The sequence below is a fragment of the Kribbella sp. NBC_00359 genome (genome assembly GCF_036097425.1).
Lineage (GTDB): Bacteria > Actinomycetota > Actinomycetes > Propionibacteriales > Kribbellaceae > Kribbella.
Map to the genome: position 1 here is coordinate 4,927,589 of NZ_CP107975.1, position 230,686 is coordinate 5,158,274.

Consider the following 230,686-nt stretch of genomic DNA (forward strand, 5'->3'; position numbering starts at 1 on the left):
TGTACTACCGCCTGATGTGCCGGCTGGTCGGCAAGGACATCCCGTTCGACGCGGCCGACTTCCGGCTGGTGTCGCGCCGGGTGGTCGACGCGGTCAACACACTCCCCGAGGACGGCCGGGTGTTCCGGCTGGTGATCCCGTGGCTCGGGTTCCCGAGCGCCGAGGTCCGGTACGTCCGTGCCGAGCGAGCCGCCGGGACGACGAAGTACAACCTGTCCAAGATGCTTCGGCTCGCGTTCGACAGTGTGACCGCGTTCTCGGCCGCGCCGCTGCGGCTGGCGACCTGGCTCGGCCTGCTCGGCGGCCTGATGTCCGCGCTGTTCGTGGTCGGCGCGCTGGTGATCAAGGTGAGCGGCCACAGCATTCCCGGTTGGACATCGACCGTGCTCGCGGTCAGCGTGATCGGCGCGATCCAGTTGCTCTGCCTCGGGCTGCTGGGTGAGTACGTGGCGCGGTTGTTCCAGTCCAGCCAGCGGCGGCCGCAGTTCCTCGTCGGATACGACAGCCTCGAAGACCAAGGGCATCAGGAACCGGTCCACGACAGATGAGGCGGTTGCTCCCGTGGCTGCTGCCGTTGCTGGTAGCGGTCCTCGGGCTCGCGTCGGTCGACGTCGGTCCCGGCCCGATCGTCAAGTACGCCGTGTACTTAGCGCTGGCGATCGCACTCCCCGGGACTCTCCTGCTCCGCGCCGCGTGGCGTAGTACCGGCAACTGGGCGGAGGACCTCGGCCTCGGGTCTGTCGTCGGAGCGACCTGGCAGCTGATCGGCTGGGCATTGTTCACCGCCCTCGGCTGGCAACGCTGGTTGATCGTCTGGCCGGCTTTGGTACTGGTCGCCTTCGCGGTGTTCGGACGGAGGTTCTGGCGGATCGCCGACCCGAAGCCGTTGCCGGTCGCGTGGACCTGGGGACTGGCCGTGTCGTCGGCGGTCGTCCTCGGCGCATCGACCGTCGGCGTGATGGCGTATCACCCGATGCCTCCGGGCGGTACGGCGTACTACCCGGACCTGCTCTATCACCTGTCGATGGTTCACGAGCTGATGCGGTCGGTGCCGCCGGAGTTGCCGCAGGTGGTGGGGGAGCGGCTGGAGTACCACTGGTTCGCGAACGCCGACATGGCCGGGGCCGTGGACATCACCCGACTGTCACCGATCGTCGTGGTCTTCCGGCTGTGGCTGCTGCCCTGGCTGGTCGTCGCCCTGCTCGTGTGCGCGACGCTGGCGCGGACCGTGAGTCGCACCTGGTGGACCGGCGTACTCGCGGCTCTCGCTCTGGCCGCGCCGCAGTTGTACTTGCTCGTCGACACGAGTGTGAACCTGGCCGCGCCGGTCAGCTTTCTCAGTCCGTCGCAGACGTTCGGGATGGTCGCCGGTGTGACGGTGGCGGTGTTCCTGATCGAGTTGCTGTTCCGCCAAGCCGGGGGCTGGTTGTGGGTGGTCGCGATCGCCGTTGCGATTGTCGGCGGTGGGTCGAAGCCCACGGTGCTGCCGCTGCTGATCGCGGGGGTCGGGCTGGCCGCGGTGTTCCTGCTGGTGACGACCCGGCGCGTGCCTGCGCGGATCGTCGTCGCTGGGACCGCGCTGGTGGCGGTGGGTGTGGGGACGATGCTGACGGTTGCCGGGAGCACCAATGGTTCCGGGGTGCAGTTCCTCGCCGTGCTGAAGTCGCTTCCCGTCTACACGGCCGCGACCGGTGATACGACGCAGCCCGGCGCGGGCGGTCTGATTGTGCCGGCGCTGGCACATGGTGCGGTGATCGGGACGCTGACGCTCCTGCTGGGGTTGCTGCTCACGCTGCAGGCGATGGCGCTGGTCGGCTTCGGGGTCGTCGGCCGGCGGGATCCGGTGGCGTGGTTCCTGCTCGGTGCGATGATCGCCGGCTGGGCGGGTTATCTGTTGATCGACCATCCGTCCGTGAGCGAGTCCTATTTCATCTACACGGCCGCGCCGTTCAGCCTGGCGGGAGCGGGCTGGTTCGCCGCGACCAGTGCCCGCGCGGCGCGCAGGCCGGTCTGGGTGGCGGTCGCGGCGTTCGGCCTCTCGGTGATCTATGCCGGTCTGTTCGTATGGGCGAAGGGCGTGCCGGCCGGTCCGCCGAGCCGTCAATTGTGGGCGAGCACGCGGCTGCTGCTCGTCGTACTCGCGTTGACGGTCGTGCTGCTGGTCGTGTGGCGGCGGTTCTTACGGCAGGCGGGTAGTGGGTTGTTCGTCGTACTGATGTTGCTGGCGATCGCGCCGATCAGCTCGTTCGTGCAGAGCGCGGTGCATGGGGACACCGAGAAATCGCCGACGTATCGGGCGCCGCGGTGGGTGGTGTATCCGGATGAGGCCTCGGCGGCGTTGTGGCTGGGTTCGCACTCGGCGCCGACCGATGTGGTCGCCACGAACACGTGGTGCCGGCCGGCCGGAGCGCAGACGCCGGGGTGTGACGCGCGCGGGTACCTCGTCAGCGGGATGGCGGGCCGGCGGACGGTGATGGAGGGCTGGGCGTACACGAACCAGGCGATGGCCGCGCAGGGCGTCGGCGGCCGCCGCTACACCGAGCAGCCGTCGCCGTGGCCCGAGCGGGTCGCGCTCACCAATCAGACCCTCGCCGCGCCGACCGCGGACGTGCTGCGGCGGCTGCGGGACGAGTACGGCGTTCGCTGGGTGTACGCCGACGCCCGCGACGGGACCGTGTCACCCGCACTCGACCGGCTGGCCGTGCTGCGACACAGCGTCGGCAAGATCCGGATCTACGAACTCGGAGAGTGATTGTCCCGTAACATCGGGTCCGCGTAGACCGTTACCTCTACGCAGGCCCGCCCGCCACGTGGCCGAAGCATGCGGCACGCGATTGCTCGGGAGGGCGGCACGTCATGCGGGCGACAAACCCCAGCCACCAACCGCCCCGCGCCTCCGGCGCTTCCGGCGCTCTCCACTCTTCCCGCGCTCTCAGCGCTCTCCGCGCTCTCCGACCTTCCCGCGGGTCCCGCCCTTCCCGCGCCTCCCGCCCTTCCCGCCCTTCCCGCGGGTCTCGCGGGTCTCGCGCTTCCCGTGCGCAGCGCGGGCTGTGTGCGGTGCTGGCGGTCAGCCTCGCCTTCCTCTTCACCGCCTCGCCTTTTCGGCCGCCGGAGGCGGCCGCCTATCAGGTGCCTTCGGCACCGTTCGTGCAGGGTGAGAGTGCGACCGCCGTGATGCCGGGGTCGGGGTTGAAGCAGACGATCACCGTCAGCGGCCAGACCGAGTTGCTCGACGCGACGACCGCGGGAGTCCGGGGAAGCGGGCTGACGACTTACCAGCCGGCGATCGCGGGGACGACGCCGGCGGAAGATCTCGTTGTGAACACCGGGACCTGCGCGTCCACCGGCAGTTTGGGGATCGCGGCACCGTGACGATTGCGTTCAGCCAGCCCGTGCGCAACCCGGTCCTCCACCTCGCCGGGATCGGCGGCGCAGTCACGCAGACCGTCAGCGGCAAGCCGACCGCCCAGTCCGAGCTGCACTCGGTCCTCAAACTCACCACTCCCGGCCTCAGCCTGACGAAGGTCGGCCAGGGCAACAACCTCGCCGTCACCAGCGACACGATCACCGCCGCCAACCACGACGCCGGCCCGAACTGCCTCAACACCAGGACCGGCACCGGCCCGGACGCCTCCGCGAGCGCGGCCTGCGGCTCGATCCGCGTGAACGGCGTCGCTACCAAGATCTCCTTCGACGTCACCGCGTTCTTCACCAAGCACCCGAAGCTCCCGGCCTTCAACACCGAGTCCTCCGGCGACGCGTTCTCCATCCTCGCGTCCACAGGCGAAGACTTCGGCGACGCCCCCGCGTCGTACGGCGCTGCGTGGTCCGTCCTCAGCGACGTCAAGCTCGGCAAGGACGCCACCGAGGACAACGCGGCCATCGCCAACGCCCACAAGGGTCCGACGACACCCGACCAGGCCGACGACGGCGTCACCTTCAAGCCGCTCCGGACCACCGCGACCACCTATACCGCCGAGCTGAAGCTCACCGGCTCCTCGAAGCCCGGCCGTGCGTGTGCCTGGCTCGACCTCGACCGCGACGGCACGTTCGACCCCGCCGAACGATCCTGCGCCGGCTTCGCCGCCGGCCAGGGCGCGGTCACCCTCAACTGGACGGAGCTCAGCCCCAAAGCGGGAGCGTCGTACGCCCGGGTGCGGGTTGGCTACATCGACGCGCAGGTGGACAACCCAACCGGCCCGGCCGACGCCGGCGAGGTCGAGGACTACCCCTTCGTGATCACGCCACCGCCCCCGCCGATCCTGTTCGACGACACCGCGACGACCCCGTTCGACACCGGCACCACGGTCGATGTCCTCGGCAACGACAAGCCAGGCGATCCGGGTACGCCGCTCAAGCCCGGCACCTTGTGTCTCGTCGGCGCCAACGGCTGCGTCGTGATGGTGAACGTCGTCGGCCAGGCCAAGTACGTCGCCAAGGACGGCAAGATCGACATCGAGCCGGTGCCGGGCTTCGTCGGCCCGGGCACACCCGTCACCTACCGCGTCGCCGACGCCAACGGTACGACGGCGACCGCGAAGCTGACCCTCACAGTCGCGCTCCCGGCCCGTCCGGTCGCGACCCCCGACACGGCCACCACTCCGCAGAACGTCAGCATCTCGCTCAAACCGCTCAGCAACGACCACGCGGCCCCAGGCGTGCAGTTCGTCCCCGCCTCGGTGGTGATCCGCGACCCCGCCGACGCGACCTTCAAGAAGCAGGTGGTGATCACCGGCGAGGGCGCGTACGCCGTCAAGCCGGACGGCGGCGTGGACTTCGTACCGGCTCCACAGTTCACCGGCGTCGGTACGACGATCGGCTACCGCGTCGCCGACAGCACCAAGCAGACCGCCGAGTCGACGCTCACGGTCACAGTCACCCCGGTGAAGCCCACCGCCAACGGGGACTCGGTCTCGACCGCCTTCGGCACCGACGTCGCCGTACCGGTGCTGGACAACGACCTCCCTGGCTCACCGGACGCACCACTCGATCCCGCCAGCCTGCGTCTCGTCGACCCGGTCAGCCAGAAGCTCGTCGACAAGGTAACCATCGCGCGGCAGGGGACCTACCTGGTTGCCGACGGCAAGGTGACCTTCCAGCCGTTCCACCGCTTCCAGGGCGTCGGTACGCCGCTGATCTACCAGGTGCTGGACAAGAACGGTACGCCGGCCCGCGCCGAGCTCACGGTCTCCGTCAACGCGCCCGGTCCACCGGTCGCGAACCCGGACACGATCACGACGCTGCAGGGCGCCCCGGTGAACATCGCCGTCCTCGACAACGACAAGCCCGGCCCGACCGGCGCGGCGTTGCGGCCGGACAGCGTGCGACTGATCTCACCGAGCCGCACCGAGCCGGGGACGACCCTGGTAGTGGCCAGGCAGGGCCCGGACGGCACCGTCACCGTCGACCCGCTGCCGGGCTTCACCGGTACGGCGACCACGCTGACCTACCGGGTCACCGACGGCTTCGATCAGGCCTCCCGGTCGACCATCACGGTCACGATCACACCAGTCACGCCGGTGGCGGCCGACGACACCGCGAGGACGCCGTACGACAAGACCGTCACAGTGAAGGTGCTGGCGAACGACCAGCCCGGCGATCCGTCCGCGCCGCTGGTGCCGGGCAGTCTCCTGCTCACGGATCCGGGTGATGGGTTGCTGAAGGCAACGGTCACGGTCCCGAACGAAGGCGTCTACACGGCGGTCGGGGGAGTCGTCACCTTCGATCCCGGCGCGACCTTCCGTGGTCCCGGCACCCGGCTGACCTATCAGGTGGCCGACAGCAACGGAACGCTGACCACCGCGAAGCTGTCGATCATCGTCGGCCAGCCGCCGGTGGCCGTCGCCGACAGCGCGTCGACGCTGCAGGACGTCAGCGTGACCGTGAACGTGCTGTCCAACGACAGCCCGGGGACGGACGCTCAGCTGGACCCGATGTCGGTCGGCCTGCTGGACCCGGCCGCCCGGACTGCCGGCTACGTCAAGAAGGTGACCGTCCCGAACCAGGGCACCTATACCGTGCAGCCGAGTGGCGCGGTCGGGTTCGATCCACTCCCGGCGTTCCGCGGGCAGGCGCTCGCGATCAACTACCGCGTCGCCGACTCGAACGGGAGTTATGCCGCGTCGACCTTGAGCATGACCGTCACGCCGGTCCAGCCCGTCACCGTGGACGATTCGGCCATCACGCCGTACGACCATCCGATCACGGTCAACGTGCTCGCCAACGACAAGCCGGGCGATCCGACCGCGCCACTCGTTGGGTCGAGTCTCGTGCTCAAGGATCCGGCCGGCGGGTACCGCAAGACGATCACGCAGTCCGGTGAAGGCACGTACGCCGCGGCCGACGACGGGACGATCACGTTCACTCCCGTGAAGGACTTTCAGGGCGTGACGACACCGGCGACGTACCGGATCGCCGATGACAACGGCATCACAGCGGAAGGTCGACTGTTCCTCACCGTCGGCAAAGGGCCTGAGGCAGTGGCCGACGTCGTGACGACGAAGCAGAACGTCACCGTGACCGTGGACCCGCTCGCCAACGACGAGGCGGGGACAGGCGCCGAGCTCGACAAGACCACGGTGCAGGTCTACGGTGCGACGACCGCTCAGCAGTACGCCGCGCTCGGCTGGGCTCGGACCGCGGTGATCCCGGGCCAGGGGGTGTTCGCGGTGAACGAGTCGACCGGGAAGATCACGTTCGACCCCGAGCCGGCGTTCCGCGGCATCGTCTCGATCGCCTACCGAGTCACGGACACGAGCGGGAGCACGGCGGCCTCGACCGTTGCGGCCACAGTCGCCGGCGTCACGCCCGTGATCGCCGATGACAAGGCGACGACGCCGTACGACACCGCGGCCACGGTGAACGTGCTGGCGAACGACAAGCCGGGTGATGCGACTGCGCCACTGGTCGCCGCCGAGGTGCGCCTTAACGACCCGGCGACCGGGGACCCTGTGTTGTCTTTGGCGGTGCCGGGGGAGGGAACCTTCACGGTCCAGCCGTCCGGTGGGATCCGGTTCGTGCCGCTTGACTGCTTCGCCGGATCCACGACACCGGTTGGGTATCAGGTTGCCGACCGCAACGGCACGATCGGCTCGGCCACGCTCGCGGTCACGGTCCAGGCCCGCCCGGTCGCCGTACCGGACGCGACGCGGACCAAGCAGCACGTCGCCGTGACGCTCGACCCACTCGCGAACGACAAGCCTGGCCCCGGCGCGACCCTCGATCCGGCGTCCGTCCTGCTGGTCTGCCCTGACGGTGCTCTGGTCGACCAGGTTACGATCGTCGGCCAAGGTGAGTACGTCGTTGCCAAGGGCAAGGTGACCTTCAGCCCGGTGGCGACATTCACGGGCACCGCCCGGCCGGCGGCGTACGAGGTCAAGGACAGCAACCAGAACTCGGCCCGCGCGACGATCACAGTGACCGTAGTACCCGTGCGTCCGGTCACCGTCGACGACAGCGCGCAGACGGCCTTCGGTACGGCGGTGGTCGTGAAGGTGCTGGGCAACGACAAGCCCGGCGACTCGTCGGCGCCGCTTGTCGCGGGATCCGTCGTACTGCGGGATCCGGCGGACTCACGGGACAAGAAGGTGGTGACTGTCCCGGAGGAGGGTGCCTTCATCGTCGACGCGGACGGCGCGATCACCTTCACCCCGGCCAAGGACTTCATCGGTACGACGCGCTCCGTCGCATACCGGGTCACCGATGCCAACGGCACCTCCAACACGGCGCTCCTCGACGTGACCGTCGCCGGACCGCTGCTCGCCAAGGCCTCGCCGGACACGGCGACCGGCACTCCAGGCAACGCGGTCGCCGTGAATCCGCTGCTCAACGACAGCGGCTCGATCAACCCGAGCACGGTCTGCCTGCGCACCGGCCAGGCCACCTGCGCCAAACACGTCACCGACGCGTCCGGCACCTGGACCGTCGCCCCCGACGGCACGATCACCCTCACACCGGCGGCAGCTTTCACCGGCACCGCCAAACTCGCCTACGCCCGAACGGACACAACCGGCCAGACCGCCACCGCGCCCGTCAAGATCACGGTCGGCGCCAAACCACCAGCCCTCCGCCCGCCGAACCACACCCAACCCCCACCCCCCCGCGGCCCCCCAGCAATCCTCATCACCCTGGCCACCCTCCTCACCGCCCTAACCGCCACCCTCGCCACCCTCTCCCGCACCCGCCGCCACTGACCCTCCGAGGCGCGAGCCCGCGAACACCCCGTCGGAACCCAGAACACCCCACGACCTACCCCAGACCCCGACACCCCGCCCAAACTCCCCGCACCCGTCCGAGGTCCCCCACCCCCGCAAGCCGCCCGCCCCCGCCCGCCGCACAACGCCGCGCCCCGGCCGGCCGCGCCCCGCCGGTCCCTGGCCGCGGTACGCCGTCTCACCGCGCCCGCCGTACCGCCGTCCGTCCCTGGCCCCGGTACGCCGCCCCACCCCGACCCGGTACGCCGCCCCACCCCGACCCGGTACGTCGGCCCACCCCGACCGCTGTGCGCCGTCCGTCCCGTACGCCGCCGTCGCCCCCCGTCCCCGGCCGCGGTACGCCGTCCGACCCCGGTCGCCGTCCGACACCCGTCCCCGTACGCCGCCGTGCCTCCACCCGTCCACGGCCGCTGTACTTCCGCCCGCCCCCGCCGGGGGTACGCCGTCCGTCCCCGGTTGCCGTGCGCCATCCGTCCCCGGCCGCGTACCCCGCCGTGCCTCCACTCGTCCACGGCCGCTGTACCTCCGCCCGACCACGGCCGCCCGGCCCCCGCAAGCCGCGGTACGCCGTCTCGCCCAGGTCGCCGTACCCGCCGCCCGTCCCTGGTCGCGGTAAGCCGCCTGCTCCCGGCCGCCGTGCGCGGTCGTCGGCCCGCTCGTGCGGCGCCAGTCGGGGTGGTCGTCGGCCCGGTCGACTTTGTGCACCATTGACGTGTCGCAGGGGCGGTTCGGCGCGGACTCGGTGCACAAAGTCAGCCGGGCGACCCGAGGACCGCCGGAGGGCGGTCCTCGGCCGCGGCATGTCGCCTGTCCACAGCCGCCGTGCGCCCTCGTCGCCCCGACCCGCGCAGCGCCGGTCGGTGGTGATCGGCGTCCCGGCCGACTTTGTGCACCGTAGACGCGTCGTTGCGGCGGCTCGGTGCGGACTCGGTGCACAAAGTCAGACGGGCGACGTGAGGAGGGCTGGCGGGCCGTCGTCGGCCGCAGCATGTCACCCGTCCACGGCTGAGGTACGTCGCCTGTCCACGGCTGCGGTATGTCGCCGTACGCCGTCCGCCCTGCCCTGCCGCACACCGCCGACCGGCCCCGTCCGGGAACGCCGCCTCTCCACGGCCGCCGTGCGCCGTCGTCGCCCCGACCCGCGCAGCGCCGGTCGGTGGTGGTCGGCGTCCCGGCCGACTATGTGCACCGTAGACGCGTCGTGGCGGCGGCTCGGTGCGGACTTGGTGCACAAAGTTAGGCGGGCCGGCGACGACGGGGGACAGGAGATCCCACGGGCGGCGGGGGTGTGGGTTGGGCTACAGGTCCAGGACGAGCATGATTTCGTCGCGGTAGTCGTGCTTGGCGACGCGGACGGCGCGTGGGTGGCGGCCGACGACGCGGTAGCCGAGGGGCTCGTAGAACTGCTCGAGGCCGAGGCCGTCGCGGATGGTCAGCTGGAGTTGTTCGAGGCCGAGGTCCACGGCCGAGCCGCGTAGGCCTTCCATCAGCACGCGGCCGGCGCCGTTGCCCTGGTGCTGCGGATGGACCATCACCCGCAGCACCGTGCGCCAATGCGCCTGTAGCGCGCTGCCGCGATCCACCAGCAGGCCCATCCCGGCGTACCGCTCGCCCGTATGCAGCACGCCGAGCAGATCCAGACCGGCCGCGACCCGACCAAGCGCCTCGTCGAGCGTCTCCGCGACCAGTTCGACCGGGGCGGGTGGTGTGAACCCGACCGCGCCGCCGGCATCGGTGGCCGCGATCCAGGTGTCCAGCAGATCCGCCCGCAAGCCCGGATCCAGCGCGTCGTCCGGTTCCACCACCAGGTACTTCACGGCACCTCCATCTGCGACTGAGTTGCAGATAGTCTAAGGCTCCAGGTCACGCAGACCCGGGACGGTTCCCAGCTTGTCCGGGTTGCGGATCAGGTAGAGCTCGGTGATCTGCTCGTCGGTGGTCTCGAGGAACGCGACCGTGTCCGGCTCGTCGTCGAAGTACGCGATGAACGCGGTGTCGTCGTTCAGCGTGGCCATCCGGATCTCGAAGTTCGGGTTCTCCGCGATCACCGCGAACAGCCAGCGGGCGATCTTCTCCGGGCCGTGGATCGGGCGCAGCGCGGCCCGCTTCTTGCCGCCGCCGTCGCTGATCAGTACGGCGTCCGGCGCCAGCAGCGACACGACCTGGTCAAAGTCGCCGGAGCCGGCCGCCGCCATGAATCGCATCGTGAGTTCGTTGTGCCGCGCCTTGTCGACGTGATGCCGCGGCTGGCGCGCGTGCACGTGCTCGCGGGCCCGGTGCGCGAGTTGCCGGACCGCGCTCTCCGACCGGCCGAGGGTGTCCGCGATCTCGTCGTACGGAAGGTCGAACACCTCACGCAGGACGAACGTGGCGCGCTCGAGTGGCGAAAGCGTCTCGAGGACGACCAGCATCGCCATGCTGACGGAGTCGGCCATCTCCACGGCGGCCGCCGGGTCGTCGTTCGACGCGAGGGTCGGGCTGATCGGCTCGGGCAGCCACGGTCCGACGTACTGCTCCCGCCGCGCCTTCTGCTCGCGCAGCCGGTTGAGCGCGAGCCGCGTGGTGATGCGGATCAGGTACGCGCGGACGTCGCGGATGTCGTCGTGGTCGATCGCGGCCCAGCGCAGCCAGGCCTCCTGGACCACATCCTCCGCGTCGCTGACACTGCTCACCACCCGGTACGCCGCTCCGACCAGGACGGCCCGGTGTTCGTCGAACTCCCGGGCCAGCTGCTCGTCGTTCACCGGACCGGCCTCAGCTCGCAGAACTCCTTGAAGCCCTGGCTGGTCAGGCCGAGGGCGGCGTTGGTCCGGGAGCGGTAGTTCTCCAGCGAAACCATCGCGGTCAGCTCGACCAGCTGCTCGTCGGTCAGGTCCTGACGCAGCCGCTCGACCTGCTCGTCGCTGACCTCCGGCGGGGTTGCTGTCATCGCCTCGGCGTAGTCCATCACCGCGCGCTCCAGATCCGTGTAGACGTCGCTGTCCCGCCACCCTGGCACATCGCGCAGCTTGACCGGGTCGACACCCTGGTGGTGGAACTCCCAGTAGCCGAAGTCCATGCACCAACTGCACCCGATCCGTGCCGACGTGACCATGACCGCGAGCGCCTTGAGCCCGGGATCCAGTGCCTTCCAGCGCGCCGCCGACCCCTCCAGCAGCAGTGTCGAGACCAGCACCCTGCGGTTGTGCAGTGCGACCTTCCCGGGATCCGGCACCTTCCCGTACTTCCGCCGGCTGCCCCACTCCGCCAGCCGCACAAACCAGGTCCGCTCATGCTCCAGCCCGATCCGAGCCATCAAACCCACCTCCAGGTCGTCGTCCCCCTCCCGGACACGCCCCACCGGCCGCCTGTGACATGAGCTGAGTCACACCACCGCCGGAGCATCGATGGTTGAGTGATGGGTGGTGACACTCTCGCGATTGGATATTCTTCCGGGTCGTGGCATACTCATTCATATGAGTGTGAAGGTGGCGGTGGCCGGGGCCAGTGGATATGCGGGCGGTGAGCTGCTCCGGTTGCTGAGCGGCCACCCGCAGGTCGAGATCGGCGCCCTGACCGCCGCAGCGAGTGCCGGTACGGCGCTCGGCGCGCACCACCCGCACCTCGTGCCGCTGGCCGGGCGCACCCTGGTCGAGACCACGGCGGAGACGCTGGCCGGTCACGACGTGGTGTTCCTGGCCCTGCCGCACGGACAGTCCGCCGGAATCGCCGAGCAACTCGGCGAGGACGTCACCGTGATCGACTGCGGCGCGGACTTCCGGCTGACCGAGGCCGAGGCATGGGTCGAGTTCTACGGCGGTGAGCACGCCGGTTCCTGGCCGTACGGACTTCCGGAGCTCCCGGGGCAGCGGGACAAGCTCCGCGGTTCGCACCGGGTCGCCGTACCGGGGTGTTATCCGACGGTCTCCACGCTCGCCCTGCTGCCCGCCGTACAGAACTGCCTCGTCGACCCCGGCCAGCTGGTGGTGGTCGCGGTCAGCGGGACGTCCGGCGCGGGCAAGGCGCCGAAACCGCACCTGCTCGGCGCCGAGGTGATGGGGTCGGCCTCCGCGTACGGCGTCGGCGGGGTCCACCGGCACACCCCGGAGATCGAGCAGAACCTCACGCCGTACGCCGAGCGCCCGGTGAGCGTCTCGTTCACCCCGGTGCTCGTGCCGATGTCCCGCGGCATCCTTGCCACCTGCAGCGCACCGGTTGCCGACGGCACCGATCTGGCGACGCTGCGGCAGGCCTACGAGGATGCCTACCGCAACGAGCCGTTCGTGCACGTGCTGCCCGAAGGACAGTGGCCGCAGACGCAGGCCACCCTCGGCGCGAACACCGTGCAGCTGCAACTCGCCCTCGACCCGCGCACCGGCCGCGCCGTCGTCGTGGCCGCGATGGACAACCTCACCAAGGGCACCGCCGGCGGAGCCGTGCAGTGCATGAACCTGGCCGTCGGTCTCGACGAGACCCTGGCCCTTCCCCTCGTAGGAGTAGCCCCGTGACCGTAGCAGTCACCCCGGACACCCAAGTCGATCGGAGCGCCGGGGTCACAGCGCCGGCCGGCTTCCGTGCGGCCGGGGTGATCGCCGGGATCAAACCGGCCGGCACGCCGGACCTCACCGTCGTGGTCAACGACGGCCCGCACGATGTGGCCGCCGGTGTCTTCACCACCAACAAGGTGAAGGCCGCGCCCGTGCTCTGGTCCCAGCAGGTCCTGACCGCCGGCAAGCTGAAGGCAGTCGTCCTGAACTCCGGCGGCGCCAACGCCTGCACCGGACCCGAGGGCTTCCAAGACACACACCAGACCGCGGAGAAGATGGCCGAGGTGCTCGGTGTCGGCGCGGCCGAGATCGGGGTCTGCTCGACCGGCCTGATCGGCGAGCGACTGCCGATGGACAAACTCATCCCGGGCATCTCCTTGGCGGTGGATGCTTTGGGCAACGGCCCGGAAGCTGGGCTGGCTGCCGCCACAGCCGTGATGACGACCGACAACGTGCCGAAGCAGGCTGTGCTCAAGCACCCGGCCGGCTGGAGTATCGGCGGGTTCGCGAAGGGCGCCGGGATGTGCGCGCCGAACATGGCGACGATGCTCAGCGTCATCACGACCGACGCCGTACTGGACCAGCCGCACCTGGACCACGCGCTGCGGAACGCGGTCGGCAAGACCTTCAACCGGCTCGACGTCGACGGGGGAACGTCGACCAATGACACCGTACTGCTGTTGAGCTCGGGCGCGTCCGGGGTGAGCGTCAGTCCGGAGGAGTTCGAGGCCGCGCTGACGGTGCTGGCCGGCGACCTGGTGAAGCAACTACAGGCGGATGCAGAGGGCGTCACCAAGCACATCAGCATCACCGTGCAGGGCGCGGCGACCGAGGCCGAGGCGCTGGCCGCAGCGAAGGTCGTTGCTGAGGACAACCTGTGCAAGACGGCGTTCTTCGCCTCCGATCCGAACTGGGGACGGATCGCGATGGCGGTGGGCAACGCCCCGACCGCGTTCGACCCGTCGTTGCTCGACATCACCTTGAACGGCGCGCCGGTCTGCGTTGCCGGTGACAAGGGTGTCGACCGGTCCGAGGCGGACCTCAGCGGCCTGGAGATCGACGTACTGATCGACCTGCACGCCGGCCCGGCGTCGGCCACGGTGCTCACCACCGACTTGTCGCACGCGTACGTCGAAGAGAACTCGGCGTACGCGTCATGAGTCTGACCACGACGCACGCGCAGGCGGTCGAGAAGGCCGCGGTCCTGACCGAGGCCTTGCCGTGGCTGAAGGAGTTCCACGGCAAGACGGTCGTGGTGAAGTACGGCGGGAACGCCATGGTGGACGAGGAACTCAAGCGTGCGTTCGCCGAGGACATCGTGTTCCTCCGGTACAGCGGCGTCCGGGTCGTCGTTGTCCACGGCGGCGGCCCGCAGATCAGCGACATGCTCGGCCGGCTCGGCATCGACAGCGAGTTCCGCGGCGGCTTGCGAGTCACCACGCCGGAGGCGATGGACGTCGTCGGCATGGTCCTGGTCGGCAAGGTCGGCCGCGAGTTGGTCGGTCTGCTCAACGCACACGGTCCGTTCGCTGTCGGCATGTCTGGTGAGGATGCCGGCTTGTTCACCGCGGAGCGTCGGACGGCGATCGTCGACGGCGAGTCGGTCGACATCGGGCTGGTCGGGGACGTGGTCGACGTACGACCGGAGGCGGTGATCGACCTGATCGACGCCGGCCGGATCCCGGTCGTGTCGACGATCGCGCCGGACGAGGACGGCCAGGCGCACAACGTGAACGCCGACACCGCAGCCGCCGCGCTGGCGGTCGCGCTCGGCGCCGAGAAGCTGGTCGTGCTGACCGACGTGGCCGGGTTGTACCGGAACTGGCCGGACAGCGACGAGATCATCACCCAGATCGACGCGGCCGAGCTCGCCGAGTTGCTGCCGTCGCTCGCGTCCGGCATGGTGCCCAAGATGGAGGCCTGCTTGCGCGCGGTCGAGTCGGGGGTGTCCCGGGCGACCGTGATCGACGGCCGGGTACCGCACTCTTTGCTGCTGGAAATCTTCACCGACGCCGGAAGTGGAACCCAGGTGATTCCGTCATGACCGAGCTACTGACCGTCGACGGCACGCAGAATGCTCTCACCGAGCGGTACACCAGTGCGCTGATGAACACCTTCGGTGCGCCGAAGCGGGTGCTGGTCCGCGGCGAGGGCGCGTACCTGTGGGACGCCGACGGCAACAAGTACCTCGACCTGCTCGGCGGACTCGCGGTGAACTGCCTCGGTCACGCGCACCCGTTCGTGGTGTCCGCGGTGACTTCGCAACTCGCCACCCTCGGCCATGTCTCGAACTTCTTCGCGACGGCGCCGCAGATCGCGTTGGCCGAGAAGCTGCTCGGCCTGTTCGATGTCCCCGGCAAGGTGTTCTTCACCAACTCCGGCACCGAGGCGAACGAGGCGGCGTTCAAGATCACCCGTCGTACCGGGCGGACCAAGATCGTCTCGACCGTCGGTGCCTTCCACGGGCGGACCATGGGCGCCCTCGCGGTGACCTGGAAACCGGCGTACCGGGAGGCCTTCGCGCCACTGCCCGGCGACGTGGAGTTCGTCCCGTACGGCGATGTGGACGCGCTGGCCGCGGCTGTCGACGACGAGACCGCGGCCGTCGTGCTCGAGCCGATGCAGGGGGAGAACGGCGTCGTCGTACCGCCGGCCGGGTATCTGCAGGCGGCGCGGCGGATCACGTCGGAGCACGGCGCGTTGCTGTGGCTCGACGAGATCCAGACCGGGATCGGCCGGACCGGGACGTGGTTCGCGTTCGAGCCCGAGGGGATCACGCCGGATCTGGTGACCGTCGCGAAGGGCCTCGGCGCCGGGATCCCGATCGGCGCGTGTGTCGGGCTGGGCGCGGCCGCGGACTTGTTGCAGCCGGGCAACCACGGTACGACTTTCGGCGGCAACCCGGTCGCGGCGATCGCGGGTCTGGCGGTCCTGACGGTGATCGAGCGGGACGGGCTGCTCGCCCAGGTGAATGCCGTCGGCAACCACCTCGCGTCGTCGATCATCGCGCTCGACCATCCGCTGATCGCGGGCGTGCGCGGTCGCGGGCTGCTGCTGGCGATCGAGCTGACCCAGCCGGTGTCGGACGAGGTCGCCGCGCTGGCGCTGGCCGCCGGGTTCGTGATCAACAATCCGATTCCGGACGCGTTGCGGCTGGCGCCGCCGTACATCCTGAGCAAGGCTGATGCGGACAGTTTCGTCGCGGCCCTCCCCGGGCTGCTGGACCAGGTGGAGGCAGGATGACCGTGCTTTTGGCCGGGCCTTCGGCGCCGGCTGGGTCATGGGGCTTCACCTCCCGACCTTCCCTCGTCACTCCAGTCGCTGCGCTCCCTGCGCTCCCTGCGCTCCCTGCGCTCCTCAGTCCAGGCCGGGAGGCCCCATGACCGTCAGACACTTCCTGCGGGATGACGACCTCAGTCCGGTCGAGCAGGACGAGGTGCTGACTCTGGCTGAGCAGCTGGTGACGGACCGGTACGGTCACCAGCCGCTGGCCGGGCCGAAGACGGTCGCGGTGATCTTCGACAAGACCTCGACCCGGACCCGGATCTCCTTCGCGGTCGGGATCCCCGAGCTGGGCGGCGTACCCCTGATCATCGACGCGCAGACCTCGCAGCTGGGTCGTGGCGAGCCGATCGCCGATACCGCCCGGGTGCTCGACCGGCAGGTCGCGGCGATCGTCTGGCGGACGTCCGGGCAGACCCGGATCGAGGAGATGGCGGCGGCGTCGAAGGTGCCGGTGATCAACGCGCTGACCGACGAGTTCCACCCGTGCCAGATCCTCGCCGACCTGCTCACCGTCCGGCAGCACAAGGGGACCACGGCCGGGCTCAAGCTGGTCTATCTCGGTGACGGCGCCAACAACATGGCGCACTCGTACCTGCTCGGTGGTGTCACCGCCGGCATGCACGTGGTGGTGGGTTCGCCGGCCGAGTACCAGCCGGATCCCGCCATCCTGGCGCGGGCTACCGAGATCGCCGAGTCGACGGGTGGCTCGGCGGCCTGGACCTCGGACGCTCTTGCGGCAGTCGACGGTGCCGATGTGATTGCCACCGACACCTGGGTGTCGATGGGGCAGGAGGCCGAGGCATCGTCGCGGGAGGCACCGTTCGTTCCGTATGCGGTGACTGAGCAACTGATGACGAAGGCAAGCGCCGACGCGATCGTGCTGCACTGTCTGCCCGCCTACCGCGGCAAGGAGATCGAGGCGGCCGTGATCGACGGACCGCAGTCGGTCGTCTGGGACGAGGCCGAGAACCGCCTACACGCGCAGAAGGCCCTGCTGTCTTGGCTGCTGGCAAGGAGCTTCGCCGCATGAACGTTGCTGTGCCGACTACGAAGACTGCGCGTCAGCAGCGGATCGTCGACCTGCTCGGGCGGCAGCCGGTGCGCTCGCAGACCGAGCTGGCCGACCTGCTCGCGGCGTCCGGCCTCGTCGTCGGCCAGGCCACGCTGTCCCGCGACCTGGTCGAGATCGGCGCGGTGAAGGTCCGCGACTCGTCCGGCCAGCTCGTGTACGCCGTACCCGGTGAAGGCGGCGACCGCACGCCGCGGGCCGGCGAGGCCGCCGCCTTCGAAGCCCGCCTGGGCCGAGTGGCGTCGGAGCTGCTGGTGAGCGCCGAGGGCAGCGCCAACCTGGTCATCCTGCGAACCCCGCCGGGGGCGGCCCAGTACTTCGCGTCGGCGATCGACCACGTGGGACTGGACGACGTCCTCGGCACCATCGCCGGCGACGACACGGTCATGGTCGTCTCCCGCAACCCCACCGGCGGCGAGGCCCTCGCGACCCGCTTCCTGAGCCTGGCCGAACGCGCCGACACCAAGCCCGACCACGCGACCCACCGCCTCAAAGACCTGACCGACGACTGACCGGCAGCCCGGCCTGGCCACCCGCCGTCAGCCGCCCACTCCGAAGCCTAGTGAAGGAATTGTGAAATGAGTACGGGAGAAAGCGCTGCCCTGTGGGGTGGGCGGTTTGCGGGCGGGCCGGCGGATGCGTTGGCGGCGTTGAGCAAGTCGACCCAGTTCGACTGGCGGCTGGCGCCGTACGACATCGCGGGGTCGAAGGCGCATGCGAAGGTGCTGCACCGAGCGGGGCTGCTGACGGACGAGGATCTGCAGAACATGCTCGCCGGGCTGGATCAGCTGCTGGCCGACGTACTCGCGGGGCGCTTCCTGCCCGCCGAGGGCGACGAGGACGTGCACACGGCGCTCGAGCGCGGGCTGCTCGACCTACTGGGGGCCGAGCTGGGCGGGCGGTTGCGTGCCGGGCGGTCGCGGAACGACCAGGTCGCCACGCTGTTCAAGGGCTACCTGCGTGAGCACGGCCGAATCATCAGCCGGCTGCTGCTGGAGCAGGTGAGCACGCTCGCCGAGCAGGCCGAGAAGCACCTCGGGGTCGCCATGCCGGGCCGGACCCACCTGCAGCACGCGCAGCCGGTGCTGCTCTCGCACCACCTGCTCGCGCACGCCTGGCCGCTGATCCGCGACCTCGACCGGCTGGCCGACTGGGACGCTCGCGTCGCCGCGGACTCGCCGTACGGATCGGGCGCACTGGCGGGCAGCTCGCTGGGGCTGGACCCGCAGTTCGTAGCGACTGAACTCGGCTTCACCAACTCCTCGGCGAACTCGATCGACGGGACCGCGTCCCGCGACTTCGTCGCCGAGTTCGCGTTCGTCACCGCGCAGATCGGGGTCGACCTGTCCCGGCAGGCCGAGGAGGTGATCATCTGGGCGACGAAGGAGTTCGGCTTCGTCGAGCTGGACGACGCGTTCTCGACCGGGTCGAGCATCATGCCGCAGAAGAAGAACCCGGACATCGCCGAGCTCGCCCGCGGCAAGGCCGGCCGGCTGATCGGCAACCTCAGCGGCCTGCTCGCGACGCTCAAGGCGCAGCCGCTGGCGTACAACCGCGACCTGCAGGAGGACAAGGAGCCGGTCTTCGACTCCATCGACACGCTCGAGGTGCTGCTGCCCGCCTTCACCGGAATGATCCGGACGCTGCGCTTCAACACCTCGCGGTTGGAAGAGCTCGCGCCGCAGGGCTTCTCGCTCGCCACGGACATCGCCGAGTGGCTGGTCCGGCAGAAGGTCCCGTTCCGGGTCGCCCACGAGGTCGCCGGCGCCTGCGTGCAGGAGTGCGAGAAGCGCGGCATCGAGCTCTGGGACCTCACCGACGAGGACCTGGCCGCCATCTCACCCTCGCTCACCCCGGACGTCCGTTCGGTGCTGACGGTGGAGGGCTCGCTCGCCTCCCGGAACACCCGCGGCGGTACGGCGGCCGAACGGGTCACCGAGCAACTGGCCGAACTCCGCACGCGCGCCACCGCCCTCGCCGAACGCCTGAGCTGAGAACTCCTCCGCCTGCTGTCGGCGCCGTCGCTTAAGGTGCTGCGCATGCCTGTCCGCCGCTCGCTGCTCGCGGGTCCCGTCCTCGACGTGGCCCCGAAGCTCCTCGGCATGGTCCTGCGCAGCACCACCGACGAGGGGACGGTCGCCGTCCGCCTCACCGAGGTCGAGGCGTACGACGGCCCGAACGACCCCGGCTCGCACGCCTACCGGGGCGAAACACCGCGGAACGCGGTGATGTTCGGCCCACCCGGATTCCTCTACGTCTACTTCACCTACGGCATGCACTACTGCATGAACGTGGTCGTCGGCCCGGAAGGCCGGCCCTCAGCGGTCCTGCTCCGGGCCGGCGAGATCATCGAAGGCCTCGACCTGGCCCGCGCCCGCCGCGGCCAACCCGACACCCAGAAGGTCGTCGTCAACCAGGCACGTGCCGGTGTCCGAGCCGGACCGGTCGTCAAACGGCCCAACGGCAATCCGGACCGCGACCTCGCACGCGGACCGGCCCGGCTGTGTGTTGCCCTCGGCATCGGACGGGACGGCAACGGTGCGGACCTGCTCGCCAAGGACTCGCCCATCCAGCTCCTCCCCGGCCCCGGTTTCGACGGCCAGCCGGCCACCGGTCCACGGGTAGGTCTCCGCGAAGCGGCCGACTGGGCATGGCGCTTCTGGATCCCGGGCGACCCGACGGTCTCGCCGTACCGCCCGCACGTCCCGAAGCGCCGCGCCTAACGCTTGGCCAGCTCGAGGACGTAGTCGAGCTGCGGAAGACCGTGCTCCACCTCCGGATCCGGGAACAGCCCGATGTGGTGCACCCCGGCCGCCTCGAGTGCAGCGAGGTGCACAGCCGCGTCGTCCAACGTGCCGATCGCGCCGATCTGGGTCCACCAGTCGACCGGCATCCCCACGAGCCCTTCGACGCCCGACTCGTCGAACAGCTTCTTCATGTCGTCGAAGAACGGCAGCGCGGTCACGCCCGGGTGCTTGTCCCCGATCCGCCATCCCAGCCACGGCGCGGTCCACTCGTACGCCGTCCTGCGGTCACTCCGCACGCACATCGCAGTGAACACCGCGACCACGAACCCTTCAGGTGATCCGGCGTACTCGACCGACTGACGCACGTACGGCGGCGTCGCGGGCTCCGCGAGTACGACGCCTCCCGCGACCCGGCCGGCCAGTGCCATCGACTTCGGTCCCATCACGCCGAGCAGGATCGGCGGCGGCTCGACCGGCGGCGCGTCCAGCTTCACATCCTTCAGGTAGACGGCCTTGCCCTCGAAGCTCACGTTCTCTCCGGCGAGCAGCCGGGTGACGGTCGTGGTGACCTCTTCGAGCGTGGTGAGCGGCGACTTCGGCCGGACGCCCATCTGGCCCATCCACTCCTGCACCCCGTGGCCGATACCGGGCAGGAACCGCCCCGGCCCGAGCGCCTCCAGCGTCGCGAACTCCATCGCCGTCACGGCGGCGTTGCGGGCGACCGCGGGCGCGATGCCGAGACCGACCTTGAGACGCTCGGTCGACGTCAGAGCGGCCGACACCAACGACGGTCCGGCAGTGAAGAAGCAGTCCTCGATGATCCACAGTTCGTCGGCGCCGCCTTGGTCCAGACGGCGGGCCACGTCGGTGACCAGGGCGGCGGGGTAGGTGCGCGGGAAGCACATTCCGAGAGCGGTCATGCGAAGACGGTAGAGGCAGGCGCCGACAGTTCGCGGACGAGTCGGTAAAGGTCTTCCCACGGGTGGCGGGGGAGCGAGCGTAGGTGACCTCGCTCCGGGTAGGTTTCCGGTATGGCCCGTCCGCACTACGCCTCCCGTCTCGAGGACTGGTTCAACATCGGGGTGCAGGCGATCCTCCGGCGTCGCGGCTGGCGGGAGCGGATCATCCCGCATGTCGGCTACGGCACCTCGGAGTTCGTCCGGGTGCTGGCCCGCGTCGTCCTCGGCCGGGACCCGCGCAACCAGCCGCGGTTCGACGAGGACCAGGTGGTGCGGGGCTGGAAGGTGTTCGTCACCGCGCCGGCGACGAAGGTGCAGGTCTCGGTCACGGTCGGCGGGCAGACGTTCGATGCGGTCAGCGACCGGGGTGGCTTCATCGATCTCACCGTTCCGGTGGTGCTGCCGCCGGGCTGGCACGAGATCAACCTCGGCGTGCACGGCGAGCGGCAGGCCAGGGCCCGGGTCTACGTCCCTGACCCGGATGCGACCTTCGGACTGGTCAGCGACATCGACGACACGGTCATGCTGACCATGCTGCCGCGGCCGATGATCGCCGCCTGGAACACGTTCGTCCGCGATGAGCAGGCGCGTCGCGTCGTACCAGGGATGGCAGAGCTGTACGACGAGCTCCTGGCGGACCACCCGGGCGCGCCGATCTTCTACCTGTCCACCGGCGCGTGGAACACGGCCCCGACGCTGACCCGCTTCCTGGCCCGGCACGGGTTTCCGGTCGGACCGTTGCTGCTGACGGACTGGGGGCCGACCAATACCGGCTGGTTCCGCAGCGGGCAGGAGCACAAACGGACCGCACTGCGCCGGCTTGCGAAGGAGTTCCCGAACGTCCGCTGGGTCCTGGTCGGCGACGACGGCCAGCACGACCCTCAGTTGTACGGCGACTTCGCGCAGACGCACCCGGATCACGTCCGGGCCATCGGCATCCGTCAGCTCACCCCGGCCGAGCAGGTGCTGTCCCACGGTCTTCCCGTTCCGAACCCGGACCCGGGTGCCCACGATCCGCAGCGGCCGACGGCTGCCACAGTCCAGGGGCCTGACGGCCATGCGCTCCGTCCGCAGCTCCGCGACGTACTGACGCGTCCCGAGCCCACCTGAGGCTCGTCGGCTCGAATACAGGACACTTGTAGCTGACCGACGTACTCAAGGAGAGCCAAGTGACCGACAGCGGGACCGCACGCCGCACCCAGGTGCTGGATGACCTGGACAGCCGTGGCCTGATCGCCCACTCCACCGACCCGGACGCCCTGCGGGCCTCGATGGCGGCGGGACCGATCACCTCCTATGTCGGCTTCGACCCCACCGCACCCAGCCTGCACATGGGCAACCTGCTGCAGCTGCTGACGCTCCGACGGCTCCAGCTGGCCGGCCACAACCCCATCGGCCTCGTCGGTGGCGCCACCGGCCTGATCGGCGACCCCAAGGAGAGCTCCGAGCGGGTGCTGAACCCCAAGGACGTCGTCCACCAGTGGGTCGAGCGGGTCCGCAGTCAGGTGGAGAAGTTCGTGGACTTCGACCCGGCGCTGCCGAACCCGGCCCGGATCGTCAACAACTACGACTGGACCAAGGACCTCAACACGCTCGACTTCCTGCGGGACATCGGCAAGCACTTCCCGGTGAACCGCATGCTCGGCCGCGAGGTGGTGAAGGCTCGGTTGGAGCAGGGGATCAGCTACACGGAGTTCAGCTACGTGCTGCTGCAGTCGTTGGACTACCTGGAGCTGTACCGGCGCTTCAACTGCACGCTGCAGACCGGCGGCAGCGACCAGTGGGGGAACCTGACCGCAGGCGTCGAGCTGATCCGCCGTACTGACGCGGGCAAAGCGCACGCATTGGCCACGCCGCTGGTGACCAAGGCCGACGGGACGAAGTTCGGGAAGACGGAGTCCGGCTCGGTGTGGCTGGATCGGGAGCTGACGTCGCCGTACGCCTTCTACCAGTTCTGGTTCAACAGCGACGACCGCGACGTGATGCAGCTGGTGCGGTTCTACACGTTCCGCACGGTGGATGAGATCGCAGCCCTCGAGCAGGCGACGATGGAACGTCCACAGGCCCGTGAGGCGCAGCGTGTACTCGCGGAGGACGTCACGACGCTGGTGCACGGCGCTGAGGAGACGAGGAGAGTCCAGGAGGCATCCAGGGCGCTCTTCGGCCAGGGGGAGCTCGCGTCCCTCGACGGCTCCACCCTCGTCGCCGCACTGCGCGAAGCACCCCATGTCGAACTAGGCGCCGGCGAACCGATGCCGACGTACGGCGATCTGCTGGTGAAGGCGGGACTGGTTGCCAGCAAGTCGGCTGCGCGGCGGACGGTCGCCGAAGGCGGTGGGTACCTCAACAACGAGAAGGTGAAGGACGCCGAGTACGTGCCTGGCACGGACGATCTGCTGCCCGGGGGAGTGCTGGTGCTGCGCCGCGGGAAGCGTTCGTTTGCAGGCGTTCTGACCTCGCGGCCGCAGGACTGACAGCGGTCTGCTCCACTCCCACATCTGGGTTGCCGAGAGCAAATTACAACCGTGTGATCCTGCCCACCGGGAACCGATTTGACCGGCTACCTGCGAGCCACGTAATGTTCCTCTTGTTGGAGCGAGGCGCGGGACGCGAGAGCGGCCGGTCGCTCCGAACCCCCCAAGGCTAGCTCAGCCGAAACGTGTCCTCGGACTCGGGTCGGCGGCTCAGACGCGGCGGGTGAGCGGAAAAGCTGGGACTTGACTCGGTGGATCTGCTCCGGTAGAGTAACGCAGGTTGCCCCGGAGTCCTCAGCTGAAAGGCTGGGACGCGGTGTGCGTCCGATTTTTGAGAACTCAACAGCGTGCCGAAAGTCAATGCCGAAATTGCATTAACCCCGTACACAGGCATTGGGTGACCTTTTTCTGCCTGGATCTCTTCGAGGTTTGGGTGGGTGGTTGTCTGTTGTTCTGTGTCGGATTCCTTTGAAATATTTTCTGGATTCAAGTCAGTTTGATTTGTTTCTGATGTTCAGAGGATCACTCGATGTGTCGACTCACCGGTTTTCCGGTTTGTCATATTTTTCAACGGAGAGTTTGATCCTGGCTCAGGACGAACGCTGGCGGCGTGCTTAACACATGCAAGTCGAGCGGTAAGGCCCCTTCGGGGGTACACGAGCGGCGAACGGGTGAGTAACACGTGAGCAACCTACCCTCAACTTTGGGATAAGCCTCGGAAACGGGGTCTAATACCGGATATGACCATAGGCTTCATGGTTTGTGGTTGAAAGTTCTGGCGGTTGGGGATGGGCTCGCGGCCTATCAGCTTGTTGGTGGGGTAATGGCCTACCAAGGCTTCGACGGGTAGCCGGCCTGAGAGGGCGACCGGCCACACTGGGACTGAGACACGGCCCAGACTCCTACGGGAGGCAGCAGTGGGGAATATTGCGCAATGGACGAAAGTCTGACGCAGCAACGCCGCGTGAGGGATGACGGCCTTCGGGTTGTAAACCTCTTTCAGCAGGGACGAAGCGAGAGTGACGGTACCTGCAGAAGAAGGACCGGCCAACTACGTGCCAGCAGCCGCGGTAATACGTAGGGTCCGAGCGTTGTCCGGAATTATTGGGCGTAAAGGGCTCGTAGGCGGTTCGTCACGTCGGGAGTGAAAACTCGGAGCTTAACTCCGAGCCTGCTTCCGATACGGGCAGACTAGAGGTAGGCAGGGGAGAGCGGAACTCCTGGTGTAGCGGTGGAATGCGCAGATATCAGGAAGAACACCGGTGGCGAAGGCGGCTCTCTGGGCCTTACCTGACGCTGAGGAGCGAAAGCGTGGGTAGCGAACAGGATTAGATACCCTGGTAGTCCACGCCGTAAACGTTGGGCGCTAGGTGTGGGGGACATTCCACGTCCTCCGTGCCGCAGCTAACGCATTAAGCGCCCCGCCTGGGGAGTACGGCCGCAAGGCTAAAACTCAAAGGAATTGACGGGGGCCCGCACAAGCGGCGGAGCATGCGGATTAATTCGATGCAACGCGAAGAACCTTACCTGGGTTTGACATATAGGGAAATCTCGCAGAGATGCGGGGTCCGTAAGGGTCCTATACAGGTGGTGCATGGCTGTCGTCAGCTCGTGTCGTGAGATGTTGGGTTAAGTCCCGCAACGAGCGCAACCCTCGTCCTATGTTGCCAGCACGTTATGGTGGGGACTCATAGGAGACTGCCGGGGTCAACTCGGAGGAAGGTGGGGATGACGTCAAGTCATCATGCCCCTTATGTCCAGGGCTTCACGCATGCTACAATGGCCGGTACAAAGGGCTGCGAAACTGCAAAGTGGAGCGAATCCCAAAAAGCCGGTCTCAGTTCGGATTGGGGTCTGCAACTCGACCCCATGAAGTCGGAGTCGCTAGTAATCGCAGATCAGCAACGCTGCGGTGAATACGTTCCCGGGCCTTGTACACACCGCCCGTCACGTCATGAAAGTCGGCAACACCCGAAGCCGGTGGCCTAACCCTTGTGGAGGGAGCCGTCGAAGGTGGGGCTGGCGATTAGGACGAAGTCGTAACAAGGTAGCCGTACCGGAAGGTGCGGCTGGATCACCTCCTTTCTAAGGAGCATTGACGCCAGGTTCCCGTAAGGGTCTGGTGTCTACTCGTCGTTTCCTGGACGTCCGTTCCAGGGCGACGGTGCTTCGGAATGTGGAACATTGACCATTAGGCCAGGATCTCGAGCAGCGAAGCTAGTACTACCCACTTGTGGGTGTGGAACGTGGAGCAGCGAAGAGTGAAAGGCCGAGGCGCGCTGTTGGGTCCTGAGAAATCGGGCCCGGCTCACTGGACGTGATGTCTGGGGGGTTGGATCTGGTTTTTCTGGGTCACTGCTCGACCAGAGTGTTGGTTGGGTGTGGTGGCTGGGGCCGGCTCTCACCAAACCGTTGGTGTGGGTGTCTTGTTCTGGGTGGGTTGTTTCCCTGGGGCTGGGTGTTCACTCGGTAGGTGGTGGTTTTGGGGCTGGTGTTCCTGCCCGTATTTTGAGAACTGTATAGTGGACGCGAGCATCTCTTTGTAGCGTAATTTTGTCTTTTGTTGTTTGTTTTTGTGACAAGCTACTAAGGGCAATCGGTGGATGTCTTGGTACCAAGAGCCGATGAAGGACGTTGGAGCCTGCGATAAGCCCCGGGGAGTTGGCAACCGAGCTGTGATCCGGGGGTGTCCGAATGGGGAAACCCAGCTGGCATTCTAAAGCCAGTTACCAGTGCCTGAACACATAGGGTTCTGGAGGGAACGCGGGGAAGTGAAACATCTCAGTACCCGCAGGAAGAGAAAACAATAGTGATTCCGTGAGTAGTGGCGAGCGAAAGCGGATGAGGCTAAACCATGTGCGTGTGATAGCCGGCGTGCGTTGCGTATATGGGGTTGTGGGAGCATTCGGGTCTTAATGCCGTGAGACCGGAGAGTTATAAATCGCTGTTGAAGTCGAATCTTCTGGAATGTTGAGCCGTAGTGGGTTATAGCCCTGTAGGCGTAAGACAGTGACTCTTGAGTGTTTTCCCAAGTAGCACGGGACTCTTGAAATCCCGTGTGAATCTGGCGGGACCACCCGCTAAGCCTAAATACTTCTTGGTGACCGATAGCGGACTAGTACCGTGAGGGAAAGATGAAAAGTACCCCGGGAGGGGAGTGAAATAGTACCTGAAACCGGTTGCCTACAATCCGTCGGAGCATCTCCTTGTGGGGTGTGACGGCGTGCCTTTTGAAGAATGAGCCTGCGAGTTAGTGGTGTGTGGCGAGGTTAACCCGTGTGGGGTAGCCGTAGCGAAAGCGAGTCTGAATAGGGCGCTTTAGTCGCATGCTCTAGACCCGAAGCGGAGTGATCTATCCATGGGCAGGTTGAAGCGTGGGTAAGACCGCGTGGAGGACCGAACCCACCAGGGTTGAAAACCTGGGGGATGACCTGTGGATAGGGGTGAAAGGCCAATCAAACTCCGTGATAGCTGGTTCTCCCCGAAATGCATATAGGTGCAGCGTCGCGTGTTTCTTACCGGAGGTAGAGCACTGGATGGTCTAGGGGGCTTACCGGCTTACCGAAATCAGCCAAACTCCGAATGCCGGTAAGTGAGAGCGCGGCAGTGAGACTGCGGGGGATAAGCTCCGTAGTCGAGAGGGAAACAGCCCAGATCACCAGCTAAGGCCCCTAAGCGATTGCTAAGTGGAAAAGGATGTGGAGTTGCCCAGACAACCAGGAGGTTGGCTTAGAAGCAGCCACCCTTGAAAGAGTGCGTAATAGCTCACTGGTCAAGTGATTCCGCGCCGACAATGTAGCGGGGCTCAAGCAATCCGCCGAAGCTGTGGCATTCACACTCGTACCAGGCACGGACTTGTTCTGTGTCCAGGTGTGTGGATGGGTAGGGGAGCGTCGTGCAGCGTGTGAAGCAGCCTAGTGATGGAGTTGTGGATGCTGCACGAGTGAGAATGCAGGCATGAGTAGCGAATGACGGGTGAGAAACCCGTCCGCCGGATGATCAAGGGTTCCAGGGTCAAGCTAATCTGCCCTGGGTAAGTCGGGACCTAAGGCGAGGCCGACAGGCGTAGTCGATGGACAACGGGTTGATATTCCCGTACCGGCATTAACACGACCCGACCGAACCCGCTGATGCTAAGGACCAGAAGCCGTGATGCCTTCGGGCGGAGTGGTGGACGGTTTGACCCGAGGTGGTAGTAGGTGCATTGAGGAGTGACGCAGGAGGGTAGTCCAACCGCGGCGATGGTAGGCGCAAGCTGATCCGCGGGCAAGGTGGTAGGGCGAGGCATAGGCAAATCCGTGTCTCATGTGCCTGAGAGCCGAGGCGGACCCGTTTAGGGGAAGTGGATGATCCCATGCTGCCGAGAAAAACTTCGCAGTGAGTGTTAGAGCCGCCCGTACCCCAAACCGACACAGGTGATCAGGTAGAGAATACCGAGGCGATCGAGTGAACCATGGTTAAGGAACTCGGCAAAATGCCCCCGTAACTTCGGGAGAAGGGGGGCCGGATCCGTTAGGTGACTTGCTCACCGACGCGGTGATGGCCGCAGAGACCAGGCCCAAGCGACTGTTTACTAAAAACACAGGTCCGTGCGAAGAAGTAATTCGATGTATACGGACTGACGCCTGCCCGGTGCTGGAACGTTAAGGGGACAGGTTAGCTGGTTTCGGCCGGCGAAGCTTTGAACTTAAGCGCCAGTAAACGGCGGTGGTAACTATAACCATCCTAAGGTAGCGAAATTCCTTGTCGGGTAAGTTCCGACCTGCACGAATGGCGTAACGACTTGGGCGCTGTCTCAACCGTGGACTCGGCGAAATTGCATTACGAGTAAAGATGCTCGTTACGCGCAGCAGGACGGAAAGACCCCGGGACCTTTACTACAACTTGGTATTGGTGGTCGGTACAACTTGTGTAGGATAGGTGGGAGACTGTGAAGCTCGGACGCCAGTTCGGGTGGAGTCATCGTTGAAATACCACTCTGGTTGTTCTGGCTGTCTAACTTTGGTCCGTTATCCGGATCAGGGACAGTGCCTGGTGGGTAGTTTGACTGGGGCGGTCGCCTCCTAAAAGGTAACGGAGGCGCTCAAAGGTTCCCTCAGCCTGGTTGGCAATCAGGTGTCGAGTGTAAGTGCACAAGGGAGCTTGACTGTGAGACAGACATGTCGAGCAGGGACGAAAGTCGGAACTAGTGATCCGGCGGTGGCATGTGGGAGCACCGTCGCTCAACGGATAAAAGGTACCCCGGGGATAACAGGCTGATCTTCCCCAAGAGTCCATATCGACGGGATGGTTTGGCACCTCGATGTCGGCTCGTCGCATCCTGGGGCTGGAGTAGGTCCCAAGGGTTGGGCTGTTCGCCCATTAAAGCGGCACGCGAGCTGGGTTTAGAACGTCGTGAGACAGTTCGGTCCCTATCCGCTGCGCGCGCAGGAGACTTGAGAAGGGCTGCCCCTAGTACGAGAGGACCGGGGTGGACGAACCTCTGGTGTGCCAGTTGTTCCGCCAGGAGCACGGCTGGTTGGCTACGTTCGGGAGTGATAACCGCTGAAAGCATCTAAGCGGGAAGCACGCTTCAAGATGAGGTCTCCCACCGGGTTAACCGGGTAAGGCCCCCAGTAGACCACTGGGTTGATAGGCCAGAAGTGGAAGCACGGCAACGTGTGGAGCTGACTGGTACTAATAGGCCGAGGGCTTGTCACACACACCCACCCCTGGTGGGTAACAAGCCCCTAGATAGACTGCGCTACGTAACTGAGAGAAGTCTTCGCGTCCACTGTACGGTTCCCGAAATACGGTCAACCCCAGCCCACCAAACCCCGGTCCGGTTAACGCCGGCGGGTGGGTTTGTGGCTTGGCAGGATGGTTGGTTGATATTTCTATAGAGTTTCGGTGGCCATAGCGTCGGGGAAACACCCAGTCTCCATTCCGAACCTGGAAGTTAAGCCCGACAGCGCCGATGGTACTGCGATCGGGAGATCGTGGGAGAGTAGGACGCCGCCGGACATTCACACTGTTAAGGGCCACCCCACCGGGGTGGCCCTTAACATTTTGTCCGGATCTTCTCGGCCCGCACCGCCATGTCCACGGGAGCCCTCGATGGGGCTGTCCGGCGTGGGTGGCGGTAGGTTTGTGCGGTTACCGCACCACTGCATCGTCTGCACAGCATCGTTAGGAGTCACCGTGGCTACGCCACCTCACAATTCTCACTCCGGCTCGGGGGACCGTCGTGGTTCCTCCGGTGGCGCCGGAGGTTCCGGTCGCTCTGGAGGCGGCCGGTCTGACTCCGCGGGCGGCCGTTCGGACTTCGGCGCCGGGCGCTCGAGCTCTGGCGGCGGACGGTCCGGTGGAAGCGGCGGGCGATCCGGTGCGGGCGCCGGCCGATCCGGCGGTTCTGGTGGTGCCGGGCGGTCAGGTGGTTCTGGCGGTGCCGGACGCTCTGGTGGCGCTGGCGGCTCCGGGCGAGCTGGTTCCGGTGGATCCGGGCGATCAGGTGGTGCCGGCGGTTCTGGCGCTGGGCGTTCTGGGCCCGGCGGTGCTGGGCGGTCGGGTGGTGCCGGTGGACGCGGTGGTTCTGGCGGTGGGCAGTCTTCCGGTGGGTATCGGGGACCGTCCGGCCGTGGGGACGGACCGCGGACGGGTGGACCGCGTGGTGGATCGCGCGACGGGCGTTCCGGGGATCGTGACGAGAACCGGTACGACAACCGGCGCGGGTATGCCGGGGCGCGGGGTGATGACAAGGCTGAGCGGGATCCGTTCCGTGGGCAGTTGTCCGATCGTGAGCAGCGCGATGACCGGGGTGCCGGTGGTCGTGGCGCCGGTCGTGATGACCGAGCCGGTGGTTACCGCCGCCCCGAGGGACGTGACGACCGTGGGAGTGCGGGCCGTGGTGGTCCCCGACGGGACGAGAGCGGCTTCCGGCGGGACGAGCGGCCGGCTGATCGCGGTACCTACCGCAGGGACGACCGGTCTGGACGCGACGACCGCGGCGGTCCCCGCCGCGACGAGCGCGCCGGCGCCGACCGCGGAGGCTATCGCAGCGATGAGCGCTCCACAGGCGGCGACCGCGGCGGCTACCGGGGCAGCGAGCGTTCCGGCAGTGGCGATCGCGGCGGCTACCGGAGCGATGACCGGTCCGGTGGTGGGGACCGTGGCGGCTACCGGAGTAATGACCGTTCCGGTGGTGGCGAGCGCGGTGGATACCGGCGTGACGAGCGTTCCGGTGGTGGCGAGCGCGGTGGATACCGGCGTGACGAGCGCTCGGGTGGTGGCGATCGCGGTGGCTATCGGAGTGATGAGCGTTCCGGTGGTGGCGATCGTGGCGGGTACCGGCGTGACGAGCGTTCGGCAGGTGGGGAACGTGGCGGATACCGGAATGAGCGTTCCGGTGGCGGCGGTTATTCGCGGGGTGGGCGTGACGAGCGTGGTGGGCGCGATGAGCGTAGTGGGTATCAGCGGGATGACCGGGGTGGTCGGGATGAGCGGCCGGCTCGGGATGGGTACCGGGGTGCGGCGCGGGGGAGCGGGCCGGCTCGGGGTGAGCGTGGGGCGTTCCGGCGGGATGAGCGTGGTGGCGACTCGCGTGGGCGTTCGGGGCCGCGACGGGACGACCGGGACGAGCGGCGCGGTGGGCCTCGGCGGGATGACCGGGGCGAGGAGAAGGTTGGGCCGCGCCGGGACGATCCGGCCATTCCGGAAGGGATCACCGGGGCTGAGCTCGACCGTTCGGTGAAGGCCGAGCTGCGGTCGTTGCCGCGGAGTCTGGCGGATCTGGTCGCCCAGCATCTGGTCGCGTCGGGGCGGTTCCTCGACGACGATCCGGAGCGGGCGTATCAGCATGCCCGGACGGCGCGGCGATTGGCTGCGCGGCTCGGCGGCGTACGGGAGGCTGTGGCGATCACGGCGTACCTGGCTGAGCATTATGACGAGGCACTGACGGAGTTCCGGGCGGTCCGGCGGATGACCGGGAACCACGAGGTGCTCGCGATGATGGCTGACTGCGAGCGCGCGCTCGGGCGGCCGGACAAGGCGCTGGCGCTGACGAAGGACAAGCATGTCCGCGAACTGTCGGAGGGTACGCAGATCGAGCTGCTGATCGTGGCGGCCGGTGCGCGGCGCGACATGGGGCAGACGGCGGCGGCGATCCAGACGCTCGAGGTGCCGGAGCTGACCAAGCGGACGCGGGCCGAGTGGTTGCCGCGGCTGCGCTATGCGTACGCCGACGCGCTCGAGGCGGCTGGGCGCACGGAAGAGGCGCTCATCTGGTTCCACCGGGCGGCCGGCGTCGACGCGGACGGTGTCACCGGCGCTGCCGAACGTGCTGCCCGGCTCGAAGGCCTCGAGTTCACCGACCTCGACGAAGACGACACAGTCGTGGACGACGAGTACTTCGAGGAGGAAGACGCCCTGGCCGAGGAGGAAGACGCCCTGGCCGAGGAGGAAGACGCCCTGGCCGAGGAGGAAGACGCCCTGGCCGAGGAGGAAGACGCCCTGGCCGAGGAGGAAGACGCCCTGGCCGAGGAGGAAGACGCCCTGGCCGAGGAGGAAGACGCTCTGGCGGACGCGCCTGCGGAGGACGACAAGCCGGAGGAATAAGACAGCGCGCTCGACGTACAGCCGCGTTCTGCTCGCGCGGGGGAGAATGGGGCGATGACGGAGAGCGTGGGTGGGGTGGGCGAGCCGCTGGGGGCTGAGGCTCCGGTTCGGGTGCTGGTGGGTAGCGCGCTTGCGAAGGGCGCTACCCGGCTCCAGGGTGCGGTGCTGATGGTGGAGAAGGGCGAGGACGACGCCATCCATCAGGTGCGGGTGTCGTGCCGGCGATTGCGGAGCGACCTGAAGCTGTTCCGGAAGCTGCTGGCGGGCGACTGGGCCGGCGAGTTGCGCAGCGACCTGGCCGCCCTGGCCCAGGCGTGCGGTGAAACCCGGGATCTGGAAGTGATCGCCGCGCTGGTGCGCGAGACCGCGAACAGTGAGGACGACGAAGAGCACGTCGAGACGATCCTGACGACGCTCACCGTCGGGCTGGACCGTGCCTCGGCACGATCGGCCGAGGTGGTGCTGGGGGCGAGCACCGCGGAACTGCTCGAGACACTCGAAGCAGTCGCCGCAGCGCCGGACCTCAAACCAACGGCCGCCAAGCCGTGCGGCGAGGTCCTGCCCGAGCTCCTGGATGCCGCCAACCTCAAGTTCACCCAAGAGGCGAACAAGCTGAAGCCCTGGACTCCGGACGACGACTGGCACGAGGTGAGGCTGTTGGCGAAGCGCGTCCGGTACGCCGCCGACACCAGCGCCTCCGTGCTCGGTGACGAGGCCAAAGCCACCGCAACCCAAGCAGCCAAATATCAAGAGCTACTGGGCCAGCACCAGGACCACTGCGCCGCGGCCGATGCTCTGACCGCCATGGCCGAGGATGCAGCCGCTCAGGACGACCCAGAGCTGTCCTTCACCCTCGGACGCCTGACAGAGCGCCACCGGGCCGCTCGCAGGCCACTCCGCGAGGAGTTCCTCAGCCTGTACCACCGGCCCTGACAGCTCACAGCGTCCGGAACAGCAGCCCCACCCGAGGCTTAGGGCCGAACGACGTCGCCTTTTGCGGCAGTACGGCGCCCCGCACGGCTGACCGTAGTACCTGATCCATCCGAGGCGCGACGAGCTCCACAGCCGCCTGCTGAGGCCCAGCGAGTGCCACCGCGTCCTGAAGGGTGTGGTGGAAGCTGATGTCCGCCTCAACCACTCCCCAGGCCGGCAGCAGCAGGTCGTGAAGCATCGAGACGGTCGGAGCCTCCTGTCCGCGCGTGGAGCGCAGAGTCACCCAGCTCGCCCCATCCGTCACGGCAATCCGGTCTGGCACGTGCTCCACTCGACCAGGCAGCACCTGCCAGCCCTCCGGCGTACGCGTCTGGACAGTGGCGAGGTCCAGCCCCGGTACGACGCGGTGGATCGGATCCAACGTGAGTGGGTGGCGGTTGTAGTCGACCAGCATCGCCAGCCCGACCTCTGCACTCGGGCGGGTCGGTTCACGCCGCTGCCGTTCCAGGTACGCCGCATAGCGATGGTGGCCGTCCGCGATCAGCGCCTCGTGCTGAGCCAGTTCCGCTGCGATCATCGCCAGCGTCGAAGGGTCCTCGATCCGCCAGATCCGATGATGTGCGCCGTTGTAGGTGTCAGCGACGACCCATGGCTCACCAGAGCGTGCGTTGTCCACCGCATCACTCGCTGCGCCACCATCGCCGTACGCGAGCAGGATGGGCTCCAGGTCGGCGTCGGTCGCTTCCATCAGTTCGAGCCGGTCGTCCACCCAGTGCGGCATCACATTCTCGTGGGGCAGCACCACTCGCCTCGCCGGATCCAGGCCGAGTGAGCCGACCAGTCCGCACAGTACGGCGCTCCCCAGTTGCTGCTCGTACACGTACAGCGCGGGCCGCGGATCCTGTACCACCACGCCGTCGCGTTGCCACCCGGTCAGCCGTCGCGCGGGTTCGTCGTACCGGCCGGGGCCCAGGTCCGGATCGCGTGGAAGGATGAGCCTCACCATGTTGTGCAGATCAGAGTCAGTCAGCCGCCGGACCAGGGCGGGTTCCAGCACGTCGTACGGCGGTGACGTGACGGCACCGAGCGCGCTCACCTTGCCGGCCACGAACCGCCACGCGCGCAGCGGGTCGAGCCGCAGGGCGCCCCTCGAGTCCGGCCCGCTTGATGGCATGGGCGGAATCGTACGGGGGGAAGCATGACCACGGAACGGAAAGCGCCCGCACCGCTCTCGGCGTGTGACGAACCCCTCGCCAGCCGGTACGACGTGGCCCTGCTCGACCTGGACGGGGTCGTGTACGTCGGCCCGGATCCGGTCCCGGACGCGCCCGAGAACCTTCGGAAAGCTGCCAAGGAAGGCATGCGGATCGGCTACATCACCAACAACGCGAGCCGGCCGGCGCGGGTCGTCGCCGAACACCTCGCGTCGTTCGGGCTGGATGTGATCGCCGACGACGTGGTGACGTCCGCGCAGGCGGCGGCGAAGCTGATCGCGAGCGAGTTCCCCAAGGGGTCGCCGGTGCTCGTGGTCGGTGGTGAAGGGCTGTACACGGCCCTCGAGGAGTACGGGCTGAGTCCCGTCCGGAGCAGCGACGCGCGGCCGGTCGCCGTCGTCCAGGGGTTTCACCCGGATGTGAACTGGGTGATGCTCGCGGACGGCGCGCACGCGATTCACGAGGGCGCGAAGTGGTTCGCGACCAATCTGGATCTGACGATTCCGACCGCGGCCGGGATGGCGCCGGGGAACGGGACCCTGGTGCAGGCGATTCGCGCCGCTGTCGATGTGGATCCGGTCGTGGCCGGCAAGCCCGAGCCGCCGTTGCTCGAGACAAGCATCGAGCGGCTCAAAGCCCAGCGTCCGTTGATGATCGGGGACCGGCTGGACTCGGACATCGCCGGGGCGCACGCGGTCGGGATCGCGAGTCTGTGGGTCGCGACGGGTGTGAACGACGCGCATGACCTGGCCCGTGCCCCGAAGGACCAGCGGCCGACGTACATCGCGGCCGGGCTGGGTGCGCTCGCGGAGAAGCAGGCCGGCGTGACGGTCGACGGTGCGCGGCACACATGTGCGGGCTGGACCGCCGAGGTCGTGAACAACGCCGTGTCGGTGAAGGGCGAGGGCGCGCCGTACGACGGTCTGCGGGCGATCCTGTCCGCGGTGTGGGCCGCGGTCGACGCGCCGGCGAGACCGGCCCCGAAGCCGGCCAAGACCGCCGGTCGCACCCGTCGCCCGCTCCCGAAGCCCGCGCCGGCCCCCGGCACGATCGCCATCGACGCCGCCCTGCACCGGGTCGGCCTGGACAAATAGCCGCATGCCCCCTCAGCTGGAGGGTTGGGCCATTGGGGGGCGGGGCTGGGTGGTATTGCGGGGGTGAGGCGATACCGTTGCTGGGGACGAGCGAGGAGGCAGTCATGGTGTTGGACGCACTGCGCGGCTACGTACAGCTGGCGAGCGGGCTGACCGAGGTCACCCGGCAGAAGGCCCAGGCGGCCGCGAAGGCGCTGCTGCAGCAGACCGGCGCGGATTCGCTGACGACCGGGCTGACCAGCAAGGTGAGCGAGCTGACCGACGAGATCGTTGCCACCAGCAAGAGCAACCGTCAGCTCCTGCAGGCGATCGTGTCGAACGAGGTCGAGGGGGCGGTCGCGCGGCTCGGGTTCGTCCGCGCCGAGGAGGTCGCGGCGCTGACCCGCCGGGTGCGAGCGCTGGAGGGTGAGCTCGCCGAGACCCGCGGCACCGCGCCCGCCGCTGCCGCGCCTGCCGGTGACGAGCTGGAGGACGACGACTGGTCGGCACCGGTGCCGCACAAGGCCGCCAAGAAGGCGGCCGCGAAGAAGGCTGCGAAGAGGGCACCGGCCGCGAAGAAGGCGGCCGAGAAGCCGGCGAAGAAGGCGTGACATGACCGAGCATCCAGGCGAGCAGTTCCCGCCGGACGTGGACCCTGACGTCGAGCCGGGCTTCGCACCCGACCCGTCCGAGGAAACGCCCGCCCTCCCCGACTACGACACCGAACCAGGCCCGCAGAACCACGCGTACGCCGAGGCCGAGGCCGACACCGAAGCAGCCTTCGAAGCGTCGCTGGACGAATCAGCCGCCGCTGAGACGGTTGAGGAGCACGCGCATGTGGACCCGGCCGAGGTGGAGTTCGGTCCCGAGTTCGCGCGGTCCCCGGGCCAGGAGCACGAACACTCCTTCCTGGCCGAGTCCGCCGAGGATCCCGCTCCGCGCGAGCAGGGGCATCCTCTCGTGGAGGAGACGATGTCCCGGCTGGACGAGTTGCGCGACCGGCCGGTGAGCGAGCATGCCGAGGTGTACGCCGACCTGCACGAGCGACTGCAGAGTGCCTTGGTCGAGGCTGACGCCGAGCACGGTGACCGAGGCCAGACGGTCTGAGTGGCCAAGGGAGTCAAGCGATCGCGGCTCGACGCCGAGTTGGTACGACGCGGTCTCGCGCGGTCTCGTGAGCACGCGAGCGACCTGATCGCGGCCGGCAAGGTGAAGGTGTCCGGGACCGTGGCCTCCAAGCCCGCGACCGGTGTCGGCGCCGACGCACCGATCCTCGTCGACACGTCCGAGACGGACGACCCCGGCTATGCGAGCCGTGGTGCGCACAAGCTGATCGGTGCCCTCGAAGCCTTCGACCAGGTGCAGGTCAAGGGCCGCCGATGCCTCGACGCGGGCGCGTCCACCGGCGGATTCACCGACGTACTGCTCCGCAACGAAGCAGCTCAGGTGATCGCCGTCGACGTCGGCTACGGCCAGCTGGTGTGGTCGTTGCAGACCGACGAGCGCGTCACGGTGATGGACCGGACCAACGTCCGCACGCTGACCCTCGACGACATCGGTGGTGAACCGGTCGATCTGGTCGTCAGCGACCTCAGCTTCATCTCGCTCACGCTCGTCCTGCCGGCGCTGATCGGTGTGGTCAAGCCGGACGGCGATCTGATGCTGATGGTGAAGCCGCAGTTCGAGGTGGGTAAGGAGCGGCTCGGGAAGGGTGGCGTGGTCCGCGACCCGGAGCTCCGCGCGGACGCCGTACGCGGAGTGGCGGCCAAGGCCCGGGAACTCGGCTGGGGACTCGCAGGCGTCGCAGCCAGCCCATTGCCTGGTCCGTCAGGAAATGTCGAATACTTCCTGTGGATACGCCGATCAGCGTCGCCCCTCGATGAGACGATGCTCCAGAGCGCTATCCAGAATGGTCCACAGTGAGAGGTGGGGTCCTAGGTGGGTGAGCACGAGCCGCGGCGCGTGCTGCTGGTGACGCACACCGGGCGGGAACTGGCGGTGGAGGTGGCGCGCGAGGCACACCGGCTGCTGACCGGCGCCGGCATGCAGGTCCGGCTGCTCGGCGACGAGGCCGAGGCGCTCAAGCTCGACCCGGTGGAGACCGTCGACGACCACGAGAAGGCGGCGCTGGACGTCGAGCTGATCATGGTGCTCGGTGGCGACGGCTCGATCCTGCGCGGTGCCGAGCTGGCCCGCCCGCACGGTACGCCGGTGCTCGGCGTGAATCTCGGTCACGTCGGGTTCCTGGCCGAGGCCGAGGTGGACGACCTGGAGCGGATCGTCCAGGTGGTGGTGGACCGCAGCTACACGGTCGAGGAGCGGATGACGCTGGCCGTCGAGGTCCGGCTGGCCGGCGAGCTGATCTTCGACACCTGGGCGCTGAACGAGGCGAGTGTGGAGAAGGCGGCCCGCGAGCGGATGCTCGAGGTGCTGGTGGAGGTCGACGACCGCCCGCTGTCGCGCTGGGGCTGCGACGGCGTCGTGGTGGCGACCCCCACCGGGAGTACGGCGTACGCGTTCTCCGCGGGTGGTCCGATCGTCTGGCCCGAGGTCGAGGCGATCCTGATGGTGCCGCTCAGCGCGCACGCGCTGTTCTCGCGGCCGATCGTGGTGGCGCCGACGTCGCGGCTGTCGATCGAGCTGATCCCGTCCTGGCACGGGCGCGGTGTGCTGTGGTGTGACGGCCGCCGGATGGTCGAGGTGCCGCCGGGCGCCGAGATCGAGGTGCGGCGCGGAACGACCCCGGTCCGGCTGGCCCGGGCGCACGAGGCGCCCTTCACCGACCGGCTGGTGGCGAAGTTCGATCTCCCGGTGCTCGGCTGGCGTGGGGCCGCCGAACGCAAACGCAACGGCAACACCCAACAGGAGACCTAGACATGCTGTCCGAAATCCGCATCACCGGGTTGGGCGTGATCGAGGACGCCACGCTGGACCTCGATCCGGGGTTCACCGCGGTCACCGGCGAGACCGGGGCCGGCAAGACGATGGTCGTGACCGGGGTGAACATGCTGCTCGGCGGCCGGGCGGACAGCGGCCTGGTGCGGCACGGCACCCGTCGGGCGCGGGTCGAGGGCCGGGCCAGCGGCGTACCGAAGTCGATCGTGCAGCAGGCCGAGGACCGTGGCGGTGAGCTGGACGACGACGAGTTGCTGATCGCCCGCGAGCTCTCCGCGGAGGGCCGGTCCCGGGCGTTCCTCGGCGGCGCGTCCGTCCCGGTGTCCGTGCTGGGTGAGGTGTCCGGCGACCTGGTCGCGATCCACGGACAGGCCGACCAGTGGCGTCTGCTGCAGCCCGCGCGGCAACGCGAAACCCTGGACACGTTCGCCGGCAAGCCCCTGCTCGTGCCCCTGCAGGAGTACGCCGCGGCCTACAAGCGGCACCGCGAGGTCGAGGCCGAGCTGACCGAGCTGACCACCCGGCAACGCGATCGCCTCGCCGAGGCGGACCTGCTCCGCTTCGGCCTGGACGAGGTCGCGAAGGCCGAGCCCTTGCCGGGCGAGGACATCGAGCTCGCCGCCGAGGAGGACCGCCTCGCGTACGCCGACGGCCTGCGGACCGCGGCCACCACGGCAGCCGACGCCCTCGCCACCGAGGACATGGACTCCACCCGGCCGAACGACGTGATCGGGCTGCTCGCCCTGACCAAGCAGGTCCTGGATGCGGAGCGCCGGCACGACCCCAAGCTGGCCGAGCTGGCGGACCGGGCCGGCGAGCTCGGGTACCTGGCCGCCGATCTGGCCGGCGAACTGTCGTCGTACGCCGCTGATGTCGACACCGACCCGGCTCGGCTGGCGGTGGTGAGCGAGCGGCGATCGTTGCTGACCGGTCTGGTTCGCAAGTACGGCGCTGAGCAGGGCACCGTGGACGAGGTCCTCGAATGGACGAAGCGGTCCGCGACTCGCCTGGCCGAGCTGGACGGTAGCGATGAGCGGGTCGAATTGCTCACCGCTGAGCTGGCTGAGCTGGACGCGGGGCTCGCCGACCTGGGCCGGCAGATGCGCGAGGCCCGGATCGAGGCCGCGGAGCGGCTCGGCGTCCTGGTGTCCGAGGAGCTGACCGGTCTGGCGATGCCGCACGCGAAGCTGTCGGTCGAGGTGCACGAGACCACCGCCGGACCGTTCGGGATCGACGAGGTCGAGTTCTGCTTCGCGGCGAACCCGGGGAGCCCGGCGCGCCCGCTGCAGAAGGCCGCGTCCGGTGGTGAACTCTCCCGGGTGATGCTCGCGCTCGAGGTGATCCTGTCCGACACGCACCCGGTGCCGACGCTGGTGTTCGACGAGATCGACGCCGGGATCGGCGGCCGCGCCGCGGTCGAGGTGGGCAAGCGGCTGGCCCGGCTGGCGGAGAAGACCCAGGTGATCGTGGTGACGCACCTGCCGCAGGTGGCCGCGTTCGCGGACCGTCACGCCATGGTGCTGAAGAGCGACGACGGCTCGGTCACGACGAGTGGTCTGGTCGCGCTCGACGACGATGCCCGGTTGAAGGAACTGTCGCGGATGATGGCCGGCCTGGAGAACTCCGACGCCGCCCAGGCCCATGCGGAGGAACTCCTCGCCCTCGCCGCGGAACGCCACAAACCCCGGCGAAAGAAGCGCTGAATACCGGCCGCACGTCGTTCGAAAGGACGATTTTGACGCAGCGTTACTGTTATTTCAGTGCGTGAACAAGGGCCTGCCCGGGTAAATGGCCAGGGAAGGGGCTCTTGACATGGCAGGATGAGAGCGCGATGAAACTGCCCAGCCTGCGGAGAGCGCGACCTACTGAACTGCCCGGGACCGCCGGAGTGGTCCGGCTCGATCGGCGTACCAAGAATCTCACGAAACGGCTGAAGCCGGGCGAGATCGCGGTCATCGACCATGTCGATCTGGACCGGGTCAGCGCCGAGGCACTCGTCGACTGCAAGGTCGCCGCGGTGGTGAACGTCGCCGACTCGATCAGCGGCCGCTATCCGAACCTCGGTCCGGAGATCCTCGTCGAGGCCGGGATCCCGCTGGTCGACGGGGTCGGCCGCGAGGTGTTCTCGATCCTGCACGAGGGCGAGCGGGTGCGGCTGCACGAGGGCTCGCTCTACCGCGGCGAGGAAGTCGTCGCCAAGGGCGTCACGCAGGACAGCCAGACTGTCGCGGAGTTGATGGACGAGGCCCGGTCGGGGCTGTCCAGCCAGCTCGAGGCCTTCACCGCCAACACCCTCGAGTACCTGCGGCGCGAACGCGACCTGCTCCTCGACGGTGTCGGCGTCCCCGAGATCCACACGCCGATGGACGGCAAGCACGTGCTGATCGTGGTCCGCGGGTACGACTACCGCGAGGACCTGGTCGCCCTGCGGTCGTACATCCGCGAGTACCGGCCGGTGCTGATCGGGGTCGACGGCGGCGCCGACGCTCTGGTGGAGAACGGGTACGCCCCGGACCTGATCGTCGGCGACATGGACTCGGTGCGGGACGACACGCTGAAGAGCGGCGCCGAGGTCGTCGTGCACGCGTACCGCGACGGCCGCGCGCCCGGCTCGGAGCGGCTGGAGCGGCTCGGGGTCGACTCGATCGAGTTCCCGGCCACCGGCACCAGCGAGGATGTCGCGATGCTGCTGGCCGACTCCAAGGGTGCCTCGCTGATCGTCGCGGTCGGCACGCACAACTCGCTGGTGGAGTTCCTCGACAAGGGACGCTCCGGGATGGCGAGCACCTTCATCACCCGGCTGCGGGTCGGCGCCAAGCTGGTGGACGCCAAGGGTGTCGGCCGGCTGTACCGCAGCCGTGTGTCGACCTTCCAGGTGGTCGCGCTGGCCGTGGCCGGCCTGTTCGCACTCGGCATGGCGTTGGTCGCGATCGGCGCCGACGACGTGCTCTGGTCGATCCTGCGGGCGCGCTGGAGCGACTTCGTCTACTGGATCCGGGAGCTGTTCACGTGATCGACTTTCGCTACCACATCGTCTCGATCGTGGCGATCTTCTTCGCCCTGGGCGCCGGTGTGGTGCTCGGTTCCGGCCCGCTGAAGGGCGCCGGCAACGAGCTCGTCCAGGCCCAGGCCGAGAAGGACCGGCAGCAGCTGGCCGACGCGCGGGCCGAGCTGGTCCAGGTGAAGGCCCTGGACAAGTATCGCGACGACTTCGTCGCCAAGGTCACGACCGGGCTGACCGACGGCAAGCTGACCGGCAAGAAGATCGTGGTCGTCACGATGCCGAACGCCGACGGCGACCTGACCACGTCGATCCAGGACGAGTTGGAGAAGGCCGGCGGCCAGGTGACCACGAAGGTGGCGCTGGACGCCAAGCTCTTCGACCCCGGTCAGCGCCAGCTGGTCGAGTCGCTGGTCACCCAGCTCGTCACCGCGGACATCCAGTTCCCGGCCGACAGTACGACGTACCAGCGGGCCGGACTGATCCTGGCCCGGGGGGTCGCGGCCAAGGAGGAAGGCAAGCCCGCCGACGCCGACTCGACCAAGATCCTCAGCGGACTGACCGGCGCGAAGCTGTTGTCGCTGAAGCCGTCGCAGATCAAGGACCGGGCCAGTCTGATCGTCGTCGTGGCCGCCAAGCCGCCGACGCCGACGCCGGACAACTCGACGTACAACGACTCCGTCGACTTCATCCAGGGTCTGGATGAGGGCAGCGGCGGTGTCGTCGTGGCCGGTACGCCGGAGACCGCGCAGAACGGCGGTCTGATCAAGGCCTTGCGGAGTGACTCCGACGCGTCCAAGATCGTTTCCTCGGTGGACGTGGCCGACCTCCCCTCCGGGCAGATGACAGTCGTCTTCGCGCTGGTCGAGCAGGCGAGTGGCAAGGCGGGGCACTACGGCGCCGTCGACGCCAAGAACGGCGTCGCGCCGTCGGCCGTACAGACGAAGGACAACTGACGTGGGAATTCTCAGCGCTGCCGTCGCGGCAGCCGCCACCGCCGCGCTCGAACGCGCCGCGGACAAGCTGCCGAAGGAGAACCGGGCGCCGTTCGAGCGGACCAACCATCGTGGTGAACCGGTCACGTTGCTGGAGGGACCGATCGCGGTCCTCGGCGCGCTGGCCGGGGTCGCAGCATCGAAGTCCGACGGCAAGGTCAAGGCGGCCGCGCTGCTCGCGGGCTCGGTGTCGGGTGCGGTCGGTGCGTACGACGATCTGCGCGGCACCACGCAGGCCAAGGGTTTCCGCGGCCACCTCAGCGCGTTGAAGCGTGGTGAAGTGACCAGCGGCGCGGTGAAGATCCTCGGCGTCGGTGCGGCCGGCCTCGCTGCCGCGGCGCTGCTGCCGCGCAAGTCCGGCGGTGTGAAGGCGGTCGCCGGAATCGTTGCCGACGGCGCCTTGATCGCCGGCACCGCCAACCTGACCAACCTGCTCGACCTGCGTCCCGGTCGTGCGCTGAAGGCGGTCGCCGCGGTGAACGCGCCGCTCGCGGTCGTGAACGGCCCGGCCGGCGCGGTCGTCGGAGCAGCCGTGGCCTCGGCGCCGTCCGACCTCGGTGAGCGTTCGATGCTGGGCGACTGCGGCGCGAACGGCCTCGGCGCCATCACCGGTACGGCGCTCGCCGCAGCGCTCCCGCGGCCACTCAAGACTCTGGTGCTGGGCGCGGTCGTCGCGCTGAACCTGGCGAGCGAGAAGGTCAGCTTCACCAAGGTCATCGCAGGCAACCCGGTCCTGGACAAGATCGACCAGTGGGGCCGACGACCCAGGTGAGCGAGGACGGCTCGGCCGGCCGGCCGAGCGCGGGAGCGCGCGTAGCGCAGGCGGCTCTGCTCGTTGCCGGGATCACTGTGCTCGCCCGAATTGCCGGCTTCGGCCGCTGGCTCGTCTTCTCGAAGACGGTCGGGGCCGGTTGTCTCGCCGAGGCCTACACCACGGCGAATCAGCTGCCGAACATTCTGTTCGAGGTGGTCGCCGGCGGAGCGCTCGCCGGAGTGGTCATCCCGGTGCTGGCCGGGCCGGTGGCGCGGGGCGACCGAGCCGCGCAGGGGCGGATCATCGGCGCGCTCTTCTCGTGGTCCTTTCTCTTGCTGGCGCCGTTCGCCTTGCTGGCTTGGGTTCTCGCAGGTACCTACACGGACGCGATGCTGGACCCCGGTGCGGAGTGCGGTGGTTCGGCGGCGACTGCGACCCGGATGCTGGCGATCTTCGTGCCGCAGGTGTTCGGCTACGCGATCGCGGTGATCGCGACCGCGGTTCTCCAATCCCACAAGCGTTTCGCGGCTGGTGCGCTGGCGCCGTTGATCTCGAGCCTGGTGGTTGTTGCCACGTATTTCCTCTTCGCGGCAGCGGCCCCCAGAGCCGACGCGGCCTCACGGAGTGCCGCCAACCTGCTGGCTTGGGGTACGACGGCCGGAGTGGCCGCACTGGCGCTCACAGTCCTCGTGCCGATGCTGTTCCTGCGCCTGCCGATCAGACCCACACTGCGACTGGACGCTGGCGTCGGTCCGGTGCTCCGAAGGCTCGCACTGGCCGGCCTGGCGGTCCTGATCGCACAGCAGCTCACCTTCGTCGTCACCACCTACCTGGCCAACCACAGGGGTGTTGCGGGCAGCATTGCCGTCTACACCTGGGCCAACGCGATCTACCTGCTCCCGTACGCCGTACTCGCGGTGCCGATCACCACGGCGGTGTTCCCGCGGCTCGCTGCGACGCATGAGTCACGGGAGCGCTTCGACTTCTACGCGTCGGGCTCAACGCGCGCGGTGATGCTGGCCGGCGGCGCAGGAGCAGCCTTGCTGGTCGGGACCGCTGTCCCAGTGGCACGCATCTTCGCGTACGACGACGGCGCGGTGCACGAGGCCAGGGCATCTTCGCTGAGTCACGCGCTGGTCGCCTTCGCACCTGCTGCCATCGGTTTCGCGGTCCTGATGCATGTCGGCCGCGTGCTTTACGCGCGGCACTCCGGTCGCGAGATGGCGATCGTGACGTCGGCGGCCTGGGTGCTGGTCGCCGTTGCCGGGGTGGTGCTGACAGCCAAGTGGGACGCGGTGCCGGCGTTGGCAGCAGCCATGTCGGTCGGCATGGTGGCAGGCGCTGTTGTCCTACTCGTCGTGCTGCAGCGTGAAGCCGGGCCTGGTGTGCTGTCCGGACTGACCCGTGCCACCCTTGCCGCAGTAGTCGGCGCAGCGCTGGCCGGTGCTGCAGGCTGGGCGGTCGCCCTGCCGGCCGACGACGCCGGAGTGGGCGAGGCACTCGTGTTCGGCGTGCTGTCGGGTCTGGCGGTTGTCATCGTGTACGCCGCGGTCGCGGTGGTCCTGGATCGCGCGGATGCCCGCGCACTGTTCCGTCGGCGTCTGGTGGAGGAGAAGCAATGAGGATCGGGCTGCTGCTCGCGGAGTCGCGCGGCGGGATCGGGCAGCATGTCGCATCGCTCGTGCCTCGCTTCATCGACGCCGGGCACGAGGTGGTCGTGTGTGCGCCGCCAGGTACCGCGGAGCACTTCGACTTCGGCGCTGCGACGATCGTCACGCAGGCGCCGGCGCTGCGTGGGTCCGATGTGATCCATGCGCACGGCTATCGCGCCGGCATGGCCGCACTGCGGGACCGGTCGCGGTTGCGGCCGCTTGTGGTCAGCTGGCACAACGCGGTGATCGCACCCGGACCGCGTGGGTTCGTGATGCGGTTGGGCCAGCGCCTGGTCGCCAGGGGCGCGGACCTGACTCTGGGCGCCTCCAGCGACCTCGTGGACCTGGCGAAGAGCCTGGGCGCCCGGGATGCCCGTCTGGCGCCTGTGGCGGCTCCTGCGATTCCTCAGGTCCGCACGCCGGCTGCGGACGTGCGCCAAGCACTGGGCGTGGGCCAGCAGCCCCTGGTCCTCACAGTGGGTCGGTTGGCTCCGCAGAAGGACTATCCGACCCTGCTGTCCGTCGCTGCCCAGGTGCAGGAGTCGACTCCGGACGCCGTGTTCGTGGTCGTCGGTGATGGGCCGCTGCGCGAGAACCTGCAGGCCCGGATCGACGCCGAGCATCTGCCGGTGCGGCTGCTCGGACATCGGTCCGATGTGGCCGATCTCCTGGGTGCCGCCGATGTGTTCTTGCTCACATCGCACTGGGAGGCCCGGGCCCTGGTGATACAGGAGGCGATGCAGGTCGGCGTACCGGTGGTGGCGACCGCGGTCGGCGGCATCCCCGAGCTGGTCGAGGGCAGCGCTGTCCTCGCGTTTCCCGGTGATGCGGACGGGTTGGCCGACGGCGTTCGGGCGGTGCTGGCGGAGCCCGAGACCGCGAACGGTATGCGGACGCGGGGCCGGGAGTTGGCCGCCAGATGGCCGGACGAGGACGCGGTGGCGAAGAATCTGCTGGACATCTATGCGGGTCTCGTCGCGACCAGGGGTTGACAAGAGGTAGGCTGAAGGCCCGTGGACAGGGCTTCGAACTTCCAGCAGACCAAGCACGTTTTCGTCACCGGTGGTGTGGCGTCCAGCCTCGGCAAGGGGCTGACAGCGTCAAGCCTCGGCAGTCTGCTGACGGCACGGGGCATCCGGGTGACCATGCAGAAGCTGGATCCATATCTGAACGTGGATCCCGGCACCATGAACCCGTTCCAGCACGGCGAGGTGTTCGTCACCAACGACGGCGCCGAGACCGACCTGGACATCGGTCACTACGAGCGCTTCCTCGACCGGGACCTCTCCCAGGTCGCCAACGTGACCACCGGACAGGTCTACTCGAGCGTGATCGCCAAGGAGCGGCGCGGCGAGTACCTCGGTGACACCGTCCAGGTGATCCCGCACATCACCAACGAGATCAAGGAACGGATGCTGGCGATGGCCGGCCCGGACGTGGACGTCGTACTCCACGAGATCGGCGGCACGGTCGGCGACATCGAGTCGCTGCCGTTCCTGGAGGCGGCCCGGCAGGTCCGGCACGACGTCGGCCGCGACAACGTGTTCTTCCTGCACATCTCGCTGGTCCCGTACCTCGCCCCGAGCGGCGAGCTGAAGACCAAGCCGACCCAGCACTCGGTCGCCGCGCTGCGCTCGATCGGTATCGCCCCGGACGCGGTCGTCTGCCGCGCCGACCGGCCGATCCCGGACGGCGTGAAGCGGAAGATCTCGCTGATGTGCGACGTCGACCAGGAGGCCGTGGTGGCCGCCGTCGACTCGCCGAGCATCTACGACATCCCGAAGGTGCTGCACACCGAGGGCCTCGACGCGTACGTCGTCCGCCGCCTGAACCTCCCGTTCCGCGATGTCGACTGGACCCGCTGGGACGAGCTGCTGCGCGTCGTGCATCACCCGAAGGACAACGTCACCGTCGCGCTGGTCGGCAAGTACATCGACCTTCCGGACGCGTACCTGTCGGTCGCGGAGGCGCTGCGGGCCGGCGGTTTCGACAACGACGCGCGGGTGAACCTGCGCTGGATCGCCTCTGACGAGTGCGCCACGCCGGAGGCGGCCGCGCGGCTGCTCGGTGACGTCGACGCGATCTGCATCCCGGGCGGTTTCGGCGTCCGCGGCATCGAGGGCAAGATCGGCGCGATCCGGTTCGCCCGCGAGCAGGGCATCCCGATCCTCGGTCTGTGCCTCGGCCTGCAGTGCATGGTGATCGAGGTGGCCCGCGACCTGGCCGGCCTGGTGGAGGCGAACTCCAGCGAGTTCGACCCGGACGCCGAGCAGCCGGTGATCGCGACGATGGAGGAGCAGAAGGACATCGTGTCCGGTTCCGGCGACCTGGGCGGCACCATGCGGCTCGGCCTCTATCCGGCGAACCTGGCCGACGGCTCGATCGTCCGCGGCCTGTACGGTGCTCCGTCCGTGCAGGAGCGGCACCGGCACCGCTACGAGGTCAACAACGCGTACCGGGACAAGCTGGAGACAGCCGGCCTGGTGTTCAGCGGACTGTCGCCGGACAACGAGCTGGTCGAGTTCATCGAGCTGGACCGCTCGCAGCACCCGTACTTCGTCGCCACCCAGGCGCACCCGGAGCTGCGGTCCCGGCCGACCAAGCCGCACCCGCTGTTCTCCGGGCTGATCGCGGCCGCCCTGGTCCGCCAGCGCGAGTCCCGGCTGCCGGTCGAGGAGCCCGCCGTCACGAAGAAGGCGCCGGCCGGCAAGACCGCGGTCAAGACTCGATGAAGGACCACCCAGAGCTGCGATTCGGTGCCGGTCTGGCCGACGTCCGTGAGCAGTGGCCGGTCTCCTCGTCGGAGGTCGTGCACACGACCGGTCGAGTCATCTCGGTACGGCGGGACACCGTCGCCCCACCGGGTCAGGACTCGTTCGTGCGCGATGTCGTCGTACACCCCGGTGCGGTGGGTGTGGTTGCCCTGGACGAGGACAACCGGATGCTGCTGGTGCGCCAGTACCGGCACCCGGTCGGCTACCGGCTGCTCGAGCCACCGGCCGGACTGCTCGACGTCCAGGGGGAGCAGTACCGCCTGGGCGGTGAGCGCGAGCTGTGGGAGGAGACCGCGACCAAAGCCGCCGACTGGCGCATCCTGGTCGACGCGTTCACGTCGCCCGGCATGACCACCGAAGCGATCCGCATCTTCCTGGCCCGCGACCTGTCACCCGACGACGAGTCCTACGACCGCCTCCACGAGGAGGCCGACATGGAAACCGTCTGGGCCCCGCTGATCGACGTCGTCGGCGCCGTCCTGGCCGGCCACCTCCAGAACCCCATCCTCGTCATGGGCTCCCTCGCCGCCTGGACCGCCCTCAACGGCCCCGGCTTCGAATCCCTCCGGCCGGCAGACTCCCCCTGGCCCGCGAAGGATAGTTAGCGCACGACTTTGGTCCCGTCCGGCAGAGGACTAAGTCCCTGCCGGGCGGTTCCGCCCGCGCGGAATCTGGGAGCAACAGCGGGTTCCGCGGAGGTGACCAGATGAAGGGCAGCTACATCCATTGGGGCGTCATCCAGATCTCGGTGACGAACCTGGTGATCATCGTGGCGATGATCGTCGTCTTCGGACTGGCCCTCGTCGTCCCGTTCCCGACGGGCCGTTCGGACGATGACGACGAGGCCGGATCATGACCTCGATCGTCAGCCGTACGGCGGCCGGGGGACAGTCGCAGCCGGGTTCACGGAACTGGACAGCGCGTCTCCGCGCCCGGCTCGGACGGGTCGTCCCACCTGGTCAGCTGTTGCCGGACCGGCAACCGGCGTACGTCAGCTCCTGGATCTATGTCTTCGGTGTGCTGACACTGGCCGCCTTGCTGACGGTGCTGGCCTCCGGGGTGGTGCTGACGGTGGGCGGTGCGGCCTGGTGGCACACGTCGTCGGTCGGACACTTCGTGAACTCGCTGCACCTGTGGAGCGTGGAGCTGTTCTTCGCGTTCATGGTGATCCACCTGTGGGGGAAGTTCTTCATGGCCGCATGGCGTGGGCGGCGGGGACTGACCTGGATGACCGGGGTCGTCGCGTTCCTGGGTTCGATCGGCACCGCGTTCACCGGATACCTGTCGCAGTCGAACTTCGACTCGCAATGGATCAGTGGTCAGGCCAAGGACGGCCTGAACTCGGTCGGCATCGGCGCCTGGTTCAATGTGCTCAATCCGGGTCAGATGCTGCTGTGGCACGTCGCTCTGCTCCCCGGGTTGCTGGGGATCCTGGTGGTCGCGCATGTCGTGCTGGTCCGCCGGCACGGTGTCGTCCCGCCGATCGACGCGGAGTCGCCGACGGCAGCGGAGGCTGACGAGTCCGGCGAGGAGGGCCTGCGATGAACGCGACCTCGACACCGTCCCGGGCCCGGCGCGACCGGACCCCGGATGCCCACGACTTTCCCACCCGTTCCTACGACCTGGTCAAGGAGTTCGTCCTGGCGCTGGCCGTCGTGGTTGTCCTGACAGTTCTCCTGGCGGTGGTGTTCTCGTCACCGGACGAGAAGTCGATCAGCCTGGCGGACTGGGCGAACAAGGCACCGAACGACGTCGTGGCGACTGCCGCCGGTGAACTGGCCGGCACGACCACGAGTGCCGAGTACGGCCCGCCGTACAACACCGCCGGGTCCGGACAGGTCGTGGGTCCGCTCGCGCTGCAGCAGTGGGCAGGGGTGCGGATTCCGGTGGACTCCGCGCAGGATCTGGTCATCACACCGCTGCGCGGCGTGACTGACGACCCCGCGCTGACAAGCGCACTGGCCCGCTGGAGCGCGGCGACCCCGGAGCACCGGCAGACCTGGGCTGCGACCTATGCCGACGCGCTCGCCGCGGCACCGGACACCAACGCCTCCGCTGTCCCGGTCGTGCCCGCCGAAGGCCCGGTTCCGGTCCTGACGGCGAGCTTCCTGCGGTTGGCCCGGAGCGGCGGACTCGAAGGCGCACTAGATGCCAAGGGCAACTTCTACAAGGGCGATGCCACCCGTGGGCTGTTGCTGCTGTCCGACGGCGCCTACCTCGAGGACCAGGCGCGGGCGCGGAATCTCGGCGGCGACCAGTGGGGCATGATGAACGAGACCGGGAACTACCCGGGACAGCCCTGGATGTGGCTCTACACGTTCTGGTACCAGGTCAAACCCTTCTCGACCTCGGACAACGCCGACGCCCAGGTCTGGGCGCTGATGATGGTGCTGTCCCTCGGGCTGGTGCTCGTGCCGTTCATCCCCGGGATCCGCTCGATCCCGCGCTGGGTGCCGCTCCACCGGCTCGTCTGGCGCGACTACTACCGTCAGCACCCGCCCCGCTGACCCAGCCCGGCGCCGAACGCCTCGCCGCCGTCCTCCGCGAGGGCGGCGGCGACCACCCGTGCGCCGGCCGCCAGTTCCTCGGCGGGGACCTTCGGCAGCATGTCGTCCCACGCCGCGATCATTGCCCCACGCAACTGCATCATCCCGGCCGGCCGCGCCAGGAACCACAGATGGAAGTGCTCACTCCCATCACCCCACCGGTTGAAGTGCGTCCGCCCGACACTGTCGATCCGCCTGATCGCGTTCGCCACCCGCTGGATCATCGGGCCGAGCGTCGCGGTGAGCTCGGGCGGCAGATTGTCCAGCCGGTAGTGCTCCCGCGGCTCGAGCAGCGCCACGAACGGCAGCCCACCGGCCGCGAACCCGCTCTTGAGGTGCCACTGGTCGTCCCGCCAGATCACGAACCCGTCCGGATCCTCACACTTCGGGCACGAACCCCCGCCGGGCTCACCGCGCCGCGGCGGCTCCGGTAGTACCGGGTCGGCCAGTGGCACCACCTGGACGTCGCCCTCGAACGGGAAGAACGGTCCGCCCAGCAACGGCTCGGCTGACATGCGTTCGCCGTACGGAAGTCTGCGGTGGTAGTCGGACGGGAGTTCGGTCATGCGCACATTCTGCCTGCCGGCCGTCTCACGTTCGCAGTGGCCGGATCGAGAAGGAGGCAGCGGTACGTACACTAACGATTCGTACACTAATCAATGAGGAGGAACGATGGCGCGAGAGCAGGTGCTGGTCGACGGTGACTGGCTGGAGAAGCGGCTGGACGACCCCGCCGTGGTGGTCTTCGAGGTGGACGAGAACAGCCAGGCGCACGCCGATCGGCACATCCCCGGCGCGCTCGCCCTCGACTGGCGAGCCGACCTGCAGGACCCGCTCCGCCGGGACCTGATCGGCCAGGACGCCTTCGAGGAACTGCTGACCACGCACCAGGTCACGCCGGACGACACCGTGATCCTGTACGGCGGGGACAACAACTGGTTCGCGGCCTACGCGTACTGGTATTTCAAGCTCTACGGTCATCGGGACGTGCGCCTCCTCGACGGAGGCACCAAGCGCTGGCAGCTCGATGGACGAGTGCTGACGGATGCGCCGGCCGCCCGTGCCCGCAATCCCCGGCCGGCCGCCTACCAGGCCCAGCCCGCGGACGCGAACCTGCGGGCCTACCGCGACGACGTCATCGCCGCCATCGGCCGGGACAGCATCCTCGACGTCCGGTCGCCGGCGGAGTTCTCCGGCGAGATCCTGGCGCCGGCGCACTTCCCGCAGGAGCAGCCGCAGGTCCCCGGGCACGTCCCCGGCGCGATCAACGTGCCGTGGTCCCAGGCCGTGGCCGACGACGGCACCTTCCTCGCCGACTCACGGCTTCGCGAGCTGTACGCCGGTGCCGGGCTCTCGCTGACCGGACCCGGCGAGGCTGCCGCCGACATCGTCGTCTACTGCCGGATCGGTGAGCGCAGTGCGCACAGCTGGTTCGTCCTGCACGAGCTCCTGGACCAGCCGTCGGTGCGGAACTATGACGGTTCCTGGGTCGAGTACGGCTCGCTGATCGGCGTACCGGTCGAGCTGTGACCCGGCCTGTACGGGCGTTGCAGCGAGCTGCAACGCCCGTGCAACAGGCCGGCGGACCATCTGATCACGACCCCTCAGCTCCGGGAGATCAGATGAGCATCGCCAGCGAACGACACTGGACCACCGACCTCGTCACAGCCTTGTGCCAGCAGCTCTACGCCCTGGCACGACGCGAGGAGGAGGCCGCCGCCAACCTTGCCTCGCGGACGCCGTACTGGGCGTCGCTCCCGCCGTCGGTCGAGGCACATCGCGTCGCGGCCCGGCTGCTGCGCGACGATGCGGACCGCCTCGAGTTCGAGTCCCGTCCCTGGGGCGTCCCGATCTGAGGAGGTGGACCCATGCTGATCGAAAGCTCAGAGGTGGACCAGGTGGTGCTGGTGTGCGGCTCGGACGATTGTGGCGGCCGCGAGGCTGACCACGAGTCCGAGACCGTGGCGTACTGGGAGACGCCCGACTCCGGCACCCTGGTCACCCGGAAAACCTGCCGCCGGTGCAGCCTGGCGACGATCATCCGGCGATGGGTCGGGCCCGCCCGTCCACCGTCGCACGACTGCGGCTACTACAGCGACTCGTCTGGTCTCTGTTCCTACTGCACCTGCTGATGGTCCTGGCCCAACTCCGGCACGACCTCGTGATGCGGGTCCGCACCTCGACCGCCCTGGTCGACGAGTGTTTGACCCGGATCGCCGAGCTCGACCCGCGGCTGGGCGCCGTACTGGCGTTGAATCCGCAGGCGGGAAGCGATGGCGCGGCGGCCGACGAGCATCTCCGGCGGACGGGCGAACCGCTCGGCCCGTTGCACGGCATCCCGATCCTGGTGAAGGACGTGTTCGAGACGCGAGGGATTCCCACGAGCTTCGGGTGCCGCGCCTTTCGCGACCACGTTCCGGCAGACGACGCGGAGGTCGTACGGCGACTGAGGTCGGCCGGAGCCATCATCCTCGGCAAGACCGCGACCCCGGACTTCGCGATGTCGTGGCTGTCCGACTCGTCAACCGGGATCAACGCCGTCAACAGTCGATCGGAATGGCATGAAGCCGGCGGCTCGAGCAGTGGATCTGCAGTGGCCGTTGCGGCCGGGCTTGCACCGGTAGCGCTTGGGTCCGACACGGGAGGGTCCGTGCGGGTGCCGGCGTCGTTCAACGGGGTCGTCGGGATGCGTCCGACGACAGGCCTCGTACCGACGGGTGGGATGGCCGCACTCGTGTCGATGCAGGACATCCCGGGTCCGCTGAGCACGTGCGTCGATGATGCCGCGGTCCTGCTGGAAGTGCTGGCGGGGCAGCGATGGGACGAAGCTCCGCGGCGGCTGGAAGGCTGTCGACTCGGTGCGCTCGTGTTCCCCGACTGTCCGATGGGATGGGACGGCTCAGAGCAGGTGTCTGCGGTATTCGACGATGCACTCGCTCGTCTGCGCTCCTACGGGGTTCAGATCGTCGACCGGGTCCAGGTGCCGAAGCTCGGGGAGCTCCTTCGGGAGAGCTCGCCGTACCTGGTGGCGGCGCGGGAGGACATCGACGCCTTCTTGGCCTCGCGTGGCAGCAGATCCTTCAGCGACCTGTACGAAGAGGGTGTCTTCCCCGATGAGCTGGATCTCGCCGAGTTGCTCGCGACGCGATCGTCACCTGGAGCTCAGGCCCGGGCCGAGCTGCGGGCCGCGCGGAGTCGGCTGGGTGACACGGTCGTGGACGCCATGGCAGGTCAGGGATTGGATGCCCTCGTCTACCCGAGCGTTCGGGTCCCGGCGCCACGGTGGGATCGCGATCGATTGCGGCTGCCGAGCCGGCGCCTGCCGGTCAATACCCTGGTTGCATCACAGGCGGATCTGCCTGCGCTGACCTTGCCGGCGGGCAGGACGCACGAAGGGTTGCCGGTCGGCCTCGAGTTGCTGGGACGGCCGGCTCGGGACGCGGCCCTGCTGAGCCTGGCGCGCTTGGTCGAGCACGTGTTAGAGGCCTAGCCGATGTTCGAGAGCCGTCCACGCAGCGGGGTCCGTGGTGAGCGGTCGATCGTGGTCGCGGGCGTGCCATGCAGCCGATACGACGGCTCGGAGGAGCTGGTGCCGCGCGACAGGACGCCGCACTGACAGCACGCCTTCCGGTGAGATCGCGACCGCCTCGTCGGGCTCGGGTCGCCGATGCAGGCCTGGTTGGAGCAGACCCGACAGGTCGAACGCGAAGTACGTCGGCCTCGCGTCGTCCTCGGCGAATGCCAGGTCACGCAGGCTGCTCGCCCCGCCCAGCACGAACAGCGAGTCCACTCCGGCCGATCGCGCGCCGACGATGTCGGTGTCCAGCCGGTCGCCCACCATGATGGCTTCGGACCGGTCGCACCCGAGTCGTGAGCACGCGAGCTCGAACAACGCCGTACCCGGCTTGCCTGTCACGTGGGGAGCGGCGGTCGTCGTGGTCTGTACGGCTCCGACGAACGCGCCGTTGCCCGGCGCCAGACCGCGTGAGGTCGGCACCGTCGCGTCGAGGTTTGTCGCCACCCAGATCGCGCCGGCCTGGGCCAGATACGCCACCTCGGCCAGGTCGCGCCAGGTCACGTCCTGCCCGGCGCCCTGCACCACAGCCTCCACCGACGTCCCACTGCCGAGCTCGGCGACCCGAACCGCCGTCAGCCCTGCCTCGGTGAGTGCGTCGGCTACGCCCGGTCCGCCCACGGCCAGAACTGGTGCACCTGGCGCAAGCCGTCCAGCCACGTACGCCGCGGCCGCCTCCGAGCTGGTCACGACCGACCAGCCTTCGTCGGTGAGCCCCAGCTCGCGCAGATGAGTACGGGCAGCTGTGGGAGTCCGTGATGCATTGTTGGTCGCGAACACCACCGGGACTTGTCCGGCAACCATCGAGTTCAGGCTCGGGATCGCGCCCGGCACCGCCTGCGCACCGCGGTACACCACGCCGTCCAGGTCGCAGATCACCCCGCGGTACTTCGCCAGCAGCGGCTGAGACCTGTCGATGACCGCGGCGTCGTGGACGTGGCTCACGAACGCGCCCCGCTGGAGACGAGAGCGGCGGCGACGGATTCGCTGGCCCGCTGGCAGTTCCGCAGCAGGATGCGTCCACTCTCGGCCGCGTCCTCCGCGCGTCCCCAGGCAACGGCCGCCGCGGCGACCAGCGAACGCGAGAACCCGTAGGTCACCTGCCAGGGATGGCCCGGGTCCGCGGCGATGGCCTGCAAGTGCGCGCAGGCCTGGTCGAGTGGTTGCCCGCCGGATAGCAGCAGTACGCCGGGAGTCTGGGCCGGCACGCCCTTCTCCAACAGAGCCGTGGTCAGGCGGGCGACCTGTTCGGAGTCCGCGGGCACCGGGTTCGAGAGGCCGGGGATGACCATGTTGATCCGCAAAAGCAGCCGGCTGGGATCGACGCCGACCCGGTCGAGCTCGGCGCGCAGGGCGAGCAACGCGTTGGTCGTGACGGCCTGGTTGACGGTGATGCTGGAGGCGCCGAGCTCCGGCATAGCGATGGTGAGGACGGGAAGAATCCCCGCCGCCTGCGCCGCCGCCGCTCCCCGGGCGAGCGCCTCCGCACCGATGTGGACAGAGCCCAGGGGAACGTCGAGCGGTGACAGGTTCTCGCGCCACTCGGCGAACGCCGCGCCGCGCCCGGCCAGGTGCGCCAGGGGGATCTCCGGCGTCGTCATGCGTACGCCGATCAACGGCCGGTTCCCGCTGGGACGCAGCGCGGCGAATGCTTCGGGTGTCAGGAGGACGGCGGAGACGTAGTCGCTCAGGCCTTCCGTGTGCAGTACTGCCTCGGTGAACCTGTGGGCCCGACCCGCGCCGACGAGGGCCTCGGCGTACTCGTCGACGACGAGCATCCCCTTGGGTGGTTCCAGGATCGCGGCGGCGGTCTCGTCGATGGTGCGCATTGGGGCCTCCCGGCAACGAACGTGCGGCGTGCCACCGACGCTAGTCAGCAGGTGCACGACCCGATTCACCCTTAGGGCTGAGTGTGTGGGTGAGCTGGTGATCGGCTACCACCCCTGCGGTCACCCCTCGGGTGGATGCCGACGGGACGCGGTGCTGGTGTGCTCGAACGGTCCACCCCCGCCGCGAGGAGCGCCCATGCTGACTGAACGCCCGACGCTGACGCAGTTCCTGACCGAGGAACGGCGTCGTCACCCTGGTTCGACCGCGGACCTCGACGCGCTGATCCTCGACGTCGCGCTGGCCTGTAAGGCGATCTCGCAGCGGATCGCGTCCGGCGCGCTGGCCGGCGTGCTCGGCGCCGCCGGGGCCACGAACGTGCAGGGCGAACAGCAGCAGAAGCTCGACGTGCTGGCGAACGAGATCTTCCTGCGCACCAACGAATGGGGTGGATTGCTCGCCGGGATGGCGTCGGAGGAGCTCGAGGCGCCGTACCCGATCCCCACGCGGTATCCGCGCGGGGACTGCCTGCTCGTGTTCGATCCGCTCGACGGTTCGTCGAACATCGACGTCAACGTGTCGGTCGGGAGCATCTTCTCGATCCTGCGCGCGCCCGGGTCCGGCGCCGAGCTCGAGGACTTCCTCCAGCCCGGCACCGAACAGGTTGCCGGCGGCTACGCGATCTACGGCCCGTCGACCCTGCTGGTCCTCACGGTCGGCAGCGGAGTCCACGCCTTCACGCTGGATCCCGCCCTGGGCGAGTTCTTCCTGACCCGGCAGGACATCACGGTGCCGGAGTCGACCAAGGAGTTCGCGATCAACAGCTCGAACAGCCGGTTCTGGGAGCCCGCCGTACGGCGCTATATCGACGAGTGCCTTGCTGGGTCGACAGGCCCGCGGGAGAAGGACTTCAACATGCGCTGGGTCGCGTCGCTGGTCGCCGAGACGCACCGGATCCTGACCCGCGGCGGCGTGTTCCTGTACCCGCGTGACACCAAGGATCCCGCGCAGGAAGGGCGGCTCCGGCTGCTCTACGAGGCGAACCCGATCGCCTTCCTGATCGAACAGGCCGGCGGCCGCGCCTCGACCGGACGTGAGCGCGTGCTCGAGGTCCGGCCGACCGGGCTGCACCAGCGGACCGGGTTCGTCTTCGGCTCGCGCGAGGAGGTCGACCGGATCGAGCGGTACCACGCCGAGTACGGCGCGGACCCCGAGGAGCAGAGCAACCCGTTGTACGGCTTTCGCGGCCTGTACCGCGCCACCGCCTGAGGAGTTGATCCCATGTCAGCCAAGCACCCCGTCGTCGCGATCACCGGCTCGTCCGGAGCTGGAACCACCTCGGTGATGCGGACCTTCGAGCAGATCTTCCGGCGTGAGCAGGTGCAGGCCGCGTTCGTGGAGGGCGACAGCTTCCACCGCTACGACCGGATGGGGATGAAGGAGCAGATGGTCCGGGCGTTGGCCGAGGGTGATCACACCTTCAGCCACTTCGGCCCGGACGCCAACCTGTTCGAGGAGTTGGAGGCACTGTTCCGCGAGTACGGCGAAACCGGCGGCGGCCGCGTGCGCAAGTACCTGCACGACGAGCCGGAGGCCGCGCCGTACGGACAGGACCCCGGCACCTTCACACCGTGGGCGGATCTGCCGGACGACACCGACCTGCTGTTCTACGAGGGGCTGCACGGCGCAGTCGTCACGGAGAAGGTCGACGTCGCCCAGCACGCCGATCTGCTGATCGGTGTCGTGCCGGTGATCAACCTGGAGTGGACGCAGAAGCTGCACCGGGACAAGGCCATGCGCGGCTATTCCACCGAGGCGGTGACCGAGACGATCCTGCGGCGGATGCACGACTACGTGAACTACATGTGCCCGCAGTTCTCCCGCACCCACGTCAACTTCCAGCGCGTCCCCGTGGTCGACACGTCCAACCCGTTCATCGCGCGGACGATCCCGGCCCTGGACGAGTCGATGCTGGTGATCCGCTTCAAGGATCCGCACGGCATCGACTTCCCGTACCTGCTGTCGATGCTGCACGACTCGTTCATGTCGCGCCCGAACACCATCGTCTGCCCCGGCGGAAAGATGGATCTGGCCATGCAGCTGATCTTCACCCCGATGCTGTCGCGGCTGCTCGAGCGCCGTGACAAGACCCGCTGACGTCCATCGTTCCCCGTCCACTCTGGAGGTTCCGTCTTCATGACTGTTCGTGTCGGCATCAACGGCTTCGGCCGGATCGGCCGCAACTTCTTCCGTGCGGTCCGCGCATCCGGGGCCGATATCGAGATCGTCGGCGTCAACGACCTGACCGACAGGTCCACCCTGGCGCACCTGTTGAAGTACGACTCGATCCTCGGTCGGCTGGACGCGGACGTCAGCGCGACCGGCGACGAGATCGTCGTCGGCGACGCGTCGATCGCCGCCCTGGCCGAACGCGACCCCGCGAAGCTGCCCTGGAAGGACCTCGGCGTCGATCTGGTGGTCGAGTCGACCGGCTTCTTCACCGACGCGAACCAGGCCCGCGCGCATGTCGACAGCGGGGGCGCGAAGAAGGTCATCATCTCGGCTCCGGCGACGAACAACGACGTCACGATCGTCATGGGCGTCAACCACGACCAGTACGACGCCGACGCGCACACCGTGATCTCCAACGCCTCCTGCACCACGAACTGCCTCGCCCCGATGGCCAAGGCCCTGCATGACGGTCTCGGGATCGTCAAAGGCCTGATGACCACGATCCACGCCTACACCGCCGACCAGAACCTGCAGGACAACATCCACAAGGACCTGCGCCGGGCCCGGGCCGCCGCGATCAACGTCGTACCGACCTCGACGGGCGCTGCGAAAGCAATCGGACAGGTGCTGCCCGAGCTGAAGGGGAAGCTGGACGGCTACGCGATCCGGGTCCCGGTACCGACCGGCTCCGCCACGGACCTGACGTTCGAAGCGGCGCGGGAGACGTCCGTGGCGGAAGTGAACGAGATCGTGAAGGCCGCGGCCGAGGGAGGCTTGCGCGGGTACCTGCGCTACTCCACCGACCCGATCGTCTCCTCCGACATCGTCACCGACCCGGCGTCCTGCATCTTCGACGCCCCGCTGACGAAGGTGATCGGCAACCAGGTCAAGGTGGTCGGCTGGTACGACAACGAGTGGGGCTACTCCAACCGCCTGGCCGACCTGGTCACGCACGTCGGCGCGAGTCTCTGAGCCGATGGCAACTATCGACGACCTCAGCCGAGAGCTGGGTGGACTGCGGGGCCGGCGAGTCCTGGTCCGGTCGGACCTCAACGTCCCACTGGACGGCGGCACCATCACGGACGACGGCCGCATCCGGGCCAGCGTTCCCACCATCCGGCGACTCGCAGACCGAGGCGCCAGGGTCGTGGTGTCCGCGCACCTCGGCCGGCCGGACGGAGCACCGGACCCGACCTTCTCGCTCGCTCCCGTTGCCGAGCGGCTCGGCGAACTGCTCGGCGCGCAGGTGGCCTTCGCGACCGACAGCGTTGGCGAGAGCGCCCAGGCAACTGTCGAGTCGCTTCATCACGGCCGGGTCGCGCTGCTGGAGAACGTGCGCTTCAACGCCGGCGAGACCAGCAAGGACGATGCCGAGCGCGGCCAGGTCGCGGACCGGTTGGCGGCTCTCGCCGAGGCCTTCGTCAGCGACGGCTTCGGCGTGGTGCACCGCAAGCAGGCCTCCGTGTACGACGTGGCGCAACGGTTGCCAGCGGCAATGGGTCAGCTCGTCGCCACCGAGATCGACGTACTCCAGCGGCTCACCCGGATTCCCGAGCGGCCCTATGTGGTGGTGCTCGGCGGTGCGAAGGTTTCCGACAAGCTCGGCGTGATCGACAACCTGCTCGGCAAGGCCGACCGGCTGCTGATCGGCGGCGGGATGGCCTACACCTTCCTTGCGGCCAAGGGATACGAGGTCGGCAACAGCCTGCTCGAGGCGGACCAGATCCCGGTCTGCCGCGAGTACCTGGAACGCGCGGCGGACCGGGGCGTCGAGCTCCTGCTGCCGGTCGACGTGCTGGTCACCGACAGGTTCGCCGCCGACGCCGTGGCCGAGATCGTACGGGCCGACGCGATTCCTGCGGATCGGATGGGACTGGACATCGGTCCCGAGTCCGCGAAGGCGTTCGCGGCCGCACTGGCCGACGCCCGGACCGTCTTCTGGAACGGCCCGATGGGCGTCTTCGAGTTCGATGCGTTCGCGGCCGGCACCCGTGCCGTGGCTCAGGCTCTGACGGAGATCGACGGACTGTCGGTGGTCGGCGGTGGTGACTCCGCGGCCGCCGTACGGCGACTGGGCTTCGACGAGACCGCCTTCGGCCACATCTCGACCGGGGGAGGGGCCTCGCTGGAGTATCTCGAGGGCAAGAAGCTCCCCGGCATCGACGTACTCGATGCCGGGGAGCGGGAGGGTCAGCGACCGCTCAACGCCCGGTGAGTTCGGGCGTACGCCGTAGCGGTGTGGCTCGCCCGTGCCAGCAGCGTGCCGGTCACCAGGCCCACCGTGGTCCAGAGCAGGGCGAGCGTACCGAGCGACTGGAGCCGGAACCGCCAGACCAGGCCAGCGGCGACGTCGGCGGGAATCGCATCGGGGCTGGGCGGCAGACCGGCGAAGAGAACGACACCCGCCACGACCAGCACACCGACGACGCTCCAGCAGGTGCGGGTGGACGACCACCCGCGCCGCCGGGCGGTGCGGACGACGGCGAGCAGCGCGATGAGTGTCAGAGCCGCGATGGCGATCGCGCACGCGTAGAGGAGCGTGCGCTCGGTGACCGTGTCCGGGTCGCCGACAGCGGGCGGGTTGGCCGGGTACTTGAGGCCGGGCGCGAATGCGAAGACCGCGAAGCCCCCGCCGGCCACGACCAGGGCACTGGCCAGCTCGCTGAAGTTCGACGTACGCCGGAAGCGGCTGAGGGCGACGGCGTACAGCAGGGAGAGCAGCAGCGCGGCGACGATCACGGCAACGGCACCGCCGACCTGCTGTAGACCGCGCGAGACGAGCTCGGTGTCGTGTTCTGATTCGCCGTGCGCGTGTTCCATCGCGGTGCGGCTCTCCTCGACCGCCAGCGCGAGCCGGACGGTCGGTTCGACGACCACGAAGCTGAAAGCGGCCGCGACCACACCGGCGGCGAGGCCGCCGGTGAGCGCGGCACGAAGTGTTGACGGCCAGAGGTTCATCTCGTCGTCCCTAGTGGCAGGGCACGCCGAGAATGTGGCGTCCGTCGTGGGTGAACTCGTGGACGTACGGCGCCAGGGTCGACAGCACCGCGCCGTTGTCCTGGAGCATCAGGTACAGCGCGATCAACGACACTACGGCGATCAGGTACGCCCAGACCGGGATGCGCTCGGTGGTCGCTACGTTGCTCGGCATTGGTCGTGCTCTCCTTCGGTGGTGGATGAAAGTGCTCGGCGATAGACCTCGAGGTGCTGTGCGGCGGTGTCGGACCACGGGTACGCCGCGGCGACGGCCGGCCCGCGCAAGGCCAGCCGCTGCCGGGTGGTGTCGTCGTCGACCAGGCGCGCCAGGCCCAGCGCGAGCGATTCGGCGTTACCCGCGCCGGTCATCAGGACGTCCTGCTCATCGGTCAGGAACTCGTGGAAGACGTCGATGTCGGACGTGACGACGGGAAGCCCCGCCGCCATCGCCTCGAGGACCACCAGCCCCCACCCCTCCTTCATCGAGGGGAACGCGAAACCGTCGGCCGCGCCGAACCACTCCGGCAGTTCCTCGTCCGGAACGGTGCCGAGGAGGACGACGTCGTCATCGAGCCGCAGACCACTCGACTCCAGCGAGCCGAGGACGTTCTCGCGATACGCGCGGTAGTCCTGGAAGGAATGCCCGCCGATGATCGCCAGCAGCGGAGGGTTCGGATGCGTCACCTTCAGCCGGGCCATCGCCTCGACGAGATAGGCGGTGCCCTTGCGCGGCTCGATGCCGCCGACCGTGAGGTAGACGAAGCGGTCGCCGGCGCCGATCCTGCGCCGCAACTCCTTGCGCCGCAGCTCACTGATGCCGGCGCCGAACCGGTCGGTGCGTACGCCGTTGGTGACGATGCCCGCGTGGACGCCGTAGTCCCGCAGCAACTGCTCCTGCCAGAGCTTGCTGACCACGAGCACGTCGTCCGGCTCGAGGATCGCGTTGCGCTGGCAGTCCATCAGCGCCTGGGTGGTGAAGTCGTCGACGTGGTGGACGGTACGGATCAGCCGGTACGGCGCACCCGCGTCGCGGACGCGTGCGGCGGCCCGGGCCGAGATGCAGTCCTGGCTGTGCACGATGTCGAACTGGTCGCCGATCTCGCCCAAGCACTTGGTCAGCGTCGCGATCGAGTCGAACACCCGCTCCTCGAGCGTGGCGGCGGGGGCCGGTGCCTCGACCAGTCGCACCGGCACGTCGACCTTCCGGAAGAAGCCCTTCCCCTGATCGGACAGAGCCACCACAGTGACGTCGACCCCGGCCGCCTGCAGTGCTTCGGCGAGCTCGAGGGTGTGGACGACGCCACCGCGTGGCTTGACCGAGTACGTCGTGAGCGCGAGGCGCAGGCGGTCAACCATCGCCTACAGCTCCGCCGCGACCAGAGCGGGGTCGCGCAACGCGATCGCCGAGGCGGCGAGCGCGGCCCGGGCGGCGGTCTCGGTGACGATGGCGCCCGCGCGGCGCAAGGTTTCCTGCTGGGCCGCGAATCCCTGCGGGTCGAGCTCGGTGCCGAGAACGTAGGCGACGACCGTCGCGCCGGAGCCGACCACCTTCTCGATGGCGGGCGCGAGCGTACCGGCCGGATCCTCGTGGGCACCGTCGCCGATCACCACGTCGAGCAGGACCGCGGCCACGGCGGCGTCGTCGACCTGCCGCTCGAGGAACTCGATCCGCGCCTGCGGGTCGATCATCGGGTGCGGACGGCCCTTGGTGTACTCCTCCTCGCCGAGGTCGAGGAACAGGTGCGAGTCGGGAGTCGCCGCGTCGACGGTGAGCGACTTGTCCAGCGGGACGTTGGAGTGGATCGGGCCGAGGTGGTCGGTGGCGATCGTCAGCGCCTCGTAGCACAGCGTTCCACCGCTGTAGAGACCGACGACCTTGCGTCGTGCCGGTGCCAGCCCGGTGATCAGACCGGCCACCTCCTCGGCCAGCCCCTGCACCAGATCGGGGGCCGATCCGCCGACCAGTGCGACGGTCTCGGCAGCACCCCGCTCGAGGGTGTTGACTACCGTCACGTGCTCCGCGGTGGACAGGCTGTCCCGCAGGCCCATCAGCGCGGCCACGGTCGGCTTGGATGGCACCTTCAGCAGCCGCTCGGCCACCTCACGCGACGGCGGCTTGGACACGAGCAGGATCGCCTGGGTCCGCTCGTCGGCGTCGAGCGCGCGCAGCGCCGACTCGGCCATCAGGCCGCCGACCTCGGGGGACAGGTCACGACCGCCGACGCCGATGACGTGCGAGACTCCGATGCCCCAGCGGTCCAGCAGGCTCATCACTTCCTGCGCCCCCGTTCCGGCCGCGGCGACGATGCCGACCGGACCGGCGCTGACCCGGTTGGCGAATCCGAGGCCGGCTCCGGCGATCATCGCCGTACCGGCGCCCGGCCCCATCACCAGCCGGCCGAGGTCGCGAGCCCGTTCCTTGAGCTCGATCTCCTCCTCGAGCGGCACGTTGTCGCTGAAGAGGAGCACGTCCAGGCCGGCCGTCAGCGCCTTGTGCGTCTCGAGTGCGGCGTACGAGCCGGGCACGGAGATGATCGCGACATTGGCATCCGGCCGCTCGGCCAGCGCGCCGGCCAGATCGGTGGCGTTCGGCACGGCGTCGTCCGCCTCCTGCGCGTTGGCCGCGAAGAGCGTCGCCTCGGCTGTCTCCAGTGCCGCTGCCGCCGAGTCGTCGTCATCGGCCCGTACAGCCAGCACGAGATCGTTCGCTGCCGCGCCGTCCGCGTCACCGGCGATGCCTTGCTCCGCGAGGGTCTCGAGGTTGGCGGGGGTGGCCATCAGGGCCCAGCCCCAGGACACCCCGGGCGATCCGAGGATCGCGCGGGTGGCCTCGAGGAGGCGCACGCTGTCCTTGTAGGAGTTCTTGCGTACAGCGACGCGGGTGCTCATCCGACCAGCTCCTTGGTGGTGGCGGGGGTGGGGACGTCCTCGGTCAGGATCCGAGTGCCACGGTGTCCCTCCACGACCCCGTGGGGTTCGTCGAGGGTCGCGTAGACGAGTTCAGGGGTGGTGATCGCGGCGAAGCGCGGCCGCTCGGCCGAGGACGAGCCCTCGACGAACTTGATCGCGGCGCTCATCTTCGGGCCCATGCTCCCGGGCGGGAACTGCCCGTCGGCGAGATGCCGCCGGGCCTCGGTCACCGTCAGTTCCTCGACGGACCGCTCCTGCGGCGTACCGAAGTCGAGTTTGACCGACGGCACGCCGGTGACCATCACGAGCGCGTTCGCGTTCGCCGCGACCGCGATCCGCTCGGCGGCGAAGTCCTTGTCGATCACGGCGTCCACGCCGCGATACGCGCCGTTCTCCTCGATCACCGGAATGCCGCCGCCGCCCGCGGCGACGACGATGTGACCGGACTGCGTCAGCGCCGCGACGGCGTTCGCCTCGAGGATCGCCTGCGGGGTCGGGGACGGCACGACCCGGCGGAAGCCGCGGCCGGCGTCGGCGACCATGGTCCAGCCGCGCGAGGTGGCGAACTGATCGGCCTCGCCCTCGGTGAAGAACGGCCCGATCGGCTTGGTGGGCTGGGCGAACGCGGGATCGTTGCGGTCGACAACGATGTGGGTGACGACCGAGACCGCACCGGAGATCTCGCGGCCGCAGACCTCGTGCAGGGCCAGGCAGATCAGGCTGCCGAGCGCTCCCTGGGTCATCGCGCCGAGAGAGAACAGCGGCTGCGCCGGCACCAGCCGGGCGCCCTCCTCGTGCTGGATCGCCAGGTTGCCCACCTGCGGCCCGTTCCCGTGGACGATGATGATCTGCCAGCCTCTGCGCAGCAGCGACCGGACGGACTTGGCCATGGCCAGGGCGTTCGAGTACTGCTCCTCGACGGTGCCCCGCTGATCCTCGCGGGTGAGTGCGTTGCCGCCGAGGGCAATGACCGCGATATCGCTCATGTACGGCTCCCACTGTCTGGGGGCGGCGTCCGCCCGATGCAGATGGCACAACATAGCAGATGGTCATGTCGTATAGTAGATATCGAGCGAACCCGACCAGGGAGATGTGCGATGACTGACGAGATGACCGCCCGTGCCCTCCGATCCTCCTGGCGCGCGTCGGAACAGGCGCTGTACTCCCTGGGTGGCGGAGATGTCGGGCGCTACGAACGCGCCGTCCAGCTGGTCCGCGCGATCGTCGACGAACTGCAGGGCATCACGTCGACCGCCGCCTTGGTCGATCGCTGGCCGGAGGCCGGCGGGATCGTCGCCGCCGCCGTGGAGCGGGTGGGCCTTGCGCTCGGATCGCTTCCGGTGGACCAAGTGGCAGGTGCGGCCTTCGCCCTACGCCATGCGGCGTTGCAGGCCGACGAGACCCGGCGCGCCAGGTCCGAGCTCATCGCTGCCGCCCGCCAGGAGGGGGCTGACTGGGTCGTGCTGCACGAGAGTGGCGATCTGCTGGCCGGGTTCGCGGATCCGTACGGCACCACGCGGATGCATCTCGCGTCCGGTCTCGCGATCGTCGCCGCGGTCCAGCCGGAGCTGACGACGGGTGCGACGGTCCGCACGCTGACCGTGGTGCGGCTCGACCCGCTCACCGGTGACCTCGTGGACGACGACCCCGGTATCGCCGACCACGCGTACTCCGACAGTTCGTCCTTCCGCAGTGGCGAGGCCGCGTTGCGGGAGGTCGTCGAGGAGGCGGCCGCGGCGGATCGTGTCGGATGATAGACGAACGTGTCTGTCAGGAGATACGGTAAGCCAATTGCGCTGCAGGACGACACGCTCGGAAGGACGCTCCCGTGACCCAGACGGCACAGACCCGGACCCCCATCGCCACGGTCGACGACGGCAGTCGGCTGAGTGACCTGATCCTCGAGCTCCAGGAGAAGGGGCTCACGGTCAGCGGACCGCTGGAGCGCCGGCCCGGTGGCGCCGGTCCGTCGGACGCGGGCATGATCTGGGTCGAGGGGACGCCCGTCACGGTCCCCGTCGACGCCGCGTACGTCGCGAGTACGCCGTACTCCCTGGAGCGGGAGGATTCCGGCCACGGGATCTACCGCGACGGGGTGCGGCTGGCGTCCGCGACACCGGCCGGGCGGCCGCGTTTCTACGACCTCGAGACCGCGGACGGTACGCCGTACTGGAAGCTCGCGCTGATGCACCTGGACTCGCTGGCGAGCACCGTCCTGCAGACCTGTGCCTACTGGGGTAACGACGACCAGTGCACGTTCTGCGGCATCGGCGTCTCGCTCGCGTCGGGCAACACGGTCAAGGTGAAGCGGCCCGAGCAGCTCGCCGAGGTCGCGGTCGCTGCGCGCGACCTCGACGGTGCCGTGGACATCACCCTCACCACGGGATCGACGTGGGGCAAGGACCGCGGCGCGTACTACGTCAGCAAGTGCGGCCATGCGATGAAGGAGGCCTCGGGGCTGCCGGTCGAGGTGCAGTTCGAACCGCCGACCGACCTGGCCGTCATCGACAAGGTGCACAGCCTGGGCATCGACTCGCTCGGGATCCATGTCGAGTCGTTCGATCCGCAGGTGCTCGCCCGGGTCGCGCCGCCGAAGGCCCGCACGGGCATCGAGCGCTACTTCGAGACCTGGGAGTACGCCGTCGAGCGCTTCGGCGAGGGCCAGGTGTCGACGTACGTGATCCTCGGCATGGGCGAGGATCCGGAGGTCACGCTGGCCGGCTGCAAGCGGGCGATCGACATCGGTGTCTACCCGTTCATCGTTCCGCTGCGCCCGGTGCCCGGCAGCCTGATGGCCGATGCCGTCCCGCCGAGTCGTGCGTACACCGAGAGCATCGCGCGGGCGGTGGCGCCCGAGCTGGTCAAGCGCGGGCTGACCGCGGACAAGGTCTCCGCGGGTTGCGCGCGGTGTCAGGCCTGCTCGGCGCTGGGGTCGCTCGAACGAACCATCCAGCTGGGCATGCCGGGCCGGTTGCCGGTGCGGAGCGCGTGATGACGCGCTCGCCCGACATCGGCGTCTGGCGGGCGGCCGGGCCGGATCTCGCCCGGCACTACGCGATCCGCCAGCGGGTCTTCGTGCTCGAGCAGCGCATCCTGGAGCTCACCGATCTCGATCTGCACGACCGCGACGCGAGCACGATCCACGTGCTGGCTGCGCAGGGCTCTTGCGCGGCCGGCACGGTGCGGCTGTATCGGCTGGACGGCGAGCTGTGGCAGGGCGACCGTCTCGCAGTACTCCCGTCGCACCGGTCCTCGATGGTCGGGGCCGAGCTTGTCCGCTTCGCCGTCGCGACGGCCGGCGCACTTGGTGGCGCCCAGATGATGGCCCAGATCCAGTTGCCGAACGTGCGCTTCTTCGATCGGCTCGGCTGGACCCGCGCCGGTGCTCCCGCGCCGTACTGCGGCCGCGACCACCAGCCGATGGTCTACGACCTGACCCAGGCGCCGCCCTTCCTCCTCCCCGGGAGACCGGCCGAGCTCGTGCTCGAGCCCCTCGTCGAGGTGCCGGACCTGCGAGCAGGCTGAGCCTCAGGCCCACAGACCGGTGATCGTCTCCGTGGCCAGATCCATCAGGACCGCCTCGTGCTCGCCGTCTCCGACGGTCAGCCGGCTGTCTTCGGTCACCTGACCCACCTCCGCACAGACCAGACCGTGCCGCTCGAACACTGCGGCACAGTCCGCGACGCGATCCGCCGGAGCAGTGAGCCAGAACGCGTACGTCGGGAAGGCGATCAGCCAGCGCAATGGGTCCGCGCCGGCCGGCATCGGCATCCGCCGGAGGTCGACGGACGCGCCGTGGCGGGTGAACTCGAGCAGCATCGCCAGTGATCCGAGTGCGCCGGCCATCGACACGTCCTTCGCGGCGACGGCTGACCCGTCGTCGGCGACCTCGGCGAGCAGCCGGACATCGCGGGCCAAGGTCGCGGACTGCTCCGTGATAGAGGTGAAGAACGGGAAGTCCGTCCGCATCGTGCCGTCCAGGCAGGCCGCGAACAGCACCGCCTGACCCGGTCGTACGTGCGCCATCGAGAGCGCGGAGTGCACCTGGCCGACCGCGAACGCCGACAACGAGGTGTCTGCGTCGGCCCGGGTCAGATGGCCGCCGACGATCTTGACGTCGTACATCTTGGCGGCGTCGGCCATTCCACGGAGGACCTCCGTCACGTCGGCGTCGCGGCCGACCACCGTGTTCACGATGGCCTTCGGGACTCCGCCCATCGCGGCGACGTCGTTGACGTTGGCGAGGACGGCGGCGATGCCCGCGCCGTACGGATCCTGGCGGACGAAGGCCGGTGCGATCGCCTCACCGCAGACCACGGCGGAGGCGCCGTCGAGCCGCACCACCGCGCCGTCGTCGCCGGGACCGTGGAGGGGATCGCTGGTGTCGACGAACTCGCACACCTGGGCGATCGCGCCCTTGCCGGCGACGCCCGCGTGCCGGCGGACGACCGCCACCACGTCGTCCACGCGGGGCAGGGACTGGACGGCGGCCGGGGCTGGATCGATCATGAGTCGTATCCTATAGTAGATGCTCATATCGGTCGAGAGATACCTGCTCCGGCTGTCACCCCTCGAAAGGCATCGTGATGAGTCAGACTCCCGTCGTCGATCTGCCGGCCGGCGTTGACGTGGTCAACATCGGGCTCCCGTTGTTCGAGACCGCCCTGCGCGATCAGGGCCGGCCGGTGATCGGTGTGGACTGGCGGATCCCGGGCGGCGGTGACGCTCGGACCGTGGCGGCGCTGGCCCGGTTGCTGGGTCCTGCGGCCGGCCGGGTCGACAAAGCCAACGCCGAGGTGATCCGGCGGCTCAACGAGGGCGTGCCGCTGCTGGTCGGCGTCGACCGCGCAGGTGCCGTCATCCCGGGCATGGGCGAGCGCACCATCCTGCACTGCGGTCCCTCGATCGCCTGGCAGCAGATGCCCGACCCGCTCCAGCGGTCGGTGCGGGCAGCCGTGGTGGCCGAGGGCTGGGCTCCCGATGTCGCTGCCGCCGGCCGGCTGGTCGAGTCGGGCGAGTTGGAGCTCGAGCCCGCCAACGAGCACCGGACCGTGGTCCCGATGGCGACGTCGATCGGCCCGTCGGCGCCGGTGTACGTCGTCCAGAACGAGCTCGGCGGTACGACGGCGTACTCCAGCATCAACCAGGGATCGGGCGCGGTGCAGTGGTTCGGTGTCGACAGCGACGACGCCATCGCGCGGATCGTGTTCGTCCGGGACAAGGTCGGACCGGTGCTGGCCGAAGCCCTCGCGAGTCACGGTCCGGTCGACGCCTTCGCGCTTGCCGCGCAAGGCGTTCCGATGGGCGACGACGTGCACATGCGCGTCCAGGCGACCACGAACCTGTTCCTGCGCGACCTGCTGCCCTACCTGGTGCGCGCGCAGCACCCCGCGGCGCCCGAGGTGGCGACCTTCCTGAGTGGCAACCATCTGATGTTTCTCAACGTGGCGATGGCCGCGGCGAAGTCGCTGGTGGAGTGGGCCGGCGAGGTGCGCGACTCGAGCATCGTCACGACGATGGCACGCAACGGGACGACGTACGGCGTCCGCCTGGCCGGCGGTGGTGACTGGTTCCTCGCGCCCTCGCCGCCGATCCAGGATGCCTTGTACTACCCGGGTTTCGGCCCGGAGACGAGTGCGCCGGACATCGGCGACAGCGCCGTGCTCGAGCTGGTCGGACTGGGTGGTCCGGCCGCGGCGAACTCGCCCGCGGTGGCCGGCTTCCTCGGTGGCCGGATGTCGCACGCGATCGCCGCCACCCGCAGCATGCAGCGCATCTGTGCGGGGGAGAGCCCGCGGTTCCGGCTGCCGATCCTCGACAACGTCGGGACCCCGGTGGGTGTCGACGTACGCAAGGTGGTCGAGCTCGGCATCACGCCGGCCGTGAACACCGGAATCATCCACAAGACCGATGGCACCGGCCAGGTTGGTGCCGGCGTGGCCTGGGCGCCGATCGAGCCCTTCACCGATGCGTTGCTCGATCTCGACCGACGGCTTGCCTGACCACGTGACCGAGCACCTCGCGCCGATCGCTGTCGGGGAGGGCGTCGCGGTCGCCCACCCCGACGGGGCGCACGGGACCGTGGTGGGAACCTTCCGGCACGGTTGCTACGTGCAGGTCCACGGCGATATGTACGCCGTCGCCGGACCTGCCGTGGCGCCCGGGCCGATCCACCTGATCGTCGAGCAGGCCCCCGCTCGCGTGCCGGAGGGCCTCGCGGTCTGGCGCGACGGCGGGCGGCTTCGGTCGACCGAATGGCAGCTGGACCTCGCAGGAGCCGCGGTGTACCGGCCACGGATGCCCGCCGCGACCGACTTGCACCTGGCGACGACGGCTCTGAAGGCGATGCGCCACCGGCTGGCGGTGCCTGAGGACCTGCGGAGCTGCTGGGAGTCGGTGCGGCGCGCCGTGGCCACGGACGATCTGACCGCGGCCAGGGAGCTGCTCGAAGGCCGTGGCGGCGGCCTGACCCCGACCGGCGACGACGTACTCGCGGGTGTCCTGCTGGTCCACGCTTGGCGAGGCGACGACCCCGACGGTCTGCTGCGAGTCGCAGCGGAGGCAGCGACGACGAATCTCAGTCGGTCGTTCCTGGCCTGGGCGGCCCGGGGTCAGAGCCTGGCACCTGTGCATGATCTGGTGGCGCACGCGGCGGCCAACGACGTCACCGGGTTCGACCAGGCAGTGGCCACGGTGTCGGCCATCGGCGGGTCGTCAGGCGTCGCTCTCCTCTGGGGCATCGGACTCGCCACCTCCGCCGCCGGGACCGTCAGGAGTTGGCGCGCGGCAGCCGTCCCGCCTGCGCGAAGTTCGTCCTGAGCTGCCGGGGGAGTGTGGCCTCCAACCGGCGCAGCGCGTCCCGGGCCTCGTCAGGGCCGCCGACCTCACCGAGGAGCAGCAGGGAACCAGTCTGCCGAGCCAGGGTCGCGGCGTCCTCGCCGCGGCCCAGCAGGTGGAACGCCAAGGCCTGGTACTTGAGCGAGCCCGCCGTACGCGCGGCATCGAGCAACGACTCGGGATCGTCGAGTCCGATCCGGCAGCGCACCTCGCGCACGCGGAGGTCCGCCCGCCACCGGAACGGCAACCAGTGCTCGATCAGCCGGCCGGCCGTCTCCAGACGTTCGGCGGCGAGATCCGTCTGGCCGTCGAGGCGCTCGCTGTCTGCGAGCGAGCACAAGGCATGCAGCTCCTGCTCGATCTGCAGGCTGCCCGCCTCCACCTCGCGGGACTGACTCAGCGCGAGCTCGGACAAGTCGTGGGCGCGGATGGGTTCGCCGAGCTCGCGCCACACCCAGGCCAGCGTGGTGTTCGTCCGCGCGCGGTAGAACGAGACGTCGTACCGCTCGAGGATCGCGGCCTTCGTCTGCAGCACGGTCAGGGCGCCGGACAGATCCCCGGCGTTGCCGCGGGCCAGGCCGGCGAAGAACAGTGCCCGCAGCAACGGATGGAACGCGCCGATGCTGTTGGAGACCGCGACCGCGTCGTCGAGCACCTCGATCGCCTCGCCGTACCGGTCGGCGTGCGCGAGCAGTGCGCCGAGGCAACTCGACACCGAGGCCTTCACCGCCCCGTCCTCGTCGCCGTTCTCGTCCAGGGCCCGCTCGTACGCGCGATACGCGGCGTCGAAATCGCCGGCCCAGTGCTTGGTGCGGCCGAGCAGGTTCCACGCGCTGGGTCGAGCGCCGGGCATCCGGGATGCTTCGTCCGCGCGGGCCACGGCCTCCTCGACGTCACGCCGGTAGTACGCCGTCCAGCCGAGCCGCTCGACCGCGGTGGCGCGGAGCGAGCGGTCGCCGCGGGCGACAGCCAGCGCCTCCGCCTCCTGATGGTCGTCGGTCGCCGCGTCGAACTCACCGAGCTCTTCGCGAGCCGCACCACGGCCGATCAGGGCGAGACCTTCGAGCTCCTGATCGGCGGCCTTGCGGGCGGCATCGAGCGCCGAGGTGAACAACCGTACGGCGTCCGCGTTCGCGAAGGAGCGACGCGCCAAGGTGGCCGCTTCGTACCACGACCTCGCCGCTGCCGCGGTCAGGCCGGCGCGCTCCTGGTGATGTGCCCGCAGCTCCGGCCGGGCCGAGAAGATCTCCGCCAGCTGACGATGCCGCAGCACCCGGACCGGGCCGGGGAGATTGTCGTAGAGCGCCTGCAGCAGGATCGGCGGCGACGACACGAACAACTCGTTGCGGGAGGCAAGCAAACCGGCCGCCATCGCCTTCTGCAATGTGGGCATCAGATCGACGGCCGGACGACCGGCCAGCTGCTCGAGGGTATCGAGGTCGAACGCGGTCCCGATCACGGCCGCGGCCTGGAGCAACTCGTCGACGTCGCTGCCACTGCGTCGTACCCGGTCGAGCACCATCGAGCGCAGGGTGCCGGGAATCTCCGGCTCGGCCTCCCCGCGGGTCAGGGCGGCGAGCACCTCGACCACGAACATCAGCTGCCCCTGGGTCAACTCCCAGACGAAGGCCGCCTCCGATGCGCGGCCTGCCTGCTTCGCCAGCTGGGCCACCTCCGCCTCGGTGAGCGGACCGAGCTCGACCAGCAGGCCGTTGCCTGCCAAGGCGCGGAGGTCTGGGTCCAGCCGGTCGGACGGGACGGTCGCCACGACGAGAAGGGGAGCATCGCTGATGGTGTGGAGGAGCCACTGGAGTGCCTCCAAGGTGGCCGTGCCGGCCAGGTGCAGGTCGTCGAAGAACAGCAACAGCGGTTGGGCTTCGGCCGCGGTCGTGAGCACATGGCGCAGGGTGTTGAGAATCCGCCGGTGCTCGATCTCCGGGCTCGCGCGCCGGTACTCCGCTGCGCCCACCACGTCGCGCAGATCGGGCACCAGTTCCACCGCCGTGTCGGTCCACGAACCGAGCATGGTCGGCAGGGCGTCGGGAGCGGTCGAGAGCAGGATCCGGCTGAGCACCGTGACGAGTGGCTGCAGCGGTGACGACCGCTCGCCCTCGAAACAGTCGACCCGGATCGCGCGGGCGCCACCGCGATCGGCGTAGTCGGCCAGGTCTTGCGCCAGCGACGAACAACCCGAGCCCGGGCTTCCGGTGACCAGGATCGCCCCGGCTTGGCCGGCGGCAGCGAGATGCCAGCGATCGACCATCGCGGCGTACTCGTCGTGCCGGCCGATCAGGGTCGAGCTGCCGGCGACCTGGCCTGGACGCGGAGTGAGGACCGGCCCGGGTTCGGCGCCGCTCACGATCGCGCTGAACAGGGCGTCGGTCTCCGGGCTGGGCTCGACTTCCAGCTCGTCGCGCAGCTCGATCCGAAGTTCCTCGTACGTGCGCAGCGCCGACGCGCGGTCGCCGAGATGCCACTGGGCGTTCATCAGCACCCGACCGGCCTGCTCGTCGTGGCGGGCTCGCGTGAGCACCGACTCGGCCTGGCTCGCGATGTCGCTCCACATGCCCAGCTGTGCTTGAGCATCCCAGCTGGCGCGGTGCAGCCGGCGGGCCAGCGCGTCCACGTGCCGCTGCTGATCCTCGGCCCAACCTCGTTGCGCGAAGGCCGGCGGCAGTTCCGGGTGGCCACGGGTCAGTAGTCCGAAGGCGCGCCGCGCGGCGGTGACGGTCACGGCCGGGCTCAGGGCGGCGCGTGCTTGCGCGGACTTGGCCAGCTCCTCGACGAGTGCGAGGTCACTGGTCCACGCCCGCCCGGTGTTGAAGCGGTAGCCGGTGGACGACGATCCGGTGATCACGTCGGAGCCGACCGCCCGGCGTACTCGGCTGACCAGCGAGGCGATCACCCGGTCGGCGGCGAGGGGGGCATCGTCGTCGTCCCAGAGCGCGTCCACCAGGGCGTCGATCTGCACGAGCGCACCGCCCGTGGCCACCAGCCGGCGGAGCAGGATCCCGGCCCGGCCGGCCGGAACGGGACCGAGGCGGCGTCCGTCCGCGTCGGTGACCTCGAGGGTGCCGAGCACGAAGACGGTCGAGGGCGCCGCGTGGGTGGACATCAGGTGACGCTCCTCTCTCCAGGTCGACCCGTTCGTTTCCTATGGTATAAATACATCACTGATAGTGGAGGGTGTCGATCCTCCCGGGCGAGTCGGCTGGAGAGGCGGGCGCAATGGCTGGGTCTGGTCCGAGCTTCCTCACGCTGCCGGAGCGATCCACCAAACCCCGTTCGGCCGGGCTCACCCACGTCTTGGACAAAGGGTATTCCCTAGACCGCGTGGCGTCGGTGCTCCAGGCGTACGCGGGCTGGATCGACATCTGGAAGCTCGGCTGGGGTACGGCGTACATCGAGCCGGCGCTGGCCGCGAAGGTCCGGCTGCTGCGCGACCACCAGGTCAAGCCGTGCACCGGTGGCACGCTGCTCGAGATCGCCTGGCTGCAGGGCCGGGTCGACGAGTTCTTCGAGTTCGCCACCTGGGCCGGGTTCGAGTGCGTCGAGGTGTCCCGCGGGAGCACGGACCTGCCGCTGGCCGAGAAGCACCGGATCATCCGGCAGGCCCGGTCCCTCGGGTTCGAGGTCTTCGCCGAGGTCGGCAGCAAAGACCCGGGTGACCTGGTGTCCGCCGCCGAGTGGACGGCCGAGCTCGAGTCGGACCTGGACGCCGGCGCCCGCTGGCTGGTCGCGGAGGGTCGCGAGAGCGGCACCGTCGGTCTGTACGACGCCGGCGGCCGGCTGCGGGAGGACCTGCTCGATGAACTGGCGTCGTCGCGTGCGGCCGGATTCATCGTCTACGAGGCTCCGCAGCGGTCGCAGCAGGCTCACCTGCTGCGGCGGCTCGGCTCCGAGGTGAACCTCGGCAACATCGCGCTCGACGACGTGATGGGCCTGGAAACGCTGCGTCGCGGCCTGCGCTCCGACACGATCGGGCTCGGTGCGGCCCTGGAGACCTCGGTCCGTGCGCACTGACGAGCAGGTCACCAGCCGGCCGACCGATCCGGAGGCGCCGAACGTCATTCCGGGGCGCTATCGGCAGGTCGCCGTCGCCAGTGTCCCGACGCTCGACCCGGCCTGGCTGACCGAGCACTTCACCGATCGCGAGGTGTACTTCCGGACCCGCTTCGTCGTGGCCCGGCACGAAGGCCGCGTGGCCCTTGTCGAGGTGGACCGCAAGCCGTCGGACGACCTGTTCACGGTGACCGTCTCGGCCCGGGTGCTGGCCGGTGCCGACGACTGCGCGGTCGTGGTGGACGAGACCGTCGACACCGCCGTTCCTTCGCAACTGGCAGCCGCCGCCGAGGGGTTCCCGGGCGTCCGCTGTGTCGTGGTCGAGGGCTCGTACTCGCACGTGAGCTTCATCCTCAATCCCGCTCCGCTCCGGATCAGGCTGGTCGACGTCGTACCGCCTGGTCCGGCCAAGTTGCTCGACCAGGTCCAGCGGGTGCTGGCCACCGCCGAGGATCTCCCGCCGGTGGTCGTCGTACCCGATCTCGTGGACAGCCGGCAGCTCCTCGACGCGGCGTACGACGTACCTCCGCGAGATCTGCTGGTTCCGTGCCGTGGCTCGGGGATGGACTTCCCGGGCAGCGCGGTGTCGTTCCTCGACGAACGACCGGCCGAACGGGACTGGACGCTGCTCGGGTGTGAGCGGTCCAACCAGATCCATCAATGGTTCTACGGCAGTACGCCGGAGCGGGTCGACATCTGCCCGCGGCAGTGGCTGACGGCCGATGGCCGGGGCACGCTAACCCGCTGCTGCCTGCTCCAGGAGGGCTTCGAGAGCGAGCGAACCGGCACGGTCGTCCCGTGGGGCGCCTCGCTGGCCGAGGTCCGCGCGGCGCTCGAGACCATCGTCGAACGGGCTGAGGTGGCATGGACGCACATCTGATCGACTCCGCGATCTTCGGTCATCAGTGGAGTACGGCGGAGAGCCGCGGGATCTTCGCCGAGACGGCTCGGGTCGCCCGGTGGGTCGACGTGATCATCGCGCTCGCCGAGGCCCAGGCCGACGTCGGCATCATCCCCGCCTCCTCGGCGGCCGCGATCGCCGGCCTGCGCGGCAGCCGGCTCGATCTGGCCGGCATCGCGGCGGGTACGCGGACAACGTCACACTCGACGCTCGGCCTGATCCAGGTGCTCCAGCGCATGCTGCCCGCGGAAGCGGCGGAGCACGTCTACTACGGCGCTACCGTCCAGGACATCTCGGACACCGCGCAGGTCCTCGAGATCGCCGAGGTCGCCGGGCTTGTCTGGCGGGACCTGTGGACGATCGAGGCGCAGCTCCTGGCTCTTGCCGAGCGGCACCGGACGACGCCGATGGTTGGTCGTACGCACGGTCAGCCGGGGGCTCCGATCACCTTCGGCTTCAAGGCCGCGACGTGGGCCGACGAGGTCGGTCGCAGCCTGGAGCGCCTTCGTCAGGGCCGCGACCGCTGGCTGGTCGCGGAGCTGGGCGGCGCGGTCGGCGTCCTCGGGTTCTTCGGCGCGCAGGCGATCCCGCTGCGTACGGCGTACTGCGATCGACTCGGTCTCGGGGAGCCGGCCATCTCCTGGCTGACCACGCGCGATCGGCTCGCGGAGTTCGCCCAGGTGCTGGCCGCCGCGGTCAGCGCGATGGCCCGGATCGCGAACGAGGTCTACGTGCTCGCCCGGGCCGAGCTCGCTGAGGTGCGCGAGCCGTCGCCGTCGACCACGGTGGGCAGCATCTCGATGCCGCACAAGCGCAATCCCGAGGTGTCCGAACAGGTCGTCACGCTTGCGCGTCTGGTGCGTTCGTCGGCGGGCGTGCTCGCCGAGACCGTGATCGGCGAGCACGAGCGGGACGGACGGTCCTGGAAGACCGAGTGGGTCGTGCTGCCGGAGCTCAGCCACTACACGCTGGCCGCGGCCGGGATGACGAGGTCCCTGGTCGGCGGCCTGGAGATCGACCCCGCGCGGATGCTCGCGAACCTGACAGCGACGGAGACCGCGTCCTCGGAGCGACTCCTGAGCGTGATGTCGGCCCGGCTGGGCAAGCACGAGGCGCAAGCGACGCTGCAGGACGCGTACCGGGCCGCGATCGGCACCGGCCGTTCCCTCACGGCAGTGCTCGACGGGCGGATCGAGGCGGCCGAGTTGGCCGAGCTCGACCGGGTCGACACCGGCGCCGCTGCGGCGATGGCCGACGAGGTCGTCGTCCGCGCCACCCGCCGCCGCGCGGGGGAGAGTGCGTCGTGGCGCTAGCGAGCCTCCCGCGGATTCCCCTCGGGATCTTCCCGACCCCGGTGCATCACGTCGCAGACCTCGCGGGTACGCCGGGATTGCGCGACCTACTCGTCAAGCGCGACGACCTGACGGGATTCGCGTGGGGCGGCAACAAGGTACGCACCCTCGAGTACGTCCTGGCCGATGCGCTGTCGCTGCGGTCCGACACCATCGTGGTCGCGGGCGGCCCCACCTCCAACTTCGCCGCCCTGCTGGCCGTTGCCGCGGCCGGGCAAGGACTCGACGTCGTACAGGTCTGCTACGGCGACCCGCGCGGCGGTGCGGCCGCGCTGGCCTTGTCGAGGAGTGCCGGTGCTCAGGTCGAGTTCACCGGTTCCGCGGATCGCAGGAGCATGGACCTTCGTGCGGGCGAGTTGGCCGGCCGGATGCGAGCCGAGGGCAGGCGCCCGTACGTCGTACCTCGCGGAGGAGCGACGCCGATCGGCGCCTGCGGTTTCGCCGTCGCCGCCACCGAGCTGGTCGCGCAGTTGGGCGGCCGCTCGGTCAGCGTGGTGATCCCGGTCGGCTCGGGCGGCAGCATCGCCGGTCTGATTGCCGGCCTCGCGTCGGTCGATGCCGCTGGAGTCGACGTCGTAGGAGTGTCGGTCTCCCGGCCCGTCGCGGAGATCGAGGCACAGGTCGCCAAACGTGCGACGGAATGCGCCCGGCTCGTCGGCGCGAGCGGTCCGCTGCCGCGGTGGCGAGTGGTCGACGGACGAGGACCCGGCTACGGCGGGGGATGGCCCGAGGCGGACCGGTTGGCGGGCGCGTTGCTGCAGCACAGCGGATTCGTCGCCGACCCCGTGTACAACGCGAAGGCACTGCTGTGGCTGAACGATCATCGCGGTGAGCTGCCCGGCCCTGTCCTGTACTGGAGCACCGGCGGGGCACTCGCAGCCGCCGACGAACTCACCACCACGGCAGCCGCGACCGCGGCCGTCGGCGAGGAGGCAACGTCATGACAGCGGTGAACTCAGCGCGCCGGGTCGAGGGCCCGTCCAAGGATCGGCCCGCGCAGCAACTCGTCGACGCGGGGTTCGCCTGGGAGATCGCCGACGCACCGCTGCTCCACCACGGGCTGAACATGGCCGACATCGCGCACGTGCTCGACCTCCGCCACCGCCGGATCATCCCCGACCGCGCCGCCGCGGCGCTGCTCGGCGTACTGCTGGACACGCATCGCACCAGGCCTGAGGACTTCCCGTACGACGCGGCGTACGGCGAGCCGTACAACTCCCGCGAGCGGCACTTCGTCGCGACCATCGGTGACGACGCCGGCTGGCTCCACGCCGGCCGGCCCCGGCGGGAGGCGGCCCGGGTCGCGCTCCGGATCCTGTTGCGGCGACTCACCGCCGAACTCGCGGCCGGGGCCGCGGAGTTCGCCGCCACGACCTGTCGTACGGCGGCCCGCTACCGCGAGGTCTACATGCCGGACCAGACCTACCTCCAGCAGGCGCAGCCCTCGACGTTCGGCCACTACCTGCTGGCCTTCGTGCCGCCGGCGATCCGGGACTGCGAACGCCTGCTCGACGCACTCGACCAGGTCAACACGAGTCCCGGTGGCGCAGGGTGTGTCAACGGCAGCCGGTTGCTGGACGACCGGCGGGTGATCGCGGATCTGCTCGGCTTCGGCGACGTCATCACGCACACCCGCGACGCGATGTGGCAGACCGACACCTTCGTCGATGTCCTGAGTACGAGCGTCAGCCTGCTGTCCAACCAGTCCAAACTAGCCGAGGACCTGGAGATCTGGTCCAGCCAGGAGTTCGACTACGTCGACCTGGCCGGCCCGTACACCCGCGCGTCGGTGCTGATGCCGCAGAAGCGCAACCCGTACGCGTTGTCGATCGTCCGCGGTGGCGGCGGTGTCCTGATCGGGCGGCTGACCGGCTTCCTGGCGGTCGTGAAGAGCCCGTCGGCCCGCAGCGACAACCTGATCTTCGCGTACGGCGAGATCCCCAAGGCGGTCGAGTTCGCGACCCGCATCACGGCGCTGATGGAAGGCGTCGTCGACACGCTGACTGTGAACGAGGCCCGGATGTGGGAGCGCCTCGAGGAGGGCTACACCCAGGCCACGGACCTGGCCGAGTTCGTCATGCTCCGGTGCGGCCTGGACTACCGGGCGGCGTACCTCGTGGTCGGGGAGGTGGTGCGCGACGCCAGCCGGCGCGGCGTCCGGGGTGTCGACATCACGTCGGAAGACCTCGATCAGGCCGCGCTGTCGGTCGTCGGGCGTTCGCTGGATCTGGATGCCGAAGAGATCCGGAACGTCCTGGACCCGCGCGCCATCGTGGCGACCCGCAGTGCCCTCGGCGGCGCGGCGCCCGAGGCGGTCGAGACCATGACCGAGGAGTACCTCGCCAAGGCCGTCGACCTCGGCTACCGGGCGAACCACGCGCTCGAGAAGTACGCCGCGGCCGAGGCCCGGCTGCTCGCCGAGGCCGAGCAGGTCGCGGCCGGGCGGGGTGAGTGACCGGCGTTGCAACGCCGTGCAACGCCTGTGCAACAGCGGTCGGCAAGATCCGTTCATGGACACGTTCAACCCCGAACCTGACTGCTGCGGATGCCGCTTCGAGCAGACCGCCCCGGCGCACCATCGGCGCCTGGTCTCGCTGGAGGCGCAGCCGATGATGTCGCTGGTGGAGCTGATCGAGATGGCGGCCACCTGGGGCGAGATCGAGTACGGCGAGGCCGAGCCGGTGATCCCCCCGAGCGAATGGATCGATTTCGCCGAAGCACACGCGTGGGCCGATGGCGACCGCGTGTTTGACGCGCTCGTGGCACTGGCCTCGCTGGTGCCACGAGCGCGGTCCAAGGCCGGCGCGAAGCCGGTGCCCGTGCTGGTGCCGGTGTGACCCGCGAGAGGACTGCCCGATGACCGACGTACCCCGGATCGCGATCAACGGCCTCGGCCGGATCGGACGTGCGCTGCTGCGCGCCATCATCGCGCGCGACTCGTTCGTCGACGTCGTCGCCGTCCATGATCTGACCCCGGCCGCGACGCTGGCCTACCTGCTCCAGCACGACACGGTGCACGGGCGGCTCGGCGTACCGGTGGCGGCGACCGACGACGAGCTCATGGTCGGCGACCGGCGGATCAAGGTGCTGCGGGCGAACCATCCGGGGAATCTGCCGTGGGGGTCGCTGGGAGTCGACGTGGTGGCCGAGTGCAGCGGGCACTTCACCAGCCGGGAACGGGCCGGCGGACACCTGCGGGCCGGCGCGAAACGGGTGATCGTGTCCACCCCGACCGACTCGGCGGAGGCGACGATCTGCCTCGGTGTCAACGAGGCGACCCTCGATCCGAACTCGCACCGGATCATCTCGAACGCGTCCTGCACGACCAACTGCGTCGCGCCGATCTTCGCGATCCTCGACGAGGCCTTCGGGGTCGAGGGCGGCTGGGTCGACACCGTGCACGCCTACACGAACGACCAGCAGTTGCTCGACCTGCCACACCACGACCTGCGCCGGTCCCGGGCCGCGGGTCAGAACATCATTCCGACCGGGACCGGTGCGGACACCGCACTGGCCCGGGTGCTGCCGCAGCTGAAGGACCGCGTGCACAGCGTCGCGGTGCGCGTCCCGGTGCCCGACGGTTCGCTCAGCAACGTCGTGGGAATGCTCCGCACCCAGGCCACCACCGAGCAGGTGCGCGACGCCTTCATCCAGGCGGCACTGTCCGAGCGCTGGGCCGGGATCGTGGGCGTCAGCGACATGCCGATGGTCTCCAGCGACGTCATCGGCGACCCGCGCTCCTGCGTCGTCACGCTGCAGGACATCGAGTCGCACGGCAACGCCGTCCGCGTGTTCGGCTGGTACGACAACGAGTTCGGCTACGCCAACCGGTTGCTCGACCTGATCGAGATGGTGACGCTGCGGACCAACGTCAGACGCCCCGCGGCCGCTCGTACGACGCCCTCGTCGGCGCTGGTGTGGTGATCAGCCGCGTCGTTCGGGAAGCGCCACCCAGACGACCTTGGTGGTGCGCGCGGACGGATTGCGCCACGAGTGATTCTCCTCGGAGCGGAAGTGCAGCGAGTCGCCCGCGCTGAGGCGATAGGTCTGCGCACCGACCGTCAGCTCCAGCGTCCCGGACTGGACGTGCACCAGGGCCTCGCCGGCCGGACGCCGGTCATCCGGGGCCGACTGCGCGCCCGCGGCCATCTCGGTGATGCTCGCGGTCAGCTCGAACGGCCCGGACTCCGCGGAGATCGAACCCACCACGACGTCGCCGTCGGGTGACATCCGGACCCGCCGCTGGTTCTTCGGGGTGAAGCTCACCGGCGTGGCCGGCGCGTCGGTCTCGTCGATGAAGTGGGCGACGGGCACCTGGAAGGCGGCCGCGAGCTTCAGCAGCGTGGTGATGGTGGGGACCATCGTGCCCTGCTCCACCTTGTGGATCGCGGCCGGTGAGACGTCGGAGCGCTCGGCCAGCTGCTGCAGCGACAGTCCGAGCCGGCCGCGCAGCGTGCGGAGCCGCGGCCCGATGCCGGCGACGACCTCGGAGACCTCGGACTCCGACAGCGGAGCTCCGGCGGGTCGCTCGGCCGGCGAGTGGTCACTGACCCGTGCGGATCGTGCGGATGGCGGTGTCACTTCGGCACTCCTTCGGTCTGCCCCCGGCCTTTAGTAGACGCAGTATATCCGATGGTTGACGGACGTCGATGTGTCTCATAGTGTATTTCCTTATCGGATAAGAGATTTCGCCGAACCCGAGGAGCTGCTGGTGGACGGCATTCACGACATGGGCGGCACCCACGGCTGGGGCGCGGTCGCGATCGAACCGGACGAGCCGGTGTTCGCGGCGGACTGGCACGCGCGCACCTTCGCGCTGGGGCTCGCCTCGATGGGCGCGTCGGGGACCAACCTCGACGCCTTCCGGCACGCGCTCGAGCGCCTGCATCCGGTCGACTATCTCGCCGACGGGTACTACGGGCGGTGGCTGGCGGCCGCAGAGTTGCTGCTGGTGGACAGCGGCGTACTCGCGCAGGGTGCTGTCGAGGCCCGCGCTCGCCGGCTGGCCGGTGAGGACGTCAGCGAGCCGGCTGACGTCGAGGTGCGCAAACCGTCGTACGAGCGCGGCGGCCCCGGATCGTTGCGTCAGATCGACGACGCGCCGGCCTTCGAGGCCGGGCAGCGAGTGCGGGCCCGGGAACAGTACAAGGCCGGCCACACCCGGATGCCCGCGTACGTCCGCGGTCGCGCCGGGGTGGTCGAGGCTCGCCGTCCAGCCGCCGTACTGCCGGACAGCACCGCCCACTTCACCGGCGAGGACGCGCAGCACGTCTACACCGTGCGCTTCGAGGCGACCGACCTGTGGGGTCCCGGCGCCGAGCCGGCGACCGTTTTCATCGACCTCTTCGAGAGCTATCTGGAGGACTGCCAGTGAGTGCCGATCCCCGTTCCGCCGACCGGCCACCGGCCGCCCTGCGCGCCGAGGCGCTCGAGGAGCTGCTCACCGAGCGCGGCCTGGTGAAGACCGAGGTGCTCGACGGCTTCATCAATCGCTACGTGAACGACGTCGGCCCGCTCAACGGCGCCAAGGTGGTGGCCAAGGCGTGGGTCGACCCGGACTACCGCGAACGTCTGCTCGCGGACGGCACCGGCGCCATCAAGGAGCTGGGCTTCGGCGGTCCGCAGGGCGAGCACATCGTGGTCGTGGAGAACACCGCCGAGGTGCACAACCTCGTCGTCTGCACACTGTGCTCCTGCTACCCGTGGCCCGTGCTCGGGCTGCCTCCGAACTGGTACAAGGATCCGGCGTACCGGTCCCGGGCGGTCCGGGAGCCGCGGGCGCTGCTCGCGGAGATGGGGCTGCCACTCGCGGACGACATCCGCGTCAGGGTGTGGGACTCCAGCGCGGAGAACAGGTACTTCGTTCTGCCGCGACGCCCGCAGCACACCGACGGCCTGACCGAGGAAGAGCTCGCCGCCCTCGTGACCCGCGACGCCATGGTCGGCGTCGCCGAGGTGGTCTCGTGACGGCGGAGATCGCCGGCAGCCTGGACGACACGGTCACCGGGCTGCCGCGAGCCAACGGCGAGCTCGTCTTCGAGCAGCCGTGGGAGAGCCGTGCCTTCGGGATCGCGGCCGCGCTGGCCGATCAGGGCCTGTTCTCCTGGAAGGACTTCCAGGGCGGCCTGATCGCCGAGGTGGCCCGGCGCGACGGCGAACCGGGGGAGTACAGCTACTACGACCGCTGGCTCGGCGCGCTCGAAGAGCTCTTGACCGAGCGCGGGGTCGTGTCCGCGGACGACATCGACGCCCGCGCCGACGTCCTGTGCCACCGGCCGGCCGGTCACGACCATCGCGACGAGGACCATGGCCACCACGCGCACTGAGGACCTGGTGGCGGCCACCCGCAGCGTCGAGAGCGTCTGGCACGGCGGGTACCACTGCACCGTCGAGGCCGGCCCGTTCACGATCCAGGTCGACGAACCGGAGGAGGTCGGCGGCGCCAACCTCGGTCCGCAGCCCACCGACCTGTTCCTGGCCTCGGTCGCGTCCTGCTTCACGCTGGCGATCAGCTACGCGGCCCGCAAGCGCTCGCTCGACCTCACCGAGCTGACGGTTCGGGCGACCGGCCGGTACGACGGCCTGCAGTTCGGCGCCGTCCACGTCGAGGCGCGGATCGGTGCCCCCGAGGCCGAGCTCGAGCGCCTGGTCGCGGCGGCCGAGCGGGTCTGCTACGTGACCAACACGCTGCGCTCCGGCGTACGGCTGACCATCCGAGCAGTTGTCCCCAAGGACGGAGAGATCCAGTGACCATGCGATGCGAAGCAGGGAGTGAGTTCTCGTGAAGATCGTTGTGATCGGCGGCGGTGCCGCCGGCCTCGGGGTGGCCGGCGCCGCCAAGGGCCAGGACCCGTCCGCCCAGACGGTGGTGTACACCGAGTACGAGGACGTGGCCTACAGCCCGTGCGGGATCCCCTTCGTGCACGGCAAGGAGATCGAGTCCTTCGAGAAGCTGTTCCTCGCGACCAAGGAACAGTACGTTGCCCAAGGCATCGATGTGCACTACGAGACCAGCGTCGAGAGCATCGACCCGAGGTCGCGGACCATCAAGGTGAGCGGCGAGGGCGAGGTCTCCTACGACAAGCTCGTCCTCGCGACCGGCTGGAACTACGACACCCCCGACATTCCCGGCGTCGAGCTCGGCGGCATCTACCACGTCAAGAACATCCGCGCCGCGATGGAGTGGGACCGCTACCTCGACACGGTGAAGTCGGCCGTGGTGGTGGAGTCCGGGCCGATCGCGATGGAGATGGTTTCGGCTCTGCGGCATCGTGGCATCGACGTGACCCTGATAGACCCCGGACCGTGGCCGATGGCCGACGTGATCGACCCGGACATCGTCGAGCCCGTCCGGAAGGACTGGGAGGAGTCCGGTGTCACGCTCAAGTTCGGCGAGCGGGTGACCGCCTTCCGGGGCACGGACACGCTCACCCACGTGAGTACGACGTTCGGCGACGTACCGGCGCAGTTGGCGGTGATCGGCAGCCACAAGGTGGCCAACTCCGGTCTCGCCGGGTCCGCCGGGATCAAGCTGGGCAGCACCGGCGGTATCGCGGTCGACCCGCGGATGCGCACCTCCGACCCGAACGTCTATGCGGCGGGTGACTGCGCCGAGATTCCGCACGGTGTCTCGAACGTCCCGTTGCAAGGGCTTTCGGGCAGCCACGCCTACGCCCAGGGCAAGACGGCGGGGATCAACGCGGCCGGCGGCTCGCGGGTGCACAACCCGGTGTACGTGCCCTGGGGAATGCTCGCCGGGCAGTGGATGATCGGCGGGGTCTCGTTCGGCGAGACGCTCGCCACGGCGCTGGGACTGCCCTTCGTCACCGGCGTTGCCGACGGCATCACCCGGGCGCGGTACTACCCGGGCGTGAAGCCGATCAAGGTCAAGCTGCTCGCGGACCCCCGGACCCGCCGGCTGATCGGCGCCCAGATGGTCGGTGGCGAAGGGATCAAGGAGCGCGCGGACTTCCTCGGCATCGTGGCCCGGACCGGTATCACGGTCGACACGCTGGCCACGATGGAGAACGTCTACTCGCCCGCGATCGGCGCGTTGAACGAACCCATCGCGATGGCGGCGCAAGCCCTCGTCGCGAAGCTCTGAGGCGGCCGGTATGCCCTTCTTCCACTGGCTCCGCTCGAACTCCGAGCACGCCCTGCTGGCCGACGCCCAGCGCCGGATGGCGGCCAAGTACGGCGCCAATCCGCCGGCCCGCCCGCACGGACTCAAGGATCGCTGGTGGCGACAGGTGTTCGCACCCGTCTACCGGATCCTGCCCTGGGGACTGCGCCGGACCACCATGCAGGCGATTCCGGGCAGCCATCGCAGGGGATGGCCGAAGCCCGACTACCTGCCGCCCGGCGATTACTGAGCCCCTGCCCCGACCGGGTGCAGGCCGTCCCACCTCTCCGCACTGCCGACACTTCGAAGGAGTCAGCATCATGCCGAAGACAGTCACCATCGAACCGCCCCAGGAGGGCGACATCCTCTTCGACGTCGAGGAGAAGATCTTCCCCGACCACCAGGCCAACGAAGGCGACAAGGCGTATGTCTTCATGCACACGGTCCCGTTCGAGGGCTCCGTCGGCCTGGTCAACATGCTCACGGCCACCCGCCTGCAGCGGAAGGGCTTCGACCTCACGTTCATCCTGTACGGTCCCGGCGTCCTGATGGCGTCCGCCGCCCGCGGCTACCCGGCCGTCGGCAGCGAGGGCTTCCCGGGCAACCTCGGCTACAACAAGCAGCTCAAGACGCTGATCGACGAGGGTGCGAAGGTGTACGCCTGCCGGTTCGCGATGGGCGCGCTCTACGGCATGCGCGAGGACGACCTGATCAAGGGCGTCATCCCGTTCAACCCGCTGGACGTGCTGGACGCCAACATCCAGGCCTGGCGGGACCGGGCCATCGTGTTCGCGACCTGGACCGTCTGATCCGTCCCACGACGAACGATGCCCCGCAGCCGGGAGGCTGCGGGGCATCGTCATGTTCATCCTTGTGGAGGCGGGATGCGACGGCGGAACAAGGCGACCAGAGCCGGGTCCTCGAACCCGCTGGCAACCAGCGCCGCGCCGGACAGGTCGTCGTCCTGCGTGTACTCGTTCTGAGCCGCAACGCAGCACAGTCCGGCCGCCACAGCCGCGCGTACGCCGTTCTGTGAGTCCTCCACGGCCACAGTCCGATCGGCCGGGCAGCTCGTCCGCCGCAGCACCTCGAGGTACACCGCCGGGCTCGGCTTGAGCTCGGGCACTTCGGTGCCGGTGACAACGGTCTGGAAGCGCGGGCCGAAGACCCGGTCCAGCAGCGGTTCGACCCAGGCGCGCGTACCGGTCGTTGCCACATGCATCGGTACGCCGCCCGCGTCGAGCTCGTCGAGCAGCCGGTGAACGCCTGGCCTGGCCTGCACCTTCCCGGCCTCGATCAGGTCCCGCATGATCTCGGTCTTGCGAGCGTGCAACCGCTCGGCCAGGCGCCGGGCATCGCCGGCGGGCACTCCGGCGTTCTCGAACCAGAACGCCAGTCGCTTGGCCCCGCCGGCGATGTGAAGCAGGTTTCCGTACGTCGGAACGTCCCAGCGGTCTCCTAGTCCGGCCTCCTCGAAGGCGGCGTTGAAGGCGACCCGATGGCCATCGCGTTCGCTGTCGACCAGCGTGCCGTCGACATCGAAGACGACCGCGGCCAGCCGATCCACCTCAGGCCCCCGGCGACTGCTGCAGGTACTCGCGGATCCGGCCGAGCACTGCCGTGCCGGTGAAGCCGTGATGCGCCATCACCTGGTCGCCAGGGCCGCACGTGCCGAACTCGTCGATACCGATGGCCAGGTCGACCAGCCCCTTCCAGCCCATCGTGCTGCCGGCCTCCAGGCTGACTGTGATCGCGAGTGGATCCGGGACGTAGGCGGATCGGTCCAGCGCGGAGACCACGCGGACGCTGTGACCTTCGGCGGTCAGCGCGTCGGCGACCTCCGCGGCCAGGGCGACCTCAGATCCGGTAGCCACGATCTCGACGGCGACCGGCGAGTGCTCGTCGGCCGGCGGCGCGGTCTGGGGGAGTGTCTGGCGGGACAGGATCAGAGCAGTCGGACCGTCGGTACGCTCCAGCGCGAGCTGCCAGGCCCGTGCCGTCTCGGCGTCGTCGGCCGGGCGCAGTACCTGCAGTCCGGGGATGACTCGCAGCGACTCGATCTGCTCGACGGGCTGATGGGTGGGGCCGTCCTCGCCGACCGCGATCGAGTCGTGGGTCAGCACGTGGATGACGGGCTGGCGCATCAGCGCGGCGAGCCGGAGCGCCGGCCGCAGGTAGTCGGCGAAGACCAGGAACGTACTCCCGTAGACCCGGAACCCGCCGTGCAGGCTGAGCCCGTTCATGATCGCGGCCATGCCGAACTCCCTGATCCCAAAGGCAATCGTGGAGCCCGAGTAGTCGTCACGGGTCACGACAGCTCCGCCGGTCGCGGTCCCGGTGGAGCCGGCCAGGTCCGCCGATCCGCCGATCAGCTCCGGCATCACGGTCGTCAAAGCCTTCAGGCAAGCCTGGGACGACTGCCGAGTCGCTCGAGGCGCTTCGCCGGGAACTGCGGACAACGTCTCCACAAGAGCATCCGGCAGTCGCCGATCGTGGCTGCGACGGAACTCCGCTGCCTGGTGCGGTGCACTCGCCTCGAAGGCGGCGTACGCGGCCTGCCAGGCATCGTGTTCGCGGGCGCCGGCCGACGCCAACGCATCGCAGGCAGCCCGCACCGACTCCGGAACGCTGAAGGGCGGGTGCTCCCACCCGGCCAACCGCTTGGCCTCCGCGGCCAGCTCCTCTCCGAGCGGTGAACCATGCGCCTTCGACGTACCCGCTACGCCTGGGGCGCCGTGGCCGATCATGGTCCGGACTGCGATCAGGCTCGGGCGCGAGTCAGCCTTGGCCCGAGCGATAGCGGCGTCGATCGCGTCGACGTCGGTACCGTCCCGAACCGTCTGCGTGTGCCAGCCGTACGCCGCGAAGCGGGCGACCTGGTCGTCGCTGCAGGAACGGTCGACCGAACCGTCGATGGTGATCGAGTTGTCGTCCCAGAGCACGACCAGCCGGCCCAGACCGAGATGCCCGGCGAGCGAGGCAGCCTCGTGGCTGACCCCCTCCATCAGGCAGCCGTCGCCGACGATCGCGTACGTGCGATGGTCGGTGATCTCCGGGTAACGCGCGTGCGTCATCCGCTCCGCCAGGGCCATCCCAACGGCCATGGCCAGGCCCTGTCCGAGTGGACCCGTCGTGCACTCGACCCCGGCAGTGTGACCGAACTCGGGATGGCCGGGAGTGCGCGACCCGAGCTGCCGGAACGCGCGCAGTTCGGCCTCGGGCAGGTCGTAGCCGAAGATGTGCAGGAGACCGTAGAGGAGGGCCGAGCCGTGTCCGGCCGAGAGCACGAAGCGATCCCGGTCGGCCCAGTCGGGCGCCGAGGGGTCGTGGCGCAGATGCCTGCTCCAGAGCGCCCATGCCATCGGGGCGGCGCCCATCGGCATGCCGGGATGGCCTGAGTTCGCCGCCTGCACCATGTCGACGGCGAGGAAGCGGAGGGTGTCGACCGCCAGCCGGTCGGTCTCGACGGACGGCGCGGCCGACCGTTGCAGCAGCTCGGTCATCAGGCGGCCTCCTCGTTCTTCTGCGCGGCGCTGACCGCGGCCGCGCGCAACTGCCGGACGGCGGCGGCCTTGCCGTCGCTGTGGGCATACATCCACGAGCCGGAGATGAATACGTCGGCGCCGGCCGCGGCCGCGCCCCGGATGGTGTCGGCGGTGATGCCGCCGTCGACCTCGAGCTCGATCGGCAGGCCGGACTCGTCGATCAGCCGCCGCAGCCGCGCCACCTTCTTCTCCACCGAGGGGATGTAGGCCTGCCCGCCGAAACCGGGGTTGACCGTCATCGCCAGCACCAGGTCCGTCTCGGTGAGGACGTGTTCCACCAGGTCCACGGGCGTGTGCGGATTGAGCGCGACACCACTGCGTACGCCGAGATCCCGGATCCGGCCGAGCGTGCGATGGAGATGGGTGCACGCCTCGGCGTGGACGATGATCAACTCGCATCCGGCCTCGACGTACCGGGGTAGGAGCTCGTCGGGCTCCACCACCATCAGATGGGCCTCGAAGGCGACCCGGCTGTGCTCCTGGGCCGCCGCGATCACGTCCGGACCGAAGGTGAGGTTCGGGACGAACACCCCGTCCATCACGTCCCACTGGATCCGGTCGACGCCGGCGTCGCACAGCGCGCGGATCTCGTCGCCGAGGCGCGCGAAATCGGCGGGCAGCACCGAGGGGACGATGAGCGGACGGGGAGCGCGAGGGGTGGGCTCGGTCATGGCTGGCCTTCCTGATCGGAGACTTCCAAGCGCACCGTGCCTTGCCGATCGCGCCCTCACCCTCCCGGGTGGACGTGCGGGTGAATCCTCGTGATCGTGGGGGAATCGTGCTGTCTCCGCTTACTCTTGGCCCATGCTGGCCACGACTCCGACCCCGCTGCGACTCGTCCTGGTGGACGACCACGAGATGGTGCTGCACGGCCTGGTCGCGATGCTCGGCCATTTCGTCGACCAGGTGGTCGTCACCGGCCAGGCGACGACCGCGGCAGAGGCGCTCACGCTGGTCTCCGACGAACGGCCCGACGTCGTGCTGTGCGACGTACGGATCGGCAAGGAGAGCGGGCTCGACCTCTGCCGCCAGATCACCTCGCAATACCCGGAGACCAAGGTCGTGCTGCTGACGGTGTACGACGACGAGCACTACCTGTACCAGGCGCTGAGAGTCGGTGCGTCGGGCTACATCCTCAAGCGGATCGACGGTCAGGAGCTGGTCGGGCATCTGCGCCGCGTGCGTGAGGGCGAGACCGTCATCGACCCTGCGCTGGCCGGACGCGTCGCACTGTCCGCCGCCAGGCTCAGTGCGGGCGAGTTCTGGCCGGGCGCGCACCTCGGGCTCACCCAGCGTGAGTCGGAGGTCCTGGAGCTGCTCGTCTCCGGCCACTCCAACCGAGGTGTCGCGAGCAAGCTCGTCGTCAGTGAGGACACGGTGAAGACCCACATCCGTGGCCTGTACCGCAAGCTCGGGGTCTCCGACCGCAGCGGCGCCATCGCCGTCGCGCTCCGCGAGGGTCTGTTCCATTGACCGCCGAGACAGGGCCCCTCCCCTCGGCGGCCGAGCTCGCGCGACTCCTCGAGGCCGACGGCGTGCTGCTGCTCGCCAGCGACGGTCAGGAGCTCACGGTCGCCGACATCTGGCCGCCCCACCCGTCGACCGCGGCGCTGAGCATGCCGGTCGGGTTCGGGGTGACCGGTCTCGTGGCCCGCAACGGCACGCCCGTCGTCCTCGCGTCCGACTCGCCGCGCAACGCGCTGCACCGGCAGTTGCTCCGTCTCGAGCCCCGGCAGACCGTCGCGAGGATGTGCGTTCCGCTCCGAGGGCTCGAGGACCATATCGTCGGTGTGCTGGCGGCGCATCGCAGTCCGCGTGTTCCCTTCGGTCCGGCCGACCTCGCCCGCGCCGAGCGGTACGCCGCGGCGCTCGGTCTGCGGCTGCACGCCGAGCAGCTGTGGCTGGCGGTGAACCGGCACCGGACCGAGCGGGATCGCCTGATCAAGCAGGCCATCTCGGCCCAGGAGGCCGAGCGCCGGCGGATCGCCTTCGACCTGCACGACGGGGTCACGACCGCGCTGGCGTCCATGTCGTTCCACCTCTCGGCCGCGGACATGACCGTGTCGGAGCTCGCCGTACGCGACTCCGCGGGCGGAGTGCCGGAGGCGGAGCTGGCGCGAGCGCGGGCCGAGCTGGTGAGCGCCCGGGAGCTGGCCGACCTGGCCTACCACCAGACGCGGGCCGCGATCTCCGGCCTGCACAGCCTGGTCCTGGACGACCTCGGCCTGGTCGCGGCGATGGAGTCCCTGGTGCAGATGGCGGCGAATGGCGAGAGCGCTCCGTCGATCGACCTGCTGGTCGATCCCGCGGCGACCCTCGACGACATCCCCGACCATGTCGCCGCGGCGCTCTACCGGATCGCCCAGGAGGCGCTGGCCAACGCGGTCAAGCACGCCGAGGCCGATCGCGTCGTACTGTCACTGCGGCGGGTCGGCGACTCGATCGTGTTCGGCTGCGCCGACGACGGCAAGGGGTTCGACCCGGAGGAACGGCGGACCGCCCGCGCCGGTGACGCGGACGGTGCGCAGCACTTCGGGCTCAGCTCGATCGCGGAACGCTGCGCGCTGATCGAGGCGTCACTGCGGATCGAATCGATCCCCGAGCGAGGTACGACGGTCCTGGTCGAGCTGCCCTTCTGATCCCGCGGTTCAGCGGGTCGCCTGACCGGCCCGACGGCAGTTGTCCAGCAGGACCTGCTGGGCTTTCTGCACGTTCCCGGCTTCGCCACCCCACGCGCTCAGAGCGTCGCTCACCAATGCGCGCCCGAAGGAGAACGTGACCGGCCACGCGCGGTCGCCGAGTCGGTGCAGTTCGCGGAGAGACTCGCACACATGGCCTGTCGGCTGGCCACCGGAGAGGAATGCGATCCCGGCCAGCGCCTCGGGCACCGTCTCGGACAGTACGCCGAAGGTGGCAGCGGCAATCGTCCGCGCGGTGGCGGCCGGGGCGTCGAGGCCGGGAGTCACGAAGTTCGGCTTGAGGACCACGCCGGACAGGTCGACGCCGGCCTGGGCCAGTTCGTCGAACAGGGTGCGCAGGGCAAGGTTCGATGCCTGCGCCGACGCACCCAGATCGTGGTCACCGGTGCACAGGACCTCCGGCTCGACGATCGGTACGATGCCGTGCTGCTGGCAGAGAGCGGCGTACCGGGCGAGCGCGTGACCGTTGGCCCGGGCCGAGTACGGCGTGATCGTGGCGACGTCGAAGACCGCGCGCCACTTGGCGAACGCGGCCCCGCGTTCGGCGTACGACGCGAGCCGGTCACCCAGCCCGTCGAGCCCCTCGGTGACCAGCGCGCCACCGCCGCCGGGCAGCTTGCTCGTGCCGGTGTCGACCTTGATGCCAGGGAGGATGCCCAGCTCGCGCGCGGCCTGGGGGAACGGGCGGCCGTCGGCCAGCTCCTGCCCGAACGTCTCGTCGCACCAGATCACCCCGCTGACCCAGTCCGAGAGCCCATCGGCGGTGATCAGCAGTTCGCGATAGTCCCGCCGGGCGGTCGGGCTGGACGGAATGCCTTCCTGTTCCAGCCGGGACGACATGGTCTTGATGGATTCGTCGGCGGCCAGGATGCCGCGACCGGCATCGGTCATCCGACGGGCGGTGTCGGCGAGAGTGGGGAGATCGGTGCGCAGCGTCGTGGTCATGCAGTGCAGCATCGCCCGGCGCGGCCCCGCCGTACTCACCCCTGGGGGCGAGACCGGGTGTGAAACGCCGCCGCCCCCACCCGGCCGGCATCGCAGACGTGGCGGAGGAACAACCGGCTCGCCGCGGTCGGTTCGGCGGTCGTGCACAGGTGCCACGGACGATCGACAGGAGTCCCGGGTACGGCGTACGTCGCAAGCTCACCGGCGTCGAGTTGACCGCGCACGGCCTCCTCGTGCACCAAGGTCACGCCCAGTCCCTGGCGCGCCGCGGCGACCGCTGCCCCCGAGGTCCCGAGGGTGAGCAGCGGTGGCGCCGCCTGCAGCCGGGTCAGCAGCGACAACGTCGTGTCCCGGGTGCCCGAGCCCTGACCGGTGAGCAACCAGGTGCTGGTCAGTGGATCGTCGTCGCGTCCAGGTCGGCCGACGAGCACCAGCCGGTTGGCGCGGCGGGCGCGGGTGACCAGGCCGGATCCGCGCGGCGGCCGTCCGGCGAGCACGACATCGACGGCATGGTCGCGGGCCTGGGCGAAGAGCTCGTCGCGGGGGAGGACCGACAAGGACAGCTCGACCTGCGGATGCTCGTCGACGAACGAGGCCATCAGGCGGGGAAGGACGTACTCGCTGGCCGTCGCCACCGCGCCGATCCGCAGCCGGCCCCGATCGGCGTCGTGCACCGCACCGGCCGCCTCGGCGAGCAGCCCGAGGAGCTTGCGGACGTACGCCGCGAAGGTCTCGCCGGCGTCCGTCGGCACGATGCCACGTCCGGCCTTGCTGAACAGCGCAGTACCCAGCGCGGTCTCCAGCGCCGAGATCGCGGCCGACACCGCCGGCGGCGTGACGTGCAGGGTCTCGGCCGCCGCGCGGATGCTTCCGCCTTCGTAGACGGCCAGGAAGGTCTGAAGCCGCCCCCAGGTGGCCGCGGCCGGCAGATCCATCATGTACCTATCCCTTAATGGTCAGCGGAGAAGTTTCAATTGTAGTTGATGCTTCACCGGCGCAGGCTGGTGCCCGAAGGATCACGCAGACACCGGATGGGAGCAGCCGATGACGACGACCGAGAACGGCGCGAAGGCCAAGGAGCGCTGGGACCCGGGGGTGCAGAGCTACGCCGGGATGGGTTACTGGAACCCCGACTACGAGCCCAAGGAGACCGACGTACTCGCCGTCTTCCGGGTAGCGCCGCAGGACGGCGTCGAGCCGATCGAGGCCGCGGCCGCCGTGGCCGGCGAGTCCTCGACCGCGACCTGGACGGTGGTCTGGACGGACCGGCTGACCGCGAATCACCACTACCAGGCGAAGGCCTACCGCGTGGAGGAGGTGCCCGGGCGGCCGGGCGAGTACTTCGCCTACATCGCCTACGACATCGACCTGTTCGAGGAGGGGTCGATCGCCAACCTGACCTCCTCGATCATCGGCAACGTGTTCGGCTTCAAGCCGCTGAAGGCGCTGCGGCTGGAGGACCTGCGGATCCCGGTCGCGTACGTGAAGACGTTCCAGGGTCCCGCGCACGGGATCGTGATGGAACGCGAGATGCTCAACAAGTACGGGCGTCCGTTGCTCGGAGCAACCATCAAGCCGAAGCTCGGGCTGTCCGCCCGCAACTACGGCCGGGTCGTCTACGAGGCCTGCCGCGGCGGCCTGGACTTCACCAAGGACGACGAGAACATCAACTCGCAGCCGTTCATGCGCTGGCGGGACCGCTTCCTCTACGCGATGGAGGGCGTGAACAAGGCGGTGGCCGAGACCGGTGAGCTCAAGGGCCACTACCTGAACGTGACCGCCGGGACGATGGAGGAGATGTACAACCGGGCCGAGTTCGCCAAGGAGCTGGGCAGCGTCGTCGTGATGATCGACCTGACCATCGGCTACACCGCGATCCAGTCGATGGCGCACTGGGCCCGGCAGAACGGCGTACTGCTGCACTTGCACCGCGCGGGGCACTCGACGTACACCCGGCAGAAGACGCACGGCGTGAGCTTCCGGGTGATCTCGAAGTGGTGCCGGCTGATGGGTGTCGACCACGTCCACGCCGGCACCGTGGTGGGCAAGCTCGAGGGCGACCCGGCGACGACCCGCGGTTTCTACGACACCCTGCGGGAGGACCACGTCTCGAGGAACCCGGAGAACGGGATCTTCTTCGACCAGGACTGGGCCTCGATGCCGGGCGTGCTGCCGGTCGCCTCCGGAGGGATCCACGCCGGCCAGATGCACCAGCTGCTCGACCTGTTCTCCGACGACGTCATCCTGCAGTTCGGCGGCGGCACGATCGGCCACCCGTTCGGGATCGCGGCCGGCGCCGAGGCCAACCGGGTCGCGCTCGAGGCCATGGTCAAGGCACGCAACGAGGGTCGCGACCTGCTCCGCGAAGGACCCGACGTCCTCCGGGTCGCCGCCAAGTCCTGCGCGCCGCTCGAGGCCGCGCTGTCCACCTGGGGTGACGTCACCTTCGACTACACCAGCACGGACGCCCCCGACGTCGTCCCGACGGCGACAGCCTCCGTCTAGCCCCGATCCGCACCGACTCGAGGAGCATCACCATGCAACTGCGCCACGGGACCTTCTCCTACCTGCCCGACCTCACCGACGACGAGATCGCCGACCAGATCCGCTACGCCCTGCGGCACGGCTGGCCGGTCTCGGTGGAGTACACCGACGACCCGCACCCACGCAACGTCTACTGGGAGATGTGGGGCCTGCCGATGTTCGACCTCGCCGAGCCTGACGGGGTCCTTGCCCAGATCAACGAGTGCCGGGCGACGTACCCGAATCACTACGTCCGGGTCCTCGCGTACGACGCGAGCCTCGGGCGTCAGACGACCGCGATGCAGTTCCTCGTACAGCGGCCTGCCGAGGAGCCCGGCTTCCTGCTCTCCCGGGTCGAGGGCCCGGACCGGACCCAGCGCTACGCCATCTCGTCGTACGCCACGACGCGACCGGCCGGAGCGCGCTACGGGGACGGCTAACAGATGGATACGGCTGTGCTTTTGGCCGGGCCTTCGGCGCCGGCGTGGTCATGGGGCTTTGTCTCCCGCCCTTCCCTCGTCGCTCCAGTCGCTTCGCTCCCTACACTCCTCAGTCCAGGGCGGGAGGCCCCATGACCGGCTTCGGGTTTCCCCGCACCGCCGCCACCTCGCCTGAGGAAGTGAGCACTGAGGCGGTGGAACCGGTGCTGCTGACGGACGATGCCGAGCTCGACCTTTCGGTCGACGAGGCGGCGGCCAGGGTCGAGGAGACCCTGGCCGCCCTCGAGGCCGAGCTCGTCGGGCTGGCCTCGGTCAAGCGCCGGGTGCGCGAGATCGCCTCGCTGCTCCTGGTGGACCGGGCGCGACGTCAGTTCGGACTGACGTCGTCCCGGCCGACGCTGCACATGAGCTTCACCGGCGGGCCCGGGACCGGGAAGACGACGGTGGCGCTCCGGATGGCCGCGATCCTGCACGCACTCGGGTACATCCGTGCGCCGCGCGTACACACCGTCACCCGCGACGACCTCGTCGGCCAGTTCATCGGGCACACCGCGCCGAAGACCAAGGAGGCGATCGCGCGGGCCGCCGGCGGGGTGCTGTTCATCGACGAGGCCTACTACCTGTTCCGGCCCGACAACGAACGGGACTACGGGCAGGAGGTGATCGAGATCCTGCTGACCGAGATGGAGAACGAGCGAGGCGACCTGGTCGTCATCTTCGCCGGCTACCCGGACCGGATGGCCACCTTCTTCTCGGCCAACCCCGGCCTGAGCTCGCGGGTGCCGCATCACATCGAGTTCGAGGACTACGACCACACAGAGCTCGTCCAGATCGCCGATCTGATGCTGACATCGGAGAACTTCCGCTTCGACGACGCAGCCCAGGCCGCCTTCTCGGAATACCTGACCCGGCGGATGCAGCGGCCGCGCTTCTCCAACGCTCGCAGCGTGCGCAACGCGATCGAGCGGTGCCGGCTCCGCCAGGCCCGGCGGCTGGTCGAGCTGAGACGCCCGCTGCGCAAGGAGGATCTCATCACGCTGACCGCGGACGACATCTTCGGCAGCAGTGTGTTCCTGGCAGCGAGCGACGCTCAGTAGACCACCGACGTGACCCTGCCCTCCACCTCGTCCCAGAGCGCGTCGAGCCTCGCGCACAGCGTCCGTGCGACGTGGCCCGGAAAGCCGGTGTGGGGCAGGTGCGGGTGGGGACGCGTCGGCGCGGCGGCGACGGCTCGCGTGAACCTTTCCCGCACGCGAGCCTCGTCGTCGGAGTCGAGGTGCTCCCCGAGCATCGCGGCGAGCCGCCGCTCGGCCGCGATGGTCCGTCCGAGGTGGTGATGGACGCCGGACCACACCGAGGGCCACGGCACCTGGATCGTCTGGGCCTGGCCGTACTCCTTGGCCTTCGCCCGCACCAGTGTCCGTTCCAGCCGCCGGATCGCGCGCAAGTGATCGCGCACCTCGGCCCGCCCGGCCGGGAGATGCCGCGCGACCGGCGGAAGCAGGATCCAGGTCGCGGCGGCTGTGTGCCGGCTGGCTTGGGCGAGGAATCTGTCGGTGTTCATCCGCGCTTCGCCGGGCTGCGCCGGCGACCCGCGGTGGGCGGCTGTCCGCAGCAGCGTCAGCAGCGCGGCATGGCGACCTTCGACTTCGCTCAACAAGGTTTGCATGGTGCACCTCGCGGGTTCGGGGCTGGGGTGCTCCGAGTCTCCGAGCCGTTTCACAAGTGCACAAGGTTGATCTTCGGCTCACCCGTCCGCTCACCCTTCCGGGGCAGGAGGCCGGCGGAATCCCCCGGTACAAAGAGATCGTGGACACCCGGACCGGCTCGCCGGCGCGACGCGGCGCCGGTGAACTCGAGAGCGAGGTGCTCGCCGCACTGTGGGCCGCCGAAGGACCGCTGTCTCCCGTCGAGGTGCAGGCCGCGATGGCCGGCAACCTGGCCTACAACACGGTGCACACCATCCTGACCAGGCTCGGCCGGAAGAGCCTGGTCGCCCGGGTGCAGGCCGGCTGCCGCGCTCGCTACCGCCCGACCAAGGGCGCCGCGGAGTTCGCCGCAGAGCAGATGCGGACCGCCCTGGGCCAGGGCTCGGATCGCCTGGAAATCCTGCACCGCTTCGTCCGGGCCCTCGACCCGGCCGACAAGGCCACCTTGCGAGCGCTCCTCGGCGACCCGGGCTAGGTCCGAGAATGGCGTCATGGACAAGCCGGAGTTGGCGACGTTGCTGGACCTCGAGCCACATCCGGAAGGCGGGTGGTTCCGGGAGACGTGGCGATCGGCGGTGGAGTTCGAGCCGCCGGGGTACGGCGGCACCCGGGCCAGTGCGACCGCGATCTACTTCCTGTTGGGACCGGGAGAGGAGTCGCAGTGGCATCGCGTCCGGTCGGCGGAGATCTGGCTGTGGCACTCCGGTGGCCCGCTGACGCTGGAGTACGGCGAGACGCCGGACGTGGCCGACGCGGTCACTCTCGGGCCGGATGTGCCGACAGGGCAACAACCTCAGGTGGTGATCCCGGCCGGCGCATGGCAGGCAGCACGGCCGGCCGGAGACGCGGCCGTGCTGGTGTCGTGCGTGGTGTCGCCCGGCTTCGACTTCGCCGACTTCACGCTTCAGCGCTGAAGCGGTCGGCCCAGGATCACATCTGCGGTACGGCGGCCTCCCCGGTGGACACCTCCGGAAGGTGCTCGCGGACCATGAAGCCACCCGCACAGGCGATCCAGACCGCGGACAGCAACAACGGGATCGTGGTCATCAAGGTGCCGCCGGCAACGAACACGCCATCGGTGGCGAACACGCCGAACGCGCCGGCGAACGATACCAAGGCGGCCAGCAGAGCCAGGTAGCCCAGCCAGTTCGGCATCAGGTGGGTGCGCATCACGCCGATCCCGGCCGCCGCCAGCGGGAGCGCGGCGGCGACGCCGATCATCGTCGTCATCACCGCGGTGACGTCGTACATCAGCATCGTGATCGCCACGTCCCGGCCGCCGATGCTGAACGCGGTCGCCGCGGTGAGTGCCGCGTTCACGAAGATCGCGGCGCCGACCAGCACCGAACCGGCCAGCAGCGCCAGGTGCACGTCGCTGCGCTCGGCGCGCTCGCGGATCGCCTCGGCGAAGGCAGCGGCGAACCAGATCACCAATCCGGCCGCGGCCGCCCACAGCAGCGCGCTGAACAGGATCGTCGTCCGGTGGTCGTTCAGCCAGCCGCTGATCGTGCTGTCCGAGTCGTCGACGGTCGGAGGGTTGCCGGGCAGGAATCTGCCCAGGAGAGCCAGGACGACGAAGGCCAGTCCGGCGAAGCCGCCCCACCTCAACTCGTGTCGCTCAGTCATGGGGATACACCTCCAAGGGAGCACCGCGAAGTGTGGTGCATCTACTGCCGATGTTCCCCCGTTCTGGCCGGGAATCAAGGGGTGCCGTCCGGCGAACAGCGCGTCGTCGGACGGCTCCGAAAACCCCTACCGGAGAACCGTCGCCAAGGCCTCGTACCCGGGCAGCAGATCGATCCCCTCCCGGCCTAGTTGCTGGATCACGACGTGGTCCGCACCCGCGTCCAGGTGGGCCTTCAGCCCCGCTGCGATCTCGACCGCCGTGCCGTGCAGCACGAGCGCGTCGACCAGCCGGTCGCTGCCGCCGTCGGCGATGTCCTCGTCGGTGAACCCCAGGCGCTCGAGGTTCGAGACGTAGTTGCTGAGCTGCAGGTACGACGCCAGATAGTCGCGACCGGTCGAGCGCGCGATCTCCGGATCGGTCTCCAGCACGACCTTCTGCTCCGGCGCCAGCAGCACACCGTCGCCGAGCGTACGGCGTGCTTCCCGGGTGTGCTCGGGTGTCGTCAGGTACGGCAGCGCGCCCGCCGTCCTGGTCGCCGCGAGCCGCAGCACCTTCGGGCCGAGCGCGGCCAGCGCCCTCCGGTCCACCGGGACCTTCGCGTCGTCCAGGTCGTCGAGGTAGCCGACGATGGTCTGGTACGGCGACCGGTACGCGCCGGTGCGCTCCGGGTGACCGATGCCGACCCCGAGCACGAACCGGCCCGGATAGTCGTCCTCGAGCCGGTGGTACGACGCCGCCACGTCGGCCGCCGGCGTCTTCCACATGTTCACGATGCTGGTGCCGACGGCAACGGACTTCGTTGACGCCAGCAACACTTCCGCATCGCGCAGATCGGCCTCCGGGGAGGCGCCCAGCCACAACGTTCCGTACCCAGCCTGCTCCAGCCCCGCCGCCAGTTCCGGACCCCAGTGCTGGGGTCCGTGCCAGACCCCGTACCGTCCCAGTTCGACCGCCACGCCGTACTCCTCTCGTCGTCCTACTCAGGGTGCAACTGGGAGCGGGCGGGCTCCATTCCAAGCATCCCTGACCGGCTGGAGGGGCCGTCAATGATCGCTGTCACGTCAGAGGTGGGCGGCGATCTCCGGAACGCGGTGCTGCAGGTCCTTCAATCGACGCTCGGTACGCTCGGGCTCGCCGACCGTGGCCAGATTGAGCATGCCGGGATCGCCCGCGACCTGCCCGGCGCGGATGACGCGCGCCGATCGTTGCGCCCGGATCGGAGCGCCCTCGAGGATCTGCAGCGGCGTGAAGACATCACCGCCGTACGCGTCGGCCATCAGGCGCAGCCGCGCGGCCTGGTAGGCGGGATCCATCGGCATCGCGAGGGGGACCGTGTTCCACGCGGTGAAGGCGATGTCGTCCAGGGGGACGCCGGGGCCGGCCATGTCCCAGTCGATCACGCCGCTGAAACCGGACTCGGTGCCGATCCAGTTGTAGTACCCGTAGTCGTGCATGCAGATGATCTGATCGGCCGCGAGTTCACCCCGGCTGGTCCGCCAGACGATCTCACCCTTCGGCCGGTACGACGCGACGACCCGGTGGTACTCGGCCAGCCAGCGCATCGCGTCCGCGAGCACGTCGTCGGGTACTTCGGGGCCGTACGACGTACCCGGGAGGTAATCGAGGATCTCGCGGCCCTGGTCGTCGAACCCGAGCACCCGCGGGAGGCCGGTCAGGCCGGCATCGGCCAGGTAGTTGAGCAGGCTGTGAACTGCCGGCGTCCACGCGCCGGTCGCGCGCCGTACCGTGTCGCCGACGCGGACCGCGCCACCGACGTTGCCGCCCGGGAGGGCGATCTCAGCGTCCATGTCAGAACCTTCCTTGAAGCGATTGAATGCGGGTATTGGAAGAGCACGAACCGTCGCTCTTCGGGGGAGTGCAAAACTGGGGTTAAGACAGAAGTAGAGATTGCGTCAAGATTGCGCAAAGCCTGCCGGGCAAGGGATTCCGGTGCGAACGTCACGGGCTGCCACGGCGTCTGACAGGAGTGTAACCGAACCGCCGGGCAACGTTCCGCGAGTCGTGCGGCGATCAGACCATCCGTTCAAGTGGTATGAACCTTGGGGGCTTACACTCAGCAGCGACCTGGCATCACCCCTCACGCCGGGCCGCGGACACAACGACGTGGGCCGCACACCTGGATTGTGAAAGAAGGGCGAGTTGTGAAGGTCGGAGTTCCGAAGGAAGTCAAGAACCACGAGTACCGGGTGGCGATCACCCCGTCCGGCGTGCACGAGTTCGCGCGCGCCGGGCACGAGGTTCTGATCGAGCAAGGCGCGGGGGACGGTTCGCTGATCCCCGATGACGAGTTCGTCGCGGCGGGGGCGCGGATCGTGCCGACGGCGGACGACGTCTGGGCGGACGCTGAGCTGGTGCTCAAGGTGAAGGAGCCGGTGGCCGAGGAGTACCACCGGATGCGCAAGGACCAGGTCCTGTTCACCTATCTGCACCTGGCTGCCAGTGCCGAGACCACCGAGGCGCTGCTGACGTCGGGTATCACCGGGATCGCCTACGAGACGGTCCAGCTTCCGGACGGATCGCTGCCACTGCTGGCCCCGATGAGCGAGGTGGCCGGCCGGCTCGCCCCGCAGGCCGGCGCCTACCACCTGATGCGCAACGGCGGTGGCCGCGGTGTGCTGATGGGCGGCGTCTCCGGCGTGCACCCGGCCCGCGTGGTGATCATCGGCGCGGGTGTCGCCGGGATGAACGCGGCCGCGATCGCGCTCGGCATGCAGGCGCAGGTGCAGCTGTTCGACCGCAACATCGCGCGGCTGCGCGAGGCCGACCGGATCTACCAGGGTCACCTGCTGACGATCGCCGCGAACTCGTACGAGATCGAGCGCGCGGTGCTCGAGGCCGACCTGGTCATCGGCGCGGTGCTGGTGCCGGGCGCGAAGGCGCCGAAGATCGTCACCAACGACATGGTGCGGCGGATGAAGCCGGGCAGCGTGCTCGTCGACATCGCGATCGACCAGGGCGGCTGCTTCGAGGACTCGCACCCGACCACGCACGCCGACCCGGTGTACAAGGTGCACGACTCGCTGTTCTACTGCGTCGCGAACATGCCCGGCGCGGTGCCGAACACCTCGACGTACGCACTCACCAACGTGACCCTGCCGTACGCGATCGAGCTGGCGAACCTGGGCTGGCGGGAGGCCCTGAAGCTGGATCACAGCCTGGCGCTCGGCCTGAACACCTTCGACGGCCACGTCACCTACGGCCCGGTCGCCGACGCGCACAACCTGCCCCAGCGGAAGCTCGACGAGGTGCTGGTCTGAGCATCGCCCGGGCGGTCAGCGCGTACCTGGACCACCTGACGGTGGAGCGCGGCCTGGCTGCGAACACCCTGGCGTCGTACCGGCGTGACCTGCGCCGGTACGGCGACTACCTCGCGGCCGCCGGGATCGACGACTTCGGCCGGATCACCGAGGCCGTGGTGAGCGACTTCCTGATGCGGTTGCGGGAGGGCGACGCCGACCATCCGCCACTCACCGCATCCAGTGCGGGCCGGACCGTGGTCGCCGTCCGCGGGTTCCATCGGTTCTGTTTGCGGGAAGGGCTGACCGCGGTGGATCCCGCGGCCGCGGTCAAGCCGCCGGCGCCGCCGCAACGGTTGCCGAAGGCACTGTCTGTGGACGAGGTGACGCGGATCCTTGCCGCTGCCGCCGGGGCGGAGGCGGAGCCCGCCGTCCTGGCCACCCGGGACGCTGCGCTGCTGGAGTTTCTCTACGGAACCGGCGCCCGCATCTCCGAGGCGGTCGGGCTGGACGTGGACGACATCGACCTGGAGGCCGGTGCGGTCTTGCTGCGGGGCAAAGGCAGTAAGGAACGCATGGTCCCGGTCGGGTCCTACGCCCGCGAGGCGTTGTCGGCGTACCAGGTCCGCGGCCGTCCAGATCTGGTACGGCGGGGGCACGGGACGCCGGCGTTGTTCCTCAACGCCCGGGGCGGTCGACTGTCGCGGCAGAGCGCGTGGACGGTCCTACGCCGGGCCGCACAGCGCGCAGGGATCGCGAAAGAGATCTCACCGCACACACTTCGGCACTCGTTCGCGACACACCTGCTGGACGGCGGTGCCGACGTCCGCGTGGTCCAGGAGCTCCTGGGCCACGCCTCCGTCACGACCACTCAGGTCTACACACTGGTCACTGTCGACAAGCTCCGTGAGGTTTACGCAACGTCCCATCCGAGGGCGCTGTCCTCGTAGGGTGTCGCTCGTGGCCGATGAAGCGGGGGAGCGGCACGCGAGCTGGTTGGAGCTGTTCTTCGACCTGACCGTGGTCGCAGGGGCCGCGGAGATCGCGCATCGGCTCCAAGGTGCCGAGAGTGTCGGGCAGATAGCCGCCTGTGCCGCGATGTTCTACGCGATCTGGAGTGTCTGGACGACCACCAGCATCTATGCGAACGTCGCGGGGGAGCGGACCCGGCAACGCGCCGTACTGCGGACCATGCTCGGCATCGCGATTATGGCCGCGGCGGTGCCGGGAGTGTGGCCGGAGCTCCTTCCTGGTGAGCACGACGTACCCGGAGGCCGGACGGCGGCGTTCGTCATCGCGTTCCTGGCGTGCCGGGCGGTCGCGGCCGGCTCGGCCGCGCGGGACGGGCAGGTGATCGCCTTCTGGCCGGCGACGCAGACTGTGACGGCGACTCCTTGGGTTGTCTCGTTGTTCGTGCCGCCGCCGATCGACTACTGGCTGTGGGGGGTCGCGATCGCCGCCGACCTCACGTTCTCGATGCTCGGCGCGGTCAACCCGCGGATGATCGCGCGGATGACCGAGCAGGCGCGGCGCCGGCAGGACGAGCGGAACCGGCGGACCGCCCATCGGCTCGCCGCGATGATCCAGCGCGGGGTCTCGCCGGACCGGTTGCCCGACGCGTCGCCGACGCTGATCTCGGTCGCCCAGGTCGAGCGCGGGCATCTCGCCGAGCGGCTCGGGTTGTTCGTCATCATCGTGCTCGGTGAGGCGCTGGCCCAGGTGGTCGCCGCGAACACGGACATCGCGTGGACGCCGGCCGTGATCGTCTCGTCGCTGGCCGCGTTCCTGCTGCTGGTGAAGTTCTGGCGGCTGACGACGGAGTACGGGTTCACTCTGGCGCCGCGCCTCAGGAAACCGCTCGAGCCTTGGCAGGCGTTGCCGGCGCACCTGGGCGTGACCGCAGCGATCGTGGCGATCGCATCAGGTCTGGGTGCGCTGATTCCGGGCGCGACGGAGCACCTGCAGACCACAGACCGGTGGTACATCTTCGGAGGGCTGGCGCTGTACCTGCTGGCCAGTGTGTTCGCCGGCCTGGCCGGGCGGGCCGCACTGAAGTGGTACCTCGGCTGGGTCCTCCCGAGTACGGTCGTCGCCGTGCTGGCCGGCGTACTCGGGGATCTGGTGCCGGCGTGGTCGCTGGCCGTGGTGGCGTGGGGCGTGCTGGTGTGGTTCGGGTCGTACGAGCGGCTCGTGAAAGGGTAGACCCGGTGCGGCCGATCCGGGGACGGTGTGCGATCATCTGACTACGGTTGGTCATCCGGACGCGGTGATCGGCCGGGTCCGGAGCTTTGTCGACAAACAGCCCCACCCCGGTGCGGAGTGGCTGGTTGAGAGTGCTTGAATGCACGCTTACAGTCGCTGGGATCGCCCGTATCGGTTGAAAGGTTTGACGAGTCATGAACGAGTCGACATTCCCGGGCACCGAGCACCTGCCGACCCCGGCCCGACCGATAGCGCCGACGGTCGCTCAGGCGGGCGCTGCGCCGTATCAGTCCACGTCTTACGGCCACGAGCCGCCGGCAGGCAGGCACGCGGCTCCGACGCAACCGGCACCAGCGCAACCGGCACCAGCGCAACCGGCACCAGCGCAACCGGCACCAGCGCAACCGGCAGCAGTGCAACCGAACGAGGCACAACCGAACAGCACCACCTCTCCGCGCCCGGCGCAGCCGCAGCGGAACCTGACCCCACCCGACAACTATGCGGAGATGCCGAGGCCGACGGCCAAGCTCACCGCGGAGGACATCGCACCTGTGAATGACGCGCACGGTCCGAGGAACAAGATCGGACCGACCGGCCGGCCGGTGCCCGACCTGCCGATGCCGCAGCGGCCGACGAAGACCGGGCCGGCGCAGGTGATTGCGATGTGCAACCAGAAGGGTGGCGTCGGCAAGACCACCACCACGATCAACCTCGGCGCGGCGATCGCCGAGACCGGTCGCAAGGTGCTGCTGATCGACTTCGACCCGCAGGGCTCGGCCTCGATCGGCCTCGGCGTGCAGCCGCACGACCTGGAGCTGTCGGTCTACAACCTGCTGATGCAGCGCGACATCACCCCGGACGAGGTGATCCGTCCGACCCGGGTGGAGAACCTCGATCTGCTCCCGGCCAACATCGACCTGTCCGCGGCCGAGGTGCAGCTGGTCCAGGAGGTCGCCCGCGAGTACACCCTGCAGCGGGTGCTCGAGCCGATCGTCCCGAACTACGACGTGATCTTGATCGACTGCGCGCCGTCGCTCGGCCTGCTCACCGTGAACGCCCTGACCGCGTCGAACGGCATCGTCGTACCGCTGGAGTGTGAGTTCTTCGCGCTCCGCGGGCTGGCCATGCTGACCGACACGATCGGCAAGGTGCAGGACCGGCTGAACCCGAAGCTGGAGATCGTCGGCATCCTCGGGACCATGTTCGACGGGCGTACGACGCACGCCCGCGAGGTGCTCGACCGGGTCGTCCAGGCCTTCGACGAGCGCGTGTTCCACACTGTCATCCGGCGTACCGTCAAGTTCCCCGAGACCACGGTCGTCGGCGAACCGATCACGACGTACGCCCCCTCGTCCCAAGCGGCTACCCAGTACCGCGACCTTGCCAAGGAGGTGCTGGCGCGTTGTCCCGCCGGGTGAGCCTGCCAGGTGCCAGTGAACTCTTCGGGGGTGCGGCACCGAAGCAGACCAGACCCGAGAAGCGCACCACCACTGACGGCCCGGCGCCGGGCGGAGTCCGCGCGCGCACAGCCGTCGTCGACGACCGCAAGTCCAGCGGTCGGGTCCGGCACGACACGAAGATCACCGTGTACGTGACGGAGGAGGAGCTGCTCGGCCTGGAACAGACCAGACTCGCGCTGCGTGCCGAGCACGGGTTGATGGCCGACCGCGGCCGGATCGTCCGCGAGGCGATCGACGTCCTGCTGGCCGACTTCGTCGACCACGGGCCGGACTCGGTGCTGGTACGGCGGCTCAAGGCCGCGGAGCTCAAGGGCCCGGAGTGACCGTGTCCTCGGACTCGCTGCCCTTGGACCTGCCCGCCACCGACGGTGGGTCCACTGTTGCTGAGGGCAAGGGGTTCAGCGTTCACCTGGTCAACTTCGAGGGGCCGTTCGACCTGCTCCTGCAGCTGATCAGCAAGCACAAGCTCGACATCACCGAGATCGCGCTGTCGGTGATCACCGACGACTTCATCGCCCACATCAAGGCCCTCGGGCCGCAGTGGGACCTGGACCAGACGTCGGAGTTCCTGCTGATCGCGGCGACCTTGCTGGACCTCAAGGCCGCTCGGCTGCTGCCGAAGGGCGAGGTCGAGGACGACGAGGACCTCGCGCTGCTGGAGGCGCGGGATCTGTTGTTCGCGCGGCTGCTGCAGTACCGCGCCTTCAAGCAGATCGCGGCGCTGGCGCAGGAGCGGATGGCGCTGGAGGCCCGGCGCTTCCCGCGGGCCGTCGGGATGGAGCCGCGGTTCGCGGAGTTGCTGCCGGAGGTGCTGCTCGGGATCGACCCGGCCGGACTGGCCGCGCTGGCAGCACGTGCGCTGGCGCCGAAGACCGACGTACCCGAAGGTGTGTCACTCGCCCACCTGCACGCGCCGACGGTGACGGTCCGCGAACAGGCCGTGGTGATCGTGGACCGGCTGCGACGCCAACGCAGTACGACGTTCCGCGCGCTGGTGGCCGATTCGCCGGACACCGTGACGACGGTGTGCCGCTTCCTTGCCTTGCTGGAACTCTTCCGCGAATCGGCGGTCATCTTCGACCAGGTGACGCCGTTGGGCGAACTGACCATCCGCTGGACAGGCACCGACGAGGGCGAGATCGACGTCTCCGACGAGTTCGACGAGGAAACCAAGCCCGAGCCCGAAGACGGCGAGGCCCCCGTGGTCTCCGACGAAACCCCCTTCCTGGAACCCGGCGAACCCCGCACCGAAGAAGACGAACCCGCCCCCCAGCCGACCCAAGAACCAACCGAGACGGCAAACCAGTGACCGAACCAACCCCCACCGACCCCCCCAAGCCCCTCCCCTTGGAGACCTTGGCCGCCGAACCCGCTACAACCCCCACCGACCCGGCTGCAGACCCAGCACCCGCCACCGCCCCCCAGGACGCAAGCCCAACCACGCACGCAGCGGATGCACACCCCGAGGCCAGTCCCACGGACCACGCCGACGCGTCCGCCGAGGACACCGCCCCCGAGCCCGCGGACGCAAGCCCCACCGCGCAGGCCGTGGGTGCACACCCCGAGGCCAGTCCCACGAACCACGCCGCCCCGTCTGCCGAGGACACCGGCCCCGAGTCCACGCCCACCAACTCCGGCGACAACACGTCGGCCTCCGCGGACGACGTCGTACGGGGTGAGGACGTACGAGGTGAAGACCTAAGAGGTGACGTTGTAGCGGCTGACGTGGTGCCAGGTGACGGCGTACCGGATGACGTCGTGCCGGCTGACGACGTACCGGCTGACGACGTACTGGCTGACGACGTGGTGGGGGATGAGGACTACCTGCTGCCGGGGCAGACGGAGGTGCCGGTCGGCGACGAGGTGGTGATCGACGACGACACCATGCGCCGGGCGCTCGAGGCGATCCTGATGGTGACGGACGAGCCGCTGCCCGTGCTGACGCTGGCCCGCGCGGTCGGCCGCCCGACGGGAGATGTGTCGGCGGCGCTGGCGACTCTGGCCGAGGAGTACACCGAGCAGGGCCGAGGATTCGACCTGCGTGAGGTGGGTGGCGGTTGGCGCTACTACACCCGCGTCGAGGCAGCGCCGTACGTCGAGCGCTTCGTCCTGGACGGCCAACAGGCACGCCTGACCCAAGCCGCCCTCGAAACCCTCGCCGTGGTCGCGTACAAGCAACCGGTCAGCCGCGCCCGCGTCTCTGCCATCCGCGGCGTGAACGTGGACGGCGTCGTCCGAACCCTCATAGCCCGAGGCCTGGTAGAAGAAGCCGGCGCCGACACCGAGTCCCAGGCAACCCTCTACCGCACCACCTCGTACTTCCTGGAACGCATGGGCATGCAGTCCCTCGACGACCTCCCCGAGCTGGCCCCCTACCTCCCCGACATGGACGACATCGAGGACGAACTAGCCGCCCAAACCCTCCCACCCACCCCCGAAGCCTCTCCATCCGAAGCCGACAACCCGAGTACGCCGTCCGCCGACCAAGCTGCCGCAGAGGAGTCCGCTACGGCGCGTGAGTCCGGTACGCCGTCCGCCGACGAACCTGCTGCGGACGACCTGGCCAACCCGAACCCCGGCATCGACGGCGATCTCACCACCGAGCCGACCGACCCCGACGAAGCTGAGCCGACGCCGACCCACGACGCAGAGGCGGGCATCGACGGCGATCTGAGCGTCACCGAGCCGATCGGCCCCGAGGACGAGCCGGGCCACGCCGAGATCGGCCATGAGCTCGAGTCGGCCGCCGACGATCGGGTGGAGTCGTCGGTGGATCAGCTCGCCGCCGACGCGGAGCCAGCCGGCGAGGCCGAGCCAGCCGATGAGGCTGAGCCAGCCGACGACGCAGGTGCGGGCATCGATGGGGATCTGAGCGCCACCGCGCAGGCCGGCCCCGAGGACGAGCCGGGCCACGCCGAGAACGGCTATGAGATCGAGTCGGCCGCCGACGATCGGGTGGAGTCGTCGGTGGATCAGCTCGCCGCCGACGCGGAGCCAGCCGGCCAGGCCGAGCCGAATCCAGCCGAGGACGAAGAGACCGGCATCGACGGGGATCTGAGCGCCACCGAGCCGGTCGGCCTCGAGGACCAGCCGGGCTACGCAGAGACTGGTGATGAGATCGAGCCGGCTGACGCGATGGTGTCGTCGTCGGGCGCTGACGAGTCCACCGCCGATGTGAGGTCGGTGGACGACGTGAACGAGCTCACCGACGGAGCGGGCTCGGTGGGCGAGGCTGAGCCGACGTCGGTGGATGTCGTGGATGAGCCCGCCTACGGAGCCGAGCCGTCGGGCGAGGACGAGTCGGTCGGGCGTGCGGCGGCGGAGTTGGGTGTGCGGGATGGGGGATGACACCGGGATTCGGTTGCAGAAGGTTTTGGCTCAGGCGGGGGTGGCTAGTCGCCGGAATGCCGAGCTGCTGATCGAGCAGGGGCGGGTTGAGGTGGACGGGGTGGTGGTGACCGAGTTCGGGGTGCGGGTGGATCCTGAGGTTTCGGTCATCCGGGTGGACGGGGAGCGGATCCCGCCGGTCAGCGCTCACGTCTACCTCGTACTGAACAAGCCGCGCGGCGTGGTCACCACGATGTCGGACCCAGAAGGCCGTCCGTGCATCGCGGACTACGTGCAGGATCGCCCGGAGCGCTTGTTCCACATCGGCCGCCTCGACACCGACACCGAAGGCCTGCTGCTACTCACCAACCACGGCGAATTCGCCCACCGCCTCGCCCACCCGTCGTACGAGGTCTCCAAGACGTACGTCGCCGAAGTCGAAGGCAACGTCAAGCCCGGGGTGCTCCGCAGACTCCTCGACGGTGTGCAACTCGACGACGGCCCGGCCCAAGCCGACACGGTCAAGGTCATCTCCAGCATCCGCGGCCGCACCCTCATCCAGATCACCCTGCACGAGGGCCGCAACCGGATCGTCCGCCGCATGTTCGACGCCATCGGGCACCCGGTCAAACGGCTCACCCGCACCGCCATCGGCCCGGTCCGCCGCGGCAACCTCCACACCGGCGAGCTCCGCCCCCTGGACCCCAAAGAACTAGGCCAACTCCTCGACATCGTCGACCTCTAGCCCGGTCCGACCAGCCCGGGCCGACCAGCCCAGGCCGACCAGCCCAGGCCGACCAGCCCAGGCCGACCAGCTCAGTCGCCGTACAGCGGTGGGGCTTCTGAGCCGCCGGCGTAGTAGCGGAAGTAGGTCTTGTCGGAGAAGGCGGCGAATGTGCTGCCTGCTTGGCCCAGGCCCTTGATGACTGTTGCCGTGCCGCTGGCGTGGCCGACGGCGTACAGGTAGGCCGTCCGGGTGTCCTTGTCGATGCCGAGCAGCAGAGTGCTCTGGTTGCCACACCTCTCGGCGATGAGCGTGTCGAAGGCCTGCCAGGTCGACGCGCGGACCTGCTTCACGACCGGTGCGCCGGACAGCGGGATCCGGATCGTGTAGAGCGCACCCCCGCGCGTGTTGGCCAGGAACGTGTCGTACGTCCGGGTCTGGCTGATCAGAGCCATCGTCTTCACCGCGGAGTACCCGGTGTACGTCGCCTTGTTGCGCCACACGTGCTGGTCCACGGTCCACCGGCTGATGACGCCGCCGCGCAGCGCATACGTGTTGGTGCGTCCGGAGTACCTCGACTCCTCGAAGTACGTGAACTCCGGAGTCCAGCCGCCGCCGACCCTCCATCGCTTGTTCGAGGCGGGGTCGAGCTCACCGGTGGTCTGGTCGATCACGTAGTCGAACCCGTACAGATCGTTGACGATGGTGACGTAGCCGCTTCGCCGCAGGCCGGCCGGCGGGTCCGGTTCCAGGCCGACTGCACTCGCGAGCCGGACCTGGTCGACCGGGAAGAGGCCCTTCGGGCCGACGGTCGGCTGCGTCGTCGTGACCGGCGAGGTCGCGGTGATCTTCTGGAACTTGTGATCGCCCGGGACCGTCACTGCGCCGAGGCTGAGCGAACAGGCCGCGGAGGCGAGCACCGCGCCGGCCTGCGCCGGTCCGGGCAGCAGCGAGGCCGTCAGCAAGCCTGCTCCGAGCAGTGCTCCCGCGGTGCGCATCTTCTTCGTCAACATATGCAGCTCGATGCCGATCACAGGCGAAAGGTTAGGGCTCGAACGCCCGAGGTTTGGCGCCTCCGGTCGCATCAATGGGGTAACACCGGGGTACGGCGCGCCTGAGACTTGTCCCGGTTGTCGGAGCAGCGCCGTAGTGTGGGTGATGTGAACCGGCGAATCTTCGGTCTGGAGAACGAGTACGGCGTCACCTGTACCTTTCGCGGTCAGCGCCGACTGACCCCCGATGAGGTGGCGCGGTACCTGTTTCGGCGGGTTGTGTCCTGGGGGCGGAGCAGCAATGTCTTCCTCCGCAACGGGGCCCGGCTCTACCTCGACGTGGGCTCCCATCCGGAGTACGCGACCGGTGAGTGCGACTCGGTCACCGACCTGATCGCGCACGACAAGGCCGGTGAGCGGATCCTCGAGGGTCTGCTGGTCGACGCGCAGAAGCGGCTGCACGACGAGGGCATCTTCGGCGACGTCTACCTGTTCAAGAACAACACCGACTCGGCCGGCAACAGCTACGGCTGCCACGAGAACTACCTGGTCAGCCGGCACGGCGACTTCGCCAAGCTCGCCGACGTGCTGATCCCGTTCCTGGTCACCCGGCAGCTGATCTGCGGCGCCGGCAAGGTGCTGCAGACGCCCCGCGGCGCGGTCTACTCCGTGTCCCAGCGTGCCGAGCACATCTGGGAGGGCGTCTCCAGCGCGACCACCCGGTCCCGCCCGATCATCAACACCCGCGACGAGCCGCACGCGGACGCCGAGCGGTTCCGCCGGCTGCACGTGATCGTCGGTGACTCGAACATGTCCGAGACCACGATGCTGCTGAAGGTGGCCAGCACGGATCTCGTCCTGCGGATGATCGAGGCCGGCATCGTGATGCGCGACCTCACCCTGGACAACCCGATCCGCGCGATCCGCGAGATCAGCCACGACATGACCGGCCGCCGCGAGGTCCGGCTGGCGAACGGGCGCGAAGCCAGCGCCCTCGACATCCAGGGCGAGTACCTGAACAAGGCGCGCGACTTCGTCGACCGCCGCGAGCTCGGGACGCCTGCGGTCGAGCGGGCGCTGTCGCTGTGGGAGCGGACGCTGAAGGCGATCGAGTCCGGCGACCTGTCCGGGATCGAGCGTGAGATCGACTGGGTGATCAAGTACCGGCTGATCGAGCGCTACCGGTCGCAGAACAACCTCGGCCTGGCCAGTCCGCGGGTCGCGCAACTCGACCTGGCGTACCACGACATCCACCGGCCGCGCGGCCTCTACTACCTGCTCGAGCGCAAGGGCGCGGTGACCCGGGTGGTCGACGACCTGCGGGTCTTCGAGGCCAAGTCGGTGCCGCCGCAGACCACGCGGGCCCGGCTGCGCGGTGAGTTCATCAAGCGCGCGCAGGAGCGCCGCCGCGACTTCACCGTCGACTGGGTGCACCTGAAGCTGAACGACCAGGCCCAGCGGACCGTGCTGTGCAAGGACCCGTTCAAGTCGCACGACGAGCGCGTGGAAAAACTCATCGCCAGCATGTAGGGGTGAGAGGTGCGCGCACGACGAGCGCGTGGAGAAGCTCATCGCCAGCATGTAGTCGTCGGCTAAATCACGTGTCCGGTCGGCGGCCGCGGCGTAGAACATCCGCATGGCGATCGAGATCCGGCCGGTCACCCCGGCCGAGACCAGGGAGTACCTACGCGTCCTGCCCTACGTGAACGGCCTGCCCCAGGAGGAGCCCGAACCATCCGCCTGGTACGCCGGTCACGCTGCCTGGCCACCGCAGGTCCCCGCGACCGAGGAAATGCTGGACCAGTACGTCGAGGAGGCGCAGAGCGACTGGTTCCGGCCACAGGCCGCGTTCGTGGACGGCAAGATCGCCGGCGGGTCGGCGATCGTGTCGGTCCAGGTCACGCTGCCCGGTGGGCGCCAGGTTCCGCTCGGCGGTGTCACATCCACCGCGGTGCTGCCGACATACCGGCGACGCGGGCTGTTGCGGAAGATCATGACCGCGATGCTGGACGACTGCCGGCAGCGTGGTGAGTTTCTGGCCGGGCTGAGTGCGAGTGAGGGCACGATCTACGGCCGGTACGGGTTCGCTCCGGCGACATTCCAGCACCGGTGGGAGGTACGTCGTACCGACGCCGACTTCCGTGCGGCCTTCGCTGACCCGGGTTCACTCGAGCTGGTGGACGGTTCGGTCGCCGCCGGCGTTTGGCCGGTCTTGCACGAGCAGGTGCGGGCTGTGCGAGTGGGGGAGATCAGTCCGCTGCCCGGCAAGTGGGACGGCCTCGCGACGGGTGGTCTGCCACCGGACGGCTCCGGACCGGCGCATCACCTCGTGCATCGGGACCCCAGTGGTGATGTCGATGGTGCGGCGTTGTTCCGGCTGCCGTGGTCGCCGGACCCTGAGCAGGTCGGCGTACTGCAGGTCGAGGCGTTTGAAGCGCTCACCTTGGATGCCTACCGGGCGTTGTGGGGACTACTGCTCGACTTCGACCTCACCAAGCGGGTTGTCGCTGCCAGGCGCCCGGTCGACGAACCACTGCGCTGGATGCTGACCAACCCCAGGGCGCTGAAGCTCACGCGGACGCGTGACAACCTCTGGCTGCGGATCCTCGACGTACGAGAAGCACTGGAGGCTCGCACGTACGCCGCCAGTGGTTCGCTGATCCTGGATGTGTCGGACGACCTGTGCGGGTGGAACGCCGGGCGCTGGCGGCTGGATGCCTCGCCGGAGGGAGCTACCTGCTCGCCGGCTGAGGAGTCGGCAGACATCAGCCTGAGCGTTAACGAATTGGGTTCGCTGTACCTCGGTGGGGTCCGCGCGAGTGAGTTGGCCCACGCCGGGCGGATCGGCGAACACCGCACCGGGGGTGTAGCCCTGCTGGACGCTCTGTTGCGACCGGACCGTGCACCGCACAACGCAGTCGGCTTCTGAGCGCTGTGACTGTACGTGGTGTGATGCAACGGTGACTCGGGCGGCCGGTGGCACGGTTGGACGTGCAGGCTAGGGTGGGCGGCGTTGTTGCCCCTGAGTCGAGCGGCGCGGAGCGCGTCGGGATGTATCGAGGTGCTGGTTTCGTGCGCAAGTTGTTGAGTCTGGTCGCGGTTGCGGCGCTGGGGGCGTCCCTGGTTGCCTGCGGCTCCGATGGTAAGTCCGATTTCGGGGCGGGCGGGGTCAAGGTGACCTCGGACTTCGGTCAGAAGCCAACCGTCACCCACCGCGAAGGTGACCCGGACAAGACGCTGGTGACCGAGGTCCTCAAGGAGGGCGACGGGCCGGAGGTCAAGAAGGGTGAGCTGCTCACCGCGAACTACCTCGGCCAGATCTGGCGCGACGGCAAGGTCTTCGACAACTCCTACGACCGCGGTGCGCCGTCGTCGTTCCCGATCGGGGTCGGCGGGGTCATCTCCGGTTGGGACGAGGGCCTGGTCGGGAAGAAGATCGGCAGCCGCGTGATGCTGTCCATCCCGTCCGACAAGGGCTACAAGTCGACCGGCAACGAGCAGGCCGGCATCAAGGGTGACGACACGCTGATCTTCGTCGTCGACCTGGTCGGTGCGGCCGCCAACGACACCCCGCTGGACGCGAGCGCGGTTCCCCCGTCGACGCCGACCAAGATCACCGTCAGCGGCCCGCTGAACGCCGAGCCGAAGGTGACGGTCGCGGCCGGCACCAAGCCGCCGGCGAAGCCGGGCAAGCCGGTGGTGTTCGCGCTCGGCAAGGGCAAGCCGATCGAGAAGGGCAGCCAGCTGATCGGCCGGTACGTCGTGTACGACTACACCGGCAAGAAGCAGGCCAGCACCTGGGACGGTCAGCCCGCCGCCAACGGCCAGCCCGCACAGCCGGGTGCGCCGACCGACCAGCTGCAGGTAGGCCCCGGCCCGTCCGGCCAGACGGGTGCGCTCGACGGTCTCGCCGGCATCCCGATCGGCAGCCGCGTCCTGGTCGAGCTCCCGCCGTCGAAGGACCAGGCAGGCAAGGCGATCAACGCCTTCGCCGTGATCGACATCCTGAACGCCTTCCCGGCCCCGAAGCAGCAGCCGGGCCAGTAGTACAAGCGTTCTGAGGGCCGGTCTCCCGAATGGGGGGACCGGCCTTCGGCTTGTGTCAGTGGTGGAACCAGCGGGCGGTTTGGGGATGAAGGGTGAGGGCCAGGGCGGTCAGGACCGCGGTGAGGTGGACCCAGCGGAGGACGGCGATGGTGAAGAAGGTGGCGGACCAGTCGACGGTGGAGAGGTCGCCGTTCTGGATCAGCCAGCCGATCGGTTCGGACACCAATGACGCGACCCCGACCGTGCCCAGAAGCCCGGCCACCAGATAGCGGGACCACCGCACCCCGCGCCGGAAGTAGCGGTCGATCACCACGAACAGAGCGCCGTAGATCACCGCACGTACGGCGATCTGACCCGCGAGCGACGACGGCGAGGCACCGTCGCCGTACGCGTGCATCACCTGGACCACCGTCTCCGCGACGCCCGCGCCCACGGCGACGAGCCAGAGGGACGTGGCCCAGCGAGCGGTGAGTGGGGCTCCCGCAGGAGCAATGGTTGCCATGCTTCCAGCGTCGCCGCAGAAGCCGTCCGGATCAGGAGTACTGCGACCACACTCCAGGTGGACCTATATCCACCGCTCAGCCGCGCTCCAGCCCTGTGGTCCGGTCCTGCGTCCGCACAGCCGCCGCCCCGGTCGCGACCGGCGTCGAGGCACCCGTCACGATCGACTGAGTGCGCCCCACATGCTCGTAGAACGCCTGCTGGCCCGCAGCGTACGCCATCACGTCGATGTCCTGCGGCAGCCTCAGGGCCTCCCCGAACACCCGGGCATGCGACGCCACCAGCAGCGTCCGGATCGTCGCATCGCCACCGCGCTCGTACTCCGGTCCCTGGTACAGGAAGTACTGCGCTTCCACGAACGCCAGCCGCTTGGAGCGATCCGCGAACAGGTCCGTCCGCCCTGCTGCCCGCTCTCCTTCGAGATCGGCGAGGATGCTGAATGCCTCACGCTGCAACGCATGCCGATCGCGCTGCTCGCCCGTCACCGTGCAGTAGAACCCGTCGATCGGCCGCTCGAAACCGGACGCGGAGGCAGCCAGCCCGCCCCGGATCAACTGGTTCCCGGCGATGATCTCCCCACTCGGCACCTTGACCCGGTTCTGCAGTACGTCGCTGGTCGGCGCCTCGGCCGCGAACCGCGCCTCGATGATCGTCGCGAGCCGGGCCGACAGCCGGCTCGCCGGCGTCGTGATGCCGCTGGTGATCACGCCTGTCTCGGTGTTGACCCGGCCGCCCTCACTGCGCAGGCCGCGGCCGAACTTGTCGACCATCGACTGGTTCGCGGCGATCGGCGTGCGGTACTGCTCGAGCTCGGAGTTCGGGCTCCGGCCCTCGTCGCGGTGCGCGAGCTGGAACCGCCACTCCGCGAGGTTGCGGTACAGCTGGACGAAGGCGGCCGCCCGGTCGATCGGCGACGTCGCGGCGTCCAGCTGCGGCCCGAGCCACTCCAGCGACTGGTTCGCGGCGGCGGCCTGGAACTCGGCGAACCGGCCCTGCTGGTCCCAGAACGCCGGGTTGCTCGTCTTCTTGATCAGGTCCGGCGTCGGGAAGCTCGCCGCGGTGATGATCACGGCACGTCCACCAGACCAGCCGCATGCCGGCCGGCCGCGGCGGCGGCTTCGAAGTAGGCGCGGTCGCCATCGAGGTCGCGGCCCATGGTGGACAACTTCACCGGTGCGGCCCGCATGGCCTCGTACAACCCGTCCACTCCGACCCGCACGACCCGGTGCCTGGCCTTGAGCGGCTCCGCTGCGTCCCGTACGGCGTCGCCGAAGTCGCCCGGCAGATCGGGTACGACGACATCCGCCGGCTGCAACGCGACCCGGCCGTACGCGGTCAGACTGTGGTGCGAGATCCCCCGGTGCCGTGGTCGCGGGTCAGCCTCCGAGATCCGCAGCGACGCCACCGCCCGCCCACCCAGCGTGCCGACCGCGTTGACCGCCTCACCCGACTGCACACCCGAGAACCCCCAGCGAGTCCCCGTCCCGAGATTGCCCGGGCCCTGCGTCAGTACGACGAGCTCCGCCGACAACACGTGTACGGCGGTCAACAGCCCGGTGTGAACCGTCACCGCCTCACGATCCCCGCCGTACGCCTGCCCGACGGTCACTGTCCCGCTCAGCCAGCCACTGTCCCGCAGCGACGCCACGGTCCGCGAAAACGCGAGTGGTAGCGCCCCACCGTCGGTCATGACATACACAACCCGGGTTGTCGGCCGAGCCTCGTACACACCGGCCAGCACGGCGGGCAGTGCGGAGTGCAGGTCCGCCACGACCACCGGCGTACGGAACAGGTCGTCCGCATCCCGCAGTACTTCGTGATCCGGCGAGTCCTGCTCGTCCGCACCCATCACCATCGCCTGCAGCGGCGTGTACCGCGCCTTGACCAGGTGACCGTGCTCCGGCGGGTCGGCCGGCAGCCGGTCCGGTACGGCGACCACCAGCGCGTACCCGCCCGTCCCGAGCCCGCGATCGAGCGCACCGACGTTCAGCAACACCCGGTCGCCGGGGACCGGCGTACCCACAAGGTCTGGATAGGCCAGAGCGCGCACAGGCTGCGCACCGACCATCACAGTCAGTTCGACCGCACCCGCCCAGCTCCGCCCGATCTCACGCACCACTCCGTCGCGCCACCGAATCACAGGGCGACACTAGCGGGATCCTGGACCTCTACCGGCGGGTCGAACCCGTGTTCGAAGGTTTCGGTGCGGCAGGGCGGGTTTGACGCTCGAAGGCCGTAAGGTGGTCGGGTGTCGGCGCGGAAGAGTGAGCGACTGCTCAATGTGGTCATCTGCCTCCTGGTCGCGCGCACCTATGTGACCAAGGAACGCATCCGCGAGGTGGTCGAGGGGTACGCGGGCCAGACCGACGACGCCTTCGAGAAGATGTTCGAGCGGGACAAGGACGAGCTGCGCGACCTCGGCATCCCGATCGAGATGGGCACCATCGACAAGTTCTTCTCCGACGAGGTCGGCTACCGGATCCGCCGGGACGTGTTCGAGCTGCCCGAGGTGCACCTGGAGCCGGACGAGGCCGCCGTACTGGGCGTCGCCGCCCGGGTCTGGCAGCACGCCAGCCTGGCCGAGGCGACCACCTCGGCGGTGCTGAAGCTGAAGGCTGCCGGGATCCAGACCGACCAGTCCGCTCTGAGCGCGATCGAGCCGCATGTGGGTGCGTCGGAGCCGGCCTTCGACCCACTCTGGTCAGCTGTGGTGAGCCGCACCGCCGTGCGCTTCCAGCACCTGCGCAGTGGCGCGTCCGAGCCGACCACCCGGACCTTGGAGCCCTGGGGCATCGTGTCCTGGCACGGCCGCTGGTACGTCGTCGGCCGGGATCGGGACCGTCAGGCCACGCGGATGTTCCGAATGTCGCGGATCGGCGGGGACGTGAAGACGGTCGGTGCGCCGGCCGCGTTCACCGTGCCGGAGGGCACCGACCTGCGTTCACTGGTGTCTGAGCTGGCGCCGCCGCGGCCGACGTCGGAGGCGAAGGTCCGGGCCCGCACCGGGTCCTGTGTGAGCCTGCGCCGCCGTGCCAACGCGATCGAGCCCTACGAGGAAGGCTGGGACCTGCTGCACGTCCCGTACGCCGACTCCGGCGTGCTGGCCGAGGAGATCGCGTCGTACGGCCCGGATGCCGTGGTCGAAGGGCCTGGGGACGTGCTTGACGGCGTGCTCTGGCGACTGCGGACGGTGGCCGGCGTATGAGTAATGCCCGTGACCAGGTGCAGCGGTTGCTCGCACTGGTGCCATATCTACGCGAGAACGACGGTGCTCGCGTCGACGACGTGGCGGCGGAGTTCGGCGTACGGCCGAAGCAGATCATCGCGGACCTGAAGGTGCTGTGGTTCTGCGGGCTGCCCGGCGCGCAGATGGGCGATCTGATCGAGATCGACATCGAGGCGGCCGAGGGCGACGGCGTCATCCACATCAACAACGCGGACTACCTGGCCCGCCCGCTGCGGCTGGCCGCGGACGAAGCGCTGGCGCTCTTGACCGCACTGCGCACCCTGCGCGAGGTGACGGCCGGACACGACCGGGAGGCAGTCGATCGCGCGATCGGCAAGCTGGAGCGTGCCGCGGGGGAGGCCGCGGCGGCCAGCGAGGGCGCGGCAGCCCACGTGCACGTCGAGCCCGCTGCGCCGGAGATCGCCGAGACGGTCAACCGCGGCCTGGCCGCGCAGCGCCGCCTGCATCTCACGTACGACGTCCCGTCGCGCGACGAGACCACCGAGCGGGACGTGGACCCGATGCGCCTGGTCGTGTCGGAGGGCCGGACCTATCTCGAGGCATGGTGCCGGTTGGCCGAGGACGTCCGGCTCTTCCGCCTGGACCGCATCGCCGCCGTCAAACTCCTCGACCTCCCCAGCGAACCGCCGCCCGAGGCGACCCCGCGCGATCTGTCGAACGGCATGTTCCAGCCGTCCGAGCGCGACCTCCTGGCGACCGTCCGGCTGGCGCCCCCGGCCCGTTGGGTCGCCGAGTACTACCCCAACGAGTCCGTCGAGGAAGGCCCCGACAACTCACTGATCGTCAAGCTCCGCGTCGCCGACACCGCCTGGCTCCAACGCCTCGTCCTCCGCCTCGGCGGCGCCGCCACGGTCCTGGACCCACCCGACCTGACCACCCAGATCGCCGCCACCGCCCGCGAAGCCCTCTCCGCGTACGACGACTAGCTTTTGCTGAGCTGTTTCTCCAGCGGGGATCGGAAGCGGGGGGTGACGCGGACGCCGGCGAGCCAGGTGGTCCAGCGGTCCGCTTCGGCTTCGATCAGGGCTGCGGTCTCGCGGCCCACGTCCTCCAGCAACTGGTAGCGGACCTCGCCGGTTTCGGGCTGGCCCCAGCCGCCGACGATGCGGCCGTCCGCCCAGATGGTCGGGCCGATGTTGCCGGTGTTGTCGAAGAGCTTCGCCTTGTGCTCGCCCAGGTACCAAGCACGGTCCTTCCAGCCCATCGGCGTCGGGTCGAGGGCAGGCAGGAACGCGACCCACGGCTCCGTCGGAACCTCCGGCGCCTCGTCACCCGGCAGCACATAGCCGACCTGTCCGTCCAGGTCGACCGGGACCGCCTCGACCGCGGTCAGAGCCTTCTTCGTCTGGCCGGCCGTCCAGCCGGCCCACCACTGCAGGTCGGCCGCCGTACCCGGGCCGAACGACGACAACCACGCCCGCGCCAGCGTCATCCGTGCCTCGTCCGCCGTCGGCCTGTCACCGAGCCTGTCGGGCAGCCAGTCCTCCGCCGGCGACCACTGGTGCTGACCGCTCAGCCACGTCCCCAGCGGGCGCCCACGGACGATCCGTCCCTCGGCCGACAGCTGGAACAACACCCGGCTCGTCACGTACGGCTGAGCGGCGTACGCCTTGCCTTCGGCCATGCTCAGCCGGGTCCGCAGCCGCGGCTCGTCCGCGGCCAGCTCCTGCGCGGTCGCCGATCCACGCAACGCCAGCGCGGTCGCCGTCGACTCCTCGACCGCCCGCAGCCACTTCCCGGACGCCTCCGGATCGCCCGCCACCCCGGCCTCGGTGAGGTGTTTCACCAGCAACTTCCGCTGCTTGACCGCGATGTCGTCCGTGCACGCCGCCTGCACGATCGGCGCGAACGGAGTCGGTACGACGAACACCGTCCGGCGCATGCCGAGCATCCGGATCAACACCCGGTCGTCGTAGAGCGCACGCTCCGTGCCCGCGACATCACTCCCCGGAACCCGCGCCGCCACACTCAGGTGAACCGTGGCCGGGTCGGTGGCGTGCAAAGCGACCAGCGCCGCGGCCGCCTCGACCGGATCCGCCGCCCGGCACTCCGGCCCGAGCCGATGCCGCCGCCCGAGCCGCGCCCGCCGCTCGTCCACCCCGATCCGAAACATCCGCAACCCCTCGCTCACCGAATACCTACCGACCCCACGCCACGCGGCGTACTCCGCAGACACACGGTTTTACCATCACGTTCCGACACCGTTGTCCGCTCAGACTCCCCGCAGGGCGTGGGCGATGGGCGACGACCGGCTAGGCTCCTGGGTATGTACTGGTTCCTGCTCTTCCTCGCGGTGCTGGCGGTGTGGCTTCTGGTCCTCGCCCTGCTCGCGAAGAAGGTGTGGGGCCAGGCCAAGGCGCTGACGCGTGAGTTGGTCGCCGCCCAGTCCAAGCTGGACGCCGCACAGTCCGCGGCCGGGTCTGGACAGACCCGCCAGGATGAGCACGCTCCGGCGTAGTATCGGCCCACGTTCTCACGCTTGAGCCACGAGAAGAAGTTTGTGAAAGGGAGATCGACATGGCACCGCTCCTCGGTATGCCCCAAGGCGCAGAGTGGCTCGTCATCCTCGCGATCGTCGTGCTGCTGTTCGGTTCGGCCAAGCTGCCGGCCCTGGTGAAGCAGCTCGGCAAGTCGAAGAAGATCTGGGAGGAAGAGGTCGGCCCCAAGAAGAAGGAGCCGGAGCTCACCGAAGGCACCCAGCAGGTCCAGGCGCCGACCCAGCAGGCGGCCCCGCAGGCCCAGCCGGCCCAGCAGCCGAACCAGGTGAACGGCCAGGGCGACGGCCTGCCGCCCACCCACACGGCCAACTGAGCCGAGCACCCGCCGGTGTCAATGGTGAGGATCGGACGGCGTAAAGAGAAGAAAGAGCGCCGCCCGAAGGACGACGAGGGTCGGATGACCCTGCGCGAACACATTGTCGAGCTTCGCAACCGGTTGCTCATCAGCGTGCTCGCGATCGTGGTGTGCACGGTGCTCGGCTGGATCTTCTACGACGAAGCGTTCAAGTTCCTGACCCAGCCCTTCCACACCAGCGTCGGTGACCTGGCCCGGGAGCAGGGCAAGGAGCCGATCCTCACGTTCCCGGGCGTCGGCGACGCGCTGACGTTCCGGATCAAGATCTCCGCGCTGTTCGGCCTGGTGCTCGCCAGTCCGGTCTGGCTGTACCAGCTCTGGGCGTTCGTCGCGCCGGGCCTGCACCGCAACGAGCGCAAGTGGGCCTACATCTTCTCCGGGATCGCGGCGCCACTGTTCGCCACCGGTATGGCCGTGGCCTACTGGACGCTGCCGAAGGGCATCGCGATCCTGATCAGCTTCACGCCGCTGGACATCCAGAACCTGATCGAGCTGCCGACGTACCTGGACTTCGTCATCCGGACGATGCTGGTGTTCGGCGTCGCGTTCCTGATCCCGCTGGTCGTCGTGCTGCTGAACATGGTCGGCGTGGTGCCCGCCAAGGCGCTCAGCAAGTTCCGGCCGTACATCATCCTGGTGATCTTCGTGTTCGCCGCGGTCGCGACACCGTCCGGTGACCCGTTCACGATGTGCCTGCTGGCGATCCCGATGTGCCTGCTGTTCTTCGCCGCCGAGGTGATCTCGCGCTTCAACGACAAGCGCCGCGCGCGGCACTCAGAGGAACTGCTGGCCGACTGATGAGGCGCGTTGCGCTGGTAGTGAATCCCACTGCCGGTCGGGGTCTTGGTGCCCGGATAGCTCCGGTCGTCCGCGAACGGCTCGCCGCGGCCGGGCTGACCGTCGACGTCTTCGCAACCAGTTGCGCCGAGGACGTCGGCCGGATCTCCGCCGAGGTGGTCGCGTCAGGGGCGGATGCGGTCGCATTGATCGGGGGCGACGGCACGATTCATCTCGGTGCCCAGGTGCTGGCCAAGTCCGGGATGCCGTTCGGCGTGATCCCGGCCGGCACCGGGAACGACTTCGCCCGCGGCATCGGCGTACCCCTGAAGGATCCGGCCGCGGCGGCCGACCTGATCGTGGCCGGCAAGACCCGGACAGTCGACCTCGCGGTGGCGAAGGACGAGTACATCACCACCGTCGTGGCCGGCGGCTTCGACTCCCTGGTGAACCGGCGTGCCAACGCGATGAGGTGGCCGAAGGGCAACTCCCGCTACACGGTCGCAACCCTGGCGGAGCTCCGCACGTTCAAGCCACTCGAGTACGTCGTGACCGTCGACGGCGAGGTGATCGAGACCAAGGCCATGCTGGTCGCGGTCGGCACCGGACCGACGTACGGCGGGGGACTGCAGATCTGCGCCGGCGCCGACATCGACGACGGCCTGCTCGACGTCACAATCATCCAGCCGGTGTCCCGGCTCACGCTGCTGCAGATGTTCCCGAAGTTGTCCAAGGGCACCCACGTCGGCCACCCGATGCTGCGGACCTTCCGTGGCCGCTCGGTCCGGCTCGAGTCGCCCGGCATCACGGCGTACGGCGACGGCGAGGTGCTCGGGCCGCTCCCGGTCGACATCACCATCGCCCCGGGCGCCCTCACCGTGTTCGCCTGAGACGGAACCTTCACACTCTGAATCTCTCTCACCTCTGGTCGTGCTGAGCTCGCTCTGATAGGAAAGCTTCCTAACAGTTCATCTCTCGGACGCCCACCGGAGGAGATCGTGCCGAACCGCCCCACTCGCAGGACCACACTCCTGCTCGGACTGACCCTCGCGGCCGCCCCGGCGACCGCCCTCGCCGCCACCCGCTACGCGCCGCACGCAGACGCAGCGACCGGTGGCGTCACCGCGACCGGCCTCGACGATCCCGCGAAGAAGGAGATCGCGATGCAGATCGTCTGCAGCGCGGAGAACTCCTCGCTGGACTGGAAGGCGCAGTACAAGTACATCGAGGACATCGACGACGGCCGCGGCTACACCGCCGGCATCATCGGCTTCTGCTCGGGGACCGGCGACATGCTCGAGCTGGTCCAGCTGTACGCCGACCGCAAGTCGGGCAACGTGTTGCAGAAGTATCTGCCGGCCCTGCGCCGGGTGAACGGCAGTGACTCGCACTCCGGCCTGGACCCGAACTACACCAAGGACTGGAGGACTGCCGCCAAGGACACCGTCTTCCAGCAGTGCCAGAACGACGAGCGTGACCGCGTCTACTTCAACCCGGCGGTGTCCCAGGGGAAGTCCGACGGCCTGCGCACCCTCGGCCAGTTCTGCTACTACGACGCGATCGTCATGCACGGGCCCGGCAGCGACGCCACCAGCTTCGGCGGAATCCGGAGTCGTGCCCTGAGGACGGCCAAGCCGCCGTCGCAGGGTGGAAACGAGACGACCTACCTCAACGCCTTCCTTGACGCGCGTGTCTGGGCTATGAAGCAGGAAGAGGCACACAGCGACACCAGTCGCGTCGACACCGCGCAGCGCGTCTTCCTCCGCAACGGCAACTTCGACCTGAACACTCCGCTTGACTGGAAGGTCTACGGCGACCCGTACCACATCAGCTGATCGATCCGGACCCGCAGCCGGACTCCCACCGACCACCAGGGGAGGGAGTTCGGCTGTGTCACGTCCGCGGTTGTTTGCCGTACGCGGCCAGGAAGATGCGTACGCCGGCCCGCACCAGGTGCTCGATCGTGCCCTGGTCCACCGCGACCGCGCCGTACCAGGCTCTGTTCTGGACGGGACCGGTGACGAGCAGACCGAGGAACTCGGCCGCCTCGTTCGGATCCGGCACGACGAGTAGACCTCGCTCGTCCAGGGTCCGTAGCCGGTCGGCCAGCGCGTTGCGGGCCGGCTGCTGGGTGAGCAGGGCGGGGAAGTGGCCGATCTCCGCGATCATCAGCCGCAGGACCGCGGCTCGCTCGGACGACCGGGAGATCTGGGTGGCGAACGCGAGGCCGAAGCGATCCAGCGCCTCTTCGATGTCGTCGACCTGATCGAGCGTCTCCTGCAGCAGCTGCTCGAACGCCTGCTCCTGGCCGGCCCGGGTCTCCGCGACGGCCGCGAGGAACAGTTGCTCCTTGCCGCCGTAGTAGTCGTAGATCGTGCGCTTGGAGACCCCGGCCTCGGCCGCGATGGCGTCGACACCGGCGCGGGCGTAGCCCTCGGCGAGGAAGACCTTCAAGGCCGCGCGCACGATGGCGGCCCGTTTGGCCGGCGACCCTTCCCTCAGCACCTCATCCGCCCCTCCGTGGTGACTACACCGTGCAGTGTAGCGCTACTACACTGCACGGTGTAGTGTGCTAACTCATGACTGATATCGCCCTGGATCGGTCCGTTCTGAAACTCGCCGGCGTGGTGGTCGTCGGGGCCATCACCCCGTTGCTCGACATGACGATGGTGACGGTCGCACTGGCCCGGATCGCCAACGGCTTCGGCGCCTCCGTGCTCACCGTCCAGTGGGTCAGCGCGGCGTACCTGCTGTCGATCGCGATCACCATTCCGACGACCGGGCGGCTGGTGGAGCGCTTCGGTGCCCGGATGATGTGGCTGACGGCGCTGGCGGTCTTCTGTGCCGGCTCCGCGCTGTGTGCCACGGCCTGGTCGGCGGGCAGTCTGATCGCGTTTCGGGTCCTGCAGGGCCTCGGCGGCGGGATGATCGTCCCGCTGACGATGATGATCCTGGTCAAGGCCGCCGGTCCTGACCGTCGTGGCCGGGTGATGAGCCTGGTCGCCATTCCCGCCCAGCTCGCGCCGATCGCCGGTCCACTGCTCGGTGGCCTGGTGGTGGACACGCTCGGCTGGCCGTGGATCTTCCTCGTCAACCTGCCGATCGGGCTGACCGCGATGGCGCTCGCCTGGAGGGTCGTTCCAGCCGACGCCGTACGTCGCTCAGGTGGGCTGGACCTGGTTGGGCTGGCGCTCGTCTCACCGGCGATCGCGCTTCTCGTCCTGTCATTGAGCGGTACGGCGACCTGGCCGGCGGCGATCGGTGGTCTGTTGCTGCTCGCAGCGTTCGCGGTGCATGCGCTGCGCTCGACGATGCCCTTGCTCGACCTGCGGCTGTTCCGCCACCGTCCGGTGACGGTCGCGACGGTGCTGAACTTCCTCTCCCGATTCTCGGTGTTCGGCGCGATGATCCTGGTGCCCCTGTATCTCCAGCAGGTTCGTGGTCACAATGCACTGGAGGCCGGTCTGCTGCTCGCCCCGCAGAGTCTGGGCACGGTACTCGCCCTGCCTCTTGTCGGCAGGCTGACCGACCGCATCGGCGCCCGGCCGGTGGCGCTCGTCGGAGTCGGGATCACCGTCGCCGCGACGGTCGCCTTCACGCAGGTGACGGCCACGAGCTCCTTCGTCGTACTCGCGATCGCCTTGCTGGTCTGGGGGATGGGCATCGCGGCGGCCACCGTGCCGGTGTCGGTCGCGGCGTATCACGGTCTGAACCCCGCGGACATCCCCGGCGCGACGAGTCTCATCAGCACGGTGACGACCATCGGCGCTTCGGCCGGGGCGGCCGTGGTGACCTCGATCCTGCAGTCGCGTCTCGGCCACCACCCCACGGATCCCGCGGCGGCGTTCGCGGACACGTTCTGGTGGGTGCTCGCCTTCACGGCCGTGACGTTGCTCCCGGCCATGCTGCTTCCGGTCCGTCGATCCGAGTGAGGGTCAGCGCTCCGGTGCCGCCGTGGGCTCGGTGCGGTCGGTCCGGTGGTCGGCCTCGGCGCGTTGCCGGAGCATCGACACCGAGGTAGCCAGGTCGGTCAGGACCTTGGCTGGCAGGACCGAGCCCAGCCAGATGTTGAGCTCGGCTTCGACAGTCGGTGCCGCCGCGGCGAGTAGCCGCTCGCCTTCGGGGGTCAGCTCGACCAAGGAGGAGCGGCGGTCGTGCGGGTTCGCCGTACGGCGGCAGCGTCCCGCGGACTCGAGTCGGTCAACGGCCTTGCTGGTCGCGCCGACCGTGATCGCGATGTCGTGGGCCAGGTCGTACACCCGCGCGTTGCCGCGGGCCGCGATCACGCGGAGGAACTCGAACTGGCCGAGCGGGAGGCCGTGCTCGGCCTTCAGCCGGGCGTCGAGCACGTTGTAGAGCCGCGTCTCCAGCCGGACCAGGTCCGTGAACAGGGATGTGAGATCAGTCACAGGCAGATCCTGACGATCACGGAATTGGATTCCTCGGAATGTAGTTAGGGAGAACTATATTCCTCGGAATCTATCAGGAGGCGGACGATGACCCAGGACCAACGAGCCACCGCACGCGGCATGATCTCCAAGGGTGACCCGTCCCGGTCGCCGGCCCAGCAGCGGGATGACTTCGACGCGGTGTTCGGGGCCCTCCCGCTGGGTGACGACGTCACGCTCGAGCCGCGCTCACTCGGTGGTGTACCGGCGCTGGACGTGAAGGTCGCCGGGGCCGAAGGGGACGGCGTGATCCTGTACCTGCACGGCGGGGGCTATGTGATCGGATCGGCGCGTACCGGGGCCAATCTCGCCGCTCCGCTGGCCCGCCGCACCGGCCTGCAGGCGGTGTCGCTGGACTATCGCCTGGCGCCGGAGGCCGCCTTCCCGGCGGCGGTCGACGATGCGCTCGCGGCGTACAAAGAACTCCTCGAGGGTGGCCGCGAGATCTTCGTCGCGGGCGACTCGGCGGGCGGTGGGCTGGCGCTCGCCCTGGTCCTGGCGGCACGCCGGGAGGGCCTGCCGTTGCCACCCGCGGTCGTCGTGTTCTCGCCCTGGGCCGACCTCACGCTGTCCGGTGCGAGCATGGACACCCGGGGTGACTTCGACCCACTCTTCAGCCGTGCGCACATGGAGGCATACGTCGACCACTACCTCGCCGGCCACGACCCGAAGGACGAGTTGGCGAGTCCGCTGCTCGCGGACCTGACCGGACTGCCGCCGCTGCTGATCCAGGTCGGTACGGCAGAGGTCCTGCTCGACGATTCGCTCAGGCTCGCGGCCCACGCCGCGGAGTACGAGGTCGACGTCAGCCTGGACGTCGTCGCGGGTGCGCCGCACGTGTACCAGTACAACGTCGGCCTGATGGACGAGGCCGACGCGGCGCTGACCCGGGCCGCCGCATGGCTGACCCAGCGTGGCTTTGGGGGTGCCGTCGCATAGATTGGGCCCTATGAGCACCCCGTCCGAGAAGTACGCCGTGTTCCGCTCGGACCAGGAGCATCCCGCCGTGAAGGAGTTCCGGGCGCTCTATGACTTCGAACTGGACGAGTTCCAGCTTCGTGCCTGCGCAGCCCTCGAGGACGGTCACCAGGTGCTCGTGGCCGCGCCCACCGGCTCCGGAAAGACCCTGGTCGGCGAGTTCGCCGTCCACCTGGCCCTGCAGCGCGGGCAGAAGTGTTTCTACACCACCCCGATCAAGGCTCTGAGCAACCAGAAGTACGCCGACCTGGTCAGCCGCTACGGCAGCGACAAGGTCGGCCTGCTCACCGGCGACAACTCGATCAACTCCGAGGCCCCGATCGTCGTGATGACGACCGAGGTCCTGCGGAACATGCTGTACGCCGGTTCCAGCACCCTGCTCGGTCTCTCGTACGTCGTGATGGACGAAGTGCACTACCTGGCCGACCGCGCTCGTGGCGCGGTGTGGGAGGAGGTGCTGATCCACCTGCAGGAATCGGTCTCGGTGGTGTCGTTGTCGGCGACCGTGAGCAATGCCGAGGAGTTCGGCGACTGGCTGGAGACCGTCCGCGGCAACACCGTCGTCGTCCTGGAGGAGAAGCGGCCGGTGCCGCTGTTCCAGCACGTGATGGTGGGCAAGCGGCTGCACGACCTGTTCGCTGGCGAGGCGCCGACCGCAAGGGTCGGCGCACCCGCGAAGGCCAAGTCCGGCAACCCGGCGAAGGCCAACCAGGTCGACCTGAAGGACCTGGTCAACCCGCAGCTGGTCCGGATCGCCCGCGACGACAACCGGATCTTCCGCGACGACTCGCGCAAACCCCGCCGGCGCCGGGATCTCCCGAAGGGCCGCCCGCAGCGATCCCATTTCACGCCGTACCGGTCCGATGTGGTCGAGGAGCTGGACGCCGGCGCGCTGCTGCCGGCGATCTACTTCATCTTCTCCCGCAAGGGCTGCGAGGACGCGATGCTCCAGTGCCTGCGGTCCGGCCTGCGGCTGACCAAGCCGTCCGAGCGGGACGAGATCAAGCGGGTGCTGGCCGAGCGGACCGCGGACCTGCCCGACGAGGACCTCGGCGTGCTCGGCTACCACGACTTCGCCGAGGCACTCAGCCGCGGCATCGCGGCCCACCACGCGGGCATGCTGGCCGCGTTCAAGGAGGTCGTCGAGGAGCTGTTCGCGCGCGGCCTGATCAAGGTCGTGTTCGCCACCGAGACGCTTGCCCTGGGCATCAACATGCCGGCGCGCACCGTCGTACTCGAGAAGCTGAGCAAGTGGAACGGCGAGGCCCACGTCGACATCACCCCGGGGGAGTACACCCAGCTGACCGGCCGGGCGGGCCGTCGTGGCATCGACGTCGAGGGTCACGCGGTCGTGCTGTGGCAACCAGGCTTCGACCCACGCGCCGTCGCCGGTCTGGCGAGCACCCGTACGTATCCGCTCCGCTCGTCGTTCTCCCCGTCGTACAACATGGCCGTCAACCTGGTCCGCCAGGTCGGGCGGACCAGGGCCCGCGACATGCTGGAGCTGTCGTTCGCGCAGTTCCAGTCCGACCAGGCTGTGGTCGGGCTGGCCCGGCAGGTGCAGCGCAACACCGAGGCGCTCGAGGGCTACAAGGAGTCCATCGACTGTCACCTCGGCGACTTCCTCGAGTACGCCGAACTGCGCCGGCGGATCGGTGAGCGGGAGGCGTCCGGCTCGAAGCGGCGCAAGCTCGATCGCCGGGTCGAGGCGCAGGAGTCGATCGAGAAGCTGCGGATCGGCGACGTCATCCGGATCCCGGCCGGCCGCAGTGCGGGCTGGGCGCTGGTCCTCGACCCGGGGATGCGCTCGGAGCGCGAGGGCCCGCGCCCGACCGTGCTGACGCTGGACCGGCAGGTCCGGAAGCTGTCGATGATCGACTTCCCGACGCCGGTCGAGGCGATCAGCAGCCTGCGGATCCCGAAGAAGTTCAACCCACGCAACCCGCAGCAGCGGCGTGAGCTCGCGCAGGTACTGCGGAACCACACGGACATGCTCGGCGAGGACGGGCCGCCGTCGCGCACCCGCGGCCGGGACGTGGTCAGCCACGCGGACGATCCGGAGTTGCAGGAGATGCGGGCACAGTTGCGCGCGCACCCGTGCCACGGCTGCTCGGATCGCGAGGACCACGCCCGCTGGGCCGAGCGGTACTTCCGGCTCGACCGGGAGAACCGCGAGGTGCAGCGCAAGATCGAGCAGCGGACGAACACTATCGCCCGCCAGTTCGACCGGGTCTGCCAGGTCCTCGATGCACTGCACTACCTGGACGGCGACAAGACCACCGAGGCCGGCGACCGGCTGTCGCGGATCTACACCGAGCTCGACCTGGTCGCGGCTGAGTGCCTGCGGCAAGGAGTTTTCGACGACCTCACCGTGCCCGAGCTCGCGGCGTGTCTCGCCGCGCTGGTGTACGAGGCGCGGTCGAAGGACGAGCCGACGTCACCGCGGTTGCCGCGTGGCGACGTACGCCTGGCGCTGGAGAAGATGGGTGGGATCTGGCGCGACCTGTCCGCGCTGGAGCGGGACATGCGGGTGGACTTCCTGCGGTCGATGGACCTCGGCTTCTGCTGGCCGGCGTTCCGGTGGGCGTCGGGTGCCTCGCTGGCCGAGGTGCTCTACGAGTCCGACCTCGCCGCGGGCGACTTCGTTCGTTGGGTCAAGCAACTGATCGACCTGACCGAGCAGGTCGCGGACGCGGCCGGACCGACCCCGTTGCGATCCACCGCGCGGGCCGTGGTCGACGAGATCCGCCGTGGTGTCATCTCATACGCATCGATGATCGATTAGACCTTTGCGGTGAGAGACTCCTTCCGCAGTACCCCCCTGCCCTGAAGACCTGAAGGAGAACACGTCCGTGGAGCTGACGCGCCGGAATCTCGGCAAGCTTGCTGTCGCCACCGGAGCGGTCGCCGCCGCCGGCACCGGAGTGGGAACGGCCCTGAGCCGTTCCGCCGATGCCGCCGCGACCTGGAAGACCACCGGGACCGCGGTCTCGGCATTGGCCGGTTTCGACAACCAGATGAAGGCGTTCATGCAGGCCCGCGGCATCACGGCCGGGCAGCTCGCGGTCACCTACAAGGGCCGCCTGGTCCTTGCCCGCGGCTACAGTACGTCGACCGCGCTGACCGTCAACCCGACCTCGCTGTTCCGGGTCGCGAGCCTGACGAAGTCGTTCACCGCGGCCGCGATCGTGAAGCTCGTGCAAGACGGCAAGCTGAGCCTGTCGACGCCGGTCGTCAACCTCCTCGACATCACCCCGGCGACCGGTCTGACCCGGGACTCGCGCTGGTCGTCGATCACGCTGTGGAAGCTGCTGCAGCACATCGGCGGCTGGGATCGCGACGTCTCCGGTGACCCGCTCGCCAAGGACGCGGTGATCTCCCGGACCCTCGGCGTACCGATGGAGCTGCAGCACGCGGACGTGATCAAGTACATGGCCGGCCAGAAGCTGGACTTCAACCCGGGCACCAAGGTCGCGTACTCCAACTTCGGCTACCTGCTGGCCGGTCGCGTGATCGAGAAGGTCACCGGCCTGCCGTACGCGACGTACGTGCAGCAGAAGCTGCTCACGCCGTTGAAGATCAAGCGGATGGCACAGGGCTACACCATCGCGAAGCACACCGGCGAGACGTCGTACGAGTCGCAGTACACCGCGCCGACCGTGCTGGACATGTCGGGGAAGACCGTCGCCGCGCCGTACGGCTCGTTCAGCATGCGGCTCCACGACGCCAACGGCGGCTGGATCGCCAGCGCTCCGGACCTGGTCCGCTGGGCGAAGATGTTCGACGCCCCGGGCAGCGTCCTGAACAGCACCTCGCTCAGTCACTTCTGGTCCAAGCCCTCGACCGGTGTGAACCCCGACGGCTGGTACTACGGCCTCGGCTGGCAGGTCCGTCCCGTCACGGGCGGCACCGGCCGCAACACCTGGCACACCGGCAGCCTGCCGGGGACCTTCACCATCGTGGTCCGGACCTACAACGGGATGAGCTGGGCGGCGCTGTTCAACCGCCGCGACGACGCCAGCGGCAAGTCGTACGGCGACATCGACGCGGCGCTGTGGACCGCGGCCAACGGCGTGAAGAGCTGGCCGACCAACGACTTCTTCCCGACGTACTTCGCCTGATCTGTTTCTCAGAACATCAACGCGCGGAAGTGCGGCGTACTGATCTGGGCCTCGCCGGCCATCTCGGTCAGTACGCCGCGCACCGTGTCGATCGCCTCGTCGCCGAAGCGCCTGCGGAGCTTGCGTTCGTAGGCCTGGTGGAACTTCCGGGCCGCGCTGAGCGCCGCCTCGCCGCGCACGGTCAGGTGGAGGAGGCGTGCCCGCGCGTCGGACGGGTCAGGGCGGCGCTCGACGTACCCGCGGCGCTCCATGTCGTCGACGATCTGGCTCGCGCCCTGCTTGGTGATCTCCAGCCGCTCGGCCAGTCCGCTGATCGTGGTCGGCCCGGCGCTCAGCGTGCGCAGCACGAACCCGTCCGACCGGCCCTGGTCGTCGTACCCCTGCTCGGCCGTCGCCTGGCGGAGTGAACGGACGAACTCCTGGTCCGCCAGCAGCAACAAGATCCCGAAATCCGGCTTGCCCGATCGCGTCATGCACGCCATGATAGTCAAGCTGACTTGGTCAAGTCAGCTTGACTATCTGGAATGGGGGAAGCACATGCACGTCATTCGCGCGGTCGAGGCGCCGCGGTTCGAGTTGCACGGCGTCGAGTTCACCGGGCTAGCAGCACCCAGCCGTGGCTCCGCGGGTCTGTGCACCTGGAAGCTCACGGTCGATCCCGGGCATGGCGGCGGCGAGCCGCACACGCTCGACCGGGACGAGGTGTTCATGGTGCTCACCGGCGCGGTGCAGATCACGGTCGACGGCGACAAGCTCGGTCCCGGCGACGCTGTCGTCGTACCCGCCGGCGAGCCGATCGCCCTGACCAACCTGGGCGAGGGCAAGGCCGAGCTGTACGTCGCCATCACCGCGGGATTCACCGGCACGATGGCAGACGGCACGCAGATCCAGCCGCCCTGGGCTCAGTGAGTCAGCAGCGGCGGATCGGCGCGGTGTAGGTCGTGTTGCTCGCCGTGGCGACGTAGTAGTCGGTGACGTACGAGCCGTCGCTCAGACGGTTCCAGACCGAAGTCGTGCCGACCTTGGTTCCGGGCAGCTGGCAGGTGATCCAGGCCAGCGAACCGGCCGGCAGCAGGCCTGGGTAGGTCGCGTACGACGTACCCGGGCCGTGCCGCCGGCTCAGGCCGTTGATGGTCGTCTGGAACGGGAAGCTGCAGCCGGGGAGGGGTGCGCTGTAGCCGGGCTTGCTCGGTGTCCTGGTGTAGTAGTCCGTGATGTAGGTGCCATCGATCAGCTTGTTCCAGATGAAGGTGGTGCCGATCTTCCGGCCGAAGGTCTGGCACACGATGCGGACTTTGGCGTTCGCGGGGATCGTCGTCCTGACCGGATAGGCGGTCGAGGGGCCGCTGTAGCTGTGGATGGTCGTCCTGACGGTGTAGCTGTACGAGACGCTCGCGACTGGCGCGTCGAACCGGTCGTTGTCGATGTTGAGCGTCACACCGCCGTACGTCTCGGCGTGGTCGCCCCGGTACTGCTTGCCGCGCTGTCCGACCGCCCAGAAGGTGTTGGGGACAGTCGGCCACCCAGTGAGCGAGTTGCTGAGGTCCCAACGTGCGATCCACAGTGCATCCGGTCGCGCGTACGACGAGGAGTTGTAAGCCGCGGCCAGGTCCGGTGCGCCCGAGTTCTGGTGGCCGTAGACACCGGAGAGGTATCGCTGCACGTGCAGTTCCTTCGTCCACGCGGACAGGTAGTGCAGTACGGCGGAGCGGCAGACGGCGTTCGTGTGGTCGTAGTGCTCCATGTCGTTGTAGATCGCACTGCCCGGCAGGATGCCCAATGCCCTGGCCTTGGCGACCGCGTCGTCCGCGTCACGCACCGCGTCTCGGTTGGAAGAGGCCGTCGACATCTTGTATCTCCGGGTGCCGCAGGGTGCCTGAAGACCCAGATAGATCGGGACCAGCCGCCACCCCATCGCAGTGACGGCGGTGACCCAGCCGGCGGTGAGCTGTGGCTGGGCACAGCTGCGGTTGACTCCGCCGATGTAGATGCCGATCGCCTTGTACGGCGATGCCTTCCATGCAGTCATTTGCGCGAGGGTCGGCGCCGTACAGGTGTCGAACGCCAGCCCGGTGAACCGCGTCGCCGTAGTCCCGGCGTTGTAGGTGATCGGTGTGGTCGGCTCGGCCAGAGCAGGTGCCGACGGACCTAGTACCAACGTGGCAACAGCGACTACGGCAACCTTGACCTTGAACATGGCGGCCACCCCCTGTCTCAGTACACGCTCAGTCACCCACCTCGGCAAGCCTGTGCGATCCAGCAGGCGTTAGGTTGAGTCCATTGTCGAGTTGGGAGGATCGCATGCCGGAGATCGTGGAAGTGGGGGAACGACCGTACGTCGCGCTGCGGGGCAAGGTCGCGATGGACGGGATCGCGGCGTTCGCGGACCGGATGCGCGAGGTCATCGACTGGCTCGCCGCGCACGAGATCGCGCCGAACGACGCGCCGTTCTTCAAGTACGACGTGGTCGACATGGAGGCCGGGCTGGTGATGGAGATCGGGTTCCCGGTCGACGACCTGCACCACGGCGAGGGTGAGATCGTCACCGGCGTACTCCCGGCCGGCCGCTACGCGAGCGTGAACTACCACGGCCACCCGGACGGTCTGCTCGACGCCACCCGCGATCTGCTCGCCTGGGCCTCCGCTGAGGGCCTGGAGTGGGACGCTGTCGGCGACAACTGGACCGCCCGCTTGGAGATCTACAAGTCCGACCCGCGCGAGGTCCCTGACATGGCCGATTGGGACACCGAACTCCAGTTCAAGCTGAAGGACTAAGTGCCGACAGTTCTCGCGGGGCTGACCCGGCTCGACCCTGAGCGGATCCGGCACGTCGCGTCGCCATTGATCGAGCTTGGCTGCGCCTTGCATGTGCTGGCCGAGCCCCGGCATCACGGGCGGGTTGAGTGGGCGGCTGCGGTGCGGATGCCCGCCGTACTGCGGTCGGAGTTGTCGCAGTGGACGTGGACTGTGCGAGCCGTGCGAGCTCGGTTCTTTGCGACCACTGCTGCGACTGGGGTGCCTTCTTGGGAGGACGAGCTTCGTGCGCTGCGCGCGCGTTCGCCAGCGGAGTTGGCTGCTGAGCTGGTGCGGCCGTTGCGGGGGCGTCCCTTGAGCTCTCGGACCACTGATGCGGATGCCGTACTGCATTGGGCTCGCAGCCGGGGGCGGTCTGTCGCTGGTCTGGTCGAGGCGTTGCTGACGGATCCTGCTGAGCCGGTACGTCGGTTTGTCGAGCTGCTGGATGCTTGTTGGGTCGAGTGGTTCGCTGCGGTGTGGGAGGAATCGCAGGATGCGCTCGCGGCGCGGGGCCGGCAGGACCGGGATCTGGCGGTGCGGGACGGCGTGGGGGCGATGCTGCGGTCGCTCGACGGCTCGATCGACGTACGCGACGCGGACAGTGTGGTGGTGCAGAAGGTGCAGAGCAAGCGCGTCGATGTGGCTGCTCGGTCCGTTTTGCTTGTCCCGAGCAACTACATTGCGCCGCATCTCTTCCTGGGTGAGATTCCGGGTGAGCCGCTCACGATCATCTATCCGGTCGGCGGTCGTGGGGTCGCCGTACCTACCGCTCATCAAGTTCGCGGCCGGTTGGAAGCGCTCGCCGCCCCCGACCGCCTGCAGGTCTGCCGGGCCGTCGCCAGCGAACCCCGCACAGCCGGCGAGATCGCCGCCCTGTGGGGCCTCCACCCCACTCAGGTCACCCGCCACCTCCGAGCCCTCACCCGAGCCGGCCTGGTCACCGCCGAACGCCAAGGCCGCTTTGTCGCCTACCGCCTGGACGAATCCGCCGTCACCACCCTCGGCACCGACCTCCTCACCCTCATCATGCGGTGATTCCCCCTCGCGACCTGCTACGCGCGCTCCTGTCATCGCATGCTGCGCAGGCCGCCCCTTTGTGTGCGGGCTGCCGCCCGCGTGAAAGCTGCGTGGACTGTGGATGCGCGGTCGCACCGTGGGGTCGGGCTGGTGTGGTGCCCCTCGCGACCTGCTGCGCGCGCTCCTGTCGTCGCGTGCTGCGCAGGCCGCCCCGCCGGCCGTCTGTGTGCGGGCTGCCGCCCGCGTGAAAGCGGGGGAACTGTGGATGCGCGGTCGGGTCCTGGGGTCGGGCAGGTGTGTGGTCAGTGGGGTAGGGGTCGTGTGGTGAGTGGGTGGTGGGGTTGGGGTGGTGTGGTGAGTGGGTGGTGGGGTCGTGTGGTGAGTGGGTGGTCGGGTCGGGGCGGTGTGGTGGGCGGGTCGTTGGGGTCGAGGTGATGTGGGATCCCGTCGCGCGGGTCGGGCCGGTGTGGCGGGGGAGTGCGCAGTAGTCGGTCAACGCCTGCCAGACGCGGGACCCACGCGGCGCTTCTGTAGGCCTGTTTGAGCGTGGTGTGCCGCTGTTGTGTTGAATGCAACCGTGATGGACGACTTGGATCTCCGCGCGGCCGCAGACCGCGACGTCGAGAACGCCGTCGGGCACTTCGCACAGCACGGCGACCGCGCGCTGTCGGCTCGGCGGGCGGGCACCCTCCTCGTCGCCTCCGCGACCAACTTGATCGGCGCATTCCACAACGCAGCGTTGCGCGTGGCACCCGACGCCGACCCTCGTCGGGTCCTGGACGAGGCGCGCACCTTCGGTAGGGCGCACGGTCGGGACATCGTGCTGTGGGCATCCACCCATCGCGACCATGACCTAACCACGCAAGCCCGTGCCGAAGGGCTTCAACTCCAATCCACCGCGCTCGGCATGGCGCTGCACGCGCCGCCGCCGGCACCCGCCGTACCGCCTGATACCGAGCTGGTTCAGGTCGGCGACCGCGCCGGCGTGGACGACTTCGCCGCGGTGCATCGCAGTGTGTTTCGCGATGGCGGCCGGGATGTCGGAGCGGTCGACCACTTCGCGTCGGCGGGCGGGTTATTGGCGCCGAATGTGGCGGCGGTAGTCGCCCGGGTGAACGGCACGCCTGTGTCCTGTGCAATGGTCATCCACAGCGGGCGCGCCGCCGGGGTCTACTGGGTGGCGACCACGGCCGCAGCGCGCAACCGAGGGCTCGGGACGCTCGTGACCGGCGCCGTCGCACGAATGGGCTTCGAGTACGGAGCAGACGTCGTCGTACTCCAAGCGACCGAGCTCGGCGTTCCTGTCTACCGAGGGATGGGCTTCGTCCCCTTCACCGACTATCAACGGTTCCTCGTGCCCTGGGAATGACAGCGGAGACTGTCGGGAGCTCGTGTTAGCTTGCGGCAACTGGGTGCTCGAGGAGGAGAAGTCATGGCAACTTTCGGCCGGTCTGATGACCTGAAGGCAGCGGAGTTCGTCGGTGTGGATCTGAGTGGTGCCCGGTTTGTGGAGAGTGATCTGTCCGGGGTGGTGATGCGCGGGGTCGAGGTGGCGCGGACGGACATCGATGCGCCGTGGCTCGGCGAGGGTGAGTTCTTCCGGGTCAATGGAGTCGACGTGATCTCGTTCGTCGAGGCTGAGCTGAACCGGCGCTTTCCCGGTCGCGCGGACCGGCGGGCCGGCGATCAGGAGGGTCTGCGTGCGGCCTGGAGTTCGCTCCAGTCCACCTGGGCGGTGACGCTCGAGCGTGCCGCGGCAATGCCGGCTGGGACGGTTGACGTGTCGGTGGATGGGGAGTGGTCGTTCGCGCAGACCCTGCGACACCTGGTGCATGCGACGGACATGTGGCTGGGCAAGGCGGTTCTGGAGATCGAGCAGCCGTTCCACACCATCGGTCAACCGGACAGAGACCTCGCGGGCGACGGCGTGGACGGGTCGGAGTCCACAACGGACAGACCGTCGTACGGCGAGGTGCTCGAGGTCCGGGCGGGTCGGGTCGCGATGGTGAGCGACTTCATTGCCACGGTCACACCGGAGGTGCTGGCCGAGACGCGCCGGAATCCGCACGCCCCCGAGCACGCGGAGACAGTCCTCTCGTGCCTGCACGTGATCCTGGAGGAGGAGTGGGAGCACCACCGCTTCGCCGTCCGCGACCTCGACGCGATCGAAGCGAAGTCCGGCGCCTGATTCAGTCGGCCGTGGGGACCCAGCACAGGCAGAACGGGTGGCCGGCCGGGTCGGCGTAGACCTGGATACCGCGGGGCGCCGTGCGATCGTCGGTGGCTTTCAGCAGGCGAGCACCCAGGCCGGTCACCCGCTCATGGGCAGCGTCCCAGGCCTCGAGACCCTCGAAGTAGAAGTCGAAATGGATCTGCTGAGGAGCACCATCGGGCCAGTCCGGCTGCACATGGTTCGGAGCTGACTGGACACCCAGCGCCCACTCGCCGTCGACCCAGATGGAGTGCCATCGGTCGCCCCACTTCTCGACGGTGCCATCCAGGAACCCGGCCCAGAACGTACTCACCGCATCGATGTCGGCAGCGTCCAAGACGATCATCCGGTGTTTGATCTCCATGACTCGCCAGTGTGGCAGCCCAACCGCCGCGCCACCGTGAGCCGGGGTTTGGTGAGAATGCCGGAATGGACCTGCATCTGCGGTTGGGGGAGGAAGGTGGGCTGGCGGAGCAGATCTATGCGCAGTTGCAGGACCGGATCAGCGCACCGACGCGTTGCCCGCGCTCTCCGGCTTCGCCTATCTCACCGGCACTTCGACACCGACCACTTCGTGACCGGGATCCACGGCGAGGTCGCCGCCCGAGGAACTAGGCCGGCGGGCTGGTGGATTGACGGGATCTGTCAGTCCAACGGCCGAATCAGGTAGGGGGACGTTGGCTGAGGGGGTGACTGGATCTCTCCCACCGGCCGTGCGCCGGTTGATTGCGGCAACGTTGGTCAACACGTTGGGGAACGGTGTTTACGCGGCTGTCGGCGCGCTGTACCTGACCAGGGCGGCCGGGCTCTCGGTCGGGCAGGTCGGCGTCGGTCTCACAGTGGCCGGGTTGGTCGGGCTGGTGACCAGCACCCCGCTCGGTGTCGTCGCCGACCGGCTCGGACCCAACCGCGCGTACGTCGGCTTCCTCATCCTCCAGGCGATCACGATGAGTGCGCTGACGCAGGTCCGTTCGTTCCTTCCGTACGTCGTGGTCGCGGGCGTCACCGCGATCGCGGACTCCGGCCAGCGCGGCGCGAAGGGGGCGCTGATCGCCGGCCTGTCCCCGGCCGACCAGCGGGTGCGGACCCGGGCGATCCTGCGCGTGACGACCAACATCGGGATGGGCGCGGGGATGGCGCTCGCCGGGATCGTGCTCGCGGTCGACCGGCGGGAGGTGTACGTCGTCGCCCTGCTGGCGAACGCGGTGACGTACCTCGCCACCGCTGCCCTGGTCCGGTTCGGCCTGCCGGCCGTGGAAAAGGTGCCCTCGGCAACTGGTCCGGCTGCGTCGACCGCGCTGAAGGACCGTCCGTTCCTGGTCTTCGTCGCGTTGGACGGCGTACTCAGCATGCACAACGCGATGGCGCAGATCGCGATCCCGCTGTGGGTGGCGACCGCGACGGACGCGCCGCGGTGGTTGATCTCGGTGCTGCTGGTGATCAACTCCGTCGCCGTGGTCCTGCTCCAGATCCGGGTCGCCCAGGGAACCGAAAGCCTTCCCGGCGCCGCCCGCGCCGGGCGACGGGCCGGCCTCCTGCTGGCCGCCGCCTGTGCCGTCCTGGCCCTCACCGACGTCACGTCCGGAGCGATCACCGTCGGCCTGCTGATCGCAGCCGCTCTGGTGCACGTTCTCGGCGAGATGCTGCAGTCCGCCGGGGGTTGGGGGATCAGCTTCGAGCTGGCGCCGCCCGGAGCCCAGGGCCAGTACCAAGGCGCCTACGCGATGGGTCACCAAGTCGGCGATCTCATGGCCCCGCTCATCCTCACCACCATCGCCGTCACCTGGGGCTGGCCCGGATGGTTGCTCACAGCCACCATCTTTCTCACCGCCGGCGCGCTTCTCCCGGTCGCCGTCCGACGGCACCCCCACTGGCCCGAACCGACCGCCGCCCGGGATCAGGTAGCTGCCGCGTGAGTGACGATCACACGCTGCGGAGCGAGGTGGTGGTTTTGCCGGTGCGCTGGCGAAGGAGCGTGCGGAGGGTGTTGGCCTGCTCGTAGCCGACTTTGCGGGAGATCGTATCCAGGGACAGGTCGGTGGTGCGCAGCAGGTGGATGGCGCGTTCGATTCTGAGGTCCTGGACGAAGCGGATGGGGGACGTGCCCATGGTCCGTTGGACCGTGCGCTGGAGGGTCCGCTCGCTGACGCCCAGACTCCGTGCGGCTTCGGGGATGCTGATCGCCTCGGCGAGGCGGTCGCGGGCCCAGCGTTCGAACGCGGCGACGACGGGGTCGTTCTGGGCCAGTTCGCTGGGCATGATGTACGGCGCTTGCGAGGGGCGTTCGTCGACGACGAGGTAATGAGCGACGAGGTCGGCGACGGCGGGACTGCCGGTGCGGACGAGCGCGAGCGCCAGGTCGAGATGGCCGAACGCGGCTCCGGCGGTGGTGATCGTGTCCTCGTGGACCACCATGCTGCCTTGCTCGAGCTGGATCTGGGGGTAGCGGGCACGGAACGCCGGTGCCAGCCACCAGGTGGTTGTAGCGCGCAGCCCGTCGAGGACACCGGCTTCGGCCAGCAGGAACGTGCCGGCGCAGGCCGAGGCGACCGCCGCGCCGCGGGCGTGGGTCTTGGCGATCAGCTCCCGTGCGGGCAGCGACCGGTCGCCGGCAACGAGCTCGACCAGTGCTTCAGGCCGGCGCTCGTTGATGGCGGGTACGACGAGCAGGTCCGCCGAATCGGCCCGGGTGACGGCCACGCAGTCGACGAGGTGCCCCGCCGAGGTACGGACTTGCGGGTCGAAGCCGATGGTCGTGACGTGCCAGCGCGGGGGCTCAGCCAGTTGCTCCGCCATGGCGTTCGCGGTGTCCAGCACGTCGAGGATCGACGCCAACCCGGAGTCGAACACGCCCGCACTGACCAGAACCGCGATCTCCACGTCGGAAACTCTATCAATCGTGTCGTTTCCGCCACTGACGAGGCGGGCGATCAGCGACGTACGTTGTGCGTGGCGCCAGGGAAACCAGCAATTGGACAACCAGAAAGAGAGTGGACATGAGCTCCACGCGCAACGATGCGGGCGTCGGCGATGGCGAGCTGCACCTCGAGAACGACGTCATTCCGGTCTCCGACGTCGATCGCTCCAAGCAGTTCTACGAACGCTTGGGATGGCGGCTCGACGACGACGTCGCCCCGCTGGACGGTCTGCGGATCGTCCAGTTCACCCCACCGGGCTCCCCCTGCTCGATCACGTTCGGCACCGGACTCACCCCGGCCGCGCCTGGCTCGGCGCAGGCGGTGCTGGTCGTCTCCGACATCGAAGCGACCCACAAAGATCTCGTCAGCCGTGGCATCGACGTGGTCGATGTCTGGCACGGCCCGCCGTTCCCCGTCGAGGCACGGCAGCCCGGCCCTGACCCGGAGCGCACCAGCTACGGCTCGTTCTGCTCGTTCACCGATCCGGACGGCAATACGTGGCTGGTCCAGGAGATCACGACGCGACTGCCCGGTCGGGTCTGACCTCGGGTTTGAGGAGGTCGCGGAGGTCGCGGGCGGCGGTGAAGCCGGCTCGGTTGGCGCCGATGGTGCTGGCGGACGGACCGTAGCCGACCAGATGGATGCGGGGGTCGAGGACGGTGGCGGTGCCGTTCATCCGGATGCCGCCGGAGGGCTCGCGGAGGTGGAGGGGAGCGAGGTGCGCCAGCTCGGCGCGGAAGCCGGTGGCCCAGAGGATCGCGTCGACGTGCTCCGAACGCCCGTCGACCCACTCGACGCCGTCGGGCGTGATGCGGGTGAACATCGGGAGCCGGGTGTAGACGCCGCGCTCCAACGCAGCCTGCTCCTGCTCGCGGAGGTGCAGGCCCGTCACGCTCACCACGCTCCTCGGCGGCAGGCCCGCCCGGACTCGCTCCTCGACCTTCGCGACCACCTTGCGGCCGTACTCGGGATTGAAATCCTCACCGGTCCGCCACTCCGGCGGGCGGCGCGTGACCCACGTGGTCGTCGCGACCTCGGAGATCTCCGCGAGCAATTGCACCGCCGACGCACCACCTCCGACGACCAGCACATGCTGCCCGGCGAATTCGGCGGGGCCGTTGTAGTCGGCCGTGTGTAGCTGCCGTCCACGGAAGGTCTCGATCCCCGGATACCAGGGGATGAACGGCCGGTTCCAGGTCCCCGTCGCGTTCACCAGAGCCGCCGTACGGTAGCTGCCGGCAGATGTCCGCACGTCGAACCCATCGTCCACGGCATGCACGCTCGACACGGTCACCGGCCGCACGACAGGCAACTCGAACCGCTTCTCGTAGGCCGCGAAGTACGACGGCACAAACGCATTCGCCCGCTCCGGCCCAGCGCTCGACGGCACCGGCACGCCCGGCAGGTTCGCGATCCCGTGCACGTCGTGCATGGTCAGCGAGTCCCACCGATGCTGCCAGGCCCCACCCGGCTGCGGGTTCCGATCCAGCACGACGACCTCGTCGTACGGCGTGAAGCCCAGCCGCACCAAGTGGTACGCAGCCGACAAGCCGGCCTGGCCGGCGCCGATCACCACTACCTCGAGCACATCAGAGGTCAACGTCCGGACCGGCGGCGGTCTTCCCGGTTAGCGTGATGCCATGGATCTCACCGCGGCGTACGGGTTCCGGATGGACTGGATCGTCAGCTTCGTCGCCGTCGCCCGCCACGGCGGGTTCTCGGCCGCGGCCAAGGCGACCTTCCGCTCCCAGTCGCGGATCAGCGAACACATCGCCGAGCTGGAGAAGGCCCTCGGCGTGCAACTCTTCGACCGCACCACCCACCCGACCGGACTTACCCCGGAAGGACGTGCACTCGTCCCGCACGCCGAGGAGATCCTCAATCGCCTCAACGACCTGGCGTCTGCCGGGGGAGAGGTCCGCTTCGGCACCTACCCGAGCGCCGCGGCCTGGCTCTTCCCCCAAGTGGTACGACGCCTGCCCGCCGAGATCAGGCTGCATCTGGTCGAGGGGCCGAGCATCGACCTCGAAGGCGCCCTCGGGCGGGGTGACGTCGACCTCGCGATCCGGCCGGTCCATCCGTTGGTGGCGTTGGAGTCGCTGCACCACGAGATCCTCTGGACCGAGCCGCTGGTCGCCGTGTTCCAGGACGGCCACCCGCTGGCCGCGGCGCCGGAGGTCAGCCTCGGGGAGTTGGCCGAGTTGCCGCTGATCTCGATCGGAGAGACCTCCGGCGTACGCCAGTTCGAGTCACACCTTGCGTTCGCCTCCGCCGGACTCAACCCGGAGAGTGTCTTCCGCACCAACCAGCCGCAAACCCTGCTCTCGCTGGTCCGCCACGGCCTGGGCACCGGCGTCACCAACGCACTTGCGGTCACCACCGCCAACATCACCGGCGTACGCCTGGTCCCGATCAGCGACTCAGGAGTGGAGCGGCAGGTGGCGCTCTTCGTCCACCGCGACCGGCCTCGCACCCCGGCGCTGGACCAGGTGATCACTGCGGTCCGCGCCGTACCGCCCCCGACCTGGCCTAGCGGATGAACTGGTCCACGTAGTCCGCTCCGAGCCCGTTCGACCCGTAGTGGTCGCGGCAGAGCTGGATCTTGGTGAACGTGTCCTCGTACCCGGTCTGGTTGCCCTCGTCATCGACGTAGATCATCGCGCCGGAGATGTTGAAGAACGTGATCATCTCGGTGCAGTCCTCGGGCACTCGCAACGTGTGGATCTCGCCCGGCGGTTCGTAGACGAACGACCCGGTCTCCGCGACCCACCCGTGTTCGTCGTACTGCCACTTGCCCTTGATCACATAGCCGAAGACCGCGCTCGGGTGCCGGTGCCGGGACACGATGCCGGACCGGGTGACCTTGAGCAGGTTGCACCACTGACCGGTGACCGTGTTCAGCATCAACGGCCGGAACCACACGTCCGGCGCCTGCGGCACCCACAGCCGCTCGTCCTCGGGCACCGCCGGTACGGCGATCTCCGCGGGCACACCTGCTGAAACCGGGATCATCGACTGCTCCTTCACATGCTCTGGTATCCGCCGTCGACCGGTACGACGGTGCCGGTGACGAACCCCGCGTCCGGCCCGGCGAGGAACGCGATCACACCGGCGACCTCGGCGGGCGTGCCCCAGCGGGCCATCGGCGTACGGGAAAGGATCCGGTCGGAGGCGACCGGATCGGCTTGCAGCGCGGCGGTCAGGTCGGTGGCGATCCAGCCGGGCGCGACCGCGTTCACCCGGATGCCGTCCGCGGCCCACGCGACCGCGAGCGACTTGGTCAGCTGGACGATCCCACCCTTGCTGGCGCTGTACGCCGGGACGAGCGGACCACCGAAGTAGCTCAGCATCGACGCGACGTTGACGACACAGCCCCGGCTCGCGGAGAGCAGGTCGTGCGCCGCCTCGGCCGCTCGCATCGCGCCGGTCAGGTTGATCTCGACGACCTCGCGGAACACCTCCGGCCGGTGCTCGTCACCTCGCCGGATGATGCCGGCCGCGTTCACTAGGACGTCGAGACCGTCGAGCGACTCGATCAGGTTCTCGAGGGCGTCCGGCTCGCGCAGATCGAGCTCGCGAACGTCGGCGACCCTCCTCAGCTCCGGCGGGGCCTTCGAGCTGCCCAAGCCGGCGGCGATCACGGTCGCGCCGTCGGTGCCGAACCGCAGCGCCGTGGCCGCGCCGATCCCACTTGTGCCTCCGACGACGAGCGCAGTACGGGCTGACATGTCCGGCATCCTGCACGGCGCGGGCACCTCGGGCAAGGAAGACCCGGACGGCGGATGGGAGCTATCCGCCGTCCGGGTCTGGTCTGTGCTGTCAGTCGCCGCTGAGGTCGATGCGGCGGTGGTAGCGCTGCCCTGCCTTGCCGCCGACCAGCGCGGCCAGCAGCGTGACCACGACAGCCGCCGCGAGAGCGACCAGTCCGCCTGTGGTCAGCGTGTGGACCGCGATCGGCAGTGACGGCAGATCCACCCGGTTCAGGACGTCGTACTGCGAGCCGGCCAGCGCGGCGATACCCGCGACGACGACCGTCACCAGTACGCCGATCAGCCAGACGCCGAAGCCCTGCCGGGCACCGTCGAACCGGGCCAGCCGGCCGGCGACGTACCCGCCGTTGTAGTAGGCGATCGCCAGGATCACGACCAGGACCGCGCCGGACACGACGCCGATCGTGCCCGCGTCGGCCTTGGCCGCGTTCCAGTCGATCGGGGTCGCGTAATCCACGCCGGCCGCGATGGCGCCGACGATTCCGGTCAGCAGGGCGATCAGTCCGATCGCGACCAGCCAGCCGAAGAACGCGGAACCGCCTTTGAAGCCCCGGTACGCCGGGTCCACCTCGGTGGCGGCCGACGTCCGGATGTCCGCTCGGTGCGACGGCTGGGCTTCTTGCTCGTGCTCAGCGCGGCGCAGCGTGCGGGTCTCATCGAGCTGCTGTGTTTCCGTGTCGTCACGGTAGTGCTGGACCATCGTCAGTTCTCCTCACCGGCAGGCCCCGTGCACTCGTCCGGTACCCGCGAAACCGCTGGCCATGCGTGGTGAGGTGGTAACTGACCGCTAGTCGAGCAAACGGTCGATCTTGTCGTGGTACCGCTTACCGGCCTTTCCACCGAGAATCGCGGCCACCAGCGTCAGCAGCACCAGCGCGGCCGCCGCGACGATCCCGCCCATGGTGAGCGTGTCGTTGGTCAGCGCCACGTCCGGGCGATTGATATCGGCGATCAGGTCGTACTGGTGGTCGAGCAGCACGCCGCCGCCGGCCGCGAGGACCGAGACCAGCAGTGCGATCATCCACACGCCGAAGCCCTGGCGCCCACCGTCGAAGCGAGCGAGCCGGCCGGCGACATACCCGCCGGCGTAGAAGGCCAGGCTCAGCATGAGGACGCAGACGGCCGCAGCGGTGACGGCCGCCGCGCCGGGGTCTGCCTTGGCGTCGCTGCTGGTGTAGTCCAGGACCTGCGCGGTGCCGAGGGCTGCCGCAGCGACCGCGGCCAGCAGCAGCACCGACATGGCGATCGCGATCAGCCACCCGAAGAACGCCGCACCGAACTTGAAACCGCGGTAGGACAGCAGCTCGGGATCGACGTCCGGCTCAACAGCTATCGCTGGGAGTGTCCCCGTCCTTGATGGTTGGTCCACGGGGATCGAAATGGTGCTCATCGCCTGGTTCGCCGCCGCCCTCATCTCCTCGTAGCGCTGCGTGCTGGTCGTTTCGGGGTCGGGCGTTGTGATCGTGGCAGTCTCGCCGTACTGCTGAGCCATCTCCGCTGTTCTCCTCACTGGTCAGCCTCGCGCGGTCTCTACCCTCTGGCAGCGCGTCTGACACAGGCGGAGGGCGGATTTAACCGGCCCCTGGCGTGTGCTCACTCACCGTCGCTGGATAGCGGCGCGGAGTGAAGACCAGGGGGCCGGCCGGGCGGGGCACGGTGCGGGTCTGCGACGAGCCGACCAGTAGCAGGCAGCGCATGTCAACCGCCTTCGGGTCGAGCTCAGCCAGGGTTGTGACGGTGATCGCTTCCTGGGGACCGCCCACGTCGCGGCCGATCACGACCGGAGTGTCCGCGGAACGGTGTTCGAGCAGCAGGTCGCGGGTCGCGGCCACCTGCCAGGTGCGGGACTTCGACGCGGGGTTGTAGATCGCGATCGCGAGGTCCGCTCGAGCTGCTGCCGTCAGCCGCTGGGCGATGACCTCCCACGGCTTGAGCCGGTCCGACAGCGACAGCACGCAGTAGTCGTGCCCGAGCGGTGCCCCGACCCGGCTGGCGACGGCCTGCGCCGCAGTCATGCCGGGCAGCACGCGTACGGCGATATCGGCGTACTCGGGTGCCGACGCGACCTCCGTGACCGCACTGGCCATCGCGAACACCCCGGGGTCACCGGACGAGACCACGACCACGGTGGAGCCCTTGCGCGCCAGGTCGAGGGCGAACGCGGCCCGCTCGGACTCGACTCGGTTGTCCGACCCGTGCTTGCGCTGACGGGCGCGGTCCGGCAGGCGTTCGACGTACGGGCCGTAGCCGATCAGGTCGTCGGCCCCCGCGATCGCGGCGCGCACCTCGGGGGTCATCCACTCCGGCCCGGCCGGTCCGAGGCCGACCACGGTGACCGAACCGTCCGTGGCGGTCTTGGGCGCCGGGGGAGTGAAGGTGTTGTTGATCGGGCTCGGGAGCAGGGCGAGGGAGAAGTACGGGACGTCGTCCGGGTCAACCTCGTTGAGGGGAGCCGTGCGCTGCGTATCGGTTGTCGCACGTTCGACGTACCACGCCTCGTCGGCGCGTCCGGCCAGCTCGAAGGCCTCGCGGACGTTGTGGAACGTCCGGCCGAGCTTCATCACCGCCGCCGCGTCGGTGCTGCGGAGGCGGTCGGCGAGGATGTCGGGTGGCAGGGTCCCGGGCAGGACGGTGAGGATCTCGTCCCGCTCGCACAACGGCCGCCCGAGTACGGCGGCCGCCGCGCTCACCGAGGTCACGCCGGGGACGACCTCACACGGGTAGCGGTCGGCCAGCCGCTTGTGCATGTGCATGTAGGAGCCGTAGAAGAGCGGATCGCCCTCGGCCAGTACGACGACGTCGCGGCCGGCGTCGAGATGCGCGGCGAGCCGCGCGGCACAGTCGGCGTAGAAGTCGTCCATCGCGCCCTGGTAGCCGCCGGGATGATCGGTCGTCTCGGTCGTCAGCGGGTAGACCAGGTGCTCCTCGAGTTGGCCTTCCCTGAGGTACGGCGCTGCGACACTTCGCGCGATGCTCCGGCCGTGACGCGCACTGTGAAACGCGATCACATCGGCGGCACCGATCAGCCGGGCAGCCTTCACCGTCACGAGCTCCGGATCGCCCGGTCCCAGCCCGACACCCCACAACCGTCCGGTGCGGTCGCCCATCACTCTTCCTCGCTCGCGATCGCGTTGACGGCCGCCGCGGTGATCGCACTCCCACCGCGACGGCCGCGCACCACCAGGTACTCCAGGCCGAGCTCGTTCGCCGCCAGCGCGTCCTTGGACTCCGCCGCGCCGATGAACCCGACCGGGATCCCGAGGATCGCGGCCGGTCGCGGCGCGCCGTCCTTCAGCAGCTCGAGCAGGCGGAACAGGGTCGTCGGAGCGTTGCCAATAGCAACGACCGAGCCGCTGAGGTGCTCATGCCAGAGATCGACCGCCGCGGCGCTCCGGGTGGTCTGCAACTCGTGCGCCAGCTCGATAGTCCTCGGATCCTGCAGTGTGCAGATCACCTGGTTGTCCGCGGGCAGCCGGCGCCGGGTGATGCCGGCCGCCACCATCTGCGCGTCACACAGGATCGGTGCGCCATCCTGCAGCGCAGCCCGGGCGTTCTTGACGACATTGGGCGACCAGGCGAGGTCCGCGACCAGATCGGTCATCCCGCACGCATGGATCATCCGTACGGCGACCTGCGCCACGTCGGCCGGAAGCTCGCCAAGTGCCGCCTCACGCCGGATCGTCGCGAACGACCGCCGGTAGATCTCCGCGCCGTCCCGCACGTACTCGAACCCGCTCACATCCGCTCTCCGTCCACCAGATATCCATTGCCCACAGCAACCACATCCACGAACTCGCCGGCCGGCTTCCCGCACCGCCGCTCACACCCCGACCAATGCACCCGTCGCCCGTCCCGCTCCATCCCGGGCACCACCCGCCAGGCGTCCCCCCGAACATCAGCCAAGGCTTTCGCACACCCCGGTCGCCCCGCACACGCCGTCACACCCTCCCAGACCGAGTCCGCGGTGGTAACCAACCCAACCCGCTCCAGCGCTTCGGTCGACACCACAGGCACCACAACCGATCGCCATGGCGTGAGCCGGATCTCGTCAGCAACCTCAGTGAGCACACCAGCCTGTTCCTGGGTGAGGGTTCCGAGTGGGACGGTCACCACGAGTGCGGACCCGTGCCGACCGGCCGCGACCGTGGTGCTCGTCGTCGGGAGGTCCTCGGTCGGCTGCAGCTCGAGCCGGCTGAGGATGCGGTTCTCGCCGTCGTCCAGCTCCGCGATCCGCCACTCCTGGGCGTCACGCTCGGCCAGGAATGCCTCGGCAGCCGCAACCATCAAGCCGGCCGCATCGTCCCAACGCACCCGGACTCCGCGGGTGCCTAGGCTCAGGAGGGCTTCGTGGTCGTCTATCGCTCGGACAGAGACGTCAGCGCGCACGCCGGCCAGGTCACCGCGACCGTCGTCCAGGGCGAAGAGGAAGCGACCTGGCAGCTCAGCCAGCGCAGGGCGGGCGCAGAGCTCTCGGTCGACCGCGGCAGCCACCGGGAGTACGTCGTACCGGGACTCTTGGTCCAGACCGGAGAGTGGGGACGCGAGGATGTTGCGGACTCGCTCGTGCGTCAGTGACGGCAGCAGTCCGGCCGCGTAGAGCCGGTCCGATAGTTCGCGCGGCCCGTCTGGTCTCAGCGCGCGGATCTGCACGTTCCCGCGCGATGTCAGCTCCATTCGCCCGTCACCCAGCTCTCGACTGGCCGACCGCAGCACCCCGAGCTGCTGAACGCTCAGCACCCCACCCGGCACCCGTACCCGCGCGAGACCGCCGTCGGCTGCCTGGTGTACCGCCAGCACACCAGGGCACCGATCGGTCTGAGTCCTCGCCACAACCGCGATGCTACGTGCCCGGCACCTGCTGTGTTCTGGACCACAGCAGCACGCCGACCGTGAGCGCCGCGCCCACGGCGCCGCACACCATCACCGCCGACACAGACCACGCGTCGACCACCAGTCCGCCCAGCAGTGCCCCGATCGACAGCACCGCCTGGAACGACGAGGTGAAGAGTACGGTCGCAGCCTCCCGAGACTGTGGTGCGGCCTTCGCGAACATGCTCATTGAGCACACCGGGATCCCGCCGTACCCGAGTCCCCACACCACCAACAGCAGCAGGGCTCCCGCCGTACTGCGACCCACTGCGGGCATCAGCACCGTCGCCGTCGCGATCAGACCAGCGCAGCCGGCGAACGTGAGCGTGAGGTTGCGGGCGGCCGCAGTACTGGCCATGAGGTTCCCCACCAGGCCGGCGGCGCCGTAGATCAACAGGAACACCCCGATCAGCTCTGGCCGTACGACGTCCCGCAGTAGAGGCGTCACGTAGGTGTAGGTGGCGAAGTGCGCCGACACGATGAGACAGGTGACGATGAGTGCGTTCCGGCTTCCTCGCAGCGCATCCCGCAGTACGGCGGGCCGTGTGACCTGTAGTGGCGGCAGCGGAGGGACTGTGAGGTAGAGGGCGGCGAGGACGACTAGTGAGAGCACTCCGAGCGCGACGAACGACGTACGCCACCCTGCCAGCTCACCCACGAACGTCCCCAGAGGTACGCCGAGCACCGAGCCGAGCGGGACCGCGGAGAAGATGACTGCGGTCGCGCGTACGGTCCACTGCTCGGGGACCAGGCGCCCGGCCAGGCCGGCGCCGATCGACCAGAAGCCGCCGATGGTCAGGCCGACCAGGAAGCGGGCGAACAGTTCGAGCGAGTAGACCGGAGCGGCCGCGGCGAGGAAGCCGGCCGCGGCGAGCAGCACCATCAGGGCACACAGCATCAGGCGCCGGTCGAGCCGGGCTGTTACGACTGTCACGACCGGTGCGGCGGCGGCCGCGACCAGGCCAGGCATCGTCATCAGCCAGCCGGTGCGGCCTGGTGTCAGGTCGAAGTCGGTGCCGATCGGGGTGAGCAGTCCGATCGGCAGGATCTCGGTGGTGACGATGGCGAAGATCCCCAGCGTCACCGCAACCACTCCGAGCCACCGGACGATCGGCGTACGCGTTGCTGTGACAGTCATGCGAGCAACTCAACCTCGCCGTCCGCGCGTCGACTCGCGGTTTTGCGCTAGTGCCCTTCGGAGCAAGCTGGACGTCGTTTTTCTGCTATGGCTCCCGCCCTGCGAGGTTTTGCGCGAGTGCGGGCGGTTGTCGGTGGGGCGTGGCAGGGTCGGCGGCATGGTGCTCAGGGACCGGCCGTGGCCGGCGGACGACTCGACGCTGCGGCAGTCGGTGATCGGGTACTTCGAGTTCATCCACACGACCGCGGTGAACAAGGTGGACGGTCTGGATGAGCAGCAGGCCCGGGCGACGCCGCTCGCGACGTCGCCGGTGATGAGCCCGCTCGGTCTGATCAAGCACCTGACCGCCGTGCAGCGGCAGCACATCCAGCGGACGATCGGCGGCCAGGACCTGCCGTCGTTGTGGCGGTCCGACGACCATGACCACGAGTTCCGGATCGGGGCCGAGGAGACGGTCGCTTCGGTGCTGGCGGCGTACGACGCGGAGTGGGTACGGTCGCGGCGGACGCTGGGTGAGGTCGACTGGGCCGGGTTCGTCGAGGGGTATCGCGGGCCGATCCGGGTCGAGCGGCTGCTGGCCGACGTACTGCAGGAATCGGCCCGCCATCTCGGTCACCTTGACATCGTGCGCGAACTGATCGACGGCGCCCGGGGAGAATGATCCGCAGCGGATCATCTTTCAGTAGATAATCCGCGCTATGCTCGGATCATGGCGAAGACACCACCGCGTACGGTTCCCGACCTCACCGGCTACCTCACGCATGCCGGTCACGTCCTCGAGACCCAGCTGTCCGCGGCGCTGGCGGAGGTCGGGCTGACGCTGCGGATGCAGTGCGTCCTGCGGCACGCGCTCGAGGAGGAGCGCACCCAGATCCAGCTCGCCGAACTCGCCTACATGGACAAGACGACCATGGTCGTCACCGTCGACGCCCTCGAAAAAGCCGGCTACGCCGAACGCAAGCCGTCGGCCACCGACCGCCGCGCCCGCATCATCGCCGTCACCGAAGCCGGCGCCAAGATCGCCGCCGAAGGCCAGCAAATAGTCGACCGAGTCCACGCCGAGGCCCTCGCCGCCCTCGCAGCCCCCCAACGCAAACCCTTCGTAGACGCCCTGGTCACCCTGGTCGACGGTCACCTCTCCACCCCCGTAGAGGCCCAGCCCGTACGCCGAGCCCGCCAACGCGCCAGCTAACCCCCAAGCCAGCCCCAAACGACACCGCTCCGCGGTGGCTGTTCTGTTGGCCGCCTCCGGCGGCGTGCGCGGACCGGTGTCCGGGCGGATGTGATCGGCGCCTGGACCGCGCCCAGGAGCGTCTAAGGGCACCGCTTCGCGGCGGCTGTTCTGTTGGCCGCCTTCGGCGGTGGGCGCGGGATCGGATTCCGGGTGGATGCGATCGGCGCGTGGACCGGGCGCCTGGGAGCTGCTAAAGGTCACCGCTTCGCGGCGGCTGTTCTGTTGGCCGCCTTCGCGGTGGGGCGGACTGGTGTTCTGGGTGATGTGATCTGCGCCCGAGCTGTGAAGCCGGGGGTAGTTCAGGAGCGGCGGGGAGCTCGACGCGGCATGTGTTTGTGTAGCGGGGACGGGGAAACTCGGGCACCGGTGGGAGTGGCGGGAGAAGGTTCGCGTCGGGGCTGAGGGGGCTCGTACGGTGGCGGCAGGAGGCCCGCGTTTGAGCTGGCGACCTTCGCCACGTGGTCAGCGAGGGACCGATCGGCCTGTGACCCGAGGAACCGTCTGCGTGCCAACCGCGTGGGTGTTCCTTCGCGTCCGCCGTCCGCCGTGTGTCGTCCGCCGGCCGCCTACCGCTCCCGGACGGCGTAGGTCAGGTGCGTCACCCTCGGGGAGTGCTCTGCGCGGATCGGCTCCAGGGCCACGCGGTCCGCGTCCACGCCGTCGAACAGGCGGATTCCGGAGCCGAACAGCACGGGCGACAGCGCGATTGAGAACTCGTCGATCAGGACGGCGTTCAGGTACTCCAGGATCGTCGCGCCGCCGCCCGCGATGCGGACGTCGCGGTCGCCGGCGGCCTCGCGGGCCTGGTCGAGCGCGGCCTCGATGCCGTCGTTGACGAAGTAGAACGTGGTCCCGCCCGGCCGCTCCCAGGGGTCGCGCTTCTCGTGCGTCACGACGAAGACCGGCGTGTGGAACGGCGCCTCCTCCGGCCACATCTGCTCGCCGGCGTCGAACATGCGCTTGCCCATGACGCTCGCGCCGGTCCGCTCGAACGTCTCGCGCGAGATGTCGTTGTCGCGCCCTTCCTCGCCGCCCTCGCCGAGCTTCAGGTTCTCCCGGAAGAAGCGCAGCGGGAAGATCCACTGCTGGAGTTCCATCCACTGCTTCCCCATCAATTCCCCAAGAGATCCGGGCGCGATGAAACCGTCGAGCGACATCGTCACGCCGAAGAACACCTTCCCGGCCATCAGCCCTCCGCCCCCTTCCGCAGGAGGTCGACGTAGGCAGCCAGATTGTCCAGGGTCTGCCCGCCGCCCTCGATCGCGTGGTACTTGTCGACCGCCTCGTCGCGCAGTTCCTTCGTGGGGAACACCGTGCGCATCTCGATCCGGGTCGCCGCGCCGTCCGGCGTGAAGGTCAGGACCGACTCGAAGGCGTTCGGGTCGTTGCGGGACTCACCGTGCAGCAGCTCGATCCGCTCCGGCGGGGCGATGCGCAGCCAGCGGATCCACTCGGAGTAGTCGGTCCCGTCCGGCCCGTGCAGTACGAAGTCCCACTCCCCGCCCTCGCGGAACTCGAAGGACCGCGTGGTCGTGGTGAACCCCTCCGGCCCCCACCACTGCGACAGGTGCCGGACCTCGGTGAACGCCTCGAACACCAGCTCCCGCGGGGCGTCGATGACCCGGGAGATCACGATCTCCCGGTCGGCCGTCGCCGGCTCCGTCCGCGTTTCTTGCCTTGCCGCTGCCATCGGTCAGTCCTCCTGCCGTGTCTGCTTGAGATCCTGCACGTAGGTGTCCAGCCGGTCGAAACTCTCGTTCCAGTACCGCTCGAATCCGCCGACCCACTCGTGGACCGGCCGCAGCCCGCGGGCGTCCAGGCCGTAGAGGCGCTGCTTGCCTGCCTTGCGGTCCCGCACCAGACCGACCTCCCGGAGCACCCGCAGGTGCTTGGACGCCCGCGGCTGGCTCATCCCCAGCTCCTGGGCCAGGTCGGTCACCGGCCGCTCACCCGCCCGCAGCAGCACCAGGATGTCCCGGCGCTGCGGCTCGGCGATCGCGTTGAACGCGTCCGACGTCGTCGCTGCTCGTGCCATGGTCGCAATCATATGCCCATATCGGCATGCGTCAAGCCGAGCTGAATCAGGTATCGGTGTCTCGCCAGGCTCGACGCCGCTGCCGGCGGGCTACCAGCACTTGGCCTGTGTTTGCAGGTCCTTGACGTGGATGACTAGGAGGCGGTCGTCCTCGTCCAGCAGCAGTGCCGGGTGTTGGCAGCCGTGTTCCACGACTCGACGAAGGGGGCGGTTAGTTGGTGGGTGGGAGTTGTGGTCTTGCCGGGGATCTGGTGTGGCTGGTCAGTGGGTTTCCCAGGCTGGATGGTGGGGGTTGTCGTTGTGGATGATGACGTGGGCGTGGTCGGTGGGGTGGACTGTGGTGGCGTAGAACTGTTGGGAGGGGATGTAGCGGCTGCGGTAGCGGCGTTCTACGTCGGTGGCGGATCTGGACGGGGTCTGGTCTCGGGTCCGGGCGCGGTCCAGGGTCCGCTCGAAGGTGGCGGACACGAAGATGCGCAGGTCCCAGCGATCGATCAGCTCTGGGCGCATCAGGAACACGCCGTCGAAGAGCAGTACGGCGTCGGCGGGTGCTGTCACGAGTGGTTCGGACAGCGGCGTGTCAGTGACCTTGTCGTACACCGCCCGTTGAAACCTTCGGTCTCCGCCCGGGCCCAGCGGATCGAGCAGCAGTCGGTGCAGCGCGTCGAAGTCGAAGCTGTCGTGATAGCAGCCTTCGGGAGAGTCCTCGCCGCGCCGATAGCGTTGTGATCGGGGCGTCAGGAAATCTTCGATCGTTGCGCGGATGACGTCGCGACCGCGCGCGCAGGACGACGGCGAGCTCGTCGGCCAGCGTGGTCTTGCCGACGGCGGGGGATCCGTCGATGGCGACCCGCGTCGGGTGCGCGGCCGGGACGGATTCGACCGCCTCGGCCAGGCGGCTGAGCAGCTCGCCGCGGGTGCCGTTCTCCATGCTCTGCCGCCGATCCCTGCGTCGTGAACTGTTGCGTCGAGCCCACCTTATGGTGGTCGAGGGCTGATCCGATAAAAGATCGTCTAGTACGGGACTATCTGTTATGGTCGTTCTTGTCAGATCAGTACGACAAGGAGACGACCGATGTCGGTAGATGTTCTGGGTTCTTCGAGCACGAGTGGCAGGGCCGCGCCGGGGCGCGTGAAGTCGCTGGTCGTGCTGTGCGTGATGCAGTTGATGATCATCCTGGACGCGACCGTGGTGACGGTCGCATTGCCTACGATTCAAGGGGATCTGGGGTTCTCGCAGGCCGGGCTGGCCTGGGTGATGAACTCGTACCTGATCGCCTTCGCGGGTCTGCTTCTGCTGGCGGGGCGGATCGGGGATCTGATCGGCAGCAAGCGGGTGTTCGTGGCCGGGCTCGGGCTGTTCACCGCGGCCTCACTGCTGTGTGGACTGGCCGGCAGTTCGGAGGTGCTGATTGGCGGGCGGTTCCTGCAGGGTGTCGGTGGTGCCCTGGCCTCAGCGGTGATCCTGGGCATGATCGTCAACCTCTACCCGGGTCCGGGTGAGCAGGCGCGCGCGATGGGTGTCTACAGCTTCACGTCCGCGAGCGGCGCGTCGATCGGACTGATCTTCGGCGGGGTGATCACGCAGACCGTCGGCTGGCACTGGGCGTTTCTGATCAACGTGCCGATCGGACTGACCGCGCTGGCGTTCGCGTTGCGACTCCTCACGCAGCAGAAGGGCCTCGGCCTCGGCAAGGGCGCTGACGTGCTGGGCGCTGTACTGGTGACCGCAGGTCTGTCGCTGGGCGTCTACACGATCGTCCAGACCGCCGAGCCGCACGCGACGCTCCTGCGCACGCTGATCCTCGCAGCGGTCTCGATCCTCCTGCTGGCGGCGTTCGTACTGCGTCAGGCCCGCATCGCGAACCCACTGCTGTCACTGCACATCTTCCGCAAGCGTCAGTTGACCGTGGCAAACGTTATCGTCGTGCTGCTGTTCGCAGCCGGCTTCGGCTTTCAGTTCACGACTGCGCTCTACGTGCAGCGAGTGCTCGGCTATGACTCGCTCACGACCGGACTGGCCTTCCTGCCCGCGCCGATCATGAACGCCGTGATGTCCCTGTCCATCGCACCCCGTCTGACCGTCCGCTTCGGTCCGCGCACCATGCTCAAAGCAGGCCTGGCCGCCTTCTTCGTGGCGCTGGTCTGGATCAGCCAGGCACCAGTGGACGGTTCGTACGTCGTCAACGTCGCTCCCGTACTCGCGGTGATGGGCGCGGGGATCGGACTGGCCATCCCGGCCGCGATCATGCTGGCCATGTCCGGTGCGGACGCCAAGGACGCCGGACTCGCCTCAGGCCTGAACAACACCGCACAGCAGGCCGGTGCGGCTGTCGGGACCGCCGTACTGGCGACACTGGCCGCTTCCACGACGACGAACCGGCTGGCTGACGGTGCAAGCGACGTACTGGCGCTGCGGGACGGCTACAGCGTCGCGTGGATCACAGCGGCCGCCTTCGTCCTGGCAGCCCTGCTACTCGCTACTGTTGTCGGCCGTGAGTAAGACGAGGGATCCCGACCGGCTGGTTCTGTTCACCGATGCTGTCGTCGCGATCGCGATCACGCTGCTGATTCTGCCGTTGGTGGACGTGGTCACCGAGGCCAAGAACCATGGGGTCGACGCGTTCGGCGTGATCACCGAGAACAAGGCGCAGATCTACTCGTTCCTGCTGAGCTTCGTGGTGATCTCGAGCTTCTGGCTCGGCCACCACCGGGTGTTCGAGCACGTGAAGGCCTACACCCCGGCCATCATGCGGCTGAACCTACTGTGGCTGCTCACGATCGTGGTGCTGCCGTTCCCGACCCAGATCGTCGGCGTTTACGACAGCGACCAGTTCACCGCCGGCCTCTACACCGGCACGATCCTCCTGCTCAGCATCTGCCAGTCCGCGCTCACCTGGATGGTCCGTGGGCATCAGGAGCTCGAGGACCCGGACAACCCGGTCAGCAGCCGGGAGCTCGCCGGCTCGTTCGTGATGACCGGGTTGACCCTGGTCGCCTTCCTCCTGGCGGCCTTCGTGCCCGGAGTGCACTTCTATGCGTTGCTCCTACTACTCCTGTCGCCGATCGCGCTGCGCGTCTGGGCTCGGCGGCCAGTGAAGATCAGCTGAGTCCCGCCCAGAAGGCGCAGTGGTGTTCGGTGCTGAGGTTGACCGGCTGGATGCCGCCCTGGTCCGTCGGAGCCAGTGACAGGCCGTTGATGGTCTGACTGCCGGTCGGCGACCAGTGCGGCCGGTCCGGTCCGTTCGGGTTGCCGGTCCGGGCGAACGCCGTCCAGTAGTCGATCATCTGGTTCGACAGCCGTTGCTGCGTCTCCGGCATCGGGAAGTCATAGCCACCAAGCCGGAACAGATACGGCAGCTCCATGGCGTGCGCGGCGCCCAACCCGGGTTGGGCGATCGGCGAGTGCTTGTCCGCGAACTCGTACGCGTACACAGGCGCCTTGCGAGCGGCCTGCTGGTCGGTGGCGACCTGCGTGCACGACCAGATCCGATCCGTGGTCACCGCGCCCCACGCTGCCGCCGGCGACTCGTACCGGTCGAGTGGGTAGTGCCGCAGGACCATCGGAGTCTGCTGGGTGCCCACCATGTTGGTCACCAGTTGCGGGTAGTCCTTGATGTCTCCGAACGCGGCCGTCCACCCGTTCGCCTCGTCGCGGTTGTTGCCGGAGATGATCGGGACGCGGTGGAACAGTCCGGCCTTCATGGCCGTTGCCGGACTCAGCGGTACCGCTGCGGTGCCGCCGTACCCGACCTGGGTGAAGTTGAGCGTGTCCTCGACCAGTACGTCGGACTTCACGGCGCGGAGGCAGTCGAGCATGGACTGGCCGGGCTTGCAGGCCAGCCTGGTCTTGTTGCCGTCGGCCCACTCCTTGCCGTTCGCCTGGACCCGGCTGACCGGGATCCACGGGGAGTCCGCGGCCTGACCCGGGTACTGGCTGTTGTCGGCCCAGTTGAAGGCGCAGGAACCGCTCTGCATGATCGCCTTCGCGAACAGCCCGGCAGATGTCGGGGAGGTCAGCTGCGCGCAGACACTCATGCCGCCCGCGGACTCGCCGGCCACGGTGACGTTCCGCGGGTCGCCACCGAAGGCCCGGGCGTTGCGTTGCACCCAGCGCAGGGCGGCCTGCTGGTCCTGGATGCCATAGGTGCCGGAGCCCGGGAGACCCGGGTAGCCGAAGAACCCGAAGATGCCGAGCCGGTAGTTGACCGTCACGACGACCACGTCGCCCCGGGTGGCGAACTTGGACGCCTCATAGCTGTTGCCGGCGCCGGTGAAGAACCCGCCACCGGGAATCCAAACCACGACGCCTCGCGGCTTCGGCGACGAGGATGCCGGCGTGGTGACGTTCAGATAGAGGCAGTCCTCGGCCGTGGCGCCGTCCGGTGCCTCGGAGTTGGGCTGCTGCGGACACGGGTTGCCGAGTGCCGACTCCCGCACCCCCTTCCACGGCTTCACCGGCTGCGGCGCCTTCCACCGCAACGCGCCCACCGGGGGAGCGGCATACGGAATCCCGTCGAAGACCCGCGCGTCCCCGACCGCCTTGCTCGCCACGAGCCCGGCATCAGTTCGTACGACGTCCTGTTGCGCGGCCGTACTCGGCTCCGCGGCACCCACCAAGAGCCCGGCCGGGGCGACCGCCGCGGCCAGCATCACCAAGAGTTTCTTCGTCATGCCGGAAGCGTCGCCGTGATCACGCCTCCTCCGCTTCGGCCCGAAGGCCAACCCACCTACACCTTTGGTCTACGTCGGAGCAGGTACGTGTCCATGATCCAGCCTTTGCGTTCGCGGGCCTCGGCGCGGACCTTCTCGATCTCGGCGGCGACCTCGCGGAGCGGGCCGGAGATGAGGATCTCGTCGGGGGTGCCGAGGTAGGCGCCCCAGTAGATGTCGGCGTCCTGGTCGAGGTGCTCGGTGAACGCGGTCTGCGCGTCGAGCATCACGACCACGTCGTCCACGTCGTCCGGCCACGCCTTCGCGAGCCGCCGGCCGGTGGTGATCTGGATCGGGCGGCCGACCTGGTTCAGGCCGACCCGGTGCCGCGCGGCCAGCGTCGACACGCTGCTGATCCCGGGGATCACCTCGACCTCGAAGACCAGCTCGCCTCGCGCCAGGATGTCGTCCAGGATCGCCAGCGTGCTGTCGTACAGCGACGGATCACCCCAGACCAGGAATGCGCCGACCTGATCCTCGCCGAGCTCCGACGCGATCAGCTCCGCACACACGTCGGCCCGGCGGCGACGCCAGTCGTCGACGGCTTCGACGTACGCGCTGGTGGTCCGGTCCCGCTCGGGGTCCCGGCCGACGACCACGCGATGGTCCTGCGCGTACCGCCGCAAGATCTCCGACCGCAGGTCGACCAGCTCTTGCTTGACCTCACCCTTGTCCAGCACGAAGAACACGTCGACCCGTTGCAGCGCCGACACGGCCTGCATCGTCACCTGCTCGGGATCACCCGCCCCGACGCCGATCACCACGATCTCCCGCATGCGCGCAGACTATGTCACCGGTCTGCGGTGACTCAGACGGACACCAGCAGGCCCGCGGCGATGACAGATCCGACGATGGCGCCGCCGTAGCACAGGATCACGATCGGTACGGCGTACCGCTTCAGCTGGAGGCCGTCGTACAGGGTGTAGCGGAAGCGGTGAGCCCAGTGGAACAGGGCCAGCGCGCACACGCCGAACAGCACCAGCCGGGTCAGCGGATTCCGCAGTACGGCGAACAGATGCGCATGCGTCGGCGGTGTCAGCCAGTCGAGCGGGAATGCGATGCCGAACAGGAACAGCAGCACCGGGATCATCAGCGCGGCGACCATGCCGCCGGAGCTGAACAGCATCCAGAGGAACGGCTCGGGGGAGCGGCGGTTCATCGGAGCACCACCCAGGCGACGATCGCCGACAGCACCACCCAGGCGACGTAGTGCGCGGCAACGACCTGCCGCGCAGGCAGCCGGCTCCCACGCACCTTGACGACCATCGCCCTGGGCGCCAAGCCGAACCACGTCACCACGTGCAGCAGCACGAAGAGCATCGCGAGCACGTTGATCGCGACCACCCACCAGTGTCCACTCCGCTCCAGGAACCGCTGGTACGACGCGTCGCCGTCACTCACCGCCTTGACCAGCAGCAGCAGGTACACCACGGACCACGCGACGAAGACACTGCTCAGCTCGCGCAGAACGAAGAGCAGATACGAGCGGCGCTCCAGCCACCAGAACAGGTGGACCGGCCGCTGATAGACGCTCATCGCCGGCGCCGCGGCATCAGCAGGTCCTTGATCGCCTGGGTCGCCGCGGTCAGCTTGTACCGCTGGATCGCGCCCGCCGGATCCACGCCCTTCGGACATACCGCACTGCACTCACCGACGAAGGTGCAGGCCCAGATGCCCTCCGGTGACGTCAGTACGGCGCTCCGCTCGTCGGCACCCTCGTCCCGGGAGTCGAGGTTGTACCGCTGGGCGAGCGCGATCGCCGCCGGCCCGAGGAAGTCCTGGTCGAGGCTGTAGACCGGGCAGGCCGAGTAGCACAGCATGCAGTTGATGCACATGCTGTACTGCTGGTACTCCTCCAGCTCCTCCGGCGTCTGCAGATACTCGCCCTGCTCGACCGGGCTCTGCACGTCCCGGATCACCCACGGCTTGACGGTCGGGAGCTTGTCCATGAAGTCGCCGATGTCGATCACGAGATCGCGGATCACCGGGAAGTTGTTCAGCGGCTCGACCCGGATCGGACCGGGCGCGTAGTCGGTGAGGAACGTGGCACAACTCAGCTGGGGCTCGCCGTTGACCGTCATGCCGCAGCTGCCGCAGATGCCCATCCGGCACGACCACCGGAACGACAGCGTCCCGTCCAGGTGGTCCTTGACGTAGGCGAGCCCGTCGAGGATCGCCCAGTGCTCGCGCAGCGGCACCTGGTAGGACTGCATCACCGGTTCTTTGTCTTCCCCCGGCCGGTAGCGCGCGACCTCGAGGGTGATCTCGTCTGCCATCACTACCTCCCGTACACCCGTTCTCCGGGTGGCCACCGCGTGATCGTCACCGGCAGATACGTGACCCGGCGGGTCCCGTCCGGTTGGCGCCGTACCAGCGAATGCGCCAGGAAATGGTCGTCGTCGCGGGCCGGGAAGTCGGTGCGCTGGTGGGCACCGCGCGACTCCTCCCGGCGCGCCGCGCAAGCGATGATGCTCTGGGCAACATCGAGCATGAAGCCGAGCTCGAGCAGGGCGACCAGCTCGGTGTTGAAGTTCTTGCTGTGGTCATCGATCGCCGCATGCTCGTACCGCAGCTGCAGCTCCTCCAGCCGATGCGCCGCCTTGGCCAGCGAGTCGCCGTCCCGATAGATGCCGGCCCCGTTCTCCATCGTGGTCTGCATCTCGGTCCGGATGTCCGCGATCCGTTCGTGGCCCTCCGCGTGCCGGGCCAGCTCCTCGGTGAGCCTGCGCTCCTCGTCCCGGCCCTGCGCCTCGACAGCCTTGGGTACCGCGTTGCGGTAGCGGCCGGCGAACACCGCGGCGGCCCGGCCGGCCCGGTTGCCGAACACCAGACACTCCGGCAGCGAGTTCGACCCCAGCCGATTGGCGCCGTTGATGCTGACGCAGGCCACCTCGCCGGCGGCGTACAGACCCTCGAGTGACGTCGCGCCCCGGATGTCGGTGTGGATCCCGCCCATCATGTAGTGCACCACCGGACGCACCGGGACCAGCGAGGTCACCGGGTCGATGTTCTGGTACTTCGAGCACAGCTCGCGGACGAACGGCAGCTTCGCGTCGATCAGCTTCGCACCGAGGTGCCGCAGGTCCAGATTCACCACCGGCCCGTACGGCGTGTCGATCGTGCGGCCCTTCTCCTGTTCGTGCACGAACGCCTGCGACAACCGGTCGCGCGGTCCGAGCTCCATGCTGCGCAGCACCGGGGTCGGGGACGGCGTACCGAGGTCGTAGTCCTGCAGGTAGCGATAGCCGTCCTTGTTGAGCAGCCAGCCGCCTTCGGCCCGGGCCGCCTCGGTGATGAGGATGCCGGTGAACGGCAGGCCGGTCGGGTGGTACTGGACGAACTCCATGTCCTTCAGCGCCGCGCCGGCCCGGTACGCGAGGGCCATCCCGTCGCCGGTCTTGATGTTCGCGTTGGTGGTGAACGGGTAGACGCGTCCGCAGCCGCCGGTGCACACGATCACCGTGCTCGCGGTGATGGTCTCGATCCGCCCGGTCGCCAGTTCGATCGCGACGACGCCGTACGCGCGGCCGTCGTCGACCAGGATCTTCGTGACGTACCACTCGTCGTACCGGACGATGTCGGAGTACGAGAGCGCGGTCTGGAACAGCGTGTGCAGCAGGTGGAACCCGGTCCGGTCGGCCGCGAACCAGGTCCGCCGCTTCTTCATGCCGCCGAACGCCCGGACGGCGATCCGGCCGTCGGGCTGACGGCTCCACGGGCAACCCCAGTGCTCGAGCCGGAGCAGTTCGCGGGGCGCCTCGGCGACGAACGCCTCGACCGCGTCCTGGTCACACAGCCAGTCGCTGCCGGACACCGTGTCATAGGCGTGTTCGTCGAGGCTGTCGTCGTCGGCGGCAACGGCCGCGGCACCACCCTCGGCCGACACCGTGTGGCTGCGCATCGGATACACCTTCGACACGACCGCCACCCGCAGCGCCGGATTGGTCTCGGCCACCGCAATGGCCGCACGGAGCCCCGCGCCGCCGCCCCCGATAACGACCACGTCATGAAACGTGCTCATCCACGTCCTCGCTTCGCTCCGGGTGCGGATGAGACACGAGATGCACTGTGCTGTTTGATGAACTCGCTGCGCTCGTCCATGGGCCTACCCCAGTCAAGCCTCATGGTCGCCGCTGTGCTCGTCCAGCAGGATCTTGCCGTCGTGGCGCACGGTGCGGATCCGGACACTGCCGTCGTGGAACTCGTGCCGGATCCGCCGGCACCCACAGGCGTAGCTCACGTCGTCGAACCGGAAGCCCTCGAAGTCGTCCTCCTGGCTCCGGTCCGCATCCCCCACCCGCCCGCAGGGCGCCTGCTCCGCCGTCAGATGCGTCTTCGTCCCTGTCATTCGCCAACCCCCTCAGCGCTCGAGGCGTTTGTGACTGACATCACACCTCGATAGTGCGCCTCGGTCCGGGCGGCGGCAATGGCTTACTGCTTAGCTTCGCGCCACTCGCGTTCGAAGGGCAGGCGCCAGGCGCGCGGGGCGATCAGTTGGTGGATCGCGTTCGGGCCCCAGGTGCCGGGCGCGTACGGCTTGACCGGAGGCGGGTCCTCCAGCAGGATCGCGGACCGGTCCCACAGCGATTCGATGCCCTCGGCGGTGGTGAACAGGGTGTGGTCGCCGCGCATCGCGTCCAGGATCAGCCGCTCGTAGGCCTCCAGTACGTCGCCCGCGCTCCCGGTCTCCTGGGTCGAGAACTGCATCGACAGCTTCTCCAGCCGCATCCCCGGCCCGGGCCGCTTGCCGTAGAACGACAGCGATACCCGGGACGAGTCGGCCAGGTCGAAGGTCAGGTGGTCCGGACCCTCCGAGCCGACCCCGGAACCGGTCGGGAACATCGTCTTCGGCGCCTCCTTGAAGGCGATCGAGATGATCCGCATGCCCTCGGCCATCCGCTTGCCGGTGCGCAGGTAGAACGGCACCTCGGCCCAGCGCCAGTTGTCGATCTCGACCTTCAGCGCGATGAACGTCTCGGTGTCGGAGTCCCGCGCGACCCCGTCCTCGTTGCGGTAACCGGCGTACTGGCCGCGGACCACATCGCTGGGCTGGATCGGCAGCATCGACCGGAAGACCTTGTTCTTCTCCTCCGAGATAGCCCGCGGCTCCAGGGCGGTCGGCGGCTCCATCGCGACGAAGGACATCACCTGCATCAGGTGGGTGACGACCATGTCCTTGAACGCGCCGGTCGGCTCGTAGAACGTGGCCCGCTGGTCCAGCCCGAGCGACTCCGGGATGTCGATCTGGACGTGGTCGATGAAGTTGCGGTTCCAGATCGGCTCGAACAACCCGTTGGCGAACCGGAACGCGAGGATGTTCAGCGCGGCTTCCTTGCCGAGGAAGTGGTCGATCCGGAAGATCTGCGACTCGTCGAAGGTCTCGTGCACGAAGTCGTTCAGCTTGATCGCGCTCTCCAGGTCGTCGCCGAACGGCTTCTCCATCACCACCCGGGCCCGGTCGACCAGGTCCGCGTCGCGCAGCATCACGATCACCGCCTGCGCGGCCTTCGGGGGCACCGACAGGTAGTGCAGCCGGCAGGCGTCCGGCCCGAGCTTCTCCTCCGCCGCCTTGACGGCCACCGCCAGCGCCTCCGGCCCGGCCGAGACCGGCACGTACTCGAGCCCGTCGGCGAACTGCGCCCACTCCTCGTCGGACATCTTGTGCGTGCCGAACCGCTCGACCGCCTCCCGCGCCCGGGCCCGGAACTCGTCGCACGTGAGCTCCTCGGTCGCCGTACCGATGATCCGTACGTCGGGCGCGAACTTGGACTGCTGCAGATACGCCAGTCCCGGCAGCAACTTGCGCTTGGCGAGGTCGCCGGTGGCGCCGAACAGCACGATCACGTGCGGCGCGAGCGGCTCTTGATCCCGTCGCGACGGCCGCGACCCGGGCGCCGGGTACGCAATGGTCTGAGTACGGTCAGGCATTCAATCCTCCCGAGGACACCACCGGAGCCAACACACTTCGCAGTGTAAGTGGCCCCGGTGACGCTCAGACGTCAGGCGGATTGCCAGAGTCCGAGGACGTTTCCCTCCGGATCCTCGAAGTACGCGGCGAAGCCCATGTCGCCGACCGGGAGCTTCTCGCCGACCTGCTTGCCGCCGAGGCTCTCGACGGTCTTCAGCGCCGCATCGAGGTCGTCCACGTCGATCGTGAGCATCGGCCCGCGGAGCGCCTCGGTGCGCTCGAACATACCGCCGTTGATGAAGCCGGGCTCGGACGGCATCGACTGATCGTCCACCGGTCCGGTCGACGCCATCGTGTAGTTCATCTCCGGCATCTCCATCAGGTTCCAGCCGAACGCCTCCCGGTAGAACGCCCGGGCCCGGTCGCCGTCGCTGTACGGAACCTCGAAATGCACCACTCGCCCTGCCATCGCACACCCTCCCCTGGTGATCAGTTCGTTCTCGACGCTAGACCCGGTCCGGCGTCGCTTCCAGACCTCGACGATTACCGTGGAGGTGTCTGTTTCCGGCGGGTCCGTTCGTCGGTGGGGTAAAGGCAGTGTCTGGACCGGCTCTGGAGGAGGACCGTGAAGTACCTGCTGATGATCTGTGGTGACGAGTCGCACGCGAACGACGGCTGCGGCGGCTGGTCGGAGGAGATGGAGCGCCGCGGCGTGGTCGAGGGCGGGGCCGGACTGCGGCCGCCGACCGAGGCGACGACGGTCCGGGTGCGCGACGACGAGCTGCTGCTCACCGACGGGCCGTTCGCCGAGACCAAGGAGCAGATCGGCGGTTTCGTGCTGATCAACTGCGGCGACCTGGACGAGGCGATCGAGATCGCCGCCAAGCACCCGGCGGCCGGTTACGGCACGATCGAGATCCGTCCGGTGTTCGAGCCGCCACCGGGAGTCGTGTGACGTTCGAGGAGGTCTACCGGCAGGAGTGGGGCCAGGTGGTCGCCACCCTGATCCGCGTGACCGGGGACTGGGAGCTGGCCGAGGAGTGCGCCCAGGAGGCGTTCGCCGCGGCCCTGGAGCGGTGGCCGCGGGACGGCGTACCGGACAAGCCCGGTGCCTGGCTGACCACCACCGCACGCAACCGTGCGATCGACTGGCTGCGTCGTGAGGCTGTCGGCGCCGCCAAGCTCCAGGAGGTGGCCACGATGACGTATGAGCCGGACCCGCAGTACGACGTACCGGACGACCGGCTGCGCCTCATGTTCACCTGCTGCCACCCGGCGCTGGCGATGGAGGCCCGGGTGGCGCTCACGCTGCGGACGCTGGCCGGACTGAGTACGGCGGAGATCGCACGGGCGTTCCTGGTCCCGGAGACGACCATGTCGAAGCGGCTGACCAGGGCCAAGCAGAAGATCCAGCACGCCGGAATCCCGTACCGCGTCCCGCCGGCACACCTCCTGCCCGAGCGGACGCCCGCCGTACTGGCTGTGCTCTATCTGCTGTTCAACGAGGGCTATTCAGATGTCGTGCGCACCAGTCTGAGCGGTGAGGCGATCAGACTGGCCAGACTGCTCGTGCAGCTCATGCCGGACGAGCCTGAGGCCGCCGGACTGCTCGCACTCATGCTGCTGCACAACGCGCGGCGTGACACGCGCCTGACCGCGGACGGCGTACTGGTGACCCTGGAAGACCAGGACCGCACCCGCTGGGACCACGCCGTGATCACCGAGGCCGAGAACTTGCTGGACAGCACTCTCCGGCGCGGCGCACCGGGGCCTTATCAAGTGCAGGCAGCCATAGCGGCTTGTCACGCGACAGCTCGTACGGCGGAGGACACGGACTGGCCGCAGATCGCCGGACTGTACGGACGGCTCAAGCAGACTCCGGTGATCGCGCTCAACCGGGCGGTCGCGATCGGCATGGCCGACGGACCGGCCGTGGGACTGCGACTGGTGGACGACCTGGCTGCCGGACCGCTCGCCGGCTACCACCTGCTGCCCGCGACCCGGGCCGACTTCCTCCGTCGGCTAGGGCGCCTCCCCGAGGCGGCCACGGCGTACCAGGAGGCTCTCGGTCTGGCCGCGACCGACGCGGAACGCCGGTATCTGCAGGAAAGGTTGCGGCAGGTGTCCGTCGGCGCCTGATCCGTTCGTCGGTGGGGTATGACGGATATCAGAGTGGCCGTGGCGGGGGAGCGGGCCGATCTCGCCGACGTGCTGGCCGGGTTGGCGGCCGACGACTGGGACAAGGCGACGCTGTGCGCGGGCTGGCGGGTCCGCGAACTGGTTGCGCACATCACCATGCCGTTCCGGCTGTCCACACCACGTTTCTTGCTGGGGTTGGCCAAAGCTCGAGGCAACTTCGATCGATTCGCCGATCGCCAGGCCCGCCGCGACGGTCGTGAGCTCTCGGCCGCCGAGCTGCTGGATTGTCTGCGGCAGAACATCAACCACCCGTGGAAGCCGCCGGGTGGCGGCTACCAGGGTGCGTTGTCGCACGACGTGATCCACGGACTCGACGTGACTGTTGCCCTCGGCATCGACAGGCAGGTGCCCGCCAACCGGATGCGCCTCATCCTCGACGACATGAACCCGCGGCAGCTCAAGTACTTCGGCGTGGACGTCACCGGCATCCAGCTCAAAGCCACCGACCTCGATTGGACCTACGGCACCGGCGAACCACTCAGCGGCACCGCCCAGGACCTCCTCCTGGTCCTCTGCGACCGCACCCTCCCGCCCAACCACCTGTCCGGACCTGCCGCCGACCGATTCACCACTGGAGTGACCCGATGATCATCAGCCTCCCGATCGAGGACCGTCCGCGCTCGTACGCCTTCTACCAGGAGGCTTTCGGCTTCAAGCCAGTCGGTGAGCTTGCGCAGGACGGCATACCCGAGCCCTTGCAGTTCGCCCTGACCGACGACGTGCGGCTCATGCTGATCCCGACCGGCGGCTTCGGCTGGGTGCTCGGCGAGCAGCCGGCCGCACCGCCCGGCACCAGCGAGTGCATTCTCAGCGTCCATGCCGACAGCGAGTCCGCCGTCGACGCCCTCGCCGCCAAGGTGGTGGCTGCCGGTGCCGAGCTGGTCACTGCGCCGATCCGCAAACCCTGGGCCTACATCGCCACTTTCACCGACCCCGACGGCCACCTCTGGATGGTTGAAACCTCCTAGAGCGGTCGGCCGCGCGGATCGGCCGGCTGCAGGCCGCCCACAGCCGATCGCCGGAATCGTCTTGCCCTGAGGGCGTCAATCCGTCGACTGAGCCAGGACTGCCGACCGGCCCGCGCCGCACGGACGAGACGATGGTGCTCCGCTTGGCGGAGCAGGTCATCCTGCCGGGCTTCGGCCATCGCCTTGCTGAGGTAGGGATGCATGATGAGTTCCTCCGTAACCGAGAGGAGCGACAACCGCTCCTCCGACGAGCGTCAAGCAGACGGAGGGACTCTCGAATCGGCGTCCAGCGCCCATCTCGGCGACCGATCCACCTACCTTCCGTGCCGTGCTACCCATTCCGGTGACGGGTGTTTACGGTGAGCCTGAACCGGTCCCACACTGGGCTCATGGGGTTGCTCGAGCGCGACAGCGCTCTCGAGGCATTGACGCAGTACGCAGCACAAGCCCGTGCCGGCGACGGGCGGGTAGTTCTCATCTCGGGCGAGGCCGGCGCCGGTAAGTCCGCCTTGCTGGAACAGCTGCAACGAGAGCTCGTCGATGTCTGCTGGGTCGGCGGCACGTGCGACGGCCTGTTCACGCCCAGGCCACTCGGCCCGTTGTTCGAGATCGCCGAGCAGTTGAGGGGTGAACTGCTCGAGGCGTGCCGCAGCGATACGGGGCGCGACGAGCTGTTCACTGTGCTGCTACGCCGCCTGTCGGCCCCAGGTCCGCCGGTCGTTGTCTCGATCGAGGATCTGCACTGGGCCGACGAATCAACGCTTGACCTCGTCCGGTTCCTCGGCCGTCGCATTCGTATGACGCGGTCGCTGCTCCTCGTCACCTTCCGCGATGATGCGCTCGGGTCGGACGATGCGCTGCGCATCGCCCTGGGTGGACTCGCCGGCGAACGAGCGATGCGTCGGGTCACCGTTCCTGCACTGTCCGCGGACGCGGTCGCGGTCCTTGCCGCCGGGAGCGGACTTGCGGCCGACGACGTCTACCGGCTGAGTGGCGGGAACGCGTTCTTCGTCCATGAGATCGTGCGGTCCGCAAGCGAGCTGCCCGCCACCGCGCGCGATGCCGTGCTCGCTCGCGTCGCGCGGCTGAGCGGTTCGGCGCGAGCTGTGCTCGACATCGCGGCCGTCGCCGGCCTCCACGTCGATCTGGGCCTGCTCGAGTCGTTGGGCGCGGCGGTTCGCGATCTCGACGAGCTCGTCGAGGCCGGTGCGCTGGTCAGCGACTCGGGATCGCTGCGGTTCCGCCACGAGATCAACCGGCGGGCTGTGGCGAGCGAGATACCCGTGCATCGCAAGGCTGCGATCCACGCCCAGCTCCTCGCGGCGTTGCAGCGCTCCGGCGGCACCGACGAGGCGGTGCTGGCCTGTCACGCCGACGGTGCCGGAGACCAGGCCGCGGTCCTACGCTATGCACCGGCCGCCGGGCGGCGGGCAGCCGACCTCGGCGCACACCGCGAGGCCGTCGAGCACTTCGAGGCCGCACTGCGCTTCTCCGCCCAGGTCACGCCGCGAACGGCCGCCGACCTGTATTCCCGGCTCGCGACCGAGGCCTCGGTAATCGAACGCTGGCAGCTGGCTCTCGACGCCGGCCAGCGAGCGCTGGAGCTCTGGACCGAGGTGGCCGATCCGCTCCGTTTGAGCGACGCGATGCGTTCGCTGTCCGCGACGATGTGGCGCCTCTGCCGGGGTCGGAAGTCGATGGAGCTTGCGGTCGCGGCCGTCGACGTCGTCCGCGACGGCGGCGCGACCCCGGAGCTGGCCCGCGCCTACGCACAGCTGGCGCAGCTGCGGAGTCACCACGGCGAGGTCGAGGCTGCGTCGTTGCTACTGCGCCGCGCGGGTGACCTGGGCGACGCGCTGGACCTCCCGGATGTCCGTAGCGACGTGGCGAACACCCGAGCCATCGTCGCGTGGACTTCCGGTGAGGAGTGGATGCCCCTGCTGAACCGCGCGCTCGACATCGCCCTGGACACAGGGGCTCGCGAGCAGGCCGCGCGTGCCTACGCGAACCTGTGTACTGCGCTGTGCGACTTCAGCCGGCTCGCGGAAGCCGAGTCGTATTACGCGCGGGGTGCGGCCTTGTGCGACGAGACCGGCATGACCCGGTTCGGGATCTGTCTGCGCGCCACCTGGGGTGAGATTCTGCTGGGCGTGGGCCGGTGGGACGAGGCGGTCGACGTGTGCCGGCAGGTTCTCGCGAGCGGCGCTTCGCCGTTCAACCGGCTCTCCGCCGCGACCGTGATCGGCCGGATCCATGCCCGGCGGGGCGACGGCGATCCGTGGCCCTACCTGGACGAAGCGGTGACCAACGCCGACGCGACGGAGCGCCCGGACCTCATCGCCCTCACCCGATCCGCACGGGCGGAGGCGCACTGGCTGGCGGGGAATCTCGAGAGTGCGCTGCATGACGTCACCGTCGGGAGTCTCCACGTCGAGCGGGCCCACGAATGGCTCCAGGGCCAGATCGCGACCTGGCAAACGCGTCTCGGTGTCGCCGTGACGCCGTCGCGGACCAGGCTTCCGGGGCCGCACGCCCGGTCGGTGAGCGGGGACTTCGAGCATGCGGCCGAACTCTGGGACGACATCGGCAGTCCCTTCGACGCCGCGCTCGCGCTGCTCGACTCCGGTTCGGAGCTGGGGATGCGGGAGGCGTTACGCCGCTTCGACGCTGTCGGCGCGGACGCGGCCGCGAGGCTGACGCGCCGGCGGATGCGCCGGCTCGGCCTGCGCGCGATCCCTTCCGGTGCGCATCCATCGACGCGCTCCGACGCGGCCGGTATGACCCGCCGCGAGCGCGAGGTGATGACGCTGGTCGCGGCCGGGCAGTCGAACGCGACCATCTCCGCGCAACTGGTGATCTCACCACGGACAGTCGAGCACCACGTGGCCGCGATCCTCGCCAAGCGCGGAGTCGCGTCGCGAACGCTCGTCGCGGCCGAAGCTCGCCGCCGCGGCCTGCTGGAGGCTCCCGACCGGCCGGGCGCAGCAACAAACTAGGTCGCTACGCGCGGAACCTGGGTGCTCACTACGGATCACCCGGACCACCTCGCCGGCATAGGTTCGCTGCGAAATGACCAAGCGACCGAAAGAGTGTGAATCATGCCGCTGTACATGGACGTCCACAACTTCACCGACGGCGTCTCGGCAGAAGACGTCGCCAAGGCGCACGCTGCCGACCTGCAGACCGAAGCCCGCTACGAGGTGCGGTATCTGCGGTACTGGGTGAACGAACGGCACGGCAAGGTGTTCTGCCTGGTCGAAGCCCCGTCGGCTGAGGCGGCGTCGACGGTGCATCGCAAAGCGCACGGTCTCGTCGCCGACGAGATCTTCCAGGTTCAGGAAGGCGTCTGACGATGGCCGGACTTGCTTTCCAGCGAACCGGAACCGGACCGCCGCTGGTGCTGTTGCACGGCATCGGGTGTTCGCACCGAGTGTGGTCTCCGGTCGTCGACGCACTTGCCGAGCACTTCGACGTCATCGCCGTTGATCTTCCCGGCTTCGGGGACTCGCCCCCGCTGGCAGCCGGGGTGGAACCGCATCCGGCCGCGCTGGCGGATGCAGTCGCCACCTTTCTCGACGGTCTGGGCATCGTTGCGCCCACTGTCGCCGGGAACTCGCTCGGCGGGTGGGTCGCCCTCGAACTGGCCGACATCAGGCCGACCGCCGCTCTCGTGCTGATCTCGCCTGCGGGCCTCTGGCCGGGGAGTACGCCGCTGTACAACCGGCTCAGCCTGCGGGGTACGAGGTGGCTCGCGCGGACCTGGGTCAAGCCGCTGTCGCGGTTGGTGAACCACAGGGTCGGACGTGCGCTCGTGCTGCGCCAGATCGTCGGCCGGCCGTCCCGGATCAGCCCTGACCTGGCCCGCGCGATGGTGTGGGACATGGCGACGAGTCCCGGCTTCGACGCGACCCTCGACGCCACCCGCGATCGGCACTATCGGGCCGGGCCGGGGTTGGAGGTGCCGATCACGGTTGCCTTCGGCTCGCGGGATCTCCTGCTGAGGCAGCGGTCGCGCCATGTCGAGCAACTCCCGCCCGGCGCTCGATTAGAGACGCTGGCCGGCGGCGGCCACGTGCCGATGAGCGACGATCCGCACGCCGTCGCCGCCCTGATGACGGCTGCGGCCCGGCAGGCCCATTCTCAGCGGCGCCGGAGAGCAGCGTGCTCGATCGCCGGTGGGGTGGCGTTGTAGTTGTCGGCCGGGTCCAGTTCGGTGCCGGGTGCAACGATCTCGTCGATCCGGTCGAGGATGTCGCCGGACAGTTCGATCTCCGCGGCGGGCAGGAGGCTGTCGAGTTGTTCCTGCGTGCGCGGGCCGATCAGCACCGACGTCACTGCCGGGTGTGCCCGGACGAAGGCCGTGGCCAGGTGCGGCAACGACAGCCCCGCCTCGCCGGCGAGCGCGGTCAGCTTCGCCACCGCGGCGGCCTTCGCCTGACCGGTCGGGGTGGAAGGGTCGTAGTGGGACGGCCGGGTCGACGCTCGGTGCGACGACGCCTGGTTCGCCCGGCCGGACAGCCAGCCGCTGTTCAGCGGACTGAACGTGAGTACGCCGAGGTCGTACCGCTGGGCCACCGGGAACACGGACGCCTCCGGCCGGCGGGTCAGGATCGAGTACATGGTCTGCTCGGTCAGGAACCGGTGCGTACCGCGACGCTCCGCGGTCCACTGCGCCTCGACGATCGTCTCGGCCGGGAACATCGACGATCCGAACGCCCGGATCTTCCCCGCCTGGACCAGATCCGACAGCGCGGACAGCGTCTCGGCGGGATCGGTGTCGTGATCCGGGCGATGCAGTTGGTACAGATCGAGGTGGTCGGTGCCGAGCCGGCGCAGGCTGTTCTCGACCGACCGCACGATCCAGCGGCGGGAGGCGCCGCGCTGATTGGGGTCCGCGCCCATCGGCAGGCCGAACTTGCTGGCCAGTACGACGTCGTCGCGCCGGCCGCGGATCGCCGTACCGACGATCTCCTCGGACTCACCGGCCGAGTAGACGTCGGCCGTGTCGATCAGGTTGATGCCGGCGTCGAGGGCGCGGTGGATGATCCGGACCGAGTCCTCATGGTCCTGGTTGCCCATCGCGCCGAACATCATCGCGCCGAGGGCGACGTCGCTGACCGAGATACCGGTCGCGCCGAGAATTCTGCGGTGCACGGGGGGTGCCTTTCTCGAGATTGCTGGTACCTCTCGATCAGAGCACCGCGGAACCCCGGATCGTGAGCACCTTGCTGGCACCGGCTTGCGCGATCCTGCCGACTTGGTTCACTGGGGGAGTGGACCTGCTCGACGAACTCCGGACGCTCATCCTTCGGCACGCGGCCGGGCAGCGCGGGCACAGCGTGCCCCTGATCGACGGGGTACAGGTCAGTCGGCGCGACGAACCCAACGGGCCGAGCGCCGGAATCGCCACGCCGTCGGTCGCGGTCGTCGCATCCGGCGTCAAGCAGACCCTGCTCAACGGTGTCCCGTACGAATACCGCGCCGGGCAGTTCCTCGTCACGTCATTGGACCTTCCGATCATCGGCCAAGCGCTGAAGGCGAGCCCGGACGAGCCGTTCGCCGTGGTCAGCCTGCGGCTCGACCCGCTGGAGATCGCGCCCCTGCTCCTCGAGACGCCGCCCCGGCCCCCGCAGTACGGCGGTCTGGTGGTGAGTGACGCGACACCCGAGTTGCTCGATCCCGTCGTACGGCTGTTGCGCATAGCTGACCGTCCGGACGACGTACGGGTGCTGGCGCCGGGGATCCGCCAGGAGATCCTGTGGCGCCTGCTGACCGGTGATCAGGGTGCCCTGGTCCGCCAGATCGGTCTGGCCGACGGCATGCTGGCTCACGTCTCGCAGGCGATCCGCTGGATCCGCCGGCACTACAGCGAACCGATTCTCGTCGCCGAGCTGGCCGCCCTGGCCGGCATGAGTCAGTCGACCTTCCACCGCCACTTCCGCGCGGCGACCTCGATGACTCCGATCCAGTTCCAGAAGCAGATCCGCCTCCAGGAGGCCAGGGTCCTGTTGCGCACCCAGGCCGCCACCGCGGCCGACGTCGGCTTCCGCGTCGGTTACACCAGCGCGGCGCACTTCACCCGCGAGTACCACAAGGCCTTCGGCCGAACCCCGGGCGAAGACCGAACAATTTTCAGCGCTAGTTGACTCCTGTTGCCAGGTCGGTCTGGATCTCGGTGGCGGTGAGTGCGCGGTTGTAGACGCGGATGTCGTCGAGCAGTCCGCGCCAGCGTTCGCCGCCACAGCTGCTGCAGGCCGACTGGCCGAATACCAGGGCCTGGGTGTTGGGCACCGGTGCCGTGGTCTCGTTGGCGGTGCGGATGGCCGTCCCGTTCAGGTACAGGGTGTAGGTGTTGGCCGCGTCGTTGAACACGGCGGCGAGGTGCGACCACTGGTTCAGCGGAATCGTCGGAGTGGTGCTGACGTACTCGCGGCAACCGCCGTTGCTGAAGCCGCTGGCGATCTTGTTGCCGGTGGTCTGCAGCCAGTAGCCGCAGCCGCCGGTCACCTCCTTGATCAGGATCGTCTCGTAGTTGCTCAGCGCTGTCGGGTTGACCCAGGCCTCGAGCGTGTAGCTGGAGTTGAGGCTGATCGACGACGAGTGCGGCACGGTCACGTTGCCCGACGACCCGTTGAACGACAGGGCAGCGCCGTACTTGCCGGCCGTGGTCCAGGTGGCGCCGGCGCCCGACAACGTGCCGTTGTTTCCGCTGCCCGACGAGTCGTGCACGCTCGCCCCGGATCCCTCGTTGAATCCCCAGGCACCCACGAGCCCGGTCGGCAACGGCGTCGCGGTGAACGTCGCCGTGTAGCTCTGCGCAGTCGCCGGCACAGTGATCGTGTGCTGCTGTCCGCCGCCGTCGGACCAGGACGCGAACGTGTACGACGTGCCGCCCGCGATCTGGTTACGCGCCTCGATCGTGTGGTTGTACCCGACCAGCGTGTCGTAGACGAACGGCGTCGTCTTGGCGATCCCGTCGAGATAGAGCTGCCGGCCGCTGGGCACGGTGTCGAACGTCAGGTTGACCTTCTGCGGATAGACGATGACCGACTGCGTCGAGGTCAGGCCGGTCGAGTCGCGGACGGTCAGCTGGATGCGGTAGCGCGTGTTGCCGCTGAAGTCGTGACCCGTCGACGGGATGACGAAACTGCCGCTCTTCACCCCGGTGATCGGCGTACCGGGGTGGACGTGGCCGTCGTGCAGGAAGTCGATGTTCCAGGTGAACGCGCTGGCGGGGAGCGGACCGTCATCGGGATCGATGCCGTCACCGCTGTACGTGATGACGTCGCCGGCCACGAACTGCGCACCGTCGGTCGGCGCCAGGATGGTTGCCGTCGGGACGCTGCCCGCGCTGATGGTGATCGGCGTCGAGATGGAGTTGTTCACACCGTCAGAGACGGTCAGCCGAGCCTGATAGGCGCCGGCCGTGACGTAGGTGTGCACCGGGTTGGCCTCGGTGGAGGTGGCGCCGTCACCGAAGGTCCAGGAGTAGGTCAGCGGCTGGCCCTCGGGGTCGGACGAGCCGGCACTCGAGAACGTGACGTCCAGCGGTGCCGGGCCGGAGGCCGGAGTGGCCGTGGCGGTCACGACCGGCGCCTGGTTGGACTGGACGTACTTGATCCGGCGGATCTTGCTCACCCCGAACATTCCGCTCTCGTCGGAGTAGCCGAGGTCCGCGTAGTACAGCGCACCGTCGGGTCCCTCGGCCAGGTAGACGATGTCGCCGTACGGCCCGTCCACGGAGCCGTCCGGCGGCTCGAAGTTGAAGCTGCCGGTGACGGCACCGCTCGCGTCGAGGGTGACGCCACGGATCCAGTTCTGGGCGTAGTCGGCGTAGAAGTACGCGCCTCGGTACGCCGGCGGGAACACGGTGCCGTGATAGACGAAGCCGCCGGTGACCGCCGCGTCGCGGCCCGAGTGCGGGTACCAGATCAGTGGGCTGGTGCAGGGGGCCGCACACGGCCCCTCGGTGCTGGGCCAGCCGTAGTCGGCTCCGCGGACACCGAGCTCGACCTCCTCCTTGGACGTCGAGGTGTCGTTGCCGCCGACATCGCCGATGAAGTACCGGCCGGTCGGTGCGTCGTAGTACGCCCGGAACGGGTTGCGCAGACCGCGCGCCCAGATCGTGTCGACGTTCGGGCCGGCCCCGTCGTAGAAGGGGTTGTCGGTCGGCGCCGTACCGTCGGGGTTGATCCGGTGGACCTTGCCGCGCGGGCTGGTGAGCAGCGGCGCGGCCGAGGGAACGAAGTGCTCACCGGTGGTGAAGAGCAGCTTCCCGTCGTTGGCGAAGTTCAGCGAGCCGCCGTGGTGCTCGGCGTTGGCGTTCTGCGGATCCTCGTACAGCACGAACTCGCTGCCGGCGACGGTGCCGTCCAGCGTGGCGTTCGCGGTGAAGCGCGAGACGCGGTCGTGGTTGGGTGTGCCCAGTGTGTAGAACACGTAGTAGTAGTGGTTCGTTGCGAATCCGGGGTCGAGCACGAGGTCGTAGATGCCTTGCTGTACGCCGGCCGAGCCGATGTTCGTGATCTGCAGGAACAGCGTCGGGCTCGGCTGCGTGTACGGCGGCGGCAGGACCTTGATCCGGCCTTGCAACTCGGCCACCAGCATGCGGCCGTCCGGCAGGAACTCGAACGTGGTCGGCAGGTCGAAACCGGTCGCCAGGACCTCGTTCTGGAAGTAGTTGGTGTTGGCGACATTGACGTTGACCAGTGCTGTCGTCGTCGCGTTGCCGGCGGCGTCACGAGCCCGTGCGGACAGCGTGTGGGCGCCGTTGGGGACAGTGCGACTGTCCCAGGTCAGTGCGTACGGCGCTGCGGAGTCCTCGGGACCGTTGGCACTCCCGTCGACCAGGAACTGCACCGCCACGACTCCCACGTTGTCGGCGGCGTCCGCGCTGACCACGACGATGTCGTTGACGCTGGCATTGTTCGCGGGTGCGGTGATCGCGACCGTCGGGGGAGTGGTGTCGGCTGGAGTCGAGTCAGCCTTGAACGCCACCATGTGCATGGCCCAGGCGGTGCTGTTCTGGGTTGCGGTCGCGCTGTAGGGGCCTGCAGTGGTGACCTGTCTGTCCTCGGTCCGGTTGCCGAAGTTGCTGCGCCGGGTGGTGAAGCCGGTTCCTCCGGCAGTCACGGTGCCCAGGGACGCGCCGGCTCCGAAGATCAGGTCGTTGGCGTTGGTCGTGGTCGCCGTACCGCTGTTCATCGCGCTCGCGGTGCCGACGGCTGCGGCGGAGACGTCCAGCGGGTTCGTCTTGTCGAGGCCGGAGTACTCGTGGATGTAGAGGTCGCCGAACGACGTGATCGCGGTGCCGAAGGTCGCGCGCACCGTGTTGGTGCCAGCGGCAACGTTCTTCGCGTAGAACACCTGCGAGCTCCAGGCGTTGCCGTTCCACCTCGTCACCGGCGCGGCAGCGGCGTACGCGTTGCCCAGGGTGTCAGTCACCGTCACCGCGGAACTGTTGCTCCACACCACGTAAACGACGATCAGGTTGCCGCCCACGTTGTTGTTGGTGAACTTGAGGCTGTCCAACGTGCCGGTGGTGATCTCCTTGCCACGGCTCTGCACGTGCACCGGCGTAGCCGCCTGTGCCGGTGCCGTCACCGCCGCCAATCCCACCGCAGCCAGCACACCCGCCAGCACAACAGCCGTAGTCCGGCCGAACCGGCGCCCCCACACACGGCGAAGCCCCATTGCCCCCACCCCCCTGCGTTCGGTGCACGCGGCCCCCCGGGTGCCCCGCTGTGAGTGTCCGCCCATTCCGACACCCACGGCAAGGCCACCCGGCAGTGGAGGCCGCGTTGCTACCAACCGCAACCAGAGGGGATGTCGCGGTGATCCCGGACCACCCGCCCGGGTCAGCCGCTCGCGAGAGCCTTGGCCTTTCCGGCCTCGAACTCCGCGTCCGAGATCACGCCCTTCTCCTTCAGGTCGGCGAGACGGCTGATCTCGTCGGCTGCGCTGGTCGAGGTCCCGGCCACGCCCTTGATGTACTCACGGGTGGCCGCGTCCTGGGCCTGAGCGTCCCGGTAGGCGCGATCGTGCATCTTCCCGCCCCGTGCGATCAGGTAAACGAACACGCCGAGGTAGGGAAGGATCACGACGAAGATCGTCCACAACGCCTTTCCCCAGCCGGACAGGTCGGAACTGCGGAAGATGTCGGTGAAGACGATGATCAGCAGCCAGAACCAGATGATCCACAGGAAGAACCAGAGGAGTGACACGAACACGTCACCCGTTCCGAAGTCATCAAGCGCGATCATTTCGCCGCCCCCCGTTCGTGAAGTGCCGCACCCGGGCACCTGCGGAGCCCGATGGGTGCGTTGTTCTCAGATGTCATGAGATTCCCTCTGTACGTGGGATGTTTACGGGACGATGGTCACAGCCGCCGACGTCCCCGGCATCCCCTGCGGTGGGTGAGATCGGCGTCACCCTGCCCACGAAAAGCGATGAGCCCGCTGCCAGATAGGGACTCAGTGTGACGTTAAAGTCACGATCTGTGATCATTCACCGGCGCCGCAGCGGACATCGGACCAACGGGATGGGGCGAAATCACCTAGGGGAGGGGATGACGGCGCAACGGGGCGAGGTGACGCTGGGTGTAGGTGGCCGGGCGGCCACGACCTGAGAAGGGGGCATCACCATGGCGGATCGCAACTACACGCTGTTCGTTGCCGCGTACGAGGACGAAGCCTCTGCTCAAGCGGATTTCACGAGCATCAAGAACCTGGACGACACCGTCGTGGTGGCCGCGGTGGTCCTCTCCCGTGACTCCTCGGGCCAGGTGGAGGTCAAAGAGCACGGCGGCGGGCTCATCGCCGGCGGCACCACCCTGGGCGCCATCGGCGGGGCTGGTGGTCGGACTGTTCGCCCCACCCCTGCTGGCGGCCGGTGTGATCGGCGCCGGGCTCGGCGCCGGCGTCGGGGCGATCGCGAAACGTCACGAGGAGAAGTCCATCGGTGTGGACGCGGAGGAGTGGCTGCCGATCGGTTCCTCGGCGATCGCCGCAGTCGTCGACGACCTCTACCTCGACCGTGTCGACAAGGCGGTCGGTAAGGCGACCAAGAAGGTCAGCAAGGCCATCGACAAGGGCGACTACAACGCCGTCGTCAAGGCCGTCAACGAGGGCGACGAGAAGGTCATCGACGCCGCAGAGTCCTGATCCGGCCCCCGAAAGTACGAAACCCCGAACCCGCTGTGGGTTCAGGGTCGAGAGATCAGAGTGCGCCCCCGGCAGGATTCGAACCTGCGCACCCGCCTCCGGAGGGCGGTGCTCTATCCCCTGAGCTACGGGGGCTCAGGAACGTGCAGAACAGTAGCAGGAAGTCACTGGAAATCCCGAATCGGGTACGGCGTCCGGTGCGTCACCGAGACAGGCCCCGGGAGACCCTGAGCCGACCCTGGAACCACGGTGCGGCGGGATCGACTTCCGGTGCCCCGGCGTCATAGTGGTTGTAAGCCCAACAGCTGAAAGGAAATCGGTACCCATGGCTACCACTCTGGTCCGCCCGTCCAACGGTCGCTGGATCGGCGGTGTCTGCGCCGGGCTGGCCCGGCGGTTCGGCATCTCGGCGAACACGATGCGTCTGATCTTCGTCGTCAGCTGCCTGCTGCCCGGCCCGCAGTTCCTGATCTACATCGTGCTCTGGGTGCTGATGCCGTCGGAGGGCTGACCCTCCGGCAGCCCGCCCGGGCGCGCATGGCAATCTGGCTCGTCATGAGAGCAGGCAGGTGGCGCCGGGCGGGCGTGACGGCGGCCGCTCTGCTCCTCATGAGCACGGTGGTGGGCGGCTGCCAGGTAGGCCCCGCGCCGCCCGGTCCGGCCGAGCTCCGGACCGGGCCGCCTCCGTGGGACGCACCCCGCGACGCGGTCTCGTACATCGACAAGGCCGGTTTCGAACGACTCCCACTCGACTTCTCCGGCCCCTCGCCGTACACCCTGACCATCGCCGTCACGGTCGACGGCACCGCGGTCCAGGTCCCGGCCGGCGTCGGCATCGACCGCCTCCGCGCCGAGCAGGCCGCCGTCCACACCCACACCACCGACGGTCTCGTGTACGTCGAAGCCAAAACCACCGCCGAGCACCCCACCCTCGCCCAGTTCTTCACCCTCTGGGGCGTCAAGTACGACGCCAACTGCCTGGCCGACGCCTGCAAGTCCCGCACGGTCACCGTCGACGGCAAGCCGGCCGCCTGGAACACCCCGCTGACCCGCGACGCCCGCATCACCGTGAGTGCCCGGCACTGATCACGTACCGGGCTGTGGATGCTGAGTCAAGGGATCGGGTGGCGGGCCATTAGGCTGAGGCGGTGACTCCGGAACAGCTCGCTGAGAAGATCCTGCAGGCCCTGACCGCGCTCGCCGACGACGGCGCCATCACCGTCGAGGGCGGGCTGCCGCGCGAGCTGAAGGTCGAGCGCCCCAAGAACCCCGAGCACGGGGACTACGCCACCAACGTCGCGATGCAGCTCGGCAAGCGCGCCGGGCTGAACCCGCGCCAGTTCGCCGAGCTGCTCGCCGCCAAGCTGCGCACCGACGACGCGATCACCGCGGTCGAGATCGCCGGCCCCGGCTTCATCAACCTCCGGGTCGCGGCCGACGCCCAGGGCAAGGTGGCCCAGGCCATCGTCGACGCCGGCCCGCAGTACGGCACGAGCGACAGCCTGCACGGCCAGTCGATCAACCTCGAGTTCATCTCGGCCAACCCGACCGGTCCGCTGCACCTCGGCCACACCCGCTGGGCCGCCGTCGGCGACGCGCTGGCCCGGGTGCTGACCGCCGCCGGCGCGACCGTCGCCCGCGAGTTCTACATCAACGACCGCGGCGCCCAGATGGACAAGTTCGGCGCCAGCCTGCAGGCGGCGGCCAACGGGCAGCCGATCCCCGAGGACGGCTACCACGGCGAGTACATCCTCGATCTCGCCCAGCAGATCGTCGACGAGGTCCCGGGCATCCTGTCGCTGCCCGAGGACGAGCAGGTGATCGCGTTCCGCGAGGCCGGGTACGAGCGCCAGCTCAAGGAGCAGCAGGCCCAGCTCGAGCACTTCCGGACCAAGTTCGACGTGTGGTTCTCCGAGCGCAGCCTGACCGAGCAGGACGGTGTCGGCCACGCGATCGAGAAGCTCCGCGAGCAGGGTCACCTGTACGACGCCGACGACGCACTGTGGATGCGGACGACGGACTTCACCGACGACAAGGACCGGGTCCTGATCCGCTCCAACGGCGAGCCGACGTACTTCGCCTCCGACGCGGCCTACTACGTGAACAAGCGCGAGCGCGGCTTCGACGTCTGTATCTACCTGCTCGGCGCCGACCACCACGGCTACGTGAACCGGCTGAAGGCGATCGCGGCCTGCGCCGGCGACGACCCCGAGCACAACATCGAGGTCCTGATCGGCCAGCTCGTGAAGATCCTCAAGGGCGGCGAGGAGATGCGGCTGTCCAAGCGGGCCGGCACCATCGTCACGCTGGCCGAGCTGGTCGAGGAGGGTGGTGTCGACCCGCTCCGCTACACGCTGTCCCGCTACCCGGCCGATTCCCCGCTGACGCTGGACATCGAGGAGATGACCCGGCAGGCCAGTGACAACCCGGTCTACTACGTCCAGTACGCACACGCCCGGCTCGCGTCGATCCTGCGCAACGCGGACGAGCTCGGGATCAAGCTGGACGAGTTCGACCCGGGCCTGCTCAGCCACGAGCGCGAGGGCGACCTGCTCCGCGCGCTCGCCGAGTTCCCGCGCGTCGTCGCCACCGCCGCCGAGCTGCGCGAGCCGCACCGGGTCGCCCGCTACCTGGAGGACACCGCGGCCGCGTTCCACAAGTTCTACGACAGTTGCCGCGTGCTGCCGCGCGGCGACGAGGAGGTGGAGCCGGTGCACAAGGCTCGCCTGACCCTGGTCTCCGCGACCAGGACCGTGCTCGCCAACGGGCTGGACCTGCTCGGCGTCTCCGCTCCGGAGCGGATGTGAGAGCGCACGAGGCGGGCGAGGCCGGCCACCGCGGGCCGGCCTGGTTGCGTCCCCCGGCGGACGTCAACGACCTGGTGCCACAGCTGTGGTCGTCGACCGCGAGGAAGACGGCCGACGGCGCGCTCGAGGTCGGCGGTGTCGACGTCCGCGCGCTGGTCGCCGAGCACGGCAGCCCGGCGTTCCTGCTGGACGAGGCCGACTTCCGCGCCCGGGCCAGGGCGTTCCGGGAAGGATTCAAGGACTTCTCGGTCTACTACGGCGGCAAGGCGTTCCTCTGTACGACGGTGGTGCGCTGGCTGATGGAGGAAGGACTGAACCTCGACATCTGCTCGGGCGGTGAACTCGCCGTCGCCCTGCGCGCCGGTGCTGATCCCCGGCGGTTGGCGTTCCATGGCAACAACAAGTCCGAGTCCGAGCTGGCCCGCGCGCTCGACGCGGGGGTCGGACGGATCATCGTCGACTCGTTCCACGAGATCGAGCGGCTGGTCCGGCTCGCCGCGGACCGGGGAGTGGTGGTGCCGGTGATGGTCAGGGTCACCGCCGGCGTCGAGGCCCACACCCACGCCTACATCGCGACCGCCCACCAGGACCAGAAGTTCGGCTTCTCCATCACCACCGGCGACGCGTTCGAAGCCGTTGCTCTGGTCAACAAAGCGCCCGAGCTGGAGCTGCTCGGGCTGCACTCCCACATCGGCTCGCAGATCTTCGACTCGTCCGGGTTCGAGATCGCCGCGAAGCGCGTGATCGCCTTGCACGCAAAGGTTTCCGAGGAGCTCGGTGTGGACATGCCGGAGCTCGATCTCGGCGGCGGCTTCGGGATCGCGTACACCACGCAGGACGATCCGTCCGACCCGGCGCAGCTCGCCACCGAGATGGGCAAGATCGTCGAGCACGAGTGCCGTGCCAACTCCGTCGACATACCGCAGCTGTCCATCGAGCCTGGTCGTGCGATCGTCGGGCCGGCCATGTGCACGGTCTACTCGGTCGGCACGGTCAAGGAGGTCCAGCTCGACTACGGTGCCTCGCGGCTCTACGTGTCGGTCGACGGTGGCATGAGCGACAACATCCGCACCGCCCTCTACGACGCCGACTACTCCTGCACGCTGGCAAGTCGGTACAGCCAGGCCGATCCGGCCTTGGCCCGGGTAGTCGGCAAGCATTGCGAGTCGGGTGACGTCGTGGTGAAGGACGAGTTCCTCCCGTCGGACGTGCGCCCCGGCGACCTGATCGCGGTCCCCGGCACCGGCGCGTACTGCCGGTCGATGGCGAGCAACTACAACCACGTGCCGCGGCCACCGGTGATCGCGGTCAAGGACGGTCACACCAAGGTCGTCGTACGACGTGAGACCGAAGACGACCTGCTGGCTCTGGACATGGGGGCGGAGTGAACGACAAACCTCTGAAGGTAGGCCTGCTCGGTTGTGGCGTGGTTGGCACCGAGGTGGTGCGGATCCTGACCGAGCAGGCTGACCATCTGGCCGCCCGGGTCGGTGCCCGGCTGGAGATCGCGGGCATCGCCGTACGGCGGGCCGGACGCGAGCGCGACATCGCCGTCGACCCGTCGCTCGTCACCACCGACGCCCAGGCACTGGTGTCGCGCGGCGACCTGGATCTGGTGATCGAGGTGATCGGCGGGCTGGAGCCGGCCCGCACCCTGATCCTGTCCGCGCTCGAGCACGGCGCGTCCGTCGTCACCGCGAACAAGGCGCTGCTGGCCGAGGACGGCCCGACGCTGTTCGCGGCCGCGGAGAAGTACGAGCGCGACCTGTACTTCGAGGCCGCCGTGGCCGGCGCGATCCCGATCCTCCGCCCGCTGCGCGAGTCGCTCGCCGGTGACGACGTGACCCGGGTGATGGGCATCGTCAACGGCACCACGAACTACATCCTCGACAAGATGGACAGCACTGGCGCCGGCTTCGACGAGGCATTGGAAGAAGCACAGTCCCTGGGGTACGCCGAAGCCGACCCGACCGCGGACATCGAGGGCTTCGACGCGGCCGCGAAGGCGGCCCTGCTGGCGAGTTTGGCCTTCCACACCAGGGTTTCCATCGCCGACGTGCACCGCGAGGGCATCACCGAGGTGACCGCGACCGACATCGCGTCGGCCCGCGAGATGGGCTGCGTGGTGAAGTCGCTGGCGATCTGCGAGCTGGACGAGGCGACCGACTCGGTCAGCGCCCGGGTGTATCCGGCGATGATCCCGGCCACGCACCCGTTGGCCAGTGTTCGGGACGCGTACAACGCCGTGTTCGTGGAAAGCAAGGCAGCCGGCCAGCTGATGTTCTATGGTCGTGGTGCCGGCGGCGCCCCGACGGCCAGCGCCGTCCTCGGGGATCTCGTGTCCGCCGCGCGCAACCGGCTCAAGGGCGTGCCGGGGGTCGGCGAGTCGTCGTACACCCAGCGAGCCGTGCGGCCGATGGGTGACGCGATGACCCGCTACCACGTGTCGCTGGACGTGGCCGACAAGGCCGGTGTGCTGGCGGCGGTGGCCCACGCGTTCGCCGAGCACGACGTGTCGATCCAGACCGTCCGCCAGGAGGGCCGGGGCAGTGACGCGCAGCTGGTGGTGGTCACCCACACCGCGACCGACGCCGCGTTGTCCGCGACCGTGGAGGCCCTGCGTGACATGGACATCGTTCGGGAAGTCAGCAGCGTGATGCGGGTAGAAGGCGAGTAACGAATGGCTCAGCAGCGGCCTCATCAATGGCAGGGCGTGATCGAGGAGTACAGAGACCGGCTTCCCGTTTCGGCGGACACTCCGGTCGTCACGCTCGGCGAGGGCGGTACGCCGCTGGTGGCCGCGCAGTGGCTCAGCGAACAGACCGGCTGCGAGGTCTGGCTCAAGGTCGAGGGCAACAACCCGACCGGCTCGTTCAAGGACCGCGGCATGACGGTGGCGATCTCGCTCGCCGCGCAGGCCGGTGACAAGGCGGTCGTCTGCGCCTCGACCGGCAACACGTCGGCGTCGGCGGCGGCGTACGCCGTCCGCGCCGGACTGATCCCCCTGGTGCTGATCCCGGCCGGCCGGATCGCGAAGGGCAAGCTGGCCCAGGCCATCGTGCACGGCGCCCGGCTGGTGTCCATCGACGGCGGCTTCGACGACTGCCTGCGGATCGTCCGCGAGCTCGGCAAGCACTACCCGGTCGCGTTGGTGAACTCGGTCAACCCGGTCCGGCTGGAGGGCCAGAAGACCGCCGCCTTCGAGGTGTGCGACGCGCTCGGCGACGCCCCGGACCTGCACCTGCTGCCGGTCGGCAACGCGGGCAACATCGCGGCGTACTGGAAGGGATACCAGGAGTACGCGCAGGACAAGCTGGCCTCGAAGACCCCGCGGATGTGGGGTTTCCAGGCCGAGGGCGCGGCGCCGATCGTCCGCAAGGCGATCGTCGAGAAGCCCGAAACCGCCGCCACCGCGATCCGGGTCGGGAACCCGGCCTCCTGGACCCTCGCCGAGGCCGCGCGGGACGAGTCCGGCGGCCGGATCGAGATCGTCACTGACGAGCAGATCCTCACCGCACAGCGTGAACTCGCCGCCCGCGAAGGCGTGTTCGTCGAGCCCGCGTCGGCGGCCGGCGTCGCCGGACTCCTGCACGCGAAGGCCCAGGGCCGGCTGCCTGGCGGCTCGACCGTCGTGATCACCGTCACAGGCCATGGCCTGAAGGACATCGACACCGCGCTCGACCACGCCCAGGTGGACGAGTCCCCGGTCACTCCGGCCGACACCGACGCGGTCGCTCGCGTCGCCGGCCTGGCCTGAGGGCCGCGCGGTGGAGACCACAGGCGACCGCCCGGTGTCACGCCGGGCGTGCGACCAGGTGCGGGTGCGAGTCCCGGCGACGAGCGCCAACCTCGGCCCTGGCTTCGACGCGTTCGGCCTCGCGCTCACGCTGTACGACGAACTGATCGTGACGCCCGGTGGACACGGGGTGCGGGTCGAGGTGTCCGGCGAAGGCGAAGGCGAAGTGGCGCTGGACGAGTCGCATCTCGTCGTGCGCTCGATCCGGGCCGGACTTGAGGCGCTGGGGGCCTCGGTGCCCGGTTTCACCTTGCGGTGCGAGAACCGGATCCCGCACGGACGCGGCCTGGGGTCGTCGTCGGCCGCGATCGTCGGCGGTCTCGCGGCGGCGTACGGACTGGCCGACGAACCGGTCGACCGGGAGCGGATCGTCGTACTGGCGAACGAGATCGAGGGTCATCCGGACAACGTGGCCGCCGCGACGTTGGGTGGGTTCACGATCGCCTGGACGGAAGGCGAAACCGGCCGGGCGGTTCGGCTCGACCCGGCGGACGGCTTGGCCGCAGTGGCTTATGTACCTGACAATCGCGTGCTGACCAAGGAGGCGCGCGGGTTGCTGCCGAGCGTCGTTCCCCACAGTGAGGCCGCGGCGAATGCCGGGAAGGCTGCCTTGTTGGTGGCGGCCGTGACCGGGCGTCCCGAGCTGCTGCTGACGGCGACCGAGGATCGGCTGCACCAGGAGTACCGCGAGCCCGCGATGCCCGAGAGCCTGTCGCTCGTGCACAAGCTGCGGAGGAGCGGGCTGGCCGCCGTCGTCAGCGGGGCCGGCCCGACCGTCGCCGTACTGGGCGGCCCAGACGGGACCTCTGCGCCATCAGGCAAAACCGCAGGTCAGACCGCCTTTTTCCGCGGTACGCCGGACGCGCCGGACGGCTGGACGAAGTACGAACTGGGAATTGATCCAGTCGGCGTACAGGTCTGGTCGCTGGAATCCGGCTGAGCGATGGGAATCATTCAGAACTGACACGCGTTGTACCCCTCGAGTCAGCAGAACGACCCGTAGTGGTGCTAGTCTCGACTCACCCGATCCCCTCCAGGTGATCGGTGAACTCTCGTCACGATCCGGGCTGTGCTCCCGGCACCCTGTGTTGTGTGGCGACCCTCCTGTGGATTTGACCTTGCGCCGCCTGCGCCGGAGATGTCCGGGGGGACTCAGATCGAGCGAGAGCCTCTCTTGTGTCCACGTCGCCGTTTCGTCGGTCGTGGGTGATGAAATTTGATCGATGTGCCTTCTGGGACATCGATGATCCGTGTGGGAAGGACCTCACGTGACAGAAACTGTTGAAGCCTCCAGCGGAGCCGGAACTACCTCGGCCCCGGGAACCGATGCCGCGGCCACCACCGCGACGCGTCGCCGGAAGGCCGGAGGCGGCCTCGAGGGCATGCTGCTCCCCGAGCTCAAGCAGCTCGCCGGGACGCTCGGCATCAAGGGCACCGGCGCACTGCGCAAGGGCCAGCTGATCGAGGCGATCAAGGCCGCTCAGGCCGGTGGCTCCCCGGGCACGGCCCGGGCGAAGGTGAGCCAGCCGACCCTGGACGAGGGTGCCGCCGAGGCCCCCGCGGCCAAGACCCCGGCCAAGCGCGAGGGTGGCAGTCGCCGGACCCGCGCCGCCGCCGAGAAGGACGCCGGACAGAACGGCGCCACCCCCGAAGCAGCCGCTCCGGCCATCGCGGCCGTCGAAGCGCCTGCCGCGTCCCAGAACGGGACGACCGCCGCGCAGAACGGCACCGTGACCGCCGAGCCGAAGGCCGAGCAGAGCGCGGAGAGCCGCGACAACCAGCGCGACGCGCAGGGCCGCGACACCCGCGACGCGAACCAGAACCGCGACCGGAACCGGGACAACCAGGCCCGGGACAACCGCGGCGACAACCAGCGCGACGGCAACCGCGACACCCGCGACGGCAACCAGAGCCGCGACCGCAACCGCGACAATCAGCGGGACAACCAGCGGGACAACCAGCGCGACGGCCAGGCCCGGGACAACCAGGGCCGGGACCAGAATCGCGACGGCAACCGGGACAACCAGAGCCGGGACAACCGCGGCGACAACCAGCGCAACCGCCAGCTGGACCAGAACGACCGCGGCGAGGAAGGCGAGGGCCGTCGCCGGCGCCGCCGGGGCCGCGACCGCGATCGCAACCGGGAGCCCCAGAGCGGTCGCGACATCAGCCGCAACCGTGGCCGCGGCGAGCGGTTCGACCCGGAGCCGACGATCAGCGAGGACGACGTGCTCGTGCCGGCCGCCGGCATCCTCGACGTCCTCGACAACTACGCGTTCGTCCGGACCAGCGGCTACCTGCCCGGCCCGAACGACGTGTACGTCGCACTCTCGATGGTGAAGCGGTACGGCCTGCGCAAGGGTGACGCGATCACCGGTGCGGTGAAGCAGCCGCAGGAGGGTGAGCGCAAGGAGAAGTTCAACCCGCTGGTCCGGATCGACACCGTGAACGGTGCGGACCCGGAGATCGCCAAGCAGCGGCAGGACTTCAACAAGCTGACCCCCCTGTACGCGACCGAGCGGCTCCGCCTGGAGACCGAGCCCGGTGTGCTCACCACCCGGATCGTCGACATCGTCAGCCCGATCGGCAAGGGCCAGCGCGGCCTGATCGTCTCGCCGCCGAAGGCCGGTAAGACGATGGTGCTGCAGGCGCTGGCGAACGCGATCACCACGAACAACCCCGAAGTGCACCTGATGGTCGTGCTGGTGGACGAGCGGCCCGAAGAGGTCACCGACATGCAGCGCACCGTCAAGGGCGAGGTCATCGCCTCGACGTTCGACCGCCCGGCCGACGACCACACCACGGTCGCGGAGCTGGCGATCGAGCGGGCCAAGCGGCTGGTCGAGCTCGGCCACGACGTGGTCGTCCTGCTCGACTCGATCACCCGGCTCGGCCGCGCGTACAACATCGCGGCCCCGGCCAGCGGACGGATCCTGTCCGGTGGTGTCGACTCGTCCGCGCTCTACCCGCCGAAGCGGTTCTTCGGTGCGGCCCGCAACATCGAGGACGGCGGCTCGCTGACCATCCTCGCGACCGCGCTGATCGAGACCGGCTCGAAGATGGACGAGGTGATCTTCGAGGAGTTCAAGGGCACCGGCAACATGGAGCTCCGGCTGCGCCGCGAGTTCGCCGACCGGCGCATCTTCCCGGCCATCGACGTGGTCGCCTCCGGCACCCGCCGCGAGGAGCTCCTGATGTCGAAGGACGAGACCTCGGTGGTCTGGAAGCTCCGCCGGGTGCTGAGCGCGCTCGACGGCCAGGCCGCCCTGGAGCTGCTGATCGGCAAGCTCAAGGAGAGCAAGTCGAACATCGAGTTCCTGCTCCAGGTCAACAAGACCACCCCGTCCGCGGGCGGGCGCAGCACCGACGACGGCAGCTGACGTGATCGCCCCGGGTGACCGGGGCGATTCGCCAGCTCCTGCCTCCGGATGGCAAACTAGTTTGTTGGTTCCGGTTCACGCTCGTACCGTGCGGGCGACCCGGAGCACCTGAACCTAGGAGATCCTTTGAAGAGCGACATCCACCCGACCTACGTGGACACCACGGTGACCTGCACCTGTGGCGCCACGTTCACCACGCGCTCGACCGCGGAGAACGGCGTGATCCACGCCGACGTCTGCTCGCAGTGCCACCCCTTCTACACCGGCAAGCAGAAGATCCTCGACACCGGTGGCCGGGTGGCCCGCTTCGAGAAGCGGTACGCCAAGAAGTAGCGACCTCACCGCGCGCCGGTCCGCGAGCTCAGGCTCCGCGTGACCGGCGCGCGGTTTGTGTTGTCAGCGGACGTTCGAAGGGAGGAGTGCACGATGTTCGAGGCGGTTCAGACGATCAAGGCGGAGTACGCCGAGCTGGAGCGGCAGATGTCGGATCCGGAGCTGCACTCCGACCAGGCCAACGCCCGCCGGGTCGGCAAGCGGTACGCCGCGCTCGCGCCGGTGGTCCGCACGTACGACGAGTGGCTGCAGACCAGCGACGACATCGAGGCGGCGCGTGAGCTCGCGGCCGAGGACCCGTCGTTCGCGGAGGAGGCCACCAAGCTGGCGGCCCGCCGCGAGGAGCTGGCCGAGAAGCTGCAGATGCTGCTGGTTCCGCGCGACCCGAGCGACGACAAGGACGCGATCCTCGAGATCAAGGCCGGTGAGGGCGGCGACGAGTCGGCCCTGTTCGCCGGCGACCTGCTGAAGATGTACCTGAAGTACGCCGAGTCGCAGCACTGGAAGACCGAGGTCCTGGACTCGGCCGAGTCCGACCTGGGCGGGTACAAGTCGATCACCGTCGCGGTGAAGGCGAAAGGTACGCCGGAGCCGGGTGAGGCGCCGTACGCGAAGCTGAAGTTCGAGGGCGGCGTGCACCGGGTCCAGCGGGTGCCGGTGACCGAGTCGCAGGGCCGGATCCACACCTCCGCGGCCGGTGTCCTGGTGCTGCCGGAGGCCGAGGACGTCGACGTCGAGATCGACCCGAACGACCTGCGCATCGACGTGTTCCGGTCGTCGGGCCCGGGTGGGCAGAGCGTGAACACGACCGACTCCGCGGTCCGCATCACCCACCTGCCGACCGGCATCGTGGTCTCGATGCAGAACGAGAAGTCCCAGCTGCAGAACCGCGAGCAGGCGATGCGCGTGCTCCGGTCCCGGCTGCTCGCCGCGGCCCAGGAGGCCGCCGACCAGGAGGCGTCCGACGCCCGCCGGTTGCAGATCCGCACCGTCGACCGGTCCGAGCGGATCCGCACCTACAACTTCCCGGAGAACCGGTTCTCCGACCACCGCGTCGGCTACAAGGCGCACAACCTCGACCAGGTCCTCGGCGGCGATCTCGCGCCGGTCATCCAGGCCCTGACCGAGGCCGACCTGGCCGCCCGCCTCGAGGCCGTCGACTCGAAGTGAGTACGAAAGCCTTGCTCGGCGAGGCGACGGCACGACTGCGCGCGGCCGGCATCGCCTCACCCGACTTCGACGCCGCCGAACTGCTCGCCTTCGTCACCGGCTCGAGCCGCTTGCATCTCTCCGTCCCGACCCCCGACCAGAAGCTCCGGTACGACGACCTGATCGCCAGGCGTGCCGCCCGCGAACCTCTGCAACACCTCACCGGTACGGCGGCCTTCCGCTACCGGGAGCTCGCGGTCGGGCCGGGGGTCTTCGTGCCGCGGCCGGAGACCGAGGTGATGGTCGGCTGGATCCTCGACCGCATCGCCGACGTTCCCCAGCCGCTGGTGGTCGACCTGTGCTCCGGTTCCGGCGCGATCGCGGGGGCCGTCGCGACCGAGCGCCCCGACAGCATTGTGCACGCGGTCGAGCTGTCACCTGAGGCGTGCGTCTGGGCCCGGCGCAATCTGGCCGGCACCGGCGCGGTCCTGCACGAGGGCGACATCGACGGGTGCCTGCCCGAGTTCGACGGCCAGGTGGACGCGGTGATCTCCAACCCGCCGTACATCCCTTTGACCGCTTGGGAATCCGTCACCGCCGAGGTCCGCGACCACGACCCGGCCCTGGCGCTGTGGTCCGGCGACGACGGTCTCGACGAGATCAAGGTGGTCGCCGCCACCGCGGGCCGCCTGCTCAAGCCGGGAGGCTGGTTCGCCTGCGAACACGCCGACGTCCAGGGTGAGTCCGCCCCCGCCGTCTTCACCGCCACCGCCTCGTTCACCGAGGTCCGCGACCAACTCGACCTGGCCGGCCGCCACCGCTTCACCACCGGCCGCCGGATCTGACTACTCGTAGACCACGAACTCCGGGCGTGGTTTCAGGGCGAGGACCTGGGCCGGTGTCATCAGTGGGCCCTGGCGGGCGTCTTCGGTGTAGAAGAGTTTGAAGCCGGGGTGGACGGCGGCCGGCAGGTTGGTGGTCAGCTTGGTCCAGGTCTTGAGTTTGTCGACGCGGGCTCCGATCCCGTCGACCGACTTGATCGTCACGATGCCTGGGTGCTTCTTCAGAGCCCGTTCGTTGCTGACGATCCGCGGCGACAACTGGTGAAAGACGAACGCTTTCTCCGGTAGGTCGTTGGCCTGCACCAGCCCCGACAGGTACGACGCGATGCTGTCGAGCTCGGCGCCCGTCGTATGACCGAAGACCCGGCCCGGCACCTGACCGGGCCCGACCGCCCACTCCGGATCGAAGGCCAGGCCGACATCCGGCTCCTTCAGCCAGCGTTCCAGCCGTTTCACCTCCGGCAGGATCTTCGCCCGGCCCGGCTGGATGTCGAGGAGCAAGAGCATCCGGTGCTTGCGGGCGACAGTCAGGTACTCCTCGATCGCCGCGTCCGGCAGCCGGCCCCGGTACAGCCCGTCCTTGCCTCGCGATCCCTTCGCGACCACGGTGATCAGTTCCATCACCGGCTGCGGCGTGCGCCCGGCCGCATAGGCCTGCGACAGCTTCTCCAGCTTCGCCGCCTTCGCATCCAGGTCCTTGTCCAGCGGCCCGAGCGCCGGTGAACCGGGCATGCCGACATAACCAACCAGCCGGTACTTCGGGAAGATCGTCCGTCCGCCGCGCGGCAGATCACCGTCGGCCGGCGGGGGAGGAGGGGTCGGCGACCTCGGACTGATCGTCGTCGTCAGCGCGGGCGCCGGGCTCGCGGGACCGGGGACGTCGCTGCAGGCCGCAAGGCTCAGCAGAGCGACGGCCACCACCCCACAGACTTTCCGCACCGGACCAGAGAACCACATTCGGGCCGCCGGTCCTCCTCCACCGCGAGTCGACTACGCGCCTCTGTAGGCGTCGATCTCCTTCAGCAGCGCGTTCTTGACCGAGTCCTCGGCGAAGGACACCCGGACGGCGGTCTTCGCCAGGTCGGCGACGCCGGCCTCGTCGAGGTCGAGCAGCTGGGCTGAGACGGCGTACTCGTTGGTGAGGTCGGTGCCGAACATCGGCGGGTCGTCGGAGTTGATCGTGACCACGAGTCCGGCGTCGACCATCGCGCGGAGCGGGTGCACGTCGTACGACGCGACCGCGCGGGTGGCGATGTTCGACGTCGGGCTCACCTCGAGCGGGATCCGGTGCTCGCCCAGGTAGTCGACCAGGGCCGGGTCCTGCATCGTCGACGTACCGTGGCCGATCCGCTCGGCCTTCAGCACCCGGACCGCGTCCCAGATCGTCTCCGGCCCGGTGGTCTCGCCGGCGTGCGGCACGCTGTGCAGCCCGGCCGCGATGGCGGCCTCGAAGTGCGGCCGGAACTGCGGCCGCGGTACGCCGATCTCCGGCCCACCGAGCCCGAACCCGACCAGCCCGTCCGGCCGGATCTTGGTCGCGATCCGCAGGGTCTCGTCCGCGGCCGGCAGCCCGGCCTCACCGGCGATGTCGAAGATCCAGCGCAGCGTGATCCCGAACTCCTTCTCGGCCGCCACCCGGGCGTCCTCGATCGCCTCGCAGAACGCCTCGGCCGCGATCCCGCGGACCACCGACGTGTACGGCGTCACGGTCAGCTCGGCGTACCGCAGGTTCTGCTGCTCGGCCATCTCGCGGGCGACCTCGTAGGTCAGCAGCCGGACGTCGTCCGGGGTTTTGATCAGGTCGACCACGCTCAGGTAGATGTCGATGAAGTGGGCGAAGTCGCTGAACTTGAAGTACTCCGCGAGCAGCGCCGGGTCGGTCGGCACCGGCGACTCGGGGTGCCGGGCGGCGAGCTCGGCGACGATCCGCGGCGACGCGGATCCGACGTGGTGGACATGCAGCTCGGCCTTCGGCAACCCGGCGAGGAACTCACGCGACACAGTCATGTCGGGATCCTAGGGAGTACGACGGTCGACTGGTCGGAATCCTGACAATCATTTGTCAGGAACAGCCGCGCTGTGGCCCGGTTGGAGTCGGGGGCCACCGGAGTGGCACGATTCGGTGCGTGAGTGAGCGCTTCGACTTCACCGGCGACGAGCTGGCCCCCGCCCTCCGAGCGGCCGTGGACGCCATCGAGGCCGGTGACCTGGTCGTCCTGCCGACCGACACCGTCTATGGCATCGCCGCCGACGCCTTCAAGGCCGACGCCGTCCAGCGGCTGCTGGACGCCAAGGGCCGCGGACGGGACATGCCGCCGCCGGTGCTGATCTCGGTGGTCGAGTCGCTGGACGCGCTCGCCACCGACGTCCCCGAGGCGGGGCGCAAGCTCTGCCAGGAGTTCTGGCCCGGACCGCTGACGGTGATCTGCCACGCGCAGACGTCGCTGATGTGGGACCTGGGGGAGACCCAGGGCACCGTCGCGCTCCGCGTGCCCGACCACGAGAACACCCGCGAACTGCTCTCCCGTACCGGCCCGCTCGCGGTCAGCTCGGCGAACAAGAGCGGCAATCCGGCCGCCCTCGACGTGTACGACGCCGAGGAGCAACTGGAGGACACGGTCGCGGTGTACCTCGATGGTGGTGCTGTGACCGGCGGCGAGCCGTCGACGATCGTCGACATCACCGGTGACACGCCGCACGTCGTACGCCTCGGCGCTCTCTCGCTGGACCGGCTGCGGGCCGTCGTACCCGAGGTGACTTCGGATGACGACAAGCCCGAAGAGAAGCCCGCCGATGAGGACGAGCCAACCGAAGCGCCGCTCGAGGCGTCCAACTCTGATGAGAAGGACGACGACAAGCCGACCGAACCCGATGTGAGGCCTGCGGACTAGTGCGCGAGTACCTGCTGGTCCTGTTCGTGGCGATGGCCACGACCTTTCTGCTGACCGGCGTGGCCCGGCAGATCGCGCTGCGGTACGGCGCCGTCGCGAAGGTGCGGGCCCGGGATGTGCACAAGGTGCCGATCCCGTACTTCGGCGGCATCTCGATCCTCGGCGGCCTGATCGCCGGATTCGCGGTCGCCTCCAGCCTCCCCTTCCTCGGTGACAGCCTGCAGGTCGCGCACGACGCCCGGGCGATCCTGATCGGCGGCGTGGTGATCTGCGCGGTCGGCGTGGTCGACGACCTGTACGAGCTGGACGCGATCACCAAACTGGCCGGCGAGGTCCTCGCGGTCGGCGTGATGGTTGTCCAAGGCATCCAGTTGTACTGGCTCCCGCTGCCCGGCGGTGTCGTTTCGCCTTCGCCTGCTCAGCTCGCGGTGCTGACCGCGGGCATCCTGCTGGTGTCCTGCAACGCGGTGAACTTCGTCGACGGCCTGGACGGCCTGGCCGCCGGGGTCACCGCGATCGGGGCGACCGCGTTCTTCACGTACTCGTACCTGTTGAACGTCCACGAGAACCTCGACCGGGCGACCACCTCGACGCTGATCACGGTCGCGCTCGCCGGTGCGTGCCTCGGCTTCCTGCCGCACAACTTCTTCCCGGCCAGGGTGTTCATGGGCGACTCCGGCGCCCTGCTGATCGGCCTGATGCTCGCCGCGTCCACGATCAGCCTCACCGGCCAGATGGACCCGAACGCGGTCCCGTACGAGGTCGGCGGCTCCAGCCTGCTGCCGGCGCTGCTCCCGTTGATCCTCCCGATCGCCGTCCTCGCGATCCCCGCCCTGGACCTGACGATGGCCTACGTACGCCGTACCAAGGCCGGCCGGTCGCCGTTCGCCGCGGACAAGCTGCACCTGCACCACCGGCTGATGCAGCGCGGCCACTCGCACCGCCGGGCCGTCCTGCTGATGTACCTCTGGACCGCCTTGATCGCGTACGGCGTGGTCGTCCTCGGACTGGTGTTGTTCTGGTGGACGGCCCTGATCGTCCTGGCCGTCGCGGTCACCGCGGTCCTGCTCACCACCGGTCTGCCGCGCCGATCCCGGAAACCGCTCGCCAAAGTCTGACCCAGGTCCGATCGCGAATTGGCAGGGACCAGACCACTCATCAGCGTGGCCTACCGATAGGGTGTTCGTGTACAGCGGCAGGGACCTCGTTTTGCTGACCGTGCAGACTTTGTGCTAGTTTTCACAAGCACCAGCAAAGTACAGCGACACCCCTGACCCCGCCCACCCGACGACCTGGCCGCGAGACCTGGTCGCCAGCAGGACGGAACCACCAGATGGCTCCTTCGGCTCACAGTCCGAAAGTCGCCGGCCAGGCCACCAGGCACCCGGCGCTAGCGATGCTGCGTGGCGCTCTGATCGCCGCGCTCGTCGTCGGTGTCAACGCGACCGCGGTGTCCGCCGTCGCGGCCGGTCTGCCCGGTTTGTGGGGAGCGTTGCTGGGGCTGCTGATGGTGATCGTCTTCTCCGGCGCCGGCCTGTTCGCGCTGCATCTGTCCCGGCGGACCTCGCCGACCATGCAGCTCGCCCTCGCGATGGCGTCGTACACCGGCCGGATCGCGGTCTTCGGCGGTCTGCTCGCGATCGCGCTGAGCTCGGACAGCCTGGCCGAGCACGTGAATCTCACCGTGCTCGGCGTGGTCGCGGTGGTCGTCGTGATGGGCTGGACGGCCGGCGAGATCTGGGCCTGGTCGCGGCTGCGGGTGCCGATCTACGACCTCGACGACGAGGTGACGACATGAGCACCCTGGGTAACGTTTTCCCCGCTGTGGCAGAGGTTACGGGTGCCGATGTGACCGGTCCGGTCCACTCCTGGTACGTTTCGGTTGCCCATGAGCGAGCACGAGGATCCGAAGCCATCACCCCCGAATGCGGGCGACGGCTGGCGGGTCCTGTCCTACTTGATCGGCGGTGTCGTCGTGTACGGCGGCATCGGGCTCGGGTTGGATCGCCTCTTCGGCACCCAGTTCTTACTCCCGGTGGGCATCGTCCTCGGTGCCGGGCTCACCGTTCTGTTGTTGCACTTCCGGTACGGAAAGTCCTGATCCCTTCAGGGTCTGGCCTGATCCGCACCGGGTCTGACGTTGTTGACCGCCATGCCCTGAGCCGCCCTGCCCTTAGCTACAAGGCGTCCGACTTGAGCACGACGCGAGAGGAGACCCGGTGACCGCCGGCGTTCCGACCGAGTTCATCGCACCCGGTCCACAGAATTTCGACACCCCGCCGATCATCGACGGCGTGGACTGGTTCACGAAGCCCGTCCTGGTCTCCGCGCTGACGGTCGTCGTCATCGTGTGGTTCTACTGGGGCGCGTCCCGCAAGGCCGCCATCGTTCCGGGCCGGCTGCAGTTCGCCGGCGAGCTCGGCTACAACTTCGTCCGCAACTCGATCGCCCGGGACGCGATCGGCAGCCAGGAGTACATGAAGTACGTGCCGTACCTGTGCGGCCTGTTCTACTTCATCCTGCTGAACAACGTCGCGGCCACTGTCCCGCTGATCCAGTTCCCGACCTTCAGCCACATCGGCTGGGCGTACAGCGCCGCGATCATGACCTGGGTCATCTACAACGCGGTCGGCATCAGGAAGCACGGGCCCTGGGGCTACTTCAAGCACCAGACGATGCCGGCCGGTGTGCCGTGGTGGCTGATGCCGCTGATGATCCCGATCGAGTTCATCTCGAACATCATCGTCCGGCCGATCTCGCTGAGCCTGCGGTTGTTCGCGAACATGTTCGCCGGCCACATCCTGCTGCTGGTGTTCGTGCTCGGCGCCCAGTACATGGTGTTCGAGACCGGCAGTATCGCGCTCGCCGGCGTCGGCGTCCTGACCTTCCTCATGGGCCTCGCGATCGGCGGCCTGGAGCTGTTCGTCCAGTGCATCCAGGCCTACATCTTCGTCGTGCTGACCGCGCAGTACATCGGCAGCGCGATCGCCGAGGACCACTGATCCGCACCACCCACCCAGACCCGTAGTAACGGAAACCCGGATAGGCCCCTATCCGTACCGAAAGGAAACACCTGAGATGGCTCTCGAGATTGCCGGCAACATCGCAGTCCTCGGCTACGGCCTGGCCGCGATCGGCCCGGGCGTCGGCGTCGGTCTGATCTTCGCGGCCGTGATCAACGGCACCGCGCGCCAGCCGGAGGCCCAGAGCAAGCTGCAGTCGATCGCGTGGATCGGCTTCGGCGTCACCGAGGTGCTGGCGATCATCGGTATCGCGCTCGCCTTCGTCTTCCGTACCTGAGCCACTTCCTCCGACTGACAGGATCCAGACATGAAGACGTTGGTGCTACCGCTCAGCGAAGCGGCCGGCGAGACCGCGAACCCGCTGCTCCCGCACACGGCCGAGATCATCTTCGCCTTCGTTTTCCTGATCCTGCTGGCCATCGCCTTCGCCAAGGTCGTCGTTCCCAAGTTCGAGAAGGCGTACGCCGATCGGACCGCGGCGATCGAGGGCGGGATGAACGAGGCCAAGCAGGCCCAGGCCGAGGCGAAGGCGGCTTTGGACAAGTACAACGCGCAGCTGGCCGAGGCCCGGCAGGAGGCTGCGAAGATCCGCGAGGACGCCCGCGAGCAGGGTGCCCAGATCATCGCGGAGATGCGCGAGCAGGCGAACGCCGAGGCCGAGCGGATCGTCACCCACGCGCGGACCCAGATCGACGCGGAGCGGACCCAGGCGGTCGCTTCGCTGCGCAGTGAGGTCGGCACCATGGCGACCACGCTGGCCGGCCGGATCGTCGGCGAGTCGCTCGAGGACGAGGCGCGTCAGCGTCGCACCGTCGAGCGCTTCCTGGCCGACCTCGAGGCGTCGGAGTCCGCTCGTCAGGCCGTCGGAACGGACGGCTGATGCGCGGCGCGTCGAACGAGTCACTCGCCCGGGCCGCGGAGGCCCTGGCGGGTGTCACCGTGACCGAGGGGCTGGGCGCCGAGCTGTTCTCGGTCGCCAAGCTCCTGGACGGCAGCGGCGCGCTCCGGCGTGCACTGACCGATCCGGCCCGGCCCCGCGACGCCCGTGTGTCCCTGGTCCAGCAGCTGTTCGGCGGCAAGATCTCCACCCAGGCGCAGGAGATCCTGACCACTGCGGTGGCCGGTCGCTGGGTCAGCGGCCGTGACCTCGGGGACGCGCTCGACCAGCTCAGCGTGCAGGCCGAGGTTGCGTACGCCGACGGGCGGCGCAAGCTGGACGACGTCGAGGACGAACTGTTCCGGCTGGACCGGATCGTAGCGGCGGAGCGGGGACTGAGCGACAAGCTCAGCGACCGCAACATCCCGGTCGCGGCCCGGCAGGAGCTGCTCCGCGGACTGCTGCAGGGCAAGGCCGACCCCGTCACAGTGCGGCTGGCCGAGCGTGCGGTGGACGGCCGGGGCCGCAGCTTCGCGGCCTCGATGCGGATGTACCAGGTCGCCGCGGCGGCCCGGCGCAACGCCAGCATCGCGACCGTGCGGGTCGCCACCGACCTGACCGAGGACGAGCGGGAACGGCTCGCCGCGACGCTGGGACAGCAGTACGGCCGGGACATCCAGCTGAACGTCATCGTCGACCCGAACGTGGTCGGCGGCGTCCGGGTGGACATCGGCGACGAAGTGATCGACGGAACCATCGCGGCCAGGCTCGACGAGGCGCAACGGCGCATCGCGGGTTGAGCTGAACCCCCTTAACGACAGACGGTATGGCGCTAAGGGCCTGGAAAAGGTCACAGCAAAGCCTTTAGAGCCACAACAGGCCAGCAAGGTCAAGGAAGCAGGAAACACAATGGCTGAGCTCACGATCAGGCCGGAGGAGATCCGGGACGCCCTGGATCGGTTCGTCACGGAGTACCAACCGGACCAGGCGAGCCGGGAAGAGGTCGGCACCGTGATCGACGCGGGTGACGGCATCGCGCACGTCGAGGGCCTGCCCTCGGCGATGACCAACGAGCTGCTCGAGTTCGAGGACGGCACCCGGGGCATCGCGCTGAACCTGGACACCCGCGACATCGGTGTCGTCGTCCTCGGTGAGTTCGACGGGATCGACGAGGGCCAGCAGGTCCGCCGGACCGGCACGGTGCTCTCGGTGCCGGTCGGCGAGGGGTACCTCGGTCGCGTCGTCGACCCGCTGGGCAAGCCGATCGACGGCCTCGGCGAGATCAAGGACCTCGAGGGCACCCGCGCGCTCGAGCTGCAGGCGGCCGGCGTGATGGACCGCCAGGAGGTCCGCGAGCCGCTGCAGACCGGGATCAAGGCGATCGACGGGATGATCCCGATCGGCCGCGGCCAGCGTGAGCTGATCATCGGTGACCGCAAGACCGGCAAGACGGCGATCGCGGTCGACACGATCATCAACCAGAAGGCGAACTGGGACTCCGGCGACCCGAAGAAGCAGGTCCGCTGCATCTACGTCGCGGTCGGCCAGAAGGGCTCCACGATCGCCGCGGTCCGCGGTGCCCTCGAAGAGGCCGGCGCGATGGAGTACACCACCATCGTCGCCTCCCCGGCGTCCGACCCGGCCGGCTTCAAGTACGTCGCGCCGTACACCGGCTCGGCCATCGGCCAGCACTGGATGTACCAGGGCAAGCACGTGCTGATCGTCTTCGACGACCTGACCAAGCAGGCCGAGGCGTACCGCGCGATGTCGCTGCTGCTGCGCCGCCCGCCGGGCCGCGAGGCCTACCCGGGTGACGTGTTCTACCTGCACAGCCGCCTGCTGGAGCGCTGCGCGAAGCTGTCCGACGAGCTCGGCGGCGGCTCGATGACCGGCCTGCCGATCATCGAGACCAAGGCCAACGACGTGTCGGCGTTCATCCCGACCAACGTCATCTCGATCACCGACGGCCAGATCTTCCTGCAGTCCGACCTGTTCAACGCCAACATCCGGCCGGCCATCGACGTCGGTATCTCGGTCTCCCGGGTCGGTGGCGCCGCGCAGGTCAAGGGCATGAAGAACGTGTCCGGCTCGCTGAAGATCGACCTGGCGCAGTTCCGGGCGATGGAGGCGTTCGCGATGTTCGCGTCCGACCTCGACGCCACCTCCCGTCGCCAGCTCGACCGCGGTCAGCGGCTCGTCCAGCTGCTGCGTCAGCCGCAGTACTCGCCGTACCCGGTGGAGGAGCAGATCGTCTCCATCTGGTCCGGTACGAAGGGCAAGTTCGACGACGTGCCGGTGGACGACGTACTGCGCTTCGAGCGGGACTTCCTGGACTACCTGCGGCGCGAGAGCAAGGTGCTCGACGGGATCCGCGAGTCCGGGCTGTTCGGCGACGACGAGGCGCAGGCCGTGACCGAGGCGCTGGACGCGTTCAAGCCGACGTTCCAGACCTCCGAGGGCACGCTGCTCGGCACCGAGGCGGAGGCCGAGGCGATGGACGAGGGCGACGTGGAGCAGGAGCAGATCGTCCGGCAGAAGAGGGGTTGACCGATGCCGGCCAATCTGCGGGAGCTTCGCGATCGCAAGGCCTCGGTCTCGACGATCAAGAAGCTCACCCGGGCGATGGAGCTCATCGCGGCGTCCCGGATCGTCAAGGCGCAACAGCGCGCCCAGGCGGCCGGTCCGTACGCGCGTGAGCTCACCCGTGCCGTGTCGGCGGTGGCGACGTTCTCGAACGTCGACCACCCGCTGACCACCGAGAAGCCGAACCCCAAGCGGGCCGCCGTCCTGCTGATCACCTCCGACCGCGGTCAGGCCGGGGCCTACTCGTCCAACGTGATCCGCGAAGGGGAGCGGCTGAACCAGCTGCTGCGTGACGACCAGAAGGAGATCGTCCCGTACCTCAGCGGCCGCAAGGGCGTCGCGTACTACACCTTCCGGCAGCGCGAGATCGCGCAGTCGTGGACCGGCGACTCCGACAACCCGAGCTTCGCCCGGGCCCGGGAGATCGCCGACGCGCTGATCGAGGCCTTCCTGAAACCGACCGAGGAGGGCGGCGTGGACGAGATCCACATCGTCTTCACCCGGTTCGTGTCGATGCTGACCCAGCGCGCGGACGTGATCCGGCTGCTGCCGCTGGAGGTCGTCGAGGGCGAGGAGACGCCGGCGGCGGACGACGTACTGCCGCTGTACGAGTTCGAGCCGTCCGCCGAAGAGGTGCTCGACGGGCTGCTGCCGAAGTACGTCGCCAGCCGGATCCACTACTGCATGCTGCAGGCGGCGGCGTCGGAGCTGGCCAACCGGCAGCGGGCGATGAAGTCGGCGACGGACAACGCGCAGGACCTGATCGAGAAGCTGACGCGGGACCTGAACCAGGCCCGCCAGGCCCAAATTACCCAGGAAATCAGCGAGATCGTCGGTGGCGCCAGCGCGCTGGCCGACGCGAGCGCCGGGAGCGAGTGAGAGAGATGACTGCCACGGTTACCGAGAAGAACGATCACAGCGGAGCGGCCGGGTCTGTCGGCCGCGTCGCCCGGGTGATCGGCCCGGTCGTCGACGTCGAGTTCCCTGCCGACGCGATGCCCGACATGTACAACGCGCTCGAGGTGGACATCACCCTGGGCGACACCACCCAGACGATCACCCTCGAGGTCGCGCTGCACGTCGGCGACAACATCGTCCGGGCGATCTCGATGAAGCCCACCGACGGCCTGGTCCGCGGCACCGAGGTGCGTGACACCGGCGCGGCGATCTCCGTGCCCGTCGGCGACGTCACCAAGGGCCGGGTCTGGAGCGTCACCGGCAAGTGCCTGAACCAGGACGAGTCCGAGTTCGAGATCGCCGAGCGCTGGCCGATCCACCGCAAGGCGCCGGCGTTCGACCAGCTCGAGTCGAAGACCGAGATGCTGGAGACCGGCATCAAGGTGCTCGACCTGCTCACGCCGTACGTGCAGGGCGGCAAGATCGGCCTGTTCGGCGGTGCGGGTGTCGGCAAGACCGTGCTGATCCAGGAGATGATCTACCGGATCGCCCACAACTTCGGTGGTACGTCGGTGTTCGCCGGCGTGGGCGAGCGGACCCGTGAGGGCAACGACCTGATCAACGAGATGGAAGAGGCCGGCGTCTTCAAGGACACCGCGCTGGTCTTCGGTCAGATGGACGAGCCGCCGGGCACCCGGCTGCGGGTGGCGCTGTCGGCGCTGACGATGGCGGAGTACTTCCGCGACGTCAAGGAGCAGGACGTGCTGCTCTTCATCGACAACATCTTCCGGTTCACCCAGGCCGGTTCCGAGGTCTCCACCCTGCTCGGCCGGATGCCGAGCGCGGTGGGCTACCAGCCGAACCTGGCCGACGAGATGGGCGTGCTGCAGGAGCGGATCACCTCGACCCGGGGTCACTCGATCACCTCGATGCAGGCGATCTACGTGCCCGCGGACGACTACACCGACCCGGCGCCGGCGACCACCTTCGCCCACCTCGACGCGACCACCGAGCTCTCCCGCGACATCGCGTCGCGTGGTCTGTACCCGGCCGTCGACCCGCTGACCTCGACGTCGCGGATCCTCGACCCGCAGTACATCGGCCAGGAGCACTACGACGTGGCTGTCCGGGTGAAGCAGATCCTGCAGAAGAACAAGGAACTGCAGGACATCATCGCCATCCTGGGTGTCGACGAGCTCTCCGAAGAGGACAAGATCACCGTCGCCCGCGCGCGCCGGATCGAGCAGTTCCTCTCACAGAACACCTACATGGCGGAGAAGTTCACCAACATCCCGGGCTCCACGGTGCCGCTGAAGGACACCATCGAGTCCTTCAAGAAGATCACCGAAGGCGAGTGCGACCACATCGCCGAGCAGGCGTTCTTCAACGTCGGTTCGCTCGAGGACGTCGAGCGCAAGTGGGCCGAGTTGCAGAAGGAAAACTGACATGGCCGACGACGCTGCCAAGCACCTCGAGGTCGCGCTGGTCGCGGCCGAGCGGACCGTGTGGCAGGGCCAGGCCAAGATCGTCATCGCCCGGACCACGGACGGTGACGTCGGGATCCTGCCCGGTCACGCGCCACTGCTGGGCCTGCTCCAGGGTGGCACCGTGCAGGTGCGGACCGTCGACGACGAGTACTTCGTCGCGGCCGCGCCGGACGGCTTCATCTCGGTGGCGAACGACCGGGTCTCGATCCTGGCCGAGAACGCCGAGATGGGTCACGACATCGACCTCGAGGAAGCCCGCCGCGACCTCGAGGAGGCGCTGGCCACCGGCACCGAGTCCGATGCCGACGCCGACGAGGTGCGACTCGCCGAAGCCCGGGTGCAGGCCGCCGAGAAGACGGCCTGACCGAGGCGGTGGGGTGGGGGCCGCAGTGGCCCCGAACCCACCTGCCATAATTGAACATCGTCACTGACAGTACGGTTCTCCGGCGGTGCCCGGGGCAGTACCGGCTATTGGGCACCGGAAATGGGGTCGGCAAGGTATGAGGACAGTCCTCGATGTCGTCGGGGTCTGTCTGCTTGCCGCCGTACTGCTGATCATCATCTTCGCGTTCCGCCGTCGCTGGTTGTCCAGGGACGGCGGAACGTTTGATTGCAGCCTGCAACTCGCCGAGAAGGACCACGGCCGCGGCTGGGCCCTCGGCCTGGCCCGCTACGTCGGCGACGAGTTGCAGTGGTTTCGCGTCTTCAGCCTGGCCTGGTGGCCCAAGCTCGTGGTCAACCGCCGCCAGCTCGAAGGCGTCACCACCCGCCGCCCGATGGGCAACGAGCCCCTCGTCACGTACGCCGGCCACGTCATCGTCGACGCCGAGCTCCGCGACCGGACCGTCCACTTCGCCATGACCGAAGAAGCCCTCACCGGCGTCCTGGCCTGGATGGAATCCGCCCCACCGAGCACCCAGACCTACCTCTGACCGATCTCCCGCCGGCCGCTCGAGGCGTACGACGTGGCTGTCGCGGGCCGGCATCCCCGGATCGTGGTGGCCGATTCGCAGCCATCGCGGCTGAAGGGCTGATCAGCCGCCGAGCGTGAAGCGGAAGCGGTGCGACCTGGCCTGTAGGTCGTGGGGCGGAAGGATCGGCGCACCGCTGGTCGGACTGCCCAGACCGTGCTGCAGCGCGTCCAGAGTCACCCAGACCTTGTCGCCCGGGACGAGATCCGCCAGGTGCTCCGCGGCCGCCAGTTCGGCGATCGTCCACCGCCGGACGGTCAGCGCGAGGCGCGCGTCACCGGTCAGGACCAGTTTCCCGGCGTGGCCCGAGAGCTCGGCCCAACGGACGTCACCACGCGCACCATTCTCCTGCGGATACAGATACGGCACCTGGTAGTCGTCGATGGTCGAGGTGTAGCGCCCGATGCGCGCGGCCGCCCGCGAATCCGGGTACGCCTGCCCCGGCCCCAGCCCGAACCAGCTCACGTCCTGGAATCCACCCGGCAGCCCGAACGTCACCCCAACCCTCGCCCAAGGCACGATCCACCGACCAGCCGGCTCCACCGCCACCTCAGCGGCCAGCCGATCCCCGTCGGAACTCCATCGGTACGTCGTCAACACCCGAGCGTCCGTAGCCGCGGCCCCGACCATCGTCACAACAACCAACTCGTCGCCGGCCGCCTCCACGGACACCGTCCGATACCGCAACCGATCCAGCCCGGCGTTGGCCCACCGTGCCTTCCGGTCCAACGTGGTCGCATCCCAGGTCCGCGCATCGTGCTGAGTAGGCGCCCGCCACAACTCCAACGGCACATGCTCAACGTCCCACCCGTGCAAGTGGGTGAGCCTGCCGGAGCGTGGATCGAAGCGTGCCGGCCCAAGCGTGAAGGCGCCAGTCACGGAGGTCGATCGGATGATCTCGGCCGGCGCGGCTGCTGCGAGCTGCGTTTGGGTGAAGGCGACCTCATGTCCCGCAGCTGCCCACGGCATGTCGTTGGCCAGTACCGCTCGGACTGTCAGCCAGCGTTCGCGGTTCTGAGGCGGCACGGCGAAGTCGGGCAACTTGACGGTCGCCTCGGTGCCGGGGGCGATCACCGGCAGGTCGAGGGAGCCCCGCGCGACCACCTCGCCGTCGTCGTCGAGGTCCCAGTGCAGCGCGAGGTGGGTGGTGTCGAGGACGTCGTACCGATTGGTGATCTTCACGGCGTCTGAGACCACGGACAGGTGGACGGGCTCGAAGGCTTTGCGGACCTCGGCCAGGACTGGTTGGGGAGTGAGGTCCGGGAAGACCAGCCCGTCCAGGACGTACGTGCCGTCGTGGAGTTCTTCGCCGAAGTCGCCGCCGTACGCATACGTACCGTCGGGGCGGAGGATGCCGTGCTCCATCCACTCCCACAGGAATCCGCCCTGGCAGCGTTCGTACGTATGGAAGAGCTCCTCGTACTCCGGCAGCCCGCCAGGACCGTTGCCCCCGGCATGCGAGTACTCACACAGCACGAACGGCATCGCCCGTCGCCGCGCGTCCAGGGCCGGATCGTCCAACGGCTTCTCGGCCCGTCGGCCGATCGCGTCGACCTCGGCGTGGGAGGCATACATCCGGCTGTACACGTCGACGTCCGCACAGGTCAGATCGCCCTCGTAGTGCAGCGGCCGCGACGGATCACGACGACGCGTCCACGCCGCCATCGCCGACAGGTTCGCCCCGACGCCGGCCTCGTTGCCGAGCGACCACATCACCACGCACGGGTGGTTCTTGTCGCGCTCGACCATCCGCCGCATCCGGTCCAGCGAGGCGTCCAGGAAGCGCGGATCGTCGGCCGGGTTCCCGCGCCAGTCCAGCAGGAAGAAGCCGTGCGTCTCGTAGTCGCATTCGTCCATCACCCAGAACCCGAGCTCGTCGCACAGCTCCAGCAGCCGCGAGTCCGGCGGGTAGTGGCTGGTCCGGATCGCGGTGATGTTGTGCTGCTTCATCACCAGCAGTTCCCGCCGCAGCCGCTCCGTCGGTACGACGCGACCGAGCACGGGATCGTGTTCGTGCCGGTTGACCCCGTGGAACAACACCCGCCGCCCGTTGACCGTGAGTACGCCGTCGACGATCGCCACCGAACGGAACCCGATCCGCAGCGACACGGTCTCACCCGGCGTCACGACGACGGCGTCGTACAACCGCGGCACCTCTGCCGACCACGGCTCGACGCCGGAGACCGTCACCGACTCACCAGCCGTCGCCTCGACACCCAGCTCCACGATTCGCACGACCGCACCAGGGACGGATTCCACTCGCAGCATGCCGGCACCGGTCCGATGGTCGTAGTCAGCCTGGACCCAGACATCATCCACACCATCGGCGGGCCGGGCGATCAGCGTGACATCGCGGAAGATCCCCGGCAGCCACCACATGTCCTGGTCCTCGAGGTAGCTCCCCGACGACCACTGATGCACCCGGACCGCGAGCACGTTCCGCCCCGGCCGCAGTACGGCACTGACGTCGAACTCACTCGGCAACCGGCTCCCGCGAGTCACCCCGAGCTCGACGCCGTTCAGCCACACCCGCGCACACGAGTCGACCCCGTCGAAGCGCAGCACCGTCGGCCCGCGCCACGACAAAGGCAGCTCGAACACCAGCCGGTGATCCCCGGTCGGGTTCTCGTCCGGCACGTACGGCGGATCGACCGGGAACGGATACTTCTGGTTCGTGTACGCCGGCCGCCCGTGCCCGTGCATCGGCCAGCTCGACGGCACCGGCAAGTACGCCCACTCGGAGTCGTCGAAATCCACCTTTTCGAAGCCATCATCCGCGACCGTCTCCGCCAGCCGGAACCGCCACTGACCATTGAGACTCAGCCGTACCGCATCCGTGCGTACGGCGGCCCGCGCCGGCAGCACGCCGTACCCAGGGCCCGGGTCTTCGTAGTACGTCATCTCATCCTTCCGAGACCCACACCGTCATCGGCCCAACCGTCCGATTCGCCCACGCGTAATAGGGGATCGCCGTCAGCGTCTGCCCGTCCCGCGCCGGCACCTCGACTGTCGTCACCCCACCCAGCAACTCCGGCCGCTCCCGCTCGACCAACGCACCCGGCACCACCGCCGTCTCATCCAGTACGACGTCCTGGTCCAGCTGCTCGAAGCAGTACACCAACGGCCCACGCTCGATCGCGATACACCCACGGACCGAGTCGATCCGTTCGTCCGGCGACGTACGACGAGCCTCCACGGGCAACTCCAGGACCAGCTCGTCACCGGCCTGCCAGCTCCGCCGAAGCGGAAGCAGCCGCCCGACCGGCCCCGTCGGCTGCTCGGCACCGTTGACCGTGAGCGTGCAGCCTGCTGCCCAGGCGGGAAGCCGAAGGCCCAGCGTCCAGGCCTCGCCCGGCGACTGGGTCACGCGCACCCGAACCGTGCCGTGCCACGGATACTCCGTCGTCACCTCCAGCCCGACCGTCCCAGCATCGATCTCGGCGTTCACCGCCGCCGGCGCGTAGAGCTGCAACTGCACCCCGTCGTCGTCCGACGTCGCGACCAGTTGATCGAGGGACGAGAGCGTGCGCATCACGTTCGGCGGGCAGCACGCCGTCCCGTACCACGGCTGCCTCCCGCCGATCGCGGACCGCTGGTCGTCGGCGTACGCGTGCTGCCGCACCTTCAACGTGTTCACGTAGAAGAAGCTGTCCCCGGTCAGCGAGACCCCGGAGATGACCGCGTTGTACAACGTCCGCTCGATCAGGTCGGCGTACCTGCTCTCGCCGGTCGCGAGCAGCAGCCGCCAGCTCCACTGCACGCTGGCGATCGCCGCGCACGTCTCGCAGTACGCCGTATCCGGTGGCAACTCGAACGGGTCGCCGAAGGCCTCGCCGTACCACCGGGATCCGACTCCACCGGTCAGATACGTCTGACTGCCGACCATCGTCTGCCAGGTAGCCCGGAGCGCATCGAGCAGCTCGGTGTCACCGGTCTCGACGGCGACATCAGTCGCGCCGGCCGCGAGGTACAACGCCCGCACGGCATGACCCGCGAGCGTCCGTACGGCGCGCACCGGCAAGTGATCCTGGAAGTACGCCGGTCCGTGATGACCCGGCGGTGTCAGCAGCCCGTGTCCACGCGCCTCGACGAAGTACGACGCCAACTCCAGGTACGACGGCGTCCCGGTCTCCCGGTACAGATCGACCAGCGCCATCTCGATGAGCGGATGACCGTCGACGCCTTCCAGCCGGCCCGGCCCGAACGTCTTGCACAGCAGATCGGCAAGCCGGCAGGCGACGTCGAGCAGGGTGCGATCACCGGTCGCCCGCGACTGCGCGACCGCGGCCTGCAGCAGGTGGCCGGCGCAGTACAGCTCGTGCCCCTTCTCCAGATCGCCGTACCGCTGACCGCCGAGCACAAGTCGCGTGTAGGTATTCAGGTAGCCGTCCGGCTCCTGTGCGGCCACTACCAGCGCGCTCGTTGTCGTCTGCCAGGCCGCGAGCTCGCCGGCAGGCTCGCGAGCCTGCTCCCAGGCGACCGCCTCGAGCCACTTGTAGACATCCGTGTCCGCGAAGAGCTTCCCGGCGAACTGACCCACGCTCGAGCGATCTGCGGCCCGGCGGAAATTCCGCAGCGTCCCCGCTTCCTCCAGCCGCCGGGCCGCGGCCGGGATCGTCGAGGTGCGATTGATCCGCTGCCGTTCGGACCAGAAACCACCGGTGATCCGTGCGGCGCCGAGGGGGAGTGGGCGAAGGGGCATGGCTGAAGGAAACCATCACCGCGATGGGCCGACAAGGGTTCGGCACCGGATTGGTGCAAACGATTGCCGCCACGTGATCTCGTGACTGCAAACGATTGCAAATCATCCGCGTCATGCTCTTGACACTCCTTCGCAACCTCCGCAACCATGAGGCCCGTCGATCCATTCGATGCCGATTAGATATTCACTCCGGCGGCCGCCCCCTGCGAAAGTGAGGCATGGACGATGACTGAAACTTCCTCCGGCTGGACCCGGCGCGGGTTCGTCGGGACCACCGCCGCCGCCGTCGGCGCGGCCTCCCTCGGGATCGCGCCGACCGCCTCGGCGAAGACCGCCGCATCCGCCGCGACCGAGGACCGGGTGCCCGCGTTCCCCGGCGCCGAGGGTGCCGGGAAATGGGCCGTCGGCGGTCGCGGTGGCTCCGTCTACGAGGTGACGACCCTGGCCGACGCCGGTCCGGGCTCACTGCGCGAGGGCGTGTCCGGTTCGGACCGGACCATCGTCTTCCGGGTCTCCGGCACCATCGAGCTGCAGTCCCAGTTGCTGATCGCGGGCAACAACCTCACCATCGCGGGTCAGACCGCGCCCGGCGGCGGCATCTGCCTCTCGGGCCACAGCACCGGGATCAAGGGCAGCGCCCACGACATCGTGATCCGCTACCTGCGGTTCCGGCTCGGCGACCACTTCGAGATCGCCGACGACTCCTTCAACACCAACGTGCCCGGCTCGGTCAGCCCGCAGATCCGCAACCTGATCATCGACCACTGCTCGTTCAGCTGGGCGGTCGACGAGTGCCTGTCGCCGTACGGGAACTTCGACGTCACGGTCCAGTGGTGCATCGTCTCCGAGGGCCTGGCGCTGTCCGCGCACCCGAAGAACCGGCACGGGTACGGCGGGATCTGGGGTGGCGAGCGCAACACCTACCACCACAACCTGATCGCCCACCAGGGCGGCCGGCAGCCGCGGTTCGGCTACACCGAGGGCATCAACCTCGAGGTCGACCACTACAACAACGTCGTCTACGACCACGGCTACACCTCGGTGTACGGCGGCGAGTGGTCGAACGGCATCAACATCGTCGGCAACTACTACAAGCCCGGCCCGACGACTCTGGGCGAGGTCGCCCCGGTCATCGTGAGCGCGAACCGCGGCGGCCAGTGGTACGTCGCCGGCAACCAGGTCGACGGCCATCCCGACGTCACCGCGCACAACCGGCGTGGCATCCGGTACCCGATCGGCGGCATCGTCGAGCTCGCCGAACCGCAGCCGATCCCGGGTCGCGGCGACATCCAGTCCGCGGCCAAGGCATACGAGGCCGTGCTCGCGAACGCCGGCGCGATTCTGCCGCGGCGGGACGCGGCCGACGCCCGGGTGGTCGACGAGGTCCGCAACGGGACCGGACGGCTGATCAACTCCCAGAAGGAGGTCGGCGGATACCCGCCGCTCGTTCAGACCGAGGCGCTGCTGGACTCCGACCACGACGGCATCCCGGACTGGTGGGAGAAGGCGCAAGGCCTGGACCCCAACGATCCGTCCGACGCCCAGAAGATCGCGCCGAACGGCTACACCTACCTGGAGAACTACCTCAACTCGATCGTCCCCGACCCGGTCGGCAGCCCGGCGGTGCGGATCACCAGCCCGAGGCACAACCAGACGATCGCCGGCCGGACCGCGCCCACCGTGACGATCGAGGCGGACGCCGCGCCGGCCAAGGGCGGCGAACTGGCCGGCGTGGAGTTCTTCGTCGGCGACGAGTCGATCGGCTCGGCGACCAGAGCGCCGTACCGGGTGCAATGGAAGAACGTTGCTGACGGCACCTACTGGGTCACCGCGCGGGCCACCGACCGGAACGGGACGGCGACCCAGTCGACCGCGGTGCCGGTGCACGTCAACCTCCAGTCCGGTACGCCGGGCTGGACGTCGGCCGCCGTCGGCAAGCCGGCGGTCCCGGGCTCGGGCAGCCTCGACAGCGGGATCCTGACGATCAAGGGCTCCGGCCGGATCCTCGGCCGGTCGAGCAACTTCCACTATGTCTACCGCAAGCTCCAGGTCGGCGGCGCCGGATCGGTCGCCCAGATCACCGCCCGGCTGGACAAGATCGCCAAGGTGGCGAACGGGATCACCGCCGGTCTGATGATCCGCGACAGCCTCGACCCGGCGGCGCCGTTCATGTACGGCGGCATCGGGTTCGGCGTGGCCGGCGGGATGGGCACGGTCGGCGACAACGCGAGCGACGCGCCCGACGTCACCGACGACGGCGGCATGAAGGCGCAGGCGATCCGGATCCAGACCGACGGCACGGTGCCAAGTGTCGGGCCGTGGCCGTGGGACGACAGCTACCTGGATCCCACCAAGCAGTACTGGCTGCGGCTGCTCCGGCGTGAGCGGCCACAGGCCCGGGAGGTCGAGTTCGAGGCCTTCATCGCCGTTTCAGATGGCATCTCTACCGACAAGACCACGTGGGACCGCTTCGGCTACGAGAAGATCATGATGCCGAGCCGGACCTTCTACATCGGATTCGCGATCGACGGCGGCAAGATCGACAACGCCCTCGTCGACTACGGGACCGCGCAGTTCAGCAGCATCTCGGTCGAGCAGTGAGGCAGGAAGCGATGTCCGGAGAACGACGTACGATCGACCGCCGGCGGATTCTGCAGGGAGGACTGGGCCTGCTGGTGGCGGCCACGGTCCCCGGCTGCAGCTTCTTCGACACCAAGCCCGCCGGTGCCGGCGCACAGGCTGCCGCAGCTGGTGAGAGGGAGTCGCCGATGCTGAAGGCCCTGGTGGACAAGGGATCCCTGCCGCCACTGGCCGAACGTCTGCCGAAGAACCCGCCCGTGATCAAGCCGCTGTCGGGCCAGGCGCAGTACGGCGGGACCTGGCGCTCGGCCATGCTGACCCAGGAAGACACCCAGTGGCTGTGGTACGCGATGGCCTACGAGCCGCTGGTGCGCTGGAAGCCGGACAAGACCGGCAAGCCCGGGTACGACGAGATCGAGGCGAACGTCGCCGAGTACACGGTCGATGCCGACAGCAAGGAGTTCACCTTCACGCTGCGCGAGGGGCTGAAGTGGTCCGACGGGAAACCGTGCACCGCGGACGACATGCTGTTCACCGTGCTCGAGGTGCAGTGCGACAGCGGGCTGCACCCGGACGGGATCTACGACGCCTTCCTCTCGCCCGACACCGGCAAACTGGCAACCATTGTGAAGGTCGACGAGCGGACGGTGAAGTTCACCTACACCGCGCCGCAGCCGTCGCTGCTCGGGCAGATCGCCGACGCGATCTTCCTGCGTGAGGGCGCCTACGGAATGCTGCTGCCGAAGCACTACTTCCAGCAGTTCCACCTGAAGTACAACCCGAACGCGAACGCGCTCGCCAAGAAGGCCGGCGTCGGGAGCTGGACCGACCTGTTCACCCAGAAGCAGAACCCGTTCACCAACGCGGACCAGCCGACGCTGGCGGCGTGGAAGGTGGGCACTGCGCTCGGCAAGGGTTCCGCGGTCACGCTGAGCCGCAACCCGTACTACTGGAAGGTCGACGACCAGGGCCGGCAACTGCCCTACATCGACGCCTGCCGGGTCGAGGTGGTCCAGGACGCGCAGGTCGAGCTGCTCAAGGTGATGAACGGCGAGTTCGGCATGCAGTACCGCAACTTCGGCACCCCCCAGAACAAGCCGGTGGTGGCACAGAACCGGGACAAGGGCGGCTACAAGATCTTCGAGGTGCCGACCCAGCTCACCAACACGATGCTGATCGGCATCAACCAGACGCACAAGGATCCGGTCAAGCGGGCGCTGTTCGCGAACAAGGAGTTCCGGATCGGGCTGTCGTACGCGATCAACCGCAAGGAGATCATCGACGCGGTGTACGCCGGTCAGGGCGAGCCCTGGCAAGGGGCTCCGCCGAAGGACTCGCCGTACTACAACGAGCAGCTCGCCACGCAGTACCTGGAGTTCGACCTGGCGAAGGCGAACCAGCACCTGGACGCCGCCGGGCTGACGAAGAAGTCGGCGGACGGTCGGCGGCTGCGCGCGGACGGCAAGCCGGTGTCGGTGACCGTGCTGGTGAGCGAGTCGTTCCCGGACCACGTCGAGGCGATCGAGTTCGTCAAGAAGCGCTGGCTCGCGGTTGGCGTCGAGTTGCGGACACAGGCCGTCAGCGAGGACCTCTACAAGGAGCGGGTCAAGGCCAACGACCACGACGCGGGGACCTGGACCAGTGGCACCTTCGTGCTGCCGACCGGAACCGGTGGCGACCACTACTGGGTGCCGACCAACGACGGCAGCGCTCGCTACGGCGTCGGCTGGGCGCAGTGGTACCAATCGCACGGTAAGGAAGGCGTGACGCCGCCTGCGGAGGTGCAAAAGCAGCTCGACCTGTTCACCAAGGCCCGCCAGGAGCCGGACCCCGCGAAGACGCTCGAGCTCGGCAAGCAGGTGCTGCAGATCGCGGCCGACCAGTTCTACTACATCGGCACCAGCAGCGTGCCCAGCACATACGGCGTCGTGAAGAACGACTTCCTGAACGTGCCGGACCAGATGATCGAGGCCGTTGCCCCCGGCATCATCCATCCCGAGCAGTTCGCGATCGGCCGGTAATGCTGCGGTTCGTGACCCGGCGGCTGCTCTGGATGGTCCTGACGCTGGCGGCGATCTCGTTCGTCACCTTCGTCGTGATCAAGCTGCCGCCGGGCGACTACACCTCCACGGTGATCGCGAACGCCGAGGCCCGCGGACAGGACATCCCGGACTCGCAGATCGCCGAGCTGAAGCGGCACTACGGGCTGGACAAGCCGTTCATGGTGCAGTACCTGACCTGGGTCTCCGGGGTGGTGCTGCACGGCGACCTCGGTCAGTCCTTCGCCTGGAACCAGTCGGTGGCCAGCCTGATCGGCAGCCGGGTGCTGCTCTCGATGGTGCTGTCGATCGCCAGTCTGTTGTTCGTCTGGGCGATCGCCTTCCCGATCGGTATCTACAGCGCCCTTCGGCAGTACTCGCCCGGTGACTACCTCGCGTCGTTCCTCGGCTTCATCGGGATGGCCGTGCCGGAGTTCATGCTCGCGCTGGTGATGATGTACGTCGGCTTCCGGTACTTCGGCCAGAGTGTCGGCGGACTGTTCTCCCCGCAGTACGCCGACGCCGCGTGGAACCTCGGCAAGCTCCTGGACCTGATCTCACACCTGTGGATCCCGATCGTCGTGGTCGGCGTGGCCGGCACCGCAGGCCTGATCCGGATCACCCGGGCCAACCTCCTCGACGAGTTGCACAAGCCGTACGTCGCGACCGCACGGGCGAAGGGTCTGCCGGAGTGGAAGCTCCTGCTGAAGTATCCGGTCCGGATGTCGCTCAGCCCGTTCTTCAGCACGGTCGGTTGGCTGCTGCCCGGCCTGATCAGCGGCGAGACGATCGTGTCGGTGGTGATGAGCCTGCCGACCAGCGGCCCGCTGCTGCTCGGCGCGGTGAAGAGCCAGGACATGTACCTGGTCGGCAGCTTCGTCCTGATCCTCAGCACGCTGACGGTGATCGGCACGATGCTCAGCGACCTCGCGCTGGCCTGGTGGGATCCGCGGATCCGCACCCGGTTCCAGAAGGGATAGGTGCTCAGGATGCTCCAGCAGACAGCGCAGCAGACCGTCCCGCAGACCCAGTGGCGGTTGATGTGGCGCCAGTTCCGCCGCCACAAACTGGCCCTGATCGGGTTGATCGTGCTGGTCCCGATCTACTTCGTCGCGCTCTTCGCGGGCTTCTTCGCACCGTCCGGCAGCGACACCGCTCACACCTCCCTGCCGTACGCGCCGCCGCAGACGATCCAGTTGTCGACCGAGCACGGCCTGTTCGTCTACGGCTTCTCCTCGACCCGGAACAACGAGACCTTCGAGCAGACCTTCACCGTCGACAGGTCGAAGATCATCGACGTCGGGCTGTTCGTCCACGGCGACAGGTACAAGGTCCTCGGACTGATCCCGTCCGACATCCACCTGATCGGGCCGGTGAACGCGGGTGACCCGTTCTTCCTGCTCGGAGCCGATCAGTCCGGTCGCGACCTGCTGTCCCGGCTGATCCTCGGCGCCCGGGTCTCGCTGTCGATCGGCCTGGTCGGCGTGTTCGCCAGCTTCCTGCTCGGCATGCTGATCGGCGGCATCTCCGGGTACTACGGCGGCTGGGTCGACAACGCGATCCAGCGGGTCATCGAGTTCATCATGTCGATCCCGACCCTGCCGCTGTGGATGGCGTTGTCGGCGGCCTTGCCCGGCGGCTGGGGACCACTGACCCGGTACTTCGCGATCACGGTGATCCTCTCGCTGATCGGCTGGACCGGACTGGCCCGGGACGTCCGCGGCCGGTTCCTCAGCCTGCGCGAGGAGGACTTCGTGATGGCCGCGCGGCTGGACGGTGTCAGCCGGCGCGGGATCATCTTCGGCCACATGGTGCCGTCGTTCGCCAGCCACATCATCGCGTCGGTGTCGATGGCGGTGCCCCGGATGATCCTCGGCGAGACCAGCCTGTCGTTCCTGGGCCTCGGTCTGCAGCCGCCGGCGGTGAGCTGGGGTGTCCTGCTCGAAGGCGCGCAGAACATCCGGGCCGTCGCCACCGCGCCCTGGCTGCTCACCCCGGGCCTTGCGGTCGTGGTCGTCGTACTCGCCATGAACTTCGTCGGCGACGGTCTCCGCGACGCCGCGGATCCCTACAAGTAGGAGGACTCCGATGGCTACGCCTTTGCTGGAAGTCCGCGACCTGAGGACTCACTTCGAGCTCGACGACGGTGTCGTGAAGGCTGTCGACGGCGTCGACCTGACCGTGAGCCGGGGCCGCACGCTGGCGGTGGTCGGGGAGTCCGGCTGCGGCAAGAGTGTCACCGCGCGCTCGATCCTGCGCCTGGTCGAGCGCCCGGCCCGGATCGTCGGCGGCCAGGTCCTCCTGTACGGCGATGAGCCCGGAAGCGACCCGCTGGACCTGGTGGCCGCGAAGGACAAGCGGTTACGGCAGGTGCGGTGGGCCGACATCGCGATGGTGTTCCAGGAGCCGATGGCGTCGCTCAGTCTGGTGCACACCATCGGCGACCAGATCGTCGAGGCGATCCGGCTGCACGAGCAGGTCGGCAAGGCAGTGGCCCGTGAGCGTGCGATCGAGCTGCTCGGCCGGGTCGGCATCCCGGACCCGCAGCGCCGGGTGGACTCGTACCCGTTCGAGCTCAGTGGCGGTATGCGGCAGCGCGCGATGATCGCGATGGCCCTGTCCTGCCAGCCGCGGTTGCTGATCGCGGACGAGCCGACGACGGCGCTGGACGTGACGACGCAGGCGCAGATCCTCGACCTGCTGCAGGATCTCCAGCAGGAGTTCGGCATGGCGATCATGCTGATCACGCACGACCTGGGCGTCGCCGCGCAGGTCGCCGACGAGGTCGCGGTGATGTACCTCGGCGAGGTGGTCGAGCACGGTCCGGCCGCCTCGGTGCTGAGTCGTCCCAAGCATCCCTACACGCAAGCGCTGGTGCGCTCGGTACCCCGGCTCGGGCAACTCGGTCAGCGCCGGCTGGCGGCGGTCCGGGGGACTGTGCCGCCGCCGTACGAGCGGCCGTCGGGGTGCCGGTTCCATCCACGGTGTGACGCGTTCATGGCCGGGAAGTGCGACGAGACCGTGCCGGTCCGGGTCCGGACCGACGACATCGACGTCGCCTGCCTGCTGTACGGCGAGGAGGAGCGATGAACCTACTCATGACCAAAGGCCTGACCATGCACTTCCCGTTGCACGGTGGGTTCTTCGGGCGGAGCCGCGGTGTGGTGAAGGCGGTCGACGGGGTCGACCTGTCCATCCGCGCCGGCCGGACGCTCGGATTGGTGGGGGAGTCCGGGTGCGGGAAGACGACGCTCGGCCGCTGCATCGTGCGGGCGTACGAGCCGACATCGGGCAGCATCATGTTCGACGGTGTCGATCTCGCCCCGCTCTCCGAGCGGGAGCTGAAGCCGTACCGCGCGCAGGTCCGGCTGATCTTCCAGGACCCGCACTCCTCGCTCGACCCACGCAAGACCCTGCGCGACACCGTCGCCGAGCCATTGCGGGTGCACCAGGGCGGTTCGCGCGACGAGATCGACGACATGGTCGCCGCGTTGCTGCGTCGCGTCGGACTGCGGGCGGAGTACGCGAACCGTTATCCGCATGCCTTCAGCGGCGGTGAGCGGCAGCGGGTGGTGATCGCTCGCGCTCTGGCGACCGACCCGCGGCTGGTTGTCGCGGACGAGGCGGTCAGCGCGCTCGACGTATCGGTCCGGGCCCAGATCCTCAACCTACTGAAGGATCTGCAGGAGGAGTCCGGGCTGACCTATCTGTTCGTGTCCCACGACCTCGGCATCGTCGAGCACGTCGCCGACGACGTCGCCGTGATGTACGTCGGCAAGCTCGTCGAGAGTGCTTCCACCGAGGAGCTCTACACCAAGCCCCTGCATCCCTACACCGAGGCGCTGCTGAGCGCCGTACCGGATCCCGATCCCGCGTCCCGTGGCAAGCGGTCCCGGATCATGCTCCGCGGCGAGATCGCGGATCCCTCGAAGGTGCCGGCCGGCTGCCCGTTCCATCCACGGTGCGGGTACGCCGAAGCCCGGTGCAAGACCGACGTCCCGCAGCTGCGCGAGATCGGCGGCCGCAGCGTCGCGTGCCATCTCGCCGACCAGCTGGACCTGAAGGGTGTCCTCACGGCCACCACCGCCCCTAGAAAGGCCAACCATGTCTGAAGATCGGAACGCCCACGGCAAGCACCCGGACTCCGCGGCTCCCGGCCTGTCCCGCCGTGGCTTCGTGCGCAACAGCGCACTGCTCGGCGGCCTCGCCGCCCTTGGCGGTGTCCTCCCCGCCGGCACGGCGGCCGCGTCGACCACCAGCTCTACCTCCGCCGTGCCGCGCGGCGGCGTGCGATCCGCAGCCGGCACGGTCGAGATCCCGAACCGGTACAACAAGCCGTTCTCGGTCGACGACGACGAGCTGTTCGTCTTCGCCGCCAACTTCAAGCCGTTCGAGCTCGGTGGTGACGACGCGGGCCGGGAGTCGACCCGGTACTTCGACACCGTCTTCGGCGACGCGATCCGGGCCAAGTTTCCGACCGTGAAGCTCAAGTACGCCACGTGGGACTTCCCGATCCGCTACGAGGACATCGCCAAGGCCGGCCGGGTCCCGGACCTGATCATCGAGGACCCGCGGCTGCGGATCGACCGCGACCTCGAGCCGCTCGGCTGGGTCCAGGACGTGACCGCGCTGGTACAACAGGCCGGCATCGACCTGACCGCGCTGAACGTCGCCTCGGTCGAGCAGGTGAAGTCGCGCTCCGACGGCGGGCTGTACGGCGTCCCGCTGTTCATCGACGAGAGCCTGCTGTTCTACAACAAGCTGATCTTCGACAAGTTCGGGGTCCGATACCCCTCGGTCGGGTCGACGTACGACGACATCTACAAGCTGGCCCAGAAGCTGACCCGGCAGGACGGGATCGACCACTACAAGGGCTACATGCAGCACCCGGACAACTATCTCGCGATGAACCAGCTCGGGCTCTATCCGTTCGTCCCCGGCTCCAGCGAGCAGCCGGCGCCCGAGGACGTCAAGGTCAACCTGACCAGCGCGGACTGGAAGAAGATCGCGAACAACCTGTACCGGTTCCTGATGATCCCGCGGAACAACTTCACCACCGTGGACGACTTCTTCAAGGGCGACATGAGCTTCCCCGGCCATCTGGCGATGGCGGTCAACAACCTGTCGAAGCTGAACGCGTACGCGCTCAGCCCGCTGTACGTCGAGGACGACGACGCGGCGCAGTACGCCGAGTGGGCCAAGAGCGTCAAGATCGGGGTCACCTCGATGCCGGTGCTGTCCCGCGGGTCGAAGGCGATCTACCAGCCTGACACCCGGGCCGCGTTCATCCCGCCGCAGTCCCAGCACAAGGATCAGGCGCTCGACGTCGTCAAGTACCTGGTCTCGGAGGAGATGCAGACCCGGATCTCGTCGTACGGCGTGAAGGCGGTGCTGCAGACCGACGCGGTGGTGAACGCGTTCGGTACCGCGATCCCGCAGCTCGAGGCGATCGACACGTCCGCGGTGTACTGGGGCGAGAACGCGGTGGTCAAGAACTACCAGAACACCGAGTACTGGGACATCCCGCTCTACAAGGTCTTCCGGCAGCACGTGCTCAAGGACGGCATGGACGTCGACTCGTCGCTGCTGGTCGCCGAGCAGCAGGACATCCCCAACTACATCAAGGCCCAGGCCGCCGCAGGACTCACATGGTGATCGATCCCCGCTTCGACGGCCGCATCCGCGAGGGTGCGGCCCTCCTGCCGACGATCCACCCGGGCGACAGCCATGCGGCCACCCTGGTCGAGACGCAGGCCGGCGATCTGCTGTGTGCGTGGTTCAACGGACCGGGGGAGGGGGAGCCGGACACGAACATCGTGCTGTCCCGGCTCCCCGCCGGCGCGGACACGTGGCTGCCACCGGAACAGCTGTCCGCTGACCCGGATCGATCCGAGCAGAACCCCGTCCTGTTCGTGGCTCCTTCAGGTGAGGTCTGGCTGTTGCACACCTCGAACGAGCCCCACGACCAGTCCACCTCGCGGGTACTCCGCCGTGTCTCGCACGACGGCGGCATCACCTGGGACCCCGGCACGGTGATGTTCGAGCGGGCCGGCAGCTTCGTCCGGAACCCGATCGTTGTGTTGAGCAACGGTGATTGGCTGCTCCCGGCGTACGACTGTGACAGATCCGCCGAGACCACGGTGATCCAGCTGAGCTCCGACCAGGGCGCGACCTGGACACGGATCGACCTGCCGGATGCGATCGGTCAGGTCCAGCTGAGCGCGATCGAAACCGCCCCCGGTGAGCTGCTCGGGTACTTCCGCAGCCGTGCCGCCGACCGGATCCACCGGTCGGTCTCCAAGGACAACGGCCGCACCTGGACCGCGCCGGAGCGGACCGCGTTGCCCAACAACAACTCCGCGATCCAGGTGCTGCGGCTGACCGACGGCCGGCTCGCGCTCGTGTTCAACGACTCGTCCGCCGAGCGGGACCAGTTCCGCTGGGTGCCCGACGGGAAGGGCGGCGTACGGCGGAAGACGCTGCGGACACCGCTCACACTCGCGCTGTCCGAGGACGACGGTGCCACCTGGCCGCACTGGCGGAACCTGCAGGTGCAGGACGAGGAGTATCGCGACAACGAGTTCGGGTACTCGTATCCGACGCTGTTGCAGACCCGCGACGGCCGGCTGCACGTCGCGTACTCCTACCTGCGCAAGACCATCAAGCACGTGATCCTGGCGCCGGAGTGGATCGAGGCAGGAGACCGACTTCCATGACTGTCGAGCGGTGGGGACTGCACGAGCTCACCCTGTCCGGACCCGCGGACGGCAACCCGTTCGCCGACGTGGAGCTCCGCGTCGCCTACCAGTACCGGAACCGGGTCGTGGTGGTCGACGGCTTCTACGACGGCGACGGGGTCTACCGCGCCCGGTTCTCGCCGGACCGCGAGGGGGAGTGGTCGTACGTCACGTCGAGCTCCGCGACCGAGCTCGACAGCCACCGCGGCTCGTTCCTGTGCACCCCGCCCGGCCCGGACAACCACGGTCCGGTCGGGGTGCGCGGCTCCCACCACTTCGCGTACGCCGACGGCACGCACTACGACTGCGTCGGGACGACCTGCTACCACTGGACCTACGAGTCCAAGGACCTGCAGGAGCTGACCCTCGCATCGTTGCGATCGGCCCCTTTCGACAAGGTGCGGATGTGTCTGCTGCCGACGGACGGAATGCGCCCTGAGCGGACCCCGTTCGGCGGCACGGCGCCGGGAGACGCGGGATCGACGCCGGGGCAAGTCGACGTCGATCGCTACGACCCGACCTTCTTCCAGCACTTCGAGGGCCGGGTCGCGGATCTGCTCGCGCTGGGGATCCAGGCCGACCTGATCCTGTTCCATCCGTACGACCGCGGGGTGTGGGGGTTCGACCGGATGACGCCGGCGCGGGATGCGGCGTACCTGCGGTATGTGGTCGCGCGGCTGGCGGCGTACCGGAACGTCTGGTGGTCATTGTCGAACGAGTACGACTTCAACCACGAGAAGACGATCGCGGACTGGGACCGGCTGCTGCAGCTGGTCCAGCGGTACGACCCGTACCAGCGGCTGCGGTCGATCCACAACGGGACCAAGATGTACGAGGTCTTCACGCCGTACGACTTCACCAAGCCGTGGATCACCCACCAGAGCGTGCAGCACTGGGACGGCGCCGAGGTCGCCGCGTGGCGGGCGTGCCCGAAGCCGGTGGTGATCGACGAGATCGGCTACGAGGGCAACGCCGGCCGCCGCTGGGGCAACCTCACCGCCGACGAGCTGGTCCACCGCTTCTGGCAGGGCATGAGCCTCGGCGGGTACGTCGGCCACGGCGAGTCGTTCGTCGACCGCGAGACGCGAGCGTGGATCTCGGTCGGCGGCCGCCTGTACGGCGAGAGCCCGGAGCGGGTCGCCTTCCTCCGCTCGGTGTTCGCCGCGCTGCCCCGGCGGGCCGACGGCGAGCTCGACACCGACCGCTGCGTCCTGCACTACCTCGGCGACCGCCAGCCGTCCGCCGCGGACCTGGAACTGCCCGGCGGCACGCCCTTTCACTTCGACCTGATCGACACCCAGGCGATGACCATCACCCCGATCCAGGGTGAGCACACGAGCCGCATCCGTCTCCCGTCCCGTCCCTACCTAGCTCTGCGAGGCACCCGATGACCGAGGTCGAACGCTGGGGCCTACTGGAGCTACCGGCAGACGGCCCGGCCACTGTCCGGTTCCACCACGAACACGGCGACACCGCCTACGCGGAGTCCTTCCGAACCGGCGACCAGTGGCTGATCCGTTTCATGCCGCAGGTGGAAGGCAGCTGGGACTACACCCTCGCCGATCGACAGCAGACCTTCACATGCACACCTGCGTCGACCCGGGGCCCGATCCGCCGCTCCGGATCCATCCTGCGGTGGGCTGACGGAACGCCGTACCATCCCCTCACCACCACCTGGTTGGGCCAGACCGGTGACCGGTGGACTGATGCGTGCCGCGCGATCGCCGCATCTCCGTTCAACCGGGTCCGGCTCCGCGCGGACGTGGAGCGAGTCGACGGGCAGGTCCGCGACCTCCTGGCCGTGGACGTCGCCGCCGAGATCCTCCTGCCCGCCGATGAGTCGGTGATCCGCACCGTGGTCAACCAGGTGGCGGCGTACCGCAATGTCACCTGGTGCCTCGACTCGACCCCCGACGCGCGCCGACTGGCCGAGCTGATCGCCGAATGCGACTCGAGCCACCACCTGATCTCCGTTCACGCCGCGCCGGAAGCGGTGGACCCCGGTCCGCCCTGGTTCACCTACCTCAGCGTCCCGTTGGAGAACCTGCGTGGTGTCTCGGCCCTCCGCCGCGACTACGCCAAGCCGGTCTTCGTCGACGCCTGCGGCTACGAAGGCGACGGCTCCACGCCCGACACCAGCCTCAGACCGGAAGAGCTGCTCACGCGGATCTGGGAGGGCACGGTTCGCGGCGCCCACGTCACCCACGGGGAGTGGTACGTCGACGCCGACGGCGGCCCGTGGTCAGCCGGCGGCATCCGCCCCAACGGGGTTGTCGCCCAGCGCCTCCGTCTACTCCGTGAGGTCTTGGACGGGATGCCCGATGATGTGGAGCCGATCGACGACTATCGTGACGCACCGACTCTCGCCGCACCAGGCTCCTACTACCTGCAATACCTCGGTGAACACCGCTTCCCCGACCGCACCTTCACGCTTCCCGCGGGCACTTATCAGGTGGAGGTCCTGGACGTCTGGAACCACTCCGTCCGCCGTACTCAGGAGACCGTCACCGACACCCTCACCGTCCGCCTCCCTGGCACCCAGTACCAGGCCATCCAGATCCGCCGGGCGACCTGATGCCCGCCCTCACCTCCGGCGACCGCATCGCCGAACTCCGCAGAACCCCGGCCGGAGTGGTCCTCCAGTTGGGCCTGACCACGCCTGCCACCTATCTGGAGCGACCGGTCGCCGAGTTGCTGACCTGCTCGTCCGGCCGGCCATGGCAGCCCAACACGATGCAGCCGGACGGATGGTGGATCTCCCGCCGCCCCGGCGAGCACCGGGCCGGTTGCCGGACCGGACCGGTCGCCGTCGAGATCCGGTTGTCCTTCGACGCGGCGGATCGCCTCAACCTCGAGCTCCGCTGGCGCAACAGCGGTCAACGGCGGCTGGGCGATCTCGCCGTCGGTCTGCTGCTCGACCTCGGTCGCCTCACCGACAGCCGGCTCACCATCCCCGGCCTGCTCTACAACGACAACCCGTCCGCCGACCCGGCCCGCGCCGTACCCCGGATCGGACCGGTGCCCGGCGGCGGTTTCGTCGCCGAGGAGGACCGCCTCCCGATCCCCGGCGTCAACGTCGAGTGGCGCTCCGGTCGCGAACGCCGCTGGGTCAGCGTCTTCTCCCGCCCGGAGGCTCGCCAGTCCGGAGACGGCCAGGTTCGCTACGGTTCGCTAGGCGTGATCCGCCAGGACGGGCCGGTGGTCGCCGCGCTGAGCGGCGTACTGATGTTCGACGGCAAGCAGGACGTGCGCTACGTCAGCAAGGCCGAGACCGAGTCGACGGAAGACGGCTACCTCACGCTGCGGCCCGGCGAGGTCTACACCCAGCGGCTGGTCCTCGACTGGGGTCCGCAGCAGGATCGCGGCCACGCCTTCCGGGAACTCGTCCGCACCGGTCGCTCACTCTTCACCGAGCCCGGCGCCCGGCCGCTCACCCTGGACGAGATCGTCACCCGCAAGTCCGTTGCCCTCGACAACAGGTGGCACCAGGTCGGGACCGTGGCCGGCTACACCAAGTTCAGCGACGTCGCGGACAACGGCCCGGCCAAGCCCCGGCACTTCCTCTACGGCTGGACCGGGCAGGCGCTGAAGCTCGCCTGGTGCGACGCCCGCCTCGGCTTCGAGACCGGCGACCGGACCAGGATCGACCGCTGCCGCGCGGCCGTCGAGTTCTATCTCGCCGGCAGCTCGACACGGACTCCGGGGCTGCGGCACAACGCCTACCAGGTCGGCAGCCGCCGCTGGACCAGCTTCCGTTCCGGCGGACGGGCGATGGTGTCCAGTCGCGCGTACGGCGAAACGATCGCGGACCTGGCCGAGATCATCACCCTGTTCCGCTCGTACGGTGAACCGGTGCCGCCCTCCTGGCCGGACGCCCTCGCCGGCGCGTGGTCGTTCCTCCGCACCGCGCTACTGCCCGACGGCACCTTCCCAATCGGCTGGCGTCTCGACGGTACTCCCGCCGCGACCACGGTGTCCGCGGCCGGCATCCCGTGCGTCCTCGCGGCCCTCAAGGCGTCGGCAGTCCTGGACGACTCCTGGCTGTTGTCTGAGGCAACGACTTGGCTGACCCGCTATCACGCTCAGCACGCGCGGACCTTCGACCGCCCGTTCGCTCGGTCCACCCTCGACGCGGCCTGCGAGGACAAGGAGGCGGGCATGTACTTCTTCCTCGCCGCCTACGAGTTGTACCGCCTGACCGGCGACGACCTCTACGCGTGCTGGGCCGAGGTGACCGCCGACTGGCTCCTCACCTGGGTCTACGTCTGGTCTCCCGAACTGGACCTCGACTCACCACTCCGCACCGCCGGCTTCAACGCGATTGGCTGGCCCACCGTCAGCGTCCAGAACCATCACCTCGACGCCTTCTTCCCGACGTACGAACTGCTTGCCTTCGGCATCGCCGTCGAGCGACCGGACTATGTCGCCGCGGCCGAGACGATCATGAACGCGATGGGTCAAGGCATCTGCGGCACACCGGGGGAATGGGGCTTCCAAATCGTCGGCGAACAGGGCGAGGCCTTCTTCCAGACCCACTGGCAGCGCCGAGGCCACTCCAACACCTGGAATCCGTCCTGGGTGATCGCCGTACCCCTGGCCAACGCTCTCCGGATCCGCGCGGGATCTGCTGAATGACCGACCACCGCATCACCGCGTACGGCGCCCGGCCCGATGACGACTGCACGGATGCGATCGAACGCGCAGTCCGGGCTTGCGAACTGACCGGTGGCCGGGTCGTGATACCGGACGGTGTCTTCGTCACCGGACCGATCCGGCTGCGCAGCAACGTCGAGCTTCACCTGTCGGCCGGCGCGACACTACGGTTCCGGACCGATCCGTCGGCGTACCCGATCGTCAGGACGCGCTGGCAGGGGATCGAGTGCTTCAGCCATTCGCCATTGATCTATGCGTACGACGAGGTGAACGTCGCGGTGACCGGGACCGGGACCCTGGACGGCGCGGCCGGGGTGGACAACTGGTGGGCCGACACCAAGCCGGTCGACGACTGGAACCTCCTGCTCCGGATGGTCTGTGATGATGTCCCAGTCGAGGATCGGGTCTTCGCGCCAGGGCACGGCTTCCGGCCGAGCTTCGTCCAGCCGTACAGCTGCCGGCGGGTCCGGATCGAGGATGTGCGGATCGTCAACGCGCCGATGTGGGTGGTGCACCCGGTGTTCTGCTCGGATGTGCTGATCCGTGGCATCACCGTGGACAGCCTGGGGCCGAACAACGACGGCTGCAACCCGGACTCCTGCTCGGACGTCGTCATCAGCGGCTGCTCGTTCGACACCGGGGACGACTGCATCGCGATCAAGTCCGGCCGCGACGCGGACGGTCGCCGGTCCGGCCGCCCGTCGGAGAACATCGTCATCGAGTCCTGCCGCTTCGGCACCGGCCACGGCGCCCTCACCATCGGCAGCGAAACCTCCGGCGGCGTCCGCAACATCCACGCCCGCGACCTCCACATCACCGGTCCCGCCGTCGACCACGCCCTCCGCATCAAGACCAACTCCGACCGCGGCGGCCTGATCGAACACATCACCCTCCACGACACCGTCGTCGAGTCCGTCACCACCTCCGCCGTCCTCATCGACACCCACCACGCCGAACCCACCGGCACCCATCACCCCGCCGTCCGCAACATCACCCTCTCCAACCTCCAGGTCCAGGTCGCCCCCCGAACCCTGGAGATCCGTGACACTCCCGAATCCCCTGTGCATGGCGTGAACTTCAGATGAACCGACACGAGACGGAGTGGTCCTGGTGACAACTGGCTGGGTGCTGACCGATCCACCGAGCGTTCCGGCGCTGACGCCGTACGACCTGCGTTGTGAGCACCGGGTGAACCCACTCGGCATCGGGACCGCCCGACCGCGGCTGAGCTGGCGCCTCGCGTCACCGGTGCGTGGAGATCGGCAGGAGGCGTTCCGAGTCCGCTTGGCGCGCAACGGCGTACAGGTGTGGGACAGCGGGTGGCGATCCGAGCAGCAGACGTACGTCGACCACGGTGGTGCACCGCTGACGTCGCAGACTGACTACGTGTGGCGGCTGGAGGTCCGGGACTCGGCGGGGCAGCACGCCGAGGCGTCGGCGACGTTTGCCACCGGCATCTTCCATGCGGAGGAGTGGGAGGTGCACTGGATCGAGCACGACTACGAGACCGATCCGTACTTCGAGCCGCCGGTCGACCGCGCGGAGCCGAGGACGGTGCGTCAGGCAACGATCGCCGCACCGCGCTACTACCGGCGATCCTTCGAGCTTCCGCAACCGGTGGTCCGGGCTCGCGTCTACGCGACAGCCCACGGCCTCTATCAACTGAGCGCCAACGGCCAACGGGTTGGCACCGACGAGCTGACACCGGGCTGGACGGACTACCGCGAGCGCCTCGCGTACCAGACGTACGACGTCACGCACCTGCTGCACGAGGGGGAGAACGTACTCGGCGCAGTGCTCGGTGAGGGCTGGTGGTCCGGATATGTCGGCTGGGACACCCGCAGCCACGCGCACCACTACGGCAAGAAGCCGCAACTGCTCGCTCAACTCGTGGTCGACCATCCAGATGGATCGCGCACAGTGGTCGCGACCGACGGGCGCTGGGTGGAACGGGTCGGACCGCTCAGGTTCGCCGATCTGTTGATGGGGGAGTCGTACGACGCCCGGCTCGAGCTCGGCGAATGGTCCAGTCCCGGGTACGACGCCACGGACTGGGCGCCGGCCGGAGACATGGGCGCCGACCTGTCGACTCTGATCGCGGCGCCCACCGAGCCGGTCCGGGTGACCGAGGATCTGCCGGCCGTCGGAGTCACACCGCGTGGCCCCGGTCGGTTCATCGTCGATCTCGGTCAGAACATCGCAGGCCGGGTCCGACTGCGCATCCGCAACGCATCCGCCGGCGATCGGATCCGCCTGCGACACGGCGAGATGCTGGAGTCCGACGGCGAGCTCTACACCGCCAACCTCCGCACCGCCGACGCGACCGACTACTTCGTCAGCGCCGGCGCCGCCGAGGAGTTCTTCGAGCCGATCTTCACCGTGCACGGCTTCCGGTATGTCGAGGTCGACGGCTACCCGGGTGAGTTGACGGTTGACGATGTGACCGGCCGGGCACTGCACTCCGACACCCCGGTCGCCGGACGGTTCGAGTGCTCGGACCCCGGCGTCAATCAACTGCTGAGCAACATCCACTGGGGTCAGCGCGGCAACTTCGTCAGCGTTCCGACCGACTGCCCGCAGCGCGACGAGCGGCTGGGCTGGACGGCGGATGCGCAGATCTTCTTGCCGACCGCTGCGTACCAGGCCGACGTACTGACGTTCTTCGACAACTGGCTCGGCGACCTGGCGGTGGCGCAGACCGATGAGGGCGCGATACCGGACGTCATCCCGCACGTCATCACCGGCCGGCACGGCACACCGGCGTGGGCCGACGCGGCGACCATCGTCCCGTGGACGCTCTACCGCATGTACGGCGACGAACGCGTCCTGCGGTCCGCATGGCCGGCGATGCGCCGCTGGGTCGACTACGTGCACCGCGCCAACCCGGATCTGATCTGGCGGAACCGCACCAGCGGGCACTACGGCGACTGGCTACAGGTCGGCGTACGCACCGACCGGGACGTCCTCGCCACGGCGTACTTCGCTCGCAGTGCCGAGTTCACCGCCGCGACCGCCCTCGTCCTCGGTCTCGAGGACGAAGCGGCGGCGTACGGCGAACTGCGGGGGCGGATCGCGGATGCGTTCGTGACGGAGTTCGTCGATGCCGAGGGCAAGGTTCGCGGTGACACGCAGACCGGATACCTGTTGCCGCTGGCGTTCGGGCTGCTCCCGGACGAGGCCGAGCAGGCGGCGGTGAAGCACCTGGTCGCGGATCTGGAGCGTCGTGGCCGATCCCTGACCACGGGCTTCGCCGGAGTCGCGTTGCTCTGCCCGATCTTGACACGGTATGGGCACGCCGACCTGGCCTATGAGCTCTTGCACGACGACCGGTATCCGTCCTGGGGCTACTCGATCAAGCACGGCGCGACGACGATCTGGGAGCGCTGGGACGGCTGGACCGAGCAGAACGGCTTCGGCCCCGTCGCGATGAACTCCTTCAACCACTACTCCCTCGGCTCGGTCGGCGAATGGCTGTACGCCGACGTCGCCGGCATCAGCCAGTCCCCGGACTCGATCGCGTTCCAGCACCTGGTGATCCGCCCCCGCCCAGGCGGCCGCCTGACCTGGGCCCAGGCCTCCTACAACACCCCCACCGGCCAAGTCTCAACCCACTGGAAGCTGTTGGACGACGAGATCCAGCTGGACGTGGTCGTGCCCCCGGGCGCGGTCGCAACCATCCACGTCCCAACCGCCCACCCAGACTCGGTCCGCGAGTCCGGCGTGGAGTTGGCTGGGGCTTCTCCAGTCGATGTGGACGTGGTGGGCCGTGCCGACAACGAACTGGTCTGCCGGGTCGGATCGGGCCGGTACACCTTCACGGCCCGGGCGCTCTAACACGGGCTTATCGGATCACCTGTAAACCCCGGGCTCGTCCGCAGCGGGTGAGGCTGCCGAGGGGCACCCCGCCTACCGTTGGTTCGGGCTCGATCGGCCTCGGCCCGGTCACGGGAAGGAAGAGGGTATGAGCGACGCCGTGCAGGTCAAGAGCCGGGCGGGTGGGGTGCTCGCGGCAACGTGCATCTCGACGCTCGTGGTGAATGCGAACACCTCGGCGGTCAGCATTCTCCTTCCCGCCATCTCGGACGACACCGGCACTTCGGTCGAGACGCTGCAGTGGGCGGTGACCGGCTACTCACTCGTCGGTGCCGCCGTGATCGTCACCTCGGGCTCGCTGGGTGACGTCTTCGGCCGCAGGCGGATCTTCCAGCTCGGCCTCCTGCTGTTCGTCGCGTCGTGCGTGCTGATCGCGCTCGCCGGGTCCGGCGGGATGGTGATCGCCGGACGTGTCATCCAAGGTGCGGCCGGGGCAACCATTCTCGCGTGCGGCCTGAGCCTGCTGACGGTCGCCAACGAGGGCGCCGCGCAACTGCGGGCGGTGTCGCTGTGGGGCGCGGCGGCGGCCGTCGGCGCGGCCGCCGGTCCGTTGCTGGGCGGCGTGCTCGTCGAGGTCAGCGGGTGGCAGGGGCTGTTCTGGATCGACGCCGGAGTGGCGGTGCTCTGCATGCTGCTGACCGCGGCGACGGTGAGCGAGTCGAGGGACCCGGATCGGCCGAGGACGATCGACTACGCCGGCACCGTGCTCATCGCGCTGACGCTGACGCCGCTCATCCTCGGGGTCACCAAGAGCAGCGACTGGGGATGGATCTCCTGGGGCACCCTGGGTTGCTTCGCGATCTCGATCGCGGCCGGATACGCGTTCATCGCCGTCGAGGGGCGGGTCGCCGTACCGCTGCTGGACCTCTCGCTGTTGCGCAACCGCGTCCTGGTGGGCTCGACCATCGCGATTCTCATCGGTGCGGGCACGATCAACGGGCTGATGTACCTGCTCAGCCTGTACTTCCAGGATCCGGCCGCCCTGGACTTCAGCCCGCTCCAGGCCGGCGTGGCGACGTTGCCGGCGACCGTCGGTCTCGTCGTCGTGGCGCCCTTCGTACCGCGGCTGGCGGCGAAGTTCGGAGGCCGGCAGACCATCGGCGCCGGCTTCGCCCTCACCACGCTCGGATTCGTCATCGTGGGCTTCGTGGGCGCTTCGTGGACGTACGCCGCGTTCGTGCTGCCGCTGGTTGCTATCGCCGTGGGTATGGGAATGTCCAACGGCCCGTCGTCGTCGGCGGCGACGGCGTCGGTACCGGAGAAGCAGGTCGGCGGCGCCTCCGGTGTCTCCAATATGGCCCGGTACGTCGGAGCCGCGGTGGCCACCGCTCTGGCCGCCACCATCTACGGCACGGTGATCGGCAACCAGACCGCCGACGGCAAGTCGCAGGGTGATGCTCTGGCCTCGGGCCTGGCCGCGGCCTCCTGGATGATGGCGATCTTCAGCTTCATCGGCGTTCTGATGGTGTTCGTGATCGGCCGGCACCGCATGGCGACCGGCACGTTGAACGACGCCGCCGCGGCAGCGGCCGCCCACACCCACACCCTGCCAACCTCGGCGACAGCCCGGCGAGCCGGCCCAGAACAAGGCTGAAGGCGAAGCCTGTATCCGGGAGGATCCATCGGAGCCGGCTCATCAGGGCGGCTGTCGGGGTGACGTGCCGTCGACCCGGAGGTCATCCTCCGCGGATGAGGCTCGGGAAGCTAGGCCGGTTCCAGACTGTCATCGGTGGCCTACTTACTGGGGCCCGCTGCGGAGGCTCTCTCTCATGGATGTACGAGTTCTACCTCGAGGAATGTCATGAGCGCAGCTGAGGTACCGGCCGACGGCACGGAAGCCGTTGCCGCTGGACGCACACGCGCCAGCACCCAGTGGATCTCGTGGGTTGCGCTGGCGATGATGACGACGAGTTCGGTGGCCAGCCTCAGGGCGGCGCCGACGATGGCGGTCTACGGCCTGGCGTGCGTCTTCCTCTACCTGCTACCCGCCGTCGTGTTCCTGCTGCCCACGTCACTGGTGTCCGCGGAACTGGCGTCCGGCTGGAACGGCGGCGTCTACCACTGGGTGTCCGAGGGCATCTCGAAGCCGATGGGCTTCTTGGCTGTGTGGTGCCAGTTCGCGATGACGATCTTCTACTATCCAAGCCTGCTGGGGTTCGTGGCGAGCACCCTCGCGTACGTGTTCAACCCAGAGCTGGCCACAAGTGGTGTGTGGACCGCGGCGGTCATCATCGTCGTCTACTGGTCCGGCGTCTGGGTCTCCTCGCGCGGCACCAAGGGCGTGGCCGGCCTGGCCAGCGGCGGTCTGATCATCGGGACGTTGATCCCGGGCGTCGTCCTGGTCACCCTCGGCATCGTCTTCCTTGGCCAGGGCAACCCCTCGGCCGCACCGATGACCGCCGACAACATCTTCCCGGCCTGGGCCGGCCTGTCGAGCCTCGTGCTCATCGTCAACAACTTCCTGTCCTACTCCGGCATGGAGATGAACGCCGTCCACGTGTCGTCGCTGAAGAAGCCGGCCAAGGAGTTCCCGAAGTCGATCTTCCTCGCGATGGGCCTGGTGCTGGCGATCTTCATCCTGCCCGCGCTGGCGATCAGCTGGATCGTCCCCGCCAAGGAGCTCTCGCTCACCGCCGGTGTCATGCAGGCCTTCGACGCGGTCTTCGCGAACTTCGGCTGGCAATGGCTGACGCCGATCGTCGGGATCATGCTGGTCACCGCATCCGTGGCCGGAATGCTGACCTGGCTGGCCGGACCCTCCAAGGGCCTGCTGCTGATCTCCCGCCAGGAGGGCTACCTCCCGCCGTACCTCCAGCGCCTGAACAAGAACGGCGTCCAGCAGAACATCCTGGTCGTCCAGGGCCTCCTCACCACCCTGATCGGCCTCGCGTACGCGTTCATCCCGGACGTGTCGAGCGCGTACTGGATCTTCTCGGTGATCACCACCCAGGTCTACCTGATCATGTACCTGCTGATGTTCGTCGCCGCGGTCCAGCTGCGCCGCAAGGACCCGGACCACGCCCGTGGCTACCGGGCACCGATGCTGGTCGGCCTGTGCGGCGTCGGGTTCGCCGCGTCGCTCGCCGCGCTGCTGGTCGGATTCATTCCTCCGTCGCAGTTCGAGTCCGGTAACCCCTGGGTGTACCTCCTGATCGTCGGCGGCGGCGCGCTGGGTCTCGGCCTGCTCGTGCCGTTCCTGTTCTACCGGCT

At 68.8% G+C, this 230,686-nt stretch carries 214 protein-coding genes, 1 tRNA gene and 3 rRNA genes (2 of these 218 cut by a window edge); 152 read left to right on the plus strand and 66 right to left on the minus strand.

Going from position 1 to position 230,686, the window contains the following annotated elements:
• The 4 genes from OG876_RS24270 to OG876_RS24285 form a co-directional block, all read left to right on the plus strand.
• Positions 1–548: the 3' portion of a glycosyltransferase family 2 protein gene (locus OG876_RS24270; protein WP_328518918.1), read on the plus strand. 427 nt of this gene lie to the left of the window's left edge; 548 of the gene's 975 nt are visible here — the last part of the coding sequence; its start codon lies off the left edge, out of view; its stop codon occupies positions 546–548.
• Positions 545–2,752 carry a hypothetical protein gene (locus tag OG876_RS24275; protein WP_328518919.1) on the plus strand — a complete coding sequence of 736 codons (2,208 nt, stop codon included), beginning with the start codon at positions 545–547 and terminating at the stop codon, positions 2,750–2,752. Before OG876_RS24270 ends, OG876_RS24275 begins: the two co-directional genes overlap by 4 nt.
• Positions 2,753–3,057: 305 nt before the next feature.
• On the plus strand, positions 3,058–3,372 hold the full coding sequence (locus OG876_RS24280) for a hypothetical protein (RefSeq protein WP_328518920.1): 315 nt from the start codon (positions 3,058–3,060) through the stop codon (positions 3,370–3,372).
• Complete coding sequence (locus OG876_RS24285) at positions 3,369–8,192, plus strand: Ig-like domain-containing protein (RefSeq protein WP_328518921.1); 4,824 nt, start codon at positions 3,369–3,371, stop codon at positions 8,190–8,192. The genes OG876_RS24280 and OG876_RS24285 overlap by 4 nt, the downstream gene beginning before the upstream one ends.
• Positions 8,193–9,511: 1,319 nt before the next feature.
• On the opposite strand, the gene OG876_RS24290 is transcribed toward OG876_RS24285, so the two are convergent.
• The 3 genes from OG876_RS24290 to OG876_RS24300 are packed head-to-tail and all read right to left on the minus strand — an operon-like array spanning position 9,512 to position 11,508.
• On the minus strand, positions 9,512–10,030 hold the full coding sequence (locus tag OG876_RS24290) for a GNAT family N-acetyltransferase (protein WP_328518922.1): 519 nt from the start codon (positions 10,028–10,030) through the stop codon (positions 9,512–9,514).
• Between the two features lie 33 nt (positions 10,031–10,063).
• Positions 10,064–10,957 (minus strand): RNA polymerase sigma-70 factor, encoded by an 894-nt coding sequence (locus tag OG876_RS24295; RefSeq protein WP_328518923.1) that lies wholly within the window; start codon positions 10,955–10,957, stop codon positions 10,064–10,066.
• Complete coding sequence (locus tag OG876_RS24300; protein WP_328518924.1) at positions 10,954–11,508, minus strand: carboxymuconolactone decarboxylase family protein; 555 nt, start codon at positions 11,506–11,508, stop codon at positions 10,954–10,956. Before OG876_RS24300 ends, OG876_RS24295 begins: the two co-directional genes overlap by 4 nt.
• A gap of 160 nt (positions 11,509–11,668) precedes the next feature.
• Between OG876_RS24300 and argC the strand changes: the two genes are divergently transcribed.
• The 8 genes from argC to OG876_RS24340 all read left to right on the plus strand — a co-directional run bounded on the left by argC (position 11,669) and on the right by OG876_RS24340 (position 19,816).
• Positions 11,669–12,700, plus strand: coding sequence for an N-acetyl-gamma-glutamyl-phosphate reductase (gene argC / locus OG876_RS24305; RefSeq protein WP_328518925.1), 1,032 nt, complete (start codon positions 11,669–11,671; stop codon positions 12,698–12,700).
• The gene (gene argJ / locus OG876_RS24310; protein WP_328518926.1) at positions 12,697–13,899 is read left to right on the plus strand and encodes a bifunctional glutamate N-acetyltransferase/amino-acid acetyltransferase ArgJ; all 1,203 of its coding nucleotides are present in this window, start codon (positions 12,697–12,699) and stop codon (positions 13,897–13,899) included. Before argC ends, argJ begins: the two co-directional genes overlap by 4 nt.
• A complete protein-coding gene (gene argB / locus OG876_RS24315) occupies positions 13,896–14,783 on the plus strand; it encodes an acetylglutamate kinase (protein WP_328518927.1) in 888 nt (295 codons plus the stop codon). The genes argJ and argB overlap by 4 nt, the downstream gene beginning before the upstream one ends.
• The gene (locus OG876_RS24320; protein WP_328518928.1) at positions 14,780–15,982 is read left to right on the plus strand and encodes an acetylornithine transaminase; all 1,203 of its coding nucleotides are present in this window, start codon (positions 14,780–14,782) and stop codon (positions 15,980–15,982) included. The genes argB and OG876_RS24320 overlap by 4 nt, the downstream gene beginning before the upstream one ends.
• A 136-nt stretch (positions 15,983–16,118) precedes the next feature.
• On the plus strand, positions 16,119–17,054 hold the full coding sequence (gene argF / locus OG876_RS24325) for an ornithine carbamoyltransferase (RefSeq protein WP_328518929.1): 936 nt from the start codon (positions 16,119–16,121) through the stop codon (positions 17,052–17,054).
• Positions 17,051–17,605, plus strand: coding sequence for an arginine repressor (locus OG876_RS24330; RefSeq protein WP_328518930.1), 555 nt, complete (start codon positions 17,051–17,053; stop codon positions 17,603–17,605). Before argF ends, OG876_RS24330 begins: the two co-directional genes overlap by 4 nt.
• A gap of 66 nt (positions 17,606–17,671) precedes the next feature.
• On the plus strand, positions 17,672–19,087 hold the full coding sequence (gene argH, locus OG876_RS24335; protein WP_328518931.1) for an argininosuccinate lyase: 1,416 nt from the start codon (positions 17,672–17,674) through the stop codon (positions 19,085–19,087).
• 45 nt (positions 19,088–19,132) lie between these two features.
• On the plus strand, positions 19,133–19,816 hold the full coding sequence (locus OG876_RS24340) for a DNA-3-methyladenine glycosylase (RefSeq protein WP_328518932.1): 684 nt from the start codon (positions 19,133–19,135) through the stop codon (positions 19,814–19,816).
• On the opposite strand, the gene OG876_RS24345 is transcribed toward OG876_RS24340, so the two are convergent.
• Positions 19,813–20,760: an LLM class flavin-dependent oxidoreductase gene (locus OG876_RS24345; protein WP_328518933.1), complete on the minus strand. Its 948-nt coding sequence runs from the start codon at positions 20,758–20,760 to the stop codon at positions 19,813–19,815. The two genes, OG876_RS24340 and OG876_RS24345, sit on opposite strands and share 4 nt — an antisense overlap.
• 111 nt (positions 20,761–20,871) lie before the next feature.
• Between OG876_RS24345 and OG876_RS24350 the strand changes: the two genes are divergently transcribed.
• From OG876_RS24350 to OG876_RS24385, 8 genes are all read left to right on the plus strand, one after another.
• Positions 20,872–21,909, plus strand: a complete 1,038-nt coding sequence (locus OG876_RS24350; protein ID WP_328518934.1) for an App1 family protein — start codon at positions 20,872–20,874, stop codon at positions 21,907–21,909.
• A gap of 59 nt (positions 21,910–21,968) precedes the next feature.
• Entirely contained in the window at positions 21,969–23,273 is a 1,305-nt protein-coding gene (gene tyrS, locus OG876_RS24355) for a tyrosine--tRNA ligase (RefSeq protein ID WP_328518935.1), read from the plus strand.
• A 567-nt stretch (positions 23,274–23,840) separates the two neighbouring features.
• Positions 23,841–25,358: ribosomal RNA gene (locus OG876_RS24360) — 16S ribosomal RNA — on the plus strand.
• 491 nt (positions 25,359–25,849) lie between these two features.
• A 23S ribosomal RNA gene (locus OG876_RS24365) occupies positions 25,850–28,973 on the plus strand.
• Positions 28,974–29,158: 185 nt separating this feature from the next.
• A 5S ribosomal RNA gene (rrf, locus tag OG876_RS24370) occupies positions 29,159–29,276 on the plus strand.
• The 16S, 23S and 5S rRNA genes sit together here, the layout of an rRNA operon.
• Positions 29,277–29,616: 340 nt before the next feature.
• Positions 29,617–31,002 (plus strand): hypothetical protein, encoded by a 1,386-nt coding sequence (locus OG876_RS24375; protein ID WP_328518936.1) that lies wholly within the window; start codon positions 29,617–29,619, stop codon positions 31,000–31,002.
• Positions 30,999–31,865 carry a hypothetical protein gene (locus tag OG876_RS24380; RefSeq protein WP_328518937.1) on the plus strand — a complete coding sequence of 289 codons (867 nt, stop codon included), beginning with the start codon at positions 30,999–31,001 and terminating at the stop codon, positions 31,863–31,865. Before OG876_RS24375 ends, OG876_RS24380 begins: the two co-directional genes overlap by 4 nt.
• Positions 31,866–31,919: 54 nt before the next feature.
• The gene (locus OG876_RS24385) at positions 31,920–32,798 is read left to right on the plus strand and encodes a CHAD domain-containing protein (protein ID WP_328518938.1); all 879 of its coding nucleotides are present in this window, start codon (positions 31,920–31,922) and stop codon (positions 32,796–32,798) included.
• 4 nt (positions 32,799–32,802) lie between these two features.
• Here the strand turns inward: OG876_RS24385 and OG876_RS24390 are convergent, their stop codons facing one another.
• Complete coding sequence (locus OG876_RS24390; protein WP_328518939.1) at positions 32,803–33,972, minus strand: DUF1015 domain-containing protein; 1,170 nt, start codon at positions 33,970–33,972, stop codon at positions 32,803–32,805.
• A gap of 24 nt (positions 33,973–33,996) precedes the next feature.
• On the opposite strand from OG876_RS24390, the gene OG876_RS24395 reads away from it, so the two are divergent.
• The 16 genes from OG876_RS24395 (at position 33,997) to OG876_RS24470 (ending at position 49,663) form a co-directional block, all read left to right on the plus strand.
• Positions 33,997–35,106, plus strand: a complete 1,110-nt coding sequence (locus tag OG876_RS24395) for an HAD-IIA family hydrolase (RefSeq protein ID WP_328518940.1) — start codon at positions 33,997–33,999, stop codon at positions 35,104–35,106.
• Positions 35,107–35,210: 104 nt separating this feature from the next.
• A complete protein-coding gene (locus OG876_RS24400) occupies positions 35,211–35,696 on the plus strand; it encodes a polyhydroxyalkanoate synthesis protein PhaF (protein ID WP_328518941.1) in 486 nt (161 codons plus the stop codon).
• A gap of 1 nt (position 35,697) precedes the next feature.
• Positions 35,698–36,192, plus strand: a complete 495-nt coding sequence (locus OG876_RS24405) for a hypothetical protein (protein WP_328518942.1) — start codon at positions 35,698–35,700, stop codon at positions 36,190–36,192.
• On the plus strand, positions 36,193–37,008 hold the full coding sequence (locus tag OG876_RS24410; RefSeq protein ID WP_328518943.1) for a TlyA family RNA methyltransferase: 816 nt from the start codon (positions 36,193–36,195) through the stop codon (positions 37,006–37,008). It abuts the gene before it with no gap.
• 15 nt (positions 37,009–37,023) lie between these two features.
• Positions 37,024–37,959, plus strand: coding sequence for an NAD kinase (locus OG876_RS24415; protein ID WP_328518944.1), 936 nt, complete (start codon positions 37,024–37,026; stop codon positions 37,957–37,959).
• A gap of 2 nt (positions 37,960–37,961) precedes the next feature.
• Entirely contained in the window at positions 37,962–39,683 is a 1,722-nt protein-coding gene (gene recN, locus OG876_RS24420) for a DNA repair protein RecN (protein ID WP_328518945.1), read from the plus strand.
• A gap of 128 nt (positions 39,684–39,811) precedes the next feature.
• Entirely contained in the window at positions 39,812–40,993 is a 1,182-nt protein-coding gene (steA, locus tag OG876_RS24425) for a putative cytokinetic ring protein SteA (RefSeq protein WP_328518946.1), read from the plus strand.
• Positions 40,990–41,937 carry a copper transporter gene (locus OG876_RS24430; RefSeq protein ID WP_328518947.1) on the plus strand — a complete coding sequence of 316 codons (948 nt, stop codon included), beginning with the start codon at positions 40,990–40,992 and terminating at the stop codon, positions 41,935–41,937. Before steA ends, OG876_RS24430 begins: the two co-directional genes overlap by 4 nt.
• Before the next feature lies 1 nt (position 41,938).
• Complete coding sequence (locus OG876_RS24435; RefSeq protein ID WP_328518948.1) at positions 41,939–42,748, plus strand: hypothetical protein; 810 nt, start codon at positions 41,939–41,941, stop codon at positions 42,746–42,748.
• The gene (gene murJ, locus OG876_RS24440) at positions 42,727–44,352 is read left to right on the plus strand and encodes a murein biosynthesis integral membrane protein MurJ (RefSeq protein ID WP_328518949.1); all 1,626 of its coding nucleotides are present in this window, start codon (positions 42,727–42,729) and stop codon (positions 44,350–44,352) included. The genes OG876_RS24435 and murJ overlap by 22 nt, the downstream gene beginning before the upstream one ends.
• On the plus strand, positions 44,349–45,374 hold the full coding sequence (locus OG876_RS24445; RefSeq protein WP_328518950.1) for a glycosyltransferase family 4 protein: 1,026 nt from the start codon (positions 44,349–44,351) through the stop codon (positions 45,372–45,374). Before murJ ends, OG876_RS24445 begins: the two co-directional genes overlap by 4 nt.
• A 21-nt stretch (positions 45,375–45,395) precedes the next feature.
• Entirely contained in the window at positions 45,396–47,114 is a 1,719-nt protein-coding gene (locus tag OG876_RS24450; RefSeq protein ID WP_328518951.1) for a CTP synthase, read from the plus strand.
• Entirely contained in the window at positions 47,111–47,761 is a 651-nt protein-coding gene (locus OG876_RS24455; RefSeq protein WP_328518952.1) for an NUDIX hydrolase, read from the plus strand. Before OG876_RS24450 ends, OG876_RS24455 begins: the two co-directional genes overlap by 4 nt.
• 101 nt (positions 47,762–47,862) lie before the next feature.
• Complete coding sequence (locus OG876_RS24460) at positions 47,863–48,012, plus strand: hypothetical protein (RefSeq protein ID WP_328518953.1); 150 nt, start codon at positions 47,863–47,865, stop codon at positions 48,010–48,012.
• The gene (locus OG876_RS24465) at positions 48,009–48,701 is read left to right on the plus strand and encodes a cytochrome b N-terminal domain-containing protein (RefSeq protein WP_328518954.1); all 693 of its coding nucleotides are present in this window, start codon (positions 48,009–48,011) and stop codon (positions 48,699–48,701) included. The genes OG876_RS24460 and OG876_RS24465 overlap by 4 nt, the downstream gene beginning before the upstream one ends.
• Positions 48,698–49,663 (plus strand): hypothetical protein, encoded by a 966-nt coding sequence (locus OG876_RS24470; RefSeq protein ID WP_328518955.1) that lies wholly within the window; start codon positions 48,698–48,700, stop codon positions 49,661–49,663. The genes OG876_RS24465 and OG876_RS24470 overlap by 4 nt, the downstream gene beginning before the upstream one ends.
• Here the strand turns inward: OG876_RS24470 and OG876_RS24475 are convergent.
• Positions 49,645–50,268 (minus strand): hypothetical protein, encoded by a 624-nt coding sequence (locus OG876_RS24475; RefSeq protein ID WP_328518956.1) that lies wholly within the window; start codon positions 50,266–50,268, stop codon positions 49,645–49,647. The genes OG876_RS24470 and OG876_RS24475 overlap by 19 nt on opposite strands.
• 106 nt (positions 50,269–50,374) lie before the next feature.
• Here OG876_RS24475 and OG876_RS24480 point away from each other — a divergent pair, with 106 nt between their 5' ends.
• The 3 genes from OG876_RS24480 to OG876_RS24490 all read left to right on the plus strand — a co-directional run bounded on the left by OG876_RS24480 (position 50,375) and on the right by OG876_RS24490 (position 53,192).
• Positions 50,375–51,232 (plus strand): sulfurtransferase, encoded by an 858-nt coding sequence (locus OG876_RS24480; RefSeq protein WP_328518957.1) that lies wholly within the window; start codon positions 50,375–50,377, stop codon positions 51,230–51,232.
• A 92-nt stretch (positions 51,233–51,324) separates the two neighbouring features.
• The gene (locus tag OG876_RS24485; protein WP_328518958.1) at positions 51,325–51,558 is read left to right on the plus strand and encodes a hypothetical protein; all 234 of its coding nucleotides are present in this window, start codon (positions 51,325–51,327) and stop codon (positions 51,556–51,558) included.
• 191 nt (positions 51,559–51,749) lie between these two features.
• Positions 51,750–53,192 (plus strand): amidase, encoded by a 1,443-nt coding sequence (locus OG876_RS24490; protein ID WP_328518959.1) that lies wholly within the window; start codon positions 51,750–51,752, stop codon positions 53,190–53,192.
• Here OG876_RS24490 and OG876_RS24495 read toward each other — a convergent pair.
• The gene (locus OG876_RS24495; RefSeq protein WP_328518960.1) at positions 53,181–54,221 is read right to left on the minus strand and encodes an HAD-IIA family hydrolase; all 1,041 of its coding nucleotides are present in this window, start codon (positions 54,219–54,221) and stop codon (positions 53,181–53,183) included. The genes OG876_RS24490 and OG876_RS24495 overlap by 12 nt on opposite strands.
• Positions 54,218–55,105 carry a class I fructose-bisphosphate aldolase gene (locus OG876_RS24500; RefSeq protein WP_328518961.1) on the minus strand — a complete coding sequence of 296 codons (888 nt, stop codon included), beginning with the start codon at positions 55,103–55,105 and terminating at the stop codon, positions 54,218–54,220. Before OG876_RS24500 ends, OG876_RS24495 begins: the two co-directional genes overlap by 4 nt.
• A gap of 196 nt (positions 55,106–55,301) precedes the next feature.
• On the opposite strand from OG876_RS24500, the gene OG876_RS24505 reads away from it, so the two are divergent.
• Genes OG876_RS24505 through OG876_RS24520 form a run of 4 tightly spaced genes read left to right on the plus strand, consistent with a single transcriptional unit; the run spans position 55,302 to position 59,550 of the window.
• Entirely contained in the window at positions 55,302–56,372 is a 1,071-nt protein-coding gene (locus tag OG876_RS24505; protein WP_328518962.1) for a class 1 fructose-bisphosphatase, read from the plus strand.
• A gap of 12 nt (positions 56,373–56,384) precedes the next feature.
• Complete coding sequence (locus OG876_RS24510) at positions 56,385–57,260, plus strand: phosphoribulokinase (RefSeq protein ID WP_328518963.1); 876 nt, start codon at positions 56,385–56,387, stop codon at positions 57,258–57,260.
• A gap of 39 nt (positions 57,261–57,299) precedes the next feature.
• Positions 57,300–58,307, plus strand: coding sequence for a type I glyceraldehyde-3-phosphate dehydrogenase (gap, locus tag OG876_RS24515; protein WP_328518964.1), 1,008 nt, complete (start codon positions 57,300–57,302; stop codon positions 58,305–58,307).
• Between the two features lie 4 nt (positions 58,308–58,311).
• Positions 58,312–59,550, plus strand: coding sequence for a phosphoglycerate kinase (locus OG876_RS24520; protein ID WP_328518965.1), 1,239 nt, complete (start codon positions 58,312–58,314; stop codon positions 59,548–59,550).
• Here OG876_RS24520 and OG876_RS24525 read toward each other — a convergent pair.
• Genes OG876_RS24525 through OG876_RS24545 form a run of 5 tightly spaced genes read right to left on the minus strand, consistent with a single transcriptional unit; the run spans position 59,526 to position 64,207 of the window.
• Positions 59,526–60,293, minus strand: coding sequence for a CbtA family protein (locus tag OG876_RS24525; RefSeq protein WP_328518966.1), 768 nt, complete (start codon positions 60,291–60,293; stop codon positions 59,526–59,528). The genes OG876_RS24520 and OG876_RS24525 overlap by 25 nt on opposite strands.
• A 10-nt stretch (positions 60,294–60,303) precedes the next feature.
• Positions 60,304–60,486 carry a CbtB domain-containing protein gene (locus tag OG876_RS24530; RefSeq protein WP_328518967.1) on the minus strand — a complete coding sequence of 61 codons (183 nt, stop codon included), beginning with the start codon at positions 60,484–60,486 and terminating at the stop codon, positions 60,304–60,306.
• Positions 60,471–61,667 carry an MSMEG_0565 family glycosyltransferase gene (locus OG876_RS24535; protein ID WP_328518968.1) on the minus strand — a complete coding sequence of 399 codons (1,197 nt, stop codon included), beginning with the start codon at positions 61,665–61,667 and terminating at the stop codon, positions 60,471–60,473. The genes OG876_RS24530 and OG876_RS24535 overlap by 16 nt, the downstream gene beginning before the upstream one ends.
• Before the next feature lie 3 nt (positions 61,668–61,670).
• The gene (locus OG876_RS24540) at positions 61,671–63,200 is read right to left on the minus strand and encodes a hypothetical protein (RefSeq protein ID WP_328518969.1); all 1,530 of its coding nucleotides are present in this window, start codon (positions 63,198–63,200) and stop codon (positions 61,671–61,673) included.
• Positions 63,197–64,207 (minus strand): carbamate kinase, encoded by a 1,011-nt coding sequence (locus OG876_RS24545; protein ID WP_328518970.1) that lies wholly within the window; start codon positions 64,205–64,207, stop codon positions 63,197–63,199. Before OG876_RS24545 ends, OG876_RS24540 begins: the two co-directional genes overlap by 4 nt.
• A gap of 111 nt (positions 64,208–64,318) precedes the next feature.
• Between OG876_RS24545 and OG876_RS24550 the strand changes: the two genes are divergently transcribed.
• From OG876_RS24550 to OG876_RS24560, 3 genes are all read left to right on the plus strand, one after another.
• Entirely contained in the window at positions 64,319–64,975 is a 657-nt protein-coding gene (locus tag OG876_RS24550) for a hypothetical protein (RefSeq protein WP_328518971.1), read from the plus strand.
• A gap of 74 nt (positions 64,976–65,049) precedes the next feature.
• Entirely contained in the window at positions 65,050–66,213 is a 1,164-nt protein-coding gene (locus OG876_RS24555; protein WP_328518972.1) for an MSMEG_0568 family radical SAM protein, read from the plus strand.
• Positions 66,213–66,746, plus strand: a complete 534-nt coding sequence (locus OG876_RS24560; protein WP_328518973.1) for an MSMEG_0567/Sll0786 family nitrogen starvation N-acetyltransferase — start codon at positions 66,213–66,215, stop codon at positions 66,744–66,746. Before OG876_RS24555 ends, OG876_RS24560 begins: the two co-directional genes overlap by 1 nt.
• Before the next feature lie 3 nt (positions 66,747–66,749).
• Here the strand turns inward: OG876_RS24560 and OG876_RS24565 are convergent, their stop codons facing one another.
• The gene (locus OG876_RS24565; protein ID WP_328518974.1) at positions 66,750–67,730 is read right to left on the minus strand and encodes an AIR synthase related protein; all 981 of its coding nucleotides are present in this window, start codon (positions 67,728–67,730) and stop codon (positions 66,750–66,752) included.
• Positions 67,731–67,807: 77 nt separating this feature from the next.
• Between OG876_RS24565 and OG876_RS24570 the strand changes: the two genes are divergently transcribed.
• On the plus strand, positions 67,808–69,223 hold the full coding sequence (locus OG876_RS24570; RefSeq protein ID WP_328518975.1) for a DUF1116 domain-containing protein: 1,416 nt from the start codon (positions 67,808–67,810) through the stop codon (positions 69,221–69,223).
• A 4-nt stretch (positions 69,224–69,227) separates the two neighbouring features.
• A complete protein-coding gene (locus OG876_RS24575; RefSeq protein ID WP_328518976.1) occupies positions 69,228–70,040 on the plus strand; it encodes an oxamate carbamoyltransferase subunit AllH family protein in 813 nt (270 codons plus the stop codon).
• Here the strand turns inward: OG876_RS24575 and OG876_RS24580 are convergent.
• Entirely contained in the window at positions 69,991–73,173 is a 3,183-nt protein-coding gene (locus OG876_RS24580) for an ATP-binding protein (protein ID WP_328518977.1), read from the minus strand. The genes OG876_RS24575 and OG876_RS24580 overlap by 50 nt on opposite strands.
• Before the next feature lie 113 nt (positions 73,174–73,286).
• Here OG876_RS24580 and OG876_RS24585 point away from each other — a divergent pair, with 113 nt between their 5' ends.
• From OG876_RS24585 to OG876_RS24615, 7 genes are read left to right on the plus strand one after another with little or no spacing between them, the layout of a single operon-like run.
• Positions 73,287–74,081: a phosphosulfolactate synthase gene (locus OG876_RS24585; protein WP_328518978.1), complete on the plus strand. Its 795-nt coding sequence runs from the start codon at positions 73,287–73,289 to the stop codon at positions 74,079–74,081.
• Entirely contained in the window at positions 74,071–75,000 is a 930-nt protein-coding gene (locus tag OG876_RS24590) for a DUF7714 family protein (RefSeq protein WP_328518979.1), read from the plus strand. Before OG876_RS24585 ends, OG876_RS24590 begins: the two co-directional genes overlap by 11 nt.
• On the plus strand, positions 74,985–76,334 hold the full coding sequence (locus tag OG876_RS24595; RefSeq protein WP_328518980.1) for a class-II fumarase/aspartase family protein: 1,350 nt from the start codon (positions 74,985–74,987) through the stop codon (positions 76,332–76,334). The genes OG876_RS24590 and OG876_RS24595 overlap by 16 nt, the downstream gene beginning before the upstream one ends.
• Positions 76,325–77,317, plus strand: a complete 993-nt coding sequence (locus OG876_RS24600) for a 1-aminocyclopropane-1-carboxylate deaminase/D-cysteine desulfhydrase (protein ID WP_328518981.1) — start codon at positions 76,325–76,327, stop codon at positions 77,315–77,317. Before OG876_RS24595 ends, OG876_RS24600 begins: the two co-directional genes overlap by 10 nt.
• Complete coding sequence (locus OG876_RS24605; protein WP_328518982.1) at positions 77,314–78,828, plus strand: argininosuccinate lyase; 1,515 nt, start codon at positions 77,314–77,316, stop codon at positions 78,826–78,828. The genes OG876_RS24600 and OG876_RS24605 overlap by 4 nt, the downstream gene beginning before the upstream one ends.
• Before the next feature lie 55 nt (positions 78,829–78,883).
• On the plus strand, positions 78,884–79,210 hold the full coding sequence (locus OG876_RS24610; protein ID WP_328518983.1) for a hypothetical protein: 327 nt from the start codon (positions 78,884–78,886) through the stop codon (positions 79,208–79,210).
• A gap of 19 nt (positions 79,211–79,229) precedes the next feature.
• A complete protein-coding gene (locus OG876_RS24615) occupies positions 79,230–80,297 on the plus strand; it encodes a type I glyceraldehyde-3-phosphate dehydrogenase (protein ID WP_328518984.1) in 1,068 nt (355 codons plus the stop codon).
• Here OG876_RS24615 and OG876_RS24620 read toward each other — a convergent pair whose 3' ends face one another.
• Entirely contained in the window at positions 80,298–80,954 is a 657-nt protein-coding gene (locus tag OG876_RS24620; protein WP_328518985.1) for a helix-turn-helix domain-containing protein, read from the minus strand.
• A gap of 130 nt (positions 80,955–81,084) precedes the next feature.
• On the opposite strand from OG876_RS24620, the gene nthB reads away from it, so the two are divergent.
• From nthB to OG876_RS24655, 7 genes are all read left to right on the plus strand, one after another.
• Positions 81,085–81,747, plus strand: coding sequence for a nitrile hydratase subunit beta (gene nthB, locus OG876_RS24625; protein WP_328518986.1), 663 nt, complete (start codon positions 81,085–81,087; stop codon positions 81,745–81,747).
• Positions 81,744–82,340: a nitrile hydratase subunit alpha gene (gene nthA / locus OG876_RS24630; RefSeq protein ID WP_328518987.1), complete on the plus strand. Its 597-nt coding sequence runs from the start codon at positions 81,744–81,746 to the stop codon at positions 82,338–82,340. The genes nthB and nthA overlap by 4 nt, the downstream gene beginning before the upstream one ends.
• Positions 82,337–82,699: a nitrile hydratase accessory protein gene (locus OG876_RS24635; RefSeq protein WP_328518988.1), complete on the plus strand. Its 363-nt coding sequence runs from the start codon at positions 82,337–82,339 to the stop codon at positions 82,697–82,699. The genes nthA and OG876_RS24635 overlap by 4 nt, the downstream gene beginning before the upstream one ends.
• Entirely contained in the window at positions 82,680–83,123 is a 444-nt protein-coding gene (locus OG876_RS24640; protein WP_328518989.1) for an OsmC family protein, read from the plus strand. The genes OG876_RS24635 and OG876_RS24640 overlap by 20 nt, the downstream gene beginning before the upstream one ends.
• Before the next feature lie 31 nt (positions 83,124–83,154).
• Complete coding sequence (locus OG876_RS24645; protein WP_328518990.1) at positions 83,155–84,477, plus strand: FAD-dependent oxidoreductase; 1,323 nt, start codon at positions 83,155–83,157, stop codon at positions 84,475–84,477.
• A 10-nt stretch (positions 84,478–84,487) separates the two neighbouring features.
• The gene (locus OG876_RS24650; protein WP_328518991.1) at positions 84,488–84,745 is read left to right on the plus strand and encodes a hypothetical protein; all 258 of its coding nucleotides are present in this window, start codon (positions 84,488–84,490) and stop codon (positions 84,743–84,745) included.
• Positions 84,746–84,815: 70 nt separating this feature from the next.
• Positions 84,816–85,304, plus strand: a complete 489-nt coding sequence (locus OG876_RS24655; protein WP_328518992.1) for an MSMEG_0572/Sll0783 family nitrogen starvation response protein — start codon at positions 84,816–84,818, stop codon at positions 85,302–85,304.
• 56 nt (positions 85,305–85,360) lie between these two features.
• Here the strand turns inward: OG876_RS24655 and OG876_RS24660 are convergent, their stop codons facing one another.
• Genes OG876_RS24660 through rpe form a run of 3 tightly spaced genes read right to left on the minus strand, consistent with a single transcriptional unit; the run spans position 85,361 to position 88,711 of the window.
• Positions 85,361–86,062, minus strand: a complete 702-nt coding sequence (locus tag OG876_RS24660) for an HAD-IA family hydrolase (RefSeq protein ID WP_328518993.1) — start codon at positions 86,060–86,062, stop codon at positions 85,361–85,363.
• 1 nt (position 86,063) lies between these two features.
• The gene (tkt, locus tag OG876_RS24665; protein ID WP_328518994.1) at positions 86,064–87,998 is read right to left on the minus strand and encodes a transketolase; all 1,935 of its coding nucleotides are present in this window, start codon (positions 87,996–87,998) and stop codon (positions 86,064–86,066) included.
• A complete protein-coding gene (rpe, locus tag OG876_RS24670; protein WP_328518995.1) occupies positions 87,998–88,711 on the minus strand; it encodes a ribulose-phosphate 3-epimerase in 714 nt (237 codons plus the stop codon). The genes tkt and rpe overlap by 1 nt, the downstream gene beginning before the upstream one ends.
• A 133-nt stretch (positions 88,712–88,844) precedes the next feature.
• On the opposite strand from rpe, the gene OG876_RS24675 reads away from it, so the two are divergent.
• The gene (locus OG876_RS24675) at positions 88,845–89,513 is read left to right on the plus strand and encodes a response regulator transcription factor (protein ID WP_328518996.1); all 669 of its coding nucleotides are present in this window, start codon (positions 88,845–88,847) and stop codon (positions 89,511–89,513) included.
• Positions 89,510–90,679: a GAF domain-containing sensor histidine kinase gene (locus OG876_RS24680; protein WP_328518997.1), complete on the plus strand. Its 1,170-nt coding sequence runs from the start codon at positions 89,510–89,512 to the stop codon at positions 90,677–90,679. The genes OG876_RS24675 and OG876_RS24680 overlap by 4 nt, the downstream gene beginning before the upstream one ends.
• 9 nt (positions 90,680–90,688) lie before the next feature.
• On the opposite strand, the gene OG876_RS24685 is transcribed toward OG876_RS24680, so the two are convergent.
• Positions 90,689–91,684, minus strand: a complete 996-nt coding sequence (locus tag OG876_RS24685; protein ID WP_328518998.1) for a class I fructose-bisphosphate aldolase — start codon at positions 91,682–91,684, stop codon at positions 90,689–90,691.
• Between the two features lie 35 nt (positions 91,685–91,719).
• Positions 91,720–92,622, minus strand: a complete 903-nt coding sequence (locus OG876_RS24690; RefSeq protein WP_328518999.1) for a LysR family transcriptional regulator — start codon at positions 92,620–92,622, stop codon at positions 91,720–91,722.
• 106 nt (positions 92,623–92,728) lie between these two features.
• Between OG876_RS24690 and OG876_RS24695 the strand changes: the two genes are divergently transcribed.
• The 3 genes from OG876_RS24695 (at position 92,729) to OG876_RS24705 (ending at position 95,744) form a co-directional block, all read left to right on the plus strand.
• Positions 92,729–94,189 (plus strand): form I ribulose bisphosphate carboxylase large subunit, encoded by a 1,461-nt coding sequence (locus tag OG876_RS24695; protein ID WP_328519000.1) that lies wholly within the window; start codon positions 92,729–92,731, stop codon positions 94,187–94,189.
• 32 nt (positions 94,190–94,221) lie between these two features.
• Positions 94,222–94,647 (plus strand): ribulose bisphosphate carboxylase small subunit, encoded by a 426-nt coding sequence (locus OG876_RS24700; protein WP_328519001.1) that lies wholly within the window; start codon positions 94,222–94,224, stop codon positions 94,645–94,647.
• 131 nt (positions 94,648–94,778) lie between these two features.
• A complete protein-coding gene (locus OG876_RS24705; RefSeq protein ID WP_328519002.1) occupies positions 94,779–95,744 on the plus strand; it encodes an AAA family ATPase in 966 nt (321 codons plus the stop codon).
• Here the strand turns inward: OG876_RS24705 and OG876_RS24710 are convergent.
• Entirely contained in the window at positions 95,738–96,316 is a 579-nt protein-coding gene (locus OG876_RS24710; protein WP_328519003.1) for a hypothetical protein, read from the minus strand. The genes OG876_RS24705 and OG876_RS24710 overlap by 7 nt on opposite strands.
• Before the next feature lie 140 nt (positions 96,317–96,456).
• Here OG876_RS24710 and OG876_RS24715 point away from each other — a divergent pair, with 140 nt between their 5' ends.
• A complete protein-coding gene (locus OG876_RS24715; RefSeq protein WP_328519004.1) occupies positions 96,457–96,831 on the plus strand; it encodes a BlaI/MecI/CopY family transcriptional regulator in 375 nt (124 codons plus the stop codon).
• Between the two features lie 16 nt (positions 96,832–96,847).
• Positions 96,848–97,270: a cupin domain-containing protein gene (locus OG876_RS24720; protein WP_328519005.1), complete on the plus strand. Its 423-nt coding sequence runs from the start codon at positions 96,848–96,850 to the stop codon at positions 97,268–97,270.
• 16 nt (positions 97,271–97,286) lie between these two features.
• Here OG876_RS24720 and OG876_RS24725 read toward each other — a convergent pair whose 3' ends face one another.
• The 3 genes from OG876_RS24725 to OG876_RS24735 all read right to left on the minus strand — a co-directional run bounded on the left by OG876_RS24725 (position 97,287) and on the right by OG876_RS24735 (position 99,791).
• Positions 97,287–97,982, minus strand: a complete 696-nt coding sequence (locus OG876_RS24725) for a DUF4386 family protein (protein ID WP_328519006.1) — start codon at positions 97,980–97,982, stop codon at positions 97,287–97,289.
• Between the two features lie 126 nt (positions 97,983–98,108).
• The gene (locus OG876_RS24730; protein ID WP_328519007.1) at positions 98,109–98,939 is read right to left on the minus strand and encodes an LLM class F420-dependent oxidoreductase; all 831 of its coding nucleotides are present in this window, start codon (positions 98,937–98,939) and stop codon (positions 98,109–98,111) included.
• A gap of 105 nt (positions 98,940–99,044) precedes the next feature.
• Positions 99,045–99,791, minus strand: a complete 747-nt coding sequence (locus tag OG876_RS24735) for a phosphotransferase (protein ID WP_328519008.1) — start codon at positions 99,789–99,791, stop codon at positions 99,045–99,047.
• Positions 99,792–100,145: 354 nt separating this feature from the next.
• Between OG876_RS24735 and ald the strand changes: the two genes are divergently transcribed.
• The 8 genes from ald to OG876_RS24775 all read left to right on the plus strand — a co-directional run bounded on the left by ald (position 100,146) and on the right by OG876_RS24775 (position 108,974).
• Positions 100,146–101,261 (plus strand): alanine dehydrogenase, encoded by a 1,116-nt coding sequence (gene ald, locus OG876_RS24740; protein WP_328519009.1) that lies wholly within the window; start codon positions 100,146–100,148, stop codon positions 101,259–101,261.
• Positions 101,258–102,190 (plus strand): site-specific tyrosine recombinase XerD, encoded by a 933-nt coding sequence (xerD, locus tag OG876_RS24745; protein ID WP_442914189.1) that lies wholly within the window; start codon positions 101,258–101,260, stop codon positions 102,188–102,190. Before ald ends, xerD begins: the two co-directional genes overlap by 4 nt.
• A gap of 10 nt (positions 102,191–102,200) precedes the next feature.
• Positions 102,201–103,442, plus strand: coding sequence for a low temperature requirement protein A (locus OG876_RS24750; protein WP_328519011.1), 1,242 nt, complete (start codon positions 102,201–102,203; stop codon positions 103,440–103,442).
• Positions 103,443–103,948: 506 nt separating this feature from the next.
• Entirely contained in the window at positions 103,949–104,860 is a 912-nt protein-coding gene (locus OG876_RS24755) for a ParA family protein (protein WP_328519012.1), read from the plus strand.
• Positions 104,845–105,225 carry a hypothetical protein gene (locus OG876_RS24760; protein WP_328519013.1) on the plus strand — a complete coding sequence of 127 codons (381 nt, stop codon included), beginning with the start codon at positions 104,845–104,847 and terminating at the stop codon, positions 105,223–105,225. Before OG876_RS24755 ends, OG876_RS24760 begins: the two co-directional genes overlap by 16 nt.
• 2 nt (positions 105,226–105,227) lie before the next feature.
• Complete coding sequence (locus OG876_RS24765; RefSeq protein WP_442914190.1) at positions 105,228–106,211, plus strand: segregation and condensation protein A; 984 nt, start codon at positions 105,228–105,230, stop codon at positions 106,209–106,211.
• A gap of 239 nt (positions 106,212–106,450) precedes the next feature.
• A complete protein-coding gene (gene scpB / locus OG876_RS24770) occupies positions 106,451–108,250 on the plus strand; it encodes an SMC-Scp complex subunit ScpB (protein ID WP_328519014.1) in 1,800 nt (599 codons plus the stop codon).
• Positions 108,240–108,974, plus strand: a complete 735-nt coding sequence (locus tag OG876_RS24775; protein WP_328519015.1) for a pseudouridine synthase — start codon at positions 108,240–108,242, stop codon at positions 108,972–108,974. Before scpB ends, OG876_RS24775 begins: the two co-directional genes overlap by 11 nt.
• Positions 108,975–109,045: 71 nt before the next feature.
• Here the strand turns inward: OG876_RS24775 and OG876_RS24780 are convergent, their stop codons facing one another.
• Complete coding sequence (locus OG876_RS24780) at positions 109,046–109,987, minus strand: hypothetical protein (protein WP_328519016.1); 942 nt, start codon at positions 109,985–109,987, stop codon at positions 109,046–109,048.
• Between the two features lie 126 nt (positions 109,988–110,113).
• On the opposite strand from OG876_RS24780, the gene pafA reads away from it, so the two are divergent.
• The 3 genes from pafA (at position 110,114) to OG876_RS24795 (ending at position 113,992) form a co-directional block, all read left to right on the plus strand.
• The gene (pafA, locus tag OG876_RS24785; RefSeq protein WP_328519017.1) at positions 110,114–111,475 is read left to right on the plus strand and encodes a Pup--protein ligase; all 1,362 of its coding nucleotides are present in this window, start codon (positions 110,114–110,116) and stop codon (positions 111,473–111,475) included.
• Between the two features lie 106 nt (positions 111,476–111,581).
• The gene (locus OG876_RS24790; protein ID WP_328519018.1) at positions 111,582–112,874 is read left to right on the plus strand and encodes a GNAT family N-acetyltransferase; all 1,293 of its coding nucleotides are present in this window, start codon (positions 111,582–111,584) and stop codon (positions 112,872–112,874) included.
• A 143-nt stretch (positions 112,875–113,017) separates the two neighbouring features.
• Complete coding sequence (locus tag OG876_RS24795) at positions 113,018–113,992, plus strand: FKBP-type peptidyl-prolyl cis-trans isomerase (protein ID WP_328519019.1); 975 nt, start codon at positions 113,018–113,020, stop codon at positions 113,990–113,992.
• Between the two features lie 55 nt (positions 113,993–114,047).
• On the opposite strand, the gene OG876_RS24800 is transcribed toward OG876_RS24795, so the two are convergent.
• The 3 genes from OG876_RS24800 to OG876_RS24810 all read right to left on the minus strand — a co-directional run bounded on the left by OG876_RS24800 (position 114,048) and on the right by OG876_RS24810 (position 116,633).
• Positions 114,048–114,494 (minus strand): hypothetical protein, encoded by a 447-nt coding sequence (locus OG876_RS24800; RefSeq protein ID WP_328519020.1) that lies wholly within the window; start codon positions 114,492–114,494, stop codon positions 114,048–114,050.
• Positions 114,495–114,570: 76 nt separating this feature from the next.
• Positions 114,571–115,563, minus strand: coding sequence for a hypothetical protein (locus OG876_RS24805; protein ID WP_328519021.1), 993 nt, complete (start codon positions 115,561–115,563; stop codon positions 114,571–114,573).
• Entirely contained in the window at positions 115,560–116,633 is a 1,074-nt protein-coding gene (locus OG876_RS24810) for a DUF3866 family protein (protein ID WP_328519022.1), read from the minus strand. Before OG876_RS24810 ends, OG876_RS24805 begins: the two co-directional genes overlap by 4 nt.
• A gap of 108 nt (positions 116,634–116,741) precedes the next feature.
• On the opposite strand from OG876_RS24810, the gene OG876_RS24815 reads away from it, so the two are divergent.
• Both OG876_RS24815 and OG876_RS24820 read left to right on the plus strand, forming a co-directional pair.
• Positions 116,742–117,698: a helix-turn-helix transcriptional regulator gene (locus OG876_RS24815; protein ID WP_328519023.1), complete on the plus strand. Its 957-nt coding sequence runs from the start codon at positions 116,742–116,744 to the stop codon at positions 117,696–117,698.
• Positions 117,695–118,666, plus strand: coding sequence for a helix-turn-helix transcriptional regulator (locus OG876_RS24820; RefSeq protein ID WP_328519024.1), 972 nt, complete (start codon positions 117,695–117,697; stop codon positions 118,664–118,666). The genes OG876_RS24815 and OG876_RS24820 overlap by 4 nt, the downstream gene beginning before the upstream one ends.
• Here OG876_RS24820 and OG876_RS24825 read toward each other — a convergent pair.
• On the minus strand, positions 118,663–119,853 hold the full coding sequence (locus OG876_RS24825; RefSeq protein ID WP_328519025.1) for a winged helix DNA-binding domain-containing protein: 1,191 nt from the start codon (positions 119,851–119,853) through the stop codon (positions 118,663–118,665). The genes OG876_RS24820 and OG876_RS24825 overlap by 4 nt on opposite strands.
• 153 nt (positions 119,854–120,006) lie before the next feature.
• Between OG876_RS24825 and OG876_RS24830 the strand changes: the two genes are divergently transcribed.
• From OG876_RS24830 to OG876_RS24850, 5 genes are all read left to right on the plus strand, one after another.
• A complete protein-coding gene (locus OG876_RS24830; RefSeq protein ID WP_328519026.1) occupies positions 120,007–120,198 on the plus strand; it encodes a hypothetical protein in 192 nt (63 codons plus the stop codon).
• Positions 120,199–120,257: 59 nt separating this feature from the next.
• On the plus strand, positions 120,258–120,551 hold the full coding sequence (locus OG876_RS24835) for a twin-arginine translocase TatA/TatE family subunit (protein WP_328519027.1): 294 nt from the start codon (positions 120,258–120,260) through the stop codon (positions 120,549–120,551).
• 84 nt (positions 120,552–120,635) lie between these two features.
• Positions 120,636–121,391 (plus strand): twin-arginine translocase subunit TatC, encoded by a 756-nt coding sequence (gene tatC / locus OG876_RS24840; RefSeq protein WP_328519028.1) that lies wholly within the window; start codon positions 120,636–120,638, stop codon positions 121,389–121,391.
• Complete coding sequence (locus OG876_RS24845; RefSeq protein WP_328519029.1) at positions 121,391–122,260, plus strand: diacylglycerol/lipid kinase family protein; 870 nt, start codon at positions 121,391–121,393, stop codon at positions 122,258–122,260. The genes tatC and OG876_RS24845 overlap by 1 nt, the downstream gene beginning before the upstream one ends.
• Positions 122,261–122,368: 108 nt before the next feature.
• Positions 122,369–123,205: a chitosanase gene (locus OG876_RS24850; protein ID WP_328519030.1), complete on the plus strand. Its 837-nt coding sequence runs from the start codon at positions 122,369–122,371 to the stop codon at positions 123,203–123,205.
• A gap of 58 nt (positions 123,206–123,263) precedes the next feature.
• Here OG876_RS24850 and OG876_RS24855 read toward each other — a convergent pair whose 3' ends face one another.
• Positions 123,264–123,875, minus strand: coding sequence for a TetR/AcrR family transcriptional regulator (locus tag OG876_RS24855; protein ID WP_328519031.1), 612 nt, complete (start codon positions 123,873–123,875; stop codon positions 123,264–123,266).
• Positions 123,876–123,949: 74 nt separating this feature from the next.
• Here OG876_RS24855 and OG876_RS24860 point away from each other — a divergent pair, with 74 nt between their 5' ends.
• Positions 123,950–125,302, plus strand: a complete 1,353-nt coding sequence (locus tag OG876_RS24860; protein ID WP_328519032.1) for a DHA2 family efflux MFS transporter permease subunit — start codon at positions 123,950–123,952, stop codon at positions 125,300–125,302.
• Between the two features lie 3 nt (positions 125,303–125,305).
• Here the strand turns inward: OG876_RS24860 and OG876_RS24865 are convergent, their stop codons facing one another.
• Complete coding sequence (locus tag OG876_RS24865) at positions 125,306–125,779, minus strand: MarR family winged helix-turn-helix transcriptional regulator (protein ID WP_328519033.1); 474 nt, start codon at positions 125,777–125,779, stop codon at positions 125,306–125,308.
• A gap of 87 nt (positions 125,780–125,866) precedes the next feature.
• Here OG876_RS24865 and OG876_RS24870 point away from each other — a divergent pair, with 87 nt between their 5' ends.
• The 3 genes from OG876_RS24870 (at position 125,867) to OG876_RS24880 (ending at position 130,917) form a co-directional block, all read left to right on the plus strand.
• Positions 125,867–126,757, plus strand: coding sequence for an alpha/beta hydrolase (locus tag OG876_RS24870; RefSeq protein WP_328519034.1), 891 nt, complete (start codon positions 125,867–125,869; stop codon positions 126,755–126,757).
• A gap of 10 nt (positions 126,758–126,767) precedes the next feature.
• Complete coding sequence (locus tag OG876_RS24875) at positions 126,768–129,581, plus strand: DEAD/DEAH box helicase (protein WP_328519035.1); 2,814 nt, start codon at positions 126,768–126,770, stop codon at positions 129,579–129,581.
• Positions 129,582–129,648: 67 nt separating this feature from the next.
• Positions 129,649–130,917, plus strand: coding sequence for a serine hydrolase domain-containing protein (locus OG876_RS24880; RefSeq protein WP_328519036.1), 1,269 nt, complete (start codon positions 129,649–129,651; stop codon positions 130,915–130,917).
• 8 nt (positions 130,918–130,925) lie between these two features.
• Here OG876_RS24880 and OG876_RS24885 read toward each other — a convergent pair whose 3' ends face one another.
• Complete coding sequence (locus tag OG876_RS24885; protein WP_328519037.1) at positions 130,926–131,390, minus strand: MarR family winged helix-turn-helix transcriptional regulator; 465 nt, start codon at positions 131,388–131,390, stop codon at positions 130,926–130,928.
• A gap of 64 nt (positions 131,391–131,454) precedes the next feature.
• Here OG876_RS24885 and OG876_RS24890 point away from each other — a divergent pair, with 64 nt between their 5' ends.
• Positions 131,455–131,826, plus strand: a complete 372-nt coding sequence (locus tag OG876_RS24890; RefSeq protein WP_328519038.1) for a cupin domain-containing protein — start codon at positions 131,455–131,457, stop codon at positions 131,824–131,826.
• A 1-nt stretch (position 131,827) separates the two neighbouring features.
• Here the strand turns inward: OG876_RS24890 and OG876_RS24895 are convergent, their stop codons facing one another.
• Positions 131,828–133,114 (minus strand): glycoside hydrolase domain-containing protein, encoded by a 1,287-nt coding sequence (locus OG876_RS24895; RefSeq protein ID WP_328519039.1) that lies wholly within the window; start codon positions 133,112–133,114, stop codon positions 131,828–131,830.
• A gap of 104 nt (positions 133,115–133,218) precedes the next feature.
• Between OG876_RS24895 and OG876_RS24900 the strand changes: the two genes are divergently transcribed.
• From OG876_RS24900 to OG876_RS24915, 4 genes are all read left to right on the plus strand, one after another.
• The gene (locus OG876_RS24900; RefSeq protein WP_328519040.1) at positions 133,219–133,692 is read left to right on the plus strand and encodes a GyrI-like domain-containing protein; all 474 of its coding nucleotides are present in this window, start codon (positions 133,219–133,221) and stop codon (positions 133,690–133,692) included.
• The gene (locus OG876_RS24905; RefSeq protein WP_328519041.1) at positions 133,693–134,748 is read left to right on the plus strand and encodes an ArsR/SmtB family transcription factor; all 1,056 of its coding nucleotides are present in this window, start codon (positions 133,693–133,695) and stop codon (positions 134,746–134,748) included.
• A gap of 562 nt (positions 134,749–135,310) precedes the next feature.
• Positions 135,311–136,099 (plus strand): GNAT family N-acetyltransferase, encoded by a 789-nt coding sequence (locus tag OG876_RS24910; protein ID WP_328526951.1) that lies wholly within the window; start codon positions 135,311–135,313, stop codon positions 136,097–136,099.
• Between the two features lie 63 nt (positions 136,100–136,162).
• Positions 136,163–136,918: a DinB family protein gene (locus OG876_RS24915; protein WP_328519042.1), complete on the plus strand. Its 756-nt coding sequence runs from the start codon at positions 136,163–136,165 to the stop codon at positions 136,916–136,918.
• A 1-nt stretch (position 136,919) separates the two neighbouring features.
• Here the strand turns inward: OG876_RS24915 and OG876_RS24920 are convergent, their stop codons facing one another.
• Positions 136,920–137,306: a VOC family protein gene (locus tag OG876_RS24920; RefSeq protein WP_328519043.1), complete on the minus strand. Its 387-nt coding sequence runs from the start codon at positions 137,304–137,306 to the stop codon at positions 136,920–136,922.
• 325 nt (positions 137,307–137,631) lie between these two features.
• On the opposite strand from OG876_RS24920, the gene OG876_RS24925 reads away from it, so the two are divergent.
• Positions 137,632–138,858, plus strand: coding sequence for an MFS transporter (locus OG876_RS24925; RefSeq protein ID WP_328519044.1), 1,227 nt, complete (start codon positions 137,632–137,634; stop codon positions 138,856–138,858).
• Between the two features lie 7 nt (positions 138,859–138,865).
• Here the strand turns inward: OG876_RS24925 and OG876_RS24930 are convergent, their stop codons facing one another.
• A complete protein-coding gene (locus OG876_RS24930; protein ID WP_328519045.1) occupies positions 138,866–139,822 on the minus strand; it encodes a GlxA family transcriptional regulator in 957 nt (318 codons plus the stop codon).
• A gap of 116 nt (positions 139,823–139,938) precedes the next feature.
• Between OG876_RS24930 and OG876_RS24935 the strand changes: the two genes are divergently transcribed.
• Positions 139,939–140,403, plus strand: a complete 465-nt coding sequence (locus OG876_RS24935) for a VOC family protein (RefSeq protein ID WP_328519046.1) — start codon at positions 139,939–139,941, stop codon at positions 140,401–140,403.
• Here OG876_RS24935 and OG876_RS24940 read toward each other — a convergent pair.
• Positions 140,375–141,460: an FAD-dependent oxidoreductase gene (locus tag OG876_RS24940; RefSeq protein ID WP_328519047.1), complete on the minus strand. Its 1,086-nt coding sequence runs from the start codon at positions 141,458–141,460 to the stop codon at positions 140,375–140,377. The genes OG876_RS24935 and OG876_RS24940 overlap by 29 nt on opposite strands.
• 40 nt (positions 141,461–141,500) lie before the next feature.
• Here OG876_RS24940 and OG876_RS24945 point away from each other — a divergent pair, with 40 nt between their 5' ends.
• Positions 141,501–142,400 carry a LysR family transcriptional regulator gene (locus OG876_RS24945; protein WP_328519048.1) on the plus strand — a complete coding sequence of 300 codons (900 nt, stop codon included), beginning with the start codon at positions 141,501–141,503 and terminating at the stop codon, positions 142,398–142,400.
• Here the strand turns inward: OG876_RS24945 and OG876_RS24950 are convergent.
• From OG876_RS24950 to OG876_RS24985, 8 genes are all read right to left on the minus strand, one after another.
• On the minus strand, positions 142,390–142,872 hold the full coding sequence (locus OG876_RS24950; RefSeq protein ID WP_328519049.1) for a 2,4'-dihydroxyacetophenone dioxygenase family protein: 483 nt from the start codon (positions 142,870–142,872) through the stop codon (positions 142,390–142,392). The two genes, OG876_RS24945 and OG876_RS24950, sit on opposite strands and share 11 nt — an antisense overlap.
• An 11-nt stretch (positions 142,873–142,883) precedes the next feature.
• Positions 142,884–143,588 (minus strand): SDR family NAD(P)-dependent oxidoreductase, encoded by a 705-nt coding sequence (locus OG876_RS24955; RefSeq protein WP_328519050.1) that lies wholly within the window; start codon positions 143,586–143,588, stop codon positions 142,884–142,886.
• Positions 143,589–143,679: 91 nt separating this feature from the next.
• On the minus strand, positions 143,680–144,330 hold the full coding sequence (locus OG876_RS24960) for a hypothetical protein (RefSeq protein ID WP_328519051.1): 651 nt from the start codon (positions 144,328–144,330) through the stop codon (positions 143,680–143,682).
• 87 nt (positions 144,331–144,417) lie between these two features.
• The gene (locus OG876_RS24965; protein ID WP_328519052.1) at positions 144,418–145,122 is read right to left on the minus strand and encodes a hypothetical protein; all 705 of its coding nucleotides are present in this window, start codon (positions 145,120–145,122) and stop codon (positions 144,418–144,420) included.
• Between the two features lie 79 nt (positions 145,123–145,201).
• Positions 145,202–146,737 carry a precorrin-2 C(20)-methyltransferase gene (locus OG876_RS24970; RefSeq protein ID WP_328519053.1) on the minus strand — a complete coding sequence of 512 codons (1,536 nt, stop codon included), beginning with the start codon at positions 146,735–146,737 and terminating at the stop codon, positions 145,202–145,204.
• Positions 146,737–147,369, minus strand: a complete 633-nt coding sequence (locus OG876_RS24975) for a precorrin-8X methylmutase (RefSeq protein WP_328519054.1) — start codon at positions 147,367–147,369, stop codon at positions 146,737–146,739. The genes OG876_RS24970 and OG876_RS24975 overlap by 1 nt, the downstream gene beginning before the upstream one ends.
• The gene (locus OG876_RS24980) at positions 147,366–148,460 is read right to left on the minus strand and encodes a precorrin-3B synthase (protein WP_328519055.1); all 1,095 of its coding nucleotides are present in this window, start codon (positions 148,458–148,460) and stop codon (positions 147,366–147,368) included. Before OG876_RS24980 ends, OG876_RS24975 begins: the two co-directional genes overlap by 4 nt.
• Before the next feature lie 10 nt (positions 148,461–148,470).
• Entirely contained in the window at positions 148,471–149,637 is a 1,167-nt protein-coding gene (locus OG876_RS24985) for an MFS transporter (RefSeq protein WP_328519056.1), read from the minus strand.
• 157 nt (positions 149,638–149,794) lie between these two features.
• Here OG876_RS24985 and OG876_RS24990 point away from each other — a divergent pair, with 157 nt between their 5' ends.
• A complete protein-coding gene (locus OG876_RS24990) occupies positions 149,795–150,298 on the plus strand; it encodes a mycothiol transferase (RefSeq protein WP_328519057.1) in 504 nt (167 codons plus the stop codon).
• Between the two features lie 48 nt (positions 150,299–150,346).
• Positions 150,347–150,829, plus strand: a complete 483-nt coding sequence (locus OG876_RS24995) for a MarR family winged helix-turn-helix transcriptional regulator (RefSeq protein WP_328519058.1) — start codon at positions 150,347–150,349, stop codon at positions 150,827–150,829.
• Positions 150,830–151,437: 608 nt separating this feature from the next.
• Here OG876_RS24995 and OG876_RS25000 read toward each other — a convergent pair.
• The 4 genes from OG876_RS25000 to OG876_RS25015 form a co-directional block, all read right to left on the minus strand.
• Positions 151,438–152,058, minus strand: a complete 621-nt coding sequence (locus OG876_RS25000; protein WP_328519059.1) for a dihydrofolate reductase family protein — start codon at positions 152,056–152,058, stop codon at positions 151,438–151,440.
• On the minus strand, positions 152,058–152,561 hold the full coding sequence (locus OG876_RS25005) for an SRPBCC family protein (RefSeq protein WP_328519060.1): 504 nt from the start codon (positions 152,559–152,561) through the stop codon (positions 152,058–152,060). Before OG876_RS25005 ends, OG876_RS25000 begins: the two co-directional genes overlap by 1 nt.
• Positions 152,562–152,564: 3 nt before the next feature.
• A complete protein-coding gene (locus tag OG876_RS25010) occupies positions 152,565–152,906 on the minus strand; it encodes an ArsR/SmtB family transcription factor (RefSeq protein ID WP_328519061.1) in 342 nt (113 codons plus the stop codon).
• Positions 152,907–153,167: 261 nt separating this feature from the next.
• Positions 153,168–153,506 (minus strand): hypothetical protein, encoded by a 339-nt coding sequence (locus tag OG876_RS25015; protein WP_328519062.1) that lies wholly within the window; start codon positions 153,504–153,506, stop codon positions 153,168–153,170.
• 163 nt (positions 153,507–153,669) lie between these two features.
• Here OG876_RS25015 and OG876_RS25020 point away from each other — a divergent pair, with 163 nt between their 5' ends.
• The 3 genes from OG876_RS25020 (at position 153,670) to OG876_RS25030 (ending at position 156,016) form a co-directional block, all read left to right on the plus strand.
• Positions 153,670–153,864 (plus strand): hypothetical protein, encoded by a 195-nt coding sequence (locus OG876_RS25020; RefSeq protein ID WP_328519063.1) that lies wholly within the window; start codon positions 153,670–153,672, stop codon positions 153,862–153,864.
• A gap of 117 nt (positions 153,865–153,981) precedes the next feature.
• Positions 153,982–155,409 (plus strand): DHA2 family efflux MFS transporter permease subunit, encoded by a 1,428-nt coding sequence (locus OG876_RS25025; RefSeq protein WP_328519064.1) that lies wholly within the window; start codon positions 153,982–153,984, stop codon positions 155,407–155,409.
• Positions 155,402–156,016 (plus strand): TMEM175 family protein, encoded by a 615-nt coding sequence (locus OG876_RS25030; protein WP_328519065.1) that lies wholly within the window; start codon positions 155,402–155,404, stop codon positions 156,014–156,016. Before OG876_RS25025 ends, OG876_RS25030 begins: the two co-directional genes overlap by 8 nt.
• On the opposite strand, the gene OG876_RS25035 is transcribed toward OG876_RS25030, so the two are convergent.
• From OG876_RS25035 to OG876_RS25075, 9 genes are all read right to left on the minus strand, one after another.
• Positions 156,009–157,580, minus strand: a complete 1,572-nt coding sequence (locus tag OG876_RS25035) for a carboxylesterase/lipase family protein (protein WP_328519066.1) — start codon at positions 157,578–157,580, stop codon at positions 156,009–156,011. The two genes, OG876_RS25030 and OG876_RS25035, sit on opposite strands and share 8 nt — an antisense overlap.
• A 56-nt stretch (positions 157,581–157,636) precedes the next feature.
• Entirely contained in the window at positions 157,637–158,395 is a 759-nt protein-coding gene (cobF, locus tag OG876_RS25040) for a precorrin-6A synthase (deacetylating) (RefSeq protein ID WP_328519067.1), read from the minus strand.
• Between the two features lie 32 nt (positions 158,396–158,427).
• The gene (frdD, locus tag OG876_RS25045) at positions 158,428–158,778 is read right to left on the minus strand and encodes a fumarate reductase subunit FrdD (RefSeq protein ID WP_328519068.1); all 351 of its coding nucleotides are present in this window, start codon (positions 158,776–158,778) and stop codon (positions 158,428–158,430) included.
• Complete coding sequence (locus OG876_RS25050; protein ID WP_328519069.1) at positions 158,775–159,155, minus strand: fumarate reductase subunit C; 381 nt, start codon at positions 159,153–159,155, stop codon at positions 158,775–158,777. The genes frdD and OG876_RS25050 overlap by 4 nt, the downstream gene beginning before the upstream one ends.
• Complete coding sequence (locus OG876_RS25055) at positions 159,152–159,895, minus strand: succinate dehydrogenase/fumarate reductase iron-sulfur subunit (RefSeq protein WP_328519070.1); 744 nt, start codon at positions 159,893–159,895, stop codon at positions 159,152–159,154. Before OG876_RS25055 ends, OG876_RS25050 begins: the two co-directional genes overlap by 4 nt.
• Before the next feature lie 2 nt (positions 159,896–159,897).
• Entirely contained in the window at positions 159,898–161,640 is a 1,743-nt protein-coding gene (gene frdA, locus OG876_RS25060; RefSeq protein ID WP_328519071.1) for a fumarate reductase (quinol) flavoprotein subunit, read from the minus strand.
• A gap of 93 nt (positions 161,641–161,733) precedes the next feature.
• Positions 161,734–161,967 (minus strand): hypothetical protein, encoded by a 234-nt coding sequence (locus OG876_RS25065; RefSeq protein WP_328519072.1) that lies wholly within the window; start codon positions 161,965–161,967, stop codon positions 161,734–161,736.
• 83 nt (positions 161,968–162,050) lie between these two features.
• Positions 162,051–163,547: a glucose-6-phosphate dehydrogenase gene (zwf, locus tag OG876_RS25070; RefSeq protein WP_328519073.1), complete on the minus strand. Its 1,497-nt coding sequence runs from the start codon at positions 163,545–163,547 to the stop codon at positions 162,051–162,053.
• Between the two features lie 71 nt (positions 163,548–163,618).
• Complete coding sequence (locus OG876_RS25075; RefSeq protein WP_328519074.1) at positions 163,619–163,996, minus strand: VOC family protein; 378 nt, start codon at positions 163,994–163,996, stop codon at positions 163,619–163,621.
• Positions 163,997–164,152: 156 nt separating this feature from the next.
• Here OG876_RS25075 and OG876_RS25080 point away from each other — a divergent pair, with 156 nt between their 5' ends.
• The 7 genes from OG876_RS25080 to OG876_RS25110 all read left to right on the plus strand — a co-directional run bounded on the left by OG876_RS25080 (position 164,153) and on the right by OG876_RS25110 (position 170,886).
• Positions 164,153–164,482 (plus strand): YciI family protein, encoded by a 330-nt coding sequence (locus OG876_RS25080; RefSeq protein ID WP_328519075.1) that lies wholly within the window; start codon positions 164,153–164,155, stop codon positions 164,480–164,482.
• Positions 164,479–165,666 carry an RNA polymerase sigma factor gene (locus OG876_RS25085; RefSeq protein WP_328519076.1) on the plus strand — a complete coding sequence of 396 codons (1,188 nt, stop codon included), beginning with the start codon at positions 164,479–164,481 and terminating at the stop codon, positions 165,664–165,666. Before OG876_RS25080 ends, OG876_RS25085 begins: the two co-directional genes overlap by 4 nt.
• Positions 165,667–165,684: 18 nt before the next feature.
• Positions 165,685–166,314: a maleylpyruvate isomerase family mycothiol-dependent enzyme gene (locus OG876_RS25090; RefSeq protein ID WP_328519077.1), complete on the plus strand. Its 630-nt coding sequence runs from the start codon at positions 165,685–165,687 to the stop codon at positions 166,312–166,314.
• Positions 166,311–166,694, plus strand: a complete 384-nt coding sequence (locus tag OG876_RS25095) for a VOC family protein (protein ID WP_328519078.1) — start codon at positions 166,311–166,313, stop codon at positions 166,692–166,694. Before OG876_RS25090 ends, OG876_RS25095 begins: the two co-directional genes overlap by 4 nt.
• A 389-nt stretch (positions 166,695–167,083) precedes the next feature.
• A complete protein-coding gene (locus OG876_RS25100; protein WP_328519079.1) occupies positions 167,084–169,690 on the plus strand; it encodes an ATP-binding protein in 2,607 nt (868 codons plus the stop codon).
• 102 nt (positions 169,691–169,792) lie between these two features.
• Positions 169,793–170,044 carry a DUF4242 domain-containing protein gene (locus OG876_RS25105; protein ID WP_328519080.1) on the plus strand — a complete coding sequence of 84 codons (252 nt, stop codon included), beginning with the start codon at positions 169,793–169,795 and terminating at the stop codon, positions 170,042–170,044.
• 2 nt (positions 170,045–170,046) lie between these two features.
• The gene (locus OG876_RS25110) at positions 170,047–170,886 is read left to right on the plus strand and encodes an alpha/beta fold hydrolase (protein WP_328519081.1); all 840 of its coding nucleotides are present in this window, start codon (positions 170,047–170,049) and stop codon (positions 170,884–170,886) included.
• On the opposite strand, the gene OG876_RS25115 is transcribed toward OG876_RS25110, so the two are convergent.
• On the minus strand, positions 170,835–171,848 hold the full coding sequence (locus tag OG876_RS25115) for an aldo/keto reductase (RefSeq protein ID WP_328519082.1): 1,014 nt from the start codon (positions 171,846–171,848) through the stop codon (positions 170,835–170,837). The genes OG876_RS25110 and OG876_RS25115 overlap by 52 nt on opposite strands.
• Before the next feature lie 62 nt (positions 171,849–171,910).
• On the opposite strand from OG876_RS25115, the gene OG876_RS25120 reads away from it, so the two are divergent.
• Positions 171,911–172,840: an AraC family transcriptional regulator gene (locus OG876_RS25120; protein ID WP_328519083.1), complete on the plus strand. Its 930-nt coding sequence runs from the start codon at positions 171,911–171,913 to the stop codon at positions 172,838–172,840.
• Here OG876_RS25120 and OG876_RS25125 read toward each other — a convergent pair.
• Complete coding sequence (locus tag OG876_RS25125) at positions 172,833–176,387, minus strand: PQQ-dependent sugar dehydrogenase (RefSeq protein WP_328519084.1); 3,555 nt, start codon at positions 176,385–176,387, stop codon at positions 172,833–172,835. The two genes, OG876_RS25120 and OG876_RS25125, sit on opposite strands and share 8 nt — an antisense overlap.
• 164 nt (positions 176,388–176,551) lie before the next feature.
• Positions 176,552–176,956 (minus strand): SHOCT domain-containing protein, encoded by a 405-nt coding sequence (locus OG876_RS25130; RefSeq protein WP_328519085.1) that lies wholly within the window; start codon positions 176,954–176,956, stop codon positions 176,552–176,554.
• Between the two features lie 591 nt (positions 176,957–177,547).
• Here OG876_RS25130 and OG876_RS25135 point away from each other — a divergent pair.
• Positions 177,548–177,856 (plus strand): DUF1269 domain-containing protein, encoded by a 309-nt coding sequence (locus tag OG876_RS25135; RefSeq protein ID WP_328519086.1) that lies wholly within the window; start codon positions 177,548–177,550, stop codon positions 177,854–177,856.
• Positions 177,857–177,919: 63 nt separating this feature from the next.
• Here the strand turns inward: OG876_RS25135 and OG876_RS25140 are convergent.
• A tRNA-Arg gene (locus tag OG876_RS25140) sits at positions 177,920–177,991 on the minus strand.
• A gap of 190 nt (positions 177,992–178,181) precedes the next feature.
• Here OG876_RS25140 and OG876_RS25145 point away from each other — a divergent pair.
• The 11 genes from OG876_RS25145 (at position 178,182) to prmC (ending at position 190,166) form a co-directional block, all read left to right on the plus strand.
• On the plus strand, positions 178,182–178,367 hold the full coding sequence (locus OG876_RS25145) for a PspC domain-containing protein (RefSeq protein ID WP_328519087.1): 186 nt from the start codon (positions 178,182–178,184) through the stop codon (positions 178,365–178,367).
• A 44-nt stretch (positions 178,368–178,411) separates the two neighbouring features.
• A complete protein-coding gene (locus OG876_RS25150) occupies positions 178,412–178,942 on the plus strand; it encodes a hypothetical protein (RefSeq protein WP_328519088.1) in 531 nt (176 codons plus the stop codon).
• Positions 178,943–179,004: 62 nt separating this feature from the next.
• Complete coding sequence (gene argS, locus OG876_RS25155; RefSeq protein ID WP_328519089.1) at positions 179,005–180,663, plus strand: arginine--tRNA ligase; 1,659 nt, start codon at positions 179,005–179,007, stop codon at positions 180,661–180,663.
• Complete coding sequence (gene lysA, locus OG876_RS25160; RefSeq protein ID WP_328519090.1) at positions 180,660–182,051, plus strand: diaminopimelate decarboxylase; 1,392 nt, start codon at positions 180,660–180,662, stop codon at positions 182,049–182,051. Before argS ends, lysA begins: the two co-directional genes overlap by 4 nt.
• Positions 182,048–183,340, plus strand: coding sequence for a homoserine dehydrogenase (locus OG876_RS25165; RefSeq protein WP_328519091.1), 1,293 nt, complete (start codon positions 182,048–182,050; stop codon positions 183,338–183,340). The genes lysA and OG876_RS25165 overlap by 4 nt, the downstream gene beginning before the upstream one ends.
• Before the next feature lie 3 nt (positions 183,341–183,343).
• Positions 183,344–184,420 carry a threonine synthase gene (gene thrC, locus OG876_RS25170; RefSeq protein ID WP_328519092.1) on the plus strand — a complete coding sequence of 359 codons (1,077 nt, stop codon included), beginning with the start codon at positions 183,344–183,346 and terminating at the stop codon, positions 184,418–184,420.
• Positions 184,421–184,430: 10 nt separating this feature from the next.
• Complete coding sequence (gene thrB, locus OG876_RS25175) at positions 184,431–185,399, plus strand: homoserine kinase (protein WP_328519093.1); 969 nt, start codon at positions 184,431–184,433, stop codon at positions 185,397–185,399.
• 328 nt (positions 185,400–185,727) lie between these two features.
• Positions 185,728–187,839: a transcription termination factor Rho gene (gene rho, locus OG876_RS25180; RefSeq protein WP_328519094.1), complete on the plus strand. Its 2,112-nt coding sequence runs from the start codon at positions 185,728–185,730 to the stop codon at positions 187,837–187,839.
• Between the two features lie 126 nt (positions 187,840–187,965).
• A complete protein-coding gene (gene rpmE, locus OG876_RS25185; protein WP_130387310.1) occupies positions 187,966–188,172 on the plus strand; it encodes a 50S ribosomal protein L31 in 207 nt (68 codons plus the stop codon).
• Between the two features lie 93 nt (positions 188,173–188,265).
• Entirely contained in the window at positions 188,266–189,342 is a 1,077-nt protein-coding gene (gene prfA / locus OG876_RS25190; RefSeq protein WP_328519095.1) for a peptide chain release factor 1, read from the plus strand.
• Positions 189,339–190,166, plus strand: coding sequence for a peptide chain release factor N(5)-glutamine methyltransferase (gene prmC / locus OG876_RS25195; RefSeq protein ID WP_328519096.1), 828 nt, complete (start codon positions 189,339–189,341; stop codon positions 190,164–190,166). The genes prfA and prmC overlap by 4 nt, the downstream gene beginning before the upstream one ends.
• Here the strand turns inward: prmC and OG876_RS25200 are convergent, their stop codons facing one another.
• Positions 190,167–191,102 carry a hypothetical protein gene (locus OG876_RS25200; protein WP_328519097.1) on the minus strand — a complete coding sequence of 312 codons (936 nt, stop codon included), beginning with the start codon at positions 191,100–191,102 and terminating at the stop codon, positions 190,167–190,169.
• Positions 191,103–191,153: 51 nt separating this feature from the next.
• The gene (locus OG876_RS25205) at positions 191,154–192,170 is read right to left on the minus strand and encodes an adenosine deaminase (RefSeq protein WP_328519098.1); all 1,017 of its coding nucleotides are present in this window, start codon (positions 192,168–192,170) and stop codon (positions 191,154–191,156) included.
• 119 nt (positions 192,171–192,289) lie between these two features.
• Here OG876_RS25205 and OG876_RS25210 point away from each other — a divergent pair, with 119 nt between their 5' ends.
• The 13 genes from OG876_RS25210 (at position 192,290) to OG876_RS25270 (ending at position 202,853) form a co-directional block, all read left to right on the plus strand.
• Positions 192,290–193,054: an L-threonylcarbamoyladenylate synthase gene (locus OG876_RS25210; protein WP_328519099.1), complete on the plus strand. Its 765-nt coding sequence runs from the start codon at positions 192,290–192,292 to the stop codon at positions 193,052–193,054.
• Positions 193,054–194,172 (plus strand): glycosyltransferase family 4 protein, encoded by a 1,119-nt coding sequence (locus tag OG876_RS25215; protein ID WP_442914020.1) that lies wholly within the window; start codon positions 193,054–193,056, stop codon positions 194,170–194,172. The genes OG876_RS25210 and OG876_RS25215 overlap by 1 nt, the downstream gene beginning before the upstream one ends.
• Positions 194,173–194,387: 215 nt before the next feature.
• Complete coding sequence (locus OG876_RS25220; protein ID WP_328519101.1) at positions 194,388–194,852, plus strand: hypothetical protein; 465 nt, start codon at positions 194,388–194,390, stop codon at positions 194,850–194,852.
• A 90-nt stretch (positions 194,853–194,942) separates the two neighbouring features.
• Positions 194,943–195,155: a hypothetical protein gene (locus OG876_RS25225; protein WP_328519102.1), complete on the plus strand. Its 213-nt coding sequence runs from the start codon at positions 194,943–194,945 to the stop codon at positions 195,153–195,155.
• Positions 195,156–195,273: 118 nt separating this feature from the next.
• Positions 195,274–196,056, plus strand: coding sequence for a F0F1 ATP synthase subunit A (atpB, locus tag OG876_RS25230; protein ID WP_328519103.1), 783 nt, complete (start codon positions 195,274–195,276; stop codon positions 196,054–196,056).
• A gap of 76 nt (positions 196,057–196,132) precedes the next feature.
• Positions 196,133–196,354, plus strand: a complete 222-nt coding sequence (atpE, locus tag OG876_RS25235) for an ATP synthase F0 subunit C (protein WP_328519104.1) — start codon at positions 196,133–196,135, stop codon at positions 196,352–196,354.
• 30 nt (positions 196,355–196,384) lie between these two features.
• A complete protein-coding gene (locus OG876_RS25240) occupies positions 196,385–196,957 on the plus strand; it encodes a F0F1 ATP synthase subunit B (RefSeq protein ID WP_328519105.1) in 573 nt (190 codons plus the stop codon).
• On the plus strand, positions 196,957–197,754 hold the full coding sequence (locus OG876_RS25245) for a F0F1 ATP synthase subunit delta (RefSeq protein ID WP_328519106.1): 798 nt from the start codon (positions 196,957–196,959) through the stop codon (positions 197,752–197,754). Before OG876_RS25240 ends, OG876_RS25245 begins: the two co-directional genes overlap by 1 nt.
• A 109-nt stretch (positions 197,755–197,863) precedes the next feature.
• On the plus strand, positions 197,864–199,501 hold the full coding sequence (gene atpA, locus OG876_RS25250; RefSeq protein ID WP_328519107.1) for a F0F1 ATP synthase subunit alpha: 1,638 nt from the start codon (positions 197,864–197,866) through the stop codon (positions 199,499–199,501).
• Positions 199,502–199,504: 3 nt separating this feature from the next.
• On the plus strand, positions 199,505–200,416 hold the full coding sequence (locus tag OG876_RS25255; protein ID WP_328519108.1) for a F0F1 ATP synthase subunit gamma: 912 nt from the start codon (positions 199,505–199,507) through the stop codon (positions 200,414–200,416).
• A gap of 5 nt (positions 200,417–200,421) precedes the next feature.
• Complete coding sequence (gene atpD, locus OG876_RS25260) at positions 200,422–201,879, plus strand: F0F1 ATP synthase subunit beta (protein WP_328519109.1); 1,458 nt, start codon at positions 200,422–200,424, stop codon at positions 201,877–201,879.
• Position 201,880: 1 nt separating this feature from the next.
• A complete protein-coding gene (locus tag OG876_RS25265) occupies positions 201,881–202,285 on the plus strand; it encodes a F0F1 ATP synthase subunit epsilon (RefSeq protein ID WP_328519110.1) in 405 nt (134 codons plus the stop codon).
• A gap of 136 nt (positions 202,286–202,421) precedes the next feature.
• Entirely contained in the window at positions 202,422–202,853 is a 432-nt protein-coding gene (locus OG876_RS25270) for a DUF2550 domain-containing protein (protein WP_328519111.1), read from the plus strand.
• A 102-nt stretch (positions 202,854–202,955) separates the two neighbouring features.
• On the opposite strand, the gene OG876_RS25275 is transcribed toward OG876_RS25270, so the two are convergent.
• Positions 202,956–205,793: a glycoside hydrolase family 2 TIM barrel-domain containing protein gene (locus OG876_RS25275; RefSeq protein ID WP_328519112.1), complete on the minus strand. Its 2,838-nt coding sequence runs from the start codon at positions 205,791–205,793 to the stop codon at positions 202,956–202,958.
• Position 205,794: 1 nt separating this feature from the next.
• Positions 205,795–207,594, minus strand: a complete 1,800-nt coding sequence (locus OG876_RS25280; protein WP_328519113.1) for a glycoside hydrolase family 127 protein — start codon at positions 207,592–207,594, stop codon at positions 205,795–205,797.
• Positions 207,595–207,819: 225 nt separating this feature from the next.
• On the opposite strand from OG876_RS25280, the gene OG876_RS25285 reads away from it, so the two are divergent.
• From OG876_RS25285 to OG876_RS25355, 15 genes are all read left to right on the plus strand, one after another.
• Positions 207,820–210,195 (plus strand): Ig-like domain-containing protein, encoded by a 2,376-nt coding sequence (locus tag OG876_RS25285; protein WP_328519114.1) that lies wholly within the window; start codon positions 207,820–207,822, stop codon positions 210,193–210,195.
• 11 nt (positions 210,196–210,206) lie between these two features.
• On the plus strand, positions 210,207–212,195 hold the full coding sequence (locus OG876_RS25290) for an ABC transporter substrate-binding protein (protein ID WP_328519115.1): 1,989 nt from the start codon (positions 210,207–210,209) through the stop codon (positions 212,193–212,195).
• Positions 212,196–212,206: 11 nt separating this feature from the next.
• Positions 212,207–213,193 (plus strand): ABC transporter permease, encoded by a 987-nt coding sequence (locus OG876_RS25295; RefSeq protein ID WP_328519116.1) that lies wholly within the window; start codon positions 212,207–212,209, stop codon positions 213,191–213,193.
• Positions 213,194–213,202: 9 nt separating this feature from the next.
• Positions 213,203–214,291 carry an ABC transporter permease gene (locus OG876_RS25300; protein ID WP_328519117.1) on the plus strand — a complete coding sequence of 363 codons (1,089 nt, stop codon included), beginning with the start codon at positions 213,203–213,205 and terminating at the stop codon, positions 214,289–214,291.
• Positions 214,292–214,301: 10 nt separating this feature from the next.
• Positions 214,302–215,303 carry an ABC transporter ATP-binding protein gene (locus OG876_RS25305; RefSeq protein WP_328519118.1) on the plus strand — a complete coding sequence of 334 codons (1,002 nt, stop codon included), beginning with the start codon at positions 214,302–214,304 and terminating at the stop codon, positions 215,301–215,303.
• Complete coding sequence (locus OG876_RS25310; protein WP_328519119.1) at positions 215,300–216,325, plus strand: ABC transporter ATP-binding protein; 1,026 nt, start codon at positions 215,300–215,302, stop codon at positions 216,323–216,325. Before OG876_RS25305 ends, OG876_RS25310 begins: the two co-directional genes overlap by 4 nt.
• A complete protein-coding gene (locus tag OG876_RS25315) occupies positions 216,318–217,868 on the plus strand; it encodes an ABC transporter substrate-binding protein (protein ID WP_328519120.1) in 1,551 nt (516 codons plus the stop codon). The genes OG876_RS25310 and OG876_RS25315 overlap by 8 nt, the downstream gene beginning before the upstream one ends.
• On the plus strand, positions 217,862–218,929 hold the full coding sequence (locus OG876_RS25320; RefSeq protein WP_328519121.1) for a sialidase family protein: 1,068 nt from the start codon (positions 217,862–217,864) through the stop codon (positions 218,927–218,929). The genes OG876_RS25315 and OG876_RS25320 overlap by 7 nt, the downstream gene beginning before the upstream one ends.
• Positions 218,926–220,341 carry a DUF5060 domain-containing protein gene (locus OG876_RS25325; RefSeq protein ID WP_328519122.1) on the plus strand — a complete coding sequence of 472 codons (1,416 nt, stop codon included), beginning with the start codon at positions 218,926–218,928 and terminating at the stop codon, positions 220,339–220,341. The genes OG876_RS25320 and OG876_RS25325 overlap by 4 nt, the downstream gene beginning before the upstream one ends.
• Positions 220,338–221,525: a DUF5605 domain-containing protein gene (locus tag OG876_RS25330; protein WP_328519123.1), complete on the plus strand. Its 1,188-nt coding sequence runs from the start codon at positions 220,338–220,340 to the stop codon at positions 221,523–221,525. The genes OG876_RS25325 and OG876_RS25330 overlap by 4 nt, the downstream gene beginning before the upstream one ends.
• Positions 221,525–223,585 carry a hypothetical protein gene (locus OG876_RS25335; protein ID WP_328519124.1) on the plus strand — a complete coding sequence of 687 codons (2,061 nt, stop codon included), beginning with the start codon at positions 221,525–221,527 and terminating at the stop codon, positions 223,583–223,585. The genes OG876_RS25330 and OG876_RS25335 overlap by 1 nt, the downstream gene beginning before the upstream one ends.
• Positions 223,582–224,688, plus strand: coding sequence for a glycoside hydrolase family 28 protein (locus OG876_RS25340; protein WP_328519125.1), 1,107 nt, complete (start codon positions 223,582–223,584; stop codon positions 224,686–224,688). Before OG876_RS25335 ends, OG876_RS25340 begins: the two co-directional genes overlap by 4 nt.
• 25 nt (positions 224,689–224,713) lie before the next feature.
• Positions 224,714–227,437 (plus strand): alpha-L-rhamnosidase, encoded by a 2,724-nt coding sequence (locus OG876_RS25345; protein ID WP_328519126.1) that lies wholly within the window; start codon positions 224,714–224,716, stop codon positions 227,435–227,437.
• Between the two features lie 127 nt (positions 227,438–227,564).
• Positions 227,565–229,070, plus strand: a complete 1,506-nt coding sequence (locus OG876_RS25350) for an MFS transporter (protein WP_328519127.1) — start codon at positions 227,565–227,567, stop codon at positions 229,068–229,070.
• Positions 229,071–229,277: 207 nt separating this feature from the next.
• Positions 229,278–230,686 carry the 5' portion of an APC family permease gene (locus OG876_RS25355; protein WP_328519128.1) on the plus strand. 52 nt of this gene lie beyond the right edge of the window, so only the first 1,409 of its 1,461 coding nucleotides appear in the window; it begins with the start codon at positions 229,278–229,280; its stop codon lies off the right edge, out of view.

Excerpts from the sequence above, each read along its gene's own strand:
- OG876_RS24500 (WP_328518961.1), bottom strand. The coding sequence starts at position 55,105 with ATGCGCACCATCGACGAGACCGCCGCCGCGATCCTGGAACCACCCAAG.
- OG876_RS24460 (WP_328518953.1), top strand. The coding sequence starts at position 47,863 with ATGAAGGGCAGCTACATCCATTGGGGCGTCATCCAGATCTCGGTGACG.
- OG876_RS25055 (WP_328519070.1), bottom strand. The coding sequence starts at position 159,895 with ATGGCAGACGAGATCACCCTCGAGGTCGCGCGCTACCGGCCGGGGGAA.
- OG876_RS24550 (WP_328518971.1), top strand. The coding sequence starts at position 64,319 with ATGACTGACGAGATGACCGCCCGTGCCCTCCGATCCTCCTGGCGCGCG.
- OG876_RS24505 (WP_328518962.1), top strand. The coding sequence starts at position 55,302 with ATGCTGACTGAACGCCCGACGCTGACGCAGTTCCTGACCGAGGAACGG.
- OG876_RS25020 (WP_328519063.1), top strand. The coding sequence starts at position 153,670 with ATGACGTCGCGACCGCGCGCGCAGGACGACGGCGAGCTCGTCGGCCAG.
- tatC (WP_328519028.1), top strand. The coding sequence starts at position 120,636 with ATGACCCTGCGCGAACACATTGTCGAGCTTCGCAACCGGTTGCTCATC.
- OG876_RS24545 (WP_328518970.1), bottom strand. The coding sequence starts at position 64,207 with ATGAGCGATATCGCGGTCATTGCCCTCGGCGGCAACGCACTCACCCGC.
- OG876_RS24945 (WP_328519048.1), top strand. The coding sequence starts at position 141,501 with ATGGATCTCACCGCGGCGTACGGGTTCCGGATGGACTGGATCGTCAGC.
- OG876_RS25125 (WP_328519084.1), bottom strand. The coding sequence starts at position 176,387 with ATGGGGCTTCGCCGTGTGTGGGGGCGCCGGTTCGGCCGGACTACGGCT.
- OG876_RS25280 (WP_328519113.1), bottom strand. The coding sequence starts at position 207,594 with ATGCCCCTTCGCCCACTCCCCCTCGGCGCCGCACGGATCACCGGTGGT.
- OG876_RS24455 (WP_328518952.1), top strand. The coding sequence starts at position 47,111 with ATGAAGGACCACCCAGAGCTGCGATTCGGTGCCGGTCTGGCCGACGTC.
- OG876_RS24735 (WP_328519008.1), bottom strand. The coding sequence starts at position 99,791 with ATGGACGCTGAGATCGCCCTCCCGGGCGGCAACGTCGGTGGCGCGGTC.
- frdD (WP_328519068.1), bottom strand. The coding sequence starts at position 158,778 with ATGAACCGCCGCTCCCCCGAGCCGTTCCTCTGGATGCTGTTCAGCTCC.
- thrC (WP_328519092.1), top strand. The coding sequence starts at position 183,344 with ATGGCTCAGCAGCGGCCTCATCAATGGCAGGGCGTGATCGAGGAGTAC.
- prfA (WP_328519095.1), top strand. The coding sequence starts at position 188,266 with ATGTTCGAGGCGGTTCAGACGATCAAGGCGGAGTACGCCGAGCTGGAG.
- OG876_RS24755 (WP_328519012.1), top strand. The coding sequence starts at position 103,949 with ATGCCGAGGCCGACGGCCAAGCTCACCGCGGAGGACATCGCACCTGTG.
- OG876_RS24895 (WP_328519039.1), bottom strand. The coding sequence starts at position 133,114 with ATGTTCAAGGTCAAGGTTGCCGTAGTCGCTGTTGCCACGTTGGTACTA.
- OG876_RS24800 (WP_328519020.1), bottom strand. The coding sequence starts at position 114,494 with ATGGCAACCATTGCTCCTGCGGGAGCCCCACTCACCGCTCGCTGGGCC.
- OG876_RS25220 (WP_328519101.1), top strand. The coding sequence starts at position 194,388 with ATGGCTCCTTCGGCTCACAGTCCGAAAGTCGCCGGCCAGGCCACCAGG.
- OG876_RS24820 (WP_328519024.1), top strand. The coding sequence starts at position 117,695 with ATGAGTAATGCCCGTGACCAGGTGCAGCGGTTGCTCGCACTGGTGCCA.
- OG876_RS24475 (WP_328518956.1), bottom strand. The coding sequence starts at position 50,268 with ATGACCGAACTCCCGTCCGACTACCACCGCAGACTTCCGTACGGCGAA.
- rpe (WP_328518995.1), bottom strand. The coding sequence starts at position 88,711 with ATGACCGAGCCCACCCCTCGCGCTCCCCGTCCGCTCATCGTCCCCTCG.
- OG876_RS24340 (WP_328518932.1), top strand. The coding sequence starts at position 19,133 with ATGCCTGTCCGCCGCTCGCTGCTCGCGGGTCCCGTCCTCGACGTGGCC.
- OG876_RS24525 (WP_328518966.1), bottom strand. The coding sequence starts at position 60,293 with ATGAACCTCTGGCCGTCAACACTTCGTGCCGCGCTCACCGGCGGCCTC.
- OG876_RS24860 (WP_328519032.1), top strand. The coding sequence starts at position 123,950 with ATGACTGATATCGCCCTGGATCGGTCCGTTCTGAAACTCGCCGGCGTG.
- OG876_RS25075 (WP_328519074.1), bottom strand. The coding sequence starts at position 163,996 with ATGGCAGGGCGAGTGGTGCATTTCGAGGTTCCGTACAGCGACGGCGAC.
- OG876_RS24480 (WP_328518957.1), top strand. The coding sequence starts at position 50,375 with ATGGCGCGAGAGCAGGTGCTGGTCGACGGTGACTGGCTGGAGAAGCGG.
- OG876_RS24695 (WP_328519000.1), top strand. The coding sequence starts at position 92,729 with ATGACGACGACCGAGAACGGCGCGAAGGCCAAGGAGCGCTGGGACCCG.
- OG876_RS24655 (WP_328518992.1), top strand. The coding sequence starts at position 84,816 with ATGCCGAAGACAGTCACCATCGAACCGCCCCAGGAGGGCGACATCCTC.
- OG876_RS24595 (WP_328518980.1), top strand. The coding sequence starts at position 74,985 with ATGGACGCACATCTGATCGACTCCGCGATCTTCGGTCATCAGTGGAGT.
- OG876_RS24690 (WP_328518999.1), bottom strand. The coding sequence starts at position 92,622 with ATGATGGATCTGCCGGCCGCGGCCACCTGGGGGCGGCTTCAGACCTTC.
- OG876_RS24950 (WP_328519049.1), bottom strand. The coding sequence starts at position 142,872 with ATGATCCCGGTTTCAGCAGGTGTGCCCGCGGAGATCGCCGTACCGGCG.
- OG876_RS24580 (WP_328518977.1), bottom strand. The coding sequence starts at position 73,173 with ATGTCCACCCACGCGGCGCCCTCGACCGTCTTCGTGCTCGGCACCCTC.
- OG876_RS24960 (WP_328519051.1), bottom strand. The coding sequence starts at position 144,330 with ATGGTCCAGCACTACCGTGACGACACGGAAACACAGCAGCTCGATGAG.
- OG876_RS24825 (WP_328519025.1), bottom strand. The coding sequence starts at position 119,853 with ATGTTTCGGATCGGGGTGGACGAGCGGCGGGCGCGGCTCGGGCGGCGG.
- OG876_RS24390 (WP_328518939.1), bottom strand. The coding sequence starts at position 33,972 with ATGCCATCAAGCGGGCCGGACTCGAGGGGCGCCCTGCGGCTCGACCCG.
- OG876_RS25025 (WP_328519064.1), top strand. The coding sequence starts at position 153,982 with ATGTCGGTAGATGTTCTGGGTTCTTCGAGCACGAGTGGCAGGGCCGCG.
- OG876_RS24345 (WP_328518933.1), bottom strand. The coding sequence starts at position 20,760 with ATGACCGCTCTCGGAATGTGCTTCCCGCGCACCTACCCCGCCGCCCTG.
- OG876_RS25035 (WP_328519066.1), bottom strand. The coding sequence starts at position 157,580 with ATGACGAAGAAACTCTTGGTGATGCTGGCCGCGGCGGTCGCCCCGGCC.
- OG876_RS25340 (WP_328519125.1), top strand. The coding sequence starts at position 223,582 with ATGACCGACCACCGCATCACCGCGTACGGCGCCCGGCCCGATGACGAC.
- OG876_RS25000 (WP_328519059.1), bottom strand. The coding sequence starts at position 152,058 with ATGGCCGGGAAGGTGTTCTTCGGCGTGACGATGTCGCTCGACGGTTTC.
- OG876_RS24935 (WP_328519046.1), top strand. The coding sequence starts at position 139,939 with ATGAGCTCCACGCGCAACGATGCGGGCGTCGGCGATGGCGAGCTGCAC.
- OG876_RS24510 (WP_328518963.1), top strand. The coding sequence starts at position 56,385 with ATGTCAGCCAAGCACCCCGTCGTCGCGATCACCGGCTCGTCCGGAGCT.
- OG876_RS25065 (WP_328519072.1), bottom strand. The coding sequence starts at position 161,967 with ATGACAGGGACGAAGACGCATCTGACGGCGGAGCAGGCGCCCTGCGGG.
- OG876_RS24275 (WP_328518919.1), top strand. The coding sequence starts at position 545 with ATGAGGCGGTTGCTCCCGTGGCTGCTGCCGTTGCTGGTAGCGGTCCTC.
- OG876_RS24530 (WP_328518967.1), bottom strand. The coding sequence starts at position 60,486 with ATGCCGAGCAACGTAGCGACCACCGAGCGCATCCCGGTCTGGGCGTAC.
- OG876_RS25320 (WP_328519121.1), top strand. The coding sequence starts at position 217,862 with ATGGTGATCGATCCCCGCTTCGACGGCCGCATCCGCGAGGGTGCGGCC.
- OG876_RS24490 (WP_328518959.1), top strand. The coding sequence starts at position 51,750 with ATGGGTCGGGCCCGCCCGTCCACCGTCGCACGACTGCGGCTACTACAG.
- OG876_RS24705 (WP_328519002.1), top strand. The coding sequence starts at position 94,779 with ATGACCGGCTTCGGGTTTCCCCGCACCGCCGCCACCTCGCCTGAGGAA.
- gap (WP_328518964.1), top strand. The coding sequence starts at position 57,300 with ATGACTGTTCGTGTCGGCATCAACGGCTTCGGCCGGATCGGCCGCAAC.
- OG876_RS25335 (WP_328519124.1), top strand. The coding sequence starts at position 221,525 with ATGCCCGCCCTCACCTCCGGCGACCGCATCGCCGAACTCCGCAGAACC.
- OG876_RS25265 (WP_328519110.1), top strand. The coding sequence starts at position 201,881 with ATGGCCGACGACGCTGCCAAGCACCTCGAGGTCGCGCTGGTCGCGGCC.
- OG876_RS24910 (WP_328526951.1), top strand. The coding sequence starts at position 135,311 with ATGGACGACTTGGATCTCCGCGCGGCCGCAGACCGCGACGTCGAGAAC.
- zwf (WP_328519073.1), bottom strand. The coding sequence starts at position 163,547 with ATGCCTGACCGTACTCAGACCATTGCGTACCCGGCGCCCGGGTCGCGG.
- OG876_RS24775 (WP_328519015.1), top strand. The coding sequence starts at position 108,240 with ATGGGGGATGACACCGGGATTCGGTTGCAGAAGGTTTTGGCTCAGGCG.
- OG876_RS24520 (WP_328518965.1), top strand. The coding sequence starts at position 58,312 with ATGGCAACTATCGACGACCTCAGCCGAGAGCTGGGTGGACTGCGGGGC.
- OG876_RS25330 (WP_328519123.1), top strand. The coding sequence starts at position 220,338 with ATGACCGAGGTCGAACGCTGGGGCCTACTGGAGCTACCGGCAGACGGC.
- OG876_RS25150 (WP_328519088.1), top strand. The coding sequence starts at position 178,412 with ATGAGAGCAGGCAGGTGGCGCCGGGCGGGCGTGACGGCGGCCGCTCTG.
- OG876_RS25110 (WP_328519081.1), top strand. The coding sequence starts at position 170,047 with ATGGCCGGACTTGCTTTCCAGCGAACCGGAACCGGACCGCCGCTGGTG.
- OG876_RS24835 (WP_328519027.1), top strand. The coding sequence starts at position 120,258 with ATGGCACCGCTCCTCGGTATGCCCCAAGGCGCAGAGTGGCTCGTCATC.
- OG876_RS25105 (WP_328519080.1), top strand. The coding sequence starts at position 169,793 with ATGCCGCTGTACATGGACGTCCACAACTTCACCGACGGCGTCTCGGCA.
- atpA (WP_328519107.1), top strand. The coding sequence starts at position 197,864 with ATGGCTGAGCTCACGATCAGGCCGGAGGAGATCCGGGACGCCCTGGAT.
- OG876_RS25130 (WP_328519085.1), bottom strand. The coding sequence starts at position 176,956 with ATGATCGCGCTTGATGACTTCGGAACGGGTGACGTGTTCGTGTCACTC.
- OG876_RS24675 (WP_328518996.1), top strand. The coding sequence starts at position 88,845 with ATGCTGGCCACGACTCCGACCCCGCTGCGACTCGTCCTGGTGGACGAC.
- OG876_RS25100 (WP_328519079.1), top strand. The coding sequence starts at position 167,084 with ATGGGGTTGCTCGAGCGCGACAGCGCTCTCGAGGCATTGACGCAGTAC.
- OG876_RS24875 (WP_328519035.1), top strand. The coding sequence starts at position 126,768 with ATGAGCACCCCGTCCGAGAAGTACGCCGTGTTCCGCTCGGACCAGGAG.
- argB (WP_328518927.1), top strand. The coding sequence starts at position 13,896 with ATGAGTCTGACCACGACGCACGCGCAGGCGGTCGAGAAGGCCGCGGTC.
- OG876_RS24465 (WP_328518954.1), top strand. The coding sequence starts at position 48,009 with ATGACCTCGATCGTCAGCCGTACGGCGGCCGGGGGACAGTCGCAGCCG.
- OG876_RS24540 (WP_328518969.1), bottom strand. The coding sequence starts at position 63,200 with ATGAGCACCCGCGTCGCTGTACGCAAGAACTCCTACAAGGACAGCGTG.
- OG876_RS24640 (WP_328518989.1), top strand. The coding sequence starts at position 82,680 with ATGGCCACCACGCGCACTGAGGACCTGGTGGCGGCCACCCGCAGCGTC.
- OG876_RS25010 (WP_328519061.1), bottom strand. The coding sequence starts at position 152,906 with ATGGCACGAGCAGCGACGACGTCGGACGCGTTCAACGCGATCGCCGAG.
- OG876_RS25290 (WP_328519115.1), top strand. The coding sequence starts at position 210,207 with ATGTCCGGAGAACGACGTACGATCGACCGCCGGCGGATTCTGCAGGGA.
- OG876_RS25050 (WP_328519069.1), bottom strand. The coding sequence starts at position 159,155 with ATGAGCGTCTATCAGCGGCCGGTCCACCTGTTCTGGTGGCTGGAGCGC.
- OG876_RS24470 (WP_328518955.1), top strand. The coding sequence starts at position 48,698 with ATGAACGCGACCTCGACACCGTCCCGGGCCCGGCGCGACCGGACCCCG.
- OG876_RS25285 (WP_328519114.1), top strand. The coding sequence starts at position 207,820 with ATGACTGAAACTTCCTCCGGCTGGACCCGGCGCGGGTTCGTCGGGACC.
- OG876_RS25275 (WP_328519112.1), bottom strand. The coding sequence starts at position 205,793 with ATGACGTACTACGAAGACCCGGGCCCTGGGTACGGCGTGCTGCCGGCG.
- OG876_RS24535 (WP_328518968.1), bottom strand. The coding sequence starts at position 61,667 with ATGGTTGACCGCCTGCGCCTCGCGCTCACGACGTACTCGGTCAAGCCA.
- atpD (WP_328519109.1), top strand. The coding sequence starts at position 200,422 with ATGACTGCCACGGTTACCGAGAAGAACGATCACAGCGGAGCGGCCGGG.
- OG876_RS24830 (WP_328519026.1), top strand. The coding sequence starts at position 120,007 with ATGTACTGGTTCCTGCTCTTCCTCGCGGTGCTGGCGGTGTGGCTTCTG.
- OG876_RS25300 (WP_328519117.1), top strand. The coding sequence starts at position 213,203 with ATGCTCCAGCAGACAGCGCAGCAGACCGTCCCGCAGACCCAGTGGCGG.
- argH (WP_328518931.1), top strand. The coding sequence starts at position 17,672 with ATGAGTACGGGAGAAAGCGCTGCCCTGTGGGGTGGGCGGTTTGCGGGC.
- frdA (WP_328519071.1), bottom strand. The coding sequence starts at position 161,640 with ATGAGCACGTTTCATGACGTGGTCGTTATCGGGGGCGGCGGCGCGGGG.
- OG876_RS24885 (WP_328519037.1), bottom strand. The coding sequence starts at position 131,390 with ATGACGCGATCGGGCAAGCCGGATTTCGGGATCTTGTTGCTGCTGGCG.
- OG876_RS25315 (WP_328519120.1), top strand. The coding sequence starts at position 216,318 with ATGTCTGAAGATCGGAACGCCCACGGCAAGCACCCGGACTCCGCGGCT.
- recN (WP_328518945.1), top strand. The coding sequence starts at position 37,962 with ATGCTGTCCGAAATCCGCATCACCGGGTTGGGCGTGATCGAGGACGCC.
- OG876_RS25090 (WP_328519077.1), top strand. The coding sequence starts at position 165,685 with ATGACGGATATCAGAGTGGCCGTGGCGGGGGAGCGGGCCGATCTCGCC.
- OG876_RS25005 (WP_328519060.1), bottom strand. The coding sequence starts at position 152,561 with ATGGCAGCGGCAAGGCAAGAAACGCGGACGGAGCCGGCGACGGCCGAC.
- OG876_RS24790 (WP_328519018.1), top strand. The coding sequence starts at position 111,582 with ATGGCGATCGAGATCCGGCCGGTCACCCCGGCCGAGACCAGGGAGTAC.
- OG876_RS24900 (WP_328519040.1), top strand. The coding sequence starts at position 133,219 with ATGCCGGAGATCGTGGAAGTGGGGGAACGACCGTACGTCGCGCTGCGG.
- OG876_RS25205 (WP_328519098.1), bottom strand. The coding sequence starts at position 192,170 with ATGACTGTGTCGCGTGAGTTCCTCGCCGGGTTGCCGAAGGCCGAGCTG.
- OG876_RS24565 (WP_328518974.1), bottom strand. The coding sequence starts at position 67,730 with ATGATCGATCCAGCCCCGGCCGCCGTCCAGTCCCTGCCCCGCGTGGAC.
- OG876_RS24710 (WP_328519003.1), bottom strand. The coding sequence starts at position 96,316 with ATGCAAACCTTGTTGAGCGAAGTCGAAGGTCGCCATGCCGCGCTGCTG.
- OG876_RS24955 (WP_328519050.1), bottom strand. The coding sequence starts at position 143,588 with ATGTCAGCCCGTACTGCGCTCGTCGTCGGAGGCACAAGTGGGATCGGC.
- OG876_RS24385 (WP_328518938.1), top strand. The coding sequence starts at position 31,920 with ATGACGGAGAGCGTGGGTGGGGTGGGCGAGCCGCTGGGGGCTGAGGCT.
- OG876_RS25310 (WP_328519119.1), top strand. The coding sequence starts at position 215,300 with ATGAACCTACTCATGACCAAAGGCCTGACCATGCACTTCCCGTTGCAC.
- OG876_RS24405 (WP_328518942.1), top strand. The coding sequence starts at position 35,698 with ATGACCGAGCATCCAGGCGAGCAGTTCCCGCCGGACGTGGACCCTGAC.
- OG876_RS24560 (WP_328518973.1), top strand. The coding sequence starts at position 66,213 with ATGACGCGCTCGCCCGACATCGGCGTCTGGCGGGCGGCCGGGCCGGAT.
- OG876_RS24610 (WP_328518983.1), top strand. The coding sequence starts at position 78,884 with ATGGACACGTTCAACCCCGAACCTGACTGCTGCGGATGCCGCTTCGAG.
- OG876_RS24890 (WP_328519038.1), top strand. The coding sequence starts at position 131,455 with ATGCACGTCATTCGCGCGGTCGAGGCGCCGCGGTTCGAGTTGCACGGC.
- OG876_RS25145 (WP_328519087.1), top strand. The coding sequence starts at position 178,182 with ATGGCTACCACTCTGGTCCGCCCGTCCAACGGTCGCTGGATCGGCGGT.
- OG876_RS24445 (WP_328518950.1), top strand. The coding sequence starts at position 44,349 with ATGAGGATCGGGCTGCTGCTCGCGGAGTCGCGCGGCGGGATCGGGCAG.
- cobF (WP_328519067.1), bottom strand. The coding sequence starts at position 158,395 with ATGCGGGAGATCGTGGTGATCGGCGTCGGGGCGGGTGATCCCGAGCAG.
- OG876_RS24845 (WP_328519029.1), top strand. The coding sequence starts at position 121,391 with ATGAGGCGCGTTGCGCTGGTAGTGAATCCCACTGCCGGTCGGGGTCTT.
- OG876_RS24915 (WP_328519042.1), top strand. The coding sequence starts at position 136,163 with ATGGCAACTTTCGGCCGGTCTGATGACCTGAAGGCAGCGGAGTTCGTC.
- OG876_RS24395 (WP_328518940.1), top strand. The coding sequence starts at position 33,997 with ATGACCACGGAACGGAAAGCGCCCGCACCGCTCTCGGCGTGTGACGAA.
- OG876_RS24965 (WP_328519052.1), bottom strand. The coding sequence starts at position 145,122 with ATGGCTCAGCAGTACGGCGAGACTGCCACGATCACAACGCCCGACCCC.
- OG876_RS24400 (WP_328518941.1), top strand. The coding sequence starts at position 35,211 with ATGGTGTTGGACGCACTGCGCGGCTACGTACAGCTGGCGAGCGGGCTG.
- OG876_RS24300 (WP_328518924.1), bottom strand. The coding sequence starts at position 11,508 with ATGGCTCGGATCGGGCTGGAGCATGAGCGGACCTGGTTTGTGCGGCTG.
- argF (WP_328518929.1), top strand. The coding sequence starts at position 16,119 with ATGACCGTCAGACACTTCCTGCGGGATGACGACCTCAGTCCGGTCGAG.
- OG876_RS25095 (WP_328519078.1), top strand. The coding sequence starts at position 166,311 with ATGATCATCAGCCTCCCGATCGAGGACCGTCCGCGCTCGTACGCCTTC.
- OG876_RS24685 (WP_328518998.1), bottom strand. The coding sequence starts at position 91,684 with ATGACCACGACGCTGCGCACCGATCTCCCCACTCTCGCCGACACCGCC.
- OG876_RS24650 (WP_328518991.1), top strand. The coding sequence starts at position 84,488 with ATGCCCTTCTTCCACTGGCTCCGCTCGAACTCCGAGCACGCCCTGCTG.
- OG876_RS24970 (WP_328519053.1), bottom strand. The coding sequence starts at position 146,737 with ATGGGCGACCGCACCGGACGGTTGTGGGGTGTCGGGCTGGGACCGGGC.
- OG876_RS24605 (WP_328518982.1), top strand. The coding sequence starts at position 77,314 with ATGACAGCGGTGAACTCAGCGCGCCGGGTCGAGGGCCCGTCCAAGGAT.
- OG876_RS24330 (WP_328518930.1), top strand. The coding sequence starts at position 17,051 with ATGAACGTTGCTGTGCCGACTACGAAGACTGCGCGTCAGCAGCGGATC.
- OG876_RS24985 (WP_328519056.1), bottom strand. The coding sequence starts at position 149,637 with ATGACTGTCACAGCAACGCGTACGCCGATCGTCCGGTGGCTCGGAGTG.
- OG876_RS24870 (WP_328519034.1), top strand. The coding sequence starts at position 125,867 with ATGACCCAGGACCAACGAGCCACCGCACGCGGCATGATCTCCAAGGGT.
- OG876_RS24350 (WP_328518934.1), top strand. The coding sequence starts at position 20,872 with ATGGCCCGTCCGCACTACGCCTCCCGTCTCGAGGACTGGTTCAACATC.
- OG876_RS24725 (WP_328519006.1), bottom strand. The coding sequence starts at position 97,982 with ATGACTGAGCGACACGAGTTGAGGTGGGGCGGCTTCGCCGGACTGGCC.
- OG876_RS25350 (WP_328519127.1), top strand. The coding sequence starts at position 227,565 with ATGAGCGACGCCGTGCAGGTCAAGAGCCGGGCGGGTGGGGTGCTCGCG.
- tkt (WP_328518994.1), bottom strand. The coding sequence starts at position 87,998 with ATGACCGAGCTGCTGCAACGGTCGGCCGCGCCGTCCGTCGAGACCGAC.
- OG876_RS24720 (WP_328519005.1), top strand. The coding sequence starts at position 96,848 with ATGGACAAGCCGGAGTTGGCGACGTTGCTGGACCTCGAGCCACATCCG.
- OG876_RS24995 (WP_328519058.1), top strand. The coding sequence starts at position 150,347 with ATGGCGAAGACACCACCGCGTACGGTTCCCGACCTCACCGGCTACCTC.
- OG876_RS24585 (WP_328518978.1), top strand. The coding sequence starts at position 73,287 with ATGGCTGGGTCTGGTCCGAGCTTCCTCACGCTGCCGGAGCGATCCACC.
- OG876_RS25225 (WP_328519102.1), top strand. The coding sequence starts at position 194,943 with ATGAGCGAGCACGAGGATCCGAAGCCATCACCCCCGAATGCGGGCGAC.
- OG876_RS24615 (WP_328518984.1), top strand. The coding sequence starts at position 79,230 with ATGACCGACGTACCCCGGATCGCGATCAACGGCCTCGGCCGGATCGGA.
- OG876_RS24700 (WP_328519001.1), top strand. The coding sequence starts at position 94,222 with ATGCAACTGCGCCACGGGACCTTCTCCTACCTGCCCGACCTCACCGAC.
- OG876_RS24920 (WP_328519043.1), bottom strand. The coding sequence starts at position 137,306 with ATGGAGATCAAACACCGGATGATCGTCTTGGACGCTGCCGACATCGAT.
- OG876_RS24485 (WP_328518958.1), top strand. The coding sequence starts at position 51,325 with ATGAGCATCGCCAGCGAACGACACTGGACCACCGACCTCGTCACAGCC.
- OG876_RS25305 (WP_328519118.1), top strand. The coding sequence starts at position 214,302 with ATGGCTACGCCTTTGCTGGAAGTCCGCGACCTGAGGACTCACTTCGAG.
- OG876_RS24570 (WP_328518975.1), top strand. The coding sequence starts at position 67,808 with ATGAGTCAGACTCCCGTCGTCGATCTGCCGGCCGGCGTTGACGTGGTC.
- OG876_RS24320 (WP_328518928.1), top strand. The coding sequence starts at position 14,780 with ATGACCGAGCTACTGACCGTCGACGGCACGCAGAATGCTCTCACCGAG.
- OG876_RS25245 (WP_328519106.1), top strand. The coding sequence starts at position 196,957 with ATGCGCGGCGCGTCGAACGAGTCACTCGCCCGGGCCGCGGAGGCCCTG.
- steA (WP_328518946.1), top strand. The coding sequence starts at position 39,812 with ATGAAACTGCCCAGCCTGCGGAGAGCGCGACCTACTGAACTGCCCGGG.
- OG876_RS25270 (WP_328519111.1), top strand. The coding sequence starts at position 202,422 with ATGAGGACAGTCCTCGATGTCGTCGGGGTCTGTCTGCTTGCCGCCGTA.
- atpE (WP_328519104.1), top strand. The coding sequence starts at position 196,133 with ATGGCTCTCGAGATTGCCGGCAACATCGCAGTCCTCGGCTACGGCCTG.
- OG876_RS24990 (WP_328519057.1), top strand. The coding sequence starts at position 149,795 with ATGGTGCTCAGGGACCGGCCGTGGCCGGCGGACGACTCGACGCTGCGG.
- OG876_RS25240 (WP_328519105.1), top strand. The coding sequence starts at position 196,385 with ATGAAGACGTTGGTGCTACCGCTCAGCGAAGCGGCCGGCGAGACCGCG.
- argC (WP_328518925.1), top strand. The coding sequence starts at position 11,669 with ATGAGTGTGAAGGTGGCGGTGGCCGGGGCCAGTGGATATGCGGGCGGT.
- OG876_RS25325 (WP_328519122.1), top strand. The coding sequence starts at position 218,926 with ATGACTGTCGAGCGGTGGGGACTGCACGAGCTCACCCTGTCCGGACCC.
- OG876_RS25255 (WP_328519108.1), top strand. The coding sequence starts at position 199,505 with ATGCCGGCCAATCTGCGGGAGCTTCGCGATCGCAAGGCCTCGGTCTCG.